212 protein-coding genes, 1 tRNA gene, 15 pseudogenes and 1 riboswitch (2 of these 229 running past the window's edge) are annotated in these 222,683 nt (G+C 71.9%); of the genes and pseudogenes, 122 read left to right on the top strand and 106 right to left on the bottom strand.

All coding sequences use genetic code 11. The features are described 5' to 3' along the window. Positions 1–806, top strand: partial view of a type I restriction endonuclease subunit R gene (locus ACSU6L_RS21400; RefSeq protein WP_437059079.1) — the final stretch only. Its footprint begins 2,392 nt before the window's first position; 806 of the gene's 3,198 nt are visible here — the last part of the coding sequence; the start codon falls outside the window, past its left edge; it ends in the stop codon at positions 804–806. Positions 807–917: 111 nt separating this feature from the next. Continuing rightward, positions 918–1,586, top strand: coding sequence for a hypothetical protein (locus ACSU6L_RS21395; RefSeq protein ID WP_437059077.1), 669 nt, complete (start codon positions 918–920; stop codon positions 1,584–1,586). Between the two features lie 38 nt (positions 1,587–1,624). Here ACSU6L_RS21395 and ACSU6L_RS21390 read toward each other — a convergent pair whose 3' ends face one another. After that, positions 1,625–1,888 (bottom strand): GntR family transcriptional regulator, encoded by a 264-nt coding sequence (locus ACSU6L_RS21390; protein ID WP_437059075.1) that lies wholly within the window; start codon positions 1,886–1,888, stop codon positions 1,625–1,627. A 147-nt stretch (positions 1,889–2,035) separates the two neighbouring features. Between ACSU6L_RS21390 and ACSU6L_RS21385 the strand changes: the two genes are divergently transcribed. The 8 genes from ACSU6L_RS21385 to ACSU6L_RS21350 all read left to right on the top strand — a co-directional run bounded on the left by ACSU6L_RS21385 (position 2,036) and on the right by ACSU6L_RS21350 (position 8,714). After that, positions 2,036–2,350 (top strand): hypothetical protein, encoded by a 315-nt coding sequence (locus ACSU6L_RS21385; RefSeq protein WP_437059073.1) that lies wholly within the window; start codon positions 2,036–2,038, stop codon positions 2,348–2,350. Beyond that, entirely contained in the window at positions 2,347–2,610 is a 264-nt protein-coding gene (locus tag ACSU6L_RS21380; protein ID WP_333763755.1) for a hypothetical protein, read from the top strand. Before ACSU6L_RS21385 ends, ACSU6L_RS21380 begins: the two co-directional genes overlap by 4 nt. 250 nt (positions 2,611–2,860) lie before the next feature. Beyond that, positions 2,861–4,447, top strand: coding sequence for a serine/threonine-protein kinase (locus tag ACSU6L_RS21375; RefSeq protein ID WP_437059070.1), 1,587 nt, complete (start codon positions 2,861–2,863; stop codon positions 4,445–4,447). A gap of 609 nt (positions 4,448–5,056) precedes the next feature. Further along, positions 5,057–5,260, top strand: coding sequence for a cold-shock protein (locus ACSU6L_RS21370; RefSeq protein WP_028799214.1), 204 nt, complete (start codon positions 5,057–5,059; stop codon positions 5,258–5,260). Positions 5,261–5,489: 229 nt separating this feature from the next. Beyond that, positions 5,490–6,983 carry a DEAD/DEAH box helicase gene (locus tag ACSU6L_RS21365; RefSeq protein ID WP_437059068.1) on the top strand — a complete coding sequence of 498 codons (1,494 nt, stop codon included), beginning with the start codon at positions 5,490–5,492 and terminating at the stop codon, positions 6,981–6,983. A 48-nt stretch (positions 6,984–7,031) separates the two neighbouring features. Next, positions 7,032–7,379, top strand: coding sequence for a CBS domain-containing protein (locus ACSU6L_RS21360; RefSeq protein WP_437059066.1), 348 nt, complete (start codon positions 7,032–7,034; stop codon positions 7,377–7,379). Between the two features lie 50 nt (positions 7,380–7,429). Then, complete coding sequence (locus tag ACSU6L_RS21355; protein ID WP_437059064.1) at positions 7,430–7,744, top strand: SCO5918 family protein; 315 nt, start codon at positions 7,430–7,432, stop codon at positions 7,742–7,744. 613 nt (positions 7,745–8,357) lie between these two features. Further along, complete coding sequence (locus ACSU6L_RS21350; RefSeq protein WP_437059062.1) at positions 8,358–8,714, top strand: MerR family transcriptional regulator; 357 nt, start codon at positions 8,358–8,360, stop codon at positions 8,712–8,714. Between the two features lie 25 nt (positions 8,715–8,739). Here ACSU6L_RS21350 and ACSU6L_RS21345 read toward each other — a convergent pair whose 3' ends face one another. After that, complete coding sequence (locus tag ACSU6L_RS21345; protein WP_437059060.1) at positions 8,740–9,546, bottom strand: DUF1963 domain-containing protein; 807 nt, start codon at positions 9,544–9,546, stop codon at positions 8,740–8,742. Positions 9,547–10,090: 544 nt separating this feature from the next. Here ACSU6L_RS21345 and ACSU6L_RS21340 point away from each other — a divergent pair. The 9 genes from ACSU6L_RS21340 (at position 10,091) to ACSU6L_RS21300 (ending at position 23,287) form a co-directional block, all read left to right on the top strand. Further along, positions 10,091–11,425, top strand: a complete 1,335-nt coding sequence (locus tag ACSU6L_RS21340; RefSeq protein WP_437059058.1) for an O-acetylhomoserine aminocarboxypropyltransferase/cysteine synthase family protein — start codon at positions 10,091–10,093, stop codon at positions 11,423–11,425. A gap of 292 nt (positions 11,426–11,717) precedes the next feature. Then, positions 11,718–12,866 carry a homoserine O-acetyltransferase MetX gene (metX, locus tag ACSU6L_RS21335; protein WP_437059056.1) on the top strand — a complete coding sequence of 383 codons (1,149 nt, stop codon included), beginning with the start codon at positions 11,718–11,720 and terminating at the stop codon, positions 12,864–12,866. 31 nt (positions 12,867–12,897) lie between these two features. After that, a complete protein-coding gene (locus ACSU6L_RS21330; RefSeq protein WP_437059054.1) occupies positions 12,898–14,211 on the top strand; it encodes an APC family permease in 1,314 nt (437 codons plus the stop codon). Positions 14,212–14,272: 61 nt separating this feature from the next. Continuing rightward, on the top strand, positions 14,273–15,568 hold the full coding sequence (locus tag ACSU6L_RS21325; RefSeq protein ID WP_437059052.1) for a homoserine dehydrogenase: 1,296 nt from the start codon (positions 14,273–14,275) through the stop codon (positions 15,566–15,568). A gap of 2 nt (positions 15,569–15,570) precedes the next feature. Then, positions 15,571–16,959, top strand: a complete 1,389-nt coding sequence (locus ACSU6L_RS21320) for an MFS transporter (RefSeq protein ID WP_437059050.1) — start codon at positions 15,571–15,573, stop codon at positions 16,957–16,959. Then, complete coding sequence (locus ACSU6L_RS21315) at positions 16,952–19,138, top strand: molybdopterin oxidoreductase family protein (protein ID WP_437059048.1); 2,187 nt, start codon at positions 16,952–16,954, stop codon at positions 19,136–19,138. Before ACSU6L_RS21320 ends, ACSU6L_RS21315 begins: the two co-directional genes overlap by 8 nt. Next, positions 19,138–20,682, top strand: a complete 1,545-nt coding sequence (locus tag ACSU6L_RS21310) for an FAD-dependent oxidoreductase (protein ID WP_437059046.1) — start codon at positions 19,138–19,140, stop codon at positions 20,680–20,682. The genes ACSU6L_RS21315 and ACSU6L_RS21310 overlap by 1 nt, the downstream gene beginning before the upstream one ends. Beyond that, positions 20,682–21,968, top strand: a complete 1,287-nt coding sequence (locus ACSU6L_RS21305; protein ID WP_437059044.1) for an aspartate kinase — start codon at positions 20,682–20,684, stop codon at positions 21,966–21,968. The genes ACSU6L_RS21310 and ACSU6L_RS21305 overlap by 1 nt, the downstream gene beginning before the upstream one ends. Next, positions 21,965–23,287 (top strand): glutamate-5-semialdehyde dehydrogenase, encoded by a 1,323-nt coding sequence (locus ACSU6L_RS21300; RefSeq protein ID WP_437059042.1) that lies wholly within the window; start codon positions 21,965–21,967, stop codon positions 23,285–23,287. Before ACSU6L_RS21305 ends, ACSU6L_RS21300 begins: the two co-directional genes overlap by 4 nt. Before the next feature lie 49 nt (positions 23,288–23,336). On the opposite strand, the gene ACSU6L_RS21295 is transcribed toward ACSU6L_RS21300, so the two are convergent. Then, positions 23,337–24,791, bottom strand: a complete 1,455-nt coding sequence (locus tag ACSU6L_RS21295; protein WP_437059040.1) for a PLP-dependent aminotransferase family protein — start codon at positions 24,789–24,791, stop codon at positions 23,337–23,339. Positions 24,792–24,870: 79 nt separating this feature from the next. Here ACSU6L_RS21295 and ACSU6L_RS21290 point away from each other — a divergent pair, with 79 nt between their 5' ends. The 3 genes and pseudogenes from ACSU6L_RS21290 (at position 24,871) to ACSU6L_RS21280 (ending at position 26,818) form a co-directional block, all read left to right on the top strand. Next, a complete protein-coding gene (locus ACSU6L_RS21290; protein WP_437059038.1) occupies positions 24,871–25,962 on the top strand; it encodes a trans-sulfuration enzyme family protein in 1,092 nt (363 codons plus the stop codon). 125 nt (positions 25,963–26,087) lie between these two features. Then, positions 26,088–26,294 (top strand): annotated as a pseudogene (locus ACSU6L_RS21285) (MFS transporter); the annotation flags it as partial. A gap of 80 nt (positions 26,295–26,374) precedes the next feature. Further along, entirely contained in the window at positions 26,375–26,818 is a 444-nt protein-coding gene (locus tag ACSU6L_RS21280) for a MarR family winged helix-turn-helix transcriptional regulator (RefSeq protein ID WP_437064992.1), read from the top strand. On the opposite strand, the gene ACSU6L_RS21275 is transcribed toward ACSU6L_RS21280, so the two are convergent. Beyond that, positions 26,790–27,998: an MFS transporter gene (locus ACSU6L_RS21275; RefSeq protein WP_437059037.1), complete on the bottom strand. Its 1,209-nt coding sequence runs from the start codon at positions 27,996–27,998 to the stop codon at positions 26,790–26,792. The genes ACSU6L_RS21280 and ACSU6L_RS21275 overlap by 29 nt on opposite strands. Positions 27,999–28,071: 73 nt before the next feature. On the opposite strand from ACSU6L_RS21275, the gene ACSU6L_RS21270 reads away from it, so the two are divergent. Next, on the top strand, positions 28,072–29,052 hold the full coding sequence (locus ACSU6L_RS21270; RefSeq protein ID WP_437059035.1) for a winged helix-turn-helix domain-containing protein: 981 nt from the start codon (positions 28,072–28,074) through the stop codon (positions 29,050–29,052). 10 nt (positions 29,053–29,062) lie between these two features. Further along, positions 29,063–29,560 (top strand): glutathione peroxidase, encoded by a 498-nt coding sequence (locus tag ACSU6L_RS21265; protein WP_073941504.1) that lies wholly within the window; start codon positions 29,063–29,065, stop codon positions 29,558–29,560. Positions 29,561–29,630: 70 nt separating this feature from the next. Here ACSU6L_RS21265 and ACSU6L_RS21260 read toward each other — a convergent pair whose 3' ends face one another. The 3 genes from ACSU6L_RS21260 to ACSU6L_RS21250 form a co-directional block, all read right to left on the bottom strand. Beyond that, positions 29,631–29,822, bottom strand: coding sequence for a DUF397 domain-containing protein (locus ACSU6L_RS21260; RefSeq protein WP_073941505.1), 192 nt, complete (start codon positions 29,820–29,822; stop codon positions 29,631–29,633). 175 nt (positions 29,823–29,997) lie between these two features. Further along, on the bottom strand, positions 29,998–30,861 hold the full coding sequence (locus ACSU6L_RS21255) for a helix-turn-helix domain-containing protein (RefSeq protein WP_073941506.1): 864 nt from the start codon (positions 30,859–30,861) through the stop codon (positions 29,998–30,000). 252 nt (positions 30,862–31,113) lie between these two features. Next, positions 31,114–31,869 (bottom strand): GOLPH3/VPS74 family protein, encoded by a 756-nt coding sequence (locus ACSU6L_RS21250; RefSeq protein ID WP_437059032.1) that lies wholly within the window; start codon positions 31,867–31,869, stop codon positions 31,114–31,116. Positions 31,870–32,086: 217 nt separating this feature from the next. On the opposite strand from ACSU6L_RS21250, the gene ACSU6L_RS21245 reads away from it, so the two are divergent. The 5 genes and pseudogenes from ACSU6L_RS21245 to ACSU6L_RS21225 all read left to right on the top strand — a co-directional run bounded on the left by ACSU6L_RS21245 (position 32,087) and on the right by ACSU6L_RS21225 (position 40,156). Beyond that, on the top strand, positions 32,087–34,684 hold the full coding sequence (locus tag ACSU6L_RS21245) for a D-alanyl-D-alanine carboxypeptidase (RefSeq protein WP_437059030.1): 2,598 nt from the start codon (positions 32,087–32,089) through the stop codon (positions 34,682–34,684). Between the two features lie 199 nt (positions 34,685–34,883). Next, a complete protein-coding gene (locus ACSU6L_RS21240; RefSeq protein ID WP_437059029.1) occupies positions 34,884–36,710 on the top strand; it encodes an MFS transporter in 1,827 nt (608 codons plus the stop codon). A gap of 263 nt (positions 36,711–36,973) precedes the next feature. Next, positions 36,974–37,095 (top strand): annotated as a pseudogene (locus ACSU6L_RS21235) (SDR family oxidoreductase); the annotation flags it as partial. A 161-nt stretch (positions 37,096–37,256) separates the two neighbouring features. Then, on the top strand, positions 37,257–38,825 hold the full coding sequence (locus ACSU6L_RS21230) for a sodium:solute symporter family protein (RefSeq protein WP_437059027.1): 1,569 nt from the start codon (positions 37,257–37,259) through the stop codon (positions 38,823–38,825). A 215-nt stretch (positions 38,826–39,040) separates the two neighbouring features. Then, complete coding sequence (locus ACSU6L_RS21225; protein WP_437059025.1) at positions 39,041–40,156, top strand: ADP-ribosylglycohydrolase family protein; 1,116 nt, start codon at positions 39,041–39,043, stop codon at positions 40,154–40,156. 36 nt (positions 40,157–40,192) lie between these two features. On the opposite strand, the gene ACSU6L_RS21220 is transcribed toward ACSU6L_RS21225, so the two are convergent. Beyond that, positions 40,193–40,612 carry a hypothetical protein gene (locus ACSU6L_RS21220; protein ID WP_437059023.1) on the bottom strand — a complete coding sequence of 140 codons (420 nt, stop codon included), beginning with the start codon at positions 40,610–40,612 and terminating at the stop codon, positions 40,193–40,195. A gap of 62 nt (positions 40,613–40,674) precedes the next feature. On the opposite strand from ACSU6L_RS21220, the gene ACSU6L_RS21215 reads away from it, so the two are divergent. The 3 genes from ACSU6L_RS21215 to ACSU6L_RS21205 are packed head-to-tail and all read left to right on the top strand — an operon-like array spanning position 40,675 to position 42,932. Continuing rightward, positions 40,675–41,073, top strand: a complete 399-nt coding sequence (locus ACSU6L_RS21215) for a MerR family transcriptional regulator (RefSeq protein WP_437059021.1) — start codon at positions 40,675–40,677, stop codon at positions 41,071–41,073. A gap of 39 nt (positions 41,074–41,112) precedes the next feature. Continuing rightward, a complete protein-coding gene (locus tag ACSU6L_RS21210; protein WP_437059019.1) occupies positions 41,113–42,084 on the top strand; it encodes an ABC transporter ATP-binding protein in 972 nt (323 codons plus the stop codon). After that, a complete protein-coding gene (locus ACSU6L_RS21205) occupies positions 42,081–42,932 on the top strand; it encodes an ABC transporter permease (protein ID WP_073941516.1) in 852 nt (283 codons plus the stop codon). The genes ACSU6L_RS21210 and ACSU6L_RS21205 overlap by 4 nt, the downstream gene beginning before the upstream one ends. Positions 42,933–42,966: 34 nt before the next feature. On the opposite strand, the gene ACSU6L_RS21200 is transcribed toward ACSU6L_RS21205, so the two are convergent. Then, positions 42,967–43,449, bottom strand: a complete 483-nt coding sequence (locus ACSU6L_RS21200) for a LysM peptidoglycan-binding domain-containing protein (protein WP_437059017.1) — start codon at positions 43,447–43,449, stop codon at positions 42,967–42,969. 141 nt (positions 43,450–43,590) lie between these two features. Between ACSU6L_RS21200 and ACSU6L_RS21195 the strand changes: the two genes are divergently transcribed. After that, positions 43,591–44,097, top strand: a complete 507-nt coding sequence (locus ACSU6L_RS21195; protein ID WP_437059015.1) for a DUF2165 domain-containing protein — start codon at positions 43,591–43,593, stop codon at positions 44,095–44,097. A gap of 3 nt (positions 44,098–44,100) precedes the next feature. On the opposite strand, the gene ACSU6L_RS21190 is transcribed toward ACSU6L_RS21195, so the two are convergent. The 7 genes and pseudogenes from ACSU6L_RS21190 to ACSU6L_RS21160 form a co-directional block, all read right to left on the bottom strand. Further along, positions 44,101–44,685, bottom strand: a complete 585-nt coding sequence (locus ACSU6L_RS21190; RefSeq protein ID WP_437059013.1) for a hypothetical protein — start codon at positions 44,683–44,685, stop codon at positions 44,101–44,103. 82 nt (positions 44,686–44,767) lie between these two features. Further along, entirely contained in the window at positions 44,768–47,353 is a 2,586-nt protein-coding gene (locus tag ACSU6L_RS21185) for a bifunctional FO biosynthesis protein CofGH (protein ID WP_437059011.1), read from the bottom strand. A 47-nt stretch (positions 47,354–47,400) separates the two neighbouring features. After that, positions 47,401–47,641 (bottom strand): annotated as a pseudogene (locus tag ACSU6L_RS21180) (LLM class F420-dependent oxidoreductase); the annotation flags it as partial. Positions 47,642–47,664: 23 nt separating this feature from the next. Continuing rightward, on the bottom strand, positions 47,665–48,048 hold the full coding sequence (locus ACSU6L_RS21175; RefSeq protein ID WP_437059009.1) for a hypothetical protein: 384 nt from the start codon (positions 48,046–48,048) through the stop codon (positions 47,665–47,667). Positions 48,049–48,051: 3 nt separating this feature from the next. Beyond that, positions 48,052–48,489 (bottom strand): protease inhibitor I42 family protein, encoded by a 438-nt coding sequence (locus tag ACSU6L_RS21170; RefSeq protein ID WP_437059007.1) that lies wholly within the window; start codon positions 48,487–48,489, stop codon positions 48,052–48,054. A 7-nt stretch (positions 48,490–48,496) separates the two neighbouring features. Next, positions 48,497–50,080 (bottom strand): peptidoglycan-binding protein, encoded by a 1,584-nt coding sequence (locus tag ACSU6L_RS21165; RefSeq protein WP_437059005.1) that lies wholly within the window; start codon positions 50,078–50,080, stop codon positions 48,497–48,499. 40 nt (positions 50,081–50,120) lie between these two features. Then, complete coding sequence (locus ACSU6L_RS21160; protein ID WP_437064990.1) at positions 50,121–50,531, bottom strand: hypothetical protein; 411 nt, start codon at positions 50,529–50,531, stop codon at positions 50,121–50,123. A 175-nt stretch (positions 50,532–50,706) separates the two neighbouring features. On the opposite strand from ACSU6L_RS21160, the gene ACSU6L_RS21155 reads away from it, so the two are divergent. Further along, positions 50,707–51,108 carry a nitroreductase family deazaflavin-dependent oxidoreductase gene (locus ACSU6L_RS21155; RefSeq protein ID WP_437059003.1) on the top strand — a complete coding sequence of 134 codons (402 nt, stop codon included), beginning with the start codon at positions 50,707–50,709 and terminating at the stop codon, positions 51,106–51,108. Positions 51,109–51,131: 23 nt separating this feature from the next. Here the strand turns inward: ACSU6L_RS21155 and ACSU6L_RS21150 are convergent. From ACSU6L_RS21150 to ACSU6L_RS21140, 3 pseudogenes are all read right to left on the bottom strand, one after another. Then, a pseudogene (locus ACSU6L_RS21150) lies at positions 51,132–51,341 on the bottom strand (aldehyde dehydrogenase family protein); the annotation flags it as partial. Positions 51,342–51,357: 16 nt separating this feature from the next. After that, positions 51,358–51,839, bottom strand: a pseudogene (locus tag ACSU6L_RS21145) (amidohydrolase family protein); the annotation flags it as partial. Between the two features lie 113 nt (positions 51,840–51,952). Then, positions 51,953–52,099 (bottom strand): annotated as a pseudogene (locus ACSU6L_RS21140) (amidohydrolase family protein); the annotation flags it as partial. 162 nt (positions 52,100–52,261) lie between these two features. Here ACSU6L_RS21140 and ACSU6L_RS21135 point away from each other — a divergent pair. The 4 genes from ACSU6L_RS21135 (at position 52,262) to ACSU6L_RS21120 (ending at position 58,112) form a co-directional block, all read left to right on the top strand. After that, on the top strand, positions 52,262–55,207 hold the full coding sequence (locus tag ACSU6L_RS21135; protein ID WP_437059001.1) for a BTAD domain-containing putative transcriptional regulator: 2,946 nt from the start codon (positions 52,262–52,264) through the stop codon (positions 55,205–55,207). A gap of 222 nt (positions 55,208–55,429) precedes the next feature. Continuing rightward, positions 55,430–55,630 carry a hypothetical protein gene (locus ACSU6L_RS21130; RefSeq protein ID WP_437058999.1) on the top strand — a complete coding sequence of 67 codons (201 nt, stop codon included), beginning with the start codon at positions 55,430–55,432 and terminating at the stop codon, positions 55,628–55,630. A 168-nt stretch (positions 55,631–55,798) separates the two neighbouring features. Beyond that, positions 55,799–56,758, top strand: a complete 960-nt coding sequence (locus tag ACSU6L_RS21125; protein ID WP_437058997.1) for a hypothetical protein — start codon at positions 55,799–55,801, stop codon at positions 56,756–56,758. Positions 56,759–57,659: 901 nt separating this feature from the next. After that, positions 57,660–58,112, top strand: a complete 453-nt coding sequence (locus ACSU6L_RS21120; RefSeq protein WP_437058995.1) for a phospholipase — start codon at positions 57,660–57,662, stop codon at positions 58,110–58,112. Between the two features lie 25 nt (positions 58,113–58,137). On the opposite strand, the pseudogene ACSU6L_RS21115 reads toward ACSU6L_RS21120, so the two are convergent. Beyond that, positions 58,138–58,912, bottom strand: a pseudogene (locus tag ACSU6L_RS21115) (AMP-binding protein); the annotation flags it as partial. Between ACSU6L_RS21115 and ACSU6L_RS21110 the strand changes: the two are divergent. Beyond that, positions 58,909–59,221, top strand: a pseudogene (locus ACSU6L_RS21110) (enoyl-CoA hydratase/isomerase family protein); the annotation flags it as partial. The pseudogenes ACSU6L_RS21115 and ACSU6L_RS21110 sit on opposite strands and share 4 nt — an antisense overlap. Before the next feature lie 60 nt (positions 59,222–59,281). On the opposite strand, the gene ACSU6L_RS21105 reads toward ACSU6L_RS21110, so the two are convergent. The 3 genes from ACSU6L_RS21105 to ACSU6L_RS21095 all read right to left on the bottom strand — a co-directional run bounded on the left by ACSU6L_RS21105 (position 59,282) and on the right by ACSU6L_RS21095 (position 63,437). Continuing rightward, a complete protein-coding gene (locus tag ACSU6L_RS21105; RefSeq protein ID WP_437058993.1) occupies positions 59,282–59,830 on the bottom strand; it encodes a hypothetical protein in 549 nt (182 codons plus the stop codon). Positions 59,831–60,082: 252 nt separating this feature from the next. Continuing rightward, on the bottom strand, positions 60,083–62,503 hold the full coding sequence (locus ACSU6L_RS21100; protein ID WP_437058991.1) for an outer membrane protein assembly factor BamB family protein: 2,421 nt from the start codon (positions 62,501–62,503) through the stop codon (positions 60,083–60,085). A 199-nt stretch (positions 62,504–62,702) separates the two neighbouring features. Then, positions 62,703–63,437: a VOC family protein gene (locus ACSU6L_RS21095; RefSeq protein WP_437058989.1), complete on the bottom strand. Its 735-nt coding sequence runs from the start codon at positions 63,435–63,437 to the stop codon at positions 62,703–62,705. 134 nt (positions 63,438–63,571) lie between these two features. Between ACSU6L_RS21095 and ACSU6L_RS21090 the strand changes: the two genes are divergently transcribed. Beyond that, a complete protein-coding gene (locus ACSU6L_RS21090; protein WP_437064989.1) occupies positions 63,572–64,207 on the top strand; it encodes a TetR family transcriptional regulator in 636 nt (211 codons plus the stop codon). A gap of 53 nt (positions 64,208–64,260) precedes the next feature. Here the strand turns inward: ACSU6L_RS21090 and ACSU6L_RS21085 are convergent, their stop codons facing one another. Next, positions 64,261–64,713 (bottom strand): Lrp/AsnC family transcriptional regulator, encoded by a 453-nt coding sequence (locus ACSU6L_RS21085; RefSeq protein ID WP_073941797.1) that lies wholly within the window; start codon positions 64,711–64,713, stop codon positions 64,261–64,263. 82 nt (positions 64,714–64,795) lie between these two features. Between ACSU6L_RS21085 and ACSU6L_RS21080 the strand changes: the two genes are divergently transcribed. Beyond that, positions 64,796–65,431, top strand: coding sequence for a LysE family translocator (locus ACSU6L_RS21080; RefSeq protein ID WP_437058987.1), 636 nt, complete (start codon positions 64,796–64,798; stop codon positions 65,429–65,431). A 15-nt stretch (positions 65,432–65,446) separates the two neighbouring features. Here ACSU6L_RS21080 and ACSU6L_RS21075 read toward each other — a convergent pair. Continuing rightward, a pseudogene (locus ACSU6L_RS21075) lies at positions 65,447–65,551 on the bottom strand (nitroreductase family deazaflavin-dependent oxidoreductase); the annotation flags it as partial. 9 nt (positions 65,552–65,560) lie between these two features. Here ACSU6L_RS21075 and ACSU6L_RS21070 point away from each other — a divergent pair. The 4 genes and pseudogenes from ACSU6L_RS21070 to ACSU6L_RS21055 form a co-directional block, all read left to right on the top strand. Then, positions 65,561–65,755 (top strand): annotated as a pseudogene (locus ACSU6L_RS21070) (thiolase C-terminal domain-containing protein); the annotation flags it as partial. Between the two features lie 25 nt (positions 65,756–65,780). Next, on the top strand, positions 65,781–66,443 hold the full coding sequence (locus tag ACSU6L_RS21065; protein WP_437058985.1) for a pyridoxine/pyridoxamine 5'-phosphate oxidase: 663 nt from the start codon (positions 65,781–65,783) through the stop codon (positions 66,441–66,443). Positions 66,444–66,709: 266 nt separating this feature from the next. After that, on the top strand, positions 66,710–67,081 hold the full coding sequence (locus ACSU6L_RS21060) for a hypothetical protein (protein ID WP_437058983.1): 372 nt from the start codon (positions 66,710–66,712) through the stop codon (positions 67,079–67,081). 15 nt (positions 67,082–67,096) lie between these two features. Further along, on the top strand, positions 67,097–67,417 hold the full coding sequence (locus ACSU6L_RS21055) for a hypothetical protein (RefSeq protein ID WP_437058981.1): 321 nt from the start codon (positions 67,097–67,099) through the stop codon (positions 67,415–67,417). An 18-nt stretch (positions 67,418–67,435) separates the two neighbouring features. Here ACSU6L_RS21055 and ACSU6L_RS21050 read toward each other — a convergent pair whose 3' ends face one another. From ACSU6L_RS21050 to ACSU6L_RS21035, 4 genes and pseudogenes are all read right to left on the bottom strand, one after another. Then, positions 67,436–68,314: a GNAT family N-acetyltransferase gene (locus tag ACSU6L_RS21050; RefSeq protein WP_437058979.1), complete on the bottom strand. Its 879-nt coding sequence runs from the start codon at positions 68,312–68,314 to the stop codon at positions 67,436–67,438. Then, entirely contained in the window at positions 68,311–68,910 is a 600-nt protein-coding gene (locus ACSU6L_RS21045) for a GNAT family N-acetyltransferase (protein WP_437058977.1), read from the bottom strand. Before ACSU6L_RS21045 ends, ACSU6L_RS21050 begins: the two co-directional genes overlap by 4 nt. Positions 68,911–68,939: 29 nt before the next feature. Continuing rightward, positions 68,940–69,316: pseudogene (locus tag ACSU6L_RS21040) on the bottom strand (Zn-ribbon domain-containing OB-fold protein); the annotation flags it as partial. A gap of 15 nt (positions 69,317–69,331) precedes the next feature. Continuing rightward, on the bottom strand, positions 69,332–69,751 hold the full coding sequence (locus ACSU6L_RS21035; protein ID WP_437064987.1) for a DoxX family protein: 420 nt from the start codon (positions 69,749–69,751) through the stop codon (positions 69,332–69,334). A 51-nt stretch (positions 69,752–69,802) separates the two neighbouring features. Between ACSU6L_RS21035 and ACSU6L_RS21030 the strand changes: the two genes are divergently transcribed. Continuing rightward, positions 69,803–71,011 (top strand): flavin-containing monooxygenase, encoded by a 1,209-nt coding sequence (locus ACSU6L_RS21030; RefSeq protein ID WP_437058975.1) that lies wholly within the window; start codon positions 69,803–69,805, stop codon positions 71,009–71,011. Between the two features lie 48 nt (positions 71,012–71,059). On the opposite strand, the gene ACSU6L_RS21025 is transcribed toward ACSU6L_RS21030, so the two are convergent. After that, positions 71,060–71,938, bottom strand: a complete 879-nt coding sequence (locus ACSU6L_RS21025; RefSeq protein WP_437058973.1) for a hypothetical protein — start codon at positions 71,936–71,938, stop codon at positions 71,060–71,062. Positions 71,939–72,022: 84 nt separating this feature from the next. Here ACSU6L_RS21025 and ACSU6L_RS21020 point away from each other — a divergent pair, with 84 nt between their 5' ends. Beyond that, positions 72,023–72,658: a flavin reductase family protein gene (locus ACSU6L_RS21020; RefSeq protein WP_437058971.1), complete on the top strand. Its 636-nt coding sequence runs from the start codon at positions 72,023–72,025 to the stop codon at positions 72,656–72,658. Positions 72,659–72,766: 108 nt separating this feature from the next. Next, positions 72,767–74,029: an LPXTG cell wall anchor domain-containing protein gene (locus ACSU6L_RS21015; protein ID WP_437058969.1), complete on the top strand. Its 1,263-nt coding sequence runs from the start codon at positions 72,767–72,769 to the stop codon at positions 74,027–74,029. 34 nt (positions 74,030–74,063) lie between these two features. Here the strand turns inward: ACSU6L_RS21015 and ACSU6L_RS21010 are convergent, their stop codons facing one another. Further along, entirely contained in the window at positions 74,064–75,380 is a 1,317-nt protein-coding gene (locus ACSU6L_RS21010; protein ID WP_437058967.1) for an MFS transporter, read from the bottom strand. A gap of 71 nt (positions 75,381–75,451) precedes the next feature. Between ACSU6L_RS21010 and ACSU6L_RS21005 the strand changes: the two genes are divergently transcribed. Next, positions 75,452–76,507 (top strand): GlxA family transcriptional regulator, encoded by a 1,056-nt coding sequence (locus tag ACSU6L_RS21005; RefSeq protein ID WP_437058965.1) that lies wholly within the window; start codon positions 75,452–75,454, stop codon positions 76,505–76,507. On the opposite strand, the gene ACSU6L_RS21000 is transcribed toward ACSU6L_RS21005, so the two are convergent. Then, positions 76,403–77,713 carry an MFS transporter gene (locus ACSU6L_RS21000; RefSeq protein ID WP_437058963.1) on the bottom strand — a complete coding sequence of 437 codons (1,311 nt, stop codon included), beginning with the start codon at positions 77,711–77,713 and terminating at the stop codon, positions 76,403–76,405. The two genes, ACSU6L_RS21005 and ACSU6L_RS21000, sit on opposite strands and share 105 nt — an antisense overlap. A 405-nt stretch (positions 77,714–78,118) precedes the next feature. On the opposite strand from ACSU6L_RS21000, the pseudogene ACSU6L_RS20995 reads away from it, so the two are divergent. Next, positions 78,119–78,328, top strand: a pseudogene (locus ACSU6L_RS20995) (cyclase family protein); the annotation flags it as partial. Positions 78,329–78,700: 372 nt separating this feature from the next. On the opposite strand, the gene ACSU6L_RS20990 reads toward ACSU6L_RS20995, so the two are convergent. Both ACSU6L_RS20990 and ACSU6L_RS20985 read right to left on the bottom strand, forming a co-directional pair. After that, positions 78,701–79,174, bottom strand: coding sequence for an ATP-binding protein (locus ACSU6L_RS20990; RefSeq protein ID WP_437058961.1), 474 nt, complete (start codon positions 79,172–79,174; stop codon positions 78,701–78,703). Positions 79,175–79,610: 436 nt separating this feature from the next. Beyond that, positions 79,611–79,784, bottom strand: a pseudogene (locus ACSU6L_RS20985) (acyl-CoA dehydrogenase); the annotation flags it as partial. On the opposite strand from ACSU6L_RS20985, the pseudogene ACSU6L_RS20980 reads away from it, so the two are divergent. Then, positions 79,728–80,048: pseudogene (locus tag ACSU6L_RS20980) on the top strand (AMP-binding enzyme); the annotation flags it as partial. The pseudogenes ACSU6L_RS20985 and ACSU6L_RS20980 overlap by 57 nt on opposite strands. Here the strand turns inward: ACSU6L_RS20980 and ACSU6L_RS20975 are convergent. Next, the gene (locus tag ACSU6L_RS20975; RefSeq protein WP_437058959.1) at positions 80,027–80,539 is read right to left on the bottom strand and encodes an EF-hand domain-containing protein; all 513 of its coding nucleotides are present in this window, start codon (positions 80,537–80,539) and stop codon (positions 80,027–80,029) included. The pseudogene ACSU6L_RS20980 and the gene ACSU6L_RS20975 sit on opposite strands and share 22 nt — an antisense overlap. Positions 80,540–80,675: 136 nt before the next feature. Continuing rightward, positions 80,676–81,056: an STAS domain-containing protein gene (locus tag ACSU6L_RS20970; protein ID WP_437058957.1), complete on the bottom strand. Its 381-nt coding sequence runs from the start codon at positions 81,054–81,056 to the stop codon at positions 80,676–80,678. A 366-nt stretch (positions 81,057–81,422) separates the two neighbouring features. On the opposite strand from ACSU6L_RS20970, the gene ACSU6L_RS20965 reads away from it, so the two are divergent. Both ACSU6L_RS20965 and ACSU6L_RS20960 read left to right on the top strand, forming a co-directional pair. Further along, positions 81,423–82,001 (top strand): sigma-70 family RNA polymerase sigma factor, encoded by a 579-nt coding sequence (locus tag ACSU6L_RS20965; RefSeq protein WP_437058955.1) that lies wholly within the window; start codon positions 81,423–81,425, stop codon positions 81,999–82,001. After that, positions 81,998–83,365 carry a zf-HC2 domain-containing protein gene (locus ACSU6L_RS20960; protein WP_437058953.1) on the top strand — a complete coding sequence of 456 codons (1,368 nt, stop codon included), beginning with the start codon at positions 81,998–82,000 and terminating at the stop codon, positions 83,363–83,365. The genes ACSU6L_RS20965 and ACSU6L_RS20960 overlap by 4 nt, the downstream gene beginning before the upstream one ends. A 53-nt stretch (positions 83,366–83,418) precedes the next feature. On the opposite strand, the gene purU is transcribed toward ACSU6L_RS20960, so the two are convergent. Together purU and ACSU6L_RS20950 are read right to left on the bottom strand one after the other, a co-directional pair. Further along, positions 83,419–84,300: a formyltetrahydrofolate deformylase gene (gene purU, locus ACSU6L_RS20955; protein ID WP_437058951.1), complete on the bottom strand. Its 882-nt coding sequence runs from the start codon at positions 84,298–84,300 to the stop codon at positions 83,419–83,421. An 81-nt stretch (positions 84,301–84,381) separates the two neighbouring features. Next, positions 84,382–84,828 carry an SCO4402 family protein gene (locus ACSU6L_RS20950; protein ID WP_437058949.1) on the bottom strand — a complete coding sequence of 149 codons (447 nt, stop codon included), beginning with the start codon at positions 84,826–84,828 and terminating at the stop codon, positions 84,382–84,384. A 180-nt stretch (positions 84,829–85,008) separates the two neighbouring features. On the opposite strand from ACSU6L_RS20950, the gene ACSU6L_RS20945 reads away from it, so the two are divergent. Further along, positions 85,009–86,319 (top strand): ABC transporter substrate-binding protein, encoded by a 1,311-nt coding sequence (locus tag ACSU6L_RS20945; RefSeq protein WP_437058947.1) that lies wholly within the window; start codon positions 85,009–85,011, stop codon positions 86,317–86,319. Between the two features lie 14 nt (positions 86,320–86,333). Here ACSU6L_RS20945 and ACSU6L_RS20940 read toward each other — a convergent pair whose 3' ends face one another. Both ACSU6L_RS20940 and ACSU6L_RS20935 read right to left on the bottom strand, forming a co-directional pair. Next, a complete protein-coding gene (locus ACSU6L_RS20940; protein ID WP_437058945.1) occupies positions 86,334–87,926 on the bottom strand; it encodes a hypothetical protein in 1,593 nt (530 codons plus the stop codon). Positions 87,927–88,125: 199 nt separating this feature from the next. Then, a complete protein-coding gene (locus ACSU6L_RS20935; RefSeq protein ID WP_437058943.1) occupies positions 88,126–89,511 on the bottom strand; it encodes a transcriptional regulator in 1,386 nt (461 codons plus the stop codon). A 346-nt stretch (positions 89,512–89,857) separates the two neighbouring features. Between ACSU6L_RS20935 and ACSU6L_RS20930 the strand changes: the two genes are divergently transcribed. Beyond that, a complete protein-coding gene (locus ACSU6L_RS20930; RefSeq protein WP_437058941.1) occupies positions 89,858–90,511 on the top strand; it encodes a bifunctional DNA primase/polymerase in 654 nt (217 codons plus the stop codon). A 90-nt stretch (positions 90,512–90,601) separates the two neighbouring features. Here ACSU6L_RS20930 and ACSU6L_RS20925 read toward each other — a convergent pair whose 3' ends face one another. Next, positions 90,602–91,468: an alpha/beta fold hydrolase gene (locus ACSU6L_RS20925; protein ID WP_073941567.1), complete on the bottom strand. Its 867-nt coding sequence runs from the start codon at positions 91,466–91,468 to the stop codon at positions 90,602–90,604. A gap of 428 nt (positions 91,469–91,896) precedes the next feature. Then, the gene (locus ACSU6L_RS20920) at positions 91,897–92,589 is read right to left on the bottom strand and encodes a metal-dependent transcriptional regulator (protein WP_437058939.1); all 693 of its coding nucleotides are present in this window, start codon (positions 92,587–92,589) and stop codon (positions 91,897–91,899) included. 325 nt (positions 92,590–92,914) lie between these two features. Here ACSU6L_RS20920 and ACSU6L_RS20915 point away from each other — a divergent pair, with 325 nt between their 5' ends. After that, on the top strand, positions 92,915–93,670 hold the full coding sequence (locus ACSU6L_RS20915; protein ID WP_437058937.1) for an SIS domain-containing protein: 756 nt from the start codon (positions 92,915–92,917) through the stop codon (positions 93,668–93,670). Between the two features lie 37 nt (positions 93,671–93,707). On the opposite strand, the gene ACSU6L_RS20910 is transcribed toward ACSU6L_RS20915, so the two are convergent. After that, positions 93,708–95,099: a PAS domain-containing protein gene (locus ACSU6L_RS20910; protein WP_437058935.1), complete on the bottom strand. Its 1,392-nt coding sequence runs from the start codon at positions 95,097–95,099 to the stop codon at positions 93,708–93,710. A 143-nt stretch (positions 95,100–95,242) separates the two neighbouring features. On the opposite strand from ACSU6L_RS20910, the gene ACSU6L_RS20905 reads away from it, so the two are divergent. Next, positions 95,243–96,193 carry a LysR family transcriptional regulator gene (locus ACSU6L_RS20905; RefSeq protein ID WP_437058933.1) on the top strand — a complete coding sequence of 317 codons (951 nt, stop codon included), beginning with the start codon at positions 95,243–95,245 and terminating at the stop codon, positions 96,191–96,193. A gap of 238 nt (positions 96,194–96,431) precedes the next feature. Here ACSU6L_RS20905 and ACSU6L_RS20900 read toward each other — a convergent pair whose 3' ends face one another. Further along, positions 96,432–97,532 carry a citrate synthase 2 gene (locus tag ACSU6L_RS20900; RefSeq protein WP_437058931.1) on the bottom strand — a complete coding sequence of 367 codons (1,101 nt, stop codon included), beginning with the start codon at positions 97,530–97,532 and terminating at the stop codon, positions 96,432–96,434. A gap of 278 nt (positions 97,533–97,810) precedes the next feature. Here ACSU6L_RS20900 and pdxH point away from each other — a divergent pair, with 278 nt between their 5' ends. Then, complete coding sequence (gene pdxH, locus ACSU6L_RS20895) at positions 97,811–98,500, top strand: pyridoxamine 5'-phosphate oxidase (protein WP_437058929.1); 690 nt, start codon at positions 97,811–97,813, stop codon at positions 98,498–98,500. Between the two features lie 635 nt (positions 98,501–99,135). On the opposite strand, the gene ACSU6L_RS20890 is transcribed toward pdxH, so the two are convergent. The 11 genes from ACSU6L_RS20890 to ACSU6L_RS20840 all read right to left on the bottom strand — a co-directional run bounded on the left by ACSU6L_RS20890 (position 99,136) and on the right by ACSU6L_RS20840 (position 113,837). Beyond that, the gene (locus tag ACSU6L_RS20890) at positions 99,136–99,693 is read right to left on the bottom strand and encodes a hypothetical protein (RefSeq protein ID WP_437058927.1); all 558 of its coding nucleotides are present in this window, start codon (positions 99,691–99,693) and stop codon (positions 99,136–99,138) included. 2 nt (positions 99,694–99,695) lie between these two features. Then, positions 99,696–100,298, bottom strand: coding sequence for a TetR/AcrR family transcriptional regulator (locus tag ACSU6L_RS20885; RefSeq protein ID WP_437058925.1), 603 nt, complete (start codon positions 100,296–100,298; stop codon positions 99,696–99,698). 4 nt (positions 100,299–100,302) lie between these two features. Continuing rightward, positions 100,303–101,037, bottom strand: a complete 735-nt coding sequence (locus tag ACSU6L_RS20880; RefSeq protein ID WP_437058923.1) for an enoyl-CoA hydratase family protein — start codon at positions 101,035–101,037, stop codon at positions 100,303–100,305. Next, a complete protein-coding gene (locus ACSU6L_RS20875) occupies positions 101,034–102,602 on the bottom strand; it encodes a 4-coumarate--CoA ligase family protein (protein ID WP_437058921.1) in 1,569 nt (522 codons plus the stop codon). The genes ACSU6L_RS20880 and ACSU6L_RS20875 overlap by 4 nt, the downstream gene beginning before the upstream one ends. 47 nt (positions 102,603–102,649) lie before the next feature. Beyond that, positions 102,650–103,783: an acyl-CoA dehydrogenase family protein gene (locus ACSU6L_RS20870; RefSeq protein ID WP_437058919.1), complete on the bottom strand. Its 1,134-nt coding sequence runs from the start codon at positions 103,781–103,783 to the stop codon at positions 102,650–102,652. 79 nt (positions 103,784–103,862) lie between these two features. Next, positions 103,863–105,713 carry a biotin carboxylase N-terminal domain-containing protein gene (locus tag ACSU6L_RS20865; protein ID WP_437058917.1) on the bottom strand — a complete coding sequence of 617 codons (1,851 nt, stop codon included), beginning with the start codon at positions 105,711–105,713 and terminating at the stop codon, positions 103,863–103,865. A gap of 8 nt (positions 105,714–105,721) precedes the next feature. Beyond that, a complete protein-coding gene (locus ACSU6L_RS20860) occupies positions 105,722–107,320 on the bottom strand; it encodes an acyl-CoA carboxylase subunit beta (RefSeq protein WP_437058915.1) in 1,599 nt (532 codons plus the stop codon). Beyond that, positions 107,317–108,993: an acyclic terpene utilization AtuA family protein gene (locus ACSU6L_RS20855; RefSeq protein ID WP_437058913.1), complete on the bottom strand. Its 1,677-nt coding sequence runs from the start codon at positions 108,991–108,993 to the stop codon at positions 107,317–107,319. Before ACSU6L_RS20855 ends, ACSU6L_RS20860 begins: the two co-directional genes overlap by 4 nt. After that, positions 108,990–109,790, bottom strand: a complete 801-nt coding sequence (locus tag ACSU6L_RS20850) for a TIGR03084 family metal-binding protein (protein WP_437058911.1) — start codon at positions 109,788–109,790, stop codon at positions 108,990–108,992. Before ACSU6L_RS20850 ends, ACSU6L_RS20855 begins: the two co-directional genes overlap by 4 nt. A gap of 144 nt (positions 109,791–109,934) precedes the next feature. Next, on the bottom strand, positions 109,935–110,882 hold the full coding sequence (locus ACSU6L_RS20845) for an EamA family transporter (RefSeq protein WP_437058909.1): 948 nt from the start codon (positions 110,880–110,882) through the stop codon (positions 109,935–109,937). Between the two features lie 99 nt (positions 110,883–110,981). Continuing rightward, positions 110,982–113,837: an FAD-linked oxidase C-terminal domain-containing protein gene (locus ACSU6L_RS20840; RefSeq protein WP_437058907.1), complete on the bottom strand. Its 2,856-nt coding sequence runs from the start codon at positions 113,835–113,837 to the stop codon at positions 110,982–110,984. 143 nt (positions 113,838–113,980) lie between these two features. Here ACSU6L_RS20840 and serC point away from each other — a divergent pair, with 143 nt between their 5' ends. Continuing rightward, a complete protein-coding gene (gene serC / locus ACSU6L_RS20835) occupies positions 113,981–115,099 on the top strand; it encodes a phosphoserine transaminase (RefSeq protein WP_437058905.1) in 1,119 nt (372 codons plus the stop codon). An 86-nt stretch (positions 115,100–115,185) separates the two neighbouring features. On the opposite strand, the gene ACSU6L_RS20830 is transcribed toward serC, so the two are convergent. The 3 genes from ACSU6L_RS20830 to ACSU6L_RS20820 are packed head-to-tail and all read right to left on the bottom strand — an operon-like array spanning position 115,186 to position 117,431. Continuing rightward, positions 115,186–115,626, bottom strand: a complete 441-nt coding sequence (locus ACSU6L_RS20830; RefSeq protein ID WP_437058903.1) for a hypothetical protein — start codon at positions 115,624–115,626, stop codon at positions 115,186–115,188. Positions 115,627–115,647: 21 nt separating this feature from the next. Next, entirely contained in the window at positions 115,648–116,469 is an 822-nt protein-coding gene (locus tag ACSU6L_RS20825) for an ABC transporter permease (RefSeq protein ID WP_437058901.1), read from the bottom strand. Next, a complete protein-coding gene (locus ACSU6L_RS20820; RefSeq protein WP_437058899.1) occupies positions 116,466–117,431 on the bottom strand; it encodes an ATP-binding cassette domain-containing protein in 966 nt (321 codons plus the stop codon). The genes ACSU6L_RS20825 and ACSU6L_RS20820 overlap by 4 nt, the downstream gene beginning before the upstream one ends. Positions 117,432–117,544: 113 nt before the next feature. On the opposite strand from ACSU6L_RS20820, the gene ACSU6L_RS20815 reads away from it, so the two are divergent. Next, on the top strand, positions 117,545–118,327 hold the full coding sequence (locus ACSU6L_RS20815; protein ID WP_437058897.1) for a TetR/AcrR family transcriptional regulator: 783 nt from the start codon (positions 117,545–117,547) through the stop codon (positions 118,325–118,327). A 57-nt stretch (positions 118,328–118,384) separates the two neighbouring features. Further along, on the top strand, positions 118,385–119,134 hold the full coding sequence (locus tag ACSU6L_RS20810; protein WP_437058895.1) for a sporulation protein: 750 nt from the start codon (positions 118,385–118,387) through the stop codon (positions 119,132–119,134). Positions 119,135–119,138: 4 nt separating this feature from the next. Here the strand turns inward: ACSU6L_RS20810 and ACSU6L_RS20805 are convergent, their stop codons facing one another. Then, a complete protein-coding gene (locus ACSU6L_RS20805) occupies positions 119,139–120,122 on the bottom strand; it encodes a WD40 repeat domain-containing protein (protein WP_437058893.1) in 984 nt (327 codons plus the stop codon). Positions 120,123–120,220: 98 nt separating this feature from the next. Here ACSU6L_RS20805 and ACSU6L_RS20800 point away from each other — a divergent pair, with 98 nt between their 5' ends. The 3 genes from ACSU6L_RS20800 (at position 120,221) to ACSU6L_RS20790 (ending at position 122,593) form a co-directional block, all read left to right on the top strand. Further along, entirely contained in the window at positions 120,221–120,895 is a 675-nt protein-coding gene (locus tag ACSU6L_RS20800) for an SGNH/GDSL hydrolase family protein (RefSeq protein WP_437058891.1), read from the top strand. Between the two features lie 72 nt (positions 120,896–120,967). Continuing rightward, positions 120,968–121,555: a Uma2 family endonuclease gene (locus ACSU6L_RS20795; protein ID WP_437058889.1), complete on the top strand. Its 588-nt coding sequence runs from the start codon at positions 120,968–120,970 to the stop codon at positions 121,553–121,555. Between the two features lie 45 nt (positions 121,556–121,600). Continuing rightward, positions 121,601–122,593, top strand: a complete 993-nt coding sequence (locus tag ACSU6L_RS20790) for an aldo/keto reductase (RefSeq protein ID WP_437058887.1) — start codon at positions 121,601–121,603, stop codon at positions 122,591–122,593. A gap of 175 nt (positions 122,594–122,768) precedes the next feature. On the opposite strand, the gene thpR is transcribed toward ACSU6L_RS20790, so the two are convergent. From thpR to ACSU6L_RS20775, 3 genes are all read right to left on the bottom strand, one after another. Further along, the gene (gene thpR / locus ACSU6L_RS20785; protein WP_437058885.1) at positions 122,769–123,341 is read right to left on the bottom strand and encodes an RNA 2',3'-cyclic phosphodiesterase; all 573 of its coding nucleotides are present in this window, start codon (positions 123,339–123,341) and stop codon (positions 122,769–122,771) included. Positions 123,342–123,462: 121 nt separating this feature from the next. Continuing rightward, on the bottom strand, positions 123,463–124,824 hold the full coding sequence (locus ACSU6L_RS20780; RefSeq protein ID WP_437058883.1) for an MFS transporter: 1,362 nt from the start codon (positions 124,822–124,824) through the stop codon (positions 123,463–123,465). Positions 124,825–124,857: 33 nt separating this feature from the next. Beyond that, positions 124,858–125,295, bottom strand: coding sequence for a MarR family winged helix-turn-helix transcriptional regulator (locus ACSU6L_RS20775; protein WP_437058881.1), 438 nt, complete (start codon positions 125,293–125,295; stop codon positions 124,858–124,860). Between the two features lie 155 nt (positions 125,296–125,450). Here ACSU6L_RS20775 and ACSU6L_RS20770 point away from each other — a divergent pair, with 155 nt between their 5' ends. After that, positions 125,451–125,633 carry a ribbon-helix-helix protein, CopG family gene (locus ACSU6L_RS20770; RefSeq protein ID WP_437058879.1) on the top strand — a complete coding sequence of 61 codons (183 nt, stop codon included), beginning with the start codon at positions 125,451–125,453 and terminating at the stop codon, positions 125,631–125,633. Between the two features lie 10 nt (positions 125,634–125,643). Here the strand turns inward: ACSU6L_RS20770 and ACSU6L_RS20765 are convergent, their stop codons facing one another. Continuing rightward, positions 125,644–127,095 (bottom strand): NCS2 family permease, encoded by a 1,452-nt coding sequence (locus tag ACSU6L_RS20765; RefSeq protein WP_437058877.1) that lies wholly within the window; start codon positions 127,093–127,095, stop codon positions 125,644–125,646. 113 nt (positions 127,096–127,208) lie between these two features. Between ACSU6L_RS20765 and ACSU6L_RS20760 the strand changes: the two genes are divergently transcribed. Both ACSU6L_RS20760 and ACSU6L_RS20755 read left to right on the top strand, forming a co-directional pair. After that, entirely contained in the window at positions 127,209–127,475 is a 267-nt protein-coding gene (locus ACSU6L_RS20760; RefSeq protein ID WP_365516091.1) for a DUF2530 domain-containing protein, read from the top strand. Between the two features lie 30 nt (positions 127,476–127,505). Further along, a complete protein-coding gene (locus ACSU6L_RS20755; protein ID WP_437058875.1) occupies positions 127,506–129,893 on the top strand; it encodes an HAD-IC family P-type ATPase in 2,388 nt (795 codons plus the stop codon). A gap of 15 nt (positions 129,894–129,908) precedes the next feature. Here the strand turns inward: ACSU6L_RS20755 and ACSU6L_RS20750 are convergent, their stop codons facing one another. The 6 genes from ACSU6L_RS20750 to ACSU6L_RS20725 form a co-directional block, all read right to left on the bottom strand. After that, positions 129,909–130,814 (bottom strand): hypothetical protein, encoded by a 906-nt coding sequence (locus ACSU6L_RS20750; RefSeq protein WP_437058873.1) that lies wholly within the window; start codon positions 130,812–130,814, stop codon positions 129,909–129,911. Between the two features lie 170 nt (positions 130,815–130,984). Then, entirely contained in the window at positions 130,985–131,908 is a 924-nt protein-coding gene (locus ACSU6L_RS20745) for a hypothetical protein (protein WP_437058871.1), read from the bottom strand. A gap of 64 nt (positions 131,909–131,972) precedes the next feature. Continuing rightward, on the bottom strand, positions 131,973–132,740 hold the full coding sequence (locus tag ACSU6L_RS20740; protein WP_437058869.1) for a calcium-binding protein: 768 nt from the start codon (positions 132,738–132,740) through the stop codon (positions 131,973–131,975). Positions 132,741–132,825: 85 nt separating this feature from the next. Beyond that, complete coding sequence (locus ACSU6L_RS20735; RefSeq protein WP_437058867.1) at positions 132,826–133,605, bottom strand: calcium-binding protein; 780 nt, start codon at positions 133,603–133,605, stop codon at positions 132,826–132,828. Between the two features lie 203 nt (positions 133,606–133,808). Then, on the bottom strand, positions 133,809–136,967 hold the full coding sequence (locus ACSU6L_RS20730) for a sacsin N-terminal ATP-binding-like domain-containing protein (protein ID WP_437058865.1): 3,159 nt from the start codon (positions 136,965–136,967) through the stop codon (positions 133,809–133,811). A gap of 959 nt (positions 136,968–137,926) precedes the next feature. After that, the gene (locus tag ACSU6L_RS20725; protein WP_437058863.1) at positions 137,927–138,853 is read right to left on the bottom strand and encodes a DUF3027 domain-containing protein; all 927 of its coding nucleotides are present in this window, start codon (positions 138,851–138,853) and stop codon (positions 137,927–137,929) included. A gap of 403 nt (positions 138,854–139,256) precedes the next feature. Between ACSU6L_RS20725 and ACSU6L_RS20720 the strand changes: the two genes are divergently transcribed. The 4 genes from ACSU6L_RS20720 to ACSU6L_RS20705 all read left to right on the top strand — a co-directional run bounded on the left by ACSU6L_RS20720 (position 139,257) and on the right by ACSU6L_RS20705 (position 142,726). Next, positions 139,257–140,630 (top strand): MFS transporter, encoded by a 1,374-nt coding sequence (locus tag ACSU6L_RS20720; protein WP_437058861.1) that lies wholly within the window; start codon positions 139,257–139,259, stop codon positions 140,628–140,630. Between the two features lie 62 nt (positions 140,631–140,692). Then, positions 140,693–141,169 carry a DUF2771 domain-containing protein gene (locus ACSU6L_RS20715; RefSeq protein ID WP_437058859.1) on the top strand — a complete coding sequence of 159 codons (477 nt, stop codon included), beginning with the start codon at positions 140,693–140,695 and terminating at the stop codon, positions 141,167–141,169. A 14-nt stretch (positions 141,170–141,183) separates the two neighbouring features. Continuing rightward, positions 141,184–141,888 carry a futalosine hydrolase gene (locus tag ACSU6L_RS20710; RefSeq protein ID WP_437058857.1) on the top strand — a complete coding sequence of 235 codons (705 nt, stop codon included), beginning with the start codon at positions 141,184–141,186 and terminating at the stop codon, positions 141,886–141,888. Next, the gene (locus ACSU6L_RS20705) at positions 141,878–142,726 is read left to right on the top strand and encodes a 1,4-dihydroxy-6-naphthoate synthase (protein ID WP_437058855.1); all 849 of its coding nucleotides are present in this window, start codon (positions 141,878–141,880) and stop codon (positions 142,724–142,726) included. The genes ACSU6L_RS20710 and ACSU6L_RS20705 overlap by 11 nt, the downstream gene beginning before the upstream one ends. Positions 142,727–142,742: 16 nt before the next feature. Here ACSU6L_RS20705 and ACSU6L_RS20700 read toward each other — a convergent pair whose 3' ends face one another. After that, positions 142,743–143,126, bottom strand: coding sequence for a cold-shock protein (locus tag ACSU6L_RS20700; protein WP_437058853.1), 384 nt, complete (start codon positions 143,124–143,126; stop codon positions 142,743–142,745). Positions 143,127–143,290: 164 nt separating this feature from the next. On the opposite strand from ACSU6L_RS20700, the gene ACSU6L_RS20695 reads away from it, so the two are divergent. Beyond that, positions 143,291–143,560, top strand: coding sequence for a hypothetical protein (locus ACSU6L_RS20695; protein WP_437058851.1), 270 nt, complete (start codon positions 143,291–143,293; stop codon positions 143,558–143,560). Here the strand turns inward: ACSU6L_RS20695 and ACSU6L_RS20690 are convergent. From ACSU6L_RS20690 to ACSU6L_RS20680, 3 genes are all read right to left on the bottom strand, one after another. After that, positions 143,518–144,171, bottom strand: coding sequence for an HAD family hydrolase (locus ACSU6L_RS20690; RefSeq protein WP_437058849.1), 654 nt, complete (start codon positions 144,169–144,171; stop codon positions 143,518–143,520). The two genes, ACSU6L_RS20695 and ACSU6L_RS20690, sit on opposite strands and share 43 nt — an antisense overlap. Before the next feature lie 91 nt (positions 144,172–144,262). Further along, complete coding sequence (locus tag ACSU6L_RS20685) at positions 144,263–145,255, bottom strand: hypothetical protein (protein ID WP_437058847.1); 993 nt, start codon at positions 145,253–145,255, stop codon at positions 144,263–144,265. Between the two features lie 100 nt (positions 145,256–145,355). After that, complete coding sequence (locus ACSU6L_RS20680; protein ID WP_437058845.1) at positions 145,356–146,951, bottom strand: substrate-binding domain-containing protein; 1,596 nt, start codon at positions 146,949–146,951, stop codon at positions 145,356–145,358. 194 nt (positions 146,952–147,145) lie between these two features. Between ACSU6L_RS20680 and ACSU6L_RS20675 the strand changes: the two genes are divergently transcribed. The 3 genes from ACSU6L_RS20675 to ACSU6L_RS20665 all read left to right on the top strand — a co-directional run bounded on the left by ACSU6L_RS20675 (position 147,146) and on the right by ACSU6L_RS20665 (position 150,377). Beyond that, positions 147,146–149,704: a helicase-associated domain-containing protein gene (locus ACSU6L_RS20675; protein WP_437058843.1), complete on the top strand. Its 2,559-nt coding sequence runs from the start codon at positions 147,146–147,148 to the stop codon at positions 149,702–149,704. A 186-nt stretch (positions 149,705–149,890) separates the two neighbouring features. Then, positions 149,891–150,019: a hypothetical protein gene (locus tag ACSU6L_RS20670; protein ID WP_365919461.1), complete on the top strand. Its 129-nt coding sequence runs from the start codon at positions 149,891–149,893 to the stop codon at positions 150,017–150,019. 112 nt (positions 150,020–150,131) lie between these two features. Beyond that, a complete protein-coding gene (locus tag ACSU6L_RS20665; protein WP_437058841.1) occupies positions 150,132–150,377 on the top strand; it encodes a hypothetical protein in 246 nt (81 codons plus the stop codon). Here ACSU6L_RS20665 and istB read toward each other — a convergent pair. After that, positions 150,346–151,605 carry an IS21-like element helper ATPase IstB gene (gene istB / locus ACSU6L_RS20660; protein ID WP_437058839.1) on the bottom strand — a complete coding sequence of 420 codons (1,260 nt, stop codon included), beginning with the start codon at positions 151,603–151,605 and terminating at the stop codon, positions 150,346–150,348. The genes ACSU6L_RS20665 and istB overlap by 32 nt on opposite strands. 167 nt (positions 151,606–151,772) lie before the next feature. On the opposite strand from istB, the gene ACSU6L_RS20655 reads away from it, so the two are divergent. After that, on the top strand, positions 151,773–153,416 hold the full coding sequence (locus ACSU6L_RS20655) for a DNA repair helicase XPB (protein ID WP_437058837.1): 1,644 nt from the start codon (positions 151,773–151,775) through the stop codon (positions 153,414–153,416). Here the strand turns inward: ACSU6L_RS20655 and ACSU6L_RS20650 are convergent. Together ACSU6L_RS20650 and ACSU6L_RS20645 are read right to left on the bottom strand one after the other, a co-directional pair. Beyond that, positions 153,368–154,417 (bottom strand): glycosyltransferase 87 family protein, encoded by a 1,050-nt coding sequence (locus ACSU6L_RS20650; protein ID WP_437064986.1) that lies wholly within the window; start codon positions 154,415–154,417, stop codon positions 153,368–153,370. The two genes, ACSU6L_RS20655 and ACSU6L_RS20650, sit on opposite strands and share 49 nt — an antisense overlap. Before the next feature lie 110 nt (positions 154,418–154,527). After that, positions 154,528–154,716 carry a hypothetical protein gene (locus ACSU6L_RS20645; RefSeq protein ID WP_437058835.1) on the bottom strand — a complete coding sequence of 63 codons (189 nt, stop codon included), beginning with the start codon at positions 154,714–154,716 and terminating at the stop codon, positions 154,528–154,530. 474 nt (positions 154,717–155,190) lie between these two features. Between ACSU6L_RS20645 and ACSU6L_RS20640 the strand changes: the two genes are divergently transcribed. Further along, a complete protein-coding gene (locus ACSU6L_RS20640) occupies positions 155,191–157,218 on the top strand; it encodes a HelD family protein (protein WP_437064984.1) in 2,028 nt (675 codons plus the stop codon). Between the two features lie 27 nt (positions 157,219–157,245). On the opposite strand, the gene ACSU6L_RS20635 is transcribed toward ACSU6L_RS20640, so the two are convergent. Together ACSU6L_RS20635 and ACSU6L_RS20630 are read right to left on the bottom strand one after the other, a co-directional pair. Further along, the gene (locus tag ACSU6L_RS20635) at positions 157,246–157,947 is read right to left on the bottom strand and encodes a copper homeostasis protein CutC (protein WP_437058833.1); all 702 of its coding nucleotides are present in this window, start codon (positions 157,945–157,947) and stop codon (positions 157,246–157,248) included. A 101-nt stretch (positions 157,948–158,048) separates the two neighbouring features. Beyond that, entirely contained in the window at positions 158,049–158,726 is a 678-nt protein-coding gene (locus tag ACSU6L_RS20630) for a maleylpyruvate isomerase family mycothiol-dependent enzyme (RefSeq protein WP_437058831.1), read from the bottom strand. 48 nt (positions 158,727–158,774) lie between these two features. On the opposite strand from ACSU6L_RS20630, the gene ACSU6L_RS20625 reads away from it, so the two are divergent. Together ACSU6L_RS20625 and ACSU6L_RS20620 are read left to right on the top strand one after the other, a co-directional pair. Next, complete coding sequence (locus ACSU6L_RS20625; RefSeq protein WP_437058829.1) at positions 158,775–159,425, top strand: HD domain-containing protein; 651 nt, start codon at positions 158,775–158,777, stop codon at positions 159,423–159,425. A gap of 27 nt (positions 159,426–159,452) precedes the next feature. Continuing rightward, a complete protein-coding gene (locus ACSU6L_RS20620) occupies positions 159,453–160,553 on the top strand; it encodes a GNAT family N-acetyltransferase (protein WP_437058827.1) in 1,101 nt (366 codons plus the stop codon). Here ACSU6L_RS20620 and ACSU6L_RS20615 read toward each other — a convergent pair. Next, positions 160,535–160,822 (bottom strand): DUF4031 domain-containing protein, encoded by a 288-nt coding sequence (locus ACSU6L_RS20615; RefSeq protein ID WP_437058825.1) that lies wholly within the window; start codon positions 160,820–160,822, stop codon positions 160,535–160,537. The genes ACSU6L_RS20620 and ACSU6L_RS20615 overlap by 19 nt on opposite strands. Then, positions 160,819–161,202 carry a hypothetical protein gene (locus ACSU6L_RS20610; protein WP_437058823.1) on the bottom strand — a complete coding sequence of 128 codons (384 nt, stop codon included), beginning with the start codon at positions 161,200–161,202 and terminating at the stop codon, positions 160,819–160,821. Before ACSU6L_RS20610 ends, ACSU6L_RS20615 begins: the two co-directional genes overlap by 4 nt. A 54-nt stretch (positions 161,203–161,256) precedes the next feature. Between ACSU6L_RS20610 and ACSU6L_RS20605 the strand changes: the two genes are divergently transcribed. The 4 genes from ACSU6L_RS20605 to ACSU6L_RS20590 are packed head-to-tail and all read left to right on the top strand — an operon-like array spanning position 161,257 to position 164,915. Continuing rightward, on the top strand, positions 161,257–162,180 hold the full coding sequence (locus tag ACSU6L_RS20605; RefSeq protein ID WP_437058822.1) for a MurR/RpiR family transcriptional regulator: 924 nt from the start codon (positions 161,257–161,259) through the stop codon (positions 162,178–162,180). A 33-nt stretch (positions 162,181–162,213) separates the two neighbouring features. Next, positions 162,214–163,149, top strand: a complete 936-nt coding sequence (gene murQ / locus ACSU6L_RS20600) for an N-acetylmuramic acid 6-phosphate etherase (RefSeq protein ID WP_437058820.1) — start codon at positions 162,214–162,216, stop codon at positions 163,147–163,149. Positions 163,150–163,208: 59 nt separating this feature from the next. Further along, on the top strand, positions 163,209–164,591 hold the full coding sequence (locus tag ACSU6L_RS20595; protein WP_437058818.1) for a PTS transporter subunit EIIC: 1,383 nt from the start codon (positions 163,209–163,211) through the stop codon (positions 164,589–164,591). An 18-nt stretch (positions 164,592–164,609) separates the two neighbouring features. Next, positions 164,610–164,915 carry a hypothetical protein gene (locus ACSU6L_RS20590; protein ID WP_437058816.1) on the top strand — a complete coding sequence of 102 codons (306 nt, stop codon included), beginning with the start codon at positions 164,610–164,612 and terminating at the stop codon, positions 164,913–164,915. On the opposite strand, the gene ACSU6L_RS20585 is transcribed toward ACSU6L_RS20590, so the two are convergent. Next, positions 164,906–165,157, bottom strand: a complete 252-nt coding sequence (locus ACSU6L_RS20585; RefSeq protein WP_073941630.1) for a hypothetical protein — start codon at positions 165,155–165,157, stop codon at positions 164,906–164,908. The genes ACSU6L_RS20590 and ACSU6L_RS20585 overlap by 10 nt on opposite strands. Positions 165,158–165,269: 112 nt before the next feature. Here ACSU6L_RS20585 and ACSU6L_RS20580 point away from each other — a divergent pair, with 112 nt between their 5' ends. Together ACSU6L_RS20580 and ACSU6L_RS20575 are read left to right on the top strand one after the other, a co-directional pair. Further along, positions 165,270–166,109 carry a helix-turn-helix domain-containing protein gene (locus ACSU6L_RS20580; protein ID WP_437058814.1) on the top strand — a complete coding sequence of 280 codons (840 nt, stop codon included), beginning with the start codon at positions 165,270–165,272 and terminating at the stop codon, positions 166,107–166,109. Further along, complete coding sequence (locus tag ACSU6L_RS20575; RefSeq protein WP_437058812.1) at positions 166,093–166,302, top strand: DUF397 domain-containing protein; 210 nt, start codon at positions 166,093–166,095, stop codon at positions 166,300–166,302. Before ACSU6L_RS20580 ends, ACSU6L_RS20575 begins: the two co-directional genes overlap by 17 nt. Positions 166,303–166,306: 4 nt before the next feature. On the opposite strand, the gene ACSU6L_RS20570 is transcribed toward ACSU6L_RS20575, so the two are convergent. Then, the gene (locus ACSU6L_RS20570) at positions 166,307–167,110 is read right to left on the bottom strand and encodes a MerR family transcriptional regulator (protein WP_437058810.1); all 804 of its coding nucleotides are present in this window, start codon (positions 167,108–167,110) and stop codon (positions 166,307–166,309) included. Continuing rightward, positions 167,103–167,639 carry a VOC family protein gene (locus ACSU6L_RS20565; protein WP_437058808.1) on the bottom strand — a complete coding sequence of 179 codons (537 nt, stop codon included), beginning with the start codon at positions 167,637–167,639 and terminating at the stop codon, positions 167,103–167,105. Before ACSU6L_RS20565 ends, ACSU6L_RS20570 begins: the two co-directional genes overlap by 8 nt. A gap of 323 nt (positions 167,640–167,962) precedes the next feature. Between ACSU6L_RS20565 and ACSU6L_RS20560 the strand changes: the two genes are divergently transcribed. Together ACSU6L_RS20560 and ACSU6L_RS20555 are read left to right on the top strand one after the other, a co-directional pair. Next, positions 167,963–168,772: a hypothetical protein gene (locus ACSU6L_RS20560; protein ID WP_437064982.1), complete on the top strand. Its 810-nt coding sequence runs from the start codon at positions 167,963–167,965 to the stop codon at positions 168,770–168,772. A 32-nt stretch (positions 168,773–168,804) separates the two neighbouring features. Then, the gene (locus ACSU6L_RS20555; RefSeq protein WP_437058806.1) at positions 168,805–169,374 is read left to right on the top strand and encodes a hypothetical protein; all 570 of its coding nucleotides are present in this window, start codon (positions 168,805–168,807) and stop codon (positions 169,372–169,374) included. Between the two features lie 187 nt (positions 169,375–169,561). On the opposite strand, the gene ACSU6L_RS20550 is transcribed toward ACSU6L_RS20555, so the two are convergent. From ACSU6L_RS20550 to thrC, 5 genes are all read right to left on the bottom strand, one after another. Then, on the bottom strand, positions 169,562–170,692 hold the full coding sequence (locus tag ACSU6L_RS20550; RefSeq protein WP_437058804.1) for an NADH:flavin oxidoreductase: 1,131 nt from the start codon (positions 170,690–170,692) through the stop codon (positions 169,562–169,564). Between the two features lie 233 nt (positions 170,693–170,925). Beyond that, positions 170,926–172,548: a chaperonin GroEL gene (groL, locus tag ACSU6L_RS20545; RefSeq protein ID WP_073941641.1), complete on the bottom strand. Its 1,623-nt coding sequence runs from the start codon at positions 172,546–172,548 to the stop codon at positions 170,926–170,928. A 301-nt stretch (positions 172,549–172,849) separates the two neighbouring features. Then, positions 172,850–173,053: a cold-shock protein gene (locus ACSU6L_RS20540; protein ID WP_004986573.1), complete on the bottom strand. Its 204-nt coding sequence runs from the start codon at positions 173,051–173,053 to the stop codon at positions 172,850–172,852. 389 nt (positions 173,054–173,442) lie between these two features. Beyond that, entirely contained in the window at positions 173,443–173,721 is a 279-nt protein-coding gene (locus tag ACSU6L_RS20535) for a MoaD/ThiS family protein (RefSeq protein WP_365513242.1), read from the bottom strand. Between the two features lie 39 nt (positions 173,722–173,760). Beyond that, entirely contained in the window at positions 173,761–175,050 is a 1,290-nt protein-coding gene (gene thrC, locus ACSU6L_RS20530) for a threonine synthase (protein WP_437058801.1), read from the bottom strand. An 18-nt stretch (positions 175,051–175,068) separates the two neighbouring features. Beyond that, a riboswitch (SAM riboswitch) is annotated at positions 175,069–175,240 on the bottom strand. Between the two features lie 147 nt (positions 175,241–175,387). Between thrC and ACSU6L_RS20525 the strand changes: the two genes are divergently transcribed. After that, on the top strand, positions 175,388–176,332 hold the full coding sequence (locus tag ACSU6L_RS20525) for a glucosyl-3-phosphoglycerate synthase (RefSeq protein ID WP_437058799.1): 945 nt from the start codon (positions 175,388–175,390) through the stop codon (positions 176,330–176,332). Positions 176,333–176,403: 71 nt separating this feature from the next. After that, on the top strand, positions 176,404–177,801 hold the full coding sequence (locus ACSU6L_RS20520; protein ID WP_437058797.1) for an alpha,alpha-trehalose-phosphate synthase (UDP-forming): 1,398 nt from the start codon (positions 176,404–176,406) through the stop codon (positions 177,799–177,801). On the opposite strand, the gene otsB is transcribed toward ACSU6L_RS20520, so the two are convergent. From otsB to ACSU6L_RS20505, 3 genes are all read right to left on the bottom strand, one after another. Further along, positions 177,789–178,634, bottom strand: coding sequence for a trehalose-phosphatase (gene otsB, locus ACSU6L_RS20515; RefSeq protein ID WP_437058795.1), 846 nt, complete (start codon positions 178,632–178,634; stop codon positions 177,789–177,791). The genes ACSU6L_RS20520 and otsB overlap by 13 nt on opposite strands. A 47-nt stretch (positions 178,635–178,681) precedes the next feature. Continuing rightward, a complete protein-coding gene (locus tag ACSU6L_RS20510; RefSeq protein WP_073941646.1) occupies positions 178,682–178,924 on the bottom strand; it encodes a DUF3263 domain-containing protein in 243 nt (80 codons plus the stop codon). 70 nt (positions 178,925–178,994) lie between these two features. Then, positions 178,995–180,236: an extracellular solute-binding protein gene (locus ACSU6L_RS20505; protein WP_437058793.1), complete on the bottom strand. Its 1,242-nt coding sequence runs from the start codon at positions 180,234–180,236 to the stop codon at positions 178,995–178,997. A gap of 147 nt (positions 180,237–180,383) precedes the next feature. On the opposite strand from ACSU6L_RS20505, the gene ACSU6L_RS20500 reads away from it, so the two are divergent. The 3 genes from ACSU6L_RS20500 (at position 180,384) to ACSU6L_RS20490 (ending at position 183,635) form a co-directional block, all read left to right on the top strand. Beyond that, entirely contained in the window at positions 180,384–181,328 is a 945-nt protein-coding gene (locus tag ACSU6L_RS20500) for an ROK family protein (protein WP_437058791.1), read from the top strand. A gap of 104 nt (positions 181,329–181,432) precedes the next feature. Beyond that, complete coding sequence (gene nagA / locus ACSU6L_RS20495) at positions 181,433–182,563, top strand: N-acetylglucosamine-6-phosphate deacetylase (RefSeq protein WP_437064981.1); 1,131 nt, start codon at positions 181,433–181,435, stop codon at positions 182,561–182,563. Between the two features lie 142 nt (positions 182,564–182,705). Then, the gene (locus ACSU6L_RS20490) at positions 182,706–183,635 is read left to right on the top strand and encodes a 1-phosphofructokinase family hexose kinase (protein ID WP_437058789.1); all 930 of its coding nucleotides are present in this window, start codon (positions 182,706–182,708) and stop codon (positions 183,633–183,635) included. A gap of 15 nt (positions 183,636–183,650) precedes the next feature. Here the strand turns inward: ACSU6L_RS20490 and ACSU6L_RS20485 are convergent, their stop codons facing one another. Both ACSU6L_RS20485 and cdgB read right to left on the bottom strand, forming a co-directional pair. Next, a complete protein-coding gene (locus ACSU6L_RS20485; RefSeq protein WP_437058787.1) occupies positions 183,651–184,586 on the bottom strand; it encodes a CBM35 domain-containing protein in 936 nt (311 codons plus the stop codon). 119 nt (positions 184,587–184,705) lie between these two features. Beyond that, entirely contained in the window at positions 184,706–186,361 is a 1,656-nt protein-coding gene (gene cdgB, locus ACSU6L_RS20480) for a diguanylate cyclase CdgB (protein ID WP_437058785.1), read from the bottom strand. A 307-nt stretch (positions 186,362–186,668) separates the two neighbouring features. Between cdgB and ACSU6L_RS20475 the strand changes: the two genes are divergently transcribed. Together ACSU6L_RS20475 and ACSU6L_RS20470 are read left to right on the top strand one after the other, a co-directional pair. Continuing rightward, a complete protein-coding gene (locus ACSU6L_RS20475; RefSeq protein ID WP_437064979.1) occupies positions 186,669–187,262 on the top strand; it encodes a flavin reductase family protein in 594 nt (197 codons plus the stop codon). Between the two features lie 73 nt (positions 187,263–187,335). Then, complete coding sequence (locus tag ACSU6L_RS20470) at positions 187,336–187,791, top strand: GNAT family N-acetyltransferase (protein WP_437058783.1); 456 nt, start codon at positions 187,336–187,338, stop codon at positions 187,789–187,791. Here the strand turns inward: ACSU6L_RS20470 and ACSU6L_RS20465 are convergent. Together ACSU6L_RS20465 and arfB are read right to left on the bottom strand one after the other, a co-directional pair. Further along, the gene (locus ACSU6L_RS20465; protein ID WP_437058781.1) at positions 187,682–188,620 is read right to left on the bottom strand and encodes a sigma-70 family RNA polymerase sigma factor; all 939 of its coding nucleotides are present in this window, start codon (positions 188,618–188,620) and stop codon (positions 187,682–187,684) included. The genes ACSU6L_RS20470 and ACSU6L_RS20465 overlap by 110 nt on opposite strands. Positions 188,621–188,708: 88 nt before the next feature. Continuing rightward, entirely contained in the window at positions 188,709–189,146 is a 438-nt protein-coding gene (gene arfB, locus ACSU6L_RS20460; protein ID WP_073941653.1) for an alternative ribosome rescue aminoacyl-tRNA hydrolase ArfB, read from the bottom strand. 160 nt (positions 189,147–189,306) lie between these two features. On the opposite strand from arfB, the gene ACSU6L_RS20455 reads away from it, so the two are divergent. Continuing rightward, complete coding sequence (locus ACSU6L_RS20455) at positions 189,307–189,882, top strand: TerD family protein (RefSeq protein WP_073941654.1); 576 nt, start codon at positions 189,307–189,309, stop codon at positions 189,880–189,882. Between the two features lie 64 nt (positions 189,883–189,946). Here the strand turns inward: ACSU6L_RS20455 and ACSU6L_RS20450 are convergent, their stop codons facing one another. Next, positions 189,947–190,447, bottom strand: coding sequence for a hypothetical protein (locus tag ACSU6L_RS20450; RefSeq protein WP_437058778.1), 501 nt, complete (start codon positions 190,445–190,447; stop codon positions 189,947–189,949). A 217-nt stretch (positions 190,448–190,664) separates the two neighbouring features. Between ACSU6L_RS20450 and ACSU6L_RS20445 the strand changes: the two genes are divergently transcribed. Beyond that, positions 190,665–192,062: a M1 family metallopeptidase gene (locus ACSU6L_RS20445; protein WP_437058776.1), complete on the top strand. Its 1,398-nt coding sequence runs from the start codon at positions 190,665–190,667 to the stop codon at positions 192,060–192,062. Positions 192,063–192,069: 7 nt separating this feature from the next. Here the strand turns inward: ACSU6L_RS20445 and ACSU6L_RS20440 are convergent. Then, positions 192,070–192,958 (bottom strand): annotated as a pseudogene (locus ACSU6L_RS20440) (GNAT family N-acetyltransferase). A gap of 80 nt (positions 192,959–193,038) precedes the next feature. After that, positions 193,039–193,701 carry a pentapeptide repeat-containing protein gene (locus ACSU6L_RS20435; RefSeq protein WP_437058774.1) on the bottom strand — a complete coding sequence of 221 codons (663 nt, stop codon included), beginning with the start codon at positions 193,699–193,701 and terminating at the stop codon, positions 193,039–193,041. Positions 193,702–193,902: 201 nt separating this feature from the next. On the opposite strand from ACSU6L_RS20435, the gene ACSU6L_RS20430 reads away from it, so the two are divergent. The 3 genes from ACSU6L_RS20430 (at position 193,903) to ACSU6L_RS20420 (ending at position 197,771) form a co-directional block, all read left to right on the top strand. Then, positions 193,903–195,072, top strand: a complete 1,170-nt coding sequence (locus ACSU6L_RS20430) for an FAD-dependent oxidoreductase (RefSeq protein WP_437058772.1) — start codon at positions 193,903–193,905, stop codon at positions 195,070–195,072. A gap of 49 nt (positions 195,073–195,121) precedes the next feature. After that, positions 195,122–196,102 carry a zinc-binding dehydrogenase gene (locus tag ACSU6L_RS20425; RefSeq protein ID WP_437058770.1) on the top strand — a complete coding sequence of 327 codons (981 nt, stop codon included), beginning with the start codon at positions 195,122–195,124 and terminating at the stop codon, positions 196,100–196,102. A 181-nt stretch (positions 196,103–196,283) separates the two neighbouring features. Further along, a complete protein-coding gene (locus tag ACSU6L_RS20420; RefSeq protein ID WP_437064977.1) occupies positions 196,284–197,771 on the top strand; it encodes an MFS transporter in 1,488 nt (495 codons plus the stop codon). A gap of 87 nt (positions 197,772–197,858) precedes the next feature. Here the strand turns inward: ACSU6L_RS20420 and ACSU6L_RS20415 are convergent, their stop codons facing one another. Next, positions 197,859–199,256: an NAD(P)/FAD-dependent oxidoreductase gene (locus tag ACSU6L_RS20415; RefSeq protein WP_437058768.1), complete on the bottom strand. Its 1,398-nt coding sequence runs from the start codon at positions 199,254–199,256 to the stop codon at positions 197,859–197,861. Positions 199,257–199,375: 119 nt separating this feature from the next. On the opposite strand from ACSU6L_RS20415, the gene ACSU6L_RS20410 reads away from it, so the two are divergent. Further along, positions 199,376–200,269: an aminoglycoside phosphotransferase family protein gene (locus tag ACSU6L_RS20410; RefSeq protein ID WP_437064976.1), complete on the top strand. Its 894-nt coding sequence runs from the start codon at positions 199,376–199,378 to the stop codon at positions 200,267–200,269. A gap of 183 nt (positions 200,270–200,452) precedes the next feature. On the opposite strand, the gene ACSU6L_RS20405 is transcribed toward ACSU6L_RS20410, so the two are convergent. Together ACSU6L_RS20405 and ACSU6L_RS20400 are read right to left on the bottom strand one after the other, a co-directional pair. Beyond that, positions 200,453–200,653 (bottom strand): dehydrogenase, encoded by a 201-nt coding sequence (locus ACSU6L_RS20405; protein WP_437058767.1) that lies wholly within the window; start codon positions 200,651–200,653, stop codon positions 200,453–200,455. A gap of 20 nt (positions 200,654–200,673) precedes the next feature. Continuing rightward, entirely contained in the window at positions 200,674–201,429 is a 756-nt protein-coding gene (locus ACSU6L_RS20400; RefSeq protein WP_437058765.1) for a GntR family transcriptional regulator, read from the bottom strand. A gap of 79 nt (positions 201,430–201,508) precedes the next feature. On the opposite strand from ACSU6L_RS20400, the gene ACSU6L_RS20395 reads away from it, so the two are divergent. From ACSU6L_RS20395 to ACSU6L_RS20365, 7 genes are all read left to right on the top strand, one after another. Further along, entirely contained in the window at positions 201,509–201,787 is a 279-nt protein-coding gene (locus tag ACSU6L_RS20395) for a hypothetical protein (protein ID WP_437058763.1), read from the top strand. Positions 201,788–202,316: 529 nt separating this feature from the next. Next, positions 202,317–202,541: a hypothetical protein gene (locus ACSU6L_RS20390; RefSeq protein WP_437058761.1), complete on the top strand. Its 225-nt coding sequence runs from the start codon at positions 202,317–202,319 to the stop codon at positions 202,539–202,541. 8 nt (positions 202,542–202,549) lie between these two features. Continuing rightward, positions 202,550–203,281 (top strand): GntR family transcriptional regulator, encoded by a 732-nt coding sequence (locus ACSU6L_RS20385; protein WP_437058759.1) that lies wholly within the window; start codon positions 202,550–202,552, stop codon positions 203,279–203,281. Continuing rightward, on the top strand, positions 203,278–203,577 hold the full coding sequence (locus ACSU6L_RS20380) for a hypothetical protein (RefSeq protein WP_437058757.1): 300 nt from the start codon (positions 203,278–203,280) through the stop codon (positions 203,575–203,577). Before ACSU6L_RS20385 ends, ACSU6L_RS20380 begins: the two co-directional genes overlap by 4 nt. Positions 203,578–203,870: 293 nt before the next feature. Further along, a complete protein-coding gene (locus ACSU6L_RS20375) occupies positions 203,871–204,245 on the top strand; it encodes a hypothetical protein (RefSeq protein ID WP_437058755.1) in 375 nt (124 codons plus the stop codon). Between the two features lie 93 nt (positions 204,246–204,338). Then, a complete protein-coding gene (locus tag ACSU6L_RS20370; protein WP_437064975.1) occupies positions 204,339–205,268 on the top strand; it encodes a restriction endonuclease in 930 nt (309 codons plus the stop codon). A gap of 1,014 nt (positions 205,269–206,282) precedes the next feature. Further along, complete coding sequence (locus ACSU6L_RS20365; protein WP_437058753.1) at positions 206,283–207,170, top strand: DUF6602 domain-containing protein; 888 nt, start codon at positions 206,283–206,285, stop codon at positions 207,168–207,170. A gap of 34 nt (positions 207,171–207,204) precedes the next feature. Here the strand turns inward: ACSU6L_RS20365 and ACSU6L_RS20360 are convergent, their stop codons facing one another. Both ACSU6L_RS20360 and ACSU6L_RS20355 read right to left on the bottom strand, forming a co-directional pair. Continuing rightward, positions 207,205–208,863, bottom strand: a complete 1,659-nt coding sequence (locus tag ACSU6L_RS20360; RefSeq protein WP_437058751.1) for a DUF262 domain-containing protein — start codon at positions 208,861–208,863, stop codon at positions 207,205–207,207. A 462-nt stretch (positions 208,864–209,325) separates the two neighbouring features. Further along, entirely contained in the window at positions 209,326–209,790 is a 465-nt protein-coding gene (locus tag ACSU6L_RS20355; protein ID WP_437058749.1) for an NUDIX hydrolase, read from the bottom strand. Between the two features lie 18 nt (positions 209,791–209,808). Here ACSU6L_RS20355 and ACSU6L_RS20350 point away from each other — a divergent pair, with 18 nt between their 5' ends. From ACSU6L_RS20350 to ACSU6L_RS20295, 12 genes are all read left to right on the top strand, one after another. After that, positions 209,809–210,588 (top strand): GntR family transcriptional regulator, encoded by a 780-nt coding sequence (locus tag ACSU6L_RS20350; protein WP_437058747.1) that lies wholly within the window; start codon positions 209,809–209,811, stop codon positions 210,586–210,588. A gap of 139 nt (positions 210,589–210,727) precedes the next feature. Further along, positions 210,728–211,084 carry an SCO3933 family regulatory protein gene (locus ACSU6L_RS20345; RefSeq protein WP_437058745.1) on the top strand — a complete coding sequence of 119 codons (357 nt, stop codon included), beginning with the start codon at positions 210,728–210,730 and terminating at the stop codon, positions 211,082–211,084. 2 nt (positions 211,085–211,086) lie between these two features. Next, a complete protein-coding gene (locus tag ACSU6L_RS20340) occupies positions 211,087–212,442 on the top strand; it encodes an FtsK/SpoIIIE domain-containing protein (protein ID WP_437058742.1) in 1,356 nt (451 codons plus the stop codon). 79 nt (positions 212,443–212,521) lie between these two features. Next, positions 212,522–212,728, top strand: coding sequence for a hypothetical protein (locus ACSU6L_RS20335; protein WP_437058740.1), 207 nt, complete (start codon positions 212,522–212,524; stop codon positions 212,726–212,728). Then, complete coding sequence (locus ACSU6L_RS20330; protein ID WP_437058738.1) at positions 212,728–213,441, top strand: DUF2637 domain-containing protein; 714 nt, start codon at positions 212,728–212,730, stop codon at positions 213,439–213,441. The genes ACSU6L_RS20335 and ACSU6L_RS20330 overlap by 1 nt, the downstream gene beginning before the upstream one ends. 21 nt (positions 213,442–213,462) lie before the next feature. Continuing rightward, positions 213,463–213,654: a mobile element transfer protein gene (locus tag ACSU6L_RS20325; protein WP_437058736.1), complete on the top strand. Its 192-nt coding sequence runs from the start codon at positions 213,463–213,465 to the stop codon at positions 213,652–213,654. A 9-nt stretch (positions 213,655–213,663) separates the two neighbouring features. After that, entirely contained in the window at positions 213,664–213,819 is a 156-nt protein-coding gene (locus ACSU6L_RS20320; protein ID WP_437058734.1) for a hypothetical protein, read from the top strand. A gap of 21 nt (positions 213,820–213,840) precedes the next feature. After that, entirely contained in the window at positions 213,841–214,158 is a 318-nt protein-coding gene (locus tag ACSU6L_RS20315; protein ID WP_437058732.1) for a SpdD-like protein, read from the top strand. A gap of 82 nt (positions 214,159–214,240) precedes the next feature. After that, positions 214,241–214,426, top strand: coding sequence for a hypothetical protein (locus tag ACSU6L_RS20310; RefSeq protein ID WP_437058731.1), 186 nt, complete (start codon positions 214,241–214,243; stop codon positions 214,424–214,426). Continuing rightward, positions 214,419–215,798, top strand: a complete 1,380-nt coding sequence (repSA, locus tag ACSU6L_RS20305) for a replication initiator protein RepSA (protein ID WP_437058729.1) — start codon at positions 214,419–214,421, stop codon at positions 215,796–215,798. The genes ACSU6L_RS20310 and repSA overlap by 8 nt, the downstream gene beginning before the upstream one ends. Next, positions 215,795–215,983, top strand: coding sequence for a helix-turn-helix domain-containing protein (locus ACSU6L_RS20300; RefSeq protein ID WP_404032359.1), 189 nt, complete (start codon positions 215,795–215,797; stop codon positions 215,981–215,983). Before repSA ends, ACSU6L_RS20300 begins: the two co-directional genes overlap by 4 nt. Then, positions 215,983–217,134 (top strand): tyrosine-type recombinase/integrase, encoded by a 1,152-nt coding sequence (locus tag ACSU6L_RS20295; protein WP_437058727.1) that lies wholly within the window; start codon positions 215,983–215,985, stop codon positions 217,132–217,134. The genes ACSU6L_RS20300 and ACSU6L_RS20295 overlap by 1 nt, the downstream gene beginning before the upstream one ends. Before the next feature lie 81 nt (positions 217,135–217,215). Here ACSU6L_RS20295 and ACSU6L_RS20290 read toward each other — a convergent pair. After that, positions 217,216–217,289 (bottom strand) — tRNA-Thr (locus ACSU6L_RS20290). A 217-nt stretch (positions 217,290–217,506) separates the two neighbouring features. Here ACSU6L_RS20290 and ACSU6L_RS20285 point away from each other — a divergent pair. The 3 genes from ACSU6L_RS20285 (at position 217,507) to ACSU6L_RS20275 (ending at position 220,387) form a co-directional block, all read left to right on the top strand. Then, the gene (locus ACSU6L_RS20285) at positions 217,507–218,595 is read left to right on the top strand and encodes an ABC transporter ATP-binding protein (RefSeq protein ID WP_437058725.1); all 1,089 of its coding nucleotides are present in this window, start codon (positions 217,507–217,509) and stop codon (positions 218,593–218,595) included. A gap of 202 nt (positions 218,596–218,797) precedes the next feature. After that, on the top strand, positions 218,798–219,253 hold the full coding sequence (locus ACSU6L_RS20280) for a hypothetical protein (RefSeq protein ID WP_437058723.1): 456 nt from the start codon (positions 218,798–218,800) through the stop codon (positions 219,251–219,253). A gap of 402 nt (positions 219,254–219,655) precedes the next feature. Next, complete coding sequence (locus ACSU6L_RS20275) at positions 219,656–220,387, top strand: nucleotidyltransferase family protein (RefSeq protein ID WP_437058721.1); 732 nt, start codon at positions 219,656–219,658, stop codon at positions 220,385–220,387. Positions 220,388–220,500: 113 nt separating this feature from the next. Here ACSU6L_RS20275 and ACSU6L_RS20270 read toward each other — a convergent pair whose 3' ends face one another. Continuing rightward, on the bottom strand, positions 220,501–222,201 hold the full coding sequence (locus ACSU6L_RS20270) for a DoxX family membrane protein (RefSeq protein WP_437058719.1): 1,701 nt from the start codon (positions 222,199–222,201) through the stop codon (positions 220,501–220,503). Between the two features lie 127 nt (positions 222,202–222,328). Beyond that, positions 222,329–222,683, bottom strand: the 3' portion of a protein-coding gene (gene rlmB / locus ACSU6L_RS20265) for a 23S rRNA (guanosine(2251)-2'-O)-methyltransferase RlmB (protein ID WP_437058717.1). It continues 584 nt past the right edge of the window; 355 of the gene's 939 nt are visible here — the last part of the coding sequence; the start codon falls outside the window, past its right edge; the stop codon is at positions 222,329–222,331.

The following is a 222,683-nucleotide window of genomic DNA, read 5'->3' as shown; positions in this document are numbered from 1 at the left end:
TCATGCAGGCGGCGATCCTGTCCGGGCAGGAGATGGACGAGTTCGCCGCAGCGTACTTCGCCGCCAAGGAGAAGGCGGCGGGCTCGCAGTCCAAGTGGGAGAAGCTGCACGCCGAGTTGTACCGGCTGCTGTCCCCGGCGGTCGCCCGCTTCACGCACCTGCTCGAAAGCGACGACGAGGACGACCAGGAGACGGCGGAGGGCTTCCGCGCCGACCTCAACGACTACGTCAGGAAGTACGGCTTCCTCGCGCAGATCGTCCCCTACCGGGACGCCGAGCTGGAACGGCTGCACCTCTACGGCCGCTACCTCCTCAACCGGCTGCCGCGCCGCGCGGACGGCGGGGTGGACATAGGCGAGGTCGACCTCAGCCATCTGCGGGTGGAGAAGACCGGCGAGTACGACGTCTCCCTCAGCCCCGAGGGGCCGGCGACGATGCCGGGCTTCGGCGACGGCTCGGGCGGCGCGAAGGAGGCGGAGAAGTCGCTGCTCTCCGAGTTGATCGAGAAGTTCAACGAACGCTTCGGCACCGAGTTCACCGAGCAGGACGTCATCCGCCCGTTCGAGGAGGCCAAGGCCGACCCGAAGGTGCGGGCGGCTGCCGTCGTCAACGACGAGGAGAACTTCGGCCTCGTCTTCGACAACGTCTTCGCGGACAAGATGGCCGACCACATCGACACCATCGCGGGCATGGGCCGCCAGTACTTCGGCCCCGACAAGGGCTTCAAGTCCAGCCTGGACCGCAGCGCCCGCAAGGCGGCCTGGCGGATGATCCGCCGCGAGGAGGGGCTGGACGACGACATCTGACGTGTACGCCCCGGCCGGGTGGCCGGCCGGGGCGTCCTTCGAGAACGTCACCAGCACGGCCGAAAGTACGGGTTGCCCTCGCCATGAGGTGCAACGACTGGGGAGGGGTAAATGAGCAACGCAGTGGACGAGACCGAAGGTTCTCGGCTTCAGAAGGCCGTCGAGACGATCGTCATGACACCGGCAGCGGCCGCCAAGGTCGTGGACGGTTACCGTGTGACCTTCGAAAACAAGAACGAGCGGAAGCCCGAGAGCCTGGAGGACAAGCGGCGGATCGCGGCCAAGATCATAAGCCGGTACTCCAAGATGTCGGCAGCTGCTGGGGCTGCCACCGCCGTCCCAAGCGTGATTCCGGGGATCGGGACCGCGGTCGCGGTCCTGGGCGGTGGTGCCACCGACGTCGCCGTGGCGCTCAAGCTCCAGGTCGACATGTGCATGTGCCTGGTCGAGGTGTTCGAGACCGAGCTGAGCACCGAGGACAAGAAGCACCTCGCCTTCACCATCGCCCTGGCGGGTTCGGCGGAACAGATGGCGGCGAAGGGCGGCAAGGCGGCGGTACAGAAGATCGCCGAGAAGCTGGTCTACCAGTACCTCAAAGGGCCCGCCCTGGTCACGATCAAGCAGTTGTTCAAGCGGGTGTCCATCACCTTCACCCAGAAGGCGATGGCCAAGGCGATTCCGGCAGGCGTGGGTGTCGCTTTCAGCAGCTCGACCAACTATGTGCTGACGAGGGTGGTGGGCAGGGTTGCCGTCGCCGTCCTGGCCAAAGATGTGAAGTAGCAGCGTCGCATCTGGTCCCTGAACGCGACCGAGCTTGGCTATGCGGAGGGGGCGGGAGTTTCGGGTGAGGGCGGCAGGGGGTCGGCGACGAAAGTCCCCAGCCCAACCTCACCCCGCGTCCACCCCTGCTCCCGCACATGCCGCATCGCCTTCGCCGCTGTCGCATTCACTACGCCGAACTCCTGGGCGATTTCCAGAGTGGACGGCACGCGGCTTCCCGGCGGATACGTGCCGTTCTTGATGCGCCGGATGATCTCCGCTGCGATCTGCCGCCACAGAGGGCGTGCGCGGTCAAGCTCCATGATCTCAGCGTGGGTGACCACAGCATTCCGTGCATCCGTGGTTATCTGCGGTTATCCACGCTATCTTGGATCGCAGCACAGAGCGGCCCCGACGGGAAGCGGCTACTTCCCTACCGGGGCCTCAGCCGACTGATTGGGAGTCGACCTATGCGCAGCCTACTGGCCGCGATTCTGGCCCTGTTCCTGCCCGCCCGGGGTGCCCATCGCGCCGCAGCGCCGCCGCCACTGCCCCCCTTCTCCTGTCCGCCCGCTCCGGAACCCCCGCCCGTGGTCACGTGCCCGCACCCGGCGGACGTCATCACCGCCGACGGCATGCCCCTGGTCCGGCCGTACCTCGTCGAATGGGAACGCGAGCGGGACGAACGTGACCGGCGCCGCCTTCAGCGTGAGCGGCGCCGGGCGGCGGTCCTGGCGACGCTGGGGCAGGACTACGTTCCGGTTCTGTGGGAGGTCGCCGCATGAGCACGAGTACGCCGCGTCTGCGCAGTCTCGGCCTCGACCCGGCCACCGGCAAGGAGGCCCTGGCGGTCACGCACCCCGGTGGCCGTCTTGAGGAGCTGGCCGACGCGCACGCGCTGAAGGCCGCCGCCGTCCTGGTGACGGTCGTCGGCGCAGTGCTGGAGGTGGGGAAGGCGTCGGACGCCGAGCTCGCCGCCTTCGTCACGCCGTTGCACGCCGCGCTCGAAGAATGCGTCGGCATCATGGCGGCGGACAGGGAGTGACGGCGTAGAGGCAATTCGGCCGCAGGGCCGGTGGTGCCGTGGGGGCCCGGGGTTCCTGCTGGGCACCCACCATCCACCGACCGCAGCACGCGGCTGTTCCTGCTGCGGGAGGCCGGCCGCCGCCCCCTCCTGCCCGTCGTCCACCGCCGGGCCCATGTCCATGTCGCACGCGAACCCTGGACGGCATCCTGACGCAGCGGTCACACTTGACCCCTGACCGTGACTGTTCATCACGCACAACGGGGGCAAGGTGCCGCAGGAGGCGATCTCCGACCGTTACGAACTCCTGGAGGAGCTGAGCCACGGCGGCATGGGGGACGTGTGGCGCGGCTACGACGCCGTGCTCGACCGGCCCGTCGCCGTGAAGCTCATCCGGCAGGCGTCGGTCACGTCCCCGCAGCTGGCCGAGGAGTTCGCCAAGCGCTTTCGGCGCGAGGCCCGCATCACCGCGCGCATCCAGCACCCCGGTGTGCCGCAGGTGTACGACGCGGTGCTCGACGCGTCCTTCGAGCGGCTGTTCCTGGTGATGGAGCTCGTCGACGGCGTACCGCTGTCCGCCTACCTCGACCCCGGCCGGCCGCTGCCGGTCAGCTGGGCGGCCGCCGTCGCCGCGCAGGTCGCGACCGTGCTGTCGTACGCGCACGACGTGCCGGTGATCCACCGGGACCTCAAGCCGGGCAACATCCTCGTCGCCCGCGACGGCACGGTGAAGGTCCTCGACTTCGGCATCGCGGCGATCCTGCGGACCGACGTCACCAAGCTGACTGCCACCGGCAGCCCCATCGGCACCCACCAGTACATGGCGCCGGAGCAGGTCCGCGGCGGACGCATCACCCCGCAGACCGACCTGTACGCGCTCGGCTGTGTGCTGCACGAACTCCTCAGCGGGCGGCTCGTGTTCGAGGCGGAGAGCGAGTACCTGCTGATGTACCAGCACGTCAACGCCGCCCCCACCCCGCTTCGGCAGCTGCGGCCCGACGTCCCCGAGGCGCTGGAGGAGCTGGTCCTGCACCTGCTGCGCAAAGCGCCCGAGGCGCGGCCCGCCGACACGCAGGAGGTGTACGCGCGGCTGCTGCCGTTCCTCCCGCCGCCGGGCCAGGAGCCCGGTACGGCGGATGCCGGGCCGGCCGGCGCGCCCGACCCGACGGGCGTGTTCCGTCGCCCGTTCGCGCCCCGCGCCCGTGCCCAGGCGCCGGCACCCGGTGGTCCGGCGCCGACGGCCGTTCTCCCGGGGGCCCCGCCGGTGCCCGTCCCCGCCCGGCTGCGCGAGGACATCAAGGAGGCGTACGCCCACTCCGACGCCCTGCTGGAGGAGGAGCGGTTCGCGCAGGCCGCCGAGGTGCTCGGCGAGGTCATCGCACCCGCCGCCCTCGCCCTCGGCTCCGAGAGCAAGCAGGTCCTGGCGCTGCGCCGCCAGCGAGCGGCGATCCGCCTCCTCGGCGGCGACTACCGTGCCGCCCTGCCCGAGTTCGACGCCCTCGCCGACGCCTACGCCCGTATCGCCGGGCCCACCGGCGAGCAGGCCCGCGCCTGCCGCGCCCAGGCGGCCCGGTGCCGCGCCGAACTCGGCCAGGTCACCGACGCGCTGGCCGCGCTCCAGGGTGTGCTGAACGTCGTGCGGGCCGTCGACAGCGACGTGAGCGAGGAAGCCGTGGAGCTGCGGCACAACATCGGGATGCTGCTGCTCGCCCAGGGCCGGACCGCCGAGGCGCGGCAGGTCCTCGAACCACTCCACCAGGACATGTGCATGGTGTTCGGCCCGGAGGACGAGATGACCGTCGAGATCGCCGAGGCGCTCGCCGTGATCCGCCTCGACCTCGACGGTTCGGCTTCCTGACCCGCTTCCTCCAGGAGCAGCATCGCCAGAACCATGCTGCTCTGCGGCCGAGGTCTCGCGACGGTCACGTCGCCAGGTGGTTCAGCGCTCACCGGTGTGGCCGCCAGGCCGGTGGCGAGCGTTCCAGGAACGCGCAGGTCGTTCTCCCGCCGGGTCAGCCGTCATCCGGGCCTTGGATGAGTTGCCGATGGACGCACCTGCGCGGAAGTTGATCCTCGCGCTCTTCGCAGGGATGTGACCTACGTCGCGGTAGTGGCATCCCAACGCGTTCACCACTGCGCCCTGCCCTGACGACGGCGGCAGCGGCGTTTCTCCCGTCGACGGAGGTCACAGCGCCGCGGGCGGAAACGCACGGCAGGAAACGCCGCTCCCGCGCAGGGCAATATCTGTATCCGCGACAGGAGAAATAGCTGCAGGGTCCGGCGAGTAATTCTCGACCCCCGGCCGGGTCGGAATTATCAACCGCACAGAACCGACCGCACCGTGCTACTGTCGATCTCAGTTGCAGGTGTGGTTGCCAGAAGGTTCATTTCCGACGGGGTAATCATCACGGCGACACGGAATTCGCACAGGGCGAATTCCTGACACCGTCTCCGAAGGAGAAATGACATGGCTACTGGCACCGTGAAGTGGTTCAACGCGGAAAAGGGCTTCGGCTTCATCGAGCAGGACGGCGGCGGCGCCGACGTCTTCGCCCACTACTCGAACATCGCCACCCAGGGCTTCCGCGAGCTGCTGGAAGGCCAGAAGGTGTCGTTCGACATCGCGCAGGGCCAGAAGGGCCCGACGGCCGAGAACATCGTCCCCGCCTGACACCGGCGCCGACGCATTACTTCGCAGCTGGGGCCCGCACCTCTGGGGTGCGGGCCCCAGCTCGCTGATTTTCCGGGCGCGCGACGGGAAACTGACGCGTCACCGACCGCATGAACATTCCACGCCGGTCCGGCTCGCCCCATATCGACTCCGGGACGTCTCGAGATTCTCTGCGCCGCTCATCTGCTGCGGGAATTCCTTGATGCGCGCCCATCGAGGAAGGTTCCGCATGAAGCGTGCCCGCACATCCCGCACATCCGACCGGCTCGGAAGGGGTGCCGGCGCCGACCGATCCAGTGGTCAGCGCCGTTCGAGGGGCCACGGAAGTCGCCAGGCCGGTCGGGCCGTCCATGGCGAGTTCGCACCGCCGAAGACGATCACGCCCGCGCTGCCCGCCGTCGGGGCGTTCGCCGACCTCGCCATGCCCGCCCGGCTGTTGGCCACGCTCGGCCACGAGGGCGTGACCGTACCGTTCCCGATCCAGGCGGCGACCCTGCCGAACTCCCTGGCCGGTCGTGACGTACTCGGCCGTGGCCGGACCGGCTCGGGCAAGACCCTCGCCTTCGGCCTCGCCGTACTGGCCCGTACAGCGGGGCGGCGTGCCGAGCCGCGGCAGCCGCTCGCTCTCGTCCTCGTCCCCACCCGTGAGCTCGCCCAGCAGGTCACCGACGCGCTCAGTCCATACGCCCGCTCTGTGGGTCTGCGGCTGGCCACCGTCGTCGGCGGGATGTCCATCGGCAGGCAGGCCGGTGCGCTGCGCACCGGTGCCGAGGTGGTCGTCGCGACGCCCGGGCGGCTCAAGGACCTCATCGACCGGGGCGCCTGCCGGCTGGACGATGTCGGCATCACGGTCCTCGACGAGGCCGACCAGATGACCGACATGGGCTTCATGCCCCAGGTCACCGCCCTGCTCGACCAAGTGCGTCCGGACGGGCAGCGAATGCTCTTCTCGGCCACCCTGGACCGCAACGTCGACCTGCTGGTCCGCCGCTACCTGACCGACCCGGTCGTCCACTCCGTCGACCCGTCCGCGGGCGCGGTCACCACGATGGAGCACCACGTACTCCACGTGCACGACGCGGACAAGCACCGGACGACCACCGAGATCGCGGCGCGAGACGGTCGAGTCATCATGTTCCTGGACACCAAGGACGCGGTGGACCGGCTGACCAAGCACCTGCTGAGCAGCGGTGTCCGCGCCGCGGCCCTGCACGGCGGCAAGTCCCAGCCGCAGCGCACGCGGACCCTGGCCCAGTTCAGGAGCGGGCATGTGACGGTGCTGGTGGCGACCAACGTCGCGGCCCGCGGGATCCACGTCGACAACCTCGACCTGGTCGTCAACGTGGATCCGCCCAGCGACCACAAGGACTACCTGCACCGCGGCGGTCGTACCGCCCGCGCCGGCGAGTCCGGCAGCGTCGTCACCCTGGTGACCCCCGACCAGCGTCGCGGCATGACCCGTCTGATGGCTTCCGCGGGCATCACCCCCCGGGTCGCCCGGGTACGTTCGGGCGAGGCCGAACTGAGCCGCATCACCGGTGCACAGGCCCCTTCCGGTGTCCCGGTCGTCGTCACGGCGCCGGGCGTGGAACGTCCCCGCGACGCGTCTGCCTCGCCCCAGGGCCGCCGGGGCCGCCGGGGGCACGCCGCCCGGAGCCGACCCGTCGGCGAAGCGGCGCGCCTCAGGACACAGCGGCGGACCGGCTCCGGCTCGGCCGCCTAGAGCCGCCGTGATCACCAGCCAGCCCATCCCTTCCGGCAGGAGGCATCTGTGACGACGGCGAAATCGCAGCGCCAGGCAGCGGACCGCTCCCCCGAGTTCGTGGTCGACGACAGGGCGGCGTCCGGACCTCGGGTCCGTGACGACATGACGGTCGAGGTGGCTCTGTCCCTCATGGCCGGTGCCCGTGTCGATCACCTCGTCCTGTGCGACGGGGACGACCAGAGCACGGGCCTGATCACCCTTGCCCGGCTCGCCGTTCTCCGCGACAGCCCCGTCTACACGGACCGGATCCGTCTACGGGACTTCCTCGCCGGACCGTTCACCTCACCCGGCGCTCGTCACGGCGCCGTCGGGGAGCATGGCCGGCCCCTGGGCGTCCTCGACCTCGCCGACTGATCCACTTCGCCCGGGCGGCCCTCCCCGCCCCTTCTTCTGTGTGAGGCATCATGCGCTGTGTCATCGCCCGGTACCCGTTCGAGCTGACCAGGAACGGGGTGCTGGCCTCGATGAAGGACGTCACGCCCGAGCTCGTGACGGGTGAGTCCGTGACCGTCGGCCGCCGCCGTTACCCGGTCGGGCAGGTGGGCCAGATCATCACCGGGCAGGACCGCCGCGACTTCACCGGCGGCGAAGTCGTCCGGGCCATGACCCGCCTGGGCTTCACCTGCCACAAGCGCCCCGAGACCGCGCCGACGGGTGTCCCCGCCCCGCTCCGGACCGCTGCGGCGCTGTTCGGAGGCGCCGCCTCCCTGGAGGTGTGAGCCCGGGCGAGCACCGCCGCCCAAGACCCGGTGAGGGCCCTGCCGACGCGCGTCGGCAGGGCCCTCACCGTCATGTCACCGCCCCGGTGCCTCGGCGTCCGGGCGAAGATCCCGACCGGGAAGCGGCTCCCAGGCACAGGTCTCATGTGACCTGTGTAGACGAAAAAATCTACTCTTGTCAGAGTAGACATTGACTCACGGCGTGGTTAGTCTTTGTCTCGTTGACACGGTCAAGGAGACCCGGCAGACACGAACTGGCGGGTAGTAGTACGTACGTTCGCAGCCCGCTGGTCGAGGGGCCGCGAACAGCACCACCTACGCAGTACGCAGTACCCGTTCATCCAAGTGGTCGGTACGAGAAAGGACGGAGGAGCAGACGCCATCAGGATCGCCCGGCCCGGGAAGCTCTCGGTCCGGGTACCGCAAGACCCCGGAATGGATGGTGGTCCCCGGTCACGCAGCCGCGATCCCCGCACCCCTCCCCTTGCCGGGCCGGGTAGCGGAAACAGAAGGTCGGCAGAGCATTAGGGCCGACAGATGGTGTTTCATTTCCTTCGGGGCCCTGGTGCCGTACGGCACCAGGGCCCCTCGACGCGTTTCACAACGAGGTGACATGGCAGCAGAAACTCCGCTCAGCGATCGTCTGGACGACGACGACTACCCCGCGTACACCATGGGCCGGGCCGCCGAAATGCTCGGCACCACTCCTGCCTTCCTCCGAGCCATCGGAGAGGCCCGTCTGATCACTCCGCTGCGCTCGGAGGGCGGACATCGCCGGTACTCCCGCTACCAGCTGCGGATCGCCGCCCGTGCCCGCGAGCTCGTCGACAGGGGAACTCCGATCGAGGCCGCGTGCCGCATCATCATCCTCGAGGACCAGCTCGAGGAGGCTCAGCGCATCAACGCCGAGTACCGCCGTGCCGCGAACGAGACGTCCGGCGGTTCGGGTCCGGGTGTGGGTTCGGCCTGATCACAAGGCCGCGTTCAGGCGGCTGTCAGTGGCAGTCGAAGCGCCAGTCCCACGGGAGGCCGGGGCACTGGCGGCAGTGGAAGAAGTAGACGCCGCCGCAGTCGCCCAGCTGGATGTCGCCGGTGATGGTCAGAAGGTGCTCCATGCGGTGTCCGCTCTCGCAGTCCGGCCAGTCGGCGGGCTGAGTCCAGGCGGGCCAGCCGCCGACCTTCGTCCCGATGATGTTGGAGTCGGGCGGCCACACGGCACGGCCCGTGGCCGCACGGAGACGTGGCTCCCAGGTCTCCCACATGTCCTCGGGCAGGTCCAGCCACCTCGGGAAGTCCTCCGCGGTGGTCGGGGACAGCGTGGACGGTTCCGGCATGTTGTCCTCGTCGTACTCCCCCTCGCTCACCACCGGGGCCTCGGACAGCAGCCCGCCGGCCACGACCTCCGCCTCGTTGCGCCAGTACAGCTTCGGCATCACCGGGCCGGGATCCTGTTCGTGGATCAGCGCGCACCACACCAGCTGCAGCAGGTCCTTGCCCTCCGGGAACTCCAGCCCCGGTACGTCCCGGGCGAACAACTGGAGGATCGGCACCATCGGCACCGCGCCCGGGACGATCTCCGTGTGGTTGCGCAAGTCGGACCCGAACGTCCAGTGGTCTTCCTGCGCGCAGTACGGCCACGGCTCGTCCGCGGGCCACAGCAGCTCACCGCCCAGCGAACTCTCCCGCACGCCGGGCTCGCCGGGTTCGGGGTTGAGGAGGACGGTCTCCCGGGCGAGGCCCGCGTACTCCGGTATCAGGGTGAGCAGATCCTTCGCGGGCAGCTCGGGGGTGGTTCCGGACATCGTGGCTCCTCGGGCGTACAGGCGTACAGGCATACAGAGATCCATGGGGCGGCTGGGCGCTGCGGGCACGTTAGTACGCCCCGCCGACAATGCTTCCGGCACATCGGGGCCGTGCCCCCTGGCTCACCGCAACCCCGTGTTTCCGATCAAGTGGCGGAACCTGATATTCCGCATTTCCCACACGTGAACCAGCGGAGCTTTTTGTCTATGTGTCGACTTCAACAGCCCGCTCCCGCGCAGCTTTTCAGCCCCGGTTGAACGTGTAACCACCCCCACCGACCGAGCCCCCTCCCACCCCACCAGAGGTCTGTACCAAATGTCGCCACGGCCAGTCCGCACACCGGTCGGCGCGCCCCGGCGGAGGGTCCGGAAACGGCGACTGACGGAGCATCACAAACACTCCCGCTAGCGAGCCGACAAGCCCGCCGCCAGGCACTTTCAGCCAACTGGGCGGCGATGATCATCACGTTGAGGCGTGTTGTACGGCGCTCCTAGCGTGGGGCGGGTCGCGTTCGTCGCTGCCTGCTGATCAATGGGGGATCACTTGCTGTCTCATCACGAAGAAGAGCTGTTCGGTGCGCGTGGTTACGCGCGGCGCGAGTCCGCGGTCATCCAGGGCGGCCGCGAGATACGCATGGGGCTCAACGCCCCGCTCATCACGCCGATCCACATGACGGCGGCGTACGAGTTCCCGGACGCCGAGACGGCCGCCGGGATCTTCGGGCTGCAGCACAACGGGCACGCGTACAGCCGGCTGGGGAACCCCACGCTGAACGTGCTCGAAGAGCGGATGGCGCAGATCGACGGCGGTGTGGCCGCGCTCAGTGCCGCGACGGGGCAGGCCGCGGTGACGCTGGCGGTGCTGAACCTGGTCGAGGCGGGCGACAACGTCGTGGCGTCCAAGGAGCTGTTCGGTGGTTCGTGGAGCCTGCTCGGCGCCACGCTGAAACGTTTCGGCATCGAGACCCGCTTCGTCAGCCCGGAAGACCCGGAGAACTTCGGCCGGGCCACCGACGACCGCACGCGGCTCTACTTCGGTGAGACCCTGCCCAACCCCCGGCTGCGGATCTTCCCCATCGCCGAGGTCGCCGAGGTCGGCGCCCGGTACGGGGTGCCGCTCATCGTGGACAACACGCTGCAGCCCTTCACCTGCCGGCCGTTCGAGCACGGTGCGGCCGTCACCGTGTACTCCGGCACCAAGTACCTCGGCGGGCACGGCGCCGCGCTCGGCGGGCTCATCGTGGACAGCGGGAACTTCGACTGGGCCGCGTCGGAGCGCCACCCCCTGATGACCCGGCCCGACCCGGCGTACGGCAACGTCGTCTGGGGCGAGCAGGCCCGCAACCTGCCCGAGAGCCGCGGCCGCAGCAGCTACCTGTTCAAGGCCCGCGAGACCCTGCTCCGCGACTTCGGCATGAGCATGAGCCCGTTCAACGCCTGGCTCATCCTCCAGGGCATCGAAACCCTCCCGCTGCGCATGCCCGCCCACTCCGAGAACGCCCGCAAGGTCGCGGAGTTCCTCGTCGGGCACCCCAAGGTCTCCCTCGTACGCCACCCCGGTCTCGCGGAGGGCGAGGAGGCCAAGCAGGTCCTGCGCTACCTGGGCGACAGCACCGGTCCGATGGTGACCGTCGAGCTGGCCGGCGGGCGCGAGGCCGGCGCCCGGTTCATCGAGGCGCTGAAGCTCTTCTCGCACGTCAGCAACGTAGGTGACGTCCGGTCACTGGCCACCCACCCAGCCTCCACCACGCACCGCCAGCTCCCCGAGGCCGATCTGCTGGCCGCCGGCATCACCCAGGGCTCGGTGCGGCTCTCCGTCGGCCTGGAACACCCCGACGACCTGATCCACGACCTGGCGCAGGCACTGGACGCCGCCTAGGCCCTGTCGTTTGGATCACCCCGGCGTCGCGGGGCCTGGCACGCACTCCCCCAAGCTCTTCGAGCAGGGGGGACCCCCAGCCGCGTTGTCGTCGGTCTCCCCCACGCTCGGACGAGCTCCCGCGGGGGCACCCCCATCGCGCCGCGTCGGCTCCCTCCTCCGCCTTGCAGCTGCACGCACCAGACCCCGCTCGGCTCGGCCAAGACGCACCGTCCCTCACAGCCGGCCTGATCCAAACGACAGGGCCTAGCCGGCCGGACACCACCGACCCACCGGACATCAGGGGATCACCGTGACCATCGACTGCCCGGCGCCGGTCGGCCAGTACGTCTCCCACCGGCGACTCTTCTCGGCCGACCGCCCGCTGCGCCTCACATCGGGAGTGATCCTCCCGCAGGTACGGGTGGCCTACGAAACCTACGGCGAGCTCAACGCCGCCCGCGACAACGCTGTCTTCGTCTGCCACGCCCTGACCGGGGACTCGCACGTGGCCCGCCACCATCCCGAGGACAGCACCGGCTGGTGGGACGTCATGGTCGGGCCCGGTCGGCCGGTCGACACCGACGGTCTCTTCGTGATCTGCGCGAACGTGCTCGGCGGCTGTGCCGGCACCACCGCCGCGTGGCCCTCCGGCACCCCGCACGCCTCCGTGGACATCGCCGACATGGTCGCCGTCCACCGGGAGCTGGTCGCCACCCTCGGCATCCGCCGGCTGCGCGCGGTCATCGGCGGGTCGGTCGGCGGCATGCAGGCACTGGAGTGGCTGCTGCGCCACCCGGCCGACGCCGACGGCTACTTCATCGCCGCGGCGACCGGGCGGCAGAGCGCGGACAACCTGGCGTGGAACGCGATCGCCCGCGCGGCCATCCGCAGTGATCCGGAGTTCCTCGACGGCCGCTACCCGCGGCGCGGCGGCCCCCGCGACGGCCTGGGGATCGCCCGGATGATCGCGCACCTCACCTATCTGTCCGAGGCGTCCCTGCAGCGCAAGTTCGGGCGCGACGGCCGCCGGCCCGGCACCCGCTTCCATCACTCCACCGTGGTCCAGGGGGACTTCGCCGTGGAGAGCTACCTGGAGCACCAGGCCGACAAGTTCGTCCGGCGCTTCGACGCCAACAGCTATCTGCGGCTGACCAGCGCGATGGACCGCTTCGACGCGTTCTCGGTGCCGGACGCGCTCGGCACGGTCGACGTGCGGCCGAGGGTGAGGCTGTACAGCTTCACCCACGACCGGCTGTACGGCCCCGATCACAGCCGCCGGATCCAGGCGGAACTGGCGGCCCGCGGGGTGCCGGCCCGGCACGACCAGGACGAGACCAGCGACGCCGGGCACGACGCGTTCCTGCTGGACGTACCGCCGTTCCTTGATGCGATGGCGGAGTTCCTCCGCGGTCTCGGCGCGGCCCCCCACCCCTCCTCCCGCACCCTCACGCCCCGCTGACCGGGGCGGACGAGCCGCAAAGGAAGATCTGATGAGTAACAGTCACCGTATCGGGGTGGCTCAAGGCACCGCGCTGTTCGTCGGCGCGGTCCTCGGCGGCGGCGTCCTGGTCCTGCCCGCCCTCGCGGCCAAGGAAGCCGGGCCCGCCTCGCTGGTGGCGTGGGGCGCGCTGGTCGCCTTCTGCGTTCCCGTCGCCGGCGCCTTCGCGGCGCTCGGCATGCGCTACCCGGACGGCGGCGGGGTCGCCACCTACGCGGCCAAGGCGTTCGGCCCCAGCGCCGCCGCACCGGTCGGATGGCTCTTCTACTTCGCCGTGCCGGCGGGCGTGACCAGCGCGGCCATCGTCGGCGGCGCCTACGTCGCGGACGCGCTCGGCGGCGGTCACGGCATGACGCTCGCCGTCGCCGCGCTCCTGCTGCTGGGCTCCTTCACCAGCAACTGGCTCGGCCTGCGGCTCTCCGGCGGCCTGCAGCTGATGCTGGTGGGGCTGCTCGCCGCGCTGATGGTGGTGGCCATCGTCATCGCCGCGCCCGACGCGAGCGGCGACAACCTGACCCCGTTCGCCCCGCACGGCTGGCTGGCCGTCGGACACGCCGCCACCCTGCTGTTCTTCGCCTTCTCCGGCTGGGAGGCCGTCTCCCATCTGTCCGGGGAGTTCAGCAACCCGCGCCGCCAGCTGCCCATCGTCACCGCCCTGACCATCGTCGTCGTCGCGGTGCTCTACCTCGGCGTCGCGTTCACCAGCGTCGCCGTGCTCGGCTCGGAGCCCAAGCGGTCCGGGGTGCCGCTCACCCTGCTGCTGGAACGCGGCATCGGCGACTGGGCCAGTGCCGTCACCGCGGTCGCGGCCGCGCTGCTCACCTTCGCCACCACCAACTCCTACATCGCCGGCGGCTCCCGGCTGGGCGCGGCGCTCGGCCGTGACGGCGACCTGCCGTCCTGGCTGGCGCCGGGCAACCGGGCCGGTGAGATCCCGAAGCGCAGTCTCTCCGTGCTCGCCGCCCTGGTCGCCGCCCTGCTGCTGACCGCCGCCGTCGCGGACATCGGCCTCGACCCGATCATGTCCGCCGCCTCGGCGTGCTTCGTCGCCGTGTACATCGCCGGTCTGTCCGCGGCCGTGAAGCTGCTGCGCGGCAGCCGCCTCGGCCAGGTGGGCGCACTCGGCGCGCTCGCCGTCGTCCTCGTCGTCTTCGTCTTCTACGGCGCCTTCCTGGTGCTGCCCGTCGCCCTCGTGGCCGGCGCCAAGCTCTTCCAGTTCGCGCGCCGCCGCCGGGCCGCCGGCGGGGTCCCCGCCGCCCCCGCCGACGCCGCCGCGCTGACCGCCGACGGCGTCCCCTCCAAATGACCGTGCGGATCTCTTCCGCTGCCCGGCTTCGGCCGACTGACCGCCCTGGAGAAGACCTCCCATGAGACTCACCCCTCTGCGCGTCGCCCTGCTCGGCCTCGGCTCGGTGGGGTCCGAGGTGGCCCGGCTGCTGGTCTCCCGCCGCGACGAACTGGCCGCCCGGATCGGCGTACCGGTGGAGCTCGCCGGCATCGCCGTCCGCCGCCCCCGCCCGGAGACCCACGGGCTGGACCCCGCTCTGTTCACCCTCGACCCGGCCCGGCTGGTGGCGCGCGGCGACATCGACGTCGTCGTCGAGCTGATCGGCGGTATCGAGCCGGCGAAGTCCCTGCTCACGTCGGGCATGGAGGCCGGCGCCTCGGTGGTCACGGCGAACAAGGCGCTGATCGCCACGGACGGCGCCGAACTCCACGAGATCGCCCACAAACACGGCGTGGACCTGGCCTACGAGGCCGCGGTGGCGGGCGCCGTACCCCTGCTGCGCCCGCTGCGGGAGTCCCTGGCCGGCGACCGGGTGCACCGGGTGGCCGGCATCGTCAACGGCACCACCAACTACATCCTCGACCGGATGACCACCTCCGGCGGCACCTTCCGCACCGCGCTCGCCGAGGCGCAGCGCCTGGGGTACGCCGAGGCCGACCCCACCGCCGACGTCGAGGGGCACGACGCCGCCGCGAAGGTGGCGATCCTCGCGCGGCTGGCCTTCGGTACGCGGGTGTCCCTGGACGACGTCCACTGCGAGGGGATCTCCGCCGTCACCCCGGCGGACATCGCCCACGCCGCGGACGAGAACGCGGTGATCAAGCTGCTCGGCGTGGCCGAGCGGACCGACGCCGGGGTGAGCGCGCGGGTGCTGCCGGCGCTGGTGCCCGCGGACCATCCGCTGGCCGCGGTCCGGGGCGCGTACAACGGCATCTTCGTCGAGGCCGAGGCGGCAGGGGAGCTGATGTTCCACGGGCAGGGGGCGGGCGGCGCGCCGACGGCCAGCGCGGTGCTCGGCGACCTGGTCGCGGTCTGCCGCAACCGGGTGGCGGGCACCACCGAGCACCACCAGCCGCCCGCCGCCGACCTGCGTCTGATCCCCATGGACGAGGTCGGTGCCCGGCACTGCCTGAGCATGCTCGTCACCAACCGGCCCGGTGTGCTCTCCGAGGTGGCCGCGGCGTTCGGCGCGCACGGCGTCTCCCTCGTCACCATCCGCCAGGACGTCCTGGGCGCGGAGGCGACCCTCACGGTCACCACCGAAACCGCGACGGACGCCGCGATCGGCGCGGTCGTGAAGGATCTGCGGTCGCTGGAGTCGGTGCGCGGTCTGAACCGCGGCATCCGAATATTCGGCGCGGGCAGGGGCCGTTGACCATGCCCGAGACACGAACCGTTCCCGAGCCCGGCGGCGGTGCGCCGCCGGCCGTCCGGAACGGCGGCCGCTGGGTCGAACACTGGGATCCGGAGTCCCGCTCCTTCTGGGAGGGCGGCGGCCGCCGCACCGCCCGGCGCAACCTGACCTGGTCGGTCGTCGTCGAGCATCTGGGCTTCACCGTGTGGACGCTGTGGAGCGTCGTCGCGGTCGAGCTGTCGGACCGGCGGTTCTCCGCCGACCAGCTGTTCTGGCTGGTCGCCCTGCCCAACCTGGTCGGCGCCGTGCTGCGGGTGCCGTACACCTTCGCGCCCGCCCGGTTCGGCGGCCGCAACTGGACCGTCGCCAGCACCCTGCTGCTGCTGGTGCCCGCCGTGCTGCTGAGCGCCGTCGTGGACGACCCGGACACCCCGTACTGGATGTTCCTGCTCATCGCCGCCACCGCCGGGCTGGGCGGCGGCAACTTCGCCTCCAGCATGGCCAACATCACCCACTTCTTCCCCGCCTCCCGGCAGGGCCTCGCGCTCGGCCTCAACGCGGCGGGCGGCAACATCGGGGTCAGCTCCGTGCAGCTCGTGCTGCCGCTGATCACCGGGGCCCTGGGGCTCGCCGCCGCCGGACTGTTCTGGGTGCCGCTCATCCTGGTGTCGGCCCTCGGTGCCTTCCTGCGCATGGACAACCTGCGCGCGGCCCGCCCGGACACGGGCGGCGCCCGCCGGGCCGCCCGGGACCCGCAGACCTGGCTGGTCTCGCTGCTCTACATCGGCACGTTCGGCTCGTTCATCGGATACGCCACGGCGCTCCCGCTGCTGGTGTCGCTGGAGTTCCCGGGCACCGAGGCGGCGTCGTACGTCTTCCTCGGCGCCCTGGTCGGCTCCTGCACCCGGCCGCTGGGCGGGCTGCTCGCCGACCGGTTCGGCGGCGCCCGGGTGACGGCGTGGAACTTCCTCGCCATGGCGGTGGCGGTACTCGGGGCGCTCGCCGCGCTGCGCTCCCACCACTACCCGTCCTTCCTCCTCGCCTTCTTCCTCCTGTTCGTGACCGCGGGCCTCGGCAACGGCTCCACGTACCGGATGATCCCGGCGATCTTCCGCGCGCGGGCGCTGCGGGACGTGCCCGGCGACGACCCGGCGGCGCGGGGGGACGCGCTCGCCCGGGGCCGACGGGACGGCTCCGCGGCCCTCGGCCTCACCTCGGCGGTCGGCGCGGCCGGCGGCTTCCTCGTCAACCGCGCGTTCGGGTCCTCCGTGGCCGGCACGGGCGACTCGGGGGCGGCGCTGCTCGCCTTCGCGGCCTTCTACGGCGTCTGCCTCGCGCTGACCTGGTTCTGCTACCTGCGGCGCAGCTTCGCCGTCGGCCGCGTGCCGAGCCTGGCGGCCGCCGATGTCTGAGTCCACTGTGCGCATCGCCGAGCCCACCGGCCCGGAGTCCTCCGTGGCGCCCGGCACCGTCGCCACCCACTGCCCCTACTGCGCGCTCCAGTGCGGCATGCTGCTGAGCCGTGACGGCGCCGGCCGGGTGAGCGTCCAGGCCCGGGACTTCCCCACCAACCAGGGCGGGCTGTGCCAGAAGGGCTGGACCTCCGCCGACCTGCTCACCTCACCCGACCGGCTCACCACTCCGCTGGTCCGCCGCGCCAAGGGCGGTGAACTGGAGCCCGCCACCTGGAATGAGGCCCTGGAGAGGGTCGTACGGGGCGTCCGGGACATCCAGCGGCGGGACGGGCGGGACGCCGTGGCCGTCTTCGGCGGCGGCGGGCTGACCAACGAGAAGGCCTACCTCCTCGGCAAGTTCGCCAGGGTCGTGCTCGGCACGGCGGCCATCGACTACAACGGCCGCTTCTGCATGTCGTCGGCGGCCGCCGCCGGGCTCAGGGCGTTCGGGCTGGACCGCGGTATGCCGTTCCCGCTGACCGACGTCGCCGCCGCCGACACGATCCTGCTCGCGGGCGGCAACCCGGCGGAGACCATGCCGCCGTTCGCCCGGTACCTGAACGAACAGCGGCGGGCCGGCGGCGCCCTCGTCGTCGTCGACCCCCGGCGCACCCCCACGGCCGCCCAGGCCACCCTGCACCTGCGGCCCGTCCCCGGCACCGACCTGGCGCTGGCCAACGGCCTGCTGCACATCGTGGTCAACACCGGCCTCCTCGACGAGACGTACGTCGCGCGGCGCACGAACGGGTTCGACGAGGTGCGGCGGGCCGTCGCCGCGTACTGGCCGGAGCGGGTCGAGCGGATCACCGGGGTGCCGGTCGCCGACCAGTACCGCGCGGCCCGGCTGCTCGGCGCGGCCCGCCACGCGGTGATCCTCACCGGGCGCGGCGCCGAACAGCACAGCAAGGGCACCGACACCGCCTCCGCGTTCATCAACCTCGCGCTCGCCCTCGGCCTGCCCGGCACACCCGGCTCCGGCTACGCGTGCCTGACCGGCCAGGGCAACGGGCAGGGCGGACGGGAACACGGCCAGAAGGCCGACCAGTTGCCGGGGTACCGGCGCATCGACGACCCCGCCGCCCGACGGCACATCGCCCGCGTCTGGGGCGTCGACCCGGACGCGCTGCCGGGCGCCGGGCCGAGCGCGTACGAACTGCTCGACGCGCTCGGCACGCCGGGCGGACCGCGGGGCCTGCTCGTCCTCGGCAGCAACCCGGTGGTGTCCGCCCCCAACGCCCGGCACGTCGAGCGGCGGCTGCGCGCCCTGGAACTCCTCGTCGTCGCCGACCCGTTGCTCAGCGAGACCGCGGCGCTCGCGGACGTCGTGCTGCCGTCGGCGCAGTGGGCGGAGGAGGACGGCACCATGACCAACCTGGAGGGCCGGGTCCTGCGCCGCCGCCGGCTCCAGGCCCCGCCGCCCGGTGTCCGCACGGACCTGGCGACCCTCTCCGAACTGGCCCGCCGCCTCGGCCACCCGACCGGCTTCCCCACCGACCCGGCCGCCGCCTTCACCGAACTCCGCCGGGCGAGCAGGGGCGGCTCCGCCGACTACTCGGGGATCACGTACGACCGTATCGACCGGCAGAACGGGGTCTTCTGGCCGGCTCCGGCCGGCGAGGACGCGCCGGAGGGCGGCGCCGCGGCCGCGCCCGGCACCGAAGCCCGCGCCCGGAACGGCGTCATCGGCACGCCCCGTGTGTTCCTCGACGCGTTCGCGCACCCGGACGGCCGTGCCCGGTTCGTGGTGGTGGAGCACCGGCCCGCGGCGGAGGAACCCGACTCGCAGCATCCCCTCCTCCTGACCACCGGACGGATCATGCAGCATTACCAGAGCGGTGCCCAGACGCGGCGTGTCCCGGCGCTGGCCGAGGCGGCGCCGCGGCCCTTCGTGGAAGTCCATCCCGATCTCGCTCGGCGGCTGGGGATCTCGGCGGGGGAGCTCGTCCGGGTCGTCAGCCGGCGCGGCAGTGCCGAGGCGGAGGCCCGGCTCACGTCCGCCGTCCGCCCGGACACCGTGTTCATGCCGTTCCACTGGGGCGGCGCCGGACGGGCCAACTCGCTGGTCGGCGACGCGTTGGACCCGGTTTCGCGGATGCCGGAGTTCAAGGTGAGCGCGGTCCGGCTGGAGCGGATCTGATGCGGCACGTCGTGATCGTGGGCGCCGGTATGGCGGGGCACCGCGTGGCGGACGAGATCCGGGCCCGGCGGCCCGGCTGGCGGATCACCCTCGTCGGCGCCGAACCCCACCGGCCTTACAACCGCGTGCTGTTGACGAATCTGCTGGCGGGCCGCGCGACGGAGGGCTCCATCGAGCTGCCCCGGCAGGACGAGGGGACCGCCGTCGTGACGGGCGTCCGGGTCACCGCCGTCGACCGGGCCGCGCGGACCGTCACCACCGACGACGGCGGTGTCACCGGCTACGACACGCTGGTCCTGGCCACCGGCGCGGTCGCCTGGCTGCCGCCGGTCAAGGGCCTGGTCGGCGACAACGGCCGCCCGCACCCCGGCACCGCCGCGTTCCGCACGCTCGCCGACTGCCGCCGCATCCTCGGCCTGGCGGAGGCCGCCGTGGCCTCGGCGCCTTCGGGGCGGTCGCCGCGCGCCCTGGTGCTCGGCGGCGGGCTGCTCGGCATCGAGGCGGCGCGGGGGCTGGCGCAGCGGGGTCTGGAGGTGCGGGTCCTGCATGCCGCCGACCGCCTGATGGAACGCCAGCTGGACGCGGCGGCCGGGCGGGTGCTCGGCCAGGCGCTGGACCGGCTGGGCATCGCCGTGGAACTCGGCGCGGCCGTCACCGAGGTGACCGCCGAGGACGGGCGGCTGACCGGCGTGAAGTGCGCCGACGGGCGGCACCTCGCGGGTGATCTGCTCGTCGTCTCGTGCGGTGCCCAGCCCGACACCCGCCTCGCCGAGGCGGCCGGGCTGCCCGTCGGCCGGGGCGTCGTGGTGGACGACCGGATGCGTACCGCGGATCCGCACGTGTACGCGGTCGGCGACTGCGCGGAGCACCGGGGCACCGTGCACGGCCTGGTGGCACCCGCCTGGGAGCAGGCCGCGGTCGCCGCGCGGGCGATCACCCAGGACCCGCAGGGCGTGCCGTACCGGGGCTCGCGGATCGTCACCCGCCTGAAGGCGGCCGGCGTCGACCTCACGACGATGGGCGAGACCCAGCTCACCGAGGACGACGCGTACCTCGCGGAAGAGGGCGCTCCGCCCGAGGTGGTCCGCTTCCTCGACACCCGGCGCGGCACCTACCAGAAGCTGGTCCTGCGCGAGAACCGGGTGACCGGCGCCATCCTGCTCGGCGGCAGCACGGGCGCCACGGCCGGCGCCGGCACGGTCACGGGGCTCTTCGACCGGCAGGCCGAGGCCCCGCTGGACCGGCGGCTGCTGCTGTTCCCCGAGTTCCCCGAACCGGGCGGGGCGGCGGCCGGCGTCGCTCCCGGCGCGGCCGGCCTGCCCGGCGACGCCGTGGTCTGCCAGTGCAACGCGGTCACCAAGGACGCGATCACGCGGTGCCGGCAGGCCGGTGCCGGGGACGTCGCCGAGGTCGCCGCCCGGACCCGGGCCACCACCGGCTGCGGCAGCTGCCGCCCGCTCGTCGAGGAACTCCTCGCCCGGCCCGCCGATCCCGCCGTCCCCTCTGCCGAGGTCCACGGCCACACTCACCGAAAGGAACCCTGATGGCCCTTGTCGTGCAGAAGTACGGCGGCTCCTCCGTGGCCGACGCCGAGTCCGTCAAGCGGGTCGCCCGCCGCGTGGTGGCGGCCCGCGAGAGCGGCGACGACATCGTCGTCGTGGTCTCCGCCATGGGCGACACCACGGACGACCTGCTCACCCTCGCCGATGAGGTCGGCGCGGACGGCCACAGCCGCGAGCTGGACATGCTGCTCACCGCGGGCGAGCGGATCTCCATGGCGCTGCTGGCGATGGCCATCGGCGACCTCGGGTACGACGCCCGGTCGTTCACCGGCTCGCAGGCCGGTGTGATCACGGACGCGGAGCACGGCCGGGCGCGCATCACCGAGGTGGCCCCCAAGCGCCTGCGGGAGGCTCTCGACGAGGGCGCGATCGTCATCGTCGCGGGCTTCCAGGGCGTGAGCCGCGAGACGAACGACATCACCACCCTCGGCCGCGGCGGCTCCGACACCACGGCGGTGGCGCTGGCCGCCGCGCTCGACGCCGACGTCTGCGACATCTGCACGGACGTCGACGGCGTGTTCACCGCCGACCCCAGAATCGTCCCGGCGGCGCGGAGGATCGACCGGATCGCCGCCGAGGACATGCTCGAACTGGCCGCGCACGGGGCGAAGATCCTGCATCTGCGCTCCGTGGAGTTCGCCCGCCGGTTCGGCGTCCCCATCCATGTGCGCTCGTCCTTCAGCGAGAAGGACGGCACCTGGGTCACCGACCGAGGAGTCGGGAAGACGGCAGCAGGAGGAGAGAACATGGAACAGCCGGTCATCTCCGGCATCGCGCACGACCGGAGCCAGGCGAAGGTCACCATCGGGGGCGTCCCCGACAAGACCGGGGCGGCGGCGGTCATCTTCACGGCCCTCGCCGAGGCGGGCGTCAACCTCGACATGATCGTGCAGAACGTGTCGGCGGCCGCCACCGGGCTCACCGACATCTCCTTCACCCTCGCCGGCGCCGACTGCGCCGCGGCGCTGAGCGTCGTCGAAGGGCTCAAGGACCGGATCGGCTACCTGGACCTGCGGCACGACGACCGGATCGGCAAGCTGTCGGTGGTCGGCTCCGGCATGCGCTCCCACCCGGGCGTCTCGGCCACGCTGTTCTCCGCGCTGGCCGAGACCGGCATCAACATCGACATGATCTCCACCTCCGAGATCCGTATCTCGGTGCTGGTCCACATCCACGACCTGGAGGCCGCGGTGCTCGCCGCGCACAGCGCCTTCGGACTCGACTCCGACGGCGCCGAGGCCGTCGTCCACGCGGGGACCGGCCGATGAGCGAGAAGTCACCCACAGCGTCCCGCGGCGGGGTCCTGGAGGCGGCCGCCGCGGCCCGGCGGGCGGCCGTGCCGCTGGCCACGCTGTCCGGCGCCGACAAGGACGCGGCGCTGGAGGCGGTCGCCGACGCCCTGCTGGCCCGCTCCGGCGAGATCCTTCAGGCCAACCGGCGGGACGTCGAGGCGGCGCTGGCCGCGGGGAAGCCGGAGTCGGTGCTCGACCGGCTGCGGATGGACGAGGCGGGCATCGCCGGGGTCGCCGCCACTGTGCGGCAGGTGGCCGCGCTGCCCGACCCGGTCGGCGAGACGACGTACTCCTCCGTCCTCCCCAACGGCCTGGACGTGCGGCGGATCCGGGTGCCGCTCGGTGTGATCGCCTTCGTCTACGAGGGCCGCCCGAACGCCACCGCCGACGCCGCCGCCCTCTGCCTGAAGAGCGGCAACGCCGTGCTGCTGCGCGGCTCCTCCGTCGCGCGGGCGACCGATTCCGCGCTGATCGCGGTGATCCGGGGCGCGCTGGCCGGCACCGCCGTACCGGTCGACGCGGTCCAGCGGGTGCCCGGCGACGACCGGTCCTCCGTGTGGGAGCTGATGACGGCCCGGGGGCTGGTCGACCTGCTGATCCCGCGCGGCGGAACGGGCCTGATCCGCACCGTCGTCGAGGGCGCCACCGTGCCCGTCCTCGAGACCGGCATCGGCAACTGCCACGTCTACGTCGACGAGGACGCCGATCCGGCCATGGCGCTGTCGGTGCTGCTCAACTCGAAGGCGCAGCGCCCCTCGACGTGCAACGCGGCGGAGTCGCTGCTGGTCCACGCGAAGATCGCCGACACGTTCCTGCCGGCCGCGCTGGCCGCGCTGCGCGAGGCGGGGGTCACCGTCCACGGTGACGCGCGGGTGGCCGGGTACGACCGAGCCGTGGTGCCGGCCACCGAGGAGGACTGGGCGGCGGAGTACCTGTCGCCGGACATCTCCGCGGCGGTCGTGGACTCGCTGGACGACGCGGTCGCGCACATCCGGCGGTACGGCTCCGGGCACACCGAGTCGGTCGTCACGCGGTCGGCGGCGGCCGCCGAGCGGTTCACCTCGCTGGTCGACTCCGCGGTCGTCGCCGTGAACGTCTCCACCCGGTACGTCGACGGCGGCGAGATGGGGCTGGGCGCGGAGGTCGGGATCTCCACGCAGAAGGTCCACGCCCGCGGGCCGATCGCGCTCGCCGAGCTGACCACCGCCAAGTACGTCCTCACCGGCGACGGCCACATCCGGGGCGCCGCGCCCGCGGCCCCCGGCCTGAGCTGTGACGCCCTGTCCGGCGGCTGAGCGGGTGGCGCGGGACCGTCCCGTGGTCCCGCGCCACGCGTCCGGGGTGTCAGACGGCGAGCCCGTTCATCACCACGCGGCCGGGCTCGTCCTTCTGGTACCGGCGCCAGGCGGCGGCGAGCCGGCTCACCGCCTCGTCCAGCTCGTCCTCGGCGAGCAGGAACGGCAGCCGCAGCCGGTCCGCGTCGCCGCCCGCCGGGTGCAGCGAGGCGCCGGGCAGTACGGCGACGCCGTGACGCAGCGCGGTCTGCGCGAACGTCGAGGCGTCACCGTCGGGCAGCCGCACCCACAGGGTCTGGCCGCCCTCGGCGGGCCGGAAGTCCCAGTCGGGCAGCCGGCGGGACAGCGCGGCGCACAGGTGGTCGTGGCGCCCGCGAAGCTGCTCGGCGCGCTGCCGGGCGAGGTCGTCCAGGCCGGGCAGCAGCTCGGCGGCGGCCAGCTGGGACAGGACGTCGCTGCCGAAGTCCTGCGGGGCCTTCAGCCGGGCCAGCCGCGACACCAGCGACGCCTTGGCCCTGATCCAGCCGATGCGCAGCCCGCCCCAGGCCAGCTTGCTCAGCGAGCCGACGGTGATGACCTGGCCGTCGGTGTCGAAGGCGGCCAGTCCGGGCGGTGCGGTTCCGTCGAAGGTGAGCGAGCCGAGCACCTCGTCGTCGATGAGCGGTACGTCGTGCCGGCGGGCCGCTTCGACCAGGCGGCGGCGGATCAGGGACGGCACGACCGTGCCCGTCGGGTTGTGGCAGGTCGGCACCAGGTAGGCCAGCGCGGGGCGGTGCTCGGCGACCGCGCGGCACCACGCCTCCGCGTCCAGGCCGTCCGTGCCGGTGGGCACCGACCGGACGACCGCGGCCGCCTCGCGCAGCAGTTCCAGCGCGCCGGGGTAGGTCGGCGCCTCGACCAGGACCTGGTCGCCGGGTGCGACCAGCAGCCGGACGAGCAGGGCCAGTGCCTGCTGGGCGCCGGTGGTGACGAGGATCTGCTCGGGGTCGGTGTGCGTGCCGCGTCCGGTGTAGTGGCGGGCGAGCGCGGCGCGCAGGTCGGGGTGCCCGGCGGGGTGGTAGCCGAGGTCCGGGGAGGGCGCGGCGAGCCGGGACAGTCCGGCCTGGTAGGCGGCGAGGAGTTCCGGGGGCGGGGCGTCGGGTGCGGCGCAGGCCATCTGGAGTACGCCGTCGGGCGGTTCGAGGAAGTTGAGGAACATCGGGTGCGCGGTGCCGGCTTGGCCCGGGGCCTTGGTGTCGCCGTCGTGCGGCGCGGACGGGGTCACCCAGGTGCCGCTGCCCTGACGCCGCTGCAACCGCCCCTCCAGACGGAGCGGTTCGTAGGCGGCGACCAGGGTGGCCCGGCCCACGGCCAGTCTCTGGGCCAGCTCACGCTCCGGCGGCAGCCGGGTGCCCGGGGCCAGATCACCCGCGTCGATGAGTTCGCGCAGCCGCCGGGCGAGCAGCAGATGCAGCGGGCCGCGCCCGGCCGACCAGCGGCCGAGCTGGAAAACCAGAAGATCCACGTCGATTGGCTTCATCAGTGAGCCAATATAACGAGATTGGCACTGCCTTGACCCGAGTACGGCGGTGAGGATCGCCGACATGACCCTCTCCCCGCTGCTTCACGACCGGCCCGGCGACCCCAGCCGGTCTCTTGGACGCACCGGCACGCTCGAATCCCTGGCCGTGCACTCCGGCGACCGCGGCCTCACCCGCCGCGCGCCGCAGGCTCTGGAGACCGCCATGGCCGATCTGGAGGACGGCGCCGCCGCGCTCGCCACCGCCACCGGCGCGGCCGCCCTCGACGGCGTGCTCGCCTGCCGGCTGCGTCCCGGCGACCACGCCATCGCGCAGTGCTCCCCGTACGGGGGCAGCCTGGCGCGGTTCCGCGCGCTGGAACGCAGCCGTGGCGTGAGCGTCACCTACGTGTCCGGCCGCAGCGCCGAGGAGGTGGCGAGGGCGATCCGCCCCACCACCCGGCTGCTGTACGTGGAAACCCTCGCCGGCCCCCTCGCGGACGTCTGCGACCTGCCGGCCATGACCGGCCTCGCCCGCAAGGCCGGGCTGATGACGGTCGTCGACAACACCTTCGCCTCCCCGGTGCTGTGCCGGCCGCTCCAGCACGGCGCGGACGTCGTCATCCACTCCACCACCGCCTACATCGGCGGCCACACCGACATGACCGGCGGCATCGCCGTCTTCGCCGACGAGCGGCAGCACCGCAGGGTCCGCGACCGGGTCCGCGCGCTGCGGCAGGGCGGCGACCCGTTCACCGGCTGGCTCACCCTGCGCGGGCTGCGCACCCTGCCGCTGCGGATGCGCCAGCACTGCGAGAACGCGGGCACCCTCGCCCGGCGCCTCGCCGCGCATCCGGCGGTCGCCGCCGTCCACTGGCCGGGCCTGCCCGGCCACCCCGGTCACCGGGTGGCGGCCCGGCTCCTCGGGGACTTCGGCGGGCTGCTCGCCTTCGGCATCGCCGGCGGCCGCGACGCCGCCCGGCAGTTCGTCGAGCGGGTGACGCTGGCCCAGTCGAGCACCGCCCTCGGCGGCATGGAGACCCTCGTCCACCACCCCGACAGCTCGGTGCTGCGGGCGGTGGGCGCCGGCGAGGGAACGGTCCGCGTCTCCGTCGGCATCGAGAACCCCGACCACCTCTGGTCCGACTTCGTCCACGCGCTGCCGTCACCCTGGTAGCCGCCTACGACGCCCCGGCCCGGAGGGTGCCCGGCACTTCCTCGGGCACCCACCGCAGCAGGTCACAGGGCCTGCATGGCCTGCTCGGAGTGGCCGGCGACGCCCTGTCGGGAGAGCGTGTACTCGCGATGGGCGGCCTCGGCGGTTTCGTGCCGCCGCTGGTGACGGGCGCGGTGTACAGCGCGCGGGGCTCCTACTCCATCGGGTTCATGCTGCTGTCCGACCTCGCCCTCGCCGGGTGCGTCTACGCGTACGGCCGGATGCGGACCGCCGGGGCCGCCCCCGCCGAGCCGCGCCCGGCCGCCGAGGCCCGGAAGGTCCTGGCCGACTGAGGTGGCGGCCGGCCGGGCTCACGGCAGGCCGCGCTCGGTACCCTGGCCGAATGGGCGAAGCCGTAGCCGCAGGTGAGCAGATGGGCGTCGTGGCCGCACTGGTGCGGTCCGCGTTCCTGGTGGACGCCGTGTACGCCGAGTCGGGCCGCGCGTTCGGGCTGACCCCGCAGCAGGGCCAGCTGCTGTGCGTGCTGATGCCGCAGCCGTACGGGATGTCCGAGCTGGGCGCGATGCTGGGCCTGGCCAAGTCCAGTCTGACGGGGCTGGTGGACCGCACCGTGCAGCGCGGGCTGGTCCGGCGGGAGGCCGACCCCCGGGACGGGCGGGCCGTGCGGGTCGGCCTGACCGAGGAGGGCGCGGCGCTCGCCAAGGAGTTCTACGACGCGACGTGCCGCCGTATCGAGGAACTGCCGTCGGGCCTCGCACCCGCCGAGCGGGAGCAGCTGGCCGCGCTGCTCGCCCGGGTCGTCGAGGACAACGAGGTGCCCCAGGTGTTCAGCGAGCCGGAGCCGCCGCGCCCGTAGCGGGGGCGTCCCGCCGGGCCTCCCGCAGTCCCCGTGCCAGCACCGCCGTCACCGCGACCGACGCCACCGCCATCACCGTCATCGCCGTTCCGGCGGAGGTGAGCTGGGCCACCGCGCCCGCCAGTGCCGCGCTCACGCCCTGCAGGGTGAGCATCCCGGCGGAGTGCAGCCCGAGGGCGTGACCGGAGAGTTCGTCCGGGGTGAGGGCGACCAGCCGTTCCTGCTGGACCAGGCTCGCCCCGAACCCGGCGGACGCCACCAGCACCAGCACGGCCGCGACCGGCACCGGCGGCCGCAGGAAGAACACCAGGTACGGCCCGGCGAGCAGCAACAGCAGCGGTACCCCGAGCCGTGCCCGCCGCCCCGGCGGCAGCAGCCGCCCCACGGTCACGTCCCCGGCGAACATGCCCAGCGCCGCGCACGCGAACAGCGTTCCGGCGGCCTCCGGCGCGTAGGAGACGTACAGCGCCTCGCAGCCGACGATCAGCCCGTTGGGCACCCACAGGGCGAGATACAGGCAGCGGCGCGACGGGGACGACCACAGCAGCGAGTTGGCCCGCCAGGTCGCCCGGACCGAGGGGCGGCCGGCCGCGCGCGGCGGGCGGGCCGTCAGCCCCAGCCGCAGCCCGAGCGCCGCCCCGGCGTACAGCAGCGCCGCCAGCAGCAGCGCGGTACGCGGCGTGAGGACGGCGACCACGACTCCGCCGGCCGCGTATCCGCAGATCTGGGCGAGCCCGCTCATCATGTTGAAGACCGAACGCCCCAGCAGATACCGCTCCTTGGACAGGATCTCGGTCAGCAGCCCCCACCGCACTCCCCCGCCCAGCGAGGCCACCAGCCCCTGCGCGAACACCACCGCGAGCACCGCCCACACCGGCAGTCCCGGCACCGCCAGCAGCGCCGTACCCGCCGCGAACGCCAGCGCCACCCCGGCGAGCGTGGCGCGCGGCGGCAGCCGGTCCGACCCGGACAGCAGGAAGGCCGCCCCGACGACCTGGGCCAGCGACGGCCCGAACATGCTCACCGCCGCCAGCAGCGGCGACTCGGTCGCCCGGAACACCAGCGTGCCGAGCGCGAGCCCGCCGAGCGTCTGGGCGCCGATCTGAGCGGCGGAGGAGAGGAAGAGCGGAGTGAACTCGGGTGTACGGAAGAGGCCTGCATAGCCCGGTGATCTGCGCATGCGGGGAGTCTGTGACGCCCACGACCGCACCGTTATTGTTTCGCGCACACGCGAAACCAACCGGGGGGCGGGCATGGGCTGGTGGCAGGTCGACGCCGACACCCTCGCCCGCAGCCGCTTCCTGCTCTCCCCGTACGCCGAGACCTTCGCGAGCCTGAAGCTGCTGCACGCCGCGACCGGCGCCCACCCCGGCGAACAGGCCTGGCTGCGCGCCCATCTCCCCGGCTACCGCGCCCGCCTGGCCGCCGACCCGGTGACCGCGCTGCTGGTGGGTGCCGGGCTGGGCCGGGACTGGATCGCCGACTTCCTCACCCCCACCCCGCACGACGGCGAGGACTTCGCCCGGGCGGTCGCCCGGGTCCGCGCGACCGACCCCGCGACCGCCCGCGCCCACCTGCGGGTCTCCCTGGCCGGCCCGCTCCCCGCCGACCTGGACCGCGACGACCTGCCGGACCGGGCGGCGACGCTCCTCGAGTACGTCTGGTCCGAGACCGTACGGCCGTACTGGGCCCGTCGCCGCCGCGTCCTGGAGGCCGACGTGGTGGCGCGGACCGCGCGGATGAGCCAGGGCGGCTGGGCGGCGGTACTGGACGCACTGCGCCCCGGTACCCGCTGGCTGGGCGCCAGCCGTTTCCAGGTCAACCGGCACGAGTACCCGCCGCGGGACATCTCCGGCGCCGAGCTGCTGCTCGTCCCCGTCACCCCGCGCACCGGCTGGGTGTCCTGGGAGGAACCGGAGCGCCTGCGGTACGCCGTCGTCTACCCGTGCGCCGGCCCGCTCGCCGACGACCACACCGGTCCGCCCGTGCCCGCGAGCCTCGGCGCCCTGCTGGGCCACGCCCGCGCCACCGTCCTGGCCCTCCTGGACTCCCCCATGAGCACCACCCAGTTGACCGCCGTGACCGGGCAGGGGCTCGGCTCGGTGGGACGGCACCTGCGGGTGCTGCTCGACGCGGGCCTGGTGGACCGGCGGCGGGCGGGACGCTCGGTGCTGTACGCGCGGACGTCAGCCGGTGACGTGCTCATCGAGGCGTCCGGCACGCGGCGGGACTAGCATCCGCCGTATGACGACCAACGCATCCCCGCTCGACATCGACATCGACGCCCTCCAGGGCGGCCCCGCCGACCTCAAGCAGTACGCCGGTCAGGCCGTGCTCATCGTGAACGTCGCCTCCAAGTGCGGGCTGACCCCGCAGTACGCCGGTCTGGAGCGGCTCCAGGAGCGGTACGCGGCCCGTGGCTTCACGGTGCTCGGCGTGCCCTGCAACCAGTTCCTCGGCCAGGAGCCCGGCAGCGCCGAGGAGATCGCCGAGTTCTGCTCGGCGACGTACGGCGTGACCTTCCCGATGACCGAGAAGACCGAGGTCAACGGCGAAGGCCGGCACCCGCTGTACGACCGCCTGACCGGCTTCGCCGACGCCGAGGGCCACAGCGGTGACATCCGCTGGAACTTCGAGAAGTTCCTCATCGGCCGGGACGGCGCGGTCGTCGCCCGCTTCTCCCCGCAGACCGAGCCGGAGGCCCCGGAGGTCGTCTCCGCGATCGAGGCGCAGCTCGGCTGAGCCCGGGCACAGGCCGAGCCCCCTCGGCAAGGACGGCGAGCTCGTCGAGAGGGCTCTGGGATGGTGCTTGTCAGGCCTTGACCGACGCCACGAAGGTGTTCCACGCGGCGGCCGGGAAGGCCAGGACGGGGCCCTGCTGCACCTTGGAGTCCCGGACGGCCATCGCGGACGGCACCGGGGACTTGATCTCCACGCAGGCGCCGTTGCCCTGGGAGTACGAGGACTTGACCCACTTGTCCGTCGCGCCCTGCTTGATCGCCATTTTCACTCCATTAGCCAGTTGCTGAGTTGCTGCGTTTCCGCCAACGTTCTTGCTCGATGGCGTGATCGACGCTACTCGCCAACTCAGGCGGCCGGAGCGACTATTCACTCGACCGGATGGCATATTCCAGTGCGGTCTTCCATCCGGTCGGGGCGACGGTGTACTTTGCGGCGCCTCACCTCAGACCGGCGTAATCCTTCGCCACTTCCGCGATGAATTCCCGCGTCTGCTCCACATTCAGCGCCTGCGCCCGCAAGTGCTCGTACATCACTGCGTATTTCTGGACATCCTGGGCCTTTTCCAGATAAAGATCACTGGTGACACCCTCGATGTAGACGACGCTCGAATCGGCGGCGTCCGGGAACTCCAGAATCGCGTACTGCCCGCTCACGCCGGGGTGCGCCCCCATCTCGAACGGGATCAACTGCACGGTGACGTGCGGCAGCTGCGACATCTCCAGCAGATACTCCAGCTGCTCGATCATCACCTGTTTACTGCCGACCTCGCGGCGCACCGCCGCCTCGTCCAGCACTGCCCACAGCCGCAGCGGGTTCTCGTCGGCGGCAATACGTTCCTGCCGGCGCAGCCGCACCTGCACCCGCTTGTCGATGTCGGTCGGCGACGCCTCCGGCAGGGCGCCCTGGATCAGCGCTTCCGCGTACTGCCGGGTCTGCAGCAGGCCGGGCACCACCTGCGGGTCGTACACACGCAGGCTCGCGGCATCCGTCTCCAGACCGATGTAGACGCTGTACGGGACATCCCCGAAAGCGTGCCACCAGCCCTGCTGGCGCGAGTCCTTCGCCATCTGCATCAGCGAATCGACGATGCGGTGGTCCTCCACCTCGTAGACTCCGCAAAGGTCCCGCACATCGCGCTGGCTGATGCTGCGACGGCCGTTCTCCAGGCGGCTGATCTTCGACTGGGAGACCAGCAGCCGCTCCGCCACCTCCTCGGCCGTCATGCCCTTGAGCTCGCGGAGCCGGCGCAGCTCCTGGCCCAGCCGGCGCCGCCTGACTGTGGGATTGACATTGGACGCCACGGGACGTGCACCTCCGGCTGCTGCCTCAAAACTCGCGACTTTGCGTATCTGCTGCTGAGCAGACTGCCACCAAGGTGCTTCTTACCGCTGGGAAACAGCGGATATACGGCGGGTACACGCCAGATCCACACATGCGGACATGCGTCCGCGCGGGGCGGTGGACGCGTCCGTCGTCCGAACGACGCGTACCACCACCCCGCGCGGCTCGCGCGGCTCCCGAACGGGCTTGTGCGTTACTGCCGTGACAGCGGCTCAGTGCGCCACGGCACGCGCCATACTGCCGTGGCGCGTTTGGGCCGGAACCCCGCGTGCGGGTTCCGCCGCCGACCTGGCTCCAGCGGCCTGCCGGCCTGCCGGGCCCCCGGCGGCACGACGCGGCTGTGCCGCCGCGCCGTTCTGGACGTCCATCACGGCGTGCGCCACGAGGCCGCCCATGGGGTCGTGCCTGATCAGATCCCGCAGCCGGGAACGGGACGAGCGCCCCTCGTTCCCCGGGTACAGGTGCTTGCCGAGACCCACGGCGTGCGCCAGGGCGGCGAGCGCCGCGGTCCGCGGGTCCGGCGGCACGCCGGTGCGGATCGCGGAATCCAGCCGGGCCCTGATCTCCCGGCTGATGGCGGTGTCCGTCGCCTGGTAGCGAGTCGTCGGCAGCACTCCGCACATCTGGCCCTCCACGGCATGGACCATGCCGCAGCGCTCCAGATGCGAGAGGTAGGTCTGGCGGAGCCCGAGACGCGGCCCGCCGATCCAGTGGACCGCCCGCACCGGAGCGCCGCGCCTTCGCAGCAACTCCAACGCGCAGTCCAAAGTCGGATCTCCAGTCGGCCGTGGTGCCACCACGGCGATACGATCCCCGTCTGGGGCTATCCGTCCGGCCAGCGCCAGCTCCACTAGCTGTGCTCCGGCCAGACCGAGGTCGAGCGACTGCGGCTGCGCAGTGGTACCCGTGGCCGGGTCCAGTGCCAGCAGCAGAAGCTCCTCCGGAAGTGTTCTGCGGCTCCTGCCCATCCATGCCTCCCCGCGTGGATGAAAGACAGGGTGACCCCTCTCACATTGGTCTGTCGAGGGTGCGTGACCGGTTCGTAAGGGAACCAGTAGGTATGTCGTTCTCGTCTACCGCATGGGTTAAGCCCTCACACAGGACACTGGTACATGGTTCGGACAGCGGTTGGCCGAGGTGTCCGGGCAGCGGTTCGTTTCGGTACTCGCACGGGAGACGTGCGGCATGGAGGAGGCATCGGTGGCGGGCGAGTCCCCCGACAGGTCGAAGCAGCGCGAGTCGTCGGCAGAACCGACGTCGGGGAGCGCGGGTCCGGTTCCCGAGGCCAGGAGCGAGTCGTCCGACCCGCGCCTCGCGGTCGCCGGCGCGGCCGTCGACACGGCGACGCGGATCCTCTCCGCGAAGGACCTCGCGGCCGCGCGCGGCAAGGCCGGGCAGGCGTCCGACGACACGGCCGGCGACGACAAGCTCCGCGCGGCGGTGGCGGCATGGGTCCGCTCGGCGGACGAGGCTTCCGACGAGGGGCAGGAGGCTTCTCCGGCGGGGGCGGACGACTCCGAGAAGGAGACCGGGACGGACGGCTCGGCGGAGACGGACGGTTCGGAGACGGCGGGCGGTTCGGGTTCGGGGGAGGCTGAGGACTCCGGGAAGGCCGAGGACGCGGCGGAGGACGCCGACGGCCCCGCGGACGCCGGGGACTCGAAGGACGCCGAGAGCTCCGGCGCGGGTGGTACGGCCTCCGAGGGCGGCGCCGAGGCTGCGGACGACGCCGAAAGCCCCGCGGACGCCGGGGACTCGAAGGACGCCGAGGACGCCGAGGGAAGCGCGGCGGACGCCGAGGGCTCCGGCGCGGGCGGTACGGCCCCCGACGGCGGCGCCGAGGCGGTGGACGACGCCGAGGACGCCAGTGACGCCGAGCAGGCGGCTGACGCCCGCGAGGAGGCCGAGGAAGCCGCGGACGAGGAGACGGCGGACGGCTCCGAGGACGCCGATCCCGAGCAGGGCACAGACGCCGAAGACGACGCCGCCGACGCGGACGAGGCCGGCACGGACGGGCGCGACGACGCCCGGGAGCCCGACGCCGACGCCAAGCCCCGCGTCGACCAGCCCACCGCCGTCTTCAAGGCCGTACGGCCGCCCAAGCCCGCCGTGGACCAGCCGACGACGATGCTGAAGCTCGGCGGCGCCCCGAAGGCGAAGCCCGGCAAGCCCGCGGAGTCCGGCGAGGACGCGACCGCCGCCAAGGACAAGCCCGCACCGGCCACCCCGGCGAAGCCCGGCGCCCCGGCCGAGGGCAAGTCCGCCCCGGTGAAGCCCGCCACCCCGGCCAAGGGCAAGCCCGCGCCGGCCGCCCAGCCGCACCCCGGTACCTCGCCCAAGAAGGACAAGCCCGCGGGCGAGGGTGACGCCGAGCGGACCAGCAAGTTCGTCGCGTTGAAGCCGCTGGACGAGCCCGCCGCGCCGAAGCCGGCGCCCGCGGACGCCACCGCGCCGGTGCCGCAGCTCGGGCCGGAGCGGACGACGCAGCAGCCGCTGCCGCCGAAGCCGCCGCTGGACCTGCTGGCGGAGCTGACGAACACGCCGCCGCCCCCGCAGACGCCGCTGCGCACCGCCGTGCGCCGGGTGAAGATCTGGACACCGCTGGTGCTGCTGCTGGTGATCGTGTTCGCGGTCGTCCAGTCGATGCGCTCGCTCCCGGCCCCGACCCTCCAGCTCACCGCCGAGGACAGCTACAGCTTCGACGGCGGCAAGGTCGACATCCCGTGGCCGCAGGACGGCCAGGCCGCCCTCGACGTGCAGGGCATCGGCTCGTTCGGCTCGTCCGGCGAGCAGAAGCCGGTGCCGATCGCGAGCGTCGCCAAGGTGATGACGGCGTACGTCATCCTCCGGGACCACCCGCTGAAGAGCGGCGAGGAGGGCCCGATGATCAAGATCGACCAGCTGGCGGAGGACCAGTCCAACGCCGGCCAGGAGTCGACGGTCGACGTCTTCGCGGGCGACGAGATCTCCGAGCGCGAGGCCCTGGAGAGCATTCTCATCGCGTCCGCGAACAACGTGGCCCGCCTGCTGGCCCGTTGGGACTCGGGTTCGGAGAAGGACTTCGTGGCGAAGATGAACGCCACCGCGAAGGACCTCGGCATGACCAACACCACGTACACCGACCCGTCGGGTCTGAACGACACCACGGTCAGCACGGCCGTGGACCAGGTGAAGCTCGCCAAGGCCGCGATGACGCAGCCCGCGTTCCGCGAGGTCGCCGCGATGATGTCGTACGACGACTACAAGGGCCAGAACCACCACAACTGGAACGAGCTCGTCGGCAGCAACAACGTCGTCGGCATCAAGACCGGCACCACCACCTCCGCCCTCGGCAACCTGGTGTTCGCGGCGAAGAAGGAGATCGGCGGCGAGACGCGGACCATCATCGGCGCCGTGGTGCGCCAGCCCGCCGGCGGCCCGGAGAACACCATCCTCAGCGCCGCGCTGTACCAGAGCGACCTGCTGATCCGGGCCGCGCAGGACGCGCTGGAGCCGGCGACGCTCCTGAAGAAGGGCGACGTCGTCGGATACGTGGACGACGGTCTGGGCGGCCGTACCCCGGTGGTCGCCACGAAGGACGTCACCGCGGTCGGCTGGGCGGGCCTGGAGGTGAAGCTCTCCTTCGCCGCGGACGAGCTGCCGCACACCGCGAAGGCCGGCACCGAGGTCGGCACCCTGACCGTGGGTGACGGAGCCACCGCCGGAGCCGTGAAGGTGCCGGTCGCCCTCCAGAACGACCTGGTCGAACCGGGCTTCATGGACAAGGTCACCCGTATCGGCTGATCACCCCTCGCTCGCCCGCACCCCGTCGGGGGCCCACCAGGGAGCCCCCCGGCGGGGTGCGTGCTAGCGTCACGAATCGGGACAGGCCGCCCGTGTACGGGGACGCGGACGGAACTCCCGGAGACCCTGCCGGGAACGGTCGGCGAACACGGACCACGCGGCCGAGAACAGAAGAACGGGACACGGGGAGTGCCTTCAGGTGGCCACTGCGGAGCCGACACGCACCGACGAGACCGGTCCGGGCCCGGGAGACGGCCCGCGAATACGCGTACCCGCGACACCGCAGGAACCCGGCGGCGGCAACCCGGTGGTCGCCGCCGTCCGTGACCGGGTGACGCGCCATCCCGCGCTGTTCGTCACCGCCGCGGCCGGCGTCCTGCACCTCGTCTGGTTCTTCACTTTCGCGAACAGCGGCGGCGACCTCGCCGCCCAGGACGCCTGGGCGGAGTTCGTCGGCCGGCACCCCGACTCGGCGTACAACCTCGCCTGGTACGGCGGCATGCACCCGGTGTCGTACAGCGTGGTCTCGCCGTATCTGATGTCGGTCCTCGGCGTCCGTACGACGATGATGATCGCCGGGACGCTGTCGGCGGGCCTGCTCACGCTGATCCTGATCCGCAGCCGGGTCGTCCGGAAGCCGCTGTGGCCCGCGCTGGCGGGCGTGTTCGGGCTGCTGGGCAACGCGGCCTCCGGCCGGGTCACGTTCGGGCTCGGCACGCTGTTCGCCCTCGCGGCGGTGGCGGCGGTGTTCTGCTGGCCGTACCGCTGGCGCTACAAGCGCTGGGCGAAGGCGCTGTGCGCGGCTCCGCTGGCCGCGCTGGCCACGATGTCGTCGCCGGTGGCGGGCCTGTTCGTGGGTCTGGTCGCGGTGGCGCTGTTCCTGCAGAAGCGGCGGCCTGGCGCGTGGGCGCTGGGCCTCGGTCCGAGCGCGGTCGTCGCGGTCTCGGCGTGGGCGTTCCCGTTCTCCGGCACCCAGCCGATGTCGTTCGGTTCGGCCGCGCTGCCGATGCTGTACGCGGTGCTCGTCTTCCTGCTGGTCCCGCGCGAGTGGACGACCGTGCGCATCACGTCGGCGGTCTACTTCCTCGCCGTCCTGCTCGTCTGGCTGATCAGCTCGCAGATCGGCTCGAACGTCACCCGGCTGTCGATGCTGTTCGCGGGTGCCGCGCTGGTGGCGGCGCTGCCGTTCGCGGTGCCACGTTCCCGGAAGTGGTACGCGATCGTCGTCGCCTTCGCCGGTTTCGTCGGCTGGATCGGCTTCAAGTCGGTCGACGACGTGGTGAACACCACGCCGCGCGCGTCCTGGGCCCGCGAGCTGGCCCCGCTCGTCAACGAGTTGCAGGATGTCGGCGCCGACAAGGGCCGCGTCGAGGTTGTCCCGGCCCGCTCGCACCGCGAGGCCTCCGCGCTCGCCCCGTACGTCAATCTGGCCCGCGGCTGGAACCGCCAGGCCGACATGGAGCGCAACCCGCTCTTCTACGACGACACCCTCAACTCGGCCAACTACCACCTGTGGCTCAAGCGCTGGGCGGTCCACTTCGTGGTGCTGCCGAAGGACGAGCCGGACGGCGACGGCGGCCAGCGCGAGCGCGAGCTGGTGCAGCGCGGCCTGCCCTACCTGGAGCAGATCTGGGGCGACGCCAACTGGCAGCTGTTCCGGGTCGTCGAACCGGCCCCGCTCGCCGACCCGCCCGCCATGGTGGAGCGGGCCGAGCAGGGCGAGATGACCCTGAAGGTCAGTGAGCCCGGCCGGGTCCTCATCCGGGTCCCCTACTCCCCCTGGCTGAAGCTGGTCGACGCCGACGGCAAGGGCGTCGAGTGGCCCCGGGAGACCGAGGCGTCCAAGGACCGTCCGGACGGGGAGCCCAAGACGTACGACAACGTCGACGGCTGTCTGATGGAGACGGAGGAGGACGACGAGGGCGACAAGTGGACGGTCCTCCTCGCGCCCCGCGCGGGCACCTACCGGCTGGCCGCGCCGTACGGCTGGCCGCGCGGAACGCCGTGTCCGGAGGAGCTGCGCTGAGCCGGCTCAGCGCAGCTCGCCGACGTAGGTGTCGGTACCGGGGACGGTAGACCGGCGTAGGGGTGGTCGAGCCGGTTCGGCGTACGTCTCGCTGCGGGTGTCGTCGCTCATGCGGTTCCCCTTTCCTGCACGCCCATACTCCGACGGACCGTCAGATGAAGCGCCAGGGCCCTCACAGGGAGGCCCCCGCGGCGGCGGTCGACCCGGGCGGGACGCGCACCGCGTACCGGCCGACGGACATCACCGACGAGCGGCAGTGCGAGGCGCTGCCGGACCTGGCGACGGACGGGGACGTGGCGGACGCGGCGATGTTCCTGTCCTCGGACCGGGGAGGGCCATCACGGGGCAGTCACTGCTGGTGAGCGCGGGGGAGCTGATGCGCTGAGGGCCTGCCCATCAAGTTCATGTGCATGAACAGGGGTCACGGCACCGAACAATTTTACTACCCTTTGACCTTCCAATTCCTTGTCGTGCCCGAGTCACCCCACTCACGATGAGCGGGCCGTTCACAAGGCGGACCCTGGGCGGACCCTGGAAGGGTGGCACATGAACAGTCTCGACTGGGCCGTGCTCATCGGCTACTTCGGCGTGATGGTGGCGATCGGCGTCTGGTCACACAAACGCGTGGACAACGTCAGTGACTTCTTCACCGCCGGCGGCAAGATGCCGTGGTGGCTCTCCGGCATCTCGCACCACATGTCGGGCTACAGCGCGGTGATGTTCACGGGCTACGCGGGCATCGCCTACACCTACGGCGTCACCTCGTTCGTGACCTGGTCCTTCCCCATCGCGCTCGGCATCGCCATCGGCTCCAAGCTGTTCGCCCCGCGCATCAACCGGCTCCGCTCCCGGCTCCACGTGGCCTCCCCGCTGGAGTACCTGAAGAACCGGTACGACCTGAAGACCCAGCAGGCGCTCGCCTGGTCCGGCATGCTGCTGAAGATCGTCGACGTGGGCGCCAAGTGGGCGGCGATCGCGACGCTCCTGTCCGTCTTCACCGGCATCTCCCTGAACCAGGGCATCCTCATCACCGGCACCATCACGGCCGTCTACTGCACGATCGGCGGCCTGTGGGCGGACGCGCTGACCGAACTGGGCCAGTTCGTGATCCAGTTCCTGGCCGGCATCGCGATGTTCATCGCGGTGATCATGGAGCTGAACGACAAGGGCATCGGGTTCCTCGGCGCCTGGGACGAGCCCGAACTCCAGGGTCACGGCGAGCCGCTGGTCGGCCCCTACGGCGCCGTCTTCCTCCTCGCCTTCCTCTTCATCAAGCTGTTCGAGTACAACGGCGGCATGCTCAACCAGGCCCAGCGCTACATGGCCACGTCCAGCGCGTACGAGGCCGAGCGCTCCGCACGCCTGTCGGCGATCCTCTGGCTGGTGTGGCCGCTGGTCCTGTTCTTCCCCATGTGGATGTCGCCGCTGCTGGTCGAGTCGCAGAAGACGGACGGCTCGGACTCGTACGGCCTCATGACCGAACAACTGCTCCCGCACGGCCTGCTGGGCCTCGTCATCGTCGGCTTCTTCTCCCACACGATGGCCATGTGCTCCTCCGACGCCAACGCCATCGCCGCCGTCTTCACCCGGGACTGCGCGCCGGTCCTGTGGCGGCGGGCGCGGGCCTGGAGCGAGGGGCAGGGCCTGCGGGTCGCCCGAGTCACCACCGTCGTCTTCCTCGGCCTGTCCATGGCGGCGGCCACCCAGGTCAACTCCCCCACCTTCGGCGACATCATCACCGTCGTCATCAAGTGGGTCGCCGGCTTGATGGGCCCCATGGCCATCCCGATGATGCTCGGCCTGCTGCGGCCCTTCCGCCGCTCCGGCCCCACCGCGGCCCTCACCAGCTGGGCGGTCGGCCTGTTCGCCTTCTGGCTGGTGAACTACCCCATCCACTGGAGCATCGACGGCGGCGTCCCGCTCCAGTACCAGGTGTCGATCCCGCTCGCGGTCTCCCTCGTCCTCTACATCGTCGTCGGCTACCTGAAGCCGGAGGACACCCCGGAGCGCCTGGCCATCATCGAACGCATCAACACGGACGGCGACGACACGGGCGCCGCGGCGGCGATCCCGGCCCAGCAGGACGGCGCGCCGGGTGTGACGGTCAAGGACTGACGAAGCGCCCCTGGAACCTTTGGGCCACGGAGAACGCGGAGAAGCCATGCCCCGCCGGGGGCTCAGGCTCTCGGCAGTGGCCCAAAGGTTCCATCGCGTTTTCGGCATGTTGCTCGGTGCGGCTGAAAGCAGCCGCTTCTTCCCCTGAACCGACCGTTCCCGTTCGATTACAGTGCTCGCGTCGTACGTGTGGGCGGTGTCCTGGGGAGGTCTGGGTGGGTGCGACAGCCGGGGCCGTCTGGGGGCGGGCCGAGCAGCAGGACTTCCGGAGCAGGGTGCGCGGCACGTTGCTGGGTGTGGCCGTCGGGGACGCGCTCGGGGCGCCGGTCGACGGGCTGGGGATCGAGGAGATCCGCGAGGCGTACGGCGCGGAGGGCGTCGTGGACCTCGTGCCCGCGTACGGGCGGCGCGGTGCAATCACGCATCTCACACAGCTCACCCTGTTCAGCGTGGACGGGCTGATACGCGCCCAGGTGCGGCGCGACACCGGCGCCTGGCATCCGCCGACCGATCTGCACCGGGCGTATCTGCGCTGGGCCGCGACCCAGCGGGACTGGGGGCCGGACGAGCGGCGCAAGGACAACGGGTGGCTCGCGCGGGAGGAGTGGCTGTACGCCCGCCGGGACCCCGCCCGCCCGCTGCTGATCGGGTTCGGCGACGAGGTCATGGGGACGCTGGACGCGCCGAAGAACCCCGGTGAGGCCGGGCCGGAGGCCGCCGCCCGGTCCGCTCCGTTCGGGCTGCTCGTCGGGTGGGAGCCGCAGCTCGTCGTGCAGCTGGCGATGGAGTGCGCGGCGCAGAGCCACGGGCACCCCGTCGCCTCGCTCGCGGCCGGCGCGTACGCCGTCGTCGTGCACGGGCTGGCCCGGGGCGAGAGCCTGGACGGTGCCGTGCAGCGGGCGCTCGTGATGCTGGCGGCGCGGCCGGGGCACGAGCCGGTGTCGACCGGGCTGCAGCTGGCGCTGGGGACGGTCCGGCAGGGGATTCCGACACCGGGGAGGGTGGAGGAGCTGGCCGGGGACGGAACGGCCGAGGCCGTGCTCTCCGCCGCCCTCTACTGCGCCCTCGTCGGCGAGGACGTACGCCACGGCCTCCGCCTCGCCGTCAACCACGGCGGCCCCTCCGCCACCACCGCCGCCCTCGCCGGCGGCCTCCTCGGCGCCCTGCACGGCGAGACGGCCCTGCCCCCGGCCTGGGTGGCCGAGCTGGAGGGCCGTCCGACCCTGCTGGAACTCGCCGACGACTTCGCCATGGAGATGACCCAGGGCCCGGCGCTGCACAGCCCCACGGGGGCTGCTCCCGCCTGGCTGGCGCGGTATCCCAGAGGGTGACCTGCCGCCGCCCGGCCGCCGATGCCCCGCGGGCGCTCAGGTCCGGGCTGCCGGCCGGCCGGCCGTCCTCAGCCAAGGCGCCAGCTGGACCACCCCGAACGTCACCTCCACCACGAGGAAGAACCACAGCAGGCGGAACGCGCCCTCGCTCAGCGCGTAGGCCTGCCAGGCCGCGAACAGGGCGCGCGAGGCGCTGTCGAGGAGGCCGTGCAGCGGCAGAGGCCGGAGGATGCGCAGGGTGGCCCAGATGACGATCACCGAGCCCATGAGGTTGGCGTACAGGGTCTGCGTGGAGTCCAGCGGCGGGAGCGCGCCCAGGTCGAGGCCGGCGCTCGTCGAGTTCAGGAGGTCGTGGAGCACGGCGTAGGTCCAGGGTGTGGCGAAGCCGGCGGTGATGAGCAGGTCGTACCAGGCGCTGGCGCGAACAAGGCGCAGATAAGCGGGAGTTGCTGTCATGGCATCGCACGCTAAACACTGGACTACGCTCCAAGGTCAAGTCCGGCGGGGAGGACGCGGCTGTGCGGATCGGGGAGTTGGCCGAGCGGGCCGGGGTGAGCAGGGACGCCATCCGGTTCTACGAGAAGGTCGGGCTCGTGCGGGCGCGACGGCTGGGCAACGGGTACCGGGACTTCTCCGAGGAGACCGTGGCCTGGTTGCAGTACGTCCGCACGGCGCAGGCGCTCGGCTTCTCGCTGGCCGAGATCGCCCGGCACGGCGAGGAACTGCGCGAGGCCCCGGACACGGCCGCCGCCTTGTCCGCGCTGTTCGCGGAGAAGATCGGGATCATCGACGCGCGGATGGCCGAACTGGCCGCACTGCGGGCGGAACTGGCCGATCGGGTGGGTACCGGGTGCCCGCTGCGGCGCAGGGAGGGCGGTGAGGCGGCGGGCCAGGGACGTACCGGAACCGTTCGGTAGTGTGTTCGTTTGCGAACAGTACGGGGAACGGGGACCACGATGACGACTGCTCACGCCTCGTCCGGCGGAGGGAGCAGCCCACCGGTGGACGGCGGCACGGTCATCGACGTGCGGGATCTGCGGATGCGCTACCGCACCCAGGACGTTCTGAAGGGCGTCGGGTTCACGGCCCGGCGCGGTGAGGTCGTGGTGCTGCTCGGGCCGAACGGGGCGGGCAAGACGACCACGATCGAGGTGCTGGAAGGCTTCCGGATGCGCTCCGCCGGAGACGTGACCGTGCTCGGGACCGATCCGGCTCGCGGGGACGAGCGGTGGCGGGCGCGGCTGGGGATCGTGCTGCAGTCCTGGCGCGACCACGGCAAGTGGCGGGTGCGGGAACTGCTGGCCCACCTCGGTTCGTACTACGCGCCGTACTCCACCGCGCAGGTGCGGCGGCCGTGGGACGTCGACGAGCTCATCGCCGCCGTGGGACTGACCGAGCAGGCCGGCAAGCGGGTCGGGACCCTGTCCGGCGGGCAGCGCAGGCGTTTCGACGTGGCCGTCGGCATCGTCGGCAGGCCCGAGCTGCTGTTCCTGGACGAGCCCACCGCCGGCCTGGACCCCGAGGCCCGCAGCGAGTTCCACGGCCTGGTGCGCGGCCTCGCGGACGAGAACACCACCGTGTTGCTGACCACGCACGACCTCGCCGAGGCCGAGAAGCTCGCCGACCGGATCCTCATCCTTGCCGGTGGCCGCATCGTGGCGGACGGCCCGGCCGAGGAACTGTCCCGGAAGGCGTCGGCCGAGGCGACCGTGCGCTGGACGCGGGACGGGCGGCCCTTCGAGCAGGCGACGGCCGAGCCCACCCGGTTCGTCCGGCGGCTGTTCGAGGAGCACGGCGACGCGATCGGCGGGCTGGAGGTACGCCGGGCGAGCCTGGAGGAGACGTATCTGACGATGGTGCGGGAGCTGGAGGCGGGGAGCGTCCCCGGCGAGCGGGCGGCGGACGCCTTCGGGGAGGGATCGCGATGAGTCCGGTGTGGCATGCGGCGCGTGCGGGTCTGCGGCGCGGCGGGACGGAACTCCGGCAGACCTTCACCACCGGCCAGGACCTGTTCGGTTACGCGCTCTGGACGGTGCTGCTCATCGTGCCGATGCTGCTGGCCGGGGACGAGCCGCTGAAGGGCGCCGGCATCTCGGCCGGCGCGTTCATGCTGCCGAGCATGCTGGGCATGACGCTCGCGTTCACCGGCATGATGACCACGGCGCAACTCCTCGCCACCGAGCGGGAGGACGGCACCCTGCTGCGAGCGAAGGCCGTGCCGCACGGCATGGTCGGCCACCTGGTCGGCAAGATCGTCATGGTGTCGGGTACGGCTCTCGTCTCCATGGCGCTGCCCCTCGCCGTCGGTGTCTTCCTGGTCGACGGGGTCGCCGGGCAGGGCGGCGGTGCGTGGCTGACGCTGGTGTGGGTGGTGCCGCTGGGGCTCCTGGCGACCCTGCCCGTCGGCGCCGTCATCGGCTCGCTCGTCGACAGTCCCCGCACCGTCGGGTTGCTGATGCTCCCGGTGATGGGGCTCGTGGTGATCTCCGGGATCTACTTCCCGCTGTCGGAGCTGCCCGAGTGGCTCCGCACCGTCGGGCAGCTCTTCCCCGTGTACTGGGTCGGCCTCGGTCTCCGCTCCGCGCTGCTGCCGGGCGACGCGGTCGCCGCCGAGATCGGCGAGTCCTGGCGGCACCTGGAGACCGCCGGGGTGCTGGGCGCCTGGGCCGTCGCCGGGCTGCTGCTGGCGCCGCCCGTCCTGCGCAGGATGGCCCGGCGCGAGTCCGGGGCCGCGATGGCGCGGCGGCGCTGGAAGGCGATGCAGCGGGTCGGCTAGCGGGGAGCGCCCGGTACCGGCCGGCGCGTGCGTGTCATGGGCCGGGACGACCGGGGCGGGACACGGTCGGCCCGGGGTGTGGCGTCGGTGACGCCGAGGGGGCGACCGCCATGGACAGGCGGAGCTTGCGCGCGGTCGGGTGGGCTCGGATCTCCGGGGGCGCGGACACGGACCCGGGCAGGGTGAGTGTGGTCCCGGGAAAGATCCAGTGGCCCCGGTCGCTGGAGGCGTGTCCGTGCCGGCGGGCCTGGTCCTCGATGGTCCGCCGGTTGAGGGTGTAGACGCTGTCCCACCGGAGCGGGTCGCCGTGGGTCTTCCGGGCGATGTCCCACAGGGTGTCCCCGGAGGCGACGATGTGCCTGGCGGGCTTCGGGCTCGCGGGCGGGTGGCCGCTCTCGGAGGCGGTGGCCGCGCCGGGTGTGCCGTGGGCCGGGACCGCGCAGAACGCCGTGAGACTGGTCAGGCACATGGCGGCTGCGGCGACTGTGCGGGCCGCGGGCCCGCTGCGTATGGGCATGTTGTCCCTCCTCGTCACACGTCATGCTGCGAAGGCCGCACGTGCGCCGCACTCCGGAACGGCCAATGGGGTCATGCGGGGGCCTGGTCTTCTGGCTCGATTCGCCTCGGTGGTGCGGGCGGGTGCAGAAGGATGTGTGTCATGACCACTACCTCTCGCACCCTCTCCCTCGGGGCGACGCTCCTCACGGGCACCGTCGCGCTTTACATGGCGCTGGTCGCCTTCGGGAACATCACCGACTTCGGCACCAACCAGCAGTTCGTACAGCACGTCCTCGCCATGGACACGACGTTCAAGGACGACGACCTGATGTGGCGCGCCATCACCAGTGAGGGGCTGCAGAACGCCGCCTACGTCGCGATCATCGCGTGGGAGACGGTCGCCGCGCTGGTGCTGATCGCCGGGACCTGGTTCTGGGCCCGGCGCGATCAGGCGCGGGGGCGGCGGATCTCCACGTACGGGCTGCTCATGGTCATGCTGCTGTTCGGCGTCGGGTTCATCGGGATCGGCGGCGAGTGGTTCGCCATGTGGCAGTCCGGGGACTGGAACGGGCTCGACGCCGCCACCCGGATCTTCCTGCTCTCCGGTGTGGTGCTGATCGTGAACCACCTGCCGGGCGCCCGGGAGGAGCGGACGCCCGCCGTGTAGGCCCTACTTCACCACTCGGACCGGCGTCCCCGTCGTCGCGAACGCCCACAGTGCCGTGCCGTCGGCCTTGTTCGTGCGGATGCCGCCGGTCTGGGTGCCGGCGGCAGCCGGGGGCGGGGACGCGCCGTCGACCGCGTGGGAGAAGGCGATGTTCACGCCCGACTTGGCGGCGAAGTAGATGATGTGCTCGATACGGACGCCGTCCGAGCCCGACGTGACGGGCTCGGAGCGGGTGCCGACCGGATAGGTGCCCGGGTCCGGGTCCACCGAGCCCGGCCACACCGTGAAGGTGCGGCGCGGGCTGTCGCTGGCGTCGATCAGCCAGACCCGGTCCTGGGAGAGCGAGTAGACGATCCGGCGGCTGGTGCCGGAGCCTTCGGGCACGACGTTCGAGGGCGTCGCCTTGGGCTTGGGGTCGGCGGAAGCGGACGCGGACGCGGTCGGCGACGGCGTCGGGTCCGTCGCCGTGGCGACCGGCCGGGTGCCTTGGCCGGCCTGGACGGCGAGGACGGCGACCGCCGCGATCGCCCCGGTGGTCAGGCCGGTCACCCAGGCCCACGAGGGAAGCCGTCGGGCTGGCACGGGCACGCATCTCCTCAGAGTCCGGCCCCGGTGCCGGGTGACACCGAGGGTCGGATCATCGTACTCGGCGGGGCCGGACGGCCCGTCCTCAGTCCAGTACCGGCAGCAGCTCCGGCAGGTGCCCGTCGGAGGCCTCCGCCGCGCGCCGGCGCTCCTCCGGCACCTCGCCGTACACGGTCGTCCGCGGCTTCGCCGGGCGGCCCGCCGCCTCCGCGACCGCGATCAGGTCCTGCACCGACTTGTACGAGCCGTACGAGGAGCCCGCCATGCGGGAGATCGTCTCCTCCATCAGCGTGCCGCCCAGGTCGTTCGCCCCGGAGCGGAGCATCTCGGCCGCGCCCTCCGTGCCCAGCTTCACCCAGCTGGTCTGGATGTTGGGGATCCAGGGGTGCAGGAGCAGCCGGGCCATCGCCGTGACCGCCCGGTTGTCCCGCATGGTCGGGCCGGGCCGCGCGATCCCCGCCAGGTACACCGGCGCGTTGGTGTGGATGAACGGCAGCGTCACGAACTCGGTGAATCCGCCGGTCTGCTGCTGGATGCGGGCCAGGGTGCGCAGGTGGCCCAGCCAGTGCCGGGGCTGGTCGACGTGGCCGTACATCATCGTCGACGACGAGCGGATGCCCAGCTCGTGCGCCGTCGTCACCACCTCGATCCAGGTCGCCGTCGGCAGCTTGCCCTTGGTCAGGACCCAGCGGACCTCGTCGTCCAGGATCTCCGCGGCCGTGCCGGGGATGGTGTCGAGCCCGGCCTCCTTCGCCGCCGTCAGCCACTCGCGGATCGACATGCCGGTCCGGGTGGCGCCGTTCACCACCTCCATCGGCGAGAAGGCGTGGACGTGCATGCCGGGGACGCGTTCCTTGACCGCCTTCGCGATGTCGAAGTACGCCGTGCCGGGCAGGTCCGGGTGGATGCCGCCCTGCATGCAGACCTCGACCGCGCCGACGTCCCACGCCTGCTGGGCGCGGTCGGCGACCTGGTCGAGGGAGAGGGTGTAGGCGTCGGCGTCGGTCCTGCGCTGGGCGAAGGCGCAGAAACGGCAGCCGGTGTAGCAGACGTTGGTGAAGTTGATGTTCCGGGTGACGATGTACGTCACGTCGTCGCCGACCGCCGATCTGCGGACGTCGTCCGCGATCCGGGTGAGCGCGTCCAGCGCCGGGCCGTCCGCGTGCAGCAGCGCCAGCGCCTCGGCGTCGGTCAGCCGCGTGGGGTCGTCGGCGGCCGTGCGCAGGGCCTCGCGAACGTCGGCGTCGATGCGTTCGGGCGCCATGCCGGGGGCGGCGGCCTCGCGCAGGGCGCCCCAGTCGCCGTACACCTCGTCGAAGTCGTCGCGGCGGTCGGAGGTGCGGCCCTCGGTGTCGATGGCCGTGTGCAGGTCGGTGCGGCCCGTGGCCGTGAAGACCTCCTCCGGCTCCTGCCACGGCCGCCCCTCGACGACCGCGTCGGGCAGGGCGAGGCCGGTCTCCGGGTCGGCCAGGGCCGCGACGTGCGGGCGCAGCCGCGGGTCCAGCCAGGGCTCGCCGCGCCGCACGAACTCCGGGTAGACGCAGAGGCGTTCGCGCAGCTCGAAGCCGGCCGCCGCCGAACGGGCCGCCAGCTCCTCGATCTGCGGCCAGGGGCGCTCCGGGTTGACGTGGTCGATGGTCAGCGGGGAGACGCCGCCCCAGTCGTCGATGCCCGCGCCGATCAGCCGCTCGTACTCGGAGTCCACGAGGTTCGGCGGAGCCTGGAGGCAGGCCGACGGGCCCATGATGTGGCGGGCGACGGCCACGGTGGCGACGAGTTCGTCGAGTTCCGCGTCCGGCATGCCGCGCATCGCGGTGTCCGGCTTGGCGCGGAAGTTCTGGATGATCAGTTCCTGGATGCCGTGGTAGGCGCGGGAGACCTTGCGGAGCGCGAACAGGGACTCCGCGCGCTCCTCGTAGGTCTCGCCGATGCCGATGAGGACACCGGAGGTGAAGGGGACCGACGAGCGGCCGGCGTCCTCCAGCACGCGCAGGCGGACGGCGGGTTCCTTGTCCGGGGAGCCGTGGTGGGGGCCACCCGGCTCGGACCACAGGCGGGTCGCGGTCGTCTCCAGCATCATGCCCATCGACGGCGCGACCGGCTTCAGCCGCTGGAAGTCGGTCCACGTCATGACGCCCGGGTTGAGGTGGGGCAGCAGGCCCGTCTCCTCCAGGATGCGGATGGAGATCGCGCGCACGTAGGCGATGGTGTCGTCGTAGCCGTGCGCGTCGAGCCATTCGCGGGCCTCGGGCCAGCGGTCCTCCGGCTTGTCGCCGAGGGTGATGAGGGCTTCCTTGCAGCCGAGGGCGGCGCCCTTGCGGGCGATGTCCAGGACCTCGTCGGGGGACATGAACATTCCGTGCCCGGCGCGCCGCAGCTTGCCGGGGACGGTGACGAAGGTGCAGTAGTGGCATTTGTCCCGGCACAGCCGGGTGAGGGGAATGAAGACGCTCTTGGAGTAAGTGATGACGCCGGGACGGCCCGCCGCCTCGAGGCCCGCGTCACGCACGCGGGCGGCCGAGGCGGCCAGGTCCTCCAGGTGTTCGCCGCGGGCCTGGAGCAGGACCGCGGCCTCGGTGACGTCGAGGGCGACGCCGTCCCGGGCGCGTTTGAGGGCGCGACGCATGGAGTTCTCGGTCGGGCCGGTTCCGGAGGTCGCGGAATTCGTCATCCTTCGAGCATACGATCGCGATGATCAGGGCTCGGCCAAGCCGCAGGTCACGCCGCCGCCGTCGACAGATACGGCTGGAAAGCGTCCAGCGCCCGCAGCACGTCCGCCTCGCCGGCCGGGGGCAGTTGCGCCACGACCGTCTCGATGCCGAGGCCGGCGTAGTGGGCGACCTTGCCGGGACCGGGGTGAACGGCGTACGGGACGACCTGGAGGGCGGCCGGGTCGCCGACCCGCGTCGGCCCAGACGGCGCGTAGCACCGGCAGGGATTCGGACAGCCCGCGTCCGCCCCGGCCCGCCGCGGACCCCCGCCTCAGCGGCGGACCGACTGCCGCAGTTCGACGAGCGACGCGACCGCGCGCAGCCAGCGGGCCGTGGCGTCGTCCGCCCGCACACCGCCCCCGAGGGACGCGGCGGACTCCAGCCAGTCGCGGACGAGGGCCACCGCCTCGGGGCGGGGCAGCGGCTCGGGCAGGGTCAGCGCGTGGGCGACACCGCCCGCCCGTACCGTCTCGGCGAGGAACGCCACCGAGCGCGGCTCGGTGTCCAGACGGTCCAGGAGGACCGCCGCGCCCACCGCGCCGTCCCCGAACAGGGACGTGCGCAGCGGTCCCGGGGCGGCGGTGAGGCCGTAGCGGATCAGGGCGGCGATGTCGAGGCCGGCCAGTTCTTCGTCGGTGCGCCGGGTGGTGTCCATGCGTCAGCCCACCGTCACCTTGTACGTGACCCGCTCCGGCTCGGTCGGCGTGGCGCCGCCCGTCGGGGTGGGGGCCGGGCTGCCGTCGCCGGTGTCGCAGGTGCTGGTGAACGTGCAGTGCATCAGCACGATCTCGGTGCTGCCCTCGCCGGTCGCCTCGAAGGTGAAGGTGAGGCGGCTGCTCGCGCCCGCGACCACCTCGCCGTCGGAGTCCGAGGCCGACTCGCGCTCCTGGCCCCGGGCGACGACCACGTCGCCGTCCGGCTTGGGGTCGACCAGGTACCAGTGGGAGCGGGTGGAGGCGTTCTCGCCGTCCACGGTGAGGGTGAACCGCTCGCCGACGGAGGCGGTGATGGTGTGGTCGTCCGTGGGGTGGCTGGTGGGCTCGTCGTCGCCCGACCCGCAGGCGGACAGGACCAGCAGCACCGCCGCCGCGCCCACCGCCGCCCTACTCCGGCACATAGACCTGGTACGCGTCGTTGAGTTCATTGTTGGATGCCTTGCCCATGTTGCCGTTGACGAAGTCGTCCTCGCTGACCCAGGTGGTGGTGCCCCAGGGGTTGTAGATCTGGAGCATGTCACCCTCCTGGCCGATGATCATCATCGCGTGGGCGCCGTCGTCGCCCTTGACGTCGACCGGGACCGGCTTGCCCTCGGCGACCGCCTTCTGCACGTCGTCGAGGACGGCCCTGCGCTGATCGGCGCTGTCGACGTCGTGGCGCCGGTAGTCGTCGCCGGTGGCGCTGCCGAGGGTGGAGTCGGCGATGCGTTCCTGGCCCTCCTGGCCCATGCCGGTCCAGTCGTCGCCGCCGTCGCCCTCCTCGTGCAGCCGGTGCTGTTCGGCGACCAGGCGCTCCCGGAACGCCTTCGGGTCGTCCTCCTGGCCGCTGGGGCCGCCGGTGAGGTCGAGGGCGTAGATCGGGTCGAGCATGGCGCGGGCGTTGACGGTGGAGGACGCCACGCAGGTGCCCTCGGAGCCGTCGCCGCCCTGGATCCACAGCTGGTCGTGGAACTGGACGTAGTCCTTGTTGTTGGCGGAGCCGTCGTCGGCGAGGCCCTCGTCCTCCATGCTGTCCTCGGCGGTGACCACCGGGGTGAGGTGCCGGCGCAGCCACTCGGGGTCCTTGCCGTTGATCTTGCCCTGGAAGGTCTCGATCTCCTTGACGCTGTGCCCCGCGGCCAACGCCTTCATCAGGTAGGCGCGTTCCTCGGGGCTGCCCGCCTGGGACAGCATCCGCTCCATGGCCGCCTCGTCGGCCTTGTTCAGCTGGTCCATGCGGCGGCCGGCGCGTTCCAGGTCGCTGGAGCTGAGGATCTCGTTCAGTTCGGTGGGGGCGTTCGAGGCGCCGGTGTCGGCGAGCATCAGCCGGTCGACAGCGGTCAGTTCGCCGGTGTCCATCTTCCCGGCGCGCGCCTCGGTCGCCCACTTGTTCAGGTCGCGGGCCGCTACGCGGACGGCCTCCTCGGCGGCGACCGCCGCCTTGTGCATCAGGGTGATGCCGTCGGAGGCGAAGAACCGGGCCGTCAGCCGGTCGAACTCCTCCTCGTCGTCCTCGTGCCAGTCGTCGAAGAAGCCGTCCCGGCCGCCGAGGGTGGTCTTGGCCTGCGCCATCTTGCCGCGCCCCTCGGCGTCCTGGCGCTGCGCGTCGGCGAGCGCGTCGGCCAGCCGGAGCAGCGCGCCCGCGCCTCCCTGGAACGCCTCGGCCATCTGCAGGACGGCCCGCCCGGCGGCGGCGACGCCGTCGGAGGCGAGGACGCTCGTGTCCCCGACCCACACCTCGGGCAGGCCTTTTCCGGCCACCTTCTGCACCCGGTCGTGGATGCCGCCGACGTCGTCGAGCCGGTCGCGGTAACGCTTGCTCAGTGATTCGAGGGTGCCCGGGTCGCCCTCCGGTTCGGACACCGACAGCGCACTGTCGATCATGTCCAGCAGCTCGTTCTTGCTCCCGGCCTTGGGAATGTCCTCGCACAGTCCGGCCAGCCACGCGCGCCGGCCGGCCGGGGAGTCCGCGGGCCGCAGAAATCCCGTCATCGCCTGTCTCCGCCCTGAAGTCCCTGTTCTGGTCCGGCGCTCAGTAGCTCGTCAGGGCCGAGGGACGCTCAGCGTAGGTGGGCATGGTGGTCAGCTGCTCGTTCCCGGTGAAGGCCGGCATGGAGGTCAGCTCGCCGTCGGCGACCTTGACGCCGGCGGCGTCCATCCGCACGAGGCCGTCGCTGCCGCCGTACGCGCCCTTCGCGAGCCGTACCTTGTCGGCGAGTTCGTGCAGGGCCGACTCCAGCGTGCGGGCCTCCGCCTCCCAGGCGGCGATGAACCCGTTGACGGCGGCCGCGGCTTCGGTGCCGCCCAGGGCGTCCGAGGTGTAGCAGACGCCGGGTGCGATCGCCTCGCGGACCTTGCCCATGTCGGTGCCGGAGCCGTCCAGTTCCTTCGCCTGTCCGGTCATGCCGGAGTTCTTGACCTGGTATCCGTCCGAAAAGGCCATCGACTTCCCCCGTAAGCCTGTCGTCGATCTTGACCGCGGGGAGGCTAGCACGCCGCGACCGGCCCTCCATGTCCGGAGCACACACCCCGCACACAGCTCGCACACGGCTGCGGCGGCACGGGCTGTCGGGGACCATGGAGGCGTCCGTGTCCCGCGTGAAGGAGTCCCACCGACGATGTCTCCGCCGCCCAGCGACCTCCGATTCCGTGCGACGACCGCCTTCCAGCGGCACCTCGTCAACCCGCTCATGCGCCGGCTGCCGTTCCACACGCTCCTGGAGACCACCGGCCGCGTGTCCGGCCTGCCCCGGCGCACCCCGCTCGGCGGCCGCCGCGTGGGCGACTCCTTCTGGATCGTCTCGGAGTTCGGGGAGCGCTCGCAGTACGTCCGCAACATCCAGGCCGACCCGCGGGTCCGGGTCCGCGTCGGCGGCCGCTGGCACACCGGCACCGCCCATCTGCTCCCCGACGACGACGCGGTGGCCCGGCTGCGCACCCTGCCCCGCCTCAACAGCGCGGCGGTACGCACGATCGGCACGAACCTGCTGACGATCCGGGTGGACCTGACGGACGGCTGAGGCCCAAGAACCGTCAGGCTCCACCCCGGCCACACGATGGCCTGCACCTCGCTGTACGCGTGCAGGGCGTACGAGCCGACGTCCCGGCCGACGCCGCTCTGCTTGAAGCCGCCGGGGGCCTCCATGTTGCGGCCGACAGTGTTGACGCCGACACCGCCGGCCCGGAGGCCGCGGGCGACGCGGAAGGCCCGGCCCACGTCCCCGGACCGGACGTAGTCGACGAGGCCGTAGTCGACGAGGCCGTAGTCGGAGCACATACCGGCGCAGCGCGCAGTGCCCCACCATGAAGCCCGCGTTGACGGCGGTCCGCCCCTCCAGCGCGTCCAGACAGTCGCCGAAGGTGGGCCAGCCCAAGGGCGCCCCCTCCTCCAGCGCCACCAGCGACATGACCTCCACCTTCGCATGCGGCGCGTGTAGTCGGCGTCCTCGGGGCGGCCGGGGTGGAGGGGCGCGAGGGTGAACCCGCAGTTCCCGGCGGCGACGGTGGTGACACCGTGGTTCAGGGACGGCGTGGCGTACGGGTCCCGGAACAGCTGGGCGTCTTAGTGCGTGTGCGGATCGACGAAACCGGGCGCGAGCACCAGCCCGGAGGCGTCCTCACTGCTGCGGGCCTCACCGGTGACGGTGCCGATGACGGCGATACGGCCGTCCAGGACACCGACGCCGGCGGTGAAGGCGGGCGCACCGGTGCCGTCGACGACGGTGGCGCCCCGAATGACGTGACCGAGCATGCCGCTTGCCTCCTCAACTCCGACGGCGAAAGACGCCGTTCAGGGGCCCGGGGCTGTGTCGATGTGCGGCTCCGCCGCGTGGGCGCGATCAACCACGCACGAACCCGCAGCTTGAAGCGCCCGCCGAGGAAGGTCATCTCCTTCAGTGGCGCCCGGACGCTCCCGGGCCCGGTGTCCCGGTACCGGGCGGGGAGCCGGTCCTGCCGGACGCGCGGCGGCGCCACGGTGTGGTCGTCGACGGAGATGATGCGGGCCGTCAGCTAGTGGTACGGCGGCGATATGGCGTCGGTGTGGCGCGAAGACGCGGTGAAGACGGCGTGAACCGCTTCACGATCGGCGTGATCGGCGTCTCGCGCGGCTGACGCATCCGCCATGAACAAGGCAAACTGACAGGGTTGCTCAGGATGTCTAGGGGGACGGCGATGGACGGGGTACCGCGAGTGCCGGCGCAGCGGCGTCCGGACTCGGTGGAACCGGCGGCGCTGCGCTTCAGCGTGCTCGGACCGGTACGCGCCTGGCGCGGCGACGAACCGCTGAACACCGGCTCACCCCAGCAACGCGCCCTGCTGGCCGCCCTGCTGCTGCGCGAGGGCCGCACGGCGACGGCCGCCGAGCTGATCGACGCGCTGTGGGGCGAGGAACCGCCCTCGCAGGCCCTCGCGGCGGTCCGCACCTACGCCTCCCGGCTGCGCAAGGCGCTCGACGCGGGCGTACTGGTCAGCGAATCCGGCGGCTACGCGATCCGCGGTCTCGGCGAGGGCGCGCTCGACCTCGCCACCGCCCAGGAACTCGCGGCGGAGGCGGAGAAGGCGAAGGCGGGCGGCGACCTGGGCCGCGCCCGGGACGTGCTGAACCGCGCGCTCGCCCTCTGGGACGGCGAGACCCTGGCAGGCGTGCCCGGCCCCTACGCCGAGGCACAGCGCGTCCGCCTGGAGGAATGGCGCCTCCAGCTCCTCGAGTCCCGCCTGGACATGGACCTCGAACAGGGCTCCCACGCGGAAGCGGTCTCCGAACTGACCGCCCTCACCGCCGCCCACCCCCTGCGCGAGCGCCTGCGCGAACTGCTGATGCTGGCGCTGTACCGCAGCGGACGCCAGGCGGAAGCCCTCGCCGTCTACGCCGACACCCGCCGCCTGCTCGCCGACGAACTCGGCGTCGACCCCCGCCCCGGCCTCAGCGACCTCCAGCAGCGCATCCTCCGCGCGGACCCCGGCCTCGCGGAACCCTCCGCCCCCGCCGCCGAACCGGCCGTCGTCCCCGTCCGCCCCGCCCAGCTCCCGGCGACCGTGCCCGACTTCACCGGGCGCGCGTCCTTCGTGTCCGAGCTGAGCGAGGTCCTGGCCTCGGCGGAAGGCCGCGTGATGGCGGTCTCCGCCCTCGCCGGCATCGGCGGCGTCGGCAAGACGACCCTCGCGGTCCACGTCGCCCACCAGGCGCGCGCCGCCTTCCCCGACGGGCAGCTGTACGTGGACCTGCAAGGCGCGGGACAGCGGGCCGCGGAACCCGAGACGGTCCTCGGCTCCTTCCTCCGCGCCCTCGGCACGGCGGACTCCGCGATCCCCGACTCGCTGGAGGAACGCTCCGCGCTGTACCGCTCCGTCCTGGACGGCCGCCGCGTCCTCGTACTGCTGGACAACGCCCGCGACGCGGCCCAGGTACGGCCCCTGCTGCCCGGCACCTCCGGCTGCGCCGCGCTCGTGACGTCCCGCGTGCGCATGGTCGACCTCGCCGGGGCGCACCTGGTCGACCTCGACGTGATGTCCCCCGACGAGGCGCTGGCCCTCTTCACGAAGATCGTCGGCGAGGAACGCGTCGCCTCGGAACGGGAAGCCGCCCTCGACGTGGTCGCCGCCTGCGGCTTCCTCCCCCTCGCCATCCGCATCGCCGCGTCCCGCCTCGCCGCCCGCCGCACCTGGACCGTCACGGTCCTCGCCGCGAAACTGGCCGACGAACGCCGCCGCCTCGACGAACTCCAGGCCGGCGACCTCGCCGTGAAGGCCACCTTCGAACTCGGCTACGGCCAACTCGAACCCGCCCAGGCCCGCGCCTTCCGCCTCCTCGGCCTGGCCGACGGCCCCGACATCTCCCTCCCGGCGGCCGCGGCCGTACTCGACCTCCCGGCGGAGGACACCGAGGACCTCCTCGAATCCCTCGTCGACACCTCCCTCCTCGAATCCGCCGCCCCCGGCCGCTACCGCTTCCACGACCTCGTCCGCCTCTACGCGCGTGCATGCGCCGAACGCGACGAACACCCGCCGAGCGAACGCGACGCGGCGATGTCCCGCCTGCTGGACTTCTACCTGGCCACGGCGGCCGGGGTGTACGCCATCGAACGTCCGGGGGACCGGCTGGTGGATCACCTGGAGCCCACCGACTATCCGGGGCTGAGCTTCGCGAACCGGCACGAGGCACAGGACTGGCTGTACGCGGAGGCGGTGTCCCTGCTCGCGTGCGTGCGCCAGTCCACGCGTCCGGGATTCCTGCGGCGCGCCGTCGACACGCTGTGGGCGTCGGTCGACCTCGCGGAGTCCGGCTCCAACTCCAAGGCGTACGAGGGCGTCGCCTCCGCTCTCCGCGACGCCGCGAAGGACAGCCGCGACCCGCACGCGGAGGCACGGTCCCTGATCATGGTGGCCTACGTCCACCACATCACCGGACGCTTCGACATCGCCAACCAGGCCGCGGAGGAGGCCGCGCAGCTCAGCGCCGGCAACGACCCCCTCGCCGGCTGCTGGGCGGCCAACACCAGGGGTGTGATCGCGCTCTACCAGAACCGTTACGAGGACGGCGAGGCCCACCTCACCAGCGCGATCGAAGGCTTCCGCGCCTGCCAGGACCGCCCCGGGGAGGCCAGCGCCCTGTGCAACCTCTCCCGCATCCACCTGGCCACCGGGCGCACCCACAGCGCGGTGTCCCTGGCCCAGCAGGGCACGGACATGTACGACGCGATGGGGCACGCCCTGAAGGGCGCCAACGGCCGCTACGCGCTCGGCCTCGCCCTCACCCAGAGCGACCGGCTGCCGGAGGCCACGGCCAGGCTCACGGAGGCCCTGGCCGTGTTCCGGGACAGCCGCCAGCGACTGTGGGAGGGGATGTCCCTGTTCCGGCTCGCCGAGGCCGACCTAGCCGACCGGCGTCCCGCGCAGGCGGCGGCGAACGCCGAGATGGCCCTCACCGTCCTCCGCGGCATCGGCGGCGAATGGCGCCGGGGCAACGTCCTCGTCGTCCTCGGCCACGCCCTGAACGCCGTCGGGCAGCGGGACCGGTCCCAGGTCTGCTGGCGGGAGGCACTGGACACCTTCGAAACCCTGGGCGCGCCCGAGGCCGACGAGGTCAGGGGCCTGCTGGCACCGGCGACCCTCGCCTGATCCGCAGCGGGCGCCACTCCGACGAAACGGGCGTTCATCGTTCGTTTATCGCGTTCCGACACTCTCAATCGTGTCGAGCCGTCGCCTGGGGGGGCAGACGCCACGACCGAAGGCCGGACCTCTATGGTGAACCGGCCCGACGGGGCCGCCCGGCAGCCCGCGGGGGAGTTGCCGGGCGGTTCCCGTCCACCTAGCGCACAACACTGCAGGGGAGCCAGCCACATGAGCGAGAACAGCACCGAGAACATCCACGCGACCGGCGAGCCGACCGGTGACACCACCAACGGGAACATCCACGCCACCGGCGAGCCCGTCACCGTCAAGAACATCCACGCCACCAGCGAGCCGCTCAAGCCGACCCTCGCGGACAGCACCGGCGACACCACCAACGGAAACATCCACGCCACGGACGAGCCGGCCTGACCGACCTTCCACCACACGGGGATGCGCCGCGGCGGCTCGGAGGGGGAGCCGCCGCGGCCGTGGTGTGTTCGGAGGTCCGGGCGCCGGGGCCCGGCCCCCTGCCCCGGCCCAAACCGTCCACTTCCACAGGGCACTTGCAAGCGGCGCGGGGTCTGCCACCTCGGGCGAGTGGAACGGAGCGCACTGCGGAAACTGGCCGAGGACGGGCTACTGGTCACCTCACGCGCCCTCACCGCCGGATGGCCCAGGCGCAGCCTGACCCGGGTCCTGCGCGCCGAGGGCTGGGCCCCGCTCCGCCACGGCGTCTGGCTCGAACCCGGACGAAACCCCGACCACTACACCAGACTCCGGGCAACCCAACTCACCGAGCCACGGCTCGTCGTCAGCCACCTCTCCGCAGCCGCCCTCTGGCACATCGAGACCCTGACCCGCGCCGACCGGCACCCCCTGGAGTTCATCGACCCCGGCCTCACCATCCGCCGCACCAACCCCGGCCTCCGCGTCCACCGCATGCCCCTCTCCGCTGCCGAGGTCCTCAACCGCCAGGGCCTGCGCGTCACATCCCCGGCCCGCACCCTCGCCGACCTGCTCAGAGCCGGCCCCCGCGACCAAGCCGTCGTCGCCGTCGACTCCGCACTCGGCTACCGCCGCACCGGCCGGGCCCGCCGCGCCCCGCTCACCGACCTCCCCACGATCGCCGGCGCCCTCGACCGCCCCCTCCAGGGCGCGTCCCGAGCCCGCGACTGGCTGCGCCTGTGCGACGCGCGAGCCGGATCACCGGCCGAGACGATCGCACGCCTCCGCATGTACGACGCGGGACTGCACCCCGTGAGCCAGGCGGAACTCCTCACCCCGAGCGGCCGCCGAGTGATCCTGGACTTCCTCTTCCGCCCCGAGGGCCTAGCCGTAGAGATCGAGGGGTACGCCTACCACGGCACCCGGGACTCCCACCGCCGGGACGTCATCCGCTTCAACCAGATCGTCCAGTGCCCGGAAGTCCGACGGCTGCTGCGCTTCACCGCGGAGGACGTCTTCCACCGCCCCGACGACATGCTCCACGAAATCCGCACCGCACTCACCGCCGACGCCGCCCCCAAGGACGGAGCTGCACAAACCCCCAGCCTGTGAAGTGGCTGTTGGGGCCGCCCGCTTCTCGGCAAGTGTCGTGCTTCCGCGCCCCGAGTAAAGGGCGCTACGCCTACGGCTCCGCGTCGGCTCCGCCGATGGGCCTACGGCCCACCCTTGACTCGGCCCGCTCCAGCACGGGGAAGAAGCGAGCGAACGGCCCGGAAAAACGGGGGCCCAGGGGGATGCCGTGCATGTTGGTTGGGCAGTTGACCGGCGGACGTGGGGCGCGTCAGCGCCGCGGGGCACGCCGGGCAGGCTAAGCGGCCACCTGTGGGGTGGGGGCTGGGGTGCGCGTCGGCGCCTCGCCGGCACGCCGGGAAGTCTTAGCGGCTTTCGGCGCGTGAGTGGTGGGGGTGGGCGGGGCGGTCTGCGGATAGGCGTTGCTGTCACATCAGTCTCCCTCTCCCTCCACCCCTTCGGCCTCCCCTCTCCCCCAATCGGCGGCGATGGGAAGCTTTGGGACACCGGGTCGGAGGGGCGCCCTCGGTATCCGCAGGGGGTGACCCTGACGGGCTGGCCCAAAGGTGCCGAATACCCTTCTGCCCCGCCCCGCCCCACCCCCCGGGCCCGGCCCCTCCCCCTCCCCCCCACCGGCGGACAGCCGCTTAGCCCGCCCGGCGTGCCCCTGCGGCGCTGACGCGCCCCCAACCCCGGGCCGCGGAAGCACGACACTGACCAAGAAGCGGGCGGCCCCAACAGCCACTTCATAGAGGGGGGTTGGCCGGCCCGCCCCACCTCCCCTCACACCCCGCTCCCCCAATTCATCCCCTGATCATCCTCAACCCCCGGTGTTTAACCGGCAATTACTGCGCCAGAGGTGTGCAGCCCGCGCTTTCGTGCCGATGCTTTTGGCATGAACCTGTTGCCCGATGGGCGGGTGACAGCCTCATGGAGGTGTGGGATGCACCGCAGATTCGGCTCCGCACTGGCAACTTCAACTCTGGCTCTTGTCACCGTCGTCGGCGCCGCGAGTGCCGCCGGTGCCGCTCCCGCCGACAAGCCGCAGGTCCTGGCGAGCTGGACGCAGACCAGCGCGTCGAGCTACAACGCGTGGGTGGCCGCGCGGGCCAACCAGGGCGCCTGGTCGGCGTACGGATTCGACTGGTCCACCGACTACTGCTCCTCCTCGCCGGACAACCCCTTCGGCTTCCCCTTCTCCAAGTCCTGCGCCCGCCACGACTTCGGGTACCGGAACTACAAGGCGGCCGGCACCTTCTCGGCGAACAAGGCGCGCCTCGACAGCGCCTTCTACGAGGACCTCAAGCGCGTCTGCAACAACTACGGCGGCGCCACCAAGACCGCCTGCAACAGCACCGCCTGGACGTACTACCAGGCCGTGCGCGCCTTCGGCTGACCTGCACGCCGACCTGCAGGCTCACCTACAGCCCAGGTCCGCCCACGGGGCGCCGGCCGGCCGTGCCGGCGTCCCGCAGCCGCCCCTTCGCCACCTCGCCGCTCGCGTTCCGCGGCAATGCCCCGACGAACTCGACGGACCTCGGCACCTTGTGGTTCGCCATCTCCCGCCGGGCCCACGCGATCAGGTCGTCCCCGGTCAGTACGGAACCCGGGCGGCGGACGACGTAGGCCTTGCCGACCTCTCCGAGGCGGGTGTCCGGGACTCCGATGACCGCCGCGTCGGACACGTCCGGGTGCAGGAGCAGCCGTTGCTCGATCTCCGCCGGGTACGCGTTGAAGCCGACGACGTACATGTCCTTGACGCGGTCCGTGATGTGCAGGTTGCCGGACGGGGCGAGTGCGCCGACGTCCCCCGTGCGCAGCCAGCCGTCCGGCGTCAGCGTCTCGGCCGTGGCCGCCTCGTCCTCGTAGTAGCCGCGTATGACGTTAATAGCCGCGGACCAGCACCTCCCCGAGGACGCCGGGCGCGGCCGGTGTGCCGTCCGCGTCGGCCACGCGCACCTCCGTGCCCGGTATCGCCCGGCCGGATGTGCAGGTGATCACCTCCGGGGCGTCGCCGCGGCGGCACATCGTGACGATGCCGGTGGCCTCGGAGAGGCCGTAGGCCGTGAGGACCGTTCGCACGCCGAGTTCCTCCCGCAGGCGTTCCACCAGGCGCAGGGGCACCACCGCCGCGCCGGTGACCACCAGCCGGAGTGAGGTGAGGTCGTAGGCGGACCGGCCGGGGTGGTCCAGTCGGGGAGGCGGAGTTCGTGGTGGCGGGCACCGGCGCCCGCTTCTTCGATCCGCACACCGGCTACGGGATGGTCAGCGCGTACGAGTCGCTGCTGATGGCGCGGCGGATGCCGTACGGCGAGGTCGCGCGGACGGCGCTCATGGGCGCGGCGGAGCGGATGAGCCCGGCGGGCCTACGACATCGGGCTCGTCTGCGAACTCACGGAGCCGGGCGGCGCGTTGGATGCCGCAGTCGCCCGCGCCGTCGTGCTCGCCGGGTATCCGACCGAGGCCGTCCAGGGGACCGTGCGGGCCCTCTGGACGACCCGGGAGGGGTGACCCGGAAGGGATGCCCCGGAAGGGATGCCCCGGAGGGGATGAGCCGGAAAGCGGCTACACCGTCGTGCGCGTCACGTCCTCCAGCTCGCAGCTGCTGCCGCTGCCGTCGCCGTCCGCGGGGACGTAGACGGCGGTGACGTCGAGGGTTTCGGTGTTGCCGGCGGAGACGTACGGGATGGTGGACTCGCTGGTGCGCACCAGGGTGCCGTTGGGGTCCTTGAAGGTGACGCTGAACTCGTAGGTGTACGTCTGGCTCGCGCTGGGGTTGGTGGCGCTGACCCGGGCGACGATGCCGCGGGTCTCGTCGTACGCGCAGCTCTCGAGCTTGACCTCGTCGGACGCGTCGACCGAGCCCGACCGTCCGCCGTCGCCGGTCTCGTCGCTGCCCGGCGTGGAGCCGGTGGAGCCGGTGGTGGAGCCGTAGCCGGAGTCGTAGTCGTCATCGTCGTCGTAGTGGCTGCCGCCGGTGGTGCCGCCCGACGTGCTGGAGGAGCTGGACGACCCGGAGTTGTCGCAGCCGCCGCCGCTGGAGTGGCGGGCGCCGGTCAGGGCGACGACCACGCCGACGAAGACGGCGACGGCGCGGACATGGCGAAGCTTCATGCGGTGTGATCCCCCGTACTGATCAAAGACTTCTGCGGCATGCGACTTTTCCGGCATGCGGGTGTTCCGGCATGCACTTTCTGGCATGCGCGCGTCAGACTAGCGCAGCTCGCCTGGCGGCTCTCGCTCACCGGGCGTAGCGTCAGGTGTGAGCGCGGTGAAGGAGTCTCCACACGCTCACCGAGAGCGACGGCCGCCGTCTGGATCCCCTTCCGTGCGCCCGGTACGACGGCCGTCCCCGGTTCCTGCTTCTCAGGCGGTGCGGGCCGTCCCCGTGCCCTTCTCGGCGTCCAGCGCGTAGACGCAGCGGTCCTTGCTGCAGGCGTAGACGATGCCGTCCTTGACCACCGGGGAGCCGGTGATCTCGCCGCCGGTCGCCAGCTTCCAGCGCAGTCGGCCGTCGTCGGCCTTCAGCGTGTACAGCAGGTGGTCGGTCGAGCCGAAGTGGATCCGGCCCTCGGCGACGGCGGGCGCGCCGACGATCTCTCCGCCCGCCTGGAAGCGCCACTTGGGCGTGCCGGTGACCGCGTCCAGGGTGTACAGGCCGGTGCCGCTGCCGACGTGGACGTGACCGGCGGCGACCAGGACCGGTTCGACGGAGGCGCGGGACTCGGTGGCGATGCGCCAGCGGTCGCGGCCGTCGGTGGCGTCGAGGGCGTAGACCGTGCCGAGGTAGTCGGCGAGGTAGACGCCGCCGCCGGTGACCGCGGGGCCGGGCGCGAAGGCGGGCGGGGAGAGGAAGACGGCCGGCGCCTCGAAGTGCCAGCGGACGCGGCCGGTCGCGACGTCGACGGCGAGGACGCGGGTGCCCGCGGAGACGTAGACGTATCCGTCGGGCGCGGGGGCGACCCGTACGGGTACGCCGCCGCAGGAGGCCGCGTCGCCGATCGGGTACGACCAGCGCTCGTCGCCGGTGCGGGCGTCGAGGGCGCGCAGCCGGGCGTCCTGCCACACGTACACCGTGCCGTCGTGCAGGGCCGGGCCCGCCTCGGGGGACTCGAAGTCGGTCTGGCAGCCGGTGATCTCCCACAGCTTGCGGCCGTTCACGGCCTCCCAGGCCTGGACGCCGCCGCCGCGGGTGCCGGTGACGACGGTGCCCCGGTCCGCCTTGAGGGAGTACGCCCAGGCGTCCGTGGACAGCCGCCACAGGTCGGTGCCCTCGCGGGCGTCCAGGGCGAACAGGGTGGGGCCGTCGGAGGCGTGGATACGGCCGTCGGCGACGGCCATGGACCAGGCGACGTCCCGGGTCTTGAAGCGGCGGCGGCCGGTGGCCACGTCCAGGGCGTGCACTTCGAAGGAGGTGACGTAGACGAGGTCGCCGCCGACGGCCGGGGTGCCCCAGACGTCGTTCGACATGCGGAAACGCCAGGGGCGCCAGCCCGTGGCCGACGGCTCCGGCGGGGCGGTGGGCGCCGGCGGCGCGGTCACGGCGGGGTCGGCGCCGTTGACGCCGGGGCGCGGCTTGGACCAGGAGGCGGCGAGCCCGGCCTCCGGCGGGGGCGCCTTGACGGCGGCGGCACGGGCGTCGGCGACGCGCGGGCCGGGCCCGATGGGGACGGCGGCGCCGGCCAGCCGGACGGGCCCGCTGTCGTGGGAGCCGACCGACACGGGCGACGGGCCGACGGGGGCCGGGACGGCGGGGGCGGGGACGACCGGCGCGGGCACGACGGGGTCGTGGGACGGCGGGGGCGGTACGGCGGCCATGCCGCCGTGTCCGGCGCCGTGGCCCCCGGCGGGCCCGGCGGAGTACCCGCCGGTGGCGGGCTTGGCGGCGGGCCGGCCGCCGCGGCGGGTCTCGATGAGGGTGACGGCCTTCTCCGGCAGCCAGGCGGAGGCGGTGCCGCTGTCGTCGGAACCGGAGCCGAACAGGTGCGGGGCGAGCTGGGCCTGGAGGTCGGCGGGGGTGGGGCGGGCCGTCGGGTCCATCTGCATACAGGACTCGATCAGCGGGCGCAGCTCGTCCGGGAGGCCTTCGAGGTCGGGGCCTTCGCGGAGCAGCATGAAGACGGTCTCGACGGGGTTGGCGCCGTGGAAGGGCGGGTGGCCGGTGGCGGCGAAGACGAGGGTGGAGCCGAGGGAGAAGACGTCGGAGGCGCCCGTCACACTGCGGGAGTCCTTGGCCTGCTCGGGGGACATGTAGGCGGGGGTGCCGACGGCGACGTTCGTCATCGTCAAACGGGTGTTCGAAACACCGGAGGCGATACCGAAGTCGATCACCCGCGGGCCGTCCTCGACGACCAGCACGTTCGACGGCTTGAGGTCACGGTGGACCAGCCCGGCGCCGTGGATCGACTGCAGCGCCTCCGCGACGCCCGCCGCCAGCCAGCGCACCGCCTGGGCGGGCAGCGGACCGCAGTCGTTCACTATCTCTTCGAGGGAGGGCGCGGGCACGTACGCGGTGGCCAGCCACGGCACCGCCGCGCGCGGGTCGGCGTCGACCACGGCCGCCGTGTAGAAGCCGGAGACCGCGCGGGCCGCCTCGACCTCGCGGGTGAAGCGGACGCGGAACAGCTGGTCCTCGGCCAGCTCGGTGCGGACCGTCTTGATCGCCACGCGCCGCCCGGAAGCCGAGCGCGCGAGATAGACCAGCCCCATGCCGCCGGCCCCCAGCCGTCCCAGCACCTCGAACGGCCCGATCCGCCGCGGATCGTGCTGCGTCAGCTGATCCACCACTTGCCTGCCACCTCCCCGTACGGGCCGCGTCACCCACATATGTACGCGACCCCGTGCAGCGTCTCACCACCGCACCGCCATGGCGGCACGCACCCCGATTCTTCCTGGCCGGGGCGCTGGTTGCGAACCCGGTGAGAAACGGGGTGTCTCACCTTATATCGCCGCAAAGAGGCGGCTGATCAGCGTCGGAGCAGCCTGATCAGCGCTGGAGCAGCGCGAACGACGCCCCCTGGTCGTCCGTGACGAGGACCACCGTGCCGTACGACGCCTCGAAGGGGCCCGCCTGCACCCGGCCGCCGAGCCGGACCACCTCCGCGAGCGCGGCCTCGCAGTCGTCCACCCGGAAGTGGACGACGAAGTGCGGCGGCATCTGGGCGGGGAAGACGTCGGTGAGCGGGGCGCGGCCGAAGTCGGGCTCGGCCGAGGGCCCGAACAGGGCGTCGTGGAAGAGACCGCCGTAGAAGGTGTTGGCGGCGGCGGTGTCACGGGCGTACAGCTGCGCCCAGACGAACGTGCCGGGTTCGTGGCGGCGTCCGAAGCCGTGGTGGCTGCCGGGCTGCCACAGGCCGAAGACGGCGCCCTCGGGGTCGGTGGCGAGCGCGGCGACGCCGAGTTCGCCGACCGGCATCGGGGCGGTCACGACCTGGCCGCCGGCCGCCAGGATCCGCCGGGACAGGGCCTCGGCGTCCGGGGTGGCGAAGTACACCGTCCAGACGGTGGGCAGCCGCCCGTCCGCCTTCTGCGCCAGCGCGGCGACCGGCTCGCCCTCGGAGTGCGCCCGGACCGTGCCGCCGTACGACTCCTCGAAGGTCCACCCGAAGAGATCACCGTAGAACCGCTTGCCCGCCTCCACGTCGGCGAGCTGGGCGTCCACCCAGCAGGGGACGCCCTCCGGGTACGCCTCTTCATGAGCAGATGCCATGTTTTCGGCCATGCAGTCAAACTAACGGCGACTTGCGCACCCCGCCCACCAGGCACACCACGCTCCGATCTCCCCCGCACCCCATTTGCAGTCGGCCGAATCGCGCTCCCATCACCCCTCGGTAAGCTGACGGCATGACAGGACAAGTGCGTACCGTCGACGGCCGGGTGGCCGGTCGGCGTGGGCAGGCGACCCGGCAGAAGCTGCTCGACTGCCTCAGCGAGATGCTCAGCTCCTCCCCCTACCGGGACGTCAAGGTCATCGATGTCGCCCGGAAGGCGGGCACTTCGCCCGCGACCTTCTACCAGTACTTCCCGGACGTCGAGGGCGCCGTCCTGGAGATCGCCGAGCAAATGGCCGCCGAGAGCGCCGGGTTGACCGAGCTGGTCGAGGGGCGCAACTGGGTCGGCAAGGCGGGCTGGCAGACCGCGCAGGAACTCGTCGACGGATTCCTGGAGTTCTGGCGCCGCAACGACGCGATCCTGCGCGTGGTCGATCTCGGTGCGGCCGAGGGCGACAAGCGCTTCTACAAGATCCGCATGAAGATCCTGAACTCGGTGAACAACTCCCTCGCGGACGCGGTCGCCCAGCTCCAGGCCAAGGGCAAGGTCGACAAGGACGTGAACCCGGCCGCGATCGCCGGCTCGATCGTCGCCATGCTCGCCGCGGTCGCCTCGCACCAGAAGGGCTTCACGTCCTGGGGTGTGAAGCAGGCCGAACTCAAGCCGAATCTGGCCCTGTTGGTCCACCTGGGCATCACGGGCAAGAAGCCCACGAAGTAGCCCGGCCGCGCCCCCACGTCTTGTCAGGCGCCCCGGAAGGGGCGCGGGGGAAGCTATGCCGGCAGCGGCCGGTCCTTCACCACGTGCTTCATCACCAGCGTGGACGTCAGCCGCTGCACGCCCGGCAGCGTCGCCAGCCGCTCGTCGTAGAGCCGCTGGAAGGCGGCGAGGTCGGCGGTGGCCACCCGCAGCAGATAGTCCGGGTCGCCGAAGAGCCGCTGGGCCTCCAGTACGTGTTCCACCTCGCTGACCGCCCGCTCGAACTCGGCGACGGTGTCCCGGTCCTCCTGGCGCATGGAGACGAAGACCAGCGCCTCGAAGGTCAGCCCGACGGCCGCGGGCTCCACGACGGCCCGGTAGCCGCTGATCGCCCCCGCCCGCTCCAGCTCGCGCAGCCGCCGGTGGCAGGGCGAGACGCTGAGCCGCACCCGCCCGGCCAGCTCGGTCACGGTCAGCCGCCCGTCCTGCTGCAGCTCGGCAAGAATCTTCCGGTCCACGTCGTCCATGAGGGAAATCTTGCCCCAGAGTGCGAGTGACCGGGAAAAGATCGGGAACACTTTCGGGCCATTCCCGCCTAATCTCGCCGGCATGGACACCGGAACGCTGCTCTCCTTCCTCGCCCTGGACCTGCTGCTGGTCTGCGTACCGGGCGCCGACTGGGCGTTCGCGATCTCCGCCGGACTGCGCGACCGCTCCCCCGTCCCGGCGGTCGCGGGCCTGGTCACCGGCTACGCCCTGCACACCGCCCTCGCGGCGGCGGGCCTCGCCGTACTGGTCGCGGGGTCACCCGCGCTGCTCACCGCGCTGACGGTGGCGGGGGCGGCGTATCTGGTGTGGCTGGGCTGGGGCGTACTGCGGCGGCCCGGCGTACCGGGCACGGAGGGCACGGCAGGCGCGGAAACGATCACGACGAGCAGTCGCCGGGTCTTCCTGCGGGGCGCGACGATCAGCGGCCTCAACCCGAAGGGCCTGCTGCTGTACCTGTCCGTCCTGCCGCAGTTCCTCACCCTGGAGGGCGCCCACCTGCCCGTGCCGGTGCAGACCACCGCGCTCGGCCTGCTGCACATGGCGGCGTGCGCCGGCGTCTACCTCACGGTCGGCCTGCTGGCCCGGGCGGTCCTCGGCGCCCGCCCGGCCGCCGCCCGCACGGTCACCCGCACGTCGGGCGCGGCGATGCTGGGGATCGGCGCGTTCCTGCTGGTGCAGCGGCTGGCGACGCTCTGAGGCCTGCCCCGGCTCTCATCGCCGTACGAGGCGGAAGATCCGGATCTCGCGCTTCACCCGCGCCTGGTAGGCCGCGTACGGCGGCCAGAACGCGAGCAGCGCCTCCCAGGCGGCCGCCCGCTACACCGCGGGGGCTGCCTGTCGGCCCAGCACCCCGGCATGCGGGGCCTGTTCCTGCTGGTGGAGGCCGTACGGCAGTTGCGCGGCGAGGCCGGGGGACGGCAGGTGCGGGGCCGGGACGGACAGCCGCCCCGGCTGGGGGTGGCGTCGGGGACGGGCGGCTGGTTCTGCTCGTCGGGGACGGTGGTGCTGGGGAGGGAGTGAGCGGGGCCCGGCGGATACTCGGGACATGGCAACGGATCTTCACGAACTCCTGAGGTCACTGCGGGTCTGGAACGTGGACCTGCCCGCCTTCGACCCGTCCACGGCCCCCGACGCCCCGCTCCCCCTCTTCACGGCCTGGTTCGCGGAGGCAGTGGCGGCAGGACAGGTGGAGCCGCACACCATGTCCCTGGCCACCGCCGACGAACAGGGCCTGCCGGACGTCCGTACGGTGATGCTGCACGGCGCCGACGAGGAGCACGGCTGGAGCTTCGCCACCCACGCCGGCAGCCGCAAGGGCCGCCACCTCGCCGCCCGCCCCTACGCCGCGCTCGGCTTCTACTGGCCCGCGCAGGCCCGCCAGGTCCGCGTCCGGGGCCCCGTCACCACCGCCCCGTCCGAGGACTCCCAGGGCGACCTGCACGCCCGCTCCACGGGCGCCCTCGCGGCGGCCCTCACCGGCAGACAGAGCGAGGAACTGGGCTCCCTGCGGGAGCTGGCCTCGGCCTCCGAGGCAGCCTGGGCCCAGGCCCAGCGAGAGCCGGAGTCCCCCGTCCCCAGCTGGACCCTCTACCGCCTCCAGCCCGACGAGGTGGAGTTCTTCCAGGGGGACGCTCGGCGCAGGCATGTGCGGTTGGCGTACCGGCGGGGCGAGGGCCGGGAGTGGACGCGGGGGTTGCTGTGGCCGTGAAACCCGTCGGAGCCGGGTGGGTGACCGGCACACGCTTCGGCGACACGGGAGTTGTTCGTTTGGCCTGGCGCTTCCGGCAGGCGCCGATTTCGCAGCGCGCCATGGGCATGCTTCAGAGTTAGGCTGGGATTGCCGAGACGGGCAGCAAATACTCGCTGCGGAGTGCCCCATCGTTTCCGGTGATGAGTCCCGGACAAAGCAATTGACCGACGGTTGAACGATCGATGACTCCTGCATGTTCGACCGCAAGAAGGAGGGTCAAACCCATGACCGACATCGGCTTCGGAAACCCTGAGAATCCAATCGTCCCGAGCGCGACAATCATCAGGGAAACGGATTCCTTCCAAGTTCAGTGGAGCGCGGTCAACCGAAGCGGTGCCGACGTCGCGGCTTTCACGGACCGACTCGTGATCACGAGCATCCCGGAAGGCTGTCCTGGCAGTGACAGTGCGGAACACCCGGTGGTCTTCGAGAAAGACCTCGACGAGCCGGCGCTGGCTGCCGGCGAGGGCGGTCCGCTGCAAGATCCGACCGTAGGACCCTTCGCCGCAGGCGCCTACCGGTTGATGGTGACACTCGCCGAAGACACCGGCGCCGGAGACTCGACCTTCAACTGCATCAACATCGATCCGGCGTAATCAGGGAGATCCGCAATGGGTCATCAGCTTGAGTTCGTCGAGGACTTCCCGCAAATCGTTCCCGATCCACCACAAGCACACGTCCAGTTCTCCGTGATATGGAAATGTGTGAACACTGGTGATGCCGAATCGCCGGAGGCCGCTGTCCGGGTCGAACTGTTCAAGGGAAACGACCCGCTGCCATTCATCACGTCCATCGGGCGGGACGTCGCGCGGCTGTCGCCGGGCCAGACAGACGAGGACACCGTCGGCGTCGGTTCTGTGAGTGGCGGCAACGGCACCGTGAGCGTGACGATCGCCGACATGTCGGCGGTAATTCCGATCACCATCAGCTGAGTTGGCGCCGGTGCGAGGCTAGGCGAACTCGTACACCGCGAAGTCCGCCACCGGCCGGTACCCCAGCCGCTGATACAGCCCATTGCTCGTGCTGTTCGCCAGGTCGGTGAAGAGCAGTACCTCCCGCGCGCCCTGTGCCCGCGCGGCCCGGCTGACCTCCGCTGTCACCGCGCCCGCGTAACCGTGGCCGCGCAGGGGCTCGGGGGTGTAGACGGGGGCCACCCTGATCTGTCCGGCGATCATCGGGAAGAGGCCGGCGAGGGAGACGGGGGTGCCGTCGGGGGTTTCCCAGAAGGTGACGCCGCCGTGAGCGATTCGGGCATCGGCCCAGGCGCCGGGGTCCCGGCCGGCGCTGCCGCCGGTGGTGGCGTGGAACTCGGTATACCAGCGGGCGACTTGTTCACGGTCCCCGGCCGTGGCGACTCGTGGACGGCCGGGCGGTGCCGGGTGCGGGACGGTGAGGGTGTCGAGGCGGTAGAGGCGCTTGCGTTCGACGAGGTCGGCCGAGGCGCCGGTACGGCGGTGCCAGGCGCCGGCGAAGGCGGCGGCGGTGGCGTGGTCGGCGAAGACGCCGGGCAGCCGGTGGCCCCCGTCGGTGAGGTGCGCGGCGAGCGCGTCGGCGACGGCGGGGCTGAGGGCGGTGAGGTAGGGGCGGTGCGGCGGGGTGCGGAAGAAGGCCGCGCGGACGGTGCCGTCCTGCTCCAGCACGCCGAAGACGGGGGGCTCGTCGCCGTAGAGGCCGAGGCCGTCGCGGCGCAGGGCGTCGGTCACCGTGAGGGGGACGGTGTGAAGTGCGGGCCGGGAGTGCAGGAAGGCCTCGGCGCGGTCCAAGAACGCGGTGAGGTCGTCGGTGAGGGTCCAGGTGAGGGCCGTCGGCCCGGGCGGTGTGCGGGTCACGGCTCGATGTCCGCCCTGTCCGTCGCCAGCCGGGCGTGCAGGTGGACGTCGCGGAAGGCGTCCTGCCGCTCCGCCTCCCACATCGCGTCGCGCAGAGTCCCCTCGTACGGGAAGCCGCAGCGCTCGGCGATCCGGCAGGACGCGTCGTGGCCGAGGGCGTGCCCGAGTTCGAGCCGGTGCAGGCCGAGGCCGGTGAACGCCCAGTGCGTGGCGAGGGCGAGGGCGCGGGTGGCGACGCCCCGGCCGCGGGCCTCGGGTAGCACCCAGTAGCCGACGCGGGCGACGCGCAGGGTCTGGTCGATCTCGTTGACGCCGATGTGGCCGAGGGCCGTACCCGTGGTCTCGTTGGCCACCCGGAACGACACGCTGGTGCCGTCCGCCGCGTTCAGCGCCTTCGAGCGGAGCGACTTCCGCGCGCTGTCGCGGTCCGTGACCAGGACGAGCGGCGTGTTCCAGCGCCGGAACTCCGGGTCGGACAGTCCCCGCAGCCAGGCCTCCACGTCCGCGTCGGAGTCGGGGTCCCAGGGGCCGAGGCGCAGTCCGTGCCCGGACAGCTCGGGGATGGGGGTGTGGGAGCGCTCGCGTATGTGCACCATCGGGCCATTGAAGCGCGCGGCCCGCGGGTTCACGCGGGTTTTCCGGCCGCCCGGAACACCGGCACCCCGTCCCGGATGTCGGCCTCCAGCGCCATGCCCGCCCGCAGTTCCCCATCACTCCCGACGATTTCGGTCGCCATGGGCGGGCCCTCCGCCAGGTCGACCACGGCGGCGACGTACGGGGTGCGCCCGGAGAAGGGGGCAGGTCGGTGCGGTGGACGACGGACCAGGTGTAGAGCGTGGCCCGGCCGCTCGCCCGTTCCCAGGTGACGTCCTCGCTCCAGCAGTACGGGCGGAACTCGCGCGGATGGTGGTGCGCCCGCCCGCACGCCCCGCACCGGCGCAGCAGCAGACGGCCCGCCGCGGCGGCGTCCCAGTAGGTGCGGGTGAAGGCGCCCGCTTCCGGGGCCGGGGGCCGCGCTCATGAGAAGAGCCCCAGCGCGCCGTCCAGCGACCAGGTGTGCCAGGACATCCCGAACAGCGCCACGACCGGGATCAGCGCCGTCATCGAGTTCTGTCCCTGCTCCGCCCAGCCGTGGATCATCAGCACGAAGCAGAGCGCGTTGAGCAGCAGTCCGCCGACGAGGGCGACCGGGGTGAGGAATCCGGTGATCGGGCCGAGGCCGAGGGCGAGTTCCGTGTAGGCCACGAAGTACGCCATCACGCGCGGCCGGGGTGCGACGACGAGGTCGAATCCGGACCGTACGGCGGTCCAAGAAGCGCGTGAAGTAACCCATCCCGCGCCTCCGTTGGACGCGACCCCCGGTTCTCCGTCATACCACCGGGGGTCGTCCACGCTCGCCCACGCTTTCCGCTCATCCGTGATCGATCCGCAACCAATTTCGGTCTTGACCGAGACCCATCAACCAGGCATGTGATTACGCTCCCGAACATGCCCGACGTCACCGCACCCGCCCAGCCCGCACCCGCCCAGCCCGCTCCCGGCCTCCACCCGGTCTACGTCATCGGCGGCGGCCCCGGTGGTCTCGCCGCCGCGTACGCGCTGCGCGCGAAGGGCATACGGGCCGTCGTGCTGGAGAAGTCCGACCGCGTCGGCGCCTCCTGGCGGCGCCACTACGACCGGCTCCGGCTGCACACCACCCGCCGTGCGTCCGCCCTCCCCGGACTGGCGATACCGCGCCGCTTCGGCCGCTGGGTCGCCCGCGACAACGTGGTCCGGTACCTGGAGAAGTACGCCGAGCACCACCGGCTGGAGATCGTCACCGGCGTCGAGGTCACCCGCGTCGACCGCTCCCCCGACGGCACCGGCTGGCTGCTGCACGCCACCGGCGGCCGGGAGCTGACCGGCGCCGCGGTGGTCGTCGCGACCGGCTACAACCACACCCCGTACATCCCCGACTGGCCGGGCCTCACCGAGTACGGCGGCGACTTCCGGCACGCCCGCGACTACCGCAACCCCGAGCCCTACGCCGGCCGTGACGTCCTCGTCGTCGGCATCGGCAACACCGGCGCCGAGATCGCCGTCGACCTCGTCGAGGGCGGGGCCTCCCGGGTGCGGCTGGCCGTGCGCACCGCCCCGCACATCTTCCGCCGGACCACCGCCGGCTGGCCCACCCAGTACAACGGCATCCTCATCCGCCGGCTCCCGGTGCGCCTGGTCGACGTACTGGCCCGCCCGCTGGCCCGGCTGAGCGTGCCCGACCTGTCGGCACACGGCCTGCCCCGCCCTGACACCGGCCTGTACAGCCGGCAGCGCGAGGGGGCCGTCCCGGTCCAGGACGTGGGCCTGATCGACGCGGTCCGCCGGGGCCGGGTGGAGATCGTCGCCGCCGTGGACTCCTTCGAGGACGGCAAGGTCGTCCTCGCCGACGGCACCCGCGTCGGCCCGGACGCGGTGATCGCCGCCACCGGGTACGTCCGCGCCCTGGAAGGTCTCGTCGGCCACCTCGACGTGCTCGACGAGCGCGGCAGACCGGTGGTCCACGGCGGCCGGACCCCGGGCCACGCCCACGGGCTGTTCTTCACCGGCTTCACCAACCCGATCAGCGGCATGTTCCGGGAGCTGGCGATCGACGCGGAGAAGATCGCGAAGGCGGTCGCCCGGACGTGCGGGGAGCGGGTGTCCGGGCTGCCGGGGTAGCGGCCCTCGGCCCAACGGCCTCCGCGAGCTCCGGGGCCGGTGAGGGCGTCAGTCCCGTTCGAGAACGCGCAGGTCACCGGAGTCGGGGTCGCCGAACATCACGAACAGCTCCGGTTCGTCCTCGGTACCGGAGGCCGACCAGAAGGTGGTCGCGCAGCCGCCGCTCAGGGACACGCCGGTGCGGCCGTCCCGGGTGCCGGCCGTCCAGGTGCCGGTGTGGGTGCCGTGGCAGGTGGCGGCCTCCCAGCCGTCGGGCTCCGGCACCGGCACGTCCGTCAGTACGGCCCGTCCGCCCGGCAGCAGCCGCAGCTCCGCCCCGTCCTCCCCGCGCCAGACGCCGGTCAGCTGCTCCCGGGTGAGCCTCGGCGGCTCGTACTCCTTCAGCAGCCCGGTGACCGTGGCGAGCACACCGCCCAGGAAGACCAGCAGGAACAGACCCACCGACACGGACGCCGGCCTGAACCAGCGGCCCAGGCATCCCGACGACGGGCCGGTGACGCCGGCCTTCCGCCGGGCGAGCCCGACCCACAGCACCGGCCACACGCCGAGGCCCGTGCACCACAGCGCGGTCGTCGCGTAGGGCCAGTCCCAGGCCATGGCGGGCACCGCCGCCCACAACCCGCCGACGAGCGTGCCGCCCGCCAGCCGCCAGGCCCACAGCGTGCGGTCGGGGAACCTCCGCGCGAGCGGCTGGACCAGCGCCCAGCCCGGCAGGAGGTGCAGCACCGAGTGGAGCAGGCCGAGGACCGGCAGCACGAGCGGCAGGAAGAGGCACAGGCAGAAGACGCCGAAGGCGCCGCCGTACCCGACTCCGTGGTCGTCCTCGGTGAACGTCCCGAACCACCACACCAGGAACGCCGCCGGCAGCTGCGCCGCGCTCCCGGCCGCCGCGGCGTCCAGATCCCGCCGTATGTCTCCCCACGCCATGCGCCGGAGCGTACGCCGGGGTGTTTCCGCTGCTCGCAGCCCCCTTCACATCTGACATTCCGTCAGCTTCAACTGGAAGGCGTGATGGGACACGCAGGCATGGCGGCCGCCGCCGTCCGTTACCTCGGGCCGGTCGGCACACCTCCCGTGGAGCCCTCGCCGCACCCGGAGTTGCGGGCCGTCCGGGAGGACGAGCGGGCCCCCGTGGACCCGACCGGATTCCGCCGCGTCCTCGGATACTTCGCGACCGGCGTCACCGTCGTCACGGCACCGTCCATGACCCAGGGCGCCGACGACGACTCCCCGCCGGCTTCGCCTGCCTGCCAGTCCTTCGCCTGCCAGTCCTTCGCCTGCCAGTCCTTCTCCTCCCTCTCCCTCGACCCGCCCCTCGTCGCCTTCATGGTCGGCCGTACGTCCACGACCTGGCCGCGCATCGCCCGCGCGGGCGTCTTCTGCGTGAACGTCCTGGCCGCCCACCAGGGCGGGCTGTGCCGCGCGTTCGCGGTGTCCGGCGCGGACAAGTTCGCGGGCGTCGCCCACGACGCGGCACCCGTCTCCGGTTCGCCGCGCCTCGCGGGCGTCCTCGCATGGATCGACTGCACCGTCCACGCGGTGCACACGGGCGGCGACCACCTCATCGTGGTCGGCCGGGTGGACGCCCTTGGGACGGACGACGAGGAGGCGGCGCCGCTGCTGTTCCACAAGGGGCGGTTCCTGTAACGGAAGTGGGGCCGACGGTACAACCCCAGGGGCCTCTCGGGTGTCCAGGACATGACCGGTCGGCCCAACCGGCCGGTCGCGTCCTTCCTGCCCCACCAAGGAGACTCCGTGCGTCAGCACACCCGTACCGCGACGGCCGTCGCGACCGCCGCGGCGCTCGCCGCCGCGGTTCCCGCACTGCTCGCCCCCACCGCGCACGCGGACGAGACGGACGGGACCGCGCCCGACCTGTCCATCTCGCACCTGGTCAGCGGCCCGCTCAAGCCCGGTGCGGTGTTCGACGACACCGTCAGCATCAGCAACCGCGGCACGGCTCCCGCGAACGGCGTCTTCTTCCAGGTGCGGCTGACCCGTGGCCTCGACTTCCCGGAGCCGGTGGCGGGCTGCACGTACACCACCGACGAGCAGCAGGTCCGCAAGGCGCTGTGCAAGCTGGACACGGTCGTCGAGCCCGGCGCCACCATCACCACGCCGGTGCGGTTCAAGGCGCTGCCCCACGCCCTGATGGAGGCCGTCGAGTACGGCACCTCTCCCACCGGTGAGGCGCCGAGCGGGCAGTTCGACGACGCGTACGACCGGATGACCCTGACCGCCGACAGCTCGGCCGACCTGGTCGCGGTCGGCGACCGCGCCGAGGCCGCGCCCGGCGACACGGTGACCGTCGAGGCGACCCTGCGCAACGACGGCCCCGGCTGGGTGCAGAACCAGGTGAGCGACGACCTGCCGGGCCTCAAGGTGCAGATCCCGCCGGGCACGGTCGCCGTCGAGGTGCCCGAGGAGTGCTCGCCGTTCCACATCGACGGCCCGAGCGGCCCGTCGAAGCCGGGCAAGGCCGAGTACGTCTGCTGGCCGAAGGACGCCACCCTCGACGTCGGCGAGACGCACGCCTACGCCTTCGAGCTTAAGGTGAAGGACGGCGCGAAGGACAGCAAGGGCGAGGTGCGGGCCAGCTCGATCTACGACATCACGCCGAAGTACGACGAACGCCTCGGCAACAACACGGCGTTCCTGCGCGTCGACGTGACCGGCGACGGCGACGGCGCGTCCACCGGCGGCTCCGGCGGCACGGGTGGCGACGGCAACGAGCCGGAGGGCCAGGCCGCGGGCGGCACGGGCACGTCGGGCTCGACCGGTTCGACCGGCTCCGGCGGCTCGGCGGGCACGTCGGGCTCCACCGGCTCGACGGGCTCCACGGGCACCACGGCGGCCGGCACCTCCACCGGCGGTTCCAGCACCACCGGCGGCAGTCTGGCGAGCACCGGCTCCGACGGCACCCCGCTGCTCGCGGGCGCCGCGGCGGCCGCGGCGGCGGTCGGCGGCCTGCTGGTGCTGGCCGTGCGTCGCCGCCGGGCGGGCGCCGAGTCCGCCTGACCCACCACCCGCCACCCCCTCGCGGCGGTCCGGCTCAGGCCGCAGCGAGGGGCGCGGCGGCCGGCCGGTGCCGGATCACCAGGGCCATCAGCGCCGCCGCCGCGCACAGCGCGCCGGACGCGTACCAGACCATGTCGTACGTGCCGAAGACATCGCGGGCGACCCCGCCGAGGAAGGCGACCAGCGCGGCGCCGACCTGATGGGAGGCCAGCACCCAGCCGAAGACGATCGCGCTGTCCTCGCCGTAGTGCTCGCGGCACAGGGCGACGGTGGGCGGGACGGTGGCGACCCAGTCGAGGCCGTAGAAGACGATGAAGAAGATCATCGGCGGCTGCACGGACGGGCCCAGCAGCATCGGCAGGAAGAGCAGCGAGACGCCTCGCAGGGCGTAGTAGACCGCCAGCAGGCGGCGCGCGTCGAAACGGTCGGTGAACCAGCCGGAGGCGATCGTGCCGACCACGTCGAAGACCCCGATCACCGCGAGCAGCGAGGCCGCGGCCTGGACGGGCATGTGTTCGTCGTGGGCGGCGGGCACGAAGTGGGTCTGGATCAGGCCGTTGGTGGAGGCCCCGCAGATCGCGAAGGTGCCGGCCAGCAGCCAGAACGGGCCCGTGCGGGCGGCCTTGGACAGGACGGTGACCGCGCGGCGGGCGGCGCCCGGCACCGGCGCGGGCTTGGGCACGAACTCCTTCGCGCCGTACGGCTTCAGGCCCACGTCGGCCGGGTGGTCGCGCAGCAGCAGCCACACGAACGGGACGACGACGAGCGCGGCGAGGGCGACGGTGACGGCGGCCGGGCGCCACTTGTGGGTCTCGACGATCCAGGACAGCAGCGGCAGGAAGATCAGCTGTCCGGAGGCGGAGGCGGCGGTGAGGATGCCGGTGACCAGGCCGCGGCGTTCGGTGAACCAGCGGTTGGTGACGGTGGCGGCGAAGGCCAGTGCCATCGAGCCCGAGCCCAGTCCGACGAGCAGTCCCCAGCAGAGCAGCAGCTGCCAGGCGGCCGTCATCCACACGGTGAGCCCGGAGCCGAGCGCGATCACCACGAGCGCGGCCGCGACGACCCGCCGGATGCCGAAGCGGTCCATCAGGGCGGCCGCGAACGGCGCGGTGAGGCCGTAGAGGGCGAGGTTGACGGAGACGGCGGCGCCGATCGTGCCGCGTGACCAGCCGTACTCCTGGTGCAGGGGGTCGATGAGCAGGCCCGGCAGGGAGCGGAAGGCGGCGGCGCCGATGATGGTCACGAAGGTGACGGCGGCGACGAACCAGGCGCGGTGGACACGGCGGGACCGGGCGGGACGGGAGCCCTTCGGGGTGTTGTCGACGGCGGTCGCATCGGTTGTCTGGGTCACGACATCGAGCTTCCGGTGCCGGTCCGGTCCGAACGAGTGGCCCGAGGGACAGCGTTCGCTAGGATCGGGCCATGACCCGTGAGCCGAGCACCGAACCGGACGGCGCCCCCGAGTTCCGCCCGCACCGCGTCGTGGTCCTCGCCCTGGACGGGCTGCTCCCCTTCGAGCTGGGCATCCCGCACCGCATCTTCAGCCGCCCCCGGGACGCGCTCGGGCGGCACCTGTACGAGGTCGTCACCTGCTCGGTGCGGCCGCCGGGCCCGGTCGAGACGGACGCCGACTTCGCCGTGCAGATCGCCCACGGCCCGGAGGCCCTGGCCACCGCCGACACGGTGATCGTCCCGGCGTCGTACGAACTCGGCCCGCTCTACGACGACGGCGTGCTGACCGGGGAACTGGCCGCCGCCCTCGCGCACATCCGGCCCGGCACCCGGCTCGCCTCCATCTGCACCGGCGTCTACGTCCTCGCCGCCGCCGGCTACCTGGACGGCCGGCCGGCCACCACCCACTGGGCCGACGCGGAACGCTTCCAGCGGATGTTCCCCCGGATCAAGGTCGACGCGGACGTGCTGTTCATCGACGACGGCGACGTCCTGACCTCCGCCGGGGTCGCCGCCGGCATCGACCTGTGCCTGCACATCGTGCGCCGCGACCACGGCACGGCCGTGGCCAACGAGGTGGCCCGGCGCACGGTCGTCCCGCCGCACCGCGACGGCGGCCAGGCCCAGTACATCCAGCGCCCGGTGCCCCACCCGCAGCAGGCCACCACGACCAGGGCCCGCGCCTGGGCGCTCGGCCGTCTCCACGAGCCGATCCAGCTGCGGGACATGGCCGAGCAGGAGGCCATGTCGGTGCGCACGTTCACCCGCCGCTTCCGCGAGGAGACCGGCGTCAGCCCCGGCCAGTGGCTCACCCAGCAGCGCGTCGAACACGCCCGCCATCTGCTGGAGTCCACCGACCTGTCGGTCGACCAGGTCGCCCGGGACGCGGGTTTCGGCACCGCCCAGTCGATGCGTCAGCACCTACAGGCCGCGCTCGGCGTCACCCCCACCGCCTACCGCCGGACCTTCCGGGCGGGCGGCGACGGCGTCGGAGGCCGCCGCGGCGGCACCGCCACGCGCGGGTGACTTCGCGGACGACGTCCCGGCCGCCGGCGGCTCGGCGGCGGTAAGCCGGCCCAGCCGCCCCTCGCCCCAGGCGCCCACGGCCACCATCACCAGCGTCAGCACCACCCCGACCAGGATCGCCCGGTCCGGAGTGGTCACCTCCAGCAGGGCGCCCGCCGCGGATCCGGTGACCGCGTACCCGGCGCTGGCCGCCGCGTACATCACGGAGTAGCCCGCGGCGAGCGCGCTCGACGGAAGGACCTCCTGGAGGGCCAGGTTCCGGGTGATGATCGCGCCCGCCTGGAGCATGCCCGCGGCGGTCAGCGCGAGAGCGATCCCGGCGGTGTCCGGTATCAGCGCGACCAGCGTCGCGCACGCGGACACCCCGCCCATCAGCACCACGCTGCGGGTGCGCAGCCGCCCCGGCCAGGACCGCGCCCCGTACAGGAACGCGCCCACCGCCGAGCCGAGCGCGAACAGGCTGAGCAGCGGCCCCGACCAGCCGACGCCGATCGACCGCTGTTCGAGCAGCGCGGGCAGCAGGAGCTCGGCGAGGGCGAGCAGGGAGATGCTGGCCGCTCCGGTGACGTACACCGGCCAGGCCCCGCCGAGCAGCCGGAGCATGGACCGGCCCTCGGCGGCCGACTCCGCCACGTCCCAGCCCTCCGGCAGCAGCCACAGCCCGGCGGCGGCCACCAGCACCAGCCCGGCCGCGAGCAGCGGCGGCACCCACGGCGCCACGCCCAGCGCCAGCCCGGTGACGGCGGCCGGGGCGACGGCCCAGATCCCGGACATCAGCATCGACTCGACGGACAGGGCCTGCGCCACGGCGTGCTTGGGCACGAGGCGCCCGGTGAGCAGCGACCGCAGTCCGCCGGCCGACGCGGCGGGCGCGGCCCCGGCGAGGAAGGCGCACCCGGCCAGCAGCCAGGCCGGCGCCCCCGGCAGCACCCCCAGCCCGGCGAACCCGACCGCCCCGACGACCAGCCCCGCGCTCATCTGCCGCCGCGCCCGCTCGGGCCGCACCCGCATGCCGAGCAGCGGCGCCCCGACGATCTCCCCGAGCACATAGGCCGCGGCGAGCAGCGCGCCCAGCGAGTACCCGCCGGGCCGCTCCCGGACGAGGAACACCACGGCCAGCGGGGCCATGGCCACCGGCATCCGGGCGGCGACGGCCACGAGGGACCAGGTCAGAACGGGCCGGGTGGCCAGGTCGCGATAGGTCATGCGGCTGACGCTAGGCGGCGGCACCGACAACTCCCACCGGATTTCCCCGCCCTGTGGACAACTCCGGCCAACAGCCGTACGGCCGAGCGCGAGTTCGCCTCAGAAGGTCAGCACCGCCCGCGCCACCCGCCTCGCGCCCGCGCCCGTCACCGCCTTCCTTCCTGCCAAGAAGTTCCCCGCGCCCGGCCCTTTGCCGCGGTTCCTGACAGGTCGCCAGGTTCGGCTTCTCGCATTCCACGACTCGTCAGATATCCGGCGACAAGCTCCAGGGAGGCCCGACGTCGTCCAGCACGCTCCCGCCGGTGTTCCTCGATCTCGCCCGGCGCGTCAACAACTGGCGCCGCTGGGGCGCCGACGACGAGATCGGCACCCTCAACCTGATCACCGACGACGTCGTCCGCGCGGTTCTTCCCGCCGGAGGTGGACGACCTCTGGCTGCCCGTCCACGCCCTGGATCTGGTGGAGATGGGGATGCCGCAGGCGCAGAACCGGAATCTCGAAGAGTTGTCCACAGCCTGTGGAGAAACGGGCCGCTACTCGTTCCTGCTCTCGGCGACACCCGAGCCGTTCGCCGGCGCGACGGGGAGCCCGGTCGCACCGGTCGCGATTCTCTGAAGAGGGCCGCTCCCCCAGGGAGTCCGGTTGGCGGCGCGAGGTCGCCCGCCCCGAGCACGGCACCGCGCGCCGCCATCCGGCCCGGCGCACCCACCCCTGGTTCCTCGTGGCCCTGAGAGAACCGACGCCGGTTCACGACCCACACTCGCCGAGGACTCCCGTCACCGAAGCCCTCGTCGTCCCCTCGCGGCGAATCGCTGACCACAAGCGTGATCAAACGGACACGCGGCGTCAACACCCGTCCGGGGATTTATCACTTAAGGTCCGTTTTTCCGGAGGCGCGCACGGAAGCACATCCGGGCGCATCACCCCGCCCCACGGCACCGTCCACCCGATCACGTGCACCCGTGCCCCCGCCCGACCGGCTCCGCGTCAGACGGCTTCGTACGCCAGCCCCTTGCACCCTTCGTACGCCGCGGCGCCGCCGCCGTAGGCCATCGCCCCCGCGCGCGAGGCGGCATGGCGGTCGACTTCGCACCAGATGCGCTTGCCGGCGTCCTCCCGCTGCCAGCCCCAGCGGTCGGCGAGGCCGTCGACGAGCGCGAGGCCCCGGCCGCCGGTCTCGTCGCCGTCGGCCCAGCGGGGCACCGGCGCGCGGGTGCTGCCGTCGGCGACCTCCAGGCGGACGGTCGCCGACTCGGCGGCGGGGGCCTGGGGCAGGCTGAGGCACAGCACGGCGGGGCGGCCGGTGTGCACGACGGCGTTGGTGACGAGTTCGGACACGAGCAGGATCACCGTCTCGGCGAGCGGTTCGTCGGCCGCTATCGCGGACCCGGCGAGCCGCGCCCGTGCCCACCTCCGCGCCCGCCCCACTTCAGCGGGGTCGGGCCGGATCTCCAATTGCACTTGAAGCACCTGCACCGCTCACACCATCCGAACCGATGGACACCGAGGCTCGCGCCTCACGAGGGCCACGATCGTAGCCATTTTCTGCATGACCAGAACAACGACCAGAGCAAGGGTCACGGAATGTGAATCCCTTGCAGCACAGCTTCGTTGACACACCGTCACCCCAACAAGCGCTTCGGGCATATTCCCGCGCGAAGGAGTACCCGTGCGGCATACTGTGCGACCCTCGCCGCAGCGAGTCGAACAGCCGGAATGCGGCGCGTCCCCCACAAGGTACCGGAGGCGAACGCACGCTCCGGGACGTGGCGGGTCACACGCGGAACACCGCACAATGTGACGCTCCGTGACAACCCTGTGCCACGATCCGCGACATTGGCCAGAACCGGACTCCCCGCTTCTCCACAGTTCTCACGACACCCCAGCCCAGCGCCGCTCAGCCCGCCTCCGTCAGCAGCCCCGCCGCGAGCAGTTCCTCACTCTCCGTGCCGCCACCTCCACGCTGAGCGCGCACCCAGGCCCGCTTCAGATGCAGATGAACCTCCGCCTCCCAGGTGAATCCCATTCCGCCGTGGACTTGCAGACGGTCGCGGGCGCCGCGCACCGCGGCCGGCATCCGGACATCGCCGACGTGGCGGTGATCGGCCTGACGGACGCGGACCGCGGGGAGCTGGTGTGCGCGGTGGCCGAACAGCCGCCGGGCGCCCGGGAGCTGACCCTGGACGCGCTCACGTCCCACCTCCGCGCGGAGGGGCTGTCCGTCCACAAGCTGCCGGAGCGACTGGAGGTGGTGGACGCCCTCCCGCGCGGGGAGACGTTGCGGAAGGTGCTCAAGTACAAGCTGCGGGAGCGCTATTCGGGGACGGTGAAGTAACGCGCGAAGGCGGGCACGATCTCCGCCTCGCCGACCTTGCCGTCGCCGTCGCCGTCCAGCGCGGCGGCGGCCGCGCGGGCGACGTCCTCGGGCACGCCCAGCGCGGTCAGCACCCGCGCGGTGTCCTCGACGGTCGCCGCGCCGTCGCCGTCCGTGTCGGCGACGTCGATGGCGGCGTGCAGGAACGGCCGGGCGATCTCGGCGAACCGGTCCGGGTTGTCCCGCAGCCGCTTCACGGCACCGGTGACGAACTCCTCCCGGGTGATGCGCTGATCACCGTCCCGGTCCGCGATTCCCGCCATGCCCTGCCAGAACGCCTCGGCGCCGCCGTACAGGGCCTGTCCCTTGTCCGACCGCGCCGCGACGTCGAACTCCGCGAGCAGCGCCTTGGCCGCTCCGCTGAAGTCCTCGCGGTCGATGTAGCCGTTGCCGTCCTGGTCGAACGTGGCGAACCTGGCCGCGATCCTGCGCTCGTTCTCGCTGCTGACCATGTCTTCTCGGGCCGCCTTACCTCACGTGGGGGTGCGTCTCGCACGGAGCGTACGACGGCGGGGGCGGTCGAGGAGCGGGAAAACGACGGTTGTGCCAAGACCGGGGGAATTTCGGGACAACGATGTGGCGGAGGCCTCAGGCCGACAGCGGGCGGGAGTCCTCCTCGACGGCGGAGGCGAGGTCGGGGTGGACGTCGAACAGGCGGCGGACGCCCAGCGCGCCCAGGACCCGGTTGACGTGGGAGCCGTCGACCGCGCCCTCCGCGGGGAGTATGAGGCGCAGCCGGCCCTGGCAGGAGCGCAGCAGACGGCGTGCGGCGATGAGCACGCCGACCCCGCTGGAGTCGCAGAAGAACACCTCGGAGAGGTCCAGTACGAGGCTGTGGCGGCCCTCGGCCACCACGTCGTGCACCCGTTGCCGGAGCACCGGCGACGTCACCAGGTCCAGCTCGCCCGACACATGGAGCACGGCCCACTCGCCCCGCTCGCCACCGGTCACATTGAACGCCACCACCATGCCCTTCGTTCGCCGGAACTTCCCTCGAACCGCCCCCTGGAAACGGAAGCAGTCCCTACGCTTCCTTTCAGCGCGGCTGCCCACCGGCCGTTCCCTGAAACACCGCACCGGAAACGGATGGCGATCGGAAAGGGCTTGTTTTAGTCCACTTCGATCCTGTTCGATCAGATCACAGACACGTCTGTGTACAGAATGGTCGGGTAACCGCCATAAAAAGAAGGGCCGTTATCACCCGCGGCCCGTCGGGGGCGCACTTTGCCACAAAGGGGCGTGCGTTGTCAGACGTGCCGACTACATTCGGGACAACGGTGGACGCACGCTGAAGTCACGACCGGACACAGCGCCGACACAGGGGGAGGGGGCCCTATGCCGAAGAAGGACGCACCACCCCGCTGGGACCGCAGGATGCAGCAGCGCCTCGCCCGCGGCGAGGCCGCCGCCCTCGGCGAGCTCTACGACCGTTTCGCCACCCTCGTCCACGGCCTCGCCCACCGCGTCCTCGGCGACGAACACGCCGCCGACGGCATCACCCGCGAGGTCTTCGCGCACGTCTGGCAGCAACCCGAGAGCTACGACCCCAAAGAGGGCCCGCTGCGCTCCTGGGTGGCGAGCCTCACCCACCGACTCGCCGTGCAGCGCCTGCGCGCCACCGAGACCGCCGCCCTCGAAGGCGGCCACGGCACCTCCGAGGAACTCGAGCACAAGGTCCGCCACGCCTCCGTGGCCGCCCGCGCCGACTTCATCGTCCAGTCCATGCCGGCCCCGCTGCGCGCCGCCCTGGAACTGGCCTACTTCCAGCGCCGCGACTACCGCCAGACCGCGATCGACCTCGGCGTCACCGAGGACGAGGCCCGCCGCCGCCTCCGCCTCGGCCTCCAGCTCCTGTCCACGGCCCACGACGCCGGCACGCCCGGAGCACCGCCCGGATACGGAGGTGCGGTGTGACCGAGCCAGGACCGTTCGGCGAACACGACGACCCCGACGACCCCCGTGACCACCATGACCCTGACGGCGACGAGGAGCAGCGGAGCCAGGACGGCGGCACCCACGATGACCGGACGCACACCCCCGCCCCGGGCACCCCGCGGCAGCCGCCGCGGATACCGCCGCCCCGCGCCTCCGTCGAGGACGGCGGCCTTCCCCTGCCCGCCCTCGACGAACTGCGCGCGGCCATGACGCCCACCCCCGCGCCGCTCCGGCTGGCGCACCCCGTCCTGAAGTCCCTGCTGGGCGCCTGGGCGATGTCCGCGTGCTCGCCGGAGGAGACCGCGGCCGTCGAGGAGCACCTCGGCGACTGCGGCAACTGCGCGGACGAGGCACGGCGGCTGCGCGAGGCGGTCGGGCTGCTGCATCCACCCGAGAGCCTCGACCTCGACCCGTCGCTGCGCACCCGGGTCCTGGAGACCTGCCTGGACCGCCGGCCGCCGCGCATCCCCGTGCCCGCCTGGGCCGCCGCGTACGACGCCGAGACCGCGCGCCTCGACGCGCTGCTCCAGGACTTCGGGGACTCCGAGTGGCACGCGCCGGTCCGGCTGCGCTGGTACGACGGCAAGGAGGCGACGAGCCGGCGGACGACCGTCGCCGGGGTCATCGCCCATCTCCTCGCCGTCGACGGACTGGTCGCGCGCGCCCTCGGACTGGACGACCCGCTGGGCGACACCGAGGCGGAGCGGCCCACTCCGGCGGGGCGCACGGAGGCGTACTGGCGGGCGTCGCACTTCCCGCCGACCCGGTCCGTCCGCGGGCCCTGGCGGGAGCAGAGCCACGGCATCGTGCGGACGGTGGCCTTCACCGGCAGCGGCGCCGGGCGGGTGTCGGTGCCGTACGGCGACTTCGACCTGCCGCTGCACGCCGCGATGGTCGACCGGGCGTTCGAGTGCTGGGTGCACGCGGAGGACATCGCGGACGCGGTGGACTACCCGTACGAACCGCCGTCCGGGCGCCACCTCAACCGCATGATCGGCCTCGCCGCGCGCGTGCTGCCGCAGGTGCTGGCCGACCGCCGCCGCGCGGGACTCGCGGCGCCCGCGCGGCCGGGCCGCCACCTCGTCACGGCCGGGAAACCCGGCCGCACCCTGCGCCTGGAGATCGAGGGATCCGGCGGCGGCGAGTGGCTGATCCCCCTCGACTCCCCGGCGGCGGCGCCCTCCACCGACCTGGAGGTGGCCCATGTCGCCCTGGACGGCGTGGAGTTCTGCAGACTGGCGGCAGGCCACGTCTCCCCCGACGAGGCGGCGGCCGGCCAGGACGGCGACCGCGAGGCCATCAAGGACGTACTGTTCGCGGCGGCGAGCCTGAGCCGGATGTAGGAGCGCGAGGCCTCAGCCTCAGGACTCAGGCCGCACGCGTCAGGCCTCAGTTCTCAGGCGAAGACGACCGTCCGCCGCCCGTTCAGCAGAATCCTGCGCTCCGCATGCCACTTCACCGCGCGGGCCAGCGCCTGGCACTCCACGTCACGGCCGATGGCGACCAGCTGGTCCGGCGTGACGTCGTGTCCGACGCGCTCGACCTCCTGCTCGATGATCGGCCCCTCGTCGAGATCCGCCGTCACATAGTGCGCGGTCGCACCGATCAGCTTCACACCGCGCGCGTGCGCCTGGTGGTAGGGCTTGGCGCCCTTGAAGCTCGGGAGGAAGGAGTGGTGGATGTTGATGATCCGCCCGCTGAGCTGCTTGCACAGGTCGTCGGAGAGGACCTGCATGTAGCGGGCCAGCACGACCAGCTCCACGCCCGCCTCGCGGACGATCTCCAGCAGCCGCGCCTCGGCCTCCGCCTTGGTCTCCTTCGTCACCGGGATGTGGTGGAACGGAATGTCGTACGACCCCACCAGCTCCGCGAAGTCGGTGTGGTTCGACACCACCGCCGCGATCTCCACCGGCAGCGCACCGATCCGCGCCCGGAACAGCAGGTCGTTCAGGCAGTGCCCGAACTTGCTGACCATGAGCACGACCCGCATCTTCTCCTCGGCCCGGTGGATCTGCCAGTCCATGTGGAAGGAGTCACCGATCGCCGCGAAGCTCGCCCGCAGCTTCTCCACCGTCACCGGCGACTCCGCCGAGAAGTGGACCCGCATGAAGAACAGACCGGTGTCGTGGTCACCGAACTGCTGACTGTCCTCGATGTTGCAGCCGGTCATGAACAGGTAGCTCGACACGGCGTGCACGATGCCCTGCTTGTCCGGGCAGGAGAGAGTGAGGACGTACTGGTCGGCTCGGGCCGCGGCTCCGGTGGACTGCTCATTCATGCAGGACAGGGTCCCACAACGACCTCGAGTCCCGGCAACCGTCCCGCTAGACGGACCGCCGTACGCACGCCGACCAGGCCGCTAGGCGGACCGCGTCATGATGCGCAGCACCTCGAGCGTGCGCGGTGCCGCCTCCGGGTCGTCCCCGTCGCTGGCCGCCATCCGCACATGCGCGTCCCGCGCCGCCCGCACCGCCTCCGGCCAGCCGGGGTTGTCGAGGTACGACGACACCGGCGCGTCCGGGCCCACCTGGTGCATGATCCGCAGCACCCGGAGCACCGCGGTGTCGACCAGCGCGGCCTCCTGTGAGTCACGGAAGATCGTGCCGACGTACTTCTCGGCGGACCAGTGGTCCAGCCAGGTGTCCTCGACCAGGCGGTACACGGCGTCGGTCACGTCTCCGTACCCTTCGACACCCGCCAGCCAGACGTCCCGCTGGAACACCGGGTCGGAGAGCATGTGCAGCGCCGAGCGCACGTTGCTGCGCCAGCGCCACCACGGCATGTCGTTCAGAGGCATGCCCCCCATCGTGGATGAGCGACGGCCGCGACGGGAAGAGTTCACCGAACCTTGGACACCTTGCACGGTCATCGATCGTACGTTCCCCCCAGCGGGGCGCTCACCGGCCCCCGTAATTCACCTGTACGTCACCCGTCGTTGACCGACGGTCACTCCCAGGTTAGCGATGTGACGGAATCGTGCGGACCCATGACCGGCAGGCGACCCACCCGCAGCACATTCCTCCCCGACATCAGCCGATCCGCCAGAGCGGGCGTCCGCGCGGTCACCGCCATGGTGGCGTGCGCCTCGCTCGCCGCCGGGTGTGGTGTCGTCCCCGGCATCACGGGGACTTCCGGGGACGACACCATCACCGTCATGACCTGGGCACCGTCGGACACGAACGCGACCAACAAGCCCGGCATGCCCGCCCTCGCCCTCGCCTACGCCCGCCACGTCAACGCCCAGGGCGGCATCGACGGCCGCAAGCTGCGGGTGCTGATCTGCAACGACCACAACGACAGCGTGGACGCCGCGAAGTGCGCCCGGCGCGCGGTCAAGGAGAACGTCGTCGCGGTCGTCGGCTCCTACAGCCAGCACGCCGACTCCTTCTTCCCGGTCCTGGAGGGCGCCGGAATCCCCTACATAGGCGGCTACGGCATCACGAGCAACGAGTTCACCAGCCCGCTGTCCTACCCGGTCAACGGCGGCCAGCCCACCCTGCTGGCCGGACTCGGCAAGGAGCTGTCCGCCGGCTGCGGCCCGGTCACCCTGGTCCGGCCCGACACCATCGCGGGCGACGCGCTGCCCGGGCTGATCGACTCCGGACTTGAGGCCGGCGGCCACGCGCCCGCGACCGATCTGCGCGCCGCCGAGGACGCCACCGAGTTCACCGCCCAGGCGGAGGGGGCGCTGCGGCGGGCGACCTCCGACTCGTCTGAGGAGGGCTGCGTGGTGCCCGCGCTCGGCGACCGCACCAGCACCTTCATGGACTCCTTCCGGCGCGCCCGGGAGAACTACCCCGAGGTACGCACCGGCACCGTGCTGGGCAGCGTCGACCAGACCGTCATCGACGCCTCCGGCGGCCCCTCCGGACCGTACGAGGGGGCGTACGTCACCGGCTGGTACCCGGTGGAGACCGACAAGCGCTGGGACGAGATGAAGCGGGTCGTCCGCGAGCAGGCCTTCTCCGACACCCGGATCGACCCCGCGGACGCCGGAGTCCAGACCACCTGGATCGCGTACACCGTCTTCCAGGCGGTCGTCGACGGGCTGGGCAGCGACGAGGAGGTGACGTCGACCACGGTCCGCCAGGCCCTGGACGACGGCGTCGAGGTCGGCACCGGCGGACTCACCCCGACCCTGCGCTGGAGGTTCCAGGACCGGCTCGCCTCGGTCGGCCTCCCGCGCCTGGTCAACACGAACGTCACCCTCCAGGTCGTCCGCGACGGCCGGCTGGTCGCGGCCCGCAAGGGCTTCATCGACGTGACGCGGACACTGGAGGGCTCAGAGACCGGCTGACCCGGCCCCGCCGCTCACAGCTGGGTGGGCTCCCGCTCGGTCAGGCCGTACGTCTTCGCGATCGCGTTCCACAGCTTGGCGGCCTCCGCCTTCTGCGTGGTGGCGGTGCCGCTCTCCCGGTTGCCGGCCTGGGTCTGGCCGGTGCCGCGGGCCTGCCCCTTCTTGCAGAGCTTGCCCTTCTGCCCGGCGACCTGGTCGGCCCAGGCCGCGTAGTGGTTGTCGGCGGACGCGGACGCCTTCCAGGCCTTCGTCAGCGCGGTGGTCAGCTCCGCGTTGTTCGGCAGCTTGTCGACGGACAGCGCGGACAGCTGGGTGACCAGCGCGTTGCGCTGCTTCGCCGCGTCCCGCAGGTCCTCGGCCGCCTGAGCGAGGTTGCTGCAGGACTTCACGTCGTTCACCGCGTTGATCACCGTGGTACGGCTGTCACCGCTGTCGGCGAGCAGCTTGTCCAGCTCGATCGCCTGCTGCTCGGCCGGGTCGGCGGACGGCGACGGGGAGGCGGACGCGGACTCGCCCGCGGGGGCCGTTGCGGAGACGGTCTCGGGCGACTCCTCGCCGCCACCGCCGCCGGCGAGCAGCGCGCCCGCGCCGATCCCGATCACCGCGATACCGATGCCGCACGCCGCGATCACCGGCACCCGGGAGCCGGTACGGCCCCCGCGGCCCCGGCCCGCGCGGGGTTCGTCGTACGACGGCGCGGACGTCTGCGCGTCCTGGACGCGGGGCAGCTGCTGGGTGCCCTCGGCGCCCTGGGCGCGGAACAGGTTGTCGAACTCGGCGGGCGTCTGCCGCCCCGCCCCCGCCACGGGCGGGATGTACTGGGTGGCCTCGGCGTCGGGCCCGGGCTGCGGGACCGCTCCCGGTGCGCCGCCCTGGTTGGCGCGGCCCAGATAGTGCGTGGTCTCGGCGGGCCGCTCGGGGCCGGGCCCGGCGGGCATCTCGGGCGGCAGCGCGCCCGGCGTCACCGGCGGCAGGTACTGCGTCGCCCCCTCGTCGGCGGACGCGGCGGCGGGCCGTACGGGCGGCAGGTACTGGGTCGCGTTGTCGACGGCGGGGGCGCCCCCGGGCGTCCCGGGCGCGGGACCGGAGCCGACCGGCGGTATGTAGTGCGTCGGGTTGTCGCCGGCGGCGGGCGGCAGCGGCGCGCCGGCTGCGGCGGGTGCCGCGTACGGCCCCTGAGCACCGCCCGGCGCCGGATGGGACGGGGCGTCGCCCTGCGTCGGATACCCCGGAGCGCCGTACGCCCCCCCGGCACCGCCGTACGACGGTCCCGGCGCCCCCTCGGGCGGCAGCGGACCGGCACCCGCGCCCTGCTGCGGCTGCTGCTGGGCCTGGGGCGCGGCATAGCCGCCCTGCTGGGCGGCCCACGCCTGGTCCGGCGCCGACTGCCAGTTCTGCGGCGGAGTGCTCTGCTGCTGACCGGGCCCCCAGGGCTGTCCCCAGGCCTGCCCGCCCGGCGGCGCCTGGGCCGGAAGCGGGCCGTCGGCGGGGCGGCCGGGGCCGGGCTGCGCACCCGGCAGCACGGGCTCGCCACCGTCGGAGGGCAGCACGATGCCTTCGTGCGCGGGTCGCGCCGAGGGCTCCTCGCCCTGTCCACTCTGCGTCACCGGGACTCCTACGAATGGGGGACCTTCGGAATCGTCGGCTCACGCTACCGGGTCCCCCGAGCCAGGTGCCACGCAGCACAGGGCAACACCTCCTGCCCTGTGACGGCGGTAACAAAACCACCGCGGCCCGCTGTTTATGTCACCTCCTGCCCCTCAACCGGCTGTTTCCCCCGGATTCACGGCGCCGCACGGTCGCCGTTCACGCGGCGTGCTGAAGGTCCAGCCGCGCCCCGAACTCCCTTACCACCGACTCGTCCCGGAACGGCTCCAGCCGCTGCTGGAGGTCCTCCAGATACTCGGCGCCCCGGTTGGAGCGCAGGCCCTCCAGGAGTTCCACGGCCTTCAGCCCCGTGTGACAGGCCTGTTCGATCTCGCGCTGCTGCACCTGCGCCGTGGCGAGCAGCACATAGCCGATCGCGCGCCGCCGGGCCCGCGACGCGGGGTGCCCGTCCAGGGACTGCTGCGCACACCGCGCGGCGGCCTCCGCCTGCCCCAGGTCACGGTGGCAGTGGGCGAGTTCGTCGGCGAGGTAGGCCTCGTCGAAGTGGGCGATCCACGCGGGGTCGTCCCCGGCGTCCGGGTCGACCCGCTCCAGGGCGCTCACGGCCTGCCCGGCCGCCTCCTGGGCGGCGCGCGCGTCTCCCAGGAGGGCGTGACCGCGCGCTTCCGCCGCGTGGAACATGGCCTCCGCGCGCGGGGTCACGCGCCCCCGCGCCCCCTCCTGCGCCGCCCGCGCCAACTGGGCGATCTCACGCGGGTTCCCGAGCTGGGCGGCGAGGTGGCTCATGGACGCGGCGAGGACGTAACCGCCGTAGCCGCGGTCGCCGGCCGCCTGGGCCAGACGGAGCGCCTGGATGTAGTAGCGCTGGGCGAGGCCCGGCTGGCCGGTGTCGACCGCCATGTACCCGGCCAGCTCGGTCAACCGGGCGACGGCGGCGAACAGTTCGCGGCCGACGGCCTCCCGGTAGGAGCCGGCGAGCAGGCCCGAGACCACGCTGTTGAGGTAGTGCACGACGACCGGGCGGACGTGCCCGCTGCCGTACTGGTGGTCCAGGTCGACCAGCGCCTGGGTCATCGACCGCACGGCGGCCACGTCGGACTGGCCCACGCGGGGGCCCGCCGCGCGGGCCACCTGCGCGTCGGGCGCCGAGATCAGCCAGTCCCGGCTCGGCTCGACCAGCGCCGAGGCGGCGACGGACGAACCGGACAGGAAGTCGCGGCGCCCGACGTCGCTGCGCCACAGCTCGCAGACCTGCTCGATGGCTCCCAGTACCGTCGGCGAGAACTGGAGGCCGACGCCCGACGCGAGGTTCTTGCCGTTGGCCATGCCGATCTCGTCGATCGTGACCGTACGGCCGAGTTTGCGGCCCAGCGCCTCGGCGATGATCGCCGGTGCCCGTCCGCGCGGCTGCTGTCCGCGCAGCCAACGGGCCACGGACGTCTTGTCGTAGCGCAGGTCGAGACCGTGCTCGGCGCCGCACATGTTGACGCGGCGGGCGAGCCCGGCGTTCGAGCAACCCGCTTCCTGGATGAGCGCCTGCAGCCGTTCGTTCGGCTGCCGCGCGACGAGGGGCCTTGCGGCCATGGCGTTAACCCCCTGTGGCTGCGGTGCCTGCCCGTGCACCGAGTTGTCGTTTCTTCCCCGGCCGCACCCCGTCGCCGGTGGCGAGGAATCCGGTCGTGAAGATCAATGCCCCGTGCTCATACCGAAAATGCGGACATGCCACGGAATTGCGAGGCATGCGCGGATTGCCGGGGTAAGGCGGAGCCCGTACCCACCCGTCCCCCTCTCCTGGCTACCCAGGTGCCGCCACGGATCCTCCCGCGCGCCCCCACCCGTGCACCCATGCGCCCCGGACGCCGAATCGATGCTCCTCCCCGGCGCGCGCAGGTGGCCGTAACCCGAGGTGGACGCGGGAGTTGAGTTCCACGTGGAAGAGACGATCCCGGCCACCGAAGCCGCACAGATTCCGAAGCAGCGCGGGGAATCGCTGCTGGAGACCGCCGTTCGCTACGCCGAGGAGCGCCACTGGGACGTGTTCCCGGGCACCTGGCTGGAGGCGGTCGACGGAAACCAGCGGTGCTCCTGCGGCAACGCGCTGTGCGAGGAGCCTGGCGCGCACCCCGCACGCGCCGACTGGGCGACGCAGGCGACGGGCAGCGCGACCGTCGCCCGCCGGATGTGGCAGAAGCAGCCGAACGCGTCGATCCTGCTGCCGACGGGGCGTACGTTCGACGCGATCTCCGTGCCGGAGACGGCCGGCTTCCTGGCGCTGGCGCGGATGGAGCGGATGGAACTGACCCTGGGGCCGGTGACGTTGACGCCGGCGCGGCGGATGCAGTTCTTCGTCCTTCCCGGTGCGGCGGCGAAGGTGCCGGATCTGGTGCGGAAGCTGGGGTGGTCGCTGTCGTCGCTGGACCTGGTGGCGCTGGGGGAGGGCAGTTACGTCGCCGCTCCTCCCACGCGGTACGGGTCGCGGGGGGCCGTGCAGTGGGCGTGCCGCCCCACACCGGCGAACCGATGGCTGCCGGACGCGGAGGAGTTGATCTCGCCGCTGGCCTACGCGTGCGGCAGGGACCGATAGGGGTTCGCCCCGGGACGGGGTGGGCCTCGCAGTGCGCCCTCGGAGGTGCCTCAAGCCTTGCCGAGGTGCCTCAGGCCTTGCCGAGGTGCCTCAGGCCGTGAGAACCCCGTCCAGGAACGGCTCGATCGCCGAGCGCCAGGCCTCCGGCTGGTCGTAGTGGACGAGGTGGCCGGCGTCGGCGACCTCCGCGTACTCGCCGTGGGGCAGCACGCGGACCATCTCCTGCGCCTCGGCCCGGCCCAGCTGCCCGTCGAGGCCGCGCACGACCAGGGCGGGGCACCGCACCTGCGCCAGCTCCTCCCAGTGGGCGTCGTAGACCCACGTCTCGCGGGACTTCAGCATCTGCTCGGGCTCGAAGACGGGCCGCCAGCCGTCCGGGGACTCGGTCATCACCTCGGCGTAGAACTCGCCGCGCGCCGGGTTCGGCCGCTCCACCCAGGGGTCGTCCTCACCGAACCACTTGCGTACGTCGGCCAGGGTGGCGAAGGGGACCGGCCACGCCTTGAACCAGTCGGCCCACTCGCGCTGTGACGCGGCACCGAGCGCGGACGCCCGCATATCACAGATGATCAACCCGCGTACGAGGTCGGGGCGTTTGGCGGCGAGCTGCCAGGCGGTCAGCGCGCCCATCGCGTGGCCGACCACGACGGCGGGGCCGAGGCCGAGCTGTTCCAGGGCGCACTCGGCGTCGTCGACGTAGGCCTCGCGGGTGTAAGCGGCGCGCGGGGGCTTCTCGCTCTGTCCGTGGCCGCGCTGGTCGAGTGCGACGGCGCGATGCCGCGCGGAGAGCCAGCGGGCGGTGGACGCCCAGTGGGAGGCGCGGCCCATGAGGCCGTGGAGTAACAGCACGCCGGGGGAGGTGTGGGCCGGGTCGGAGTCGGTCTTCGGCGGGTCGCCGAACTCCCAGGCCGCAAGACGTACACCGCCCACACCGGTCACGTCGATGCGTCGCGCCATGGTCGGGCACCCCCCAAGCTTCGCTCGTACCGCCTGCTGTTCGTGGTGCTCAGGTACTGCTGTGCTGTCCGCCCCGCAGACTATCGAAAGCCCATTCGAAGATCCGGTCTGTGCGGACAACACCCCTCGTTCGAGTGACCCCGCTCAAGGCATGATCGCCGCCACCGGGGGGAGATCTTCAGCGGGAGGCGGACCGCTCGGGGAAAACGGTCCGAGGGGGACGACCCTGAGAGCTCGGGGCTCCGGGTCGGAAAAGGGGAGGACAGGCCCCGGCGCCACAAGGCGCCGGGGCCCTCCGCTGAAAACGCCGCCGCGTGACCCATCCGCCCCACCCCCTCGCGGTGAAAAGCCTCGGCGACAGCCTGGCACGCGGGGCGTCCGGGCGCTGCGATTCGGGTCACGCAGCCCGGGATCCGAGGAAGGAGTCCTCAGCGCTTGGCGACGAAGACGTGGGAGGCGACGTCCCCCTCCAGCTCGGCGGCCTCGCCACCGCTGCCCACCAGCACACCGCCGGCCGACTCCGTCACGCTCACCACCGAACCGGGCTGCACACCCGCGCGGCGCAGCGTGTACATCAGCTGCGCGTCCGTCTGGATCGGCTCGCCGATACGGCGGACCACGACCGTCTTGCCCTCCAGGCCCGGGTCCAGCTCCGCCAGCGAGACCATGCCCTCGTCGAGGAACGGGTCCGCGCCGTCCTTCTCGCCCAGTTCCTCCAGGCCCGGGATCGGGTTGCCGTACGGCGACTCGGTGGGGTGCCGCAGCAGCTCCAGCACCCGCCGCTCGACGGCCTCGCTCATCACGTGCTCCCAGCGACAGGCCTCGGCGTGCACCTGCTCCCACTCCAGGCCGATCACGTCGACGAGCAGGCACTCCGCGAGCCGGTGCTTGCGCATCACGCGCGTGGCCAGCCGACGGCCCTCGTCGGTCAGCTCCAGATGCCGGTCGCTGGCCACGGAGACCAGGCCGTCACGCTCCATCCGCGCCACGGTCTGGCTGACCGTCGGCCCGCTCTGGTCGAGCCGCTCGGCGATCCGGGCGCGCATGGGGACCACACCTTCCTCCTCCAGCTCGAGGATGGTGCGGAGATACATCTCCGTGGTGTCGATCAGTCCGGACATACGTGCCCCTCGATTAGCTCTGCCGAAGGCTCGACGGCACTTCGGCGCGTGCGCTGGCCCTGGCATCAATTCTGCCGGATGCCGCTGACAACCGGGTCGCGCCGTGGAAACCGGGGGAGGGCGACGGCCGGGAAGCCGACGCGGACGCGCGCGGTGGTGCGCCCGGGTCCGCCCCGGCCCACCCCGCCCACCCCCGTATTGACAGCACAGTGGTCCAGACCGCACGGTGATCCGCGGCACACACGCGGCGCACACGCGCGGCACACCGCGACCCACCCGCACGACCACAAACGCACAGCCCCCGCAACGGAGCGAAGGAGCTCGCATGGGCGACAGCAAGCTGGCCGACCAGTACCTGGACGCCGCGATCGGCCTGCTGCAACGCGTCCGCGACGAGGAGGCCGGCACCATCGCCGCGGCCGGCAACCTGCTCGCCGACACCGTCGCCGCCGGAGGCCGCCTCTTCGCCTTCGGCGCCGGCCACTCCTCGCTCGCCGCGCAGGACGTCGTCTACCGCGCGGGCGGCCTCGCCCTGATGAACCTGCTCGCCGTCCCCGGAGTCGTGGGCGTCGACGTCATGCCCGCCACCCTCGGCTCCGCCCTGGAACGCGTCGACGGCCTCGCCGCCGCCGTCCTCGACAGCTCGCCCCTGCGCGCGGGCGACGTCCTCGTGATCATCTCCCTGTCCGGGCGCAACGCCCTGCCCGTCGAGATGGCGATGAACGCCCGCGCCCTCGGCATCCGCGTCATCGGCGTGACCTCGGTCGCCTACACCACCCGGACCACCTCACGGCACGCCTCCGGCACCTACCTCAAGGACCACTGCGACATCGTCCTCGACTCGAAGATCGCCGTCGGCGACGCGGAGCTGACCCTCGACAGCGTCCCGGCGCCCTTCGCGCCCGCCTCCACGGTCGTCACCACGGCCCTCCTCCAGGCCGTCATGGCAACCGCCGCGGGCGCCCTCGCCGAACGCGGCGTCGAACCCCCGCTCCTGCGTTCCGGCAACGTCGACGGCGGCCACGAGTGGAACGGCCGGGTGCTGGATCAGTACCGGGACCGGATCTTCTACCGGCACTGAACCCAGGGCTCAGGGGCCCGGCACCGATCCGGGCCCTCTATCGATTCGGCCCCGCCAGCTCCGCGAGGTCCAGCGCCGTCGCGATCCGTACCGCGACGTCCTCGGCGTACGCCGTGTCGGACCGCTCGAACGCGTGCCGTCCGCTCCCACGCAGAAACGTCACCACGCCCAGCGTCCGCCCCCGGCTGCGCAGCACCGCGCACAGCGCGTGCACCGCGTCCTCCGGCCACCGGCGGGCCAGCGCCCACGCCCGCGACCGCTCCGCGCCCACCGCACCCACACTGGCCCGCACGGTGCCGATCCGCGCCACGCACTGCAACGCCGGATGCCCCTCCGCGTACCGCACCGGCAGCCCCGCGTACCCCGCCGACAGGCTCGGACCGGGGGCGCCCGAGGGCGTCGCCGCCACCCGTACCAACCGGACCGGCCCCTCCGCCTCGCCGTCCACGACCGCCCCGCCCGCCACCCGGTCGATCAGCGCGTGGTCGGCGAAACCGGCCAGCGCGAAGTCCAGATGGACGGTCGCCGCCTCCACCGGGTCCTCGCACTCGGCGGCCGCCCGCGCCGCCCGGTGCAGCTGACTCGTCCGGAACCGCAGCAGCGACGCCTCCTGCTCGCCCTGCTTGGCCTCCGTCACGTCCTGGAACAGCCACCCCACACCCAACGGCACCGGCTCCTCCGCGAGCGGCGAGGACAGCCGTACGAACCCGCAGCGCCAGCAGCGCCGCCGCTCCCCGTCCGGGGTGCGCACACTCACCCAGATCTCCGCCGGCGCGGGCGGCGCGCCCTCCGCCAGCACATGCGTCAGCGCGCTCTCCAGCTCCTCCACGCCCTGCGCGAGCAGCTCCCCGAGCGGCCGGCCCAGCGCCGCCGTACGCCCGAGACCCAGCGCCCGCGCCGCGTGCGCGTTGACGACGGCCGGCCGCAGATCGGCGTCGACCAGCACCACACCCCAGCTCGCGTCCTCGAACAGCGCCTCGCTCAGCGCGATCGACCGCTCCAGGTCGATCTGCGTGTGCACCTCGCTGAACGCGCAGTACACCCCGGCGGGCTTGCCGTCCGGCCCGCGCACGGCCGCCGACTGGGTCCGTACGAGCACCCGCCCGCCGTCCTTCGTCAGCAGCGCGAACTCGTGCACCTGCCGCCCCGGAGCGTGCATCGCCGACAGCAGCCGCGCCTCCACCTCCTCGGCGTCCGCGCTGCGCACCGCCCACCCGGCGAACCCGTGCCGGCCCACGGCCTCGGCCGCGGTCCACCCCAGGATCCGCTCCGCCTCGCGGTTCCAGTGCGTGAGGACCCCGTCGGCGTCGAACGCGCACAACGCGGCGTCCATGCCGTCCAACAGCGCGGCGAGCAGATCGGAACCGTCCCGCTCGGGCTCGTCCGGCCCCAGTTCGTCGGTGGTCCCACTACGCCGGGAAGCACTCACCTGGACCCCCTGCAGGCTGTGTCCGCACGTACGGCGCGCCAGTCGCGCCCACCACCCATCATTCAACTCGAACGTGACGCAGCCCACATATGGTTCCCGCAAGATTGCGAGGAATCCACGAGGAATCGTTGTACGCCGGAGACATGGCCAGCCCTCTGCTCCCCCTCCCCCAGCTGCACGCCTTCGTCGTCCTCGCCGAGGAACTGCACTTCGGTCACGCCGCCGCCCGCCTCGGCATCGCCCAGCCCCCGCTCAGCCAGCAGATCCGACGCCTCGAGGACAAGGTCGGCCATCCCCTGTTCACCCGCGCGCCCGGCGCCGTCGCCCTCACCCCGGCCGGCCGGGAACTCCTCCCCGCCGCCCGCCGGGCGCTGACCGGCCTCGCCGACGGGCTGGCCGCCGCGCGCGCCGCCGCCGAGGGCCGCACCGGCCGCCTGCGCATCGGCTTCGCCGCCTCCCTCGCCCTGACCGTCCTCCCCGGCCTGCTCCGCACCCACCGCGACCGCCACCCCGGCGTCCACCTCGACATCCGCGAGATGACCACCGGCCCGCAACTGGCCGCCCTGCGCGACGGCACCCTCGACGTCGGCCTCCTCCGCGAACCCCCCGAGCACGACGACGACCTGTCCTTCCGGACGATCCTGGAGGAGCCCTTCGTCGCCGTCCTCCCCACCTCCCACCCCCTGGCCACGCGCCACCGCAAACTCCCCCCGGCCGCCCTGGCCGACTCCCCCTTCGTCCTCCTCCCCCGCGAGGCCGGCCCCGGCCTCCACGACCGCATCACCGCCCTGTGCGCCGACGCCGGATTCACCCCACGCGTCACCCAGCACGCCGTCGAATGGCAAACGGTCTGCGCCCTCGTCGAAACCGGCCTCGGCGTCTCCCTGGCCCCCTCCGCCATCCGCCGCATCCGCCTCACCGGCATCACCTTCCGCCCCCTCCCCGCGCACCACGGTCGCGATCGGCTGGCGCTCCACCGACGAAAGCCCACTGGTGGGAAACCTGCTGGCCACGGTCACGTCAGAGCAGCACGGACCGGCGCGTCGGACACCCACGCGAAAAAACGGTTGAGCGCGGGCGGAACCACTTCTTAGGGTGTTCGGTACACGAGAAGGGAGGTGGTTCGGCAGATGTATGAGAACCGGACGCGTGAGGTGGCTGCGGGCTAGCGGCCCGTCACCACACTCAGTGCGGTGCCGGACCAGCGCGTGAGCGACGCGTGCAGCCGGCCCAATCCCAAGCAGTCACCCGACCCGCGAGCTGCCGGTACGTCCGACCGGCTCCTCCTTCAGGAGGACCAGGCTCGCGGGTCGTCTGCGTTTTCGGGGGCGGTCAGAGGGCGATGTCGGCGTAGCCCTCGATGTCGCGCGGGTCGCGGGGGCCCGGGCCGATGTAGCGGGCGGAGGGGCGCACGAGGCGGCCGGTGCGCTTCTGCTCCAGGATGTGCGCCGACCAGCCCGCCGTGCGGGCGCAGGTGAACATCGAGGTGAACATGTGCGCCGGGACCTCGGCGAAGTCCAGCATGATCGCGGCCCAGAACTCGACGTTCGTCGCCAGGACGCGGTCCGGGCGGCGGTTGTGCAGTTCCTCCAGGGCCGCCTTCTCCAGTGCCTCGGCGACCTCGAAGCGGGGGGCGCCCAGTTCGCGGGCGGTGCGGCGCAGTACGCGGGCGCGGGGGTCCTCGGCGCGGTAGACACGGTGGCCGAAGCCCATGAGGCGTTCGCCCTTGTCGAGGGTCTTCTTGACGTACGCCTCGGCGTTCCCGGTGCGTTCGATCTCCTCGATCATGTGCAGGACGCGGGAGGGGGCGCCGCCGTGCAGGGGGCCCGACATGGCGCCGACGGCTCCGGAGAGCGCCGCGGCGACGTCCGCGCCGGTGGAGGCGATGACGCGGGCGGTGAAGGTGGAGGCGTTCATGCCGTGCTCGGCCGCCGACGTCCAGTACGCGTCGACCGCGGCCACGTGCTTGGGGTCGGGCTCGCCCCGCCAGCGGATCATGAAGCGTTCGACGACGGACTGGGCCTTGTCGATCTCGCTCTGCGGGACCATGGGCAGGCCCTGGCCGCGGGCGGACTGGGCGACGTAGGACAGGGCCATGACGGCGGCGCGGGCCAGGTCCTCGCGGGCCTGCTCGGCGTCGATGTCCAGGAGGGGTTTCAGGCCCCACACGGGGGCGAGCATGGCGAGCGCGGACTGGACGTCGACGCGGATGTCCCCGGAGTGGACGGGGATGGGGAACGGCTCGGCGGGCGGCAGGCCGGGGTTGAAGGCGCCGTCGACGAGCAGGCCCCAGACGTTGCCGAAGGAGACATGGCCGACCAGGTCCTCGATGTCGACACCGCGGTACCGGAGGGCACCGCCCTCCTTGTCCGGTTCGGCGATCTCCGTCTCGAACGCGACGACTCCCTCGAGTCCGGGTACGAAGTCGGACATCAGGCGGCTCCTCGTGATGTGTGCGACGGGTGGTGGGCAGGCGCGGACGTGGGTGCTGATGTGGGCGATCGCCCTGTGGATCCACGGCCTGTGGGCGGCTCGCGGTCCGGAGCGGTCCCTCGGGTGATGCCCCGTGCGTTCGGCGGTCACCCCACCGGGACGGCATCTGCACGATATCCCCGAGTGCCAGCCTTGGGGAGGTTTCGCGGCACTCAGTGCCACGCAGTGATGAAGGACACCGTGGCGTACGGCGGTAGGGCATACGGCAAGATGACGACGTGACCGACCACGACGCCGTCCCCGCCGTTGTCCCCGATCCCGCTCCCGACCCCGCCGCGATGCGCAAGCACTACCGCGAGGAGGGGCTCGCCGAGGCCGATCTGGCCGCGACGCCTGTGCAGCAGTTCGCGCGCTGGTTCCGGCAGGCGGCGACGGAGGGCCGGCTGTTCGAGCCGAACGCGATGGTCGTCTCGACGGCGGACGCGGACGGCCGGCCCAGCTCGCGCACGGTGCTGCTGAAGCAGTTCGACGAGCAGGGGTTCGTGTTCTACACCAACTACGACTCCCGCAAGGCGCGGGACCTGGCGGAGAACCCGTACGTCTCGCTGCTGTTCCCCTGGTATCCGATGGCCCGGCAGGTCATCGTCTCGGGTGTGGCGCGGCGGACCGGGCGGGACGAGACGGTGGCGTACTTCCGGACCCGGCCGCACGGTTCCCAGCTGGGCGCGTGGGCGAGCGCGCAGTCCTCGGTGATCTCCACCCGGGTGGATCTCGAAGCCTCCTACGCCGAGCTGTCGGCCCGCTACCCGGAGGGCGAGCAGGTGCCGGTGCCGCCGCACTGGGGCGGGTTCCGGGTGGCGCCGCAGTCGGTGGAGTTCTGGCAGGGTCGGGAGAACCGGCTCCATGACCGGCTGCGGTATGTGGCGCGGGCGGATGGGAGCTGGCGGGTGGAGCGGCTCAGCCCCTGAGCCGGGCCGCGGGTCAGATCTCGCCCTGGAGGAACACCGTGCGGTGACCTTCCAGGAAGCCCGATATCCGGGCGCGGAAGTCGTCGCTGAGGGCGGGCCATTTCCAGACTCGAAGCCGAGGCGGGCGAAGGCGAAGACGTCGTCGGTCCAGGTCCAGGCGGGCAGGGGGACGGTCGCGGCGCAGGCGGGGCAGTCGACGGATCCGCTGCCCGTCTCGTGCCAGGTTTCCATGGCGGTGCCGAAGCGGGACGGGACGTCGTCCTCGACCACGGTGGCCCGGCAGCGGGGGCAGGTCGCCGTGTGCGGGCCGGGGACGCCGACGCTGTGGAAGACGCGGTGCCGGGTGTGGACGGCGACGCCGTCCGGCGAGCCCCAGCGGGCGTCGGTGACGGCCTTGTGCCAGTCGGGGCCGGGCGGGTGGGCCGGGTGCTCGCTCAGGGCCCAGCCCGGCTGGGCTTCGGCGAGCACGATGCCCTCGGCGACCAGCCACTCGACCACGCGTTCGGCGAGGCGTGCCGCGTCCTGTGCCGACGCGTCGGGGTCGGCGATCGTCTGGAACGTGTCCCCCATGCCCCGCACCGTAGCCCCCGCCACTGACAACGCGTCCTGAGCTGGGGAGATGCCGGCGGCAACGGTCAGATCCCGCCCCACAGGCACACCGTGCGGTGGCCGTCGAGGAGGCGGGAGAGCAGGGCGTGGAACTCGGGTGTGAAGTCGGGCCAGTTCCAGAACTCGAATCCGAGGTGGGCGAAGGCGAGGGGACAGTCGTCCCAGGTCCAGTCGGGGAGCGCGACGGGCGTGGCGCAGGCGGGGCAGTCGACGGCCGCGGCGCCGGTGTCGTGCCAGGTCCGAATGGCGTCGCTGAAACGCGGCCACGCGGTGTCTTCCAGCGGGGTGGCGGCCGCGCAGCGCGGGCAGACGGCGGCGCCGGGCATGTCGGGGCCGCTGTGGAAGCAGGTGCGCCCGGTGTGGACGGCGAGTCCGTCGGTCGGGGCCCAGTCCCAGTCGTCGGTCGCGTACCGCTGCCAGCCGGGTCCGGGTGGGTGGCCCGACGGCAGGCCGAGGACGCAGTCGGTGCGCTCGGCGAGGACGACGCCCTCGGCCGCCAAGGCGCCGACGACGCGCTGGGCGAGCCGGGGCGCCTCGTCGGCGGTCGCGTCGAGGTCGACGAAGACCTGGAACCAGTTGCCCACGGTCAGTCCAGCGCCCCGTCCAGCAGCGCCGCCCACTGGGCCACCACCCGGTCGCGGCGGGATGCGTCGTCGGTGAGGAGGTTGGCGAGGCCGAGGCCGCGGGCCATGTCGAGCAGGCCCTGCACGGTCTCGCGGACGCCGGGGCGGGTCTCGTCGGCGCCGAGGAGTTCGACTGCGATGCGGTGGGTCTCGCGGCCGACGCGGGCTTCGAGTTCGGTGACGCGGGGCCGCAGCTGCTCCTCGTTGGAGGCCGCGACCCACAGGTGCAGGGCGGCGCGGAAGAGGGGGCCGGTGTAGAGGTCGACGAGGGCGGCGACGACGGCGTGGCGGTCGCCTGCCGCGCCCTCGGGGAAGAGGGCGCGCAGGGCGTCGGAGCGTTCCTCGGCGACGTACTCGACGGCGGCGGTGAACAGGTCCTCGCGGGTCGGGAAGTGGTGCTGGGCGGCGCCGCGGGAGACGCCGGCGCGTTCGGCGACGACGGAGACCGTGGAGCCCGCCCAGCCGTGTTCGGCGAGGCAGGCCACGGCGGCGGCCAGCAGCCGCTGCCGGGTGGCCCGGCTGCGGTCCTGCTTGGGGACGCGGTCGACTGTCGTCACAGCACTCATTCCGTCACAGCACCCATTCGGGATCCCGTCGCTCCAGGAAGGCCGTCATCCCCTCGCGGGCGTGCGGTGAGGAGAACAGCCGGGTCGAGAGCGCGGTCAGTTCGGCCGCGTCCCGGTCGAAGGCTTCCAGCACCCTAGCCGTGAGCAGCCGTTTCGTCTCGGCCAGGGCCTCGGGTGCGGAGCGCCTGAGGCCGTCGAGGACGGGGGCGAGTACGTCGTCCACGTCGTCGCCGGCCGCGGTGAGCAGGCCGACGCGGGTCGCCTCGGCCGCGTCGAAGCGCTCTCCGGTGAGGTAGTGGCGGGCGAGGGCGCGGGGGTCGGTGCGGGGCAGCAGGGGCAGGGAGATCACCGCGGGCGCGACGCCGATCCGCACCTCGGTGAAGGCGAACGTGGCCGTGTGGGCGGCTACCGCGATGTCGCAGGCGGCGAGCAGTCCGAGGCCGCCCGCGCGGACGTGTCCGGTGACGCGGGCCACGACCGGTCTGGGCAGTTCGACGAGCTGCCTGAGGAGGGCGACGAGGGCGTCGGGCTCGGGCGGGTCTCGCAGGTCGGCGCCCGCGCTGAAGGTGTTGCCGGTGTGGGTGAGGACGACCGCGCGGACGTCGGCGTCCTTGCCGCACTCGGTGAGCGCGTCGGCGAGTTCGCCCACGAGGGCCGCGGACAGGGCGTTGCGGTTGCCGGGCGAGTCCAGGGCGAGGGTCTCAACGCCTCGTGTGCGCGTACGGCGGATGAGGCTCATGTCCGTTCCCTGAGTTCGCGGCGGAGGATCTTCCCGGAGGTGGCCCGGGGCACGGTGTCGATGAAGGTGACCTGGCGGACGCGCTTGTAGGGGGCGACGCGTTCGGCGACGTGCATCATGACCTCTCCTTCGGAGAGGCCGGCCGCGTCCGGCTGGCGGACCACGTACGCGCGGGGGACCTCGTTGCCGTTGTCGTCGTAGACGCCGATGACGGCGGCGTCGGCGATGCCGGGGTGGGTGAGGAGCAGTGCCTCCAGTTCGGCGGGCGCGACCTGGAAGCCCTTGTACTTGATCAGTTCCTTGACGCGGTCGACGACGAACAGCCAGCCGTCGTCGTCGACGTGGCCGACGTCTCCGGTGTGGAGCCAGCCGTCGGGGTCGATCATGGCGGCGGTGGCGTCGGGGCGGCCCAGGTAGCCCTTCATGACCTGGGGGCCGCGGATGAGGATCTCACCGCTCTCGCCGGGGCCGAGGTCCTTGCCGGGGTCGTCGAGGGAGACGATGCGCATCTCGGTGCCGGCTATCAGCTTGCCGACGGCCCCGGCGGGCGCGTCCCGCATGGCGTCGAGGGGGACGACGTGGGTGCCGGGGGACAGTTCCGTCATGCCGTACGCCTGGCCGACGGGCGGCAGGTTCAGGCGCCGGGCGCAGGCCTGGGCGAGGTCGGCGTCCAGGGGGGCGGCGGCGCTGATGACGTACCGCAGGGACGACAGGTCGTACTGGGCGACCAGGGGGTGCTTGGCGAGGGCGAGGACGATCGGCGGGGCGACGTACAGGCCGGTGATGCGGTGGTTCTGGATGGCGGCGAGGAAGGTCTCCAGGTCGAAGCGGGGCAGTACGACGACGGTGGCGCCCTTCCTGAGGGGCGCGTTCATCAGGGCGGTCAGCCCGTAGATGTGGAAGAACGGCAGCACGGCGAGGATGCGCTCGCCGGGCTTTGCGTCGATGGCGGGTTCGAGCTGGGCGAGGTTGGTGGCGATCTGCCGGTGGGTGAGCATCACGCCCTTGGGCGTGCCGGTGGTGCCCGAGGAGTACGGCAGGACGGCCACGTCCTCGGCGGGGTCGATGGCGACGGCGGGCTCGGGGGCCGTGGACGCCAGCATGTCGATCAGCGAGCGGTGTCCGGGCGCGCTGTCGCAGACGAAGATCTCCCGGACGCCGCCCGCGAGCTGGGCGGCGCGGCGGGCGGTGTCGAGCAGCGGGGAGACGGTGACGATCCAGCGGGCCGCCGAGTCGCCGAGCTGTTTGGCGAACTCCTCGGCGGTGGCGAGCGGGTGCACCGTGGTGACGGTGGCACCGGCGCGGGTGGCGGCGTAGAACGCGGTGGGGAAGGCGATGGTGTTGGGGCTGTGCAGGGCGAGGACGTCGCCCTTGCGGACGCCGGCCTCGGCGAGCGCGGCGGCGACCCGCCGGTGGAACCGGTCCACCTGCTCGTACGAGAGGGTGGTGCCGTCGGTGCCGTCGATGAGCGCGGGCGCGTCACCGAATTCGGCGGCCCGGCCGAGGACCGCCTCGTGGATGGGCAGGTGGACGGGCGGGACGTCTGCGTACTCGCTGCGGAACATCGGTTCCTCCTCGCACAACGCTGTGCCGGACGGGACGCGGGCGGGTGTCAGTACGACTTGGGCAGACCCAGGGTCTGGTGGGAAACGTAGTTCAGAATCATCTCCCGGCTCACCGGTGCGATACGAGCCACGCGTGCGGCCGTGATGAGCGAGGCGAGGCCGAACTCGCGGGTGAGTCCGTTGCCACCGAGGGTGTGCACGGCCTGGTCGACGGCCTTCGCGCAGGCCTCACCGGCCGCGTACTTGGCCATGTTCGCGGCCTCGCCGGCGCCTGCGTCGTCCCCCGCGTCGTACAGGTGGGCCGCCTTCTGCATCATCAGGCGGGCCAGTTCGAGGTCGATGTGCGCCTGGGCGAGGGGGTGGGCGATGGCCTGGTGGGCGCCGATGGGGGACTTGAAGACGGTGCGGTCGCGGGCGTACTCGACGGCCTTGCCGATCGCGTAGCGGCCCATGCCGATCGCGAACGCGGCGGTCATGATGCGCTCGGGGTTGAGGCCGGCGAACAGTTGCAGCAGGCCCGCGTCCTCGTCGCCGACCAGGGCCTCGGCGGGCAGCCGGACGTCGTCCAGGGTGAGTTCGAACTGCTTCTCCTGCGCAGCGAGTTCCATGTCGATCTTGCGGCGTTCGAAGCCGGGCGCGTCCCGGGGCACGATGAACAGGCAGGGCTTCAGGCGGCCCGTGCGGGCGTCCTCGGTGCGGCCGACGACGAGGGTGGCGTCGGCTATGTCGACGCCGGAGACGAAGACCTTCCGGCCCGTCAGGAGCCAGTCGGCGCCGTCACGGCGGGCCGTGGTGGTGATGCGGTGGCTGTTGGATCCGGCGTCGGGCTCGGTGATGCCGAACGCCATGGTGCGGGTGCCGTCGGCGAGGCCGGGCAGCCACTGGCGTTTCTGCTCCTCCGTGCCGAAGCGGGCGATCACCGTGCCGCAGATCGCCGGGGAGACGATCAGCATGAGGAGGGGGGCGCCGGCGGCGCCGAGCTCTTCGAGGACGATGGAGAGTTCGGCGATGCCGCCGCCTCCGCCGCCGTACTCCTCCGGCAGGTTGACGCCGAGGTAGCCGAGTTTGCCTGCCTCGGACCAGAGTTCTTCGCGGACGTGGTCGCGGCCGTGGCGGGTGCCGAGGGCGGCGACTGCGGCGCGCAGGGCCTTGTGCTCTTCGGTCTCGACGATGGGGCTCATGTGGCTCCTCGGTCTGCGGGTTGTGGGTGGCTGGTCGCGCTCACGCGGCGGAGCCGCATATCGATACAGCCCCGTGCCCCTAAACGGCGTCTGCCTCCACGACCGCCAAGAGGGTGCCGACCTCCACCTGACGGCCGGGCTGGGCGTGCAACGCCGTCAGCGTTCCCGTCGCGGGGGCTGCGATCTGGTGCTGCATCTTCATCGCCTCCAGCCACAGCAGGGGCTGTCCGGCCTCCACGGCGGCTCCCTCGGTCAGGCCGTCGGCGATGCGGACGACGGTGCCGGGCATGGGGGCGAGCAGGGAGCCCGGGGCGTGCTGGGCGGTCGGGTCGGGGAAGCGGGGAAGGGCGTGCAGGGCCGTCTGGTTGACGTGGACGGTGTCGCCGTACCGGGCCACCGCGTACTTCCGCCGTACGCCGTCCACTTCGAGGACGACGAGACGTGCGTCGGCGTGCAGGACCCGCACTCCGTCGGCCTCCAGGCCGCCCGCGCGGGTGTGCCGGTAGCGGACCTCGTGTTCCTCGCCCGCCATCGCGTACCGCTTGGTCTGCGGCTGGGACGGCACATTGCGCCAGCCGCCGAAACGGGAGCGGCCGTGGGCGTCGGCGAGGGCGGCGGCGAGCGGGGCGTGCGGGTCGGGGGCGGGCTCGGTCAGCTCGGGCAGGTGGCGCTCGTAGAAGCCGGTGTCCATGGAGGCGGACGTGAACTCCTTGTGGCGCAGGGAGCGCACCAGCAGGTCCCGGTTGGTGACCGGGCCGTGGATCTCCGCCTCCGCCAGGGCGCCGGCCAGCTTGCGGACGGCCTCCGCGCGGGTGGGCGCGTGGGCGACGGCCTTGGCGAGGAGGGGGTCGTAGTGGACGCCGATCGGGTCGCCGTCGGTGTAGCCGGTGTCCAGGCGGACGGAGTCCGGGACGGCGAGGCGGTGCAGGGTGCCGGTCTGCGGCGCCCAGCCGTTCGCCGGGTCCTCGGCGTACAGGCGGGCCTCCACGGCGTGACCACGCGCGCGTGGCGGGTCGTTCTCCAGGGCGTGTCCCTCGGCGACGCGGATCTGCAGGGCGACCAGGTCGACGCCGAAGACGGCCTCGGTGACGGGGTGCTCGACCTGGAGGCGCGTGTTCATCTCCAGGAAGTGCGCCTTGCCGCCGGCGACCAGGAACTCGACCGTACCGGCGCCGGTGTAGCCGACCGCGCGGGCGGCGCGCACGGCGGTCGCGTGCAGGTCGTCGGCGAGTTCGGACGCAAGGCCCGGCGCCGGGGCCTCCTCGATCACCTTCTGGTGGCGGCGCTGGAGGGAGCAGTCGCGGGTGCCCAGCGCCCACACCGTGCCGTGCGTGTCGGCGAGGACCTGCACCTCGACGTGCCGGCCGTCCTCGACGTACGGCTCGACGAACACCTCGTCGTCGCCGAACGCGGCCAGCGCCTCCGCGCGGGCGGCGGTCAGCTCGCCCTCCAGGTCGGCGAGGCGCCGTACGACCCGCATGCCGCGTCCGCCGCCGCCGGCCGCCGCCTTCACCAGCACCGGCAGGTCGGCGTCGGTGACGTCCCGCAGCGGGGCGATGCCCAGCAGCTCCTTGGCGCGGGTCTTGGACGCCATGGCCTCGATGGCCTCCGGCGGCGGGCCGATCCACACCAGGCCCGCGTCGACGACCGCGCGGGCGAAGCCGGGGTTCTCGGAGAGGAAGCCGTAGCCGGGGTGCACGGCGTCGGCGCCGGCCGCGAGGGCCGCCTTCACGATCAGGTCGCCGCGCAGGTAGGTGTCGGCGGGTGCCGCCCCCGGCAGTCGTACCGCCGTGTCGGCCACGCGCGCGTGGAGGGCGTTCTCGTCGGCGTCGGAGTACACCGCGACCGTCCGGATTCCCAACTCGCGGCAGGTGCGGAAGACGCGGCAGGCGATCTCGCCCCGGTTGGCGACGAGCACAGAAGTGATCACTGGGTCCCTCACATCCGGAAGACGCCGAAACCGCCCCGCACACCCTCGTAGGGCGCGGTGTGGACGGCGGACAGGCACATGCCGAGGACGGTGCGGGTGTCGCGCGGGTCGATGACGCCGTCGTCGTACAGCCGCCCGGACAGGAACATCGGCAGCGACTCGGACTCGATCTGCTGCTCCACCATCGCCCGCAGGGCGGCGTCGGCCTCGTCGTCGTACGGCTGCCCCTTGGCGGCCGCCGACTGGCGGGCGACGATCGACAGGACGCCCGCGAGCTGCTGCGGGCCCATCACGGCCGACTTGGCGCTGGGCCAGGCGAACAGGAAGCGCGGGTCGTAGGCCCGCCCGCACATGCCGTAGTGCCCGGCGCCGTAGGAGGCGCCCATGAGCACGGACAGGTGCGGCACCCGCGAGTTGGAGACCGCGTTGATCATCATCGAGCCGTGCTTGATGATGCCGCCCTGCTCGTAGCGGCTGCCCACCATGTAGCCGGTGGTGTTGTGCAGGAAGAGCAGCGGGATGTCGCGCTGGTTGGCCAGCTGGATGAACTGGGCGGCCTTCTGCGACTCCTCGCTGAACAGCACCCCCTGGGCGTTGGCGAGGATTCCGACCGGGTAGCCGTGCAGGCTCGCCCAGCCGGTGGCCAGGCTGGTGCCGTACAGCGGCTTGAACTCGTCGAAGTCGGAGCCGTCGACGATCCGGGCGATCACCTCGCGCGGATCGAAGGGGATCTTCAGATCGCCGGGGACGATGCCCAGCAGCTCCTCCGCGTCGTACTCGGGCGGCTCGGCCGGTCCGGGCTCCGGGTACGCCTTGCGGTGGTTGAGCCGGGCGACGACCCGCCGTGCCTGCCGCAGGGCGTCCCGCTCGTCGACGGCGAAGTAGTCGGCGAGACCCGACACGCGCGCGTGCATCCCGGCGCCGCCCAGCGACTCGTCGTCGCTCTCCTCGCCGGTGGCCATCTTCACCAGCGGCGGCCCGCCGAGGAACACCTTCGCCCGCTCCTTGACCATGATCACGTGGTCGGACATGCCGGGGACGTACGCGCCCCCGGCTGTCGAGTTGCCGAAGACGACGGCGACGGTCGGGATCCCGGCGGCGGACAGCCGCGTGATGTCCCGGAAGATGGCGCCGCCGGGGATGAAGATCTCCTTCTGGGACGGCAGATCGGCGCCCCCGGACTCCACCAGGCTGATGCACGGCAGCCGGTTGGCGAGCGCGATGTCGTTGGCGCGCAGGGCCTTCTTCAGCGACCAGGGGTTGCTGGCACCGCCGCGCACGGTGGGATCGTTGGCGGTGATCAGGCACTCGACGCCCTCGACGACACCGATGCCGGTGACGAGCGAGGCGCCGACGGCGTAGTCGCTCCCCCACGCGGCCAGCGGTGACAGCTCCAGGAACGGGGTGTCCGGGTCGAGCAGCAGCTCGACCCGCTCCCGGGCGAGCAGCTTGCCGCGCCGCCGGTGCCGTTCGACGTACTTCTCACCGCCGCCCGCGAGGGCCTTGGCGTGCTCGGCGTCGAGTTCGGCGAGCTTGGCGAGCATGGCCTCGCGGTTCGCCGCGTAGGCGGGGTCGTGGGTGTCCAGGGCGGTCGGGAGAACCGTCACAGCAGGGCCTCCGGGATGTCCAGGTGGCGGGAGCGCAGCCATTCGCCGAGGGCCTTGGCCTGCGGGTCGAAGCGGTGCCGGGCGGCGACGCCCTCGCCGAGGATCCCCTCGACGACGAAGTTCAGGGCGCGCAGGTTCGGGAGCGTGTGGCGTACGACGGTCAGCTCGGCGGTCTCGGGCAGCAGCCGCCGGAAGACGTCGACGGTGAGGGTGCGGGCCAGCCACCGCCAGGCGTCGTCGGTCCGCGCCCACACGCCGACGTTGGCGTTCCCGCCCTTGTCCCCGCTGCGGGCCCCGGCGACGAGGCCGAGGGGCGCGGAACGGGTGGGGCCAGGAGGCGGTGGCTCGGGAAGTACAGGTTCCGGAACCACCTCCAGCGGACGCGTGACGTGGGGCGGGGCTACAGCGACCCGGCGCCCGTCATGGAGGACGGCCACATGGTCGACGGCACCATGGGGGACGGACACATCCTCGAACACCCCATATGGGGCGCCCTTCTCCGGTGGCGCCAGCACATGGAAGCCGGGGTAGCTGGCGAGGGCGAGTTCCACGGCGGCGGCGGTCAGCGGCCGTCCGACGGTGGCCTGTTCGGGGTCGCGGACGACCAGCCGGAGCAGGGCGCTGGCGGTCTCCTCGGTGCCGGCGTCGGGCCGGTCGGTGCGGGACAGCTCCCAGCGGATCTCGGCGGGCGGCGACTTGGCGAGGGCGTCGGCCATCTGCTCCTTCACGAGCGCGGCCTTCTCCTCGATGTCGAGCCCGGTCAGCACGAACGCGACCTCGTTGCGGAAGCCGCCGAGCCGGTTGACGCCTACCTTGAGGGCGGGCGGCGGAGCCTCCCCGCGGACGCCCTCTATCCGCACCCGGTCGGGCCCGTCCTGGGCGAGCCGTACGGTGTCCAGCCGCGCGGTGACGTCCGGGCCCGCGTACCGCGCGCCCCCGGTCTCGTACAGCAGCTGAGCGGTGACGGTGCCGACGTCGACGAACCCGCCGGTGCCGGGATGCTTGGTGATCACCGAGCTGCCGTCCTCGTGGATCTCGGCGAGCGGGAAGCCGGGCCGGCGGACGTCACCGTCCCGGAAGAAGGCGTAGTTGCCGCCGGTCGCCTGCGTCCCGCACTCCAGCACATGCCCGGCGACGACGGCACCGGCGAGCCGGTCGTACTCCGTCGGCTCCCACCCGAAGCGGGCGGCGGCGGGCCCGGTGACCAGCGCGGCGTCCGTCACCCGCCCGGTGACCACGACGTCGGCGCCCTCGCGCAGGGCGGCGGCGATCCCGAAACCGCCGAGATAGGCGTGGGCGGCGAGGCTGCCGGGGTGATCGGCGGTGAGGTCGTCACCCTCGAGGTGCGCGACCCGCACGGGTATGCCGAGCCGGTCCGCCAGCCGCCGTACGGCGTCGGCGAGCCCGGCGGGATTCAGCCCGCCGGCGTTGGTGACGACGCGGACACCCCGTTCGCGGGCGAGTCCGAGGGTGTCCTCCAGCTGCCGCAGGAAGGTACGGGCGTACCCGGCGTCCGGGTCCTTCAGCCGGTCGCGGGCCAGGATCAGCATGGTCAGCTCGGCGAGATAGTCACCGGTGAGGACGTCCAGCTCACCGCCGGTCAGCATCTCGCGCAGGGCGTCGAAGCGGTCGCCGTAGAAGCCGGAGGCGTTGCCGACGCGGAGCACGCTCACCGCGCGTCCCCCTTCGCCGGGCGCCCCGCGCCGGGCGGGCCCGCGAAGGCCTGCGCGATGTCGAGCCAGCGGTCGGCGTCCGCACCTTCGGCGCGCAGTGCGAGGTCGGCGCGGTTCGCCCGCTGGGTGACGAGGAGGCAGAAGTCGAGCGCGGGCCCGGTGACACGTTGCGGGGCGTCTTCGAGGCCGTAGACCCAGAGCTCGCCGGAAGGACTGGTCAGCTCGACGCGGAAGGGATCTGCGGGGACGGGCACTTGACGCACGACGTGGGCGAAGTCCCGGGTGCGGAAGCCCAGCCGGGCGATGTGGCGCAGCCGGTCGGTGGGCGGGCGGGTGACACCGAGCGCGTCCGCGACATCGAGCCCGTGGGCCCAGGTCTCCATCAGGCGGGCGGTGGCCATGGACGCGGCGGACATCGGCGGGCCGTACCAGGGAATGCGGGCGCCGGGCGGAGCGGCGCGCAGGGCCTGATCGAGGGCGGTACGGCCCTCACGCCAGCGGGCGAGCAGCTCGGCGGGCGGCATCCGGGCGCCCTCCTGCGCGCCCTCGTCCACGAAGGAGTCCGGCGCGGCGAGCGCCTTCTCCACCAGCTCCCGGAACCCGCCCTCGTCCGTCACCGCGAGCAGCGCGGAGTGGTCGGTCCAGGCGAGGTGAGCGATCTGGTGAGCGACGGTCCAGCCGGGCGCGGGTGTCCGAAGCGCCCAGCGCTCCGGCCCCAACTCGGCGACAGCGTCGTCGAGTTCGTCACTTTCGGCACGGAGATCGTCGAACACGGACAGGGGCGTCGGGTCGGCCATGAGGGGGAGCATGGCAGCGAGGCCAGAAACAATCAAGCGTGCTTGCATGGATTGGGCTGGATGGAGTGGTCGCGTGCTGACGAGGTGGCTGTTGGGGCCACCCAATCGCCCAACACCTGCGCTTCATCAGCGGCCAGTGCTCCGTCAGGAGCCCGAGTCCCCCCGCCCCGCCTTCCCCCGGCCCACCTGGGTCCGTACCGCGCCCATGCTCGCCGCGATGACCAGGGCGATCGCGAGGGCCTGGGCGGTGGTGAGGGCCTGGTCGAGGATGAGGAAGCCGGCTGTCGCGGCGAGGGCGGGCTCCAGGCTCATCAGGACGGCGAAGGTGGAGGCGGGCAGGCGGCGCAGGGCGAGGAGTTCGAGGGTGTAGGGGAGGACGGAGGAGAGGACGGCGACGCCCGCGCCGAGGCCGAGGGTGACCGGGTCGAGCAGCTTGCTGCCGGACTCCGCGATGCCGAGCGGCACGAACAGCAGCGCGCCCACCGCCATCGCCAGCGCCAGCCCGTCGGCCTGCGGGAAGCGCCGGCCGGTGCGCGCGCTGAAGACGATGTACGCCGCCCACATCACGCCCGCGCCCAGCGCGAAGGCGACTCCCAGCGGGTCGAGGTCGTCGAAGCCTCCGCCGCCCAGCAGGAAGACGCCCGCGAGGGCCAGTCCCGCCCAGATCAGGTTCACGGCTCTGCGGGAGGCCAGGACGGAGAGGGCGAGCGGGCCCAGGACCTCCAGGGTGACGGCCGGGCCCAGCGGGATGCGGTCGATGGACTGGTAGAAGAGGCCGTTCATGCCGGCCATGGTGATGCCGAAGACGACGACCGTGGACCAGTCGGCGCGCGAGTAGCCGCGCAGCCGGGGCCGGCAGACCACCAGCAGTACCACGGCCGCCACCGCCAGCCGCAGCGCCACCACTCCGAGGGCGCCGGCCTTCGGCATCAGCAGCACGGCGAGCGCGCCACCGAACTGCACGGAGATCCCGCCCGCGAGCACCAGGCCCACGGGGCCGAGCGAGCCGAGGCGGCCGGGGGTGGACGTGACGGAAGCGGGGGAGGTGGCGGCGGCGTCAGAGGTCGCGGCGGCGGTCTCGGGGGTGGTCACGGGCGGTCCAGGTGATCGGCTTGAAAACGTCGTCTATCGCGATGTACTCCGCAGTCCAGGGTAATGGACTAGATCAGGTGTGTGAAGCGGTTATGCCACTTACCTCGGTCCCTCCCCCCACTGCTCCCTCAGCCCCTCCGCCAACCCCTCCCCCAATCCCTCCGCCAACACCTCCGCCAAGTGCCTCCCCCGCACCCCGCCCAGCTGCTCCAGCTGGGTTCGGCAGGAGAAGCCGTCCGCCAGGACCACCGCCCCCTCGGGTGCCTCCCGTACCGCCGGCAGCAGTTGTTCCTCCGCGCAGGCCGCCGAGACCTCGTAGTGGCCCCGCTCGAAGCCGAAGTTCCCGGCCAGGCCGCAGCAGCCGCCCGTCAGCTCGCCGGTCAGGCCCGCGGCGGCGCGCAGGCGGCGGTCGGGGGCGTCGCCGAGGACGGCGTGCTGGTGGCAGTGGGTCTGGCCGACGGCCGGGCGGTCGAGGCGGGGCGGGGTCCAGTCGGGGGCGAGGCGGTCCAGGGACTCGGCGAAGGTGAGGACGCGGCCGGCGAGGCGGGCGGCGCGCGGGTCGTCCGGCAGCAGCTCGAGCAGGTCGGTGCGGAGCGCGGCGGCGCAGCTCGGTTCGAGGACCACGACCGGTGTGCCGGTCTCCAGCACCGGGACCATCACGTCCAGCGTGCGGCGCATGACCGTGCGGGCACGGTCCAGCTGGCCGGTCGAGACGTACGTCAGCCCGCAGCAGACCTGGGTCCGGCCGCCCAGCGTCGGCGGGAGGGTCACTTCCAGGCCCGCCGCCTCCAGTACGCGGACCGCCGACCGGCCCACGGCGGGCGTGAGGTGGTCCGTGAAGGTGTCCGGCCACAGCACGACCCGCGTGTCCCGCCGGCCGGGGACCGGGCGCCGCTTGCGCCACCACCGGCTGAACGTCTCAGGCGCCAGCCGTGGGATCTCCCGTTCCGGCGCGATCCCGCCGACCCGCTTGCCCACCCGCGCGAGGGCCCGTACGCCGGCCAGGGCGTTGAGCAGGGGTGCCGTGCGGGTGCGGTCCACCGCGCGGAGCCATTCCGGGAGCCGGCCCATGCTGTGGTGGGCGGCGGGGCGGCGGCGTCCGGCGTAGTGGTGGTGCAGGAACTCCGCCTTGTACGTGGCCATGTCGACGCCGACCGGGCAGTCCGAGCGGCAGCCCTTGCAGGACAGGCACAGGTCGAGCGCGTCCCGGACCTCCGTGGAGCGCCAGCCGTCGGTCACCACCTCGCCCGCCAGCATCTCGTGCAGCAGCCGGGCCCGGCCGCGCGTGGAGTGCTCCTCCTCGCCGGTCGCGCGGAACGACGGGCACATCACCGAGGGGCCGCCCGCCGTCTGCGTACGGCATTTCGCCACGCCCACGCATCGCCGTACCGCCGCCGAGAAGTCGCCGCCGTCGGCCGGGTAGCCGAAGGCCACGTCGACCGGGCGGCGGGGCAGCGGGGCGAAGCGGAGGTTGTCGTCGAGGCGGGCGGGGCGGACCAGCATCCCCGGGTTGAGGAGGTCGTCCGGGTCCCACACGCCCTTGGCCCGCTCGAACAGCGCCACCATCTCGGCGCCGTACATCCTGGGCAGCAGTTCGGCCCGCGCCTGCCCGTCCCCGTGCTCCCCGGACAGCGAGCCGCCGTGTGCCACGACCAGGTCCGCCAGTTCCTCCGAGAACCGCCGGAAGCGGGCCACGCCCGGCCCGGTCAGCAGGTCGAAGTCGATCCGGACGTGGATGCAGCCGTCCCCGAAGTGCCCGTACGGCGTGCCGCGCAGGCCGTGTGCGGTCAGCAGGGCCCGGAAGTCGCGCAGGTACGCCCCCAGCCGGGCGGGCGGCACCGCGCAGTCCTCCCAGCCGGGCCAGGCCTCGCTGCCGTCCGGCATCCGGGTGGCCGTGCCGCTCGCGTCCTCCCGGACGCGCCACAGCGCCCGCTGCCCGGCCGGGTCGGTCACGATCAGGGAGTCGACGACGTCGGCGGCCCGCACGACCGCCTCCGCGCGCGCCCGCGCCTGCGCCTCGGTCTCCCCGCCCGTCTCCACGAACAGCCAGGCGCCGCCCCTGGGCAGCACGGTCGCGGCCGCCACCAGGTCGGCCGCCATGCCCTCCACGGTCAGCGGCCGGAGCGGCAGCAGTCCGGCCGCCGCTTCCGCCGCGGCGCTCTCGTCGGCGTACCCCAGCACGGCCAGCGCCCGCGCGCGCGGGGCCTCCACCAGCCGTACGACCGCCTCCGTCAGCACTCCGAGGGTGCCCTCGGAGCCGCAGAACGAGCGGGCGACGTCGGAGCGCTGCTCCGGCAGCAGCGCGTCCAGCGCGTAGCCGGAGATCCGGCGGGGCAGCTCCGGGTACCCGGTGCGCAGCCGGGCCAGTTCTCCCCCGGCCAGCTCCCGCAGGCCCTCGGGCGCGCCCGCCCAGTCCTGTCCGAGTCGCAGGCGCCGTCCGCGCGCGGTGATCACCGACAGTTCCCGCACGCTGTCCGCGGTGGTGCCCCAGGCCACCGAGTGGGAGCCGCAGGAGTTGTTGCCGATCATTCCGCCGAGCGTGCAGCGGCTGTGCGTGGACGGGTCGGGACCGAAGCACAGCCCGTGCGGGGCGGCGGCCTCCTGGAGCCGGTCGAGGACGAGTCCGGGCTGGACGACGGCCGTGCGCGCGCCGGCGTCCAAGGACAGCAGCCGGTTCATGTGCCGGGTGAAGTCCAGCACGACGCCCGTTCCCGTCGCCTGCCCCGCGATCGACGTGCCGCCGCCTCTGGCCACGACCGGCACGCCGCGCTCCCGGCACACCTCCAGCACCGCCGCCACGTCGTCGGCGTCGCGAGGCGCGACGACGCCCAACGGGACGCGGCGGTAGTTGGACGCGTCCATGGTCGTGAGCGCCCGCGCGGTGACGTCGAACCGCACCTCGCCCCGGACGGCGGCACGCAGTTCGGCTTCGAGAACGTCGGGGACATCCGTCATGCGTCCAGGATGCATCCGGCCACTGACAGTGACGGAGAGCCGGGACTTCGTCGTAGTTCTCCACAGGCCCAGCGGGTGGAGATCTCGTCTCATCGAACGGACACGTTTCCGCCCGGTTTACCCGAGGGGATACGCTCCGCCTCGTGGCTGAGATCCAGATTCCTGCTGACATCAAGCCCGCGGACGGTCGATTCGGCGCGGGTCCCTCCAAGGTGCGGGTGGAGGCGCTGGACGCCCTGGCCGCCACCGGTACGTCCCTGCTCGGCACCTCCCACCGCCAGGCCCCGGTCAAGAACCTGGTCGGCAAGGTCCGCGAGGGCATCTCCGAGCTGTTCCAGCTCCCCGAGGGCTACGAGGTGATCCTCGGCAACGGCGGCTCCACCGCGTTCTGGGACATCGCGACCCACGGTCTGATCGAGAACAAGTCGCAGCACCTCAGCTTCGGCGAGTTCTCCTCCAAGTTCGCCAAGGCCGCCAAGCTCGCCCCGTGGCTGGCCGAGCCGGACGTCATCTCCGCCGACCCCGGCACCCACCCGGAGCCGGTCGCCGAGGCGGGCGTGGACGTCTACGCGTTCACCCACAACGAGACCTCGACCGGTGTCGCCATGCCGATCAAGCGGGTGGCCGGTGCCGACGAGGGCTCCCTCGTGCTGGTCGACGCCACGTCCGGCGCGGGCGGCCTGCCGGTCGACATCGCCGAGACCGACGTCTACTACTTCGCCCCGCAGAAGTCCTTCGCCGCCGACGGCGGGCTGTGGATCGCCGTGTTCTCCCCGGCGGCCATCGAGCGCGCCGAGCGCATCCACGCGAGCGGCCGGCACATCCCGGAGTTCTTCAGCCTCCCCACGGCGATCGACAACTCCCGCAAGAACCAGACGTACAACACCCCGGCGCTGGCCACCCTGTTCCTGCTCAACGAGCAGCTGGAGTGGATCAACGGCCAGGGCGGCCTGGACTGGGCGGTCCGCCGCACCCACACGTCCGCGCGCACGCTGTACGGCTGGGCCGAGGACGTCAAGTTCGCCAACCCGTTCGTCACCGACCCGGCGAAGCGCTCGGCCGTCATCGGCACGATCGACTTCACCGACGAGGTCGACGCCGCCGCCGTCGCCAAGGTGCTGCGCGCCAACGGCGTCGTCGACACCGAGCCGTACCGCAAGCTGGGCCGCAACCAGCTGCGCGTCGCGATGTTCCCGGCGGTCGACCCGGCGGATGTCGAGGCGCTGACGAAGTGCATCGACTACGTGATCGAGAAGCTCTGACCTTCCGAGTACGCCGACGAGGGGCGCCCGGTGGAATCCGGGCGCCCCTCGTCGTTTCCCGTAGGGCGTCGGGGTCGGTGCCGGGGTCAGTCCAGTGCGCTGCCGTCGGGTTCCCGCCCGAAGGCCTCCGCGACGACGACGGGGAGGTCCGCCTCGGGGACCTCGCGGCGCAGTTCCGTCATGACCCGCTCGAACTCGTCGTCGTCGATGGCGCCCAGGTAGTCCTGGCGCAACCGGTGTATGACGTCGACGAGTTCGGGCCGCAGCCGCATCCAGGCGCGGGACGTGCGGATCTCCGCCTCGACCCGGTCCATGAACCAGCGCACGACCTCGTAGGGGATGTCCAGGTGCGGCCCGTCCGGGTTGAAGCACACCGTGGGTTCCCGCGCCGGGTCCTCGTCGGGGACGATCGCGGTCACGAGGTTGCGCTGCCCGCCGACGAGGTCGAGTTCCAGGTACCAGGCGTCATCGGGCACGGAGTACAGCGTGGTGATGGAGAACTCGCCGTCGGGATGTGAGAAGGGCATGGCCGCATGCTGTCACGCCGGTCAGCGGCTCAGCTTCCGGAATTTCCCGACCGCCAGCGGCAGGAAGACCGCCGTCAGGATCAGCGGCCACAGCCCCGACATCAGCAGCGCGTGCTGTTCGACCCACGAGTCCCCGCCGCCGACCGGCGTGCCGAACAGGTCGCGGGTGGCGGCGGCCGTGGAGGAGATGGGGTTCCAGGCCGCCACCCAGCCCAGCCAGTCGGGCATCAGCTGCGGGGCGACGAAGATGCTGGAGATCATGGTGAGGGGGAAGGCGACGGCGAAGAGGCCGCCCGCCGCCTCGGGGTTCGGGACGATCAGACCCAGCCAGACGCCGATCCAGATCAGGGCGAACCGCAGCCACAGCAGCAGGCCGAACGCGGCGAGGAAGCCCCAGCCGCCGTCCGGGCGCCAGCCCATGGCGAGTGCCGTCAGCATCATGATGGCCAGTTCCGCGCAGGCGACCAGCAGGTCGGTCACGCCTCGGCCGGCCACCACGGCCGACGACGCCATCGGCATCGAGCGGAAGCGGTCGATGACGCCCTTCGTCGAGTCGTAGACGACGACCGTGGCCGTGTTGATGAAGCCGAACGCCATGGTCATCACGAACATGCCCGGCATCAGGAAGTCCTTGTAGTCCCCGCCGCCGGGCACCTTCATGGCGCTGCCGAAGACATAGCCGTACAGCAGGACCGAGAGGATCGGGAAGCCCAGCTGCCAGGCGATGTTGACCGGCTGGCGCTGGTAGTGGGTGAGGCCGCGGCGGACGATGTTCCAGCAGTCCGACAGCAGCCAGTACGCGCGGCTCCGCGTGGGGCCCTCGGTGAGGTGCAGGGCGCTCATTCCGCCGCCTCCTTCTTCGTCTCCGTGCGGTGCCCGGTCAGGCGCAGGAACACGTCGTCGAGGCTGGGCCTGCGCAGCCCGATGTCCTCGACCTTCACGCCCTCGTCCTGGAGGGTGCGGGCGACCTCGGTGAGGGCCGGCACCCGGTCGGTCACCGGGGCGTGGACCCGTGACTCCGTCTCGTCGGACTCGGGTTCGCCGTCCGAGACGCGGGCGACCGCCTTCACCACGCGCGGGATGTCCGCCCGTTCGGCGACGACGACCTCTATGCGGTCGCCGCCGACCCGGTCCTTCAGGCCGTCCGGGGTGTCGTCGGCGATGGCCCGGCCCTGGTCGATGACGGTGATCCGGGAGGCCAGCTTGTCGGCCTCCTCCAGGTACTGGGTGGTCAGCAGGACCGTCGTCCCGCTCGCCACCAGCGCCCGCACCGACTCCCAGACCTCGCCCCGGCTCCTCGGGTCCAGTCCCGTCGTCGGTTCGTCGAGGAACAGCACGGCGGGGGCGAGGATCATCGACGCCGCGAGGTCCAGGCGGCGGCGCATTCCGCCGCTGTAGCCGCCGGCGCCCTTGTCGGCGGCGTCGGTGAGGTCGAACTGCTCCAGCAGTTCCGCCGCCCGCAGCTTGGCCCGCCTGCCGCCCAGGTGGAACAGGCGTCCGAACATCTCCAGGTTCTGGCGGCCGGTCAGCACCTCGTCGACCGCCGCGTACTGGCCGGTGAGGCCGATGCGGGCGCGGACCTCGCGGGCCTGCCGGGCCACGTCCAGTCCGGCCACGGTCGCCCGTCCGCCGTCGAGCCGGATCAGCGTGGACAGGATGCGTACGGCGGTGGTCTTGCCCGCGCCGTTCGGGCCGAGCAGGCCGTGCACGGTGCCCTCGCGGACGGCCAGGTCGAAGCCGTCGAGGGCGCGTTTCTCGCCGTACCGCTTCTCCAGGCCCTCGGCGTGTACCGCGTAACCGTCCATCGTCTTCCCTTCTCCCCCTTGGCCCCAGGGCCCTGGGGCCCTAATTGCTTACACCGTACCCGATTGCGCGTACGGCGTAAGCAGTTTTTTGCCGGGCCGAATAAGCTGAGGCCATGACGAGCGGCAAGGGCATGACCGACACCAGTGGAAGCGGCGACATCGTCCGCACCCTGGAACTTCTGTGGGACACCGGGCGGCGCCCCAGCCGAGGCCCCAAGCCCGCCCTCACGCTCGACCAGATCGTGGAAGCCGCCGTCCGGGTCGCGGACGCCGAAGGCCTGGAGGCGGTCTCCATGCGCCGCGTCGGCGCCGAACTCGGCACCGGCGCCATGTCGCTGTACCGCTACGTCCCCGGCAAGGCCGAACTGCTCGACCTGATGCTGGACCGCGTCCAGCGCCCCGGCGACGACCCCGACGCACTCGGCGACGGCGGCTGGCGCTCCGCTCTGGAGGCCATGGCCCGCGCCACCCTCGCCCTCTACCGGCGCCACCCCTGGCTGCTCCAGGTCAACCAGACCCGCCCGATCCTCGGCCCGGGCGCCATGGACGGCATGGAGAAGGTCCTCCAGCGCATCCGCCCGATGGGGCTGAGCGACCCCGAGCTGGTCTCGGCGATCATCATGATCGACTCGTACGTCGTCGGGGCCGCGCGCACGCAGGTGTACCAGGAGGAGGCCGAGCGGCGGTCCGGCCTCACCACCGCCGAGTTCTTCGAGGCGCAGACGCCGGTCCTGGAAAAGGTCATGACCACCGACCGCTACCCCGTCCTCGCCAACCTCTCCGAGGACGCCTGGAGCCCCGACTTCGACCACTTCGAGTTCGGTTTGCGACGGATCCTCGACGGACTCGACGTGTTCGTGTCACAGCGACGGCAGGACCCGGCGCCGGGCACGTAGGCTCCCTGACAACCGGCACCCACGTGAACCGCCGGCTCAGGGAGGGGAACCCACCACATGGCACTTCGCACGTTCCTGCGCACCCTCGGCGCCAACGCGCCGTCCGTCGACACCCTCGTCACCACCGCCCGGATCCGGCCCGGCACCCCGCTGCGGTGCGAGGTCACCGTGCGCGGCGGCGGCGCGGACCTGGACGTGGAGCGGCTGCGGCTCGAACTCGTCGTCCGCGCGGAGGATCTGGAGCCGGACGGCTCCACCACCTGGAACAACCCGTACGTCGTCAGCCACGCGACCGGCGACCCCTTCAAGCTGCCGGCCGGCGGCACCGTCGTCCGCCATGTGACGCTGGACATGCCCTGGGAGATGCCCCTCACCCACGCGCGGGGCGTCCGGCTGGCCGGCAGCCGCGTCGCGGTCCGCACCGAACTGGCCGTCGAGAGCGCCGTCGACCGGGGCGACTTCGACGAGATCGAGGTGCACCCGCTGCCGCACCAGGAGCTGGTCTTCCAGGCCTACGAGGACCTGGGCTTCCGCTTCCACGAGTCCGAGGTCAAGCTCGGCACGCAGCCCTGGCCGGACCGCATGAAGGACCGCCGCACCGCCCCCTTCTGGCAGGAACTCGACTTCCACTTCCCCGCGTCCTGGAACCGGGGCACCCAGGAGCTGGAGACGGTCCTCATCACCCGCCCCGACGAGATCGACGTCCACCCCGGCGGCTACCCGCCGGTGACCCTGCCCGCGGGTGAGCCGGACCGGGCGCGGTACACGCGCGCCCTGGAGGAGCACATCCGCTCGTACTGGAGCTGAGCCCTCACTTCCCGCGCCGCAGCCGCCGGAGCCCCAGCAGCGCGGCGCAGGCCACGGCGACGGCGAGGACGCCCCTCCCGGCGTTCCCGAGCTCGAAGCCGTCCTCGTCGCCGCCGCCACCGGCCGAACCGGCCTGGTCCGACGGGCTCTTCGGCTCCGGCGCGGTGCCCTCGGGCAGCTCCCCGGGCCGCACGGGGCTCTCCGAGCCCTCGGCGCCGTACATGAGCCGCGTCCCGTCGGCGGTGTAGGTGACGGACTCGCCCTGCCCCAGGAACGGCACGCTGAGCCGTCCCCGCTTCTCGATCCTCCCGCCGTTCCAGTCGTACGCGATCGCCCCGAAGTAGCTGCGCACGACGAGCTGTTCGCCGGCCGGGGACAGCGCGGCGTCGGTGGCCTCCAGGTCGGGGACGGCGGCGACGCGCCGGAAGACGTTGCCGCCGGAGGCGGAGAGTTCGGCGGGCCCCTCGTACAGGTGGCTGCCCTCGTCATTCTTGTCGACGATGTAGACGCGCCCGGTGCGGGGGTGCACGACCAGCGACTCGGCGTCCCGGGCGCCGTCCTCGTAGGTGACGACGTACTGCGTGGCCCGAACGGTCGCGTCCCGCAGGGTCTTCGGTTCGGGGAGTTCGTAGATCCACACGTGCGGCCAGCTGCCGCCGAGGTTGTCGCCGATGTCGCCGACGTAGATCCGGTTGCCGGGGCCGATGGAGACGGCCTCGACGTCACGCGGCGTGCCGACGCCGGTGAGGGTGAGGGTCGCCACCGTCTTCCCCGTCGCCCCGTCCACGGCGTACAGGAAGGCGCCGTCGTCGCTGTCGTTGTGGGTCCAGTAGACACCCGGGTGCTGCCGGGATGCGGCCAGGCCGCTGGACTCGGTGATGCGCGGGTCCTTGATGGTGAACCCCTCGTCGTCGGCTGCGGAGGCGGGGGACGTGGCGAGCGCGGCCGTGAGGAGGGCAGCGGCGAGGAGCACGAACGTTCGGCGCATGGGCCAAGCCTGCCACCTCGGGCGGTGGTTCACGGGGCGTGGCGGGCCTCACATGCCCCCGCACTGCGCCCGTCCCGCCGATCGTCCATCATGAGCGGATGCTCAGGTTCATGCCCGTAGGCGACTCCATGACCATCGGCAGCGCGGGCGAACACACTTGGCGTCACCGCATGTGGCAGCACCTGTGCACCACGTACGGCGGCCCGTTCACGCTGGTCGGGCCCCGCGAGGCGCTGTACGACAAGGCCGCCGACGCGCCGACGTCGTACGCCTACGCCGACCCCGGCTTCCCCCGCGCCCACCTCGCCGGCTGGGGCGAGGGCTGGCTGCACATGGCGCCGCTGATCGGGGAGGCGGTGCGCAAGCACCGCGCGGACGTGCTCCTCGTCTCCCTCGGCCTCATCGACCTGGGCTTCTACACCAACGCCGAGCAGACCGCGGAGAACGTGCACGCCTTCGTCGCCGAGGCCCGCGCGGCCAACCCGCGCATACGGATGGTGCTGCTGCCGGTGATACCCAACGTGCGCGCGCAGGCGGATCCGCCGTTCGCCGAGCAGGTCGACCGTTTCAACGAGCTGCTGGCGAAGGCGGTCGCCGACCTGGACGAACCGGCCTCGCCGATCCTGCTGGCCTCGGTCCCCGAGTCCTACGACGTCCACACCGACACCTACGACGGCACCCATCCCAGCGCGAGCGGCGAGCACAAGCTGGCGGAGGCGTTCGCGGAGGCGATGTGGCAGGGGTGGGGGGTCGGCGGGGAATACGTCCCGTAACCGGCCGACCGTTCGTATCGTTGTACTGCGCGGCTGCACCCGTTCGAGGGGCAGTCGGGGAGGAGCGCCACGATGACCGTCCTGGAAGACAGGATCGAGATGGCCCACGCAAGCGGCGAGTTGACTCTCGACATCATGTTCGAGTGGCTGGAGAAGCTGCCCATCCCCGAGGGAACCAAGGCTGAGATCGTCGGGGGGAACATCTACATGTCACCGCAGCGGCAGAACCACTGGGAGATCATCTTCGGGATCCTGTTGCAGCTGCGCGACCGGTATCCTCCCAAGCGGCTGGCGTCCGATGTGCGAATCGACTTCCCCGGCTATCTCAACGGCTTCGCGTGCGACGTGGCAGCGATGGCCGAGCGAGGGGTGAAGGACGGCAACGGCCGCTGGCGCTACCAGGACGTCGAGTTCGTGGCCGAGGTCATCTCCAAGGACACGGCGAGAAACGACTACGGCCCCAAGAAAACCGCCTACGCCACCGCCGAAGTCCCCGTCTACCTGATCGTCGACCCCTACCAGGGCCGCTGCCACCTCTACACCGACCCCAAGGAGGGCGACTACGAGGTCGAGACGATCGTCCCCTTCGGCAAGGACCTCGACCTCACCGGCACCGTCGTCGACCTGGTGCTGAAGACCGACGAGTTCCCCCGCGACTGACCCACCCTTGCTTCGAGCGCACTCCAGGCCGTTGGCTTGGTGGTCATGAAGTACACGCAGCTCGGACGTACCGGACTCAAGGTCAGCCGCCTCGTCCTCGGCACGATGAACTTCGGCCCGCAGACCGACGAGGCCGACAGCCACACGATCATGGATGCGGCGCTGGACGCCGGCATCAACCTCTTCGACACGGCGAACGTGTACGGGTGGGGCGAGAACAAGGGCCGCACCGAGAGCATCATCGGCAGCTGGTTCGCCAAGGGCGGCGCGCGGCGCGACAAGGTCGTCCTGGCCACCAAGGTGTACGGCAACATGGGCTCGGACGGCACCCCCGTGTGGCCCAACCACGACAAGCTCTCCGCGGTGAACATCCGCCGCGCGGTCGACGCCAGCCTGAAGCGCCTCGGCACCGACTACATCGACGTCTACCAGTTCCACCACATCGACCGGGCCACCCCGTTCGAGGAGATCTGGCAGGCCGTCGACGTCCTGGTGCGCCAGGGCAAGATCCTCTACGCCGGCTCCAGCAACTTCCCCGGCTACAAGATCGCCCAGGCCAACGAGACCGCCGCCCGGCTCGGCACGCTCGGGCTGGTCAGCGAGCAGTGCCTGTACAACCTGTTCGAGCGGCGCGCCGAGATGGAGGTCATCCCGGCCGCGCAGGACTACGGCCTCGGCGTCATCCCGTGGTCGCCGCTGCACGGCGGTCTGCTGGGCGGGGTGATCCGCAAGGAGGGCGAGGGCAGCCGCCGCGCCTCCGGGCGGGCCGCCGACACCCTCGCCGACCCCGCCGTACGGGCGCAGCTCCAGTCGTACGAGGATCTGCTCGACAAGCACGGTCTGGAGCCCGGCGAGGCCGCGCTGGCCTGGCTGCTCACCCGCCCCGGCGTGACCGGCCCCATCGTCGGCCCGCGCACCCTGGCGCAGCTGGAGTCGGCGCTGCGGGCTGTCGAGCTGGAGCTGAGCGACGAGGTACTGACGGGACTGGACGAGATCTTCCCCGGTCCGGGCCCGTCTCCGGAGGCCTTCGCCTGGTGATGCCGTAAGGGGCGCGGGGAACCGCGCGACAGCCACCATCGGCCCGCAGCCGAAGGCGACGCGCAGTTCCCCGGCGCTAACCGCCCAGCGCCGAAGCCACCGCGACGAGAACGAACATCAGCACGAGCGCACCGGCCATGATCCGGTTCCGGGTTTTCGGGTCCACGCATCGAGCCTAACCGGCCCCGCCGAGCGCCCAGCGGGCGACCGCCTCGTAACGCGGCTGTTCCCCCGGCACCCCGGAGCGCGGCAGGTTGCTGCGCACCAGGGTCAGGCCGGCCACGGTCCAGGTGCGGCCGGTGAAGGCGTGCAGGGCGTGGACATACGGCCGTACGTCCACCGAGGTGCGGCTGCGGGCCACCGTGAGGTGGGCCTTGTACCTGCGGTGCTCCCCCATGGCGACGCCGGCCTTGCGAGCCGCCGACTCGGTGCGGTCGGCGAGCAGCCGCATGGTGGTGAGATCGCCCTCGGCGCCGATCCACAGCGCCCGCCCGTGCCCGAACTGGCCGCCGCCGCGCAGGGCCAGCCGGAAGGGCTCGGTGCGCTGTGCGGCGCGTTCCAGGCGGGCGGACAGCTCGGGGACGAGGGTGTCGTCGACCTCGCCGTAGAACGCGAGGGTGAAGTGCCAGGCGGGGCGCCCGGTCCAGCGCAGCCCGTCCGCGCCGGGCAGCTTCCGCAACGCGGCCACCTGAGCGGCGACGTCGTCGGCGACGTCGTCGGGGGGCAGCACGGCGGCGAAGAGTCTCATGACGCCAGCCTGGCAGGGATCGGGGCGGCCATCACGTCGAATGTCTCGGAGGATCGCCGGCCGGGGCCGGTGCCTGCCCGGAGGGTGTGGCCCCCCGGGCGGACGCGCGGGTGCGGCCGGGTCACGCCGCCGTGGCCAGCTCCTCCTGCCGCTCGCGCGGCACGAAGCGGACCGTCGGGTGGCCGTGGCTCCAGCCGACGGCGAGGCGCAGGCCGCCGGTGCGGGCCAGGACGAGGCCGATCGTGACGGCGGCCAGGGCGGCGATCGCGCCGCCGGCGGCGAGGCCGACGCGGGCGCCGTAGGTGTCGGTGATCCAGCCGACGATCGGGGCGCCGACCGGGGACCCGCCGAGGAACACCATCATGTAGAAGGCCATCACGCGGCCCCGCATGGCCGGGTCGGTGGCCATCTGGATGCCGGTGTTGGCGGTGACGTTGACGGTCATGCCGAAGACGCCGAGCGGGATCATCAGCAGCGCGAACATCCACAGCTGCGGCGTCACCGCGGCGAAGATCTCCACCGTGCCGAAGACCAGCGCGGCGGCGCTGAGCACCCGCATCCGGGCCGTGCCGCGCCGGGCGGCGAGCAGGGCGCCGGTGACGGAGCCGACCGCCATCAGGGTGTTGAAGAGGCTGTAGGTGCCGGCTCCGGCGTGGAAGACGTCGTCGGCGAAGGCGGAGAGGTAGACGGGGAAGTTGAAGGCGAAGGTGCCGACGAACCCGACCAGCACGATCGGCCAGATCAGCTCGGGGCGCCCGGCGACGTAGCGCAGGCCTTCGCGGAGCTGGCCCTTGCCGCGCGGGGCGCGTTCGACGACGTGCAGTTCACGGGCGCGCATCAGCAGCAGCCCGGCGATGGGCGCCACGAAGGACAGGCCGTTGAGCAGGAACGCCCAGCCGGTGCCGACGCCGGTGATCAGAATGCCCGCGACGGCGGGGCCGATCAGGCGGGCGGACTGGAAGTTCGCGGAGTTCAGGCTGACCGCGTTCTGCAGCTGGCCGGGGCCGACCATCTCGCTGACGAAGGACTGCCGGGCCGGGTTGTCGACGACGGTGGCGAGGCCGACGGCGAAGGCGGCGACGTACACGTGCCACACCTCGACCTGGCCGGTCAGGGTGAGCGCGGCGAGCGCGATGCCGGTGAGGGCCATCGAGGTCTGGGTGACCAGCAGGGTGGGCCGCTTGGGGAGGCGGTCGACGAGGACGCCGCCGTACAGGCCGAAGAGCAGCATCGGCAGGAACTGCAGCGCGGTGGTGACGCCGACGGCGGTGGCGGAGCCGGTGAGGCTGAGCACCAGCCAGTCCTGGGCGATGCGCTGCATCCAGGTACCGGTGTTGGAGACGACCTGGCCCATGAAGAACAGGCGGTAGTTCCTGATCCTCAGGGAGGAGAACATGGAGGCCTTACGGGGGGCCTCGGGGGCGGATGCGGGGTCGGGGGTGGTCGGTGCGGGGGCGGAGTCTGCTCCGGATCCCGTACTCAAAAGGGTTCGCCTCCTCCAAGCGACGGCTGCTGACTACAGGTGCGCGAGCTTCTCCAGCACGGGGGCGGCGGCGCGCAGCTTGGCCCACTCGTCCTCGTCGAGGCCCTCCACCAGGGTGGCGAGGAAGGCGTTCCGCTTTCTACGGCTTTCCTCGAGCATCACCTCGGCCTGTTCGGTCGGGGTGACCACCTTCTGGCGCCGGTCCTCGGGGTGCGGCTCCAGCCGGACCAGTCCCTTGGCCTCCAGCAGCGCGACGATGCGGGTCATCGACGGCGGCTGGACGTGCTCCTTGCGGGCGAGCTCGCCCGGCGTGGCCCTGCCGCAGAGGGACAGGGTGCCCAGCACCGACATCTCGGTGGGGCTCAGTGACTCGTCGACCCGCTGGTGCTTCAGCCGACGGGAGAGCCGCATCACGGCGGATCGCAGGGAGTTCACGGCGGCTACGTCGTCGCCATGGCTAAGGTCCGGCATGTTCTTTAGCGTAACTCATTACTCTCGCTAAGGACCAGTCGGGACACGCATGCATGCCCGTGACACGCGCCACGAAAACCCCACCATCACCCGAACGGGTGGCCCGGAAGCGAAATGTCACGCGCCACCCTGGTGCGCCCCCGACCCTCGTGTCCATGGGGACCAGCGTGCTCAGCCTGCGGATAGACGGGGAGCTGCTCGAACGGCTCCGCCACCACGCGGCGAAAAGAGGAATGAGCGTCCAGGACTATGTCGTCCGGACGCTCATTCGGAATGACTTCGACGAGCGCTTCCAGGCCGCCGTCGAGGAGACCGAGAAGTTCTACGGGGTCACCTGACCCCCGGCCGTCACGTGAGGCCGAGAGCCGGCATCAGGTAGTAGAAGGCGAACACCGCCGACACCACGTACATCGCCGCCGGGACCTCCCGGCCCCGCCCGGCCGCCAGGCGCAGCACCGCGAAGGCGATGAAGCCCATGCCGATGCCGTTGGTGATCGAGTAGGTGAACGGCATCATCAGCATCGTCACGAAGGCCGGGATGGCGATCGTGTAGTCGGTCCAGTCGATCTGGCCGATGGAGCCCGCAAGGATCAGGAAGCCGACCGCGAGCAGCGCCGGGGTGGCCGCCTGGGACGGGACCATGGTGGCGACCGGCGTGAGGAACAGCGCCACGGCGAACAGACCGCCGGTGACGATGTTGGCGAAGCCGGTGCGCGCGCCCTCGCCGACACCGGCCGTGGACTCCACGAACGCGGTGGTGGCGGAGGAGGAGCTGGCGCCGCCCGCGGCGACCGCGATGCCGTCGACGAACAGGACCTTGTTGATGCCGGGCATCTGGCCCTGGGCGTCGGTCAGCTTGGCCTCGTCGCTGACGCCCATGATCGTGCCCATCGCGTCGAAGAAGCACGACAGCAGCACGGTGAAGACGAACAGGACGCCGGTCAGCACGCCGACCTTCTCGAACCCGCCGAACAGGCTGACCTGGCCGACCAGGCCGAAGTCGGGGGTGGCGACCGGGCTGCCCGGCCACTTCGGGGTGGTCAGGCCCCAGGACGGCACCTTGGCGACAGCCTCGATGACGACCGCGACGACCGTCATGGCGACGATCGAGATCAGGATCGCGCCGGGCACCTTGCGCACGATCAGCGCGAGGGTGAGCAGGGCGCCGAGGATGAAGACCAGCACCGGCCAGCCGTTGAGGTGCCCGTCGGCGCCGAGCTGGAGCGGGACGGTGGTCTGGGCAGCGTCCGGGATCCGGGAGACGAACCCGGAGTCGACCAGACCGATCAGCATGATGAACAGGCCGATACCGATGGAGATGGCCTTGCGCAGGCCGAACGGCACCGCGTTCATCACGCGCTCCCGCAGACCGGTGGCGACCAGCAGCATCACCACGAAGCCGGCCAGCACCACCATGCCCATGGCGTCCGGCCAGGACATCCGCGGGGCGAGCTGGAGGGCGACCACCGAGTTGACGCCGAGACCGGCGGCGAGCGCGATCGGGACGTTGCCGACGACACCCATCAGCAGGGTGGTGAACGCGGCGGTCAGAGCGGTTGCGGTGACGAGCTGGCCGTTGTCCAGCTGGTTGCCGTACATGTCCTTCGCGCTGCCGAGAATGATCGGATTCAGCACGATGATGTACGCCATCGCGAAGAAGGTGGCGAAACCACCACGGACCTCGCGCGCCAGGGTGCTGCCACGCTCCGAGATCTTGAAGTAGCGGTCGAGGGCGCCGTACGCGGGCGCCTTGCCCGGCTGCTGGGGCGCGGGGACCTTGGCGGGGGCCGAGGTGGGCATTTGTTATTTCCTACGAACAGAAGTGGTCAAAGGCAAACGGTTTCAGTATGAACATATAACTTCCACGATCGCCATCTCCGCGCGTAGACCTGATCTGCTCCTACACTGTTCGCATGGCGAAATGGACCCCTAGGCACGAGGCGCCGGAGCCCCTGGAGGGCCCCGTGGTCGCCACCATCACCGGCGGCACGATCCTGTGGTTCGTCCTCTTCCTGGTCCAGCTCCCCTTCTACGGCTGGTTCGACGACCACGGCCACACCTGGTGGCTGTGGACCTGCCTGGCCGGCGGCGGCCTCGGCCTGATCGGCATCTGGTACGTCCGCAAGCGGGACGCCGCCATCAAGCGGGCGGCGCGGGAGAACCACGCATTCGGCGGGTGAAGGGCCAAATCCGCACGTAACGTCGAATGCATGACGCACATCGACGCGGGTGCCCACCTCCGCTCCGCGCGCCCCGCGCCCACGTCGGCGGGCGGGCTGACGGCCGCGGAGGTCACCGAGCGGGTGGCGCGTGGGCAGGTCAACGACGTGCCGGTGCGCAGCAGCCGGTCGATGGCCGGCATCGTCCGGGCGAACGTGTTCACCCGGTTCAACGCGATCATCGGCGTGCTCTGGGTGATCATGCTCTTCGTCGCGCCGATCCAGGACAGCCTGTTCGGCTTCGTCATCCTCGCCAACACCGGGATCGGCATCATCCAGGAGTGGCGGGCCAAGAAGACCCTCGACTCGCTCGCCCTGATCGGTGAGGTACGGCCCACCGTGCGGCGCGACGGGATCGCCGCCGAGGTCGGCACCTCCGAGATCGTGCTGGACGACCTCCTGGAGATCGGGCCCGGCGACAAGGTCGTCGTCGACGGGGTGTGCGTCGAGGCCGACGGCCTGGAGATCGACGAGTCGCTGCTGACCGGCGAGGCCGACCCGGTCGTCAAGCGCCCCGGCGACCCGGTCATGTCCGGCAGCTTCGTGGTCGCGGGCGGCGGCGCGTTCCAGGCCACCAAGGTGGGCCGGGAGGCGTACGCCGCGCAGCTCGCCGAGGAGGCCTCCCGGTTCACCCTCGTCCACTCCGAGCTGCGCTCCGGCATCTCCACGATCCTCAAGTACGTGACGTGGATGATGATCCCGACCGCGATCGGCCTCGTCATCAGCCAGCTCGTGGTGAAGGAGACCGCCTTCAAGGACTCCCTCGCCCGCACCGTCGGCGGCATCGTCCCCATGGTCCCGGAGGGCCTGGTGCTGCTCACCTCGGTCGCCTTCGCGATCGGTGTGATCCGGCTCGGCCGCAAGCAGTGCCTGGTCCAGGAGCTGCCCGCCATCGAGGGCCTGGCCCGCGTCGACACCGTCTGCCTGGACAAGACCGGCACCCTCACCGAGGGCGGCATGGACGTCACCGAGCTGCGGTCGCTGAACGGCCACGAGGAGCCGTACATACGGCAGGTCCTCGGCGCGCTCGGCGAGTCCGACCCGCGCCCCAACGCCTCGCTCAAGGCCATCATCGACGCCTGCCCGGACGCCGAGGACTGGCGCTGCATCGAGTCCCTGCCGTTCTCCTCCGCCCGCCAGTACAGCGGCGCCGCCTTCAGCGAGGGCGACGGCGAGACCAGCACCTGGCTGCTGGGCGCCCCCGACGTGCTGCTGTCCGACGACGACCCGGCCCTCGGCGAGACCGAGCGGCTGAACGAGCGGGGCCTGCGCGTGCTGCTGCTGGCCCGCGCCGCCGGCGACCTGGACTCCGCCGACGTCACCCGGGGCGCCAAGCCCGCCGCCCTCGTCGTCCTGGAGCAGCGGCTGCGGCCCGACGCCGCCGACACCCTGCGCTACTTCGCCGAGCAGAACGTCCGCGCCAAGGTGATCTCCGGCGACAACGCGGTGTCCGTGGGCGCGGTGGCGGGCAAGCTGGGGCTGAGCGGCACCGTGGTGGACGCGCGCCGGCTGCCCTCCGACCAGGACGGCATGGCGGCCGCCCTCGACGAGGGCACGGTGTTCGGGCGGGTCACCCCGCAGCAGAAGCGGGACATGGTCGGGGCGATGCAGTCCCACGGGCACACGGTCGCGATGACCGGCGACGGCGTGAACGACGTGCTCGCGCTGAAGGACGCCGACATCGGCGTGGCGATGGGCTCCGGCTCGGAGGCGACCCGGGCGGTGGCGCAGATCGTGCTGCTGGACAACAGCTTCGCCACCCTGCCGTCGGTGGTCGCGGAAGGCCGCCGGGTGATCGGCAACATCACGCGCGTGGCGACGCTGTTCCTGGTGAAGACGGTCTACTCGGTGCTGCTGGCGCTCCTGGTGGTCTGCTGGCAGGTGGAGTACCCGTTTCTGCCCCGCCACCTCACGCTGCTCTCCACCCTGACGATCGGCGTCCCGGCCTTCTTCCTGGCCCTCGCGCCCAACAAGGAGCGGGCGAAGCCGAACTTCGTGCGGCGCGTGATGCGGTACGCGATCCCGGGCGGGGCGCTCGCCGGGCTGGCCACGTTCGCGACGTATCTGATCGCCCGCCGGTACTACACGGGGCCGGGCGCGCTGGACGCGGAGACCAGCGCCGCCACGCTGACGCTGTTCCTGATCTCGATGTGGGTACTGGCGATCATCGCCCGCCCGTACACCTGGTGGCGGATCACGCTGGTCGCGGCGATGGGCGCGGGGTTCCTGGTGGTGCTGGTGGTGCCGTGGCTGCAGGAGTTCTTCGCGCTGAAGCTGGTCGGCGTGACGATGCCGTGGATCGCCGTGGCCGTGGCGGCGGGAGCGGCGGCCGCCCTGGAGTTCCTGTGGAGATGGGTCGACCGCCGCTTTCCCGCGTAGGGCGTGGCCCGGGGCTTACTGCACGTCGACGAAGTCACCCGCGGCGTTGACGGCCGGGGTGGTCGTGGTGCCCGCGAAGCTGTAGCGGTAGTAGCCGTCGACCGAGGCCTTCACGGTGGTCTTCAGGTTGCCCGTGGAGTCCGTCTTGATGGTCTTCACATCGGTGTAGGTGCTGGAGTCCTTCTTACGGAACTGCAGCTTCACCGACTGGTTGGTGTACCCGGCGTACTTGTGGGTCTCCCAGTTCGCCCGCGACAGCTTGCCCGTGACGGTGAGGGTGGCGCCCTTCTTCACCGGCTCCGGGGAGGCGTTGACGGTCAGCTGGGAGTTGCGCTGCACCAGCGTGGTGCCGAGGCTGCCCTGGTCGGCGTAACCGACCTTGGTGATGTCGAAGTCGAAGCCGTCCGGGTCCTGCCCGTTGTACGCGATGGCCAGGGCCGCGCCCTTCCAGGTGCCCGCGTCGGAGTTGAGCAGGTCGTCCTGGGCCGGGTAGATGTCGATCTTGCCGGTGCAGGTGGCGGCGGTCGCCGAGGTGGCGGTGCACTTGGCCGGGTTGTTGCCCATCAGCGGGACGGCGGACGGGGCGTCGAAGCTGCCGCGGTAGAGGTAGGGGCCGGTGACGAAGTCGTCGGCCTTGATGTCGACGTCGGCGCCGTGGGTCAGGGTGTAGCTGACCGTGGTGGAGACGTGGTTGGTGGTGCCGACCTTGATGGCCTTGGCGACCTTGAAGTTGGAGAAGGTCACGTCGAGGTCGTACGGCTGTCCCGGGGCGCGGTCGGATCCGGCGCGGGCGATCTTCGCGGCGTCGGCGCGGTAGTCGCTGTCCTGGGCGGACCCGCCGGCGGCCTGCGCGGCCGGGACGGCGAGAGCGGAGAGGGCCAGGGCGCCGGTGACGGCGGCCACGGTGGCTCGTATGCGCATGCGTTCCCCAAGTGAATGATCGTGGAGTCGAGTCATGACTCACGTGATCAGATGGCGGTGGAGGGCGCCGGGTTGCCCGGCGGTCGTACGACGGCCGAAAAAGTGCCGAAAAAGTACGGCCCCGGATGGATTCCGGGGCCGTGTGGGTGCTGCGGGGTGCTGCGGGGTGCTTACTGCACGTCGACGAAGTCACCCGCGGCGCTGACGGCCGGGGTGGTCGTGGTGCCCGCGAAGCTGTAGCGGTAGTAGCCGTCGGCCGACGCGGTGACCGTGGTCTTCAGGTCGCCGTAGCTGTTCGTCGTGACGGTCTTCAGCGTGGTGTAGGTGCTGGTGCCGCTCTTGCGGAACTGCAGCTTCACCGACTGGTTGGTGTAGCCGTGGTACTTGTTGTCCTCCCAGTTGGCCCGGGTCAGCTTGCCCGTGACGGTGAGGGTGGCGCCCTTCTTCACCGGCTCCGGCGAGGCGTTGACCGTCAGCTTGGAGTAGCGCTGGAGGCGGGTGGTGGCCAGGTTGTCCGCCTCGGTGTAGCCGACCTTGCTCCAGTCGGGCTCCTCCTCGTTGATCTGGTCGTTCCAGTCGATGGCGAAGCCGACGGCCTTCCAGCTGGTGGCGTCCGCGTTGGTCAGGTCGCCGTAGGCCGGGTAGATGTCGACGGTGCCCTTGCACGAGTCGGTCGTCGTGGACGTCGCCGTGCAGACCGGGTAGTCGTCGCCGATCAGGACGTTGGCCGGGTTGTCGAGCGTGCCGCGGTAGATGAACACGTCCATCTCGAAGTCGGACGCGTTCACGTTGATGTCGGCGGCGTGCGTCACCTTGAAGGTGACCGGCACGGTGACCTTGTTGGTGGTGCCGACCTTGATCGGCTTGCCGCTGTTGATCTGCACGCCGGAGAAGGTGAGGTCCAGCGCGTACGGCTCGCCGTCGAGGGCGGTGAACGGGGTCTTCGTCGACTGCGCGGAGGCGGCCTCGTGGGCGGCCAGCGCGGTCGCGACCCGCTCGGCGCGGTCGCCGCCGGTGGCGTGGGCGGCCGGCGCGACGGCGGCGGCGAGGACGAGGGCGCCGGAGACGGCGGCCACGGTGGTGCGCATACGCATGTGTTTCCTCAACTGGAAAGAAGGAGATGGGAACACGGACGCGCGCTGACGCGCGTCACGTGCGTCACTGCACGTCGACGTAGTCACCCGTGGCGTTGACCGCCGGGGTGGTCGTGGTGCCCGCGAAGCTGTAGCGGTAGTAGCCGTCGGCCGACGCGGTGACCGTGGTCTTCAGGTCGCCGTAGCTGTTCGTCGTGACGGTCTTCAGCGTGGTGTAGGTGCTGGTGCCGCTCTTGCGGTACTGGAGCTTCACGGACTGGCCGGAGTAACCCGCGTACTTGAGGGTCTCCCAGTTGGCACGGGTCAGCTTGCCCGTCACCGTGAGGGTCTTGCCCTTCGCCACCGGTTCCGGCGAGGCGTTCACCGTCAGCTTGGACGCACGCTGGAACTTGAAGGACCCGGCCTTCTCCTTCCAGATGTAGTCGCCGTCGTTGGCGTCGATCCACGCGTCGACGTACCAGGTGCCGGCGTTGGCGTTGCTGAGGTAGTCCACCTGCGGGTCGACCACCACGGAGGCGGTGCAGGTGGAGGTGGTGGAGCTGACCGCCGTGCAGGTCGGCTTGCCCGTCATGAAGAAGCCGTAGTCGGGGCCCTCGAGCGTGAACTCTTCGGCGCCCGCGATGCCCGAGTCGTCCGTGGCGGTCACGCTGACCTTGATGGTCTTGGCGGCGGAGATGCCCACGGACACCTTGTTGTCGCCGTCGACGACGACCTTGGTGATCGTGGTGTCGCCGTACCCGCCGTCCCGCGTGTCGGCCTGGGCGGCCGGGACAGCGAGGGCGGAGAGAGCCAGGGCGCCGGAGACGGCGGCCACGGTGGCACGAGTACGCATGTGTTCCTCGGATGGGAGAGAGGACGAAGAAAGGGTGCGCCGGGCCCCGGGCTTCCGTGCCCGGGGCCCGATGCGAGGGGACGGCTTACTGCACGTCGACGTAGTCACCCGCGGCGCTGACGGCCGGGGTGGTCGTGGTGCCCGCGAAGCTGTAGCGGTAGTAGCCGTCGGCCGACGCGGTGACCGTGGTCTTCAGGTCGCCGTAGCTGTTCGTCGTGACGGTCTTCAGCGTGGTGTAGGTGCTGGTGCCGCTCTTGCGGTACTGGAGCTTCACCGACTGGCCGGAGTAGCCGGAGTACTTGGCCGCGTCCCAGTTCGCGCGGGTCAGCTTGCCCGTGACGGTGAGGGTGGCGCCCTTCTTCACCGGCTCCGGCGAGGCGTTGACCGTCAGCTTGGACAGGCGCTGGACGTTGAAGCTCTTGGCGTTGTCCTTCTGGACGAAGTCGCCGTCCTTGCCGGAGGCGAGGATCCAGAGCTTCCAGCCGCCGGCGACCGAGTTGATGGCGTTCTCGCCGGGGGTGAAGTCGTACGTCGCCTTGCAGTTGGCGGTGGTGGAGTTCACCGCGGTGCAGGTCGAGTAGTAGTCGTCCGTGTTGGGCAGGGCGGCGCTGTCGGCGTGGTCCAGGTCCGTGCCGCGGAAGGGCAGGGCCATGGCGTCCTCGACGCCCGAGTCGTCCGTGACCGTGAACGAGATGGTGATCGTCTTGGTGGCGGACGCGCCGACGACGACGGACTTGCCGCCGTTCACGGAGATGTTGGAGATGGTGGTGTCGCCTTCGACCTCGTCGGCCTGGGCGGCCGGGACGGCGACAACCGAAAGTGCCAGGGCACCAGTCAGGACGCCGAGGGTGGCACGCATGCGCATGTGTCTTCCCCGTGGAGAGAAAGGGGCCCCCGCCGCCTTTCGTACCGCGTGGCTCGTGAGGTGCTGTGGGGCCCGATCGATCACTGAGCCTGTTGACTCAGCTGATCAGATCCGCGACGCATGCGAATGGTTGTACGGCCGGTGAGAATTCTGTGCGGGAAATTTCAAGTCCTCTCCGGCCGTACCCGAGCCCCGGTACCGGCTCAGTCGAACCAGCGGTCCCGCGCCAGTTCCTCCGTCCGCGACGGGTCCTCCAGCAGTGCCGCGACCTCGAAGCGGCGCGGCCACTGCCCGGCCGCCCAGGCGAGCCCGGCGGCCACGCCCTCCAGGGTGGCGGCGTGCAGGACGCCGTCGTCCGTGAGACGCCAGTCGATCTCCACGCCGTCGACGACCAGTTCCTCGTGCTCGACGTACGAGCCGGGCGTCCGCGCGCCGAGCAGCACCCGCACCGACTCCGGTACGTCGTGCTCGGTGCCCTCGCTCGTCACCTCCCCGGTGACGGACTCGCTCAGCCGCCGCACCTGGAACAGCTCGGCCAGCTCGGCGGCCCGGCTCGGCCGGACCGGCAGCAGCGGCACCCCGGCGGTGAACGGCAGCAGGTCTGGCGAGTCGACGACGACCGCGTCGGCCGCGTCCACCACCTCCACCCGCCCGTCCACGACGGCCCGCACCTCGTCGGGCAGGGTGACCTGCTCGGGGTCGAGGTCGGCCAACGCCCCGTACAGGCCGTGCAGTTGGGCGGCGCTGACGTACCGCTCCGGGTCGGCGAGCCGGTCCAGCAGCTCGGCCGCGCCGCCGGGCTCGTCGAGCAGGGCGGCCACGGAGGTGCGCACCCCGAGCGCCCGCAGCACCTGCTCGTCGTCGAAGCCGGTGGCGTCGGCCTCCTCGTACAGTCCCCGCAGCAGCGGGTCACCGCCGGCGGCGAGCAGACCGGCGGGCCGGCGTCCGTCGAGCACCGGGTGCCCGCGCAGCCACCACGCCGTGTACGGCCGTACCACCTCGTGGGTACCGTCGGGCAGCAGCATCCGCACCGGCTGGGTGAGCGCGTCCCGCAGCGGCGGCTGCGCGAGCAGGGCCAGGGCCTGCGGCCACTTGTCGTCGTCGACCAGGTCCAGATCCCGTACGGCGACCAGCTCGGTCGCGACCGGCGGCACCGGCGTGTCCGGGAAGCGGTCCAGGATGTCCTCGCACCACACGTCCACGGCGTCCAGCAGCCCGGGATCGTCGGGCTCGGCGTAGTCGCCCTCGCGGGGCTCCAGCTCGTCCGGGTCGAGGACGACGTCCGTGGCCCGCACCAGCGCGAAGTTCACCAGGACACCGCACGCGGCGAGCGGGGCCTCACCGAACCGCTCGGCCAGCTCGGCGTCGACGTGGGCGAGTTCGCCCTCCCGCATGACCCGCGCGAACGGGCTGCCCGGGAACACCAGCTCACCGGCCGGGGCCGGCTCCCCCTCCTCGTCCGGCAGCGCGAGAGCGCCCAGCCAGGGCTCGTCCCCCGGCTCCAGACCCGCGTCCCGGACCAGGGTGAGCACGACGTCCGCCAGCTCCTCGGCGTCCAGGGCGTCCTCCTCCCAGGCGCCGCCGCCCTCGTCGTCGAGAGAGCCGGCGACGGCGGCCCTCACCTGCGGCGTGGTCAGCACGGCACGCGGGGTCGCCGGGAGGGCGCCCAGCTTCTCCAGCAGCGGATGGGTGGCGTCCGGATGCGCGACCTTCAGCCCGAGCCGGGCGAGGACGTCGGCCTCGATCCCGGCGGAGTCGGCGGTCGGCAGCAGCACCCGGCGCGGCCCGATCGTCGTCCGCCCTCCCCCAGTGCCGAAAGCCTGGGAGGTGCCCCCAGCCAGCGGCACCGGCAGCCCGGACAGCCGGTCCGGGTCGACCCCGGCGAGAGTGTCGTACAGCCGCCACCACCAGCCGGGCTCCTTCTCCAGCCCCGCCAGCCGGTCCACGGCGTCGGTCAGCGACACCCGGGCCACACCCAGCGTCCGCAGCTCCACCCGCCGCTCCAGCCCCGCCGGCAGCAGCGTCGGCAGCACCTCGGCGAGCACCCGCACCGTGTCGGCACCGGCCCCCTCGACGACCTCGGCGTCCCGGGGCCGCAACGACTCCGGCAACTCGCTGTCGCCCTCGGCGGGCGGCACGGCCGGCGGCAGGAAGGACGTACGCGGCAACCGCTCGATGATCGCCTGCCGCAACGCCCCGTCCAGCTCGCCCTTGCCCAGCGGACCCGGCACCAGGTCGATGATCCCGGCGGTCACCGGCCGCCAGTCGGCGAGCAGCTCGGCGTACGCGTCGGCGGCCCGCTCCACGAGGAAGTCGGTCAGCGGCCCGGGCGCGGCGTGCCGCCGGGTGGTGTCGAGCGGGAAGGAGGCGATGAGCAGCGCGGGAACGCCGAGCGGCTCGTCGCTGGGCGTCGGCGCGTGCACGACGGGACTGGTCCGGGGCCGCGCGGGCGCACCGCTCTCCCGGTCCACGGGAACGGCCCAGGTCACCGACCAGTGCGGCCGCAGCCGCTCCTCGACGGGCCGGTCGGCGAGCAGATCGGGCGTGAGCGGCCCGTGCGCGGAGGAGGTCCGCCAGGTGGTGCCCCCGTCCCGCGAGTCCTCGACGACGGTGAAGGCGCCCTCGGTACGGCGGAGCAGGGTGCGCGGGGCGTCGTCCCCGATCTCGACGACGACCTCCTCCAGCCCGGGCAGGGCCAGCAGCAGAGCGTCGTCGACCGCGTGCAGCAGCCGCTCGGCGAGATCGGCGGCGGGCGTGTCACGCAACGGCAGGATGACAGCGGTGTCGTACGGCTCCGGAGCCCGCCCCTCCGCCGCGAACGGCAACCGCAGCAGCGGCACATGCCCGTCACGCCGCCGGATCTCGTCACCCAGCCCCGGACTGTGCCGCGCCACGTCGGCGGCGAGGTCCCGGGCCTCGGCCAGCGACCAGCGCACCCCGCCGTACCGCCCGACGACAGCGGGCTCGTCGGTCACGGACAGCACGGCGGCGAACCCGACACCGAACCGCCCGACCGCGCTCTCGTGCGTCTCCCGCTTCGCGGAGGCCCGCAACGTGGCCAGCGACTCCACACCGGCCGCGTCGAGCGGAGCCCCGGTGTTGGCGGCGACCAGCACCCCGTCGCGGAGGGTGAGCCGCAGCCGCCCGGGCACCTTCGCGCGCGCGGCGGCATCGGCCGCGTTCTGCGCCAGCTCGACGACGAGCCGGTCCCGGTACCCGCCGAGAACCAGATCCTCCTCGGCGTTCGCGTCCTCCCGGAACCTCGCCGGACTGGTCGCCCAGGCGTCCAACACCCCGCGCCGCAGCCGCCCCGTCCCGAACGGATCGGCCCCCTCGGCCGCCGGCCGCACGTACTTGCTCACGTTGCCTTCTCCTCCTCGACGAGAGGACGAAGGTACCGCGAGCGAGGGCCGCGACCGGCCCCGGGACGCGTAGGCCGGCAACCGCCGGCGAACGCCCCAGACCGTTTACGCGGAGGTCACTCGATGCGTGGCCGTTGGGGCCGCCCGCTTCTTGGCCAGTGTCGTGCTTCCGCGCCCCGAGTAAAGGGCGCTCCAGCCCGGGTGAGAAGCGAGCGGACGGCCCGGAAAGACGGTGGCCCTCTGTCGGTTTCCGGTGCCGTGGGCCGGCCGGTTGACCGGCGGGCGTGGAGCGCGTCAGCGCCGCAGGGGCACGCCGGGACGGCTCAGCGGCTATCGGTGCGTGAGTGGTGGGGGTGGGTGGGGCTGGTCGGCCCTCGTTTTCTGCGCAGTCGGCGGTGTCCGATGGCGGCGATGGGAAGCTTTGGGACACCGGGTGAGGAGCGGGGCCTTCGGTATCCGCAGGGGGTGGCCCTGGCAGGGTGGCCCAAAGGTACCGATTGCCCCCTGCCCTGCCCTGCCCCGCCCTCCGGTGACCAGATCCACTCACCGGACCCCGGCCCCTACCCCCTCCCACCGGCGGAAAGCCGCTAAGCCCACCCGGCGTGCTGGCGAGGCGCTGACGCGTACCCCAGCCCCCACCCGCAGGTGGCTGCTTAGCCCACCCGGCGTGCCCCTGCAGCGCCGACGCGCCCCCGACCCCGGCCCGCATCCCAGCCAACACGCACGGGCATCTCCCTGGGCCCCGTCTTTCCGGGCCGCCCGCTCGCTTCTTCCCCGGGCTGGAGCGGCCCGAGTCAAGGGTGGGCCGCAGGCCCATCGCCGAAGGCGACGCGGAGCCGTAGGCGTAGCGCCCTTTACTCGGGGCGCGGAAGCACGACACTGACCAAGAAGCGGGCGGCCCCAACAGCCACCTCGCGGCCACTTCATCCGACCCCCGCCCGGCAGCGTCGCCGCCACCGTTACGAGTGACCCAGCTCCGCTGTCTCCTCGTCCGACATCTCCGGTACCGAGCCCGAGTCGCGCGCCGGGCGCAGGGGGAACGGGTCGACTCGGGTTTCGTCGATGACCGGTGGGGCGGGCCTCGGGGGCTTCGGCATGACCGCTGCTTCCGAGTGGCCGCCGCAGCCGTAGGAGAGGGAGACCACTCGGCCGTCGGCCGGGGAGAACTCGTTGGCGCAGACGCCGAAGGCCTGGCCGAGGGAGCCGCCGATGGGGACGAGGAAGCCGCAGCTGACGCAGGACGCGGGGGCCGCCTGGGCCATGGGGGTCTTCGGGCCGTAGCCCTCTTCCCAGCGGTCGGCGGCGACGTGGAGGCCGTAGCGGGAGAGGACGCGGGCGCGGCGCATGCCGAGTTCCTCGGCGACCGCCGCGATGGAGCCGCGGGACGGGGCCTGCGGGAGGTGGGCCGGGGTGCCGGCGGTCACCTCCGCGTCCTCGGCCTCCGCCAGCTCCGCCATGTCCGCGGAGACGGCGGAGTTCGGCGGGGGCTCCTCCTCGCCGGAGAAGCCGGGTTCCAGGCGCAGGTCCTCCGCGTCGGTGGGGAGGAGGTCGCCGGGGCCCATGTCGCCGGGGCGCAGGCGTTCGCTCCACGGCACCCATTCGGGGGCGAGCACCGCGTCGGGGCCGGGGAGCAGCACCGCCTCGTCGACGGTGACGATCTTGGCGCGGGAGGCGCGGGCCACGGTCACGGCCCAGCGCCAGCCCCGGTAGCCCAGCTCCTTGCACTCGAAGAAGTGCGTGACAACGCGGTCACCCTCGGAGACCAGCCCGGCGTGCTCGCCGACCACGCCGGGCGCGGCCGCCTCCTCGGCGGCGGCCCGGGCGAGGTCGACGGCCTCGGCGCACAGGCGGTCGGGGGTGCGGCTTCGCGTTGTCGCTGCGCTCACAGGTATCGCTTCTCTCCTACGCCGTCTTACGGGTGCGCCTTGCCTTCAGGCGGTGGGGGCGACGGACGGAGCGGACCTGGGGGCCGCGTCGACGTCCGTGTCCTGTCGCTCTCGGGCGCACCTACGCCATCCATTCTGAGGGATGCCGGTGAGGCGCGCGGCCGAGAACGTTCGCCACGGCGCGCTACGCACGCTACCTGCTCGCGTGCGCTGGGCCTACACCGCCGCTCCTTCTGGCTCCTCTCCGCCTCCGCTCCCCGGCCTCTCCCAGCTCCTCTGCTCGACCTCTCCCAGCTCTCTCCCCGGCCTCTCCCCACACCCCTCCCCCGGCCTCCGCTGCGCCGCCATCCGTGCCGAATGACCGCTACTCGTACCGATATCAGGGCACTATGACGGAGTGGCAGTGACGAGCCGACGCAACGGAACGGGCCGGAAGGGCGGCCCGCTGCGTGCGCTGGGGCGTGCCCTGCATTTTCCGTTCACGGGGACCGCGCGCGGTATCCGGAAGGCGACCCACGCGCACGGGGCGGGCGAGTCCGGGCTGGGCAAGCTGATCGAGCTGCACGCGGTGAACGGCGCCGGCGACGTCATGATCACCGTCGCACTGGCGTCCACGGTGTTCTTCTCGGTGCCCACCGACGAGGCGCGCGGCCGGGTCGCCCTGTACCTGGCGATCACGATGGCCCCGTTCACGCTTCTCGCCCCGGTGATCGGCCCGCTGCTGGACCGGGTCCCGCACGGCCGCCGGGCCGCGATGGCGTGCGCGATGCTGGCGCGGGCACTGCTGGCGCTGGTGCTGTCGGGCGCGGTGATCTCCGGCAGTATCCAGCTGTACCCGGCGGCGCTGGGGGTGCTGGTCGCGTCGAAGGCGTACGGCGTGGTCCGCAGCGCGGTCGTGCCGCGGCTGCTGCCGCCGCAGTTCTCCCTGGTGAAGGCGAACTCCCGGGTCACCCTCGGCGGGCTGCTGGCCACCGGCGTGGCCGCTCCGGTGGGGGCGGGGCTCCAGGCGCTGGGCCCGCGCTGGCCGCTCTACGGCGCTTTTGTGATCTTCGTCGCCGGAACGATCCTCTCCTTCTCGCTCCCGCCGAAGGTCGACTCGGCGAAGGGCGAGGACACCGCGCTGCTCGCGGCGGACGCGGACCATCTGCACGGCCCGCACCGCAAGCCGGTCAAGCGGCCGGGGCTGCGGACGGTCGGCATCGCCGTCACCCACGGCCTGACCGTGAACGCCGCGATCCGCTGCCTGGCCGGGTTCCTGATCTTCTTCCTGGCGTTCCTGCTGCGCGAGCATCCGATGAGCGGGCAGAGCGCGGCGGTGTCGCTGGGCATGGTGGCCGTCGCGGCGGGCGTCGGGAACGCCTGCGGTACGGCGGTGGGGGCGGCGCTGAGGGCCCGCGCGCCGGAGATCATCATCGTCACGGTGGTCGCGGTGGAGCTGGGTGTGGCGATCACCGCGGCGGTGTTCTTCAGCGCGTTCCTGGTGGCCGCTCTCGCCGCGGTCGCCGGGTTCGCGCAGGCGCTGGCCAAGCTGTCGCTGGACGCGCTGATCCAGCGGGACGTGCCGGAGCAGGTGCGCACGTCGGCGTTCGCCCGCTCGGAGACGCTGCTGCAGATGTCGTGGGTGCTGGGCGGGGCGATCGGCATCGCGATGCCGTTGAACGGCTCGCTCGGCCTGGCGGTCGGTGCCGGTGTGCTGGCCGTCGGCTGGGTGACGAGCGTACGCGGGCTGCTCCGCTCGGCACGGCGGGGCGGGAGGTCGCGCACGCGAGTGGCGTAACCCACGCCACGGCTCGTACCCCACCCGGGCGGTGATCCTTATGCGACCGATAGCCTTCGGCCATGACCACGCTGCAATCCGTTGTGCGACGCCGCCGCGCCGTCGCCGCCGCCGGCGCCGTTTCCGCCGGACTGCTCGTTCTGTCGGCTTGTGACAAGCCGACGCCGATGTCGACGATCACCGTCGGTTCGAACTCGGTCAGCGCCGAGGCCGTCTGCTACAACGACGGCAAGGCCCTCGACAGCAAGTCGCTGGAGAAGTGCACCACGGACAAGACCGACGTCAAGACGATCGAGCTGGGCCAGGACGAGACGGTCCGCCTGGGCGTCGACCCCGAGATCGCGGACAACGGCTGGACGGTCCTGGTGAACGGCCGGCAGCTGACCGACTACAGCAAGAACACCTACCGGACCATCCCGGGCAGCGTGTTCTTCAACATGCAGTACGGCACCCAGGGCACCACCAACACGGTCTCCATCCGGGAGGGCGAGAAGGCGGCCAAGGGCGTCTGGACGTTCAAGCTGAAGCAGGCCTCCTGACCGGGTCCCGCCCCATGCGTGTCCTCGTGGCCACCGCCGTCCCCGCCGAACGGGACGCGGTGGCCCGGGCCTTCACCGGATCTCCCGGGTCTGCCGGATCGACCGGATCTGCCGGATACACCGGATACACCGGTCAGGTCCTCGCGGTCGGGGTCGGTCCCGCCCGTGCCGCCGCCGGCACCGCGACCGCGCTGACCGGGGCCGCCCGTGACGGCCGCCCCTTCGGGCTGGTCGTCTCCGCCGGCATCGGCGGCGGCTTCGCCCCCGAGGCGCCCGTCGGCTCGCTGGTCGTCGCCGACGAGATCACCGCGGCCGATCTGGGCGCGGAGACCGCCGACGGTTTCCTGCCGGTCACCGAGCTGGGTTTCGGCACCGTCACCCACCGTCCCCCGGAAACGCTCGTACGGGACGTCACAGCGGCCACCGGGGCCCGCGCGGGCACCGTCCTCACCGTCTCCACGGTCACCGGCACCGCCGACCGCGCCGCGGCCCTGCGCGCCCGGCATCCGCGGGCCCTCGCCGAGGCGATGGAGGGTTTCGGGGTCGCCGAGGCCGCCGCCGTCCACGGGGTGCCCGTGCTGGAGCTGCGGGCCGTCTCCAACCCGGTGGGGCCGCGTGACCGCGGCGCCTGGCGGATCGGGGAGGCGCTGGACGCGCTGGCGGAGGCTTTCGGGAAGCTGGCACCCGTACTGGAAGGTTGGACCTCACATGACCGGTGAGAAGCTGCGCATCGCGTACTCCCCCTGCCCGAACGACACGTTCGTCTTCGACGCCCTGGCTCACGGCCGCGTCCCCGGCGCCCCCGCGCTGGACGTGACCTTCGCCGACATCGACGTCACCAACGGCATGGCCGAGCGCGGCGAGTTCGACGTGCTGAAGGTGTCGTACGCGGTGCTTCCGTACGTCCTCGGCGAGTACACGCTGCTGCCGTGCGGCGGCGCGCTGGGGCGGGGCTGCGGGCCGCTGGTGCTCACGCGGGAGGCGGACGTCGACCTGACGGGGCGTACGGTCGCCGTGCCGAGCGAGAAGTCGACGGCGTACCTGCTGTTCCGGCTGTGGGCGGCCGACACAGTGCCCGGCGGGGTCGGGGAGATCGTGGTGATGCCGTTCCACGAGATCATGCCGGCCGTGCGGGACGGCAAGGTGGACGCCGGACTCGTCATCCACGAGGCCCGGTTCACGTACCGGAACTACGGGCTGCACAAGCTCGCCGACATGGGCGAGCACTGGGAGAGCACCACCGGGCTGCCGATCCCGCTGGGCGCGATCATCGCCAAGCGGTCGCTGGGCGCGGATATGTTGCGCCTGCTCGCCGACTCGATCCGTACGTCCGTACGGGCGGCCTGGGACGACCCGGAGGTGTCCCGCCCGTACGTCATGGAGCACGCCCAGGAGATGGACCCGGCGGTCGCCGACCAGCACATCGGGCTGTACGTCAACGAGTTCACCGCCGGCCTCGGCGAGGACGGCTACGCCGCGGTGCGGGGGCTCCTCACCCGCGCGGCGGCCGAGGGGCTGCTGCCGCCCCTCGGCCCGGATGCGCTGGATTTCCCGTGACGGCTCCAGCGGCTTCTCACACGTCGAGCTGGTCCGCCACCGCGCGGAGCAGGCCGGCGATCTTCTTGCCGGAGGTCTTGTCCGGGTAGCGGCCCTTCTCCAGCATCGGGGTGATGTTCTCGAGGAGGGTCGTCAGGTCCTGGACGATCGAAGCGAGCTCGTCCGGCTTCTTGCGCTGCGCGGCGGCCACCGACGGGGTCGGGTCCAGCAGGGTCACCGACAAGGCCTGGTCGCCGCGCTGACCGGCCACGACGCCGAATTCCACGCGCTGGCCCGGCTTGAGCGTCTCCACTCCGTTGGGGAGAACCGAGGAATGGACGAAGACGTCACCGCCGTCGTCGCGGGAGAGAAAGCCGAAGCCCTTCTCGCTGTTGAACCACTTGACCTTGCCGGTAGGCACGTCTGTCCTCGTCCTCGTACTCGTCGGAAAACTGCTTCGGAAACGGCTCTTGATAGCACTAGAGCGGGTCGCCACTGACCCGCCGGTACCAAGGCTAATGGTCCCGGGGCAGCTGACAAGACGTCGCCCGGTTGTTCCCTCGCGCTGGGAACTACCCTGGTCCGGTGCGTGACAAAACCCAAGCGAATTCCGCAGCGCCCGGTGACCGGCTGGTCCGTGCCGGGGCCGTCGTGTTCTTCCTCGGTGCCGTGGCCACGCTGGTCACGGTGGCCCCGCTGTTCCTCGGCACGACGCCGTTTCCGACGTACATGTTCGCACTGAGCATGCTCATGGGGGTCGGATTTCTGATCGCCGGCGCCGGGGTTCTCCAGTCGGTGGCGGCCGGTCGCCGTCAGGCGCGGGAGGGCTCCGGGGCGTCGGCGCCGTCCAGGTAGGCGGCCAGCCACTCCGGGAACGCGGTCAGGTCGGCGAGGACGGCGTCCGTGCCGGCCTCCCGCAGCTCCGCCGCGCCGAACGGGCCGGTGGCGACCGTCACCGAAAGGGCGTCCGCCGCGCGGGCGGCGCGGATGTCGCCGGTGTGGTCGCCGACGTAGACGCCCGCGGTGTGCTCGCGCAGGGCCACCGCCTTGGCCTCCGCCCAGAGGTCGCCGACCAGCACGTCCGGCTCCAGGCCGAGGTGCTCCAGGTGCAGCTTGGCGTTCGGCTCGTACTTCGCCGTGACGACGATCGCGCGGCCGCCGGACGCCTGTACGGCGGCGATGGCCTCGCGGGCGCCGGGGAGGGCGGGGGTGGCGGTGATGGCGTGCGCCGGATACATCGACCGGTACAGGTCGGCGACGGCCGGGACGTCCTCCTCCGGGAACCAGTTCCGCAGCTCCTCCGTCAGCGGCGGGCCCAGGCGGGTCACCGCGAGGTCGGCGTCGACGAACGTGCCCGTGCGCTCGGCGAGGGCCTGGTAGCAGGCGTGGATGCCGGGGCGGGAGTCGATCAGGGTCATGTCCAGGTCGAAGCCGACGGTGAGGGGGGTGCGCGCGGTGTAGGCCATGTGGGTCATTGTGCCGGGGCCGTGTCGTGGCCGGGCGGGGGTGGGGTGCGCGGCCCGCGGGCTCACCGGCGGAATCCCCTACCGGTCTTTCCTACCGGTCTTTCTGCGAGCGCCACACCAGGAACGCCGCCGACGCCAGCGCCGCGCCCCGCAACACCCACGGCCAGGTCTCCGAGATCGCCGCGCTCATCTCGCCCTCGGCGATCGGGGCGCCCCAGCGGCCCTCCGTGCGGCCCCAGAGCCAGGTGAAGCCGCCCGCGACCGCCAGGCCGGGGAGGAACATGACCGCCCACTTGATCTCGAACTGGGTCAGGCGGCGGGAGATGTAGACGATGAGCCAGCCGAAGGCCAGGACGAGGATGTTGCGGAGGACCGCGCCGGCGACCAGGAGGGCGGCGGCGAACAGGAGCAGCGGATTGCTCCAGGTGCCCGGGGACGGCAGGAACCGGCGGCGGCCTTCCCGGGGCTCCTCCGCCTCCGCGTCCGCCTCCTCCTCGGCCTCCCTCGCTCGCGCCTTCTCCCCTGGCTCCTTCTCCTTCTCCCTCACCGGAGGCTTCAGCAGGTCCGGGATCTCCACGCCGCCGACGAAGCCCGGCACCGCCTCCCCGGCGTCGAAGGGTGTGCCCTCCACCCGCCACCAGTCGGGCTGGACGGCGCTGTCCCCGAGTTCGTGGGCGCCCGCGAGGTGGGGCGGGGCGGGGGCGTCGTCGGCCGGCCGGGGTTCGGCGGGGCGGGGGCGGGGGACGACCCGGCGCAGGCCCTTGGGGAGCCGGCGCTCGCGGGGGGCCGGGGGCTCCGGGTCCCGCTGGACCGGCACGGTCGCGGGCGGCGGCTCCGCGACGGCGTGCTGCGGTCCCGTGCCGCCCGCGGCGCTGACCACGTCGTCGGGGCTGCCGATGCGGTCGATGATGCGGCGGACCGCGGCGGGGCTGTCCACGGGTGCCTTCGCCCGCCGCCGGTCGATCTCGTCCCGGAGCTGGGAGACGAGCCGCATCCGGGTCGCGGAGGGCAGCTGCCGCTGCTGCGCCACGTCGCCGACGCGGCTCAGGTACTCGTAGACGACCTTGTCACTCTCGATGCCCACGCTGTCCCCTCCGGGGCGGGTGTGCCGGTTGCCGGGTTCCGGATTCCGCCGGATTCCCCGGGGGACGACGTTAGCGCAGGGCCGGGCGGGCGACGGCACGTCAGGTCGGTTCGCACAGGCCCGGCTTGTCCACCTCCGAGCAGAGCCGGGCGTACGGGCCGAGGGTCTCGCGGCCGGCCTCCACGGTGAGGAAGCTGAGGAACGCCTGGGCGAGGGAGCCGTCGGGGGCGCGGCCGTAGGTGTAGGCGTACTCGGTCTCCCAGTACGGGTAGTCGCCCTGCTCCACGCCGGTGAGGGTCGGTTCCTGGCCGTCGATGCGCAGCAGGACCACGCCGTCCTCCCGTTCCGCGCTGCTGACCTCGCTGTAGCCGAGGGCGCCGGGGATGTCGGCGGTCATGTCCACCAGTGTGCTGGTCTTGCCCACCTCGCAGGCGCCCCAGGTGGCGGGGGTGAGGGCGGTGCAGTCGGAGACGGTGGGCGCCACCGGCTCCTTGCCGCCGAGGACCCGTTCGACGAGGGCGGTGCGGGTGCCGGAGCCGCGGTGTCTGTTCACCAGGTGGACGGGGATGTCCGCGCCGCCGACCTCGGACCAGCGCTTCACCTTTCCGGTGTAGATGTCGCGGATCTGTTCGCGGGTGAGGTCCTCGACGTCCGCGTCCGCGTTGACGACCAGGGTGTACGGCAGGTACGCGAGCGGGCGGCTGAGCAGGCGGGGGTGGTTGCCGAGGGCCTTGCCGTCGGAGAAGGCGATGTGGTCGGCGAGCCCCTCGCCCGGCTCGATCCCGGCGTCCTCGCCGACCCGCTCCAGGTCGTTCAGGCCCTCGGTGCTGCCGCCGAAGGTGTCCGCGGTGACCGGGATGCTGACCTCGGCGCGCCGGCAGCGGTCCGTGTACGCGGCGGCGGCCTTGCGCACGGCGGGCTCGAACGCGGTGGAGCCGTGCAGGTACAGGGTGCCGCCCACGCAGTCCCTGGGGGCGGGTTCGGGGGCGAAGGTCAGGGTGGCCGCCTGGATCAGGACGCCCAGCGCCAGCAGGGTGACGAACACCCAGCCGGGCCTCGACGCGAACCGGTGGCTCTCCGTCTTGGACATCTTGAACTTGACGAACCGGGCGAGCAGGCCGCGTCCGTTGCCGCCGCTGACGTCGGCGCGGAACACCGGGTCGGGGAAGTCCTCCCGCTGGTCGCCGGAGGTGCTCTCCAGGACGGCGAGCACCTTGTAGTGGGCGCGGCGGTTGAGTTTGACCTTGGGCAGCCGGATGAGTCCGGCGCCGTTCTCCTCGCCGTAGCCGAAGCCGCCGACCTCCTCGGTGAAGAAGTCCCGCAGCTCGGGCTGGCTGGGCTCGGTGACGACGGCGCCCGCGACCCGGCGGTACTGGAAGGTGACGCGGATGCCGGTCTTGTCGGACTCGGAGGTGAGGTAGTCGCCCTCGACGATGGGCTGCCAGCCGGCGTTCTCGATCCGCAGCAGGACGAACGACGGGTTGGTGAGGGTGCTGCCGTGGTCGTCGTGGAGTTCGCGCAGCACTCCGGCGTACGGGGAGTGGGCGGTGTCCGTGGCCAGCGTGTCCATCTGCACGCGGTAGCCGAGCCGCTTGCGTCCGACGACCCCGAACTCCCACCCGAACGCGGCGAGGGGCACCACGATGCTGAGGATCGCGATGATCGTGTCGAGGTCCCAATCGATGCCGAGACTCACCGTCGAACTCCCTGAAGTCAGCGCCCGGTTGACGGGGGAGCCTCAGGGTGACCAGTGCGGGCGGAGGGTTGCCAGGGGTGCCGGAATCGTCCGCGCGGAATTCATCCGGGCGCCATCTGGGAAACGTTCCGTTCGCCCCTCCGGCCCTTGCGCGGGCCTGCTGCCGCGTGCCGCCACCCGCTAACGTTGACCGGATGAGCACCGAGGAGAAGCCCGCGGCCCCCCGGTCCCTCGCGGAAGCGCTCCGCGCCCGGGACGACGCCTCCCTTGCCGCGCTTCTGCGCAGCCGGCCGGACCTCATCACCCCCGTGCCGACGGATCTGACGCAGCTCGCCACCCGCGCGGGGACCCGCGCCTCGGTGGTGCGCGCGCTGGAGCGGCTGGACCGGTTCACGCTGCAGACGGCGCAGGCGCTGGCCGTGGCCTCGGATCCGGCGTCGTACGAGGAGCTGCTCGGCCTGATGGCGGGCGACGGCGGTGATCCGCCGGTGGCGGCGGCGCTGCCGCGCGCGCTGGGCGTGCTGCGCGAGCAGGCGCTGGTGTGGGGTGGCGACGACCGGCTGCGGCTGGTGCGCACCGCCCGTGAACTCCTCGCGCCGAGCCCGCAGCACCCGTCGCCGACCGGTCTCGGGCCTACGGTGCAGGAGGCGACGGCGGGTATGTCGCCGGGGCGGATCCAGGAGCTGGTGGCGACGGCCGGGCTGCCGTCCACCCACGACTCGGTGTCCGCGGCGGCCTCGCTGACCGGGCTGTTCCGCGACCGTGCCCGGATGCGGGCGCTGCTCGCCAAGGCGCCCGAGGAGTCGCTGCAGGTGCTGGAGCGGCTGACGTGGGGCCCGCCGTACGGGCAGGTCACGGCGGATCCGGCGCCCCGGCTGCGGTGGCTGCTGGACCGCGGGCTGCTGCTGCCGACCGCGCCCGGCACGGTGGTGCTGCCGCGTGAGGTGGCGCTGCATCTGCGGGCGGGCCGCGCGCACCGGGCGCCGGAGCCGGTGCCGCCGGCCGTGGAGGCGGCGGCCGCGCACCGTCCACAGGTTGTGGACGCGACGGCGGCCGGGCAGGCGCTGTCGGCGCTGGCGACTGTCGAGGAGCTGATGAAGGAGTGGGACGAGGGCGGCCCGGCCGTGCTGCGGGCCGGCGGGCTGAGCGTGCGGGACCTCAAGCGGACCGCCGTCGCCCTGGACGTCTCGGAGCCGGTCGCCGCGTTCTGGGTGGAGCTGGCCTACGCCGCCGGGCTGATCGCCTCCGACGGCGAGGCCGACGAGCGGTACGCCGCCACGCCCGTCTACGACGAGTGGCTGGAGCGGCCCGCCGCCGAACGCTGGGGCCTGCTCGCCGAGGCGTGGCTGGCGGCCACCCGCACCGCCGGGCTGGTCGGCGGGCGGGACGCCAAGGACCGTACGTTGTCGGCGCTGGGCCCGGGTCTCGACCGCTCGGCGGCCCCGGAGGTACGGCACCGGGTGCTCGCCCTGCTCGCCGGGCTGCCGGAGGGCGCGGCCCCCGACCCCGAGTCGGTGCTGGCCAGGCTGCACTGGGAGCGGCCCGCGCGCGGCGGCCGGGGCACCGAGGACGATCTGCGCGGGCGGCTCGCCCGGTGGGCGCTGTCGGAGGCGGAGCTGCTGGGTGTGACCGGGCGCGGTGCGCTGTCCGGGCACGGGCGGGCCCTGCTGGGGGCACCGGCGCCGGAGCCCGCCCCCGCCGGTGAACCGGAGGGTCCGGGCGACAAGCTGCCCGTGCACCATCACCACCGCCACCCCGCCCCGGTCCTCGCCGCCCTCTCTCCCGCCGAGCAGGCCACGGCCACCGCGGCCGCCGTCCGGCTGCTCGGCCCGCTGCTGCCCGAGCCGCTGGACCACGTGCTGCTCCAGGCCGACCTGACGGCGGTGGCGCCGGGGCCGCTCCAGCGGCCGCTGGCGGAGACGCTGGGTGTGCTCGCCGAGGTGGAGTCCAAGGGCGGGGCGACCGTCTACCGCTTCACGCCCGCCTCGGTACGCCGGGCCCTGGACGCCGGCCGGGCCGCCGCCGACCTGCACGCCTTCCTCGCCGAGCACTCCCGTACGCCGGTGCCGCAGCCGCTCGCCTACCTGATCGACGACGTGGCCCGCAGGCACGGCCACCTGCGGGTCGGCGCCGCCGCGGCGTACGTCCGCTGCGATGACGACGCGCTGCTCAGCGAGATCCTCGCCGACAAGCGGTCGGCGGGGCTGCGGCTGCGCCGGCTGGCGCCGACCGTGCTGGCCGCGCAGGCCGACCCGGCGGCGCTGCTGGAGGGGCTGCGCGCGATGGGTTTCGCGCCGGCCGCCGAGTCCGCCGAGGGCGACGTGCTGATCACCCGCGCGCACGCCCACCGCACCCCGCCGCGCACCGCTCCGGAGCCGGTGCCGGACGGTCCCCCGGCGCCCGACGCGACGCTGCTCACGGCGGCTATCCGGGCGATCAGGGCGGGCGACCTGGCCGCCACCGCCCCGCGCAAGCCGAACCCGGGCGCCGCCGCCGCGCCCGTCACCGGCGGTGAACTGCCGCGCACGAGTTCCGCCGAGACCCTCGCGACCGTGCAGGCCGCCGTCCTCACCGGGCAGGCCCTGTGGATCGGCTACGTGAACGCGGAGGGTGCCGCCAGCCAGCGGGTGATCGGCCCGGTGCGGGTCGAGGGCGGCTTCGTGACGGCGTACGACCACACCGCGGACGAGGTCCGCACCTTCGCCCTGCACCGGATCACGGGGGTGGCGGAGCTGGCGGACGACGACGTCTGACGGTCACCCGTGCGGGTGTACGTCCGCGTTCATGCACGCCACGCCGGACACTTCCCACCCATGAGGGAGCTTCCCGGGCCTGTCGCATTCCGGTGCGGGGCGCCGGGCAGCCACCGGTTGTCCTGATGAAGCCCCGAGCCGCCCGGCGGGCGGTTCGGACGAGCACAACCGAAAGGAAGTCCCTCCATGCGCGCAGCCCGTCGTGTGGCCGCCGTCCTGTCCGCCGCCGCCCTCATGTTCGGCGCCCTGACCACTCAGGCCGCCGCCATCAGCATCGACGTCGCCGGACTGGTCATCGAGACACCGCAGGTCTGACAGGTCCGAAACGCCGTCCCACGCGCCCAGGGCCGGTCCCACGAGTCCCCGGGACCGGCCCGCCGTTCGCCCCCGACGCCCCCCTCATTTCGCTGAAAGGCCCTGAGGTCCCATGCGTTCGAGACTCCCCGACCACTCCTGTCACACCCGTTCCACCGCCATCGCGGTCTCGCTGGCCGCCCTGATCTCGGCGGCCGCGCTGGTCGTCGGCGCGCTGGCCCCGCAGGCCTCAGCGGCCCCCTCGGCCGCGCCGCTGCCGCTGCCGCTGCCCGCGATCGCCTCGGAGCCCCTGATCACGGAAGGGGTGACCATCGAGGGGCCGCTGATCAACACGCTGGCTCTGCCCACGCTGAAGTAGTCCGGCGCTTGCGGTAGCTGTCGCCTTCGAGCCGTACGGTCTCCGCGTGGTGGGTCAGGCGGTCCACCATCGCGAGGACGGCCGGGCCGTCGAACACCTCGTGCCAGCGCTCCAGCGGACGGTCGCTGGTCACGATCACCGAGCCGCGTTCGTAGCGGTGCGCGACCAGCCGGAACAGCAGCCTGGCCGCCTCCGTGTCGAAGGGCACGTAGCCGACCTCGTCGACGATCAGCAGGGCGCTGTCGTCGAGGCCGGCCAGTTCCTCGGAGAGCCGGCCCGCCGCGTCGGCCCGCGCCAGCCGGGCGGCCCACTCCACGGCGGTCGCGAACAGCACCCGGTGCCCGGCCTGGCAGGCGCGCAGCCCGAGCCCGATCGCGAGATGGGTCTTGCCGGTGCCGGGGGCGCCGGTGAACAGCACGTTGCGGCGGGCGGCGACGAAGTCCAGCTTGCCGAGCCGGGCCACCGTGTCCCGGTCGAAGGCGCGCGGGTACTCCGCGTCGAAGTCCTCCAGCTGCTTGCGGGCGGGGAACCCGGCGGCCCGGACGCGGTCCTCGGCGTGCGCCTCGCGCTCGAGCGGGCCGGGCTGGGCGGGGATGGGCAGGGGGGTGGCGGGCAGAGGGGTGACGGGCAGGGGGGTGGTGGACGGCTCGGGCCCGGCGGACGGTTCGGGCTCGCCCGTCCGCCGGCCGTGCTCCTTGGGGTGGTGCTCGGAGCGGGCGACCATCTCCCCCGACATGTACGCCAGGATCGCGGCGGAGACGATGAACGCCATGTGGATCAGCGTGCCCCACAGCAGCGAGTGCTGGGGGGTGTGCTCCACGTCCACGAACATCTGCAGCAGGTGCACGGACGAGATGCCCACGATGGCGGTGGCCAGCTTGACCTTCAGCACGTTGGGGTTGACGTGCGAGAGCCATTCCGGCTGGTCGCGGTGGCCCTGGAGGTCGATCCTGGAGACGAAGGTCTCGTAGCCGCCGACGATCACCATGATCAGCAGGTTGGCGATCATCACGACGTCGACCAGCTTCAGCACCGCGAGCATCACGTACGTCTCGTCGGCCCGGCCGGCCACGCATCTCACGATTAACGTCCACAGCTCGTTGAAGAACTTGTAGACGTACACGCCCTGGACGACGACCAGACCGAAGTAGAGCGGGGCCTGGAGCCAGCGGGTGGCGAACAGGGCGTACCCGAGGGTGGCGGTCGGCGGGGGCGGCGTACGTGTCATGGACTGCACGATGCGCCATTCTTCGCAGGGGCCCGCCGTACGGCCGCACGCTGCCACCCGCAGGACTGAATAGACATCCTGTAGGAACAGCCGACGACAGGACGAGCCGACGACCCGGGTGAATCAGGCACACTGGACGTTTGGCCGCGCGGAAGGGAAGTACGCACGTGAACGGTCCACTCATCGTCCAGTCCGACAAGACCCTGCTCCTGGAAGTCGACCACGAGCGGGCCGACGACTGCCGTCGGGCCATCGCGCCCTTCGCGGAGCTGGAGCGGGCGCCGGAGCACATCCACACCTACCGGGTGACCCCGCTCGGCCTGTGGAACGCGCGCGCCGCCGGGCACGACGCCGAGCAGGTGGTGGACGCGCTCGTCGAGTACAGCCGCTACCCCGTGCCGCACGCCCTGCTCGTCGACATCGCCGAGACGATGGACCGCTACGGCCGGCTGTCCCTGGTCAAGCACCCCGCGCACGGCCTGGTGCTGACCACCACGGACCGTCCGGTGCTGGAGGAGGTGCTGCGCTCCAAGCGGATCGCGCCGCTGGTCGGCACCCGGATCGACCCGGACACGGTGGCCGTGCACCCCTCCGAGCGCGGGCAGATCAAGCAGGTGCTGCTGAAGCTGGGCTGGCCGGCGGAGGACCTCGCCGGGTACGTGGACGGCGAGGCGCACCCGATCGATCTCGCCGAGGACGGCTGGGCGCTGCGGCCCTACCAGAAGCAGGCGGTGGAGAACTTCTGGCACGGCGGGTCCGGTGTCGTCGTGCTGCCCTGTGGTGCCGGGAAGACGCTGGTCGGGGCCGGGGCGATGGCCGAGGCCAAGTCGACCACGCTGATCCTCGTCACCAACACCGTCTCCGCGCGGCAGTGGAAGCACGAGCTGGTGAAGCGCACCTCGCTGACCGAGGACGAGATCGGCGAGTACAGCGGTACGCGCAAGGAGATCCGGCCGGTCACCATCGCCACGTACCAGGTGCTGACGACCAGGCGGAAGGGCGTCTACCCGCACCTGGAGCTGTTCGACTCCCGGGACTGGGGTCTGATCGTCTACGACGAGGTGCACCTGCTGCCCGCGCCGGTCTTCAAGTTCACCGCCGACCTCCAGGCGCGCCGCCGTCTGGGTCTGACGGCGACGCTGGTCCGTGAGGACGGCCGGGAGTCCGACGTCTTCTCACTGATCGGCCCCAAGCGGTTCGACGCGCCGTGGAAGGAGATCGAAGCGCAGGGGTACATCGCGCCGGCGGACTGCGTCGAGGTCCGGGTGAACCTGACCGACGCCGAGCGGCTGGCCTACGCGACGGCCGAGGCGGAGGAGAAGTACCGGTTCTGCGCGACCACGGACACCAAGCGGAAGGTCACGGAGTCGATCGTCCGGCGCTTCGCGGGCCAGCAGATCCTGGTCATCGGCCAGTACATCGACCAGCTCGACGAGCTGGGTGAACACCTCGGCGCGCCCGTGATCAAGGGTGAGACGACCAACGCCCAGCGCGAGAAGCTGTTCGACGCGTTCCGGCAGGGCGAGATCAGCGTCCTGGTGGTGTCGAAGGTCGCCAACTTCTCCATCGACCTGCCCGAGGCGACGGTCGCCATCCAGGTCTCCGGCACTTTCGGCTCCCGCCAGGAGGAGGCCCAGCGCCTCGGCCGGGTCCTGCGCCCCAAGGCGGACGGCCACCAGGCGCACTTCTACTCCGTCGTCGCCCGCGACACCATCGACCAGGACTTCGCCGCCCACCGCCAGCGGTTCCTCGCGGAACAGGGTTACGCGTACCGGATCGTCGACGCGGACGAGCTGCTGGCGGAGAGCTGAGGCCGCAGCGCCACCAGCAGGGCCAGCCCGAGCAGTGGGTACGGCGATGCCAGGGGCTGCTGCCACCAGGGGAGGTGGAGGTCCAGGTCGCCCGTGTGGGGGAGGAGCCACATGGTGCGGGCGGTGAAGGCGGCGGTGGTCAGCGCCGCCAGGCGGACGTGGCCCCGCGCTACGAGGACCGCGATCAGCGGGACGCACCACACCCAGTGGTGGGACCAGCTGATCGGGGAGACGAGCAGGGCGGTGACGGCGGTCAGGAGGATGCCGTGGCGGTCGTCGGACGCCTGCGCGGCCAGCCACAGCCCGCCGGCCGCCGTGAGCAGTGCGGGCAGCCACCAGGCCGGGCCGGGGGCGGTCTCGCCGAGCATCCGGGCGACCAGGCCCTGGAGGGACTGGTTGTCGACGATCCACGGTTTGCCGACGCGGCCGGTCTCGTAGAGGCGGCGCAGCCAGAAGTCGGCGCTGGCGGCGGGGAGCACCAGGGCGCCCAGGAGGGCGGTTCCGGTGAGGGCCGCCGTCGCCAGTGCCGCCTCGCGTCGGCGGCCGGTGAGCAGCAGGTACGCGATGAAGACGGCCGGTGTCAGTTTGATCCCGGCCGCGACGCCGACCGCCACGCCCTTGCCGCGGGCGCCGTCCGGGCGGGTCAGGTCCCACAGGACCAGGCAGGCGAGGACGAGGTTGATCTGGCCGAACAGCAAGGTCTGGAAGACGGGTTCCAGCCAGAGCGCGAGGGCTGTCGCGGCGCAGAGGGCGGGCGGGCGCAGGGACAGGCCCGCGAGGCGGGCGGAGAGGTGGACCAGGCAGAAGAGGAGGACGGTGTTGGCCCCCAGGAAGGCCGCCTTGAGGGCGCTCGCGGGGAGCCACGCGGTGGGGGTGAAGAGAAGGGCGGCGAAGGGCGGGTAGGTGGCCGGGAGATGCCACTCGGTGACCGTGAAGCCGTACAGGTCACGGCCGTCGAGGACCGCCTCGCCCTCCGCCTGGTAGACCAGCGCGTCCGCCATCGGGACGTGCTGGGCCACGCACAGCACGGCGAAGGCCGTGAGGGAGACCGCGAGGAAGAGACAGGGTTTTACGGAACGTGCACGGCGGGTCACCCGGTGACCCTAGACCGTCACTTGCGCCGGACGCCCGCCTCCTCGCCGTACTCGCCGAGGATGATCACGTCGAAGGCGGCACCCGCGAACACCTTCACGGCCCGCAGCGCGTCGCCGAACCGGTGCCGGTGGTGGTCGACGACGGCGGTGGCGCCGGAGGGCGGCCGGACGGAGGCCGAAGCTGGGGTGATGGCTGCTGCACTCATGTCTCCATGGTGCTTTTGCGGACATAAGCGCCGCATCGGTCTCCGGTCCCCTTCGCCCCCTAGGGGGTGTCTCGTCGATCAGGCCGGATCAGGGAGCGGCGTCTGGTGCCGTGCATCGCAAGGCGGAGGAGGGAGCCGATGCGGCGCATCGGGGACCGACGACAACGCGGCGAGGCGCGGTGCCAGGCGCCGCGAGCCCGGCATGATCGGCGAGACGCCCCCTGGGGGGTGTCTCGCCGTGAGAGGGAAAACCGTTGGCCCGGCCTCCCCCCGCTCCTCTAAAATCTCCGCTCTTGCCCGCCTCCGCATGGAGCGCCGCCGCCCGGACGGAAACCGGTCGGCATTCCGCAGCCACCCACACGTGCAGGTCCCTACGGAGGCACCCCCTTGTCCACCGCCGACCCCGCGGCCCCCGCCGACCCCCTGTCCCGCGAGCGCTCCCACCTCGCCGCGTCCCGTGCCGCGCTGCGGGCGATGCGTGAGGACGTGGAGGCGCTGGACATCAGCGACGTCACCGCGAACTGGGTGAACGCGCAGATCCTGGAACGCCAGATCGACGAGCGGATCAAGGCGCTCGCCGACCTCAGCGACACCCCGCTGTTCTTCGGCCGCCTGGACTATCTGCACGCGCCGGGGGCGGACCAGGCGGAGGGCGCGGAGGGCGAGCGCCCGCGGCCGGAGGCCGCATATCAAACACTGCACATCGGGCGGCGGCACGTGCACGACGCCGACGGCGACCCGATGGTGATCGACTGGCGGGCGCCGGTGTCGCAGCCGTTCTACCGGGCGTCGAAGAAGGACCCGATGGACGTCGGGCTGCGCCGCCGGTTCGGCTACACCGGCGGCGAGCTGACCGCGTACGAGGACGAGCACCTGTCGGACCCGGCGGAGGCGGCGCGCACCAGCAAGCTGCTCCAGCAGGAGATCGAGCGGCCGCGTGTGGGGCCGATGCGGGACATCGTCGCGACCATCCAGCCGGAGCAGGACGAGATCGTGCGTTCGGGGCTGGGCGGGTCTGTGTGCGTGCAGGGCGGCCCCGGCACCGGGAAGACCGCCGTCGGCCTGCACCGGGTGGCCTACCTCCTCTACGCCCACCGCGAGCGGCTGGCCCGCACCGGCACCCTCGTCATCGGGCCGAACCGCTCCTTCCTGCACTACATCGAGCAGGTGCTGCCCGCGCTGGGCGAGTTGACGGTGCGGCAGGCGACCGTGGACGACCTGGTGGCGCACGTGGAGGTGCGCGGCACGGACGAGGCGGCGGCGGCCGTCGTCAAGGGCGACGCGCGGATGGCGGAGGTGCTGCGCCGGGCCGTCTACTCGCACGTGACGATGCCCACCGAGCCGGTCGTGGTGGTGCGCGGTTCGCGGCGGTGGCGGGTCCCGGCGTACGAACTGGAGGACATAGTCCGCGAGTTGCTGGACCGGGACATCCGCTACGGCGCCGCCCGCGAGGCCCTGCCGCAGCGGATCGCGCACGCGGTGCTGGTGCAGATGGAACGCGCGGGCGAGGCCCCGGACGACCGGGTGCAGGACGCGGTGGCCCGCAACAGCGCGGTGAAGGCGGCGGTGAAGACGATCTGGCCCGCGGTGGACCCGGCGAAGCTGGTGCTGCGACTGCTGGCGGACGCGGACTTCCTCGCGGCGCACGCGGACGGGATCCTCTCCGAGGACGAGCAGAAGACGATCCTGTGGGCGAAGCCGGCCCGGTCGGTGAAGTCGGCGAAGTGGTCGGCGGCGGACGCGGTGCTGATCGACGAGGCGGCGGACATCGTGGAGCGCACGCACTCGCTGGGGCATGTGGTGCTGGACGAGGCGCAGGACCTGTCCCCGATGCAGTACCGGGCGGTGGGGCGCCGCTGCACGACCGGCAGCGCGACCGTGCTCGGCGACCTGGCGCAGGGCACCACGCCGTGGGCGACGCGCAGCTGGCAGGAGGCGCTGACGCACCTGGGCAAGGCGGACGCGGTGATCGAGGAGCTGACGGCCGGTTTCCGCGTGCCGACGGACGTGATCACGTACGCGTCCCGGCTGCTGCCGCACATCGCGCCGGGTCTCACGCCGGTCGCGTCGATCCGTGAGAACCCGGGCTCCTTCGAGGTGCGGGCGGTGTCCGGGAACGGCGATGTGGTGACGGCCTGCGAGGAGTCGCTGCGCAACGAGGGCTCGATCGGCCTGATCGCCGCCGACGCGCGGATCCCGGCGCTCGCGGAGGCGCTGACGGAGGCCGGGATCCCGTTCCTGGCCCCGGGTGAGGAGACCACCCTGGAGACCCGGCTGACGCTGGTCCCGGCCTCGCTCGCGAAGGGTCTGGAGTACGACTACGTGGTGCTGGACGAGCCGCAAGCGGTGGTCGACGGCGAACCCGACGAGCGCACCGGCCTGCGCCGCCTGTACGTGGCGCTGACCCGGGCGGTGTCGGGCCTGACGGTGACGCACGCGGCCGCCCTGCCGCCGCAGCTCGCCCAGGACCCCGAACAGGACCCCGACCGGGACCCCGAATAGGACCCCGAACAGGACCCCGAAGGGGGGTCACCCCTCGTCGAGCACCTTCCGCCACTCCGCGACCGCGTCGGCGGACACCGGCCCGTCCCAGCCCTGCGGGCGGGCCGCGCCGCCGATGTGGAAGCCGTCGATCCCGGCGGCCAGCAGGCGCGGCACGTGGTCCAGGCGCAGTCCGCCGCCGACCAGGATCTGCGGCTCGTACCCGGGCTCCCGGTACCGTGCCGCCTCGGTGAGCAGGGTGGGCAGGCCGTCGTCGACGCCGGCGGGTGAGCCGGCGGTGAGATAGGTGTCCAGTCCGGGCAGGCCGTCGAGCTGCTTGCGCAGGGCGTCGCGGTCGGCGGCCCGGTCTATGGCCCGGTGGAAGGTCCAGGGGCAGCCGTCCAGCGCGGCGACGATCCGTTCCACGGCGGGCACGTCGACCCCGCCGTGCGGGTCGAGGAAGCCGAGCACGAACTGGTCGGCCCCGGCGTCGCGCAGTTCCCGGGCGACGCCGACGAGCCGGTCGATCCCGTCGGCGCCTCCGGCCGAGAACCCGTCGGCGAGCCGCAGCATCACGCGCAGCGGGATGTCGACCGCGGCGCGGATCCCGGTGAACCCGGCGGTCGACGGGGTGAGTCCGTCGGCGGCCATGTCGGTGACCAGCTCGAGGCGGTCCGCGCCTCCGGCCTGGGCGGCGATCGCGTCCTCGGGGTCGAGGGCGATCACCTCCAGGACTGCACGCTTGCTCATGGGACCCCATTCGTCGTCGGCGAGTGTGCGGCTCTACAGGTCTAGTCCAATCAAAGACTACGCCTGTCCGGGCCGCCCTCACCCGAAGAGGTCCGGCCTCCTCATCCGAAGATGTTCAGCTCGCCCGCCTCCACCCCCGCGAGCTCGTACTCCGCTCCGGCCGTGGAGCGTCCCGAGTAGAGGCGTACGAGGGTCGGTCCGGCGCCGATGAAACGGGCCGGCGGCCGGGCGCCGCTCCCGTCGCCGAGCCGCAGCGGCTCGTCCCGGTCGTCCAGGTCGGCGTGGAGCGGGACGTGCCCGCGCTCGCGGGTGATCCAGGCCAGCAGGTCGAGGGCGTCCGGCAGTCCCGCCCCGGCGTACGCGCCGGGCTCCCCGAACGCCTCCCGTACGTCGCCGGCGTGCACCCACTCGCCCAGCGCGACGGCGTCCAGCACCCCGCCCGCCTTGGCGATCACCGGGCCGGCCTCGGTCATCCCGCGCTCCAGCTCGTCCACGACCCGCGCGTTCGTCCAGTCGGCCCGCTCGGCGATGTCCCGGTCGTTGGCCTCGGGCGAGAACACCCCCTCCTCGAAACGGTTCTCCACCACTCGCATCAACGCGGCCGAACAGTGCGCGAGCACATCCCGCACCGTCCAGCCGGGACACGCGGCGGCCGGCAGCGCGAAGTCGGCGTCCGGCCGCCCCCGCAGCAACGGCACCAGCGCGTCCCGCTCGATCGTCAGCAGCCTCCCCGGCAGCTCGGGGTCCCGTTCTTCTTGCACATCGGCAGGAGTAGTCATGCAGCCCACGCTAGGGGCACACCCCCCGTTTCGCGGGAGAATGCCGCCATGGTCGACATCGATCCCGACGAGCTGCGTGCCCGCTTCACCCGTTCCCTGGAGCGCGCCCGCCACCCGGGCGAGGGTCCGGATCCGCTGCCGTACGCCGAGAACCTGCTGGCCCGCTGGCAGGAGCCGCAGCGGCGGTACCACACGCTCGCCCACCTCACCGCGGTGCTCGACCACGTCGACACGCTGGAGGAGTACGCAGCCGACCCCGACGTGGTGCGGCTGGCCGCCTGGTTCCACGACGCCGTCTACCTGCCCGAGCGGTCCGAGAACGAGGAGCGGTCGGCGCGGCTCGCCGAACGCGCGCTGCCCGAGGCCGGGCTGCCGCCGGAGAAGACCGCCGAGGTGGCCCGGCTGGTGCGGCTCACCGCCGGGCACGCCACCGCCGACGACGACCCGAACGGGCACGTGCTGTGCGACGCCGACCTGGCGATCCTCGCCTCGCCGCCGTCGGTGTACGCCGCCTACACCGTCGCCGTCCGCGAGGAGTACGGCTTCGTCCCGTCCGACGCCTTCCGCACGGGCCGCGCCGCGATCCTGCGCGAACTGCTGGCCCTGCCCAGGCTGTTCCGCACCCCTTACGGGGCGGAGCACTGGGAGGCGACCGCCCGCTACAACCTGACCTCGGAACTGGAAATACTGTCGTCCTGAGCAGCCCCGCTCCCCTAGCCTCCCCTCATGACCGATACGGGTGCAAAACGGGCCGCCGAGGCCGTGGAGCAGGCGATGACGGGCGCGGCCCGGGTACTGCGGACGGGGGCGGAGCGGGACTGGGACGCCGTCACGGCGGGCCGGCTGGAGTGGAGCTGCCGGGCGACGGCCGAGCATCTGACGCGGGCCCTGTTCGGGTACGCGGGCCAACTGGCGGGCCGGGGGCGGCACATGGACGCGTACGCGCCGTGCACCCTCGTCGTCGACGACGGTACGGACCCCGCCGGGCTGATCGGCGTACTGGAGACCGTGGGCGCGCTGCTCACCGCTGCCCTGCGCGCCACCCCGCCCCGGGTCCGCGCCTTCCACCCGTTCCCGCACCGCAGCGCCAACCGGGAGGGCTTCGCCGCGATGGGCGTGGCGGAGGTGCTGCTGCACACGCACGACATCGCCGAGGGCCTGGGGCTGCCCTACGAACCGCCCGGCGAACTGGCCGAGTTCGCCCTCATGCGGATCTTCCCCGAGGTCCGGCCCGGTCCCGCCCCCTGGCCGACCCTGCTGTGGGCCACCGGCCGCGCCGGCCTGCCCGGCCGTGAACCGGTCGCCGACTGGCTGTGGAGCAACAACCTCGTGCTCCCCGCCGGGCGCCTCACCTTGGAGGGCGTCACCCCGGCGGCGGCCGCCGACCTCGCCGCCGGTGGCGACGGCGGCTTCGACTGGGTCGAGGGCGGGCCGTACGAGGGCACCCGGGAGGCCGCCGCGATGACCCTCAAGGCGTACGAGACGGGGGTGCACCGGCCGGAGTTCGGGCTGTTCGTGCTGGTCCGGAAGGAGGACGAGCGGGCGGTCGGCGGCATGGGCTTCCACGGCCCGCCGGAGGAGGACGGCCGCACGGAGATCGGCTACGACCTGGCGCCCTCGGCGCGCGGCAACGGCTACGCCACCGAGGCGCTGCGCGCGCTCGCCGCGTGGGCGCTGGCCCGCCCGGACGTACGGTCGCTGTTCGCCACCGTGGAGCGGGCGAACGTGCCGTCCCAGCGGGTCGTGGCGCGGGCCGGGTTCCGGCCGGTGGAGGTGGCGGACGTGGGACCGGAGGGCGAACTGCTGGCCTACGAGCTGCGGGCCTGACCGGATCCGGCGCGCCGCTTGCGTCTGCGCAGTCCGGCGCCGTGCAGCAGCCGCACCACCTCGCGGCTGGTGACCTCCACGGCGCCGGCGCGCACCGCGTCGGTGTAGCGGTGCGCCGGGATGTCGTAGTGGTCGCGTTCGAAGGCCTTGCGGGGCACGCCGAGCCCGGCGGCGAAGGTGTGCAGTTCGTCGAACGACACGTCGCTGATCAGGTGGGACCAGAGCCGTCCGTGGCCCGGCCAGGTCGGCGGGTCGATGTACACCGTCACGACGGGGGTGTCCCGCCCAGGGCGGGGCCGAGCGAGCCGACCGCGGCGACCTTCACGCCCGCCTTGTGGCACACCCAGTGCGGGTCCGGGCCCAGCTCCGGCTCGACGTCCAGCGCGTGCGGGTCGCCGGAGCCGCACACCGGGCACAGCGGCCAGCGGCCGTACCGGTCGAGCAGCGCGTCCTGCACGTCCTGGGCGACCAGGCCCGCAACGTAGTGCGCGCCGTCCGGCCACTGCTCCACCCACCAGCGCCGCTGGGCGACGGAGTCCTCGACGAGCGAGACGACGTCCGCCTCGGCGACCTCGCCCGCGACGAGATCGGCCAGCACGAGGGCGCGCGCGGCGTGCAGTGCCTGCTCCAGGGGGCTGATGGGGTCCATGCCCCTATTGTGCGCACTCTTGACCGGAGGACGAGCCGAAAATATCTTTCAGCCGTGACCAGGGAAGCGAAGGAAACTTTCGGCACGTCCGGAAGCCTCGGTGGCCGGCCGCCCGCTCCCGGCGCCCTCGCCGCGAAGGTGCGCGCGCTCGCCCCGTCCATGACCCGCTCCATGCAGCGCGTCGCCGAGGCCGTCGCCCAGGACCCGGCCGGCTGCGCCGCGCTCACGGTCACCGGCCTCGCCGAACTCACCGGCACCAGCGAGGCCACCGTCGTCCGCACCGCCCGGCTGCTCGGCTACCCGGGCTACCGCGACCTGCGGCTCGCCCTGGCCGGCCTCGCCGCCCAGCAGCAGTCCGGCCGCGCACCCGCCATCACCACCGACATCGCGGTCGACGACCCCATCGCCGACGTCGTCGCCAAACTCGCCTACGACGAGCAGCAGACCCTCGCCGACACCGCCGCCGCCCTGGACACCGCGCAGCTCGAAGCGGCGGTGTCGGCGGCAGCCCACGCCCGGCGGATCGACGTGTACGGCGTGGGCGCGTCCGGCCTCGTCGCCCAGGACCTCACGCAGAAGCTGCTGCGCATAGGGGTGATAGCCCACGCGCACAGCGACCCGCACCTCGCCGTGACCAACGCGGTGCAGCTGCGCGCGGGCGACGTCGCGATCGCGATCACGCACTCCGGGTCGACGGGTGACGTGATCGAGCCGCTGCGGGTGGCGTTCGAACGCGGGGCGACCACCGTCGCGATCACCGGCCGTCCGGAATCGCCGGTGACGCAGTACGCCGACCATGTGCTGACCACGTCGATCGCCCGCGAGACCGAGCTGCGCCCGGCGGCGATGTCGTCCCGCACCAGCCAGCTGCTGGTCGTGGACTGCCTGTTCGTGGGGGTGGCACAGCGGACATACGAGACGGCGGCACCGGCCCTGTCCGCGTCGTACGAAGCGCTGGCGCACCGGCACCGCAGATGAGACACCGCACTACCCGTACTGGAGCCGCCCCCCATGACCTCGCCCTCCGACTCCCGTGACCTGCGAGCCCAGCTCGACACCCTCACCACCGAGGCGTTCCGTCCCGAACTCGCCGACATCGACCGGCTGTCCACCCTGGAGATCGCCACCCTGATGAACGGGGAGGACGCCGGTGTGCCCGGCGCCGTCGCCCGGCAGCTCCCCCGGATCGCCGCCGCGATCGACGCCGTCGCCGCCCGCATGGCCCGCGGCGGCCGGCTGGTCTACGCCGGTGCCGGAACCGCCGGCCGGCTCGGCGTCCTGGACGCCTCCGAGTGCCCGCCGACCTTCAACACCGACCCCGCCCAGGTAGTCGGCCTGATCGCGGGCGGCCCCGAGGCCATGGTGACCTCGGTCGAGGGTGCGGAGGACTCCCCGGAGCTGGCCCGCGCCGACCTCGACGCGCTGGCCCTGGCCCCCGAGGACACGGTGGTCGGCATCTCCGCGTCCGGTCGCACCCCGTACGCCGTCGGCGCCGTGGAACACGCCCGCGCGCTCGGCGCCCTCACCGTCGGGCTGGCCTGCAATCCCGGCAGCGCGCTCGCCGCGGCCGCCGAGCACGGCATCGAGATCGTCGTCGGCCCTGAGCTGATCGCCGGCTCCACCCGCCTCAAGGCGGGCACCGCGCAGAAGCTCGTCCTGAACATGCTGTCGACGATCACGATGATCCGGCTCGGCAAGACCTTCGGGAACCTCATGGTCGACGTGCGAGCCTCCAACGACAAGCTGCGCGCCCGCTCCCACCGCATCGTCGCCCTGGCCACCGGCGCCGGGGACGAGGAGATCGAACGCGCGCTGGCCGACTCGGCCGGTGAGGTGAAGGACGCGATCCTCAGCATCCTGGCCGACGTGGACGGGCGGACGGCGGCCCGGCTGCTGTCGGAGAACCAGGGCAGGCTACGGGCGGCACTGGGAGCGGTGGGGCGCTGATCGGCCACTTGGCCGAACTCGAACCCCTTTCCCGCCCACCCTGGCCGCATGGTTGCTCCATGACCGACCACGCCACCCAGGCCATGGCCGCCGCCCTCCTCCCCCTGGTCGGCGGCCGCGAGAACGTCACGTCCGTCGCCCACTGCATGACCCGGCTGCGCCTGGGCCTCGTCGACCGCACCCGCGTCGACGAGGAGGCGCTGCGGGCCCTGCCCGGCGTCCTGGGCGTGGTGGACGACGACACGTACCAGATCGTGCTGGGCCCGGGAACGGTGGCACGGGTGACGCCGGAGTTCGAGGCGCTGCTCGCCCCCGACCGCGCGACGGAACTGGCGGCGCGGGGCGCCGAGCTACGGCAGGAGCAGCGCGAACGCAACGCGACCCCGGTGAAGCTGGCGCTGCGCCGGGTGGCGAACATCTTCGTCCCGCTGATCCCGGCACTGATCGGCTGCGGGGTGCTGGCCGGGGTGAACGGCCTGCTGGTGAACGCGGGCGCACTCCCGGGCGTCACCCCGGCCCTCGCCTCGATCAGCTCGGGTTTCATGGCGCTGATCGCGGTGTTCGTCGGCCACAACACGGCGAAGGAGTTCGGCGGCACACCGGTGCTGGGCGGGGCGGTCGCGGCGATCGTCGTGTTCCCGGGCGTGGCGAAGGTGACCGCGTTCGGCGTGACCCTCGCCCCCGGCCAGGGCGGCGTCCTCGGCGCCCTGGCAGCCGCCCTGCTCGCCACGTACGTCGAGAAGCTCTGCCGCGAGATCGTCCCGCCCACCCTCGACGTCCTCCTCACCCCGACGCTGACGGTCCTCATCGGAGGCCTGACGACGCTCTACGGCCTCATGTACATGGCCGGCGCGGTCTCCACGGCCATCGGCACGGCCGCGAACTGGCTCCTCGCGACGACCGGCGCGTTCGCCGGCCTCCTCCTCGGCGGGCTCTTCCTGCCCCTGGTCATGCTGGGCCTCCACCAGGCCCTGATCCCCATCCACGCCACCTTGATCGACGAGCAGGGCAGCACGGCCCTCCTCCCCATCCTCGCGATGGCCGGGGCGGGCCAGGTCGGCGCGGCGCTCGCCATCTACATCCGCCTCCGCCACGACACGTCCATCCGCACCACCATCAAGTCCGCGCTCCCCGCCGGGCTGCTGGGCGTCGGCGAGCCCCTGATCTACGGCGTCTCGCTGCCGCTGGGCCGCCCCTTCCTCACCGCCTGTGTGGGCGGCGCGGCGGGCGGCGCGTTCCTCGGCGTCTTCGCGATGCTCGGCGACACGGTCGGCGCGACCGCGATCGGCCCCTCGGGATGGGCCCTGTTCCCCCTGCTGTCGGGCGAACGGGGCCTGGCCGCGACGGCGGCGATCTACGCGGGCGGACTGCTCACCGGCTACGCGTCGGGCTTCGTGACGACGTACGTCTTCGGCATCCGCAGTGGACAGACCGCCTCCTGACGGGTAGACAGGCACACCGTGCCCCCCGCCCGCCGCAGGATCGTCACCGCCTGGGCAGTGCTGTGCCTGTCCGGCCTCGCCGTCACCTCCGCGCTCACCTCCGAGCCGTACACCGAGACGCTGGAGTTCCCCGCCGAGGAACCGACGCCGACCGGCACGTACACCGTCGACTGCCAGGAACTCGCCGACTACGTCGAAGACGCCCTCGACCCCTCACCTCCCCCCGGCTACGGGGGTTCCTTCGCCGTGGACGTGGCGGTACCGCAGGAGTGCGCGGACGAACTCGCGGAACGCGGCCTGCCGCGGCCCCGGCCTCACGACTGAAGCCGCCGCCGTTCCCGGTTCACCTTCCGCACCCGGGCCCGCAGCGCGTCCCCCGCCGGCACCGCCCGCAGCAGCTCGGTCAGCTGCTCGGCGGTCCGCACGTTGCAGCGCCCCAAGTCGACGAGTGCGAACGGCTCGTCACTGGCACCGGTCACCGGATCGACACACAGGGACGGCAACACGACCCCCACGCTCTCCAGCGCCGCCCGCAGCGACTCCACGATCTCCTCGGTTGTCCGCACGCTCCCGTACCTCCACGCTGAGTTTCCGATTCACCACACAGCGTGTCCCCCACGCCTCTAACCTGGCCAGACACGGCACCCCAACAACCCCACGTGTACGACAGGGACTTGCATGCCAGGACCGAAGGACCTCGACCCGTCGTCCTCCCCCCGCGCACTGCTGGGCGCGGAACTCCGCCACGCGAGAGAGAAGGCGGGGCTCAGCCAGGAGGAACTGGGCCATCGGCTGTACGTCAGCGGGTCGTTCATCGGCCAGTTGGAGGCCGGGACGCGGAGAATGCAGCCGGAGTACGCACGGATGCTGGACGACGTCCTCGGGACGGAGGACTTCTTTCAGCGGAACTGTGCGGCGGTGGCCAAGTCGAAGTATCCGGAGCACTTCGCGGAGGCGGCGGAAGCGGAGGCTGTAGCCACGGTGATCAGGGAGTACGCCCCGATGCTGATCCCTGGGCTGCTCCAGACGCCCGCCTATGCGCGAGCAGTGAACCGCGCCTACGACCCGACGGCGCTGGAGGAGACCATCGACGAGTGGGTGGACGGACGGGTGGCGCGCACCCGCCTGCTCGACCATCCAACAAAGCCCGTGTTGTGGGTGGTGCTTGACGAAGCGGCATTGCGGCGAGCGACGGGCGGTCGAGCGGTGATGGCCGAGGCGCTGCGCCACGTCGCGGACCTGGCCCGGCGGAGCCGGGTCATCGTGCAGGTGCTGCCGTTCAGCGCGGGAGGGCACGCGGCGATGAAGGGTGCCCTGAAACTGATGGAGTTCGAGGATGCCCCTCCGCTGGCCTACTTCGAGGGCGTCGGCACTGGTCGGCTGGAGGACGACCCGCTCACCGTCGCCCAGATGAAGTTCACCTACGAACTCCTCACCGCCTCCGCGCTCTCGCCGGAGAAGTCCCTGGCCCTCCTCGACGCGTTGGCGCAGGATTACGCCCATGAGGAGCATCCCTGAGTACGACCTGCACGGTGCCACCTGGCGCAAGTCCAGCTACAGCGGTGGTGGCGGCGACAACTGCCTCGAAGTCGCCGCCAACCACGGGGGCGTGATCCCCGTCCGCGACTCCAAGAACCCCACCGGCCCGAAGCTCGTGTTCCGGGCCTCGGCGTGGACCGCGTTCGTCGGTGGGCTGAAGCAGCCGGACTAGTCGGTCACTCCCAGGTCGCCGTGTCGGGGTCGATGCCGTGGGCGCGCGCGCTGGCGTCCACGGCCCGGCGGAACCACGTCGCGAGGCCGGTGCGTATGCCGTCGTAGTGGGCGGCGAATCCCGGATCGGCCTCGTACCTGCGGCCGAGGCAGACCTGCATCTGCCGGGTGAGGGGGAAGTACGAGGAGAAGATCTCGCGGTGCCGTTCGACGAGCCGGTTCGCTTCCGGGCTGCCCGGTGCGACGCCGGCGTCCATCGCGTCCGCGAGGGCGCGGTCGACACCGGCGACGGCTTCGGTGATGGCCTGCCACTCCTCCGGGCTGCGAGAGGCCGAGCGTTCGGCGTACTGGCGCCACTGTGTGGTGCCGCCGTAGCGCTGCCGGGCCTGGGCGAGCCATTCGGGGTTCCACTGGGGGCCGAAGATCTCGGCCTGCTGCTCGGCGGTGAGCAGCAGGCCGTGCTCGTGGGCGTCGATCATCCGGTCCAGTCCGGCGCTGAGCTGCTGGAGGCGGTCGATGCGTTCGGCGACCTGGGCGCGTTGCGCGCGCAGCGCGGCGGGCACGTCCGCGGTCGCGTCGTCCAGGACGGCCTGGATCCTGTCGAGGCCGAGACCGACCTCGCGGTAGACGACGATGCGCTGGAGGCGTTCCAGATCACCGGCGGTGTAGAGCCGGTATCCGGAAGCCGTGCGCAGCGACGGTCGCGCGAGGCCGATCTCGTCCCAGTGGTGCAGGGCGCGGACCGTGACGCCCAGACGCTTCGAGGCCTGACCGACGGTCAGGCCATCGGCGTCGGTCGCATCACGCATGCTCCACATTGTCGCCGTGGCCGGTGTCCGGCGGAGTGATGCCGATGGCTTCAAGGTTCCGCGCCTCCTGGCTGTCCGGATCGAAGGGCTTGGCCGCGGTGAGGACGATCCGTGCGTTCTCGGGGGTGATCACCTCCACGTCGCGGGTGTTCCACGGAGTGTCGCGGGGGCCGTCGACCGAGTCCGGGCGCACCGCACGGCAGGCCTCGACGACGGAATCGACCTCGCTGAGTACGCACGCGAAGCTGAAGCTCATGGCCGGCGCCTGCTCCGGGACGCTCTCCGCCTTGACGAGGAGTACGTCCTGGAAGGCCCAGCGGCGCAGGTGCACCAGCGTGCCGGGGATGCTGAACAGTTCGAAGAACCCGAGCCCACGAGTCCAGAAGTCCACCGACGCGGCCAGGTCGTCGGTGGGGACGGTCGCGAACGCGGGCATGCCGTAGATGCCGCGGAACGGCTCCGGCGGGACCGCGTCCGGGCCGGGAGCGGGCACGGGGCTCATCTCGAACGCGTTGAAGTAGTCGCTCATGCGCCTCACCTTTCAGCCTCACGCAACGTGAGGGTCAAGCCGAGGCTTCGGAGGACCCGCCCGAGGCTCAAGTCCCGAGCTCCGAGCCCTCTTTTCAAGGAATGGCCGGTGGGCCTCAACCCACCCTCCCACCCCGCGAGTTGACGTGGCGCATCCGACTTGCGACGCACGGTGACAAGGCTCTAGCGTTCCCGCAACAAGCAACAGCCCCCGCCCGGTGCGCCAACACCTGCGGGGGCTTAACCAACGAGATCGCGAGCAAAGGAAAAACCGATCCCGTGGCTGAAGCCCACCTTAGTCCCGCCTTCCTGTCCGCGCACCCCATGTCCAACCCGGGCTACGGCAAGCGCTCCGTACCCGACCAATCCCCGCGCACGAACCACGACTTCGCGCACCTCGCGCCACGCGAAGCCGCCATCGCCGCGTACATCGACCGCCTCCCCGACGGCGCCGACATCTCGGTGAAAACGCTGGCCAAGCACCTGCCGTACGGGCAGTGCGCGCTGCGCACGGCGCTCAACCGGCTGCAGGACGCGGGGCACTTGCGCCGGGGGCGCGAGACGTTGACCGCCGACGACGGCGGCTCCCGCTGGATCACCCGATCGTGGTTCTCCCGTACCGCCCGCGACGACGCCTGGTGGACGGCGTTCACGCGGGGCGACGTGCCCGAGCCGCAGCCGTCACAGCGCCCCACGCGTTCCCGCGCCCACATCCTCCTCGCCGCCCTGGGCCGCGCCACCCCCGCCCTGTCCCTCTCGGAGGCCGACTGCGCGCAGCTCGCCCCGCTGGTGGTGGAGTGGTTCGCGCGGGGCGCCGACGAGGACGTCGTACGGCATGCCCTGACCAGCGGTCTGCCCAGCCCGGTCCACCACCCGGCCGCCCTGCTCCGCACCCGCCTGACGCAGAAGCTTCCGCCACCGCCCGCCCCGCGCCCGCCTCGACGCGTCCTGGAGTGCGCGACGTGCGGCCTGCCGGGACGCCCAGAGGCCTTGCCGGGAGGCCGGTGCGGCGCGTGCCGAGGGGAACGCGCCCCCGCCCACTCCAACGCGCCGCTGCCGGCCGACACCGTCCACGCCCGCGTGGCGGAGATCCGCGCGGCGATGACCCGACGACGAGAGCAGGCACCCCTATGACAGCTCCTACGGTCCGACGGAGACTGATAACCATGAACCACGCCCAGCTCACCGCCCTAGGCCGTGCCCTCCGTCTGCTCGGGGAGCACGGGGAGGCGCTGACCGCCGACACGCCGGACGCCAAGCTGCACGAGGTGAAGGCCGATCTGCGGCGGGCCCTGGACCTGCTGGAGGAGAGCGTCACGTCCGCCGCGCCCAGCACCCGCTGCGCCGAGCATCCGAACGGGCCCGTCGACGAGGCCGCGCCGGATCTGTGCCTGCTGTGCGAGACGCGGCGCCGGGCCGCCCGGCGCGCCGAGTTCAACGGGCCCGCCCCGGCATCCGCGCCCACCCCCACCGCGCCCTCCCGTTACGGCACGCGCGGCGACCGGCCGCAGCCCCAGCAGCGGTGGCTGCCGGAGCTGTGGAACGGGCAGGAGTGGCAGCTGTGCGGGACCCCGCGCCGGGACCGGCGCGAGGCCGAGCTGTACATCGCCGCTCAGCGGCGCGGGTCCCGGCCCGCGATGGCGTACCGGCTCGTGCACGAGTTCACCGACTACGAGGTGCTGCGGGTGTGGGGCACCCCGGTGCGGGTCGACATCGAGCCGATGGGCAACCTGTAGCCGGTACGGGTCACACCTTGGCGCCGGACAGCTGCGGCTCCCCCGCCGCGGACGGCTGCGGGGCGTCCGCGACCCGCCGGCGCGGGATGAACGCCGCCACCTCGAACGCCAGCAGCGCCGCGCCCGCGCGAAACCCAGGACAGCGGAACGGCCGGGACCCCGCCAGGGTCCCGGCCGTTCCGCTTTTTCAGCTCAGCGTCCGCAGCGCCGCCGCGTCGTACGGCGCCAGCTCGTCGAAGCGGCCCGCGAGCACCTTCTCGGCCCACTGGGGGTCCTGGAGCAGCGCGCGGCCCACGGCGACCAGGTCGAACTCGTCGCGCTCCAGGCGGTCCAGCAGGTTGTCGAGGCTGCCGACCGGGGCGCCCTCGCCCGCGAACGCGCGGATGAAGTCGCCGTCGAGGCCGACCGAGCCGACGCTGATGACCTGCTTGCCGGTGAGCTTCTTGGTCCAGCCGGCCAGGTTCAGGTCGGAGCCCTCGAACTCGGGGAGCCAGTAGCGGCGGGTGGAGGCGTGGAAGGCGTCCACGCCGGCCGCGGCGAGCGGGGTGAGGATGGCCTCCAGCTCCTCCGGGGTCTCGGCGAGCCGGGCGTCGTACGCCTCCTGCTTCCACTGGGAGTAGCGGAAGATGACCGGGAAGTCCGGGGAGACGGCCTCGCGGACGGCGGCGACGACCTCCGCCGCGAACCGGGTGCGGGCCACCGGATCGCCGCCGTAGGCGTCGGTGCGGCGGTTGGTGCCCGACCACAGGAACTGGTCGATGAGGTAGCCGTGGGCACCGTGCAGCTCGACGCCGTCGAACCCGATGCGCTCCGCCGCGGCGGCGGCCTCGGCGAAGGCGCCGATGACGTCGTCGATGTCCCGCTGGGTCATCGCCTCGCCGGTGCCCTCGGTGCCGTCGACGCGCAGCCCGGACGGGCCGACGGCCGGGGCCTCGGCGAAGGGCGGCCGGCCGGGCTTGCGGACCATGCCGATGTGCCAGAGCTGCGGGACGATCCGGCCGCCCGCCGCGTGGACCTCCTCGGCGACCTTCGCCCAGCCGGCCAGCTGCTCCTCGCCGTGGAACCGCGGGACGCGGCTGCTCTCGCCGGCCGAGGCGTGGCCGACGTAGGTGCCCTCGGTGACGATCAGACCGACGCCCGCGGCGGCGCGGCGCGAGTAGTACGACGCCACGTCCGCGCCGGCGATGCCGCCCGGGGAGAACTGGCGGGTCATCGGCGCCATGACGATCCGGTTGGGGAGGGTCAGGCCGTTGAGGGAGACGGGCCGGGCGAGGATCCGCGCGGCGCGGGCGGCGGGAGTGTCGTCGCTGAGGGTCACTGGGGGAGCTCCTAGAGATACCAAGCGGTATGTGCGCGTGCAACGACCCTAACGGGACCTCCCGCCGGGCCATTCCGCTTGTCGCCCCGCATTGCTTGTGATCCCGGACACGTACTGCGTCCGCGTGGGGGCGGACCCCGTTCCCCCGCTGCGAAACGCCCGAGGGCGGCACCCCCAGCAGGTCGCTGGGAGTGCCGCCCTCGGCGTAGGACCGGGTGACCGACAGGAGTCGATCAGAAGTCCATGTCACCGCCCGGCATGCCGCCGCCGGCCGGGGCAGCGGCCTTCTCCGGCTTGTCGGCGATGACGGCCTCGGTGGTGAGGAAGAGCGCGGCGATGGAGGCGGCGTTCTGCAGGGCAGAGCGGGTCACCTTCGCCGGGTCGATGATGCCTTCCTTGACCAGGTCGACGTACTCGCCGGTCGCGGCGTTCAGGCCGTGGCCCGGGGTCAGGTTGCGCACCTTCTCCACCACGACGCCGCCCTCGAGGCCGGCGTTGACGGCGATCTGCTTCAGCGGGGCCTCGAGCGCGAGCTTCACGGCCTGGGCGCCGGTCGCCTCGTCACCCTCGAGCTCCAGCTTCTCGAAGACCTGGGAGGCCTGCAGCAGGGCCACGCCACCACCGGCGACGATGCCCTCCTCGACGGCGGCCTTCGCGTTGCGGACGGCGTCCTCGATGCGGTGCTTGCGCTCCTTGAGCTCGACCTCGGTGGCGGCACCGGCCTTGATGACGGCCACGCCGCCGGCCAGCTTCGCCAGACGCTCCTGGAGCTTCTCGCGGTCGTAGTCCGAGTCGCTGTTCTCGATCTCGGCGCGGATCTGGTTCACGCGGCCCGCGACCTGGTCGGCGGAGCCGGCGCCGTCGACGATGGTGGTCTCGTCCTTGGTGATGACGACCTTGCGGGCGCGGCCCAGGAGGTCCAGGGTCGCGTTCTCCAGCTTGAGGCCGACCTCCTCGGAGATGACCTCGCCGCCCGTGAGGATGGCGATGTCGCCGAGCATGGCCTTGCGGCGGTCACCGAAGCCCGGAGCCTTGACGGCGACGGACTTGAAGGTGCCGCGGATCTTGTTGACGACCAGGGTCGACAGGGCCTCGCCCTCGACGTCCTCGGCGATGATCAGCAGCGGCTTGCCCGACTGCATGACCTTCTCCAGGAGCGGGAGCAGGTCCTTGACGTTGGAGACCTTGGAGTTGGCGATGAGGATGTACGGGTCCTCGAGCACCGCCTCCATGCGCTCCATGTCGGTCGCGAAGTAGGCGGAGATGTAGCCCTTGTCGAAGCGCATGCCCTCGGTGAGCTCGAGCTCCAGACCGAAGGTCTGCGACTCCTCGACGGTGATGACGCCTTCCTTGCCGACCTTGTCCATGGCCTCGGCGATCAGCTCGCCGATCTGGGTGTCGGCGGCGGAGATGGAGGCGGTGGAGGCGATCTGCTCCTTGGTCTCGACCTCCTTGGCCTGGTCGAGCAGCGCGCCGGAGACGGCCTCGACGGCCTTCTCGATACCGCGCTTCAGGGCCATCGGGTTGGCACCGGCGGCCACATTGCGCAGACCCTCGCGGACCAGCGCCTGGGCGAGAACGGTGGCCGTGGTCGTACCGTCACCGGCGACGTCGTCCGTCTTCTTGGCGACTTCCTTGACCAGCTCGGCGCCGATCTTCTCGTACGGGTCCTCGAGCTCGATCTCCTTGGCGATGGAGACACCGTCGTTGGTGATCGTGGGGGCGCCCCACTTCTTCTCGAGGACGACGTTGCGGCCCTTGGGGCCGAGGGTCACCTTGACGGCGTCCGCGAGCTGGTTCATGCCGCGCTCGAGGCCGCGCCGCGCCTCCTCGTCGAACGCGATGATCTTGGCCATGTGAAGTGGTCCCTCCAGGACTGGGGGTGATTCCTTCGGACCGCGCCCGCGCCCGCGACGGACGGCCTGCCTGCCTCGTGGTTCCTTGCCCCACCCGGCCTGCGGCCTCACCGACCCGGTCCTTCGTTGTCACTCTCACCTTCAGAGTGCTAACGCCAATGATTAGCACTCGCCCCCATCGAGTGCAAGCGGCTCTCGGAGACCGGCAGGTAGTCAGCGGTGGGCGAACAGCCGGCGCCGGCCGCCGGACACGCCGAAGGGCTCGCACCGGCGTGCGGTGCGAGCCCTTCGAATAGAACGTTCAGGCGGTGACGCGAACCATGTCGGCCTGCGGGCCCTTCTGGCCCTGCGAGATCTCGAACTCGACCCGCTGGCCCTCTTCCAGGGTGCGGTACCCGTCCATCTGGATCGCGCTGTAGTGGACGAAGACGTCCGCACCACCGTCGACCGCGATGAAGCCGTACCCCTTCTCCGCGTTGAACCACTTGACGGTGCCCTGAGCCATGCCTAACTCCCCTATTACTGGCCCTTGCACAGATCCGCACTTCGCGGATCCGGGTCAGACCTCACCCCCCAGTCGTTGGGGGCGTGCGCCGGAACGCGTCGACCGCGGCTGAATGTATCTGTCCAACTGCCGTCTGCAACAGGTCAATCGGACGAGAAATCCGGGCAGCACTGATCGCTTATTTACGAAGAATTCACCCGAATTCCGGGCAAGTCGGGCCCGGCAAAAGGAGCGAAAGGCGCGAAAGGGCCGCTGATTTTGGCTGCATCTTGTCGCAGCCACATCGCGGAAAGTGCGGCGGGTTCCCCAACTCTACCGCGCTCAATCACATGGAATTGCCCCCTCCGGATCTCTCACGGAGGGGGCAATTCGATGAACAGCGTGTGACGTCAGCAGCCGCCCGCGACAGCCGGGATGATCGAGACGCCGGCACCGTCCGGCGTGGCCGTCTCCAGCCCCTGCTCGAAGCGGACGTCGTCGTCGTTGACGTACACGTTGACGAACCGACGCAGCTTGCCCTGGTCGTCGAGAACCCGGGCGGCGATGCCCGTGTGGTTCTTCTCCAGGTCGGCGATGACCTCGGCGAGGGTGGCCCCCTCGGCGGCCACCTCGGCCTGACCGCCGGTGTAGGTGCGCAGGATGGTGGGGATGCGGACGGTGACGCTCACGATGAAAACCTCCGGTGGAGTGACTTACTGGGGCTTGGTCTAGACGAGCCCGGCCTCGCGGAACGACTCGAGGTTGGGCCGGATGGTCGCCGTGAGCCCCGTGCCGGCCACCGCGTCGAGGGTCTTGAGGCCGTCGCCGGTGTTGAGCACGACGGTCGTCAGCGACGGGTCGAGCACCCCGTTCTCGATGAGCTTGCGCGTCACACCCACGGTGACCCCGCCCGCGGTCTCCGCGAAGATGCCCTCGGTCCGCGCCAGCAGCTTGATCGCGTCGACGACCTGCTCGTCCGTCACGTCCTCCACCGCGCCCCCGGTGCGCCGGGCGATGTCGAGGACGTACGGCCCGTCCGCCGGGTTGCCGATGGCGAGCGACTTGGCGATGGTGTTCGGCTTCTGCGGCCGGACGACGTCGTGGCCCGCCTTGAACGCGGTGGACACCGGCGAGCAGCCCTCGGCCTGGGCGCCGAAGATCTTGTACGGCCTGTCCTCGACGAGCCCGAGCTTGATCAGCTCCTGCAGACCCTTGTCGATCTTGGTGAGCTGGGAGCCGGAGGCGATCGGGACGACGATCTGGTCGGGCAGCCGCCAGCCGAGCTGCTCGCAGATCTCGTACGCGAGGGTCTTGGAGCCCTCGGCGTAGTACGGCCGCAGGTTGACGTTGACGAAGCCCCAGCCCTCGCCCGCCGGGTCGCCGATCAGCTCGGAGCAGAAGCGGTTCACGTCGTCGTAGTTGCCCTCGATGCCGACGAGCTCGCCGCCGTAGACCGCGGCCATGACGACCTTGCCCTGCTCCAGGTCGTGCGGGATGAACACGCAGGAGCGGAAGCCGGCGCGGGCGGCCGCGGCACCCACCGCGCCGGCCAGGTTGCCGGTGGAGGAGCAGGAGAGGGTGGTGAAGCCGAACGCGCGGGCGGCCTCCAGGGCCTGGGCGACGACGCGGTCCTTGAAGGAGTGCGTCGGGTTGCCGGAGTCGTCCTTCACGTACAGCCCGCCGGTCACGCCCAGCTCGCGCGCCAGGTTGTCGGCCTTGACGAGCTTGGTCCAGCCGGGGTTGAGGTTCGGCTTGTCGGCCACGTCTGCCGGGACGGGGAGCAGCGGCGCGTAGCGCCAGATGTTCGCGGGGCCCGCCTCGATGCGCTTACGCAGTTCCTCGGCGTCGTACGCGGAGAAGTCGTAGGCGATCTCCAGCGGGCCGAAACACTCCTCGCAGGCGAAGACGGGGCCGAGCGGGACGCGGTGACCGCATTCGCGACAGGAGAGCGCGGCGGCGGGACCGAGGTCTACCGTGGAAGAGGAATTCGTGGTGCTTGCAACAGTCTGCACAGCCATGTGAGGCGAGGCCCTTTCTCCTCATCTTCCTCACGACGCACTTCGCCGTGAGACGGATTTGGCACCTTCCCTAGCCGGGAGCCTCGCCACGTCAACTTGACGCGCTGACAATCAGCGCCTGGCGGCGCGGGCGGCTGGAGGGTTGCCGGGGCTTCATCGGGCCGTGTCCCTCTGCCCCTCTGGATGAGCTGTATGTGGTTGTGAACGACGGTCGGCCACCGACATGCGATGGTCATCCGCGTTGTCCAAGACTGTAACCGACGGCCAGGACAGTTGAGATAGTCGTCCGAACCGCGAGATGGATCACAGGGATCCCGACAGTGAGGAGCCGCAGACCGTGCTGGAAGAAGTCGAGCGCTGGCTGAGCACACGCTCCTGGTCCGTGTCCGACCGCCCGCTCCACCGGCTCGTGGCCGCCAAACACGCCACGGGCCAGTCGGTCAGTGTCGTGCTGCCCGCGCTCAACGAGGAGGCGACGGTCGGCGACATCGTCGACGTGATCCGTCACGACCTCGTGGAGCGGGTTCCGCTGGTCGACGAGATCGTCGTCGTCGACTCGGGGTCCACCGATCGCACCTCGCAGGTGGCCGCCGCCGCGGGCGCCCGGGTCGTGCACCGCGACGAGATCCTGCCGCGCATCCCCGCGGTGCCCGGCAAGGGCGAGGTGCTGTGGCGGTCGCTGCTGGTGACCAGGGGCGACATCGTGTGCTTCGTGGACGCGGACCTGAAGGAGTTCTCGGCGGACTTCGTCTCCGGGATCGTCGGCCCGCTGCTGACCGACCCGGACGTGGACCTGGTCAAGGCGATGTACGACCGTCCGCTGGGCGGCGCGGCCGGGCAGGGCGGCCGGGTCACCGAGCTGATGGCCCGCCCGCTGCTGAACATGCACTGGCCGCAGCTGGCCGGTTTCGTGCAGCCGCTGGGCGGCGAGTACGCGGCCCGCCGGTCGCTGCTGGAGCAGCTGCCGTTCCCGGTGGGCTACGGGGTGGAGCTGGGCATGCTGGTCGACTCGCTGCACCTGGTCGGCCTCGACGCCCTGGCGCAGGTGGACGTCGGTGTCCGCAAGCACCGGCACCAGGACGGGCAGGCGCTGGGCCGGATGGCGGCGGCGATCTACCGGACCGCGCAGCTGCGGCTGGCCCGGGGGCATCTGATCCGCCCGTCCCTCACGCAGTTCGAGCGGATGGAGGACGGTTTCGAGCCGCGTACGTACTCCGTGGACACCGAGGAGCGTCCCCCGATGGTGGAGATCGCGGAGTACGCGGCACGCAAGGTGGCGTAACACGCCACCCCCTCCTGTATACGGCCGAACCGTACGTTTGAGCGGTTGGGGGGCGGGCTAGGTTGAGGGCTATGGCTTCAACGTACGGTGCGGCGCAGGTACTGGTGGCCTCCAATCGCGGGCCGGTCTCGTACGAGGTGCGCGACGACGGCTCGCTGCACGCCCGGCGGGGCGGCGGCGGGCTGGTGTCGGGCCTGTCGGCGATCGGGCCGGACGCGGGCGCCCTGTGGGTGTGCTCGGCGCTCGGCGACGGCGACCGCGAGGCGGTGCGCCGCGGGGTCGGCGAGGACGGCGTGCGGATGCTGGACATCCCGGCGGACGTGCACGCGGACGCGTACAACGGGATCGCGAACTCGGTGCTGTGGTTCGTGCACCACATGCTGTACCAGACCCCGTTCGAACCTGTTTTCGATGAGGAGTTCCGGCGCCAGTGGGCGTCGTACGAGGCGTACAACCGGGCGTTCGCCGAGGCGCTCGCCGAGGAGGCCGCCGAGGGCGCCGCGGTGATCGTGCAGGACTACCACCTGGTGCTGGTCCCGGGCATGCTGCGCGAGCTGCGCCCGGATCTGCTGATCGGCCACTTCTCGCACACCCCGTGGGCGCCCCCGGAGTACTTCCGGATGCTGCCGGACGACATCGGCCGGGAGGTGCTGCGGGGCATGCTCGGAGCGGACCGGTTGGGCTTCCTCACCCGGCGCTGGGCGGACGCGTTCACCGCGTGCTGCGAGGCGTTCGCCGGGGGGCTCGGCGACACCCGGATCGGGGTGCACGGGCTCGGCGCGGACGCCGACTTCCTGCGCCGGCGCTCGCACGAGGCGGACGTCGAGGAGCGGATGGCGGCGCTGCGGGCGGAGATCGGCGAGGGCCGCCGGGCGATCGTCCGGGTGGACCGCACGGAGCTGTCGAAGAACATCGTGCGCGGCCTGCTGGCCTACCGGCGGCTGCTGGCCGGCCGCCCCGAGTGGCGCGAGCGGGTCGTGCACGTCGCGTTCGCCTACCCCTCCCGGCAGGATCTCGCCGTCTACCGCGACTACACGGCGGAGGTCCGGCGGCTGGCGGAGGAGATCAACTCCGAGTACGGCACGCCGGGCTGGAACCCGGTCGTCCTGCACGTGAAGGACGACTTCGCGCGTTCCCTGGCCGCCTACCGGCTGGCCGACGTGGCCCTGGTCAACCCCATCCGGGACGGCATGAACCTGGTCGCCAAGGAGGTGCCGGTGGTGTCGGACGAGGGCTGCGCGCTGGTGCTGTCGCGGGAGGCGGGCGCGTACGAGGAGATGGGCGAGGACGCGGTCGTGGTCAACCCGTACGACATCGAGGGCACGGCGGACGCCCTGCACCGGGCGCTCACCATGCCCTCCGGCGAGCGGACCGAGCGGACCAAGCGGCTCGCCGCGGCGGCGACCGCGCTGCCGCCGGCCCAGTGGTTCCTGGGCCAGCTGACCGCGCTGACCGGTCAGAGCAGCTGAGCCGCCAGCGCCCGCAGCAGCCGTACGACGCCTTCGGGGCCGTCGACCACCAGGTCCGCCCGCCGGCGCAGCTCGGTCACCTCGTCGCTGCCGCTGCACACGAGGAGGCCGGGGGTGCCGTCGGCGCGGAGCTTGTCGACGGCCGCGTAGGCGGGCAGGTCGCCGAGGTCGTCACCGGCGTAGAGCACCGATTCGGCGCGGATCTCGCGGAAGTACCGCTCCAGCGCCAGGCCCTTGTCCATGCCGGGCGGGCGCAGTTCGAGGACCATGCGGCCGGGTTCGACGATCAGTCCGTTGCGGCCGGCGAGGTCGGTGAGGGGCGCGCGCAGCGCCTCGAACGCGCCCTGCGGGTCGGCGGCGCGGCGGGTGTGCACGGCGACGGCGTGCCCCTTGTCCTCGATCCAGGCGCCCTCGACCGCCGTGAGGAGCTGCGGCAGCGCGGCGCGGGCCGCGGCGACGCCGGGGTGCGGGTCGGGGGTGGTGACCTCGCCGGTGGCGGCGTCCCAGCGTTCGGCGCCGTAGTGGCCGAGGACGACCAGGTGGTCCAGGCCGGGGGCGCCGGCGAAGCCGCCGTGGCGGACGGCGACCTCGGCCGGGCGTCCGGTGATCACGGCGACGGCGGCCACCTTGGGGGCGAGCTCGGTCAGCGCGGGCACCGCGCCGGGGTGCGCGCGGGCCTGCTCGGGGTCGGCGACGATCGGGGCGAGGGTGCCGTCGAAGTCGAGCGCGATCACCGCGTCGCGTGGCCGGGCGAGAAGCGCGTCGAGCCCGTCGCATCCCTGCGGAGTCACGGGTTCGGGGAGGTCCGTCGAATGTGTGTCGGGGCTGCCCATACGGCGAACCTATCCCCGCAGGGCCGCCCCGAACCGTGAACCGGGCCTCACCGCTCCGCGCGTCTGCGCTCCCGCACCCTCCTGAGCCGGTTCACCGTGACCGGGTCGTGCTCCAGTGCCCTCGGGTCGTCGAGCAGGGCGTTGAGCAGTTGGTAGTAGCGGACCGGGGCGAGGCCCAGCTCCTCCCGGATGGCCCGCTCCTTCGCACCGGGGCCGGGAAAGCCCCGGCGCTCCAGCGCGAGGATGTCCTGCTCCCGCCGCTCCAGCGGCTGACGTTCCGTACCGGCCATACGGGAAACGCTAGCCGCCGCCACTGACAGCGGCCCGGGGCCGAGCCCGGCATGATCGGCGAGACACCCCCTAGTTCGCGGCCGCCGCGCCCTCTGCCGTGAGGGCGGCCGACTCCAGCTTGCCGAGGACGGCGGACGGGCTGCCGCCCGGGGCGACCGCCTGGCCGATGCGCTTCTTGACCTGGGCGCTGACGTCGGCCCAGGACGTCTTGCCCACGGGGTACAGCTCGGCGAGCGGGAGTTCCTTCAGGAACGGCTGGAGCTCGCTGTCCTCCTCGGCGGCGCTCATGACGTCGGAGGCGGAGTTGGTGACCGGCAGCAGGTCGTACTCGCGGGAGAAGGCAAGCACGTTCTCGTCGCTGTAGACGAAGTCGAGGAACTCGCCGATCTCCTTCTGGTGGCCGTTCTGCTTGAACGCCAGCATCCAGTCGGCGACGCCCATGGTCGCGTCGGACTCGCCGTCGACGCCGGGCATCGGCACCATGCCGTACTTCACGCCCTTCTTCTCGGCCATCTTCATCAGCGAGGGGTGGCCGTTGAGCATGCCGACCTGGCCGTCGGCGAACGCGGCGAAGGCGTCGGCACGGTTCAGCTTGCCCGGCGCGACCGGGCCGGTGAGGTCCTTGCCGACGAGTTCGTCGCGCAGCCAGGTGAAGGTCCCGACGTTCTCCGCGGAGTCGATGCCGTAGCCGCCGGAGGTGTCGGTGTAGCCGCCGCCTCCGCTGAGCAGCCACTGCATGGTCTCGGCCTGCGCCTCCTCCGGGCCGAGGGGCAGCGCGTACGGGTACTTCACGCCCTCGGCCTTCAGCGCCCCGGCGGCGGCGGCCAGCTCGTCCCAGCTGGTGGGCGGCGTGACGCCGGCCTTCTGGAAGAGGGTCTTGTTGTAGAAGAGCAGCCGGGTGGAGGCCGCGAACGGCATGCCGTACTGCGCGCCGTCGATCTGGCCGGCGGTGGCCAGCTGGGCGGCGAAGTCGGCCTGGACCGGGATGGAGAGCAGTTCGTCGGCCGGGTAGAGCAGGCCGTCGGCGGCGTAGTCGGCGTACGCGCCGATCTGCGCCATGTCGGGCGCGTCGCCGGCCTCGACCATCTCCTTGACCTTGCGGTCGACGTCGTTCCAGGAGTAGACGTCGACCTCCACGCGCACGCCGGGGTGGTCGGACTCGTACTCCTCGACCAGCTTCGCCCAGTACTTCTCGGAGCTGTTGGACGCGCTGTCACCGTAGTCGGCGGCGACCAGCCGCAGGGTGACGTCGTCGGAGCCGCCGGTGATCCCGCAGCCGCCGAGCACCGCCGTCATGCCCAGTGCGGACATCACCGCGATGATTCCTGCCTTGCGCCGCTGCACTGCTGCCCCAACCCCTGTTCCGCTGTGATCCGGTGTAGTCCGTATTCCGGAATAAGGTCTACACCACGTGAGTGGACTAGACCTCTTCCGGGTCCTCGGGCCACACTGTCCCCCGTGAGACACGTCATCGCCCTCGATGTGGGCGGCACCGGGATGAAGGCCGCCCTGGTCGGGGCGGACGGCGCACTCCTGCACCAGGCGCGCCGGGCCACCGGGCGGGAGCGCGGGCCCGAGGCGGTCGTCGAGTCCATCCTCGACTTCGCCGCCGAGCTGCACGCGCATGGCGCCCGGCACCTCGGCACGCCCGCCTCCGCCGCCGGAATCGCCGTCCCCGGCATCGTCGACGAGCCGCGCGGCATCGCCGCCTACGCGGCCAACCTCGGCTGGCGCGACGTCCCGCTGCGCGCCCTGCTCTCCGACCGGCTGTCCGGCATCCCCGTCACCCTCGGCCACGACGTCCGCACCGGCGGCCTCGCCGAGGGCCGCGTCGGCGCCGGACGGGGCACCGACCGCTTCCTCTTCGTCCCCCTCGGCACCGGCATCGCCGGCGCCATCGGCATCGACGACCGCGTGGAGGCGGGCGCGCACGGCTTCGCGGGCGAGATCGGCCACATCGTCGTACGGCCCGGCGGCACCCCCTGCCCGTGCGGTCAGCGGGGCTGCCTGGAGCGGTACGCCTCGGCCTCGGCGGTCAGCCAGGCCTGGGCGGCGGCGACCGGCGACCCGGACGCGGACGCGGCGGACTGCGCCAAGGCCGTCATGTCCGGCGACCCGAACGCCGTCCGAGTCTGGCAGGACGCCGTGGACGCCCTCGCCGACGGCCTGGTCACCGCCCTCACCCTGCTGGACCCCCGCACGATCGTCATCGGTGGCGGCCTCGCGGAGGCGGGGGAAACCTTGTTCACACCGCTGCGGGACGCCGTCCGGCAGCGGGTCACCTTCCAGAAGCTGCCGTCCGTCGTCCCAGCGGCGCTAGGGGACACGGCGGGCTGCCTGGGCGCGGGTCTCCTCGCCTGGGATCTCCTCAACCACACGGACCGTACGGAGGAACCGACGTGACGGCTACGCCGCCAGGGGCGCGGGACAGCATCGATCAGCGGCTCCGCCGCGGGGCGCGACCAGCCACCAACGCGCCGCACCCCGCGACGGACGGGACCCCCCTGATCCTCACCGGAGCCGACGTCGTCCTCCCCACCGGGACCGTCAAGGGCGGTCGGATCACAGTCGACGGCACCCGCATCGCCGCCACCGCCCCGGAGAACTCCCGCGTCGTCGACGTCACCGGTCACTGGCTGGTCCCCGGCTTCGTCGACATCCACAACCACGGCGGCGGCGGAGCCTCCTTCACCTCGGGCACCGTCGACGACGTGCTCACCGGCATCCGCACCCACCGGACGCACGGCACCACCACCCTCGTCGCCTCCACCGTCACCGGCGACATGCACTTCCTCGCCCAGCGCGCCGGCCTGCTCTCCGAACTGGCCGAGCAGGGCGACATCGCCGGCATCCACTTCGAGGGCCCGTTCATCTCCCCCTGCCGCAAGGGCGCACACTCCGAGGCGCTGCTGCGCGACCCGGACCCGGCGGAGGTGCGCAAGCTGATCGACGCGGCGCGCGGCCACGCCACGATGGTCACCCTCGCCACCGAACTGCCGGGCGGCATCGACTCCGTACGGCTGCTCGGCGAGCACGGCGTGATCGCGGCGATCGGCCACACGGACGCGACGTACGAGCAGACCGTCGAGGCCATCGACGCGGGCGCCACCGTCGCCACCCACCTGTTCAACGCGATGCCGGCGCTCGGCCACCGCGCGCCCGGCCCGATCGCGGCCCTGCTGGAGGACGAGCGGGTCACCGTCGAGCTGATCAACGACGGCACTCATCTGCACCCGGCCGCCCTGGAGCTGGCGTTCCATCACGCGGGCCCGGATCGGGTCGCGTTCATCACCGACGCGATGGACGCGGCCGGCTTCGGCGACGGCCGGTACATGCTCGGCCCGCTGGAGGTCGAGGTCGCGGACGGCGTGGCGCGGCTGGTGGAGGGCGGCTCGATCGCGGGCTCCACCCTCACCCTGGACCGCGCCTTCAAGCGGGCGGTGACGATCGACCGGCTGTCCGTGGAGGACACGGTGGCCGCCCTGTCCGCCAACCCGGCCCGGCTGCTCGGCCTCGACGACCGGGTCGGCTCCCTGGAGCCCGGCAAGGACGCCGACCTGGTGCTGCTGGACGCCGACTTCGACCTCAAGGGCGTGATGCGCCGGGGTGAATGGGTGGTCGATCCCCAACTGGGGTGATCCGTCCACGAGTCGACGGGACGGTGGCCGGTCCGAGGGCTGGGCCGACCGCCGTCTCTTTGGCATGATCGAGCCTCCGGAAGGCGTCTCGGCGCCCCGGAACGTCTCGACAAGCACATGCACCCGGGGGAGGCCGGCCCAGGTGATCCTCACGGTCACGCTGAACACCGCTCTCGACATCACGTATCGCGTCCGGTCCCTGCGGCCCCACTCCTCGCACCGGATCACCGATGTCACCGAGCGCCCCGGCGGCAAGGGCGTCAACGTGGCCCGCGTCCTCGCGGCTCTCGGCCACGAGGTGACGGTCACCGGGTTCGTGGGCGGCGGCACCGGGCGCGCGGTGCAGGACGGGCTCACCGCCCTGCCCGGCGTGACGGACGCACTCGTCCCGGTCGACGGCGTCACCCGGCGCACGGTGGCCGTCGTCGACGAGCGGACCGGCGACACCACGCAGTTCAACGAGCCGGGCCCGGTCGTCACCCGCGCCGAGTGGTCCGCCTTCCAGGAGGCCTACGAGCATCTGCTGGCGTCCGCCGACGCGGTGGCCCTGTGCGGCAGCCTCCCGCCGGGCGTCCCCGTGGGCGCCTACGCGGGCCTCGTCCGCACCGCCCGCGCGGCCGGCGTCCCGGTGCTCCTCGACACCAGCGGTGAGCCGCTGCGCCGCGCCGTCGCCGCCCGCCCCGACCTGGTCAAGCCGAACGCGGACGAGCTGGCCGAGCTGACCGGCGCCCATGAGCCGCTGCGCGCCACGCAGGACGCGTGCCGGCGCGGGGCGCGGGCCGTGGTGGCCTCCCTGGGCCGGGAGGGACTGCTCGCGGTGACCCCGGAGGGCCACTGGCGGGCCGCCCCGCCCGCCCGGATGCACGGCAACCCGACGGGCGCGGGCGACTCGGCGGTCGCGGGCCTGCTGTCGGGGCTCGTGGAGCGGCTGCCGTGGCCGGAGCGGCTGGCCCGCGCGACCGCCCTGTCGGCGGCGACGGTCCTCACCCCGGTCGCCGGGGAGTTCGACCGCCGCGCCTACGAGGAACTGCTGGCACGGGTGGCGGTGACGACGGAGGTCACCGCCGCCTGACCGGCCGGCCGGCTCCTACTCGACCCAGCCCTTGGCCAGCCACAGCTGGTCGAGGTTGGCGTCGCACTGGTTGCCCTGCTCACAGGAGATCTTGATGGTGTTGGAGCCCTTGTTGAGCTGGATGTAGTTGTACGTCCGCGTCCAGCCCTTCTCGTAGTCGCCCTCCGCGGCCTTCGCCCAGTTCTTCATGTCGACGGGCGTCGAGGCGGGGGTGCCGTTGACCGTGAGGGTGGCGTTGGCGTCCTTGCCGGGCACCCCGTAGCCGACGTACAGGGTGTATTTGCCGGTCTCCGGGATGCCGTTGACGTTCCAGGTGAGCGAGGCGCCGACGGCGTTGAAGCCGGTCACGTAGAAGCCGCCGTCCGCCTTGGCGCCCTTGATGTCGGAGGCGGTGCTCGCGCCGCCTCCGAGCAGCACCGTCTTGGCGTCGGTGGCCGGCAGGTCCTCCTCGCTCGCCGCGCTGCTGCTCTTCGACGGGGTGGGCTCGCCGCTCTCGGTGACGGTCGGCGTGGGCGAGGCGTCGCCGCCCGCGCTGTCGTCCTCGCCGTCGCTGTTGACCATGGCGATGCCGATGCCGATGACGACGGCCGCGACGACGGCGATCGCACCGATCAGCAGGCCCTTGGTGTTGGGCCCGCGGCGCCCGCCGCCACCGCCGGCGCCGGGCAGCGGCTGCTGGGTGGTGGCCGCGCTGCCGGGGTACGTCTCGGGCGCGGCGTAGTGCGCGTTGGGACGGCCGGGCGCCCCCTGCTGCGGGGCCACGCCCTGCCCGTACGTGGCGTGCTGCTGGCCGTACGGGCGCTCGCCGACGGTACGCACTCTGCTCACCGAGTTGGGGTAGCCGTAGCCGCCGGACGGCGGCTGGGCGCCGTTGGCCTGACCGTCGGCGTAGAGGTAACCGAACGGGTCGTCGTCCTCGGGCGTGCTCGCGCCGTTGTTGCCGGGCGTCATCCCTCGTACTCCTCAAGCAGGTGCGGAACGGTTGCGATGCGGTGGTGAGAGGGCGAGCCTACCCGCTCTCTCTGCCCCAAACGGGTGACCGGGATCGCATCACTTCGCTGACCTGCGGTTCATCCGGCACGGCGGTGCTGTTTGGGACGAGATCGTTTCTCGACGTACATCCGTTCGTCCGCTGACTTGAGCACTTCGTCCGCGGTCATCCCGCAGTGCGCCCAGCCGATGCCGAAGCTGGCGCCGACCCGGACGGCCCGGCCCTCGGCCCGGATCGGCTGGATGATCTCGTTGCGCAGCCGCACGGCGAGGTCCTGGGCGTCGGCGCGGCCGAGGCCGTCGGCGAGGATCACGAACTCGTCGCCGCCGAGCCGGGCGACGGTGTCGCCGTCGCGGACGCCGTTGCTGAGCCGGCGGGCGACCTCGATGAGGACGGCGTCGCCCGCGTTGTGCCCGAACCGGTCGTTGATCGACTTGAAGCCGTCGAGGTCGCAGAAGAGCACCGCGAGGCCCTTGGTGCCGTCGTCGTGGGCGCCCTCGGGGGCGACGGTGTGCACATGGTGGTCGTAGACGTCGACGTCGTAGCCGTCGCCGGGCGGGAAGTCGAAGGCGTGGCCGCCGGGGTCGTAGCCGGGGTGGCCGTAGGCGGCGTCGTGCGAGTCGTGGCGGCCGGCCTCGGGGCGCCGGCAGAGGCGGGCGGAGAGCCGGGAGCGCAGCTCGGCGGAGTTCGGCAGCCCGGTGAGCGAGTCGTGGGAGGCGCGGTGGGCGAGCTGGAGTTCGCGGCGCTTGCGTTCCTCGATGTCCTCGACGTGGGTGAGGAGGAAGCGGGGGCCGTCGGCGGCGTCGGCGACGACGGAGTTGCGCAGCGACACCCAGACGTAGCTGCCGTCGCGGCGGCCGAGGCGCAGCTCGGCGCGTCCGCCCTCGGCGGAGGTGCGCAGCAGGGTGCCTATGTCCTCGGGGTGGACGAGGTCGGAGAAGGAGTAGCGGCGCATCGCGGAGGCGGGGCGGCCGAGCAGGCGGCACAGGGCGTCGTTGGTGCGCAGGATGCGTCCGTGCTGGTCGCCGCCCATCTCGGCGATGGCCATGCCGGAGGGCGCGTACTCGAAGGCCTGCCGGAAGCTCTCCTCGCTGGCCCGCAGCGCCTGCTGCTCGCGTTCCAGGCGGACCAGGGCGCGCTGCATGTTCGCGCGCAGGCGCGCGTTGCTGATCGCGATGGCGGCCTGGAAGGCGTACATCTGCAGGGCCTCGCGGCCCCAGGCGCCGGGGCGCCGGCCGTTGCGCGGGCGGTCCACGGAGAGGACGCCGATGAGTTCGCCGGAGGCGGGGCCGCCCTGGGCGCCGGGCGCGTACATCGGCGCGAAGAGGCGGTCGGAGGGGTGCCACTCGTCCTCGAAGCGGGGGGCGGGGCCCTCGGTGTACCACTGCGGGACGTCGTCGTCGTCGAGGATCCAGCCCTCGGTGTGGGGTATGAAGATCAGGTCGCCCCACTGCTCGCCCATGTTCAGGCGGCGTTCCCAGGACTCGCGGGAGCCGACCCGGCCGGTGATCAGGGCCTCGGCGGCGGGGTTGCCGGAGAACGCGGCGACGACGAGGTCGCCGTCGGCGCGGACCAGGTTCACGCACGCCAGCTCGTACCCGAGGGCGGTGACGACGCCGTTCGCGACGGTCTGCAGTGTGTCGGCCAGGCTGCGTGCGGTGTTCATGTCCGCCATGACCTGGTGCAGCTGTCGCAGGGACGCAAGACGGACATACGGCTCCGACTCGGTCTCCATGCTCGCCCTCCCCCCGAGACCTCGCAGCGAATCAAGGGATGTCTTCGGCGCCTTTTCCGGATGGTGCCCTTGTATCTTGCCGCCACTGAATCACAGCGCGCTGCCCACTCGGTACACAGGGTCAACAATTAATGCCCCTTGTGACTCAAGTCACAGTAGAACGTGAACAATTGAGTGGGGTTTCTGCGTTTCTCCCGTGTGTTTACCGAACACACAGTTTGCGCTTGTCCGTCTCAAGCCCTAGGACCCGCTTCGGGCCGAGGTCCGATGCGGCCCGCGCACACCGGAGACTAGCGTTCCGGACGTGCTGAAGAATCCCCCCTCCGCCCCGACCGCCCCCGCAGTGCCCGCCCAGCCCTCCCCCGCCGGGCATCCTGAGGGGGTGAGCAACGACGAGTTCCGGGCCGCCATGTCCCGGCTGGCCTCCGGAGTGGTCCTGGTGACCGCGGTCGAGCCGCCGCTGGACCCCGACGACCCCACGGCGCCGGGCGGCGAGGACGTCGGCATGACCGCGACCGCCTTCATGTCCGTCTCCCTCGACCCGCCGCTGGTCCTGGTCAGCCTGCGTGAGGGCTCCCGCATGGACGACCTGCTCGCCGAGCAGCCGCTGTGGGCCGTGTCCGTGCTCGCCGAGAGCCAGCGGCAGATCGCCGGCCGGTTCGCCATGAAGGGCCGGGTCAGCGACCGCCTCCTCTTCGCCGACCTCCCCCACCGGCGCGGCGAGGCCTCCGGCGCGCCCCTGGTGGGCGGCGCGCTGGCCACCCTGGAGTGCCGCACCGAGCAGCGGGTGACCGCCGGCGACCACACGCTGGTGATCGGCCGGGTGCTCACCGCGGACGTGCCGGGCGTGGACGGCGGCCCGCTGGCGTACTTCCGCGGCCGGTACCGGCAGCTCGGCTGAATCGGAAATTCCCGCACCGTCACACGCCGGAAATTCCCCGGCCGGACGTGATCGTTCCCCGTACGGTGCCCGGGTGATCCAGCTCGAAGAGATAACCCCCCGCAATTTCGGCGCCGCCACCGGCATCCGCGTCCGCCCCGACCAGGAACACGCCGTATCCCCGGTGATGCAGTCCCTCGCCGAGGCGTACGTCCACCCCGACGGAGTCGCCTGGCCCCGCCTGATCACCGACGGGGGCCGCCCGGTCGGCTTCCTGATGGCCTTCCTCGACATCGACCGGCACGAGGACGGCAGCGTCCTGCGCTCCGGCCTGTGGCGGCTGAACATCGCCGCCGGGGAACAGGGCAAGGGCTACGGCCGGTTCGCCGTCGAGTCCGTGGCCGCCGAGATCCGCCGCCGCGGCGGCAAGGAGCTGTACGTCACCTGGCACCCCGGCCCGGACGGCCCCGAGGGGTTCTACCTGGGCCTCGGGTTCCGTACGACCGGGGAGACGAGCGGCGGACAGACGGTCGGCGTGCTGGACCTCTAGGGGGTGTCTCGTCGATCAGGCCGGGCTCGGTGAAGAACTCGATGACGGCGATCCGGTCCCGTACGACCGTGAAGGCCGGCGCCCGCGCCGGCCGCCCCCCGGAGTCCCGTACGACCACCCCGGGGCGCCCGCCGACCAGCACGGTCTCCGTGAGGCGGGCCAGGCGGGCGAAGCTCGCGGCGCCCCGGGCCACCGTCACCGCGCCCGCGCTCACCCCCGTCTCCGAGCGGGCGACCTCCGGGTCGAGCACCCTCAGCGGCCCGTCGGAATCACCGTCCCGCGCGGCGGCGAGGAACGCCTCCACGACTTCCCGCTCGCGCCGCGGATCCCCGTCCGGCGCCGGTGCGCCCCGCACCCGGCGCCGCGCCCGGCCGGCGAGCTGACGCGCGACCGCCGGCGTACGGTCCACGATCGCGGCGATCTCCTCGTACGGGACGGCGAACAGGTCGTGCAGCACGAACGCCAGCCGCTCGGCGGGCGTCAGGGCCTCCAGCACGACGAGCAGGGCGACGCCGGAATCCGCGAGCAACGCGTCCTGCTCCGGCCCGGCGACCGGCACGCTCTCCCGGCCGGACTCCAGCGGCTGCTCCCTGCGGGACGTGCGCGCACGCAGCATGTCCAGGCAGACCCGGCCGACGACCGTGGTCAGCCGGCCGCCGAGGTTGTCGATGTCCCGCGCACTCGACCGGCTGAGCCGGAACCACCCCTCCTGCACGGCGTCGTCCGCCTCCGCGAACGAGCCGGGCACACGGTGCGCGACGGCACGCAGCCGCGGCCGGTGCGCCTCGAAGCGCTCGGCGAGAAGGTCGGCGTCGGGGGTCTCGGTCACGGGGTCACGGCCTCTCGTCGCGGTCGGGGTCCACCGGTACGACGGATCGCGGCGCACGCGTGTGACAGCGGGAGGCGGCAGAGCGGACCTACGTCCAGTTCTGCCGGGACCGGCCGCGCTTGGTCTCGGCGCGCTGCTTCTTCTCGCGCAGCCGGCGTTCGTTGATCCCGCGCGGGATGCGGGTCGGCTTGCGGGGCTTGGGCGGTGGCGCGGTCGCCTCGGCGAGGAGGGCGGCGAGGCGTACGGCGGCGGTCTCGCGGTTGCGCCACTGGGACCGGTGCTCGGAGGCGCGTACGACGACCACCCCGTCCACCAGCCGGCCGGCCAGCCGCTCCAGCGCCCGCCGCTTCCACACCTCCGGCAGTGCCTCGGTCCGCGCGAGGTCGAAGCGCAGCTCGACCTGGGAGTCGCTGGTGTTGACGTGCTGCCCGCCGGGCCCGGACGACCGGGAGAAACGCCACATCAGCTCGGCCTCGGGGAGCGAGACGGAGCCGCGGATGACGTGGGAACCGGACATGCGGTCCATGTTCCCGCCCGTGTCCGGTCCACGTCACCCGAATAACGCAGGTAAAGAAAGTAAAGAGCCTGGAACCTCGCGTACCCCCCGCGACGTTCAAGGGGGTAGCTGTAGCTTTCTTGCCGTACGAACTCTTGCCGTACGCGAACGAGGGAAGGGACTCCCAACAATGGCTGTAAGCCTGTCCAAGGGTGGCAACGTCTCGCTCACCAAGGAGGCTCCGGGCCTGACCGCCGTCACCGTGGGCCTCGGCTGGGACGTCCGGACCACCACCGGCACCGACTTCGACCTCGACGCCTCGGCGATCGCGGTCAACACGCAGGGCAAGGTCTACTCGGACGCCCACTTCGTGTTCTTCAACAACAAGCAGACCCCGGACCAGACGATCGTCCACACGGGCGACAACCGCACCGGTGAGGGCGCGGGCGACGACGAGGCGATCAACGTCAACCTGGCGGGCCTCCCGGCCGACGTCGACAAGATCGTCTTCCCGGTCTCCATCTACGACGCGGAGTCCCGCTCGCAGAACTTCGGCCAGGTCCGCAACGCCTACATCCGCATCGTCAACCAGGCCGGCGGCACCGAGATCGCCCGCTACGACCTGTCGGAGGACGCGGCCACGGAGACGGCCATGGTCTTCGGCGAGCTGTACCGCAACGGCGCCGAGTGGAAGTTCCGCGCCGTCGGCCAGGGCTACGCCTCGGGCCTGGCGGGCATCGCCCAGGACTTCGGCGTGAACGTCTGACGCCGGTTCGGCACCGGGCCCCTCGGCTTCGCGCCGGGGGGCCTCCCCTTACCGGGCCCCGCTCTCACTTCACCCGGGGGAAGCGGGCCTGGAGCGTCCAGATCGCCGGGTTCTCCGCCAGGTCCTCGTGCAGATCGCACAGGTCGGCGATCAGATCGTGCAGGAAGTCGCGGGCCTCGCGGCGCAGATCGGCGTGGGAGAAGGTCAGCGGCGGCTCCTCGGCCGGCATCCAGTCGGCCTCGATGTCCACCCAGCCGAAACGGCGTTCGAAGAGCATGCGGTCGGTGGACTCGGTGAAGTCGAGTTCCGCGTGCTGGGGGCGGGAGGCGCGGGAGCCCGCCGGGTCACGGTCCAGCCGCTCCACGATGTCGCACAGCGCCCACGCGAAGTCGAGCACCGGCACCCATCCCCAGGCTGTGGACAACTCCCGGTCGGTCTCGGTGTCGGCGAGGTAGACGTCCCCGCAGAACAGGTCGTACCGCAGGGCGTGGACGTCCGCGCGCCGGTAGTCCGTCTGCGGCGGGTCCGGGAAGCGGTTGGAGAGGGCGTAGCCGATGTCGAGCACGTAGGCGATGGTGTCATGGCGCCGGGGCGTGTCCGTGGGGCGTGCTCGTGGGCCGGGCTCGTGGGCCGGGCTCGTGGGCCGGGCTCGTGGGCCGGGCTCGCGGGCCGGGCTCGTGGGCCGGGCTCGCGGGCCGGGCTCGCGGGCCGGGCTCGCGGGCCGGTTCCCGGTGCCGGTTCGTGGGCCGTTGATCGCGGAGGCCCCGCCATAGGATCGAGATGTGTCCCGCTGCGCGCCCGCCGTCCCCGCCGCCGTGTCCGCGTCCCTCGCACTCGCCCTCACCGCCTGCGGCGGCGGAGTCGAGGGCATGCCCGGCGGCTCCGGCGTGCGCGACCCGTACTTCCCGAAGGCGGGCAACGGCGGCTACGACGTCACCCACTACGCCCTCACCCTCGGCTACACCCCCGACAGCCGGCTCACGGGCCGCGCGGTCGTCACGGCCCGCGCCACCCAGGACCTCTCCGCCTTCAACCTCGACCTCGACGGCCTGGACGTCCGCTCCGTCACCGTCGACGGCACCACCGCCCGCTGGAACCACACCGGCCAGGAACTGACCGTCCGCCCGGTCGACGACGTCGAGAAGGGCACCGTGTTCCGCGTCGCCGTCCGCTACTCCGGCACGCCGGTCACCGTCACCGACCCCGACGGCTCCGAGGAGGGCTGGCTGCGCACCCCCGGCGGCGCGCTCGCGCTCGGCCAGCCAGTCGGCTCGATGGCCTGGTTCCCCGGCAACCACCACCCCTCCGACAAGGCGTCCTACGACCTCACGGTGACCGTGCCGAAGGGCCTCGCGGCCGTCTCCAACGGCGAGCCGGCGGGCGAGCGCACCGAGGGCGGCCGGACGACGTACACCTGGCGCACCGCCGAGCCGATGTCCAGCCACGTCGCCACGCTGGTGATCGGCCGCTACGAGATCCGGCACGGCCGGACCCCGGACGGCATGCCCGTCCACAGCGCCGTGGACCCCGCCCAGGCGGAACCGAGCCGCCCCGTGCTGGCCCGCCTCCCCGAGGTCCTGGCGTGGGCCGAGGACGCCTTCGGCCCGTACCCGTTCTCCTCCGCCGGCGCGATCGTCGTCGCCCCCGACGCCGCCGGGTACGCCCTGGAGACCCAGAACCGCCCGGTCTTTCCCGGCGCCCCCGACGTCCCGCTCCTCGTCCACGAACTGGCCCACCAGTGGTACGGCAACTCGGTCACCCCGGAGAGCTGGCGGGACATGTGGCTCAACGAGGGCTTCGCGACGTACGCGGAGTGGCTGTGGGAGGAGGAGCACGGCGGGAACAGCGCGGAGCGGACCTTCGACGCCCTCCTCGACCACGGCGAGGACCTCTACCCCGACCTGTGGGCCTTCCCCCCGGCCCGCCCCGACGACGCCGCGCACGTCTCCGGCAGCCCCGTCTACCAGCGGGGCGCCATGGTCCTGCACAGGATCCGGCAGCTCCTCGGCGACGACGACGCCTTCCGCCGCCTGCTGCGCGACTGGGCCGCCGAGCACCGGCACGGCAACGCGAGCACCGAGGACTTCACCGCGTACGTCGAACAGCGGGCACCGAGGAAGGACTTCACCGGCGTGTGGGAGGACTGGCTGTACGGCGACGGGCACCCGGGCCGGCCCTGAGCGCGCGTCAGCGCGCCTCCCACTCGTCCAGCAGCCGCGCCAGCTCCGGCGGCCACACCGGCTCCGCCTCCGCGGCCAGTTCCGGGCGCGTCCACCAGCGCCAGGTGAGGATGCCACTGTGCGTGAAGCCGTGTTCCCACGTGCACAGCAGGGGGCCCGGCTCCAGGTCCTCCCAGCCGGTCTCCTCGCGCAGTTCCCGCAGAGCACCCTCGCGCGGCCCCTCTCCGGGCTCCAGGCCGCCGCCGGGCAGCGCCATGGGGTCCCCCTGGTCGAGCGGGGCCGAGAGCTCAGGGGAGGACGCCGACCTCCACGTTGTCGTACCGGAAGTGCAGCACCGCGCCCTCCGGGTCCACCACCGCGACCCGGGCCGCCCGGCGCGGGACGCGCAGCGACTTGCACAGCACCGCGCAGGGACGGTCGAGCGCGCGATCGCGGCGGTGCGCGACGATCTCGTAGCCGAGGGCGGTCCAGAAGGCCAGGGCCCTGGGGTTGTTGTCGAGGACGGCGAGGCGTACGGCGGTACGGCCGGCGGCGCGGAAGCGGTCCTCGACGAGCCCGGCGAACCGGCGGCCGACGCCCTGCCGGTGCACGGCCGGGTCCACCATCAGCAGGCCGATCCACGGATCGGGGTCCGCCGGGTCGGGGTGCCGCGCGAGCGTGATCGCCATGCCGACCAGCCGCCCCCGGCTCCGCGCCAGCAGCACCTCCGTGTCCGGGTTCGCCAGCTCCTGCGCCAGCGCCGCCGCCACCTGCTCCGGCCGGATGTCGTCCGGGTCCGGGAAGTCACCGCTGAGCGCCTGGAACTCCCGGTTCGCGGCGTACAGCGCGGTCAGCTCCGCGAGCACGGGGGCGGGCACGGCGTGGTCGGGCGCGGTCTTGAGGACGTCGAGGATCACCCGGGCAACCTACTCCGCGCCACCGGCCGGCGCCGCGCAGATCGGCCCGGACGCCGGGCAAGCCCTCATGGCTTGCCGTCTCACACCACCCGCACCCCCAGCGCCGACGCGAACACCGGGGCCAGGTCCAGGAGTTGTCCGGAGCTGATGACCGCGCCGGACAGCCGGTCCAGGCCGCCGGTGATCTCCAGGGGCTCCGCGCCTCGCAGGTCCACGTCCTTGAGGGTGGCCGCGGTGAAGTCGGCGCTCTTCAGGGCGCAGTCCACGAACTCCACGCGCTCCAGCCGGGCGCCGCCGAAGTCGGGTTCGACCAGCACGCAGTTCTCGAAGACGACGTCTCTGAGGCGGGCCTTGCGCAGGTTGAGGTAGTCGAGCTTGCCGCCGCGGACCAGCACGCGCTCCAGCACGGCCCCGTGCAACTGGGTTCCGCCCAGGCGCGGTTCGGTCACCTCGACGTCCCGCAGGGCCGCCTCGGCCAGGTCGGTGCCCACGCCCTGGACGCCGGTGAGGACCGAGTCGAGGATCCTGGCCTTCCGCAGCCGGGTCTCGGTCACCGTGCAGGACGCCAGGGCGCAGTCCATGAAGCGGGCGCCGCCGCCGTCCAGAGCGGTCAGGTCGGCCCCGCGGAACTCCTGGCCGTCGTAGTCCCCGTCGGGTTCGAGGCCGCCGTCGTACGGCCGAAGGGGCGGCAGCCGCAGCTCCGGTCGTCGCGCCGGTGGTGGGTCGGTCCGGTTCCGTGCCATGCCCCCATGCTGCACCCCGCCACTGACAATCGCCCTGACCTGCGACGACTCCCCCCGATGTCACATTCCGCACCCGTCGATCGGTCGTACCCGGAGAAGGGCGACGCCACCGCAAGCGACGAAGAACCCAGGCAACGCCGGAACCCAAGCAACGAGAAACCAAGCGACGAGAAACCCAAGCGCGAGAAGGAGATCCAGCCCATGCAGCGCATCACCGTCATCGGCGGCGGTTTCGCCGGGCTCACCGCGGCGATCACCGCCGCCGAAGCGGGCGCCAAGGTCACCGTGTACGAGGCGCACCACACCCTCGGCGGACGGGCCCGGACCGCGGAGGGGCCGTACCGCACGAACGAGGGCCCGCACGCGCTCTACAACGGCGGCCCCCACTGGACCTGGCTCCGGCAGCGGAACCTGATCGGACCCCTGGCCCCCCTCCCGCCGCTCGAAGCCGCCCGGCTGCGGCTGCGGTACCAGGGAGTGCTGCGCCGCACCCCGCCGTTCGCCATGCTCAAGCTGCTGCGCCGCGGCGCGCGGCAGGCCCCGGTGGACGTCGACTTCCTGTCCTGGGCGACCGAGCAGGCCGGCGAGGAGGGCGCCCGCGCGGCCGCCCACTACTCCGCCGTCGCGCTCTTCCACCACGACCCGGGCTCCCTGTCGGCGGCGTTCGTGCAGGAGCGGCTGCGCCGGGCGACCAAGCTGCCGCCGGAGGCGCACTATCCGCGCGGCGGCTGGGCCAGCGTCATCGACCGGATGGCCGGCCGGGCGTGGAACCTCGGCGTGCGGATCGAGACGCTGTCCCGCGTGGACAGCGTGCCCACCGACACGCCCGTCGTCGTCGCCACGTCCCTGGACGCGGCCCGCCGCCTGCTCCGGGACGACTCGCTGACCTGGCCGAGCGGCCGTACGGCCCTGATCGACCTGGCCGTGCGCACCCGGCGCGGCGACGCGTTCGCCGTCTCCGACCTGGACGCGCCCGGCTGGATCGAACGGTTCACCGCACAGGACCGCACGCTCGCCCCGGCCGGCGAGCAGTTGATCCAGGGGCAGATCCCGATCGGCCCGGACGAGTCCCGCGCGGACGGCGTCGCGCGTGCCGAGCAGCTGCTGGACCTGGCGTTCGACGGCTGGCGCGATCGCGTCACGTGGCGGCGCGAGGCGCTCGCGAACGGCCGTACGGGGGCGGTCGACCTGCCCGGCACGACCTGGCGGGACCGCCCGGCCGTTGCGCGCGGCGACGGCGTGTTCCTGGCGGGCGACCAGGTGGCCGCGCCCGGGGTGCTGTCGGAGGTGTCCTTCACCAGCGCGCTGACCGCGGTGTCGCTGGCGCTCGGCCGGCACGGATCACGGCCGCTTGACCTCAAGCACGCTTGAGGTCGGAGGGTTGGGTTCGTCGGAAGCCACACGTCTCCGGGGGGAACCCATGCGCGCCATCCGCCTCCACTCCTTCGGCCCCGCCGAGAACCTGACCCACGAGGAGGTTCCGGACCCCGTGCCCGGCCCCGGCCAGGTCCGCGTCGCCGTCGCCGCCGCCGGTGTCCATCTGCTCGACACCGCGATCCGCGAGGGCATGCGGGGCCCGCTGCCCGAGCTGCCCGCCCTGCCCACCGTGCCCGGCCGTGAGGTCGCGGGTGTCGTCGACGCGCTCGGCGAGGGCGTCGACGGGGGCTGGCTCGGCAAGCGGGTCGTGGCGCACCTCGGGTTCGCGCCGGGCGGCTACGCCGAGCTGGCCGTCACCGATGCCGAGCGGGTCCACGAGGTCCCGGACGGGCTGGACTTCGCGCAGGCCGTCGCCATGATCGGCACGGGGCGTACGACGATGGGGATCGTGCAGTTCGCCGAGCCCGGCCCGGACGACGTGGTCGTGATCCCGGCCGCGGCGGGCGGTATCGGCACCCTGCTGGTGCAGTACGCGAAGAACGCCGGGGCCACAGTCGTGGGCCTGGCCGGCGGGCCCGAGAAGGCCGCCCGGGTCCAGGCGAACGGCGCCGACCTCGCCGTCGACTACAAGGATCCGAGCTGGCCGGAGAAGGCGCGCGCCTGGCTGGGCGGCCGGACGGCCACGATCGTCTTCGACGGGGTCGGCGGGGACGCGGCCCGCGAGTCCGTCGCCCTGCTCGGGCCGGGCGGCCGGCACATCGTCTTCGGCTGGTCCGGCGAAGGGCTGCACGACGGGTCGGCGTACCTGGTCGAAGGGGTCTCCGAGCAGGTCCTCGGACCGGTGATGATGCGCAAGGCCGGCGGCCCGAACCCGGTGCGCACGCTGGAGCTGCGCGCCCTCGCCGAGGCCGCCGCGGGGCGGCTCGTCCCCGCGGTGCAGCGGTTCCCGCTCGCCGAGGCGGCCGCCGCTCACCGGGCGCTGGAGAACCGGGGAACGACCGGCAAGGTGGTCCTGGAGCCCTAGGGGACGTCTCGCCGATCATGCCGGGCTCGCGGCGCCTGGCACCGCTCCCTGATCCGGCCTGATCGACGAGACACCCTCTAGCCAGGAGGCGCCTTTCGGATCAACCCGGCGTGCGGTTGATCACTGTTCGTGGTGTTCTGACCGGGTGAGCGTCCCCCAAGGTGATCCGACCTCCCCCGCCATGCCCGCCACGGCCGCTCCCCCGGGCGCCGATCCCCGCCGCTGGTGGGGTCTGGTGGTCATCGCGCTCGCCCAGCTGATGGTCGTCCTGGACACGACCATCGTGAACATCGCCCTGCCCTCCGCCCAGCACGACCTGGGCATGACCGACGGCAACCGGCAGTGGGTGATCACCGCCTACACCATCGCGTTCGGCGGGCTGCTGCTGCTCGGCGGCCGGATCGCCGACCTGGTCGGCCGCAGACGCACCTTCGTCATCGGGCTGGTCGGCTTCGCCACCGCCTCCGCGCTGGGCGGCGCGGCCACCACCCCGGGTGTGCTGTTCGGCGCCCGCGCCCTCCAGGGCGCGTTCGCCGCCGTGCTCGCCCCGTCCGCGCTCAGCCTGCTCACGACGACCTTCACCGACCCCAGGGAACGCGGGAAGGCCTTCGGCGCCAACGCCGCCCTCGCGGGCAGCGGAGCGGCCCTCGGGTTCGTCCTCGGCGGGCTGCTCACCGAGTTCCTGGGGTGGCGCTGGTGCCTGTTCGTCAACGTGCCCATCGCGATCGCCGCGGTCATCGGCGCGTACGCCCTGCTGCGCGACGGCCCCGGCCACGCGGAGTCCCGGCTCGACGTGCCCGGCGTGCTGCTCGGCTGCGGCGGGCTGGTCACCATCGTCTACGGTCTGAGCGAGGCCCAGCCGAGGGGCTGGGCGGACGCCAGGGTGCTCGGCCTGCTCATCGGCGGCGTGGCCCTGCTCGCCGTGTTCGTGTGGTGGCAGAGCAAGGCCCGTACGCCCCTGCTGCCGCTGCACATCGTGAGGAACCGCAACCGCGCGGGCTGCTTCCTGACCCTTGGGCTGGCCGTGATCGGCATGTTCGGCATGTTCCTGTTCATGACGTACTACTTCCAGGTCGTCCTGGAGTACTCCGCCGTCATGACCGGCCTGGCCTTCCTGCCGCTCACCGGTTCGATCGTCATCGGCTCCAGCCAGATCTCGGCCCGGCTGCTCCCGCACGTCGCCCCGCGCATGCTCCTCGCCCCCGGCATGTTCCTGGCCACGGTCGGGATGCTGCTCCTCACCCGGCTGACGGTGGACTCCTCGTACGCCGCCGACGTCCTGCCCGCGCTGATGCTGACAGGCGTCGGCATGGGCCTCACCTACACGCCGGTGTTCGCCACCTCGACCGCCGGGGTCGCCCCCCGCGACGCCGGCGTCACCTCCGCCACCCTCAACGCCTCGCAGCAGGTCGGCGCCTCCCTCGGGGTCGCCCTGCTCAACACCGTCGCCACCACCAGCGCCGGCACGTACATCGCCGCCCACCTGACCGACCCGGCCCAGCGGGACCTGATCACCAGACAGGGCCTCGTCCACGGCTACACGGTCGCCATCTGGTGCGCCGCCGGCATCATGCTCCTCGCCGGCGTGGCCGCGGCCCTGATGGTCACCGGCAAACCGGCAAGGCCCGGCGCCCCGGAGAAGCCGGCGGTACCGGAGTACGCGACCTGACCGGCCGCCGGACCGGCCATCGTCCCGGCTGCCGCGCCCCCGAACCGGCCACCGCCCCGGCCGCCAGGCCCGCTCCCGGCCGCACCCTCAGTGCCGTCCCGCCACCCGGTCCGCCCACCGGGCCAGCCGTGACGAGCCGGCGCTGTGGGTCAGTGTCTCGCGCCGGTCCGCCGTGCGGTACGTGGCGTACATGCCGTGCACGCCCAGCCAGCGCAGCGGCTCCGGCTCCCACCGGCGCACCTTGTGCCCGACCCAGGGCAGCTCGGTCAGCTCGGTGCGCCCGGCCTGACCGGAGTCCTGCTGGACCAGGTCGCGCAGGGTGCGCCCGGCGAGATTGGCGGTGGCGACGCCGGAACCGACGTAGCCGCCCGCCCAGCCGAGGCCCGTCGAACGGTCCAGGGTGACGGTCGCGCACCAGTCGCGCGGCACCCCCAGCACACCCGACCAGGCGTGCTCGATCCGCAACCCGGCCAGCGCCGGGAAGAAGCCGGTGAGGATCTCGCGCAGCGCCTCGACGGTCTCCGCCCGGGTGCGGCCGTCGTTGTCGGTGCGCGAGCCGAAACGGTACGGCACGCCCCGCCCGCCGAGCGCGATCCGGCCGTCGGCGGTGCGCTGGGCGTACATGTACGCGTGCGCCATGTCGCCCAGCGTCTCGCGGCCGTCCCAGCCGATCGCCGCCCACTGCGCGTCGGTCAGCGGCTCGGTCACGACCATCGACGAGTTCATGGGCAGCCAGGTGCGCTTCTGGCCCTTCAGGGAGGCGGTGAAGCCCTCGGTGCAGCGCAGCACGTACGGCGCGCGGACGGTGCCGTACGGCGTCACCGCGTGCTTCGGCCGGATCTCCGTCACCGGCGTCGACTCGTGGATCACCACGCCGAGCGCCTCCACGGCCGCCGCGAGGCCCTTGACCAGCTTCACCGGGTGCACCCGCGCCCCGTGCGGCGTCCACGTCGACCCGACCGCGTCCGCGACCCGGATCCGCCGGGCCGTCTCCACCGCGTCGTACAGCTCCCGGTCCTTCTCCCCGAAGGCCAGCTCCGCCTCGTGGAACGCCTTCAGCCGGGCGAGCTGCGCCGGCGTCCGGGCGACCTCCAGCACCCCGCCCTTGTACAGGTCCGCGTCGACGCCCTCGGCCTCCGCGACCCGGATCACCTCGTCGACGGTGTCGTTCATGGCCCGCTGGAGGCGTACGGCGGCCTCCCGGCCGTGCAGCTTCGCGTACCGGTCGCGGCCCGCGATGCCGTTGTACAGCCAGCCGCCGTTGCGCCCGGAGGCCCCGTAGCCGCAGAACTTCTGCTCCAGGACGACGATCCGCAGGAAGGGCGCCGCCTTCTTCAGGTAGTACGCGGTCCACAGCCCCGTGTACCCGCCGCCGACGATCACGACGTCGGCCGACACGTCACCGTCCAGCGGCCTCCGCACCTGCGGGAAACCGTCGGCCGCGTACCAGTAGGAGACTCCGCCGTTCACGACACCGCTGCTCATGGCCCTGGACGTTAACCCGCGCGGAGGGCCGGTGTCTCCTTCGGATTCCGTGCAATCCGCGCCTCCTGCCGGGGGCACGTAATTCGGGTGAGGGCCCGCGCAACGCGCGCGTAGGGTCGATTCCCGTGATTCACGTCCCGGAGGAACTCGCCGCGTCCCAGGAGAAGTTCAACGGCGACGAGGGCCGTGCCTTCATCGCCCGGCTGCCGGAGCTGGCCACCGCGTTCCTGGACCGCTGGGAACTGCGGCTGGACGGCCCGTCGATGTACGGCTGGTGCGCGCTGGTCCTGCCGGTGCTCCGCGCGGACGGCACCCCGGCCGTGCTCAAGCTCCAGCTCCTGGACGAGGAGAGCGAGGGCGAACCGGTCGCGCTGCGCGCCTGGGCCGGCGACGGGGCGGTACGGCTCCTCGACCACGACCCCGACACCTGCACGATGCTCCTGGAGCGCCTGGACCCGGCCCGGATGCTCTCCCACGTCCCCGACAGCCGCACGGCCGTGCTGGTCGTCGCCCGGCTGCTCGCCCATCTCACCGCGCTCCCCGCCCCACCGGAACTGCGCCGCCTCGGCGACATCGCGCACGCCATGCTGGAGCAGACGCCGTGGGCGCTGGAACGCGTCCCCGATCCGGCGGCGCGCCGCCTGATCGCCGACTGCGCGGCGGCCGTCCGCGAGGTCGTCGACGAACCCGGCGACCGCCTCCTGCACTGGGACCTTCACTACGAGAACGTGCTGGCCGCCGACCGCGCGGACTGGCTCGCCATCGACCCCAAGCCGCTCGCCGGCGACCCCGGCTTCGACCTGCTCCCCGCGATCGACAACCGCTTCGACCCGGACGAGGTCCGCTGGCGCTTCGACGCGATGACGGACGTCCTCGCCCTGGACCGCTCCCGGGCCCGCGCCTGGACCCTCGGCCGGGTCCTGCAGAACTGCCTGTGGGAGATCGAGGACGGCCGCCCGGTGGAGGAGGAGCAACTGGAGATCGCCCGGCGACTGCGAGAGGCCCGGGGCTGAACCACAGCCACCGGGCCTCAGGACCTGTCCTCACCGGAGCCCCCTGTCGGATTCGAACCGACGACCTTCGCTTTACAAGTTCGATCTACGCCCGCCCCTGGCGCCGTCGTCGGCTGGTCCGACGGCCGTCCAGGGGTGCAGTCGTATGCCGCCGTCCGGCCTCGTTGATGTCAGCGTTGGATGTCAGCAGAACAGCTCCGGAACTGGGCAGACCTCCAATGCCTCCGCCGGCCGGTCCGCCCACTGCCACCAGGTGTGCCGATCGGCGCATCGCCAGAGGGACCGGCACACCCGCCGGCCGTCGTCGTCACGCTTGGACAGCAGGAGGCCGCCGGACTTCAGGGGCTGGCTGCAGTTGGGACAGAGCTGGGCGTCGTCGGCCATACGGCGAACTCTAGGCCGGGCTAGCGGTTGATCGGAATCTCGTAGACGATCTCGCAGTGAGCCGTGGGCACCACGATGTCCGCCGTTTCGACGGGCCGACCATCGTCGCTGTAGTACGTCCGCCGGATGTGTGTGACCAGTGCGGCCTTCTGGATGCCGAGCAACGACGCCTCATCGGCAGTCGCCTGCCTGGGCTCCGGCTGCTCCACGGCGTGGCTGACCGTGATGCCGATCGCGGCCATGCGGTTCACGACACCGGCTCCCGCGTGCGGGCCTCCCTCGGGGAGAACGACGAGAGTGCCGCCGGTGAGGTCGTACGGCTCCCAACTCGTCGACAACTGCACGGGCCTGCCGTCCGCCAGGAATTCGTACGTCGTCCGCACACACAGATCGCCCTCGTGGATCCCGAGTCGTGCCGCGATGTCTGCGGGGGCTGGCACCTTGGCGTCCGTCCGGCTTTCCCAGTCGCCTTGTCTGCCCACGGCCTTCATATCGGCTCGAAAGGGCGAACCGTTTGGCTGCTCGCGCGCTGATGACCGCACCACTCGCACTCGCTGACGGGGCTCGGCGACGTAGGTACCCGACCCGGCGCGCCCCTCCAGGACGCCTTGCGAGATCAGCAGTTCCTGCGCCCTGCGCACCACGTTCTCGCCGACGCCGCACTCCTGGCCAATCTGGGCGCGGGAGGGCAGGCGGTCTCCCGGCTCCCACACGTGCTCCGCGATCCGCCGCCGGAGTTCGTCGGCGATGCGGAGATAGGGCGGCTGCTCAGGCATATGGAAAATCTAGTCCACTAGCTCTAATCTAGTTAACTAGCTTTACTCAAAGTGAGCGCTGGATGACGGAGGCTGCCCTGTGCCCGCTTCGGGAGTTAGCGCGGCGGCCCTCGCCGCCCGGCTGTCCGCCCTCGGACTTCCCACGCGAGTGGAGGAACACCCCCGGCACACGTCGGTGGAAGCGGAGGTGCCGGACGCGCTCGCCGCCGAGTCATGGCGGGAGGTCCTGGACGTGGTGGCTGAGGCCGACCGATTCGGGCTCCTCGCCACCAGCTTGAACGGCCGCACCTTATGGGCGGTCGTACGCAAAGCGGTCCCCACGACGGGCGATGTCGGGGGACCGAGCCATCAGCGATAGGAGCTGAACAGCGTGCTCAACCGTATCCGCCGCGCCTTCCCCTTCACCAGGGCGCGGAACTCCCCAAGAGGCAGGCACCGCCGGCCGTTAGTGCCCGCCTTTCCTCCTCTGCCTCTTCCCGTCTCTCGTAGGTCCGATGACACGTCGGCCCCCGTCTTGGGTCGTACAGCCGACAACGCGGCATCTCACCGAAACCTGCTCAGAGGAGAGGACGCGGCCCTGGTCCGCCCGTACGTCCTGGCGATGGAAGGACGCGTCCGGACACGTGCAATGGTCATCGCCCCTCATCTCTCGGCGGACGCCTGGTCAGCGCTGACAGGGGCTTACTGATGCCGCATCCTCGACAGCCGCACATCGCAGATGCCTCGTCCGTCCCCTACCGCTCGACTGCATGCCAGATCGGCACGCACCACATCTGTGCCGACGCCTACCCGACGCCGGTCCCGGCCGACATCCCGGTGATCTGCGAGGCGTGCGACTGCCCGTGCCACTCAGGCGTTGACCCGTCCGCATCCTTGGAGGTGACGCGGTGAGGGCGTATGTCCCCGGCGGCGCGCTGGTCTCCAACATCGAGGTCACCGCGACCACTGTGCAGCGCGGCGACATCATCCAACTCGGGGGCAATGCCCTCCAGGTGAGAGACCTCTTTCAGCTCCCCCAGGGAGCGAAGCAACTGGTTTTCGAGTCGGGCGAGTTGCTGACCATACATGCGCGTACCCGGCTCGTCGCCATGCGAATGCGGAGAGGACGGTGACTGGGTCCATGCGCTCACGTCACCACGACATCGCCGACGACCTTCGGCAGCAGATCACAGCGGGCCGCATCCTGCCGAGCGAACGCCTTCCATCCGAGGCTGTCCTCGCCGACCGATACAGGGTCAGCACGGTGACGCTGCGAAGAGCACTCGCCGTCCTCCAGAGGGAAGGCCTCGTCGAGAAGATCCACGGCAAAGGCAACTTCATCCGCAGCTCTCACCGCAAGATCGTGTACGTCGGTGGCTGGGGGACCCTGGACCCGTGGACCGCCGGCGAGCCGGGATTGCGCGTCACCATCCGCAGCACCGCAGTTCAGGCCCAAGCGCACTTGGCGACCTTATTGAAGGTGCCCACGGGCACTCCCATCGTGGAGTTCACCTGCCTCAGCCACGAAGGGGAGTCACCGCACGGCCTGGCGCGCGTCTACATGCCGCATGACCTGGTCCCGCCCGGAGTACTGGATGACACCTCCCACTCCAGAGAGGCAGCCAGAAGGTTCGCCTTCCTCGGCCCACCGCCGACTGCTGCCCGAGAGACGGTGAGCGCTCGCCTCCCCACACCGGACGAAGCATCGGCCCTCCGGATCGGCATCGCGTCCATCGTCCTCTCCATCACTCGCATCGCCACCGACTCCACCGGCCGCGTCGTCGAAGCCACGCTCCTGGCCTTCCCGGGGGATCGAGTCGACGCCGTCTTCACCACCCACCCCGTGATCGACGAAAGGCAGAGCAAGGCATGACAGCATCGAACGAACTGCGGCTCCTCCCGTGGTCGGGCCCGGAAGGCAAGCCCTGCTACCTGAGCACCGATGAACGGGGCGGCTACATGTCCCGCCTGGCGGACAACGTCGAGGCGGTCCAACTCGGCACGGCGGCCGAGCTACTGGAGGAAGCCTCAGAAACCCTCAGCGACCGGGAGGTGGCCCTTGACGAGATGCGGCGCTTGGCGAAGGAGCTGAGTGGGGCTCTCCGGGACGTCCTCCGCGTTGCCACCAGCCGCGGTCACCTCCTGGCAGCGAGCGAACCGCGTCCCTGAGAGGGTTCTGGACTTAGGGCCAGCCCTCAAGACTCACGGGGACAGAAGCACGTCTACTGATCACGATTCCCGCTGTCCGGCGGCGCGGAAGAGGCCCACAGCTCTGACCAGCTCAGATGCTGTGGGCTTCTGTCATCTTCGGTCGCCGCTGGCCAGAAGGAGTCTGAAATTTGCTGCCATTGATCCTACAAGTTCAAATAGTTAACAATCACGGGTGAATGTGGTCGTTGTCCCATGTGGCGACAGCCCGCCAAGTAAGAAGAGATAAGCATCCTTACTAAGCGAAGGGCCGCATGAACATCAAAGCGGATGAGATCAACGAACTGCGCCTGCTCAGACTCAAGCTGCTGGAAGAGCACTATAAGGAGATTGGTCGGCTTCGCAGCGACCTACATGTGAGCTTGCGAGAGATCGACATCAAGATCGCAAAGGTTGGCAATCAAGATGCGAACCTCCCGTGCCTTGTTCGACGTACACCTGGCCCTCAGCTAACCATCTATCACTCAGCGGATTCTGCGTGCGGGCGTGTGCACGACCGGCGTAACTTCCGGAAGCTACCGGAGGTGGATGCACGGGATGCGAGCCCGTATGTCTGGCTTGAGCGATGCAGCGCCTGCGATTGGGACCGTGCCGCAAGAATTCATGGCAAGCGATTGCTGGGCGACTGACCGTTGTCGAGTACCCGCTACCTTTTGGCAGTACCAAAACCGGCAGTATTTTTTGCATCACACGGAATCGAAGACGGGTGAGATGTGGTGGATATGCGGCAAGGCGGAACAAAGAAGATTCACCCGGATGCATACGGAGCTTTGATCGAGGCGCTTACCGCGATCAATTGGAACAAGCTAGCTTATCAGCAGGACCTTCGACGGCGGCTCCGCGAGTACCCCGAATTGTTTGCGATCCTCGATTTCACAACCACGAAGCGTGAGACGTCAACTCAGTTGGTTAACACACTCCTGGCAGACGAGCACCGGTACCGCGATCTGAGTATCGAGTTGATGACTGACATCTCTCGTTTGGAAACGTTCCCTAACCTTTCCAAGCAGGTGGACGCAGAGGACTTGCTTGCCCAGGCGCGTAACGCTGTGAGCAACCTGCAGGAGTGGGTTGGTCGGCACGCAGCAATTGCAGAAGAGCGCGAAACCTTCTTCGCTGAACTGGCTGAACGTCGGGACGAGGTCAGCCGACGTCGAGACTTTGCCAAGGTAGTCGGCGAACTGAGGCACGAGTTCCTGCGCCTGCATGACATTCCGAATCGCCAGCAGGCTGGTCGAGAGTTCGAGCCGTTCCTATACCGTTTGTTCGCCTTGTTCGATCTTGAACCGACTCTTGCTTACAACTTGAAGGGTGAGCAGATCGACGGCTCTATCTACCACGATACTAACCATTACATCGTTGAGGCTAAATGGCTGGCATCCACTGTGGAGGCCGAGCAGATGACCAACTTTGATGGGAAGGTTCGCCGGAAGGGCAAGAATGCACTGGGTCTCCTCGTAAGCGTAAACGGATTCTCGGAAGGAGGGCGAGAACTCTTCAAGCGCGGAACTTCATTCATCACGATGGATGGGTCAGATGTGTTCTGCGTGCTTGAAGGACGCATCCGCCTGGACGAGCTGATCGCCCGTAAGCTGCAGCACGCCAGCCGTACGGGCAACTGCTACTTCCCTGCCGCAGAGATGAGCCTTTAGGTCTGGGTTTGACCACCGCCAGCCTTCACGGCCGGCGGCCGTGACCTGCGGCCGCCTAATCGATCACCGCTCTGACCTGCTGCTGAGCTGTCGGCAACTGTCGACGTTGGTCACCATTAAGCGCCCTTCCACGGCCCCCGGGCTGGGAGGGCGCTCACACGCCGGTCTACTGATCATCCCTTCCGCTGACCAGCGGGACTGAAGAAGCCCACGGCTCTGACCAGTTCAGATGCCGTGGGCTTCTGTCATTGTCGGTCGGCGTCGGGTGACCTCGGACGGCCCAGAGACGGCCCGGGCGGCCTCGCGCTTAAAAGATGCGGGCATACCTCAGTGATTCAACGCGGTCGGCCTACGCCGGCACCGTCTCGGGCTGCTGAGTGCCGCTGCCGTCCGCTGTCGTTGCCGTCAGAGCTGCCGTCACTGCCGTCAGCGATGCTGCCCTGTAACCAGCGCACTAGGGTTCGCCCACCGGGCCGCGCGGCCTGCTCCGCGCCCACGACGTTGAGGGTCGGCGGTGCCCCTGTGGTGCGTTGCCAGTCGCCGCAGCCTACGGCGGCGCTGTCCCGCTGCGCCCTACTGAGCTCTCACGATGGCGACTGTCTGCGGATCACTGATCAGGTCGTAGTCGCACAGCAGAAGCGCATCGTCGTCCTCGGCGAGCAGGCGGTGCAACCTGTCAATGTGGCGCTCAGGGCTGGTGAGCAGCCTCTTCGACTCCAACCAGGCGGCGGGACGACCGTAGTCAGCCGGCCGGACGTCGTCATGCCAGTTATGCGACCGGCTTGGGCATGGTGCTACCAGAGTCGCAGATCACGGGTGACTGGGGCTGACGCTTGCTACGACTGTCGTTAGTAATCGTCATCGGTCGCCACTCAGCGGCCTCGGACGGCCCACCTGTGGCTTGGCCGTCGGCAGCAGCTAGCCGGAGAACCAAACAGGAAGCACCAGCGGCTAAGGACAGTCTTCGGCCATCATGGGGGCATCCTCATCGCTTGGTAGTGCTTGGAGGCGCGCATGAGTTTGCACGACATTCGCTTGTTCATGTCTCAGATGACCCACGAAATTAGCAGTGAGTACGCAAGGTTGCAGGCTAGAGCGAAAGAAGATCCGGGGACGGCTGGAAGTCAGGGCGAAGAAACATGGGCGCAACTTCTACGCAGGTGGACCCCTTCGGGATATCACGTTGTCCCTGGCGGCAGAATCATAGATACAGACGGCAACACGAGTCCACAGGTAGATATCCTCATCCTTCATCCCTCCTATCCGCCAGGACTTCTAGGAATTAAGCACTATCTGGCGCCAGCGGTGGTCGCCGCTTTCGAATGCAAGTTAACTCTCACAAGAGCCCACATCAAAAAGAGCTCGATTTGCGCGGCTCTGCTAGAAGACATGATGACCCGAGAGGGGCGACCTCCAGGGGAATTCTTCTATGGCGTGCTCGCCCATTCGCATGCTTGGAATCAACGTTCGAATCCTGCTTTTAGGGTGCAGCAGGCCTTGTCAGACTACGGGGAAGAGTTCACCAAGCGTCCTGGCCAGTGCATTGATGCTCTATGCGTAGCGAATCTCGGGGCATGGCTTGCAAACGTCGCTACCGTACTAAGCCAAGTAGAGCTGACCCACATGGGCCCCCTCGACAGCCTCCACCCCAAAGGGGCACCAAATCTCCCGAAGCCCGACTCGCCTCCTGAGCCGATAACCCGCACAATTGCACACCTGCTGAACAGAATCGGCGACGATCAGAACGGTGTGGATAGGGTTGCGGGGTATCTTCGCAAGATTGGCTCTATCGGCACGGAGGCAGGGGTCATTAGAACCTTTGACGACCTCAGCCCGGATGAGATACCCAGCCACGCTGTCGACATTACTAAAGCGATATTGGCTGCTGATGCGGAGGACTAAGTGCGCGGGTTGACCCCTTAACGCTCATGAGCTCTTACCTGTAGGGCCATGCTGCGACAGCAAGCTTGGCCAGCTCCGCTGCTCGGGCGTCGGAATCGGAAAGCGTCCAAGTGGCCTTCTGCCCAAGCTCGCGCGTGAGGAGAAATTTAGACTGTTGATACATGCGCGCCTTCTCCTCAAAAGGCTTGTCTGCCAACTTTCGATTCAGAGTACGCTCAAGCAGGGTGTAGTTTTTCAAGCTATCCCTACCGGCCTGGAAGCGCTCATAGTCCGCCGACGAGGAGAACTCGGTCGGCGCTGAGCTTCTTGCTAGAACATGCTCGACAGATACCGACTTACCACTCCAGTCCGGCTGCGCTTCGACACTAACGCCAAGCTGAGCCAAGTGCTGACGCTCCATTTGCGCGAGTAGGTATTTAGCTCGCCCCGTACTCACAGCACCTGATGAGATTACAGCCTGGCGAAACTCTTGGTCTGTGGGGATTAGTTTGGTCAATGATTCGAAAACATGATCCTGGGTCTTCGACTGTCCGGAAGAAACCGCCACGGCGGCATTGCTGAATACTTCTTCTGCAGTTCCGCCACCAAGCCGGCCAGCGAACCACGCCCGGACAGACCAGCCAGCAATTTTATTCACCATCTTGGCCGCTGGCGTGATTTCCCAATTGTTGAGAACAGCCAGAAGGAGGGGCATGCTAGATTCGAATCCGAACCTACGGAAGGCCAGAAGCGAGTCTCTAACGTCAACATCAGTTCGGCCCCAGAACTCGCTATCTGGCTCCCGGATCGCAGTAAACGGCTGTAGACCGTCTTCGAGGCGCCCGACATAATCACGAACCCTTTTCTGCCCTCTCCCGATACTTGATTGCAATACCTTGTAGAGCTTGCGTGTAGTCACTTTCCCTTCACGCGATGAATGCTCATGCCTGATGAACTTCACTAGATCCTCAGGCTTGTCGAACGCGCGCGAGATTACCGCCCACTGCTGCTCGACGTGATCCAAATAAGTCCTCGATTGACTGAACAGGTAATTCTTCAGAAGATCTGCGGTGGTAAGATCAGCGCCTCTGTCATTGAGCGTTTCAAAAATCACATACGCCTCGGGAAGGCCGGAGGCTACAGCAAGCAGCACTTGCACGCTCTTGTCCAAGTGCGTTACAACGTTGACCAGGTCTCTATAGTGAGCCTCGGATGGCGCGATTTCCGTCAGATGAGAAAGACACATTCTGTAGCAGGTTGCGATCGGATGCTTATCATCTGCCGGCGCTTGGCCCGCAAGGATGCCCTCATAAATGCGAACATCCTCCGCGTTGAGCTTCAGCCGTGTTACGTTATCTTCTTCCTCCAGGTCGAAAGTACGAAGGAAGCTCTTGTCGATCACGTTGGCCGGTTCCAGCTTATTTAGCTGCCGAAGCCTGTCACGTACGGCTGTTACCAAAATGGCAGTGGTCGTGAGGCGTTGTTGACCGTCCACAATGCTCTGTCGGCTGGGGTCTGCGGCGTCATCAGCAAGGACAACCGTGCCCATAAAGTACGGCTGAGACTCACTTCTGGCTGTTTTCAGATCATCCAAAAATTCAGCTACATTGGACGGTTCCCACGAGTATCCTCGCTGAAATCGTGGCACGCTCAGCAGGCGGTCCGAAAGCAGGTGTGCCAGCCGATCGTGTCCAAACTGTGCGGGATCTGCCACTGCACTTCTCGCCTTCTCTTCTTGGTCAGCGCTTCGCCGACACGTTTGCAGCCACTCTCTACGCTGGTGTCGTACACGGATCTTGCCCTGAAGCAGCGCCGCTGTCAGCCATTAGCCAGAATCGAGGGCGGTGGAGCGGCTTTGGGCTGGAGCTGCTTTGGCGCGAGTGATCATGGCCCCGTAAGCTTCCGGCGCGTCGGGCAGTCTGTGGACCTGCCCGGTAAAGCACGACGTTGGGGCCATGATCTTCGAGGCTCGCGCCAAAGTGGCTGCCTAAAGCCGTGGAGCCGACCGCCCCGGCCACGACGTACCCCTTCTCTGGCATCAGGTGGCTGACTGCTCTGAGCGCGGCACGGGCGCCGGCCGGGCTGGAGCGGGGCGGAGACAGGAGCGCAGGCCCGGCCGGGGGCCGGGCCGCGCGCGGGGAGCGGAGCGAGCCGCCTTGATGAAGTAGGGAAAGTCTTATCCCGCTGGGATGAGGTGCTTGCCGTCGTGGCTCCGTACGTGGGGGCCGTTGCCGTCCAGGGCGTCCAAGAGCCTGACCGCGAAGACCTCGGACATGCGCTCCTTAACCTCGTCAGGCGTGAGCCAGGAGACGGCCGTTGACTCACTGGAGGTGCGCTCGGTGCCGCCGGAGGGCTTGCAGCGGAAGACCAGGGCCACGATGCCGCGGGTCGTGTTCTTGTAGACGCCGGTGAGTTCGTCCACCTCGACGTGGATGCCTGTCTCTTCCCAGACCTCGCGGGCAACGCCGGCCTCCGGGGTCTCGGCGAGTTCGAGTACGCCGCCGGGCAGCTCCCACGTGCCGTTGTCCGCTCGGCGGATCGCCAGGAGGCGACCGTCTTCGCGCACCACCACTCCCGCAACAGATACGGAGTGCAGCGGCGGCGACGTTGCTTCCTGTGATTGACTCATGTACAGGAGCATAGGAGGCAGGGAAGGACTATGGGAACCGCAGCAGGAGGAGGCAGGTCCGGACCTCGGTACGTGCAGATCGCGGACGAGATCGTGCAGCAGATCCGGGCGGGTGTGCTCAAGCCCGGCGACATGGTGCCGAGTGAGTCGGAGCTGGTGGAGCGCTATGGCGTGTCCGGCGGCACGATCCGTAAGGCGATGGTCGAGGTGCGGGCCAGTGGGCTCGTGGAGACCCGGCACGGCAAGGGCTCGATCGTGAAGGATCGGCCGCCGGTGCGGCACCGCTCCTCCGACCGTTTCCGGCGCTCCCTCCGTCAGGGCGGCAAGGCCGCCTACCTCGCCGAGTCCGAGCAGTCCGGCGCCACCGCCAAGGTGAGCGTCCTCTACATCGGGCCGATGGAGGCCCCCGAGGATGCTGCCCTGCGACTGGGCGTCCCCGCCGGCGCTCAGGTCCTCGCCCGGCGACGCCTCTACTTCCGCAACGGCACTCCGGTCGAGACCGCCACCTCCTACCTCCCGTGGGATGTGGTGAAGGAGATCCCCGAACTGTTCGCCGAGAACCCCGGCGGCGGTGGCATCTACGCCCGACTCGAGGACCACGGACACGAGTTCGCCGAGTTCGTCGAGACGTTGCAGGCGCGGCCGGCCTCCAAGGCGGAAGCCTCGGAGCTGGCCTTGAGTGCTGGTGCTCCCGTGGTTCACCTGGTCCGGGAAGCCCGTACGACCGAGGGGGTCGTGGTCGAGGTGTGCGACACGCTCATGGCCGCTGACCAGTTCGTTTTCGAGTACCGCATCCCTGCTGCGGACTGACGCTCTCTCAACTCCTCACAGCCCGTCGCGAGTTCTTCTTCGCGGCGGGTTGACTCATGTATAGGAGTGCGGCACTCTTCTTCATGTCACTCATATACATGAGTGACTGAGTCCAGCCTCTATAGAGGAGTGATCCGCTGTGCGTCAGATCCCCGTCGACACCTCCGCCGCGACCGTCATGGTCGCCAAGACCCCGCAGCCCAAGGTCCGTGACCGCCGCACCGGCGAGATCGCCACCGACCTCGAGACCGGCGCGAAGCTGATGACGGTCGACGTGATGTTCGCGGCGAACGAAGAGGTAGAGATCCTGTCCATCACCGTCCCGGAATCGGGCATCACCGGTGAGCTGGCCATGGGCACGCAGGTCGCGCTGACCGGCCTGGTCGCCCGGCCGTGGGAGAACGAGTTCAACGGCCAGAAGCGGCACGGCATCGCGTTCCGCGCGGTCGCGGTCACCTCGCTCGCCGAAGTCGCTGCCAAGCCCAAGGCGGCCTGATCATGACCGGTTTCACGGTCACTCTGGTGCTGGTCGTCGCCGCTGCGGGGCTCCTGCGGTGGCGGCGCCCCGCCTGGTACTGGCTGACCTTCGGGGTGGTCCTCGCCGCGCTGCGGGTCCTGGTCCGGTACGGCTCCGTCATGGATGCGTGCGGGTTGACCGTCCCTCCCTCGCGCTGGCGTCTGGCCTTAGCGCGGGCCACCAACCGGCCCGTGCCGGAGTCTCGCGCACCGCGCATTCTGCGGATACGGCCGACCCGGACCGGCCTCGTCCTGCGCCTCAAGCTCCGGCCCGGACAGGACGCCTTCGACATCGCCGCCGCTTCGGATCGGCTCCGGCACTCGTTCTCCATGTACGGCGTCACCTCGCGTGAAGTGCGCTCGGGCGTCGTGGAAGTGCGGATGACCGGCTATGACGTACTCAAACGGGTGCAGATGCCCGCCAAGGTCGATGGCCAGCCGATGCGGGTCCCTGTCGCCCTGCGGCAGGACGGCTCTGTCCACTACCGCGACTACCGGGCGATACCCCACGCGCTCACCCTCGGCGCCACGGAGTCCGGCAAGTCCGTCTACCAGCGCAACCTGGTCGCCGGGCTGGCCCCGATGGATGTCGCCCTGGTCGGTATCGACTGCAAGCAAGGCGTCGAACTCTTCCCACTGGCCCGCCGCTTCTCCGCGCTGGCCGACAACCCAGACACCGCCGCCGACCTGCTCGACGCGCTCGTGGAGCGGATGGAGGGCGTCTATCAGCTGATCCGCGCCGAACAGCGGATCACCGCTGCCGTGCCGGACGCCGAGATCGCCGCCGACATCTGGGACCTGCCCGCCGAGCTGCGCCCGGTTCCGATCGTCGTCCTGGTCGATGAAGTCGCCGAACTCGCGCTGTACGCCAACAAGGAGGAGGAGAAGCGGCGCGACCGCATCATCACCTCCCTGGTCCGTCTCGCCCAGCTCGGCCGCGCCGCCGGCATCTACCTCGAAATCTGCGGACAGCGCCTCGGCTCCGAACTCGGCAAGGGCATCACCATGCTTCGCGCCCAGCTCACCGGCCGCACCGCCCACCGCGTCAACGACGAGACGTCCGCCAACATGGCCTTCGGGGACATCTCCCCGGACGCGGTCCTGGCCGCTATCCAGATCCCCGCCCAGATGCGCGGAGTTGCCATCGCGGGCGACTCGACCGGCGGCTGGCACCGCATCCGTGCCCCGCACACCTCGCTCCGCCAGGCCGTGAACCTCTGCAACCGGTACGCCGACCGGACCCCGGACCTGCCCGAGCTGTCGCCGTTCCGGCCCGTGCTGCCCGGCAGCCCTGCGGCTTCCACGCCGCTGGCCAAGCCCTCTCCGGCTACGGCCTGACCTCTCCCCTCCCCGGTCGGCGCGACCGCCTTCGCGCCAGGTCCCTACCCCCGCCATGCCTGATGAAGGGAGTACCGGCATGTGCCCGAACTGCGAGGACTTCGCCCGCACCGTGCTCCTGCTCGGCCAACTCGCCCTCTACGCCGACATGACCGGCGCCGACCTCGACTTCGTGGAGGCTGTCAGCCCGTCCCTCGCCGCCTCGCTGCCCGAGCCGCCGCCCGGCACTTTCCCGCCCGGCTACGACCCCAACGACGGCCCGGCCTACCCCGGCGAGGACTCCTGATGGGCGCGCGTCGCGGACTCCGTATCGACGCCGTCCTGGTCCAGGCCGTCATCGCCGGTGCCCTGTCCTTCGCCCATCTGCACGACCTGGCCGCCGCTGCCGGACAGGACGGCTGGAAGGCCTGGGCCTACCCGGTCAGCGTCGACCTGCTCCTGGTCGCCGCCTGGCGACGACTCCGTACGGACGGCCCCTCACGGCTGGCCTGGTGCTGGTTCCTCATCGCCCTGGTCGCCTCGCTGGGCGCCAACGTCGCCACCGCCGGACTCCTCAACCTCGGCAACGTCCCGGCCTGGCTCCGCATCCTCGTCGCCGCCTGGCCCGCGCTGGCCTTCATGGGCGGCACCCTCCTCGCCCACTCCAACAGCCACCGCGAACAGGAAGCGCCGGCACCTCCGGTTCAGGAGCCCGTCACGGACTCCGAGCCGCCCACAGTCCCTGCCTCGCTGCCGGAAACCGAGCCTGAGCCGGTCACGGTCACCGATCCGCCACCTGATCCCGCACCGGCACCGGCACCGGCACCGGCACCGGCACTCGCCAACGAAGCCCCCGCGGCTCCGACCCCTGCGGTCCCGGCGGTCCTGGTCGACCACGCCCGGAAGGTCGCCGACGAGTACCGCTCCCGCACCGGCTCCCCGATCGACACCGACACACTGCGCTCCCGCCTCGGCGTCCCGCCCCACCTCGCCGACGCCATCGCCGCCCACCTCGCCTGACCAGGAAGGAGACCACCGGCTATGCCCGCACGCGACAACTTCCACTCGCTGATGCAGATCGGCCCGGTCCAGATCGGCACCCACCGCGACCGCAACGGCCGCACCAAGCACGCCGCCGTGTGCACCGCCGACCGCTGCGGCTGGTCCGCCGACTACTCCAGCCAGTCCGCCGCCCAGCTCGCCGCCCGCACCCACCGCTGCCGCGTCCGCTAGAAGGCCACCGTGGACGTCCCTCTCTGGCTCGCGCTGCTGGTCGTCGGCTACCTCGGCGTCAAGCTCATCCGCCCGCCCTGGTGGCTCATCGCCGTACTCCTCCTCGGCGGCTACCTCCTCGCCGACAGCCTCCTGGCCCCCGCCATCGACACCGCCGTCAAGTAATCCGCAGAAGGAGAACCGCCCATGTTCCGGCCCAAGCTCCCGACCATGCCCCAGCCCACCGGCACCGTCACCCCGCCCGCCGTGGTCGAGCCGACCACCCTCACGCCGGGCACCCTCGCCACGCCGCCGGCGCCCGCCACCCCTGCGCGATCCCGGTCGGTCGTGCAGCTCACGCCCGGCACCGCGCTCGCCCTCGTCGGCGGTGGCACCGCTGTGGTCCTGGTCGTGGGCGCCGTTCTGGTCTCCATGCTCCTGGCCGTCGCCATCACCGGCGCCTCGATCGCCGTCTGCGCCTTGGTCATCCGCTCGCTGATCCACGCCGACGCCAAGCGCCGCTGACCGGCCCCCGGGCGGCCTCGATACCGCCAAGCATCCGCCGCCCGAGAGCCGTCCCTGTCCTGAACCGGAAGGAACCCCCAGCATGACGCAGCGCACCACCCGCCCGCCGCGCATCTGCCCCGACTGCAACGGCTTCGCCTCCGCCGCCATCACCACCGGCGGACGCGACGCCCGCGGCCACCGGCGCACCATCACCGCGCCCTGCCCGGCCTGCAACGGCCTGGGCACCGTCCCCGCCCGCCGCCTCCGGGAGGGCGCCCGTGCCTGACACGCTGCTCGACCCGACCACCCTCGGCGACCTGCTGAGGGTGGCCTCGGCCCCTGACTACGCCCGCTGGGAAGACCAGATCCGCCGCACCGGCGGCTGCGCCGACCCCATCCACCTCACCGGCTGGACGACCCACAAGGACAAGACCACCGGCGAGACCCTGCACCACTACAGCACCGAACAGGAGCCCGGCGGACGCCTCCGCCTCGCCTGCGGCAACCGCCGCGCCTCCCGCTGCCCCGCCTGCGCCTGGACCTACGCCGGAGACACCTACCACCTCATCCGCGCCGGACTCGCCGGAGACGACCGCCGCGACATCCCCGCCACCGTCCGCGACCACCCCCGCGTCTTCGCCACCCTCACCGCCCCCTCCTTCGGCCCGGTCCACAACCGCCCCGACCACGGCACCTGCCGTTGCGGCACTCATCACGCCCCCGACGCCCCCGAGTTGGGCACCGCCCTCGACCCGAGCACCTACGACTACGCGGGCGTAGTCCTCTTCAACAACCACGCGGGGCAGCTCTGGCAGCGCTTCACGACTCGCCTTCGCCGCGAACTCGCCGCCCGCGCCGGCCTCTCCCGCCGGGAACTCGCCGACCACGTCCGCGTCTCCTACGGCAAGGTCGCGGAGTTCCAGAAGCGCAGAGCCCTCCACTTCCACGCCGTGATCCGCCTTGACGGACCCAACGGGCCGGACACCCCGCCGCCCGCCTGGGCCACCGTCGACCTCCTCGCCGACGCCATCCGCGCAGCTGCGGCCCACTCCTACACCTCGGTCTCCGTCCCGGCCGCCGAAGACCAACCCGCCCGGACCTTCCGCTGGGGCACCCAGCTCGACGTACGCCCCGTGAAGGCCTTCGGCGACGGCTCTGACATCACCGAACAGGCCGTCGCCTCCTACGTCGCCAAGTACGCCACCAAGGCCGCCGAGAACACCGGCACCCTGGACCGCCGCATCGGTGAACTCGCCGAACTCGACCGCCACCAGGTCCCGGACCACGCCCGCCGACTCATCAAGGCCTGCAAGGAACTGGACCCGCTCTATCCCGACCGCCGTCTCTGGGCCTGGGCACACATGCTCGGCTTCCGCGGCCACTTCTCCAGCAAGAGCCGCCGCTACTCCACCACCCTCGGCGCCCTCCGCCAGGAACGCGCCGACTACCGCGCCGCCCAGGAACGCGAAGCCCTCGGCCTGGACGACGCCGAGCCGGAGACCGTCCTCGTCCTGGCCGACTGGCAGTACGCCGGCCACGGCCACACCCCCGGCGAATCAGCCCTCGCCGCCACCATCGCCCGCGACATCCAGCTCAACCGCGAGACCGCCCGCGAAGCCCTACGCGACCAACTGGCCCTGGAGGGAGCCGCCGCATGACGACCGCAACCGCCGAGCTGCTGACCGTGCCGGAAGTCATGGCCCGACTCAAGGTGGGCCGCTCCAAGGTCTACGACCTGATCCGCTCCCGCCGACTGACATCGATCAAGATCGACGGCGCTCGCCGCATCCCCGCTGACGCCGTCCAGGACTTCATCCTCGGCCAGATCGAGGAGGCTGCCTGATGGCCGGCGAACGCAAGCGCAACCCGAACGGCGCGGGCACCATCACCAAGCGCAAGGACGGCCGCTACCAGTGCGCGGTGTACGTGCTCCAGCCGGACGGCACCCGTGCGCGCAAGTTCGCCTACGGCAAGACCTGGGCCGAGTGCGACACCAAGCGCCGGGAACTGCTCGCCAAGGTGGACCAGGGCGTGCCCGTCCCCACCCGGTCGGCCAAGCTCGCCGAGTGGCTGCCGTACTGGCTGGAGCACTTCATCAAGCCGAACCGTAAGCGGACGACGTACAGCAAGTACGCGATGCACGTGCGCCTCTACCTCGTGCCGCTGCTCGGCTCCAAGAGTCTGGAGGCCCTGGGCCCCCGCCACGTACGCACGCTCATCGCCGACGTGTCGCGCCGGGCCTCCCCGGCCACGGCCAAAGAGGCGCACCGCGTGCTGCGGACCGCCCTCACCGCGGCCTGCCGTGAGGAGCTGGTGACGCGGAACGCCGCCTCGCTCGTGGAGGCCCCGAAGGTGCCCCGCCGCGAGCTGACCCCCTGGACGCTCGACGAGACGCTGACATTCCTGGAGCACGCCCGCCGCGACCCGCTGTACGCCGCCTTCGTCCTGGCGGTCGCCATGGGGCTGCGGCGCGGCGAGATCCTTGGGCTCCGCTGGTCGGACGTGGACCTCGAACACCGCGTGCTGCGGGTCAGCAAGCAGGTGCAGCGCGTGGGCGGGGAGCTCTACGAGGACACCACCAAGAGCGGCCGGGCGCGTCCCCTGCCCCTCCCGCTGATCTGCCTGGCGGCGCTCCGCTGGCACCGGATGCGCCAGACCGAGGCGGCGCGGCTCAAGGGTGTCGAGCTGTCCCCGTCCGCGTACGTCTTCACCACCCGCACCGGGCGCCCGATCGACCCGCAGAACATCAACCGGTCGTTCTTCCGCATCACCGCCGCCGCCGGCCTTCGGCGCATCCGTCTGCACGACGCCCGGCACGGATGCGCCACGCTCCTCACCGCGGCCGGTGTCGCGCCCCGTGTCGTGATGGAGATCCTCGGGCACAGCCAGATCAGCATCACCATGGACGTCTACACGCACGTGACGTCCGACACCCAGCGCGAGGCCATCAGCCACATGGACCGCCTGCTCAGGCGCCGTGTCGACCGTGAGTGACCGCCCCGGTTGATGTCACCCGTGGATGTCGAACGCCCCGGACCGATCATCGGCCGGGGCGTTCGCGCTGTTCAACCTCAGAGCCCCCTGTCGGATTCGAACCGACGACCTTCGCTTTACAAGAGCGGCGCTCTAACCAGCTGAGCTAAGGAGGCACGCGCGCGTGGAGCACACCGCGCCCGTGCAGTGTACCCAGCCCGGCCCCCGGCCCTGTCGAAAGTTTCCGCGAAGTTCACAGCCGCCCGACTACTGACAGAACAGGTGAACGCCAGGTACCGTCCTGACCCAGTTCACACGTGTGGACTAAACCAACCACCTTCCTACAACGGATCGTCCGGCACGTTCCTGCCGGTAGAAGGGGGCCCATTCACCATGGCCACTGTTACGTTCGACAAGGCGACCCGGATCTACCCGGGCTCCGACAAGCCCGCCGTCGACGCCCTCGACATCGAGATCGCGGACGGCGAGTTCCTCGTCCTGGTCGGCCCGTCCGGCTGCGGCAAGTCCACCTCCCTGCGCATGCTCGCCGGTCTCGAGGACGTCAACGGCGGCGCGATCCGCATCGGTGACCGCGACGTCACCCACCTGCCGCCCAAGGACCGGGACATCGCCATGGTGTTCCAGAACTACGCCCTCTACCCGCACATGACGGTCGCCGACAACATGGGCTTCGCGCTCAAGATCGCCGGCGTCAACAAGGCGGAGATCCGGCAGAAGGTCGAGGAGGCCGCCAAGATCCTCGACCTCACCGAGTACCTGGACCGCAAGCCGAAGGCGCTCTCCGGCGGTCAGCGCCAGCGTGTCGCCATGGGCCGCGCCATCGTGCGTGAGCCGCAGGTCTTCCTCATGGACGAGCCGCTGTCCAACCTGGACGCCAAGCTCCGTGTGTCGACCCGTACGCAGATCGCGTCCCTCCAGCGCCGCCTCGGCATCACCACCGTCTACGTCACCCACGACCAGGTCGAGGCCCTGACGATGGGCGACCGCGTGGCGGTCCTCAAGGACGGTCTGCTCCAGCAGGTCGACACCCCGCGCAACATGTACGACAAGCCCGCGAACCTGTTCGTCGCCGGCTTCATCGGCTCCCCGGCCATGAACCTGATCGAGGTCCCGATCGCCGACGGCGGCGTGAAGTTCGGCAACTCGGTCGTGCCGGTGCAGCGTGACGCGCTCTCCGCCACCACCGACAAGACGGTCACGGTCGGCGTCCGCCCCGAGCACTTCGACGTGGCCGGCCCCGACTCCGACCTCGGTGTCGCGGTCACCGTGAACGTCGTCGAGGAGCTGGGCTCCGACGCGTTCGTCTACGGCACCGCGCAGATCGGCGGCGAGGCGAAGGACCTGGTGGTCCGCGTCGGCGGCCGTGAGGTCCCGGAGAAGGGCAGCCAGCTGCACGTCGTCCCGCGCTCCGGCGAGACGCACGTCTTCTCCACCTCGACCGGCGCCCGCCTGTCGGACTGAAAGCCCAGGCTGAAGCCCTGAGTTGACGAAGAGGGCCCCGCGGACCGCCGCGGGGCCCTCTTCGCTGTCGTCGAATACCCCGACACAACAGCACATTTCGAGCAGTGTGCGTCAACCCGTCACCCCCGAATCGGTGCCTCCCCATCCCCCGAACCGGTGACCAAATGTCGCCAAATCATCACCGGGCGCTACCCTCACGAGCGTGAAGCACTCCACCACCCAACAGACGCGACGCGGCCGGGGCCCCGCCCGCCGGATCGGCCGCTCCCTCGCCCTAGTCCTGCCCGTCGTCCTGGTGCTCTCCGGGACCCTCGCGGTGACGCATGTCAACTGGTCGGGCAACCCCGAGGGCTCGGTGCTCGCCGCCTCGGACGTCAGCTCCGCCGGCGCCTCCTCCCGCACCGCCCGCAAGGCGGCCCACGAGGTGCTGCGCGACCAGCTCCTGACCGAGCTGCAGCGCAAGGACCCGGGCGTCGCCCTCACCCACCTCCAGCAGGCCGTGGACGAGCGCCCCTCGCTGGCCAAGCACTGCGTCTCCATCGCCCGCGCCCTCGGCCGCGCCGCGGTCGCCGCGTACGGCCCGACGCGCGCCCAGTCCTACGCCCGCCCGGTCTGCGACACGTCCTTCGCGTCCGGCGTCCTGGCGGCACATGGCTGAACCATCGGCCCCTGGGGAGGTGTGACCGACCTAGGGGGTGTCTCGTCGATCAGGCCGGATCAGGGAGCGGCGTCTGGTGCCGTGCATCGCAAGGCGGAGGAGGGAGCCGATGCGATGGGGGTCCCCCCTGCTCGATCGGAGCCGAGAGCTTGGGGGAATCGGCGAGTGACGACAACGCGGCGAGGCGCGGTGCCAGACGCCGCGAGCCCGGCATGATCGACGAGACGCCACCTAGGGGCGCGGGCTGTGTCGGTACGCGGCTCCGCCGTCGGCGTACGGCTGCGCCGTGTGGGCGCGACCAGCGACCAGCCACCGACCACCCGCACCGCACCTGCCCCGCGAACGCATCGCACCCCCGAGTCACTGGGCGCCCGCGAAACGCCTGCGCGTACAGTGCCTCGCATGACTGATCCGAATGCCGCGACCCGCCCCAACCAGGCGGTCATCCTGGCCGGCGGCCAGGGATCGAGGCTGCGCCCCTATACCGACGACCGGCCCAAGCCGATGGTCGAGATCCCCGGGACGGGGACGCCGATCATCGGTCATCAGCTCGCCTGGCTCGCCGAGGAGGGCGTCACCGACGTGGTGGTCAGCTGCGGCCACCTCGCCGAGGTGCTCGAGGAGTGGCTGGACTCGGCCGATCTGCCGGTCTCCGTCACCACCGTCGTGGAGGAGCAGCCGCTCGGCCGCGGCGGCGGCCTGAAGTTCGCCGCCGCCCATCTCCCCCACCCCGACCGCGCCTGGTACGCCACCAACGGCGACATCTGGACCCGGTTCTCGCTGCGCGAGATGGCCGACTTCCACACCGAGCGGGACGCCGTCGCGACCCTCGCCCTGGCCCGGCCGCGCATCCCGTGGGGCGCCGTGCGCACCGACGGCTTCGGCCACATCACCGACTTCATCGAGGCCCCGCCGTCCACCTTCGAGATCAACGCGGGCGTCTACGTCTTCTCCCCCGATTTCGCCCCCCTGCTCCCCGCGCGCGGCGACCACGAGCGGACCACGTTCCCGCACCTGGCCCGCGACCGCCGCCTGGCCGGCTACCCCATCCCGCAGGGCGCCTACTGGCGGGCCATCGACACGGCGAAGGACCTCACGGAGGCCGCGAAGGAACTGGCGGCGCTGAGCCGCTAGCCGGAGGGCTCAGCGCGGCCCGGGCACCCGAGGTGGCACACGAGGACGGGGCCCCGCGCGTCTCGCGCGGAGCCCCGTCCTCGTCGTCGTCCTCGCGGGCGTCCCCCGAGCCGCTACCCGAGCAGACCGCCCACCAGTCCGGGCCGCCCGGTGGAGGTCTCCCCGCCGCTGCCGCCGCCGGCCGGCGCGCCGGTGCCGCCGCCCGTCGCGGTGCCGCCGCTGGACGTCGGCCCGGCCGTGGTGCTCGGCGCCTGCTGCACCGGCGAGGACTGCTGGGGCGGCGCCTGTCCGGCCGTGCCCTGCGTCTGGCTGGGCGCTCCGCCGGTGGTGGCGCCCTGGGTGGCATCCGGCGTGGTCTCGGCGCCCGCGGTGGGCGCGGCGGAGGTGGCGCCCTGGGTGGGCGAGGAGGTGGTCGCCGACGGGCTGGTGTCGGCCCGGCGCTCGGCGGGCTCCTGCGGAAGAGGCGAGCCGGGCAGCTCGTTGCGCGGCGGCTCGCCGGGGCCGGGTACGACCACCCGGTCGGCGTCCCGTACGGCACCGCCCAGCAGCGAGCCGATCAGCAGGGTGAGTCCGGTGATGACGGCGGTGACGAGGGCGCCGCGGCGCAGTACGTACCGCCGCAGGTCCCACAGGTCGGCCCGCGGTCCGAGCCGCCGCCAGGCGAGGCCGGCGAGGCGGCCGTCGACGGAGTACACCGGCGCGCCCGCGATGATCAGCGGCGACCAGGCGGCGAGATAGATGATGTCGGGCGTCTCGTAGACGGGGACGCTCTTCCAGCTGACGGTGACGAGCAGCGCGGCCGACAGCAGCGCGCCGCCGACGGCGGCGACCCGCTGCCAGCACCCGAAGACAGTCAGCACGCCCACGAGGACCTGGGCGAAGGCGATGACGAGCCCGGAGCCGACGGGGTGCTCCAGGGCGAACTGGCGCAGCGGCTCGGCGACGTCCCAGGGGTGCAGGGTGTTGAGCCACTTGACCATGGAGCCGCGCTTGCCGCCGTCGAAGTAGACGGGGTCGCAGAGCTTGCCCATGCCGGCGTAGATGGAGATGAAGCCGAGGAAGATCCGCAGGGGCAGCAGCACGACCCCGAGGTTCATCCGCCGGCCGGGGTAGTAGGCGTGCCGCGCGGGGTCGTCGGCGTGCCGGCGGCCGCGGACCTGGGCGGTGTCGTCGGTGTCGGCGCCGTCGTCGAGCCGGTGCTCCTCGTAGGGGAGCCGGTCGTACGCCCCCTCGACGCTCCGCATGTTCGGCAGCAGCCGGGTGTTGTCGCCGGGGGTGCGCTGGTGGCCGACGACGGGGGTCTCGACGGTCTGCGTGAGGTCGCCGTAGCCGTCGTCGGGGTAGTGGCCGCCGGTGTGACGGCCGTCGTCGTAACCGCCGTCGCCGTAGCCCGCGCCGACGTCGACGCGCGGGATGACCTGGGTGGCTCGGGCGTCGGCCGAGGGTTCCTCGGCGGGCCGTACGCCCGCACCGTGCACGGCCTGGAGCAGGCGGTGGGCGCCGGTGTCGTCGGGGGCGGACCTGCCGCTCCAGACCACCGGGCGGCGGCGGGCGCCGGCCGGGGCGGCTCTGCCCGCGGCCGTACCCGCGACGGGGATGCGGGCGGTGTCCTCGGGGGCGCTCAAGTGCCGTACGACCCGCGGGGATTGCGCGCGTCGCGAGGAGGCGCCCAGCTGCACGCGGAAGCTCGCGTGCGTGACGATGACCTGCGCCGGATCGCTCGGCACCTTCACCATGCTCAGCGCGGGAGCGTCGTCGAATCCCGACGAGCGGTCCCCCGTGGGTGTGCGGGGTGTTCTGGTGTCCACACTCATCTAACCGAGTGACGTGTGGTTAGGACACTGCTTTGACCCGCCGGATCTGTCCGGACCGCGTCAAGCTTGCCCGGACAGCCCCGAATACCCCGTACGGGTGACTAATCCGTAAACCCGTTCGGCCGGTTCACGCCCGTCGGCGAGCCGCCTCGTACAGCACGATACCCGCCGCCACACCGGCGTTCAGCGACTCGGCGCCGCCCGGCATCGGGATCCGCACCCGGAAGTCGCAGGTCTCGCCGACCAGCCGGGACAGGCCCTTGCCCTCGCTGCCGACCACGATCGCGACCGGCCCTTCCAGCGCCTCCAGCTCGCCCAGCTCGACCTCGCCGTCCGCGGCGAGCCCGACCACCACGACGCCGGCCTTCTTGTACTGCTCCAGCGCGCGCGTGAGGTTGGTGGCCCGCGCGACCGGCGTACGGGCGGCCGTACCGGCGGACGTCTTCCAGGCACCGGCGGTCATGCCCGCCGCGCGCCGCTCC

This window comes from Streptomyces sp. enrichment culture, from assembly GCF_964272855.1.
In the GTDB taxonomy this organism is placed as follows: domain Bacteria; phylum Actinomycetota; class Actinomycetes; order Streptomycetales; family Streptomycetaceae; genus Streptomyces.
This window is presented reverse-complemented; position numbering and strand designations above follow the sequence as displayed.

Excerpts from the sequence above, each read along its gene's own strand:
- thrC (WP_437058801.1), bottom strand. The coding sequence starts at position 175,050 with ATGGCTGTGCAGACTGTTGCAAGCACCACGAATTCCTCTTCCACGGTA.
- ACSU6L_RS20285 (WP_437058725.1), top strand. The coding sequence starts at position 217,507 with ATGGCCACTGTTACGTTCGACAAGGCGACCCGGATCTACCCGGGCTCC.
- ACSU6L_RS20610 (WP_437058823.1), bottom strand. The coding sequence starts at position 161,202 with ATGGACCCCATCAGCCCCCTGGAGCAGGCACTGCACGCCGCGCGCGCC.
- otsB (WP_437058795.1), bottom strand. The coding sequence starts at position 178,634 with ATGGGCAGCCCCGACACACATTCGACGGACCTCCCCGAACCCGTGACT.
- ACSU6L_RS20485 (WP_437058787.1), bottom strand. The coding sequence starts at position 184,586 with ATGACGCCCGGCAACAACGGCGCGAGCACGCCCGAGGACGACGACCCG.
- ACSU6L_RS20370 (WP_437064975.1), top strand. The coding sequence starts at position 204,339 with ATGCGGCAAGGCGGAACAAAGAAGATTCACCCGGATGCATACGGAGCT.
- ACSU6L_RS20950 (WP_437058949.1), bottom strand. The coding sequence starts at position 84,828 with ATGGGGGGCATGCCTCTGAACGACATGCCGTGGTGGCGCTGGCGCAGC.
- ACSU6L_RS20690 (WP_437058849.1), bottom strand. The coding sequence starts at position 144,171 with ATGGCCTACACCGCGCGCACCCCCCTCACCGTCGGCTTCGACCTGGAC.
- ACSU6L_RS20775 (WP_437058881.1), bottom strand. The coding sequence starts at position 125,295 with ATGCCGGACCTTAGCCATGGCGACGACGTAGCCGCCGTGAACTCCCTG.
- ACSU6L_RS20645 (WP_437058835.1), bottom strand. The coding sequence starts at position 154,716 with ATGAGTGCAGCAGCCATCACCCCAGCTTCGGCCTCCGTCCGGCCGCCC.
- ACSU6L_RS21165 (WP_437059005.1), bottom strand. The coding sequence starts at position 50,080 with ATGACGGGATTTCTGCGGCCCGCGGACTCCCCGGCCGGCCGGCGCGCG.
- ACSU6L_RS20365 (WP_437058753.1), top strand. The coding sequence starts at position 206,283 with ATGAGTTTGCACGACATTCGCTTGTTCATGTCTCAGATGACCCACGAA.
- ACSU6L_RS20430 (WP_437058772.1), top strand. The coding sequence starts at position 193,903 with ATGCAGCGCATCACCGTCATCGGCGGCGGTTTCGCCGGGCTCACCGCG.
- ACSU6L_RS20790 (WP_437058887.1), top strand. The coding sequence starts at position 121,601 with ATGAAGTACACGCAGCTCGGACGTACCGGACTCAAGGTCAGCCGCCTC.
- ACSU6L_RS20640 (WP_437064984.1), top strand. The coding sequence starts at position 155,191 with ATGCGTGAGGACGTGGAGGCGCTGGACATCAGCGACGTCACCGCGAAC.
- ACSU6L_RS20830 (WP_437058903.1), bottom strand. The coding sequence starts at position 115,626 with ATGCCCTTCTCACATCCCGACGGCGAGTTCTCCATCACCACGCTGTAC.
- ACSU6L_RS20925 (WP_073941567.1), bottom strand. The coding sequence starts at position 91,468 with ATGGCGCGACGCATCGACGTGACCGGTGTGGGCGGTGTACGTCTTGCG.
- ACSU6L_RS20325 (WP_437058736.1), top strand. The coding sequence starts at position 213,463 with ATGCCCGCACGCGACAACTTCCACTCGCTGATGCAGATCGGCCCGGTC.
- ACSU6L_RS21185 (WP_437059011.1), bottom strand. The coding sequence starts at position 47,353 with ATGACGAATTCCGCGACCTCCGGAACCGGCCCGACCGAGAACTCCATG.
- ACSU6L_RS21320 (WP_437059050.1), top strand. The coding sequence starts at position 15,571 with ATGCCCGAGACACGAACCGTTCCCGAGCCCGGCGGCGGTGCGCCGCCG.
- ACSU6L_RS20650 (WP_437064986.1), bottom strand. The coding sequence starts at position 154,417 with ATGGCGGACGCGCTGGTCTACCAGGCGGAGGGCGAGGCGGTCCTCGAC.
- ACSU6L_RS21200 (WP_437059017.1), bottom strand. The coding sequence starts at position 43,449 with ATGCCCATACGCAGCGGGCCCGCGGCCCGCACAGTCGCCGCAGCCGCC.
- ACSU6L_RS21130 (WP_437058999.1), top strand. The coding sequence starts at position 55,430 with ATGAGCGAGAACAGCACCGAGAACATCCACGCGACCGGCGAGCCGACC.
- istB (WP_437058839.1), bottom strand. The coding sequence starts at position 151,605 with ATGACACGTACGCCGCCCCCGCCGACCGCCACCCTCGGGTACGCCCTG.
- ACSU6L_RS20635 (WP_437058833.1), bottom strand. The coding sequence starts at position 157,947 with ATGAGCAAGCGTGCAGTCCTGGAGGTGATCGCCCTCGACCCCGAGGAC.
- ACSU6L_RS20295 (WP_437058727.1), top strand. The coding sequence starts at position 215,983 with ATGGCCGGCGAACGCAAGCGCAACCCGAACGGCGCGGGCACCATCACC.
- ACSU6L_RS20555 (WP_437058806.1), top strand. The coding sequence starts at position 168,805 with ATGAACCACGCCCAGCTCACCGCCCTAGGCCGTGCCCTCCGTCTGCTC.
- ACSU6L_RS21385 (WP_437059073.1), top strand. The coding sequence starts at position 2,036 with ATGCGCAGCCTACTGGCCGCGATTCTGGCCCTGTTCCTGCCCGCCCGG.
- ACSU6L_RS21395 (WP_437059077.1), top strand. The coding sequence starts at position 918 with ATGAGCAACGCAGTGGACGAGACCGAAGGTTCTCGGCTTCAGAAGGCC.
- ACSU6L_RS20885 (WP_437058925.1), bottom strand. The coding sequence starts at position 100,298 with ATGAGTGCTGTGACGACAGTCGACCGCGTCCCCAAGCAGGACCGCAGC.
- ACSU6L_RS20380 (WP_437058757.1), top strand. The coding sequence starts at position 203,278 with ATGACAGCATCGAACGAACTGCGGCTCCTCCCGTGGTCGGGCCCGGAA.
- ACSU6L_RS21060 (WP_437058983.1), top strand. The coding sequence starts at position 66,710 with ATGACCGACATCGGCTTCGGAAACCCTGAGAATCCAATCGTCCCGAGC.
- ACSU6L_RS21135 (WP_437059001.1), top strand. The coding sequence starts at position 52,262 with ATGGACGGGGTACCGCGAGTGCCGGCGCAGCGGCGTCCGGACTCGGTG.
- ACSU6L_RS20750 (WP_437058873.1), bottom strand. The coding sequence starts at position 130,814 with ATGCGCATACGAGCCACCGTGGCCGCCGTCACCGGCGCCCTGGCCCTC.
- ACSU6L_RS20945 (WP_437058947.1), top strand. The coding sequence starts at position 85,009 with ATGACCGGCAGGCGACCCACCCGCAGCACATTCCTCCCCGACATCAGC.
- groL (WP_073941641.1), bottom strand. The coding sequence starts at position 172,548 with ATGGCCAAGATCATCGCGTTCGACGAGGAGGCGCGGCGCGGCCTCGAG.
- ACSU6L_RS20915 (WP_437058937.1), top strand. The coding sequence starts at position 92,915 with ATGGGCGACAGCAAGCTGGCCGACCAGTACCTGGACGCCGCGATCGGC.
- ACSU6L_RS20805 (WP_437058893.1), bottom strand. The coding sequence starts at position 120,122 with ATGCGCCGAACGTTCGTGCTCCTCGCCGCTGCCCTCCTCACGGCCGCG.
- ACSU6L_RS20425 (WP_437058770.1), top strand. The coding sequence starts at position 195,122 with ATGCGCGCCATCCGCCTCCACTCCTTCGGCCCCGCCGAGAACCTGACC.
- ACSU6L_RS21330 (WP_437059054.1), top strand. The coding sequence starts at position 12,898 with ATGAGTAACAGTCACCGTATCGGGGTGGCTCAAGGCACCGCGCTGTTC.
- ACSU6L_RS21210 (WP_437059019.1), top strand. The coding sequence starts at position 41,113 with ATGACGACTGCTCACGCCTCGTCCGGCGGAGGGAGCAGCCCACCGGTG.
- ACSU6L_RS20315 (WP_437058732.1), top strand. The coding sequence starts at position 213,841 with ATGTTCCGGCCCAAGCTCCCGACCATGCCCCAGCCCACCGGCACCGTC.
- ACSU6L_RS20625 (WP_437058829.1), top strand. The coding sequence starts at position 158,775 with ATGGTCGACATCGATCCCGACGAGCTGCGTGCCCGCTTCACCCGTTCC.
- ACSU6L_RS21000 (WP_437058963.1), bottom strand. The coding sequence starts at position 77,713 with ATGACCTATCGCGACCTGGCCACCCGGCCCGTTCTGACCTGGTCCCTC.
- ACSU6L_RS20570 (WP_437058810.1), bottom strand. The coding sequence starts at position 167,110 with ATGCGTGATGCGACCGACGCCGATGGCCTGACCGTCGGTCAGGCCTCG.
- ACSU6L_RS20870 (WP_437058919.1), bottom strand. The coding sequence starts at position 103,783 with ATGAGCCCCATCGTCGAGACCGAAGAGCACAAGGCCCTGCGCGCCGCA.
- ACSU6L_RS21020 (WP_437058971.1), top strand. The coding sequence starts at position 72,023 with ATGGGACACGCAGGCATGGCGGCCGCCGCCGTCCGTTACCTCGGGCCG.
- ACSU6L_RS21305 (WP_437059044.1), top strand. The coding sequence starts at position 20,682 with ATGGCCCTTGTCGTGCAGAAGTACGGCGGCTCCTCCGTGGCCGACGCC.
- ACSU6L_RS20970 (WP_437058957.1), bottom strand. The coding sequence starts at position 81,056 with ATGGTGGTGGCGTTCAATGTGACCGGTGGCGAGCGGGGCGAGTGGGCC.
- ACSU6L_RS20840 (WP_437058907.1), bottom strand. The coding sequence starts at position 113,837 with ATGACGGATGTCCCCGACGTTCTCGAAGCCGAACTGCGTGCCGCCGTC.
- ACSU6L_RS20540 (WP_004986573.1), bottom strand. The coding sequence starts at position 173,053 with ATGGCTCAGGGCACCGTCAAGTGGTTCAACGCGGAGAAGGGGTACGGC.
- ACSU6L_RS21350 (WP_437059062.1), top strand. The coding sequence starts at position 8,358 with ATGGCAGCAGAAACTCCGCTCAGCGATCGTCTGGACGACGACGACTAC.
- ACSU6L_RS20505 (WP_437058793.1), bottom strand. The coding sequence starts at position 180,236 with ATGTCCGCACTGGGCATGACGGCGGTGCTCGGCGGCTGCGGGATCACC.
- ACSU6L_RS20735 (WP_437058867.1), bottom strand. The coding sequence starts at position 133,605 with ATGCGCATGCGTGCCACCCTCGGCGTCCTGACTGGTGCCCTGGCACTT.
- ACSU6L_RS20375 (WP_437058755.1), top strand. The coding sequence starts at position 203,871 with ATGAACATCAAAGCGGATGAGATCAACGAACTGCGCCTGCTCAGACTC.
- ACSU6L_RS20820 (WP_437058899.1), bottom strand. The coding sequence starts at position 117,431 with ATGGACGGTTACGCGGTACACGCCGAGGGCCTGGAGAAGCGGTACGGC.
- ACSU6L_RS21365 (WP_437059068.1), top strand. The coding sequence starts at position 5,490 with ATGAAGCGTGCCCGCACATCCCGCACATCCGACCGGCTCGGAAGGGGT.
- ACSU6L_RS21175 (WP_437059009.1), bottom strand. The coding sequence starts at position 48,048 with ATGGACACCACCCGGCGCACCGACGAAGAACTGGCCGGCCTCGACATC.
- ACSU6L_RS21205 (WP_073941516.1), top strand. The coding sequence starts at position 42,081 with ATGAGTCCGGTGTGGCATGCGGCGCGTGCGGGTCTGCGGCGCGGCGGG.
- ACSU6L_RS21055 (WP_437058981.1), top strand. The coding sequence starts at position 67,097 with ATGGGTCATCAGCTTGAGTTCGTCGAGGACTTCCCGCAAATCGTTCCC.
- ACSU6L_RS20405 (WP_437058767.1), bottom strand. The coding sequence starts at position 200,653 with ATGGCCGACGACGCCCAGCTCTGTCCCAACTGCAGCCAGCCCCTGAAG.
- ACSU6L_RS21045 (WP_437058977.1), bottom strand. The coding sequence starts at position 68,910 with ATGGTGCACATACGCGAGCGCTCCCACACCCCCATCCCCGAGCTGTCC.
- ACSU6L_RS20875 (WP_437058921.1), bottom strand. The coding sequence starts at position 102,602 with ATGTTCCGCAGCGAGTACGCAGACGTCCCGCCCGTCCACCTGCCCATC.
- ACSU6L_RS20560 (WP_437064982.1), top strand. The coding sequence starts at position 167,963 with ATGTCCAACCCGGGCTACGGCAAGCGCTCCGTACCCGACCAATCCCCG.
- ACSU6L_RS20510 (WP_073941646.1), bottom strand. The coding sequence starts at position 178,924 with ATGGCCGGTACGGAACGTCAGCCGCTGGAGCGGCGGGAGCAGGACATC.
- ACSU6L_RS21310 (WP_437059046.1), top strand. The coding sequence starts at position 19,138 with ATGCGGCACGTCGTGATCGTGGGCGCCGGTATGGCGGGGCACCGCGTG.
- ACSU6L_RS20340 (WP_437058742.1), top strand. The coding sequence starts at position 211,087 with ATGACCGGTTTCACGGTCACTCTGGTGCTGGTCGTCGCCGCTGCGGGG.
- ACSU6L_RS20800 (WP_437058891.1), top strand. The coding sequence starts at position 120,221 with ATGCTCAGGTTCATGCCCGTAGGCGACTCCATGACCATCGGCAGCGCG.
- ACSU6L_RS20575 (WP_437058812.1), top strand. The coding sequence starts at position 166,093 with ATGAGGAGCATCCCTGAGTACGACCTGCACGGTGCCACCTGGCGCAAG.
- ACSU6L_RS21380 (WP_333763755.1), top strand. The coding sequence starts at position 2,347 with ATGAGCACGAGTACGCCGCGTCTGCGCAGTCTCGGCCTCGACCCGGCC.
- ACSU6L_RS20620 (WP_437058827.1), top strand. The coding sequence starts at position 159,453 with ATGACCGATACGGGTGCAAAACGGGCCGCCGAGGCCGTGGAGCAGGCG.
- ACSU6L_RS20595 (WP_437058818.1), top strand. The coding sequence starts at position 163,209 with ATGACCGACCACGCCACCCAGGCCATGGCCGCCGCCCTCCTCCCCCTG.
- ACSU6L_RS21120 (WP_437058995.1), top strand. The coding sequence starts at position 57,660 with ATGCACCGCAGATTCGGCTCCGCACTGGCAACTTCAACTCTGGCTCTT.
- ACSU6L_RS20335 (WP_437058740.1), top strand. The coding sequence starts at position 212,522 with ATGTGCCCGAACTGCGAGGACTTCGCCCGCACCGTGCTCCTGCTCGGC.
- ACSU6L_RS21345 (WP_437059060.1), bottom strand. The coding sequence starts at position 9,546 with ATGTCCGGAACCACCCCCGAGCTGCCCGCGAAGGATCTGCTCACCCTG.
- ACSU6L_RS21065 (WP_437058985.1), top strand. The coding sequence starts at position 65,781 with ATGGCAACGGATCTTCACGAACTCCTGAGGTCACTGCGGGTCTGGAAC.
- ACSU6L_RS20795 (WP_437058889.1), top strand. The coding sequence starts at position 120,968 with ATGACCGTCCTGGAAGACAGGATCGAGATGGCCCACGCAAGCGGCGAG.
- ACSU6L_RS20300 (WP_404032359.1), top strand. The coding sequence starts at position 215,795 with ATGACGACCGCAACCGCCGAGCTGCTGACCGTGCCGGAAGTCATGGCC.
- ACSU6L_RS20850 (WP_437058911.1), bottom strand. The coding sequence starts at position 109,790 with ATGGCCGACCCGACGCCCCTGTCCGTGTTCGACGATCTCCGTGCCGAA.
- ACSU6L_RS20310 (WP_437058731.1), top strand. The coding sequence starts at position 214,241 with ATGACGCAGCGCACCACCCGCCCGCCGCGCATCTGCCCCGACTGCAAC.
- arfB (WP_073941653.1), bottom strand. The coding sequence starts at position 189,146 with ATGGACCGCATGTCCGGTTCCCACGTCATCCGCGGCTCCGTCTCGCTC.
- ACSU6L_RS21160 (WP_437064990.1), bottom strand. The coding sequence starts at position 50,531 with ATGGCCTTTTCGGACGGATACCAGGTCAAGAACTCCGGCATGACCGGA.
- ACSU6L_RS21370 (WP_028799214.1), top strand. The coding sequence starts at position 5,057 with ATGGCTACTGGCACCGTGAAGTGGTTCAACGCGGAAAAGGGCTTCGGC.
- ACSU6L_RS21155 (WP_437059003.1), top strand. The coding sequence starts at position 50,707 with ATGTCTCCGCCGCCCAGCGACCTCCGATTCCGTGCGACGACCGCCTTC.
- purU (WP_437058951.1), bottom strand. The coding sequence starts at position 84,300 with ATGAATGAGCAGTCCACCGGAGCCGCGGCCCGAGCCGACCAGTACGTC.
- ACSU6L_RS21080 (WP_437058987.1), top strand. The coding sequence starts at position 64,796 with ATGGACACCGGAACGCTGCTCTCCTTCCTCGCCCTGGACCTGCTGCTG.
- ACSU6L_RS21265 (WP_073941504.1), top strand. The coding sequence starts at position 29,063 with ATGACGACCAACGCATCCCCGCTCGACATCGACATCGACGCCCTCCAG.
- ACSU6L_RS21290 (WP_437059038.1), top strand. The coding sequence starts at position 24,871 with ATGACCCTCTCCCCGCTGCTTCACGACCGGCCCGGCGACCCCAGCCGG.
- ACSU6L_RS20350 (WP_437058747.1), top strand. The coding sequence starts at position 209,809 with ATGGGAACCGCAGCAGGAGGAGGCAGGTCCGGACCTCGGTACGTGCAG.
- ACSU6L_RS20905 (WP_437058933.1), top strand. The coding sequence starts at position 95,243 with ATGGCCAGCCCTCTGCTCCCCCTCCCCCAGCTGCACGCCTTCGTCGTC.
- ACSU6L_RS20435 (WP_437058774.1), bottom strand. The coding sequence starts at position 193,701 with ATGGCACGGAACCGGACCGACCCACCACCGGCGCGACGACCGGAGCTG.
- ACSU6L_RS21250 (WP_437059032.1), bottom strand. The coding sequence starts at position 31,869 with ATGGGCAGGAGCCGCAGAACACTTCCGGAGGAGCTTCTGCTGCTGGCA.
- ACSU6L_RS21390 (WP_437059075.1), bottom strand. The coding sequence starts at position 1,888 with ATGGAGCTTGACCGCGCACGCCCTCTGTGGCGGCAGATCGCAGCGGAG.
- ACSU6L_RS20825 (WP_437058901.1), bottom strand. The coding sequence starts at position 116,469 with ATGAGCGCCCTGCACCTCACCGAGGGCCCCACGCGGAGCCGCGCGTAC.
- ACSU6L_RS20565 (WP_437058808.1), bottom strand. The coding sequence starts at position 167,639 with ATGAGCGACTACTTCAACGCGTTCGAGATGAGCCCCGTGCCCGCTCCC.
- ACSU6L_RS20935 (WP_437058943.1), bottom strand. The coding sequence starts at position 89,511 with ATGGCCGCAAGGCCCCTCGTCGCGCGGCAGCCGAACGAACGGCTGCAG.
- ACSU6L_RS21230 (WP_437059027.1), top strand. The coding sequence starts at position 37,257 with ATGAACAGTCTCGACTGGGCCGTGCTCATCGGCTACTTCGGCGTGATG.
- ACSU6L_RS21095 (WP_437058989.1), bottom strand. The coding sequence starts at position 63,437 with ATGGCCGAAAACATGGCATCTGCTCATGAAGAGGCGTACCCGGAGGGC.
- ACSU6L_RS20765 (WP_437058877.1), bottom strand. The coding sequence starts at position 127,095 with ATGCCCACCTCGGCCCCCGCCAAGGTCCCCGCGCCCCAGCAGCCGGGC.
- ACSU6L_RS20900 (WP_437058931.1), bottom strand. The coding sequence starts at position 97,532 with ATGTCCGACTTCGTACCCGGACTCGAGGGAGTCGTCGCGTTCGAGACG.
- ACSU6L_RS21315 (WP_437059048.1), top strand. The coding sequence starts at position 16,952 with ATGTCTGAGTCCACTGTGCGCATCGCCGAGCCCACCGGCCCGGAGTCC.
- ACSU6L_RS21105 (WP_437058993.1), bottom strand. The coding sequence starts at position 59,830 with ATGAAGCTTCGCCATGTCCGCGCCGTCGCCGTCTTCGTCGGCGTGGTC.
- ACSU6L_RS20760 (WP_365516091.1), top strand. The coding sequence starts at position 127,209 with ATGGCGAAATGGACCCCTAGGCACGAGGCGCCGGAGCCCCTGGAGGGC.
- ACSU6L_RS20355 (WP_437058749.1), bottom strand. The coding sequence starts at position 209,790 with ATGCTCCTGTACATGAGTCAATCACAGGAAGCAACGTCGCCGCCGCTG.
- ACSU6L_RS20815 (WP_437058897.1), top strand. The coding sequence starts at position 117,545 with ATGACGAGCGGCAAGGGCATGACCGACACCAGTGGAAGCGGCGACATC.
- ACSU6L_RS20270 (WP_437058719.1), bottom strand. The coding sequence starts at position 222,201 with ATGAGTGTGGACACCAGAACACCCCGCACACCCACGGGGGACCGCTCG.
- ACSU6L_RS21195 (WP_437059015.1), top strand. The coding sequence starts at position 43,591 with ATGACCACTACCTCTCGCACCCTCTCCCTCGGGGCGACGCTCCTCACG.
- ACSU6L_RS21025 (WP_437058973.1), bottom strand. The coding sequence starts at position 71,938 with ATGGCGTGGGGAGACATACGGCGGGATCTGGACGCCGCGGCGGCCGGG.
- ACSU6L_RS20275 (WP_437058721.1), top strand. The coding sequence starts at position 219,656 with ATGACTGATCCGAATGCCGCGACCCGCCCCAACCAGGCGGTCATCCTG.
- ACSU6L_RS21280 (WP_437064992.1), top strand. The coding sequence starts at position 26,375 with ATGGGCGTCGTGGCCGCACTGGTGCGGTCCGCGTTCCTGGTGGACGCC.
- ACSU6L_RS21355 (WP_437059064.1), top strand. The coding sequence starts at position 7,430 with ATGCGCTGTGTCATCGCCCGGTACCCGTTCGAGCTGACCAGGAACGGG.
- ACSU6L_RS20520 (WP_437058797.1), top strand. The coding sequence starts at position 176,404 with ATGGCTTCAACGTACGGTGCGGCGCAGGTACTGGTGGCCTCCAATCGC.
- ACSU6L_RS20715 (WP_437058859.1), top strand. The coding sequence starts at position 140,693 with ATGACCACGCTGCAATCCGTTGTGCGACGCCGCCGCGCCGTCGCCGCC.
- murQ (WP_437058820.1), top strand. The coding sequence starts at position 162,214 with ATGACCTCGCCCTCCGACTCCCGTGACCTGCGAGCCCAGCTCGACACC.
- ACSU6L_RS20415 (WP_437058768.1), bottom strand. The coding sequence starts at position 199,256 with ATGAGCAGCGGTGTCGTGAACGGCGGAGTCTCCTACTGGTACGCGGCC.
- ACSU6L_RS20920 (WP_437058939.1), bottom strand. The coding sequence starts at position 92,589 with ATGTCCGGACTGATCGACACCACGGAGATGTATCTCCGCACCATCCTC.
- ACSU6L_RS20675 (WP_437058843.1), top strand. The coding sequence starts at position 147,146 with ATGAGCACCGAGGAGAAGCCCGCGGCCCCCCGGTCCCTCGCGGAAGCG.
- ACSU6L_RS20630 (WP_437058831.1), bottom strand. The coding sequence starts at position 158,726 with ATGACTACTCCTGCCGATGTGCAAGAAGAACGGGACCCCGAGCTGCCG.
- ACSU6L_RS21085 (WP_073941797.1), bottom strand. The coding sequence starts at position 64,713 with ATGGACGACGTGGACCGGAAGATTCTTGCCGAGCTGCAGCAGGACGGG.
- ACSU6L_RS20455 (WP_073941654.1), top strand. The coding sequence starts at position 189,307 with ATGGCTGTAAGCCTGTCCAAGGGTGGCAACGTCTCGCTCACCAAGGAG.
- ACSU6L_RS20975 (WP_437058959.1), bottom strand. The coding sequence starts at position 80,539 with ATGGTCAGCAGCGAGAACGAGCGCAGGATCGCGGCCAGGTTCGCCACG.
- ACSU6L_RS21220 (WP_437059023.1), bottom strand. The coding sequence starts at position 40,612 with ATGACAGCAACTCCCGCTTATCTGCGCCTTGTTCGCGCCAGCGCCTGG.
- ACSU6L_RS21260 (WP_073941505.1), bottom strand. The coding sequence starts at position 29,822 with ATGGCGATCAAGCAGGGCGCGACGGACAAGTGGGTCAAGTCCTCGTAC.
- ACSU6L_RS20705 (WP_437058855.1), top strand. The coding sequence starts at position 141,878 with ATGACCGGTGAGAAGCTGCGCATCGCGTACTCCCCCTGCCCGAACGAC.
- ACSU6L_RS20740 (WP_437058869.1), bottom strand. The coding sequence starts at position 132,740 with ATGCGTACTCGTGCCACCGTGGCCGCCGTCTCCGGCGCCCTGGCTCTC.
- ACSU6L_RS20965 (WP_437058955.1), top strand. The coding sequence starts at position 81,423 with ATGCCGAAGAAGGACGCACCACCCCGCTGGGACCGCAGGATGCAGCAG.
- ACSU6L_RS20330 (WP_437058738.1), top strand. The coding sequence starts at position 212,728 with ATGGGCGCGCGTCGCGGACTCCGTATCGACGCCGTCCTGGTCCAGGCC.
- ACSU6L_RS21005 (WP_437058965.1), top strand. The coding sequence starts at position 75,452 with ATGACCCGTGAGCCGAGCACCGAACCGGACGGCGCCCCCGAGTTCCGC.
- ACSU6L_RS21325 (WP_437059052.1), top strand. The coding sequence starts at position 14,273 with ATGAGACTCACCCCTCTGCGCGTCGCCCTGCTCGGCCTCGGCTCGGTG.
- ACSU6L_RS21300 (WP_437059042.1), top strand. The coding sequence starts at position 21,965 with ATGAGCGAGAAGTCACCCACAGCGTCCCGCGGCGGGGTCCTGGAGGCG.
- ACSU6L_RS20710 (WP_437058857.1), top strand. The coding sequence starts at position 141,184 with ATGCGTGTCCTCGTGGCCACCGCCGTCCCCGCCGAACGGGACGCGGTG.
- ACSU6L_RS20420 (WP_437064977.1), top strand. The coding sequence starts at position 196,284 with ATGCCCGCCACGGCCGCTCCCCCGGGCGCCGATCCCCGCCGCTGGTGG.
- ACSU6L_RS20755 (WP_437058875.1), top strand. The coding sequence starts at position 127,506 with ATGACGCACATCGACGCGGGTGCCCACCTCCGCTCCGCGCGCCCCGCG.
- ACSU6L_RS20745 (WP_437058871.1), bottom strand. The coding sequence starts at position 131,908 with ATGCGTATGCGCACCACCGTGGCCGCCGTCTCCGGCGCCCTCGTCCTC.
- thpR (WP_437058885.1), bottom strand. The coding sequence starts at position 123,341 with ATGAGACTCTTCGCCGCCGTGCTGCCCCCCGACGACGTCGCCGACGAC.
- ACSU6L_RS21245 (WP_437059030.1), top strand. The coding sequence starts at position 32,087 with ATGGAGGAGGCATCGGTGGCGGGCGAGTCCCCCGACAGGTCGAAGCAG.
- ACSU6L_RS20770 (WP_437058879.1), top strand. The coding sequence starts at position 125,451 with ATGGGGACCAGCGTGCTCAGCCTGCGGATAGACGGGGAGCTGCTCGAA.
- ACSU6L_RS21275 (WP_437059037.1), bottom strand. The coding sequence starts at position 27,998 with ATGCGCAGATCACCGGGCTATGCAGGCCTCTTCCGTACACCCGAGTTC.
- ACSU6L_RS20400 (WP_437058765.1), bottom strand. The coding sequence starts at position 201,429 with ATGCCTGAGCAGCCGCCCTATCTCCGCATCGCCGACGAACTCCGGCGG.
- ACSU6L_RS20810 (WP_437058895.1), top strand. The coding sequence starts at position 118,385 with ATGGCACTTCGCACGTTCCTGCGCACCCTCGGCGCCAACGCGCCGTCC.
- ACSU6L_RS21030 (WP_437058975.1), top strand. The coding sequence starts at position 69,803 with ATGCCCGACGTCACCGCACCCGCCCAGCCCGCACCCGCCCAGCCCGCT.
- ACSU6L_RS20880 (WP_437058923.1), bottom strand. The coding sequence starts at position 101,037 with ATGAGCCTCATCCGCCGTACGCGCACACGAGGCGTTGAGACCCTCGCC.
- cdgB (WP_437058785.1), bottom strand. The coding sequence starts at position 186,361 with ATGGAGACCGAGTCGGAGCCGTATGTCCGTCTTGCGTCCCTGCGACAG.
- ACSU6L_RS20665 (WP_437058841.1), top strand. The coding sequence starts at position 150,132 with ATGCGTTCGAGACTCCCCGACCACTCCTGTCACACCCGTTCCACCGCC.
- ACSU6L_RS21270 (WP_437059035.1), top strand. The coding sequence starts at position 28,072 with ATGGGCTGGTGGCAGGTCGACGCCGACACCCTCGCCCGCAGCCGCTTC.
- ACSU6L_RS20670 (WP_365919461.1), top strand. The coding sequence starts at position 149,891 with ATGCGCGCAGCCCGTCGTGTGGCCGCCGTCCTGTCCGCCGCCGCCCTC.
- ACSU6L_RS20385 (WP_437058759.1), top strand. The coding sequence starts at position 202,550 with ATGCGCTCACGTCACCACGACATCGCCGACGACCTTCGGCAGCAGATC.
- ACSU6L_RS20580 (WP_437058814.1), top strand. The coding sequence starts at position 165,270 with ATGCCAGGACCGAAGGACCTCGACCCGTCGTCCTCCCCCCGCGCACTG.